Raw genomic sequence first — 229,183 nt, forward strand, 5'->3', positions numbered from 1 at the left:
TTAATACCTTGCTGTTTTGACGTTACCGACAGAATAAGCACCGGCTAACTCTGTGCCAGCAGCCGCGGTAATACAGAGGGTGCAAGCGTTAATCGGAATTACTGGGCGTAAAGCGCGCGTAGGTGGTTCGTTAAGTTGGATGTGAAAGCCCCGGGCTCAACCTGGGAACTGCATCCAAAACTGGCGAGCTAGAGTACGGTAGAGGGTGGTGGAATTTCCTGTGTAGCGGTGAAATGCGTAGATATAGGAAGGAACACCAGTGGCGAAGGCGACCACCTGGACTGATACTGACACTGAGGTGCGAAAGCGTGGGGAGCAAACAGGATTAGATACCCTGGTAGTCCACGCCGTAAACGATGTCAACTAGCCGTTGGAATCCTTGAGATTTTAGTGGCGCAGCTAACGCATTAAGTTGACCGCCTGGGGAGTACGGCCGCAAGGTTAAAACTCAAATGAATTGACGGGGGCCCGCACAAGCGGTGGAGCATGTGGTTTAATTCGAAGCAACGCGAAGAACCTTACCAGGCCTTGACATGCAGAGAACTTTCCAGAGATGGATTGGTGCCTTCGGGAACTCTGACACAGGTGCTGCATGGCTGTCGTCAGCTCGTGTCGTGAGATGTTGGGTTAAGTCCCGTAACGAGCGCAACCCTTGTCCTTAGTTACCAGCACGTTATGGTGGGCACTCTAAGGAGACTGCCGGTGACAAACCGGAGGAAGGTGGGGATGACGTCAAGTCATCATGGCCCTTACGGCCTGGGCTACACACGTGCTACAATGGTCGGTACAGAGGGTTGCCAAGCCGCGAGGTGGAGCTAATCTCACAAAACCGATCGTAGTCCGGATCGCAGTCTGCAACTCGACTGCGTGAAGTCGGAATCGCTAGTAATCGCGAATCAGAATGTCGCGGTGAATACGTTCCCGGGCCTTGTACACACCGCCCGTCACACCATGGGAGTGGGTTGCACCAGAAGTAGCTAGTCTAACCTTCGGGAGGACGGTTACCACGGTGTGATTCATGACTGGGGTGAAGTCGTAACAAGGTAGCCGTAGGGGAACCTGCGGCTGGATCACCTCCTTAATCGACGACATCAGCCTACTGATGAGCTCCCACACGAATTGCTTGATTCATTGTCGAAGACGATCAAGACCCTATATAGGTCTGTAGCTCAGTTGGTTAGAGCGCACCCCTGATAAGGGTGAGGTCGGCAGTTCAAATCTGCCCAGACCTACCAATATGCGGGGCCATAGCTCAGCTGGGAGAGCGCCTGCCTTGCACGCAGGAGGTCAGCGGTTCGATCCCGCTTGGCTCCACCACTCGCTTACTTGATCAGAACTTAGAAATGAGCATTCAGATCGAATGTTGATTTCTGACTTTTGTCAGATCGTTCTTTAAAAATTCGGATATGTGATAGATAGACTGGCACGCACTTTCACTGGTGTGATGTCAGGCTAAGGTAAAATTTGTGAGTTCTGCTCTTAATTGAGCAACATGCGAATTTTCGGCGAATGTCGTCTTCACAGTATAACCAGATTGCTTGGGGTTATATGGTCAAGTGAAGAAGCGCATACGGTGGATGCCTTGGCAGTCAGAGGCGATGAAAGACGTGGTAGCCTGCGATAAGCTTTGGGGAGTCGGCAAACAGACTGTGATCCAGAGATCTCTGAATGGGGGAACCCAGCCAGCATAAGCTGGTTATCTTGTACTGAATACATAGGTGCAAGAGGCGAACCAGGGGAACTGAAACATCTAAGTACCCTGAGGAAAAGAAATCAACCGAGATTCCCTTAGTAGTGGCGAGCGAACGGGGACCAGCCCTTAAGTTGATTTGAGATTAGTGGAACGCTCTGGAAAGTGCGGCCATAGTGGGTGATAGCCCCGTACACGAAAATCTCTTGTCAATGAAATCGAGTAGGACGGAGCACGAGAAACTTTGTCTGAACATGGGGGGACCATCCTCCAAGGCTAAATACTACTGACTGACCGATAGTGAACCAGTACCGTGAGGGAAAGGCGAAAAGAACCCCGGAGAGGGGAGTGAAATAGAACCTGAAACCGTATGCGTACAAGCAGTGGGAGCCTACTTTGTTAGGTGACTGCGTACCTTTTGTATAATGGGTCAGCGACTTATATTCAGTGGCGAGCTTAACCGAATAGGGGAGGCGTAGCGAAAGCGAGTCTTAATAGGGCGTTTAGTCGCTGGGTATAGACCCGAAACCGGGCGATCTATCCATGGGCAGGTTGAAGGTTAGGTAACACTGACTGGAGGACCGAACCGACTACCGTTGAAAAGTTAGCGGATGACCTGTGGATCGGAGTGAAAGGCTAATCAAGCTCGGAGATAGCTGGTTCTCCTCGAAAGCTATTTAGGTAGCGCCTCATGTATCACTCCAGGGGGTAGAGCACTGTTTCGGCTAGGGGGTCATCCCGACTTACCAAACCGATGCAAACTCCGAATACCTGGAAGTGCCGAGCATGGGAGACACACGGCGGGTGCTAACGTCCGTCGTGAAAAGGGAAACAACCCAGACCGTCAGCTAAGGTCCCAAAGTCATGGTTAAGTGGGAAACGATGTGGGAAGGCTTAGACAGCTAGGAGGTTGGCTTAGAAGCAGCCATCCTTTAAAGAAAGCGTAATAGCTCACTAGTCGAGTCGGCCTGCGCGGAAGATGTAACGGGGCTCAAACCATGCACCGAAGCTACGGGTGTCATCTTTGATGACGCGGTAGAGGAGCGTTCTGTAAGCCTGTGAAGGTGAGTTGAGAAGCTTGCTGGAGGTATCAGAAGTGCGAATGCTGACATGAGTAACGACAATGGGAGTGAAAAACTCCCACGCCGAAAGACCAAGGTTTCCTGCGCAACGTTAATCGACGCAGGGTTAGTCGGTCCCTAAGGCGAGGCTGAAAAGCGTAGTCGATGGAAAACAGGTTAATATTCCTGTACTTCCAGTTATTGCGATGGAGGGACGGAGAAGGCTAGGCCAGCTTGGCGTTGGTTGTCCAAGTTTAAGGTGGTAGGCTGAGATCTTAGGCAAATCCGGGATCTCAAGGCCGAGAGCTGATGACGAGTTGCCTTTAGGCGACGAAGTGGTTGATGCCATGCTTCCAAGAAAAGCTCCTAAGCTTCAGATAACTGGGAACCGTACCCCAAACCGACACAGGTGGTCGGGTAGAGAATACCAAGGCGCTTGAGAGAACTCGGGTGAAGGAACTAGGCAAAATGGCACCGTAACTTCGGGAGAAGGTGCGCCGACGAGGGTGAAGGACTTGCTCCGTAAGCCCATGTCGGTCGAAGATACCAGGCCGCTGCGACTGTTTATTAAAAACACAGCACTCTGCAAACACGAAAGTGGACGTATAGGGTGTGACGCCTGCCCGGTGCCGGAAGGTTAATTGATGGGGTTAGCGCAAGCGAAGCTCTTGATCGAAGCCCCGGTAAACGGCGGCCGTAACTATAACGGTCCTAAGGTAGCGAAATTCCTTGTCGGGTAAGTTCCGACCTGCACGAATGGCGTAACGATGGCGGCGCTGTCTCCACCCGAGACTCAGTGAAATTGAAATCGCTGTGAAGATGCAGTGTATCCGCGGCTAGACGGAAAGACCCCGTGAACCTTTACTATAGCTTTGCACTGGACTTTGAATTTGCTTGTGTAGGATAGGTGGGAGGCTTTGAAGTGGGAACGCCAGTTCTCATGGAGCCATTCTTGAAATACCACCCTGGCAACTTTGAGGTTCTAACTCAGGTCCGTTATCCGGATCGAGGACAGTGTATGGTGGGTAGTTTGACTGGGGCGGTCTCCTCCCAAAGAGTAACGGAGGAGTACGAAGGTGCGCTCAGACCGGTCGGAAATCGGTCGCAGAGTATAAAGGCAAAAGCGCGCTTGACTGCGAGACAAACACGTCGAGCAGGTACGAAAGTAGGTCTTAGTGATCCGGTGGTTCTGTATGGAAGGGCCATCGCTCAACGGATAAAAGGTACTCCGGGGATAACAGGCTGATACCGCCCAAGAGTTCATATCGACGGCGGTGTTTGGCACCTCGATGTCGGCTCATCACATCCTGGGGCTGAAGCCGGTCCCAAGGGTATGGCTGTTCGCCATTTAAAGTGGTACGCGAGCTGGGTTTAGAACGTCGTGAGACAGTTCGGTCCCTATCTGCCGTGGACGTTTGAGATTTGAGAGGGGCTGCTCCTAGTACGAGAGGACCGGAGTGGACGAACCTCTGGTGTTCCGGTTGTCACGCCAGTGGCATTGCCGGGTAGCTATGTTCGGAAGAGATAACCGCTGAAAGCATCTAAGCGGGAAACTTGCCTCAAGATGAGATCTCACTGGAACCTTGAGTTCCCTAAAGGGCCGTCGAAGACTACGACGTTGATAGGTTGGGTGTGTAAGCGCTGTGAGGCGTTGAGCTAACCAATACTAATTGCCCGTGAGGCTTGACCATATAACACCCAAGCAATTTGCTGACGCAGATTGCGGTGGTGAAGACGAAACGACCGAAAGTTCGCAAAACCACAAATTCACATATCCGAATTGGCCAAGAGTGTTTACACGACATTCTGGCAACAGAATTTCTTGACGACCATAGAGCATTGGAACCACCTGATCCCATCCCGAACTCAGCAGTGAAACGATGCATCGCCGATGGTAGTGTGGGGTTTCCCCATGTGAGAGTAGGTCATCGTCAAGATTCATTTCGCAAAACCCCTATCTGCGTGAGCAGGTAGGGGTTTTGTCTTTCCGGCGCGGTGGTTGCAGTCTCAACCCCTCGCCAGTTCCGCCAGGTGGGCTGTTGCTTCCTCGCTCTTGAGCACCAATACATCGCCTTTCAACGCGTCTAGCACCACCTCTGCGGTGTTTCCGATCAAAGCGCCGGTTATGCCGGTTCGGCCGACGGTACCCATGATGGTCACGACAGCGTCGTACTTGTCCTCCGTGAAGGGGATTAGAACATCCGCCGGGCCTTCTGCGATGTGCAGGCGATCATCACTGATATCGAACTCGGCTTGGAAAGCTGTGCATGCGTCCCTATAGCGCTGCTCGATGGTTTCGCTGAGTTGGAAGGCGGGGTCGGAAGCGGAAAGCATGGGGGAGGGATGGGCGCAGATCACATGCAATTCCCCTTTGGCCAAGCTGGCGATTGCATAACCGTGATCGATGATACTGGCATGCAGGCGACGGTGGTCCTCGTCCTGATTGCCGACATCAACAGCAGCAAGAATCACTCCACCGGTCCAGGGCCGCTCGCTCTTGACCATCAACACTGCGCAAGGGCACTGACGCAACAGCTTCCAGTCGCTGGGTGTCAGTATCGCCTTTTTCAGTGGGTTATCCGGTCGATGCTCCTTGATCACCAGTTCGCAACCTTCAGCCTGCTGCACCCGAATAATGGTTTCGTGCAGGCTTTCTTGCCAAGCCTCTTCATGGGTGACATTGATATACCCATCATCGCGCAACTGGCTTTGCAGCAAACTCAAAAGGGCACTGTGCTCACGATTCTTGTCACACATCAGCAGGTGCAGGCGGGCACCTGTCACACCTGCGATCAGTTTGGCCCGGGTCAGTGCGCGGCTATGGGCATGCGCAGGGTCTAGAACGACAAGGATGCTGCGGACGGCTTGCATGGGCGTTAGCTCCCTTCAAAGATGGCGACCTGTGCCTGACTATAGTCCGCGCCGCGCACGCCGCCGTTTGATGTACATCAAGCATAGCCACTGGCGTTGGCCGACGCCGCCGGTATAATTCCTGGTCCTGCCTGTCCTGTGTGGTTGTGTGCTTATGTCCCTGATCCCCGAAATCGACGCTTTCCTCGGCTGTCCCACCCCAGACGCTTGGATCGAGGCGGCGCTGTCGGATCAGGAAACCTTGCTGATCGACCACAAGAATTGCGAGTTCAAGGCTGCCAGCACCGCGCTGAGTCTGATCGCCAAGTACAACACGCACCTGGACCTGATCAACATGATGTCGCGCCTGGCCCGTGAAGAGTTGGTGCATCATGAACAGGTGCTGCGTCTGATGAAGCGTCGTGGTGTGCCATTGCGGCCGGTTTCCGCCGGGCGTTATGCGTCGGGTCTGCGCCGTCTGGTACGGGCCCACGAGCCGGTCAAACTGGTCGACACACTGGTTGTCGGGGCCTTTATCGAGGCGCGTAGTTGCGAGCGCTTCGCAGCCTTGGTGCCGCACCTGGATGAAGAGCTCGGCACCTTCTATCACGGGCTGCTGAAAAGCGAGGCGCGCCATTATCAGGGTTACCTGAAGCTTGCACACCAGTACGGTGCTGAGGCGGATATTGCCAAGCGTGTGGAGCTGGTGCGCGAGGCAGAGGTCGAACTGATCAGTTCACCCGATCAGGAATTGCGCTTTCACAGCGGTATCCCCATGGCGCAGGCTGCCTGATCCACTTCAAGAACGCCGCCCCAGCAACAACCCGATGACCAAGCCAAAGCCCGCGGAAATGGCAACGGTTTGCCAAGGATGCCCGCCAATGTAGTCCTGGGTGGCATCCATCACGGGTTGGGCCTTGGCACGTACCCGGTTGGCAGACTCACGGGCCTGGCGCAATTTGAGGCTGACTTGGGCGCGCAGGGTTTCTGCCTCTTCGCCTACCAGGGAGGCGCTGTCGTTGAGGAGCTTCTCTGACTCTTCGATCAATGCCTGCAGCTCGCTGAACACTTGGTCCTTGATTTGTTCGCTTTCGGTAATCAGGGCGGTTTTCCGGGCCATGAACACATCCTCGTCGATGGGTGAGTTGAATAATGGATGCCGGTGCGGCGGGAAAGTTGCGCCGGCTTACCGATCATTCGCCCCTACAGTGTAAGATAGCGACCATTTTTCACATGCAGGTATCCCCATGAGTTTCAATCTGGCCAACAAGAGCTTCGAGGAACGGGCGCAGATCGAGGCAGAAAAGGCCCGCTTGTTCGAACTGTGGCAGAACAACCTCGGCAAAGCCAAGGGCGAGGCCGCGCGGCTGATTGCCGAAAAGCCCCGGCGCAAAGGCAAATGGGCCGAGTGGGTACGTGCCGAGCTTGACAGCATGTCGCCACCGGAATACGCAAACATGGTGCGCAGCGAGGTCAACAAGCTGATGGCCGCCGCCAGCGCCAATCGTTGAGCGCCTGATATCCTGCACTCAACGATAAAGGCTGCCACCCTGAGGCAGGTCAAGCTTGCCCTGGTCGGTGAAACGCACCGTGCCAAACAACCCTCCCGCCAGTTTTCCGCGCAACACATAGGGCAGGCCTTGCAGTGAGTCCAGCTTGCGCAGCCCATAGGCCTGGCGCAGGAAGGAGAACGCAGTGATGCTGACCGGCACCACGATCACCGCTTCGTCGTATCGGCCGATGTGCCCCTTCTGGTCGCTGACGCCGGCCGCCAGTGGCTGGCCATTCACTTCCAGATTGAGTGCGACACCGTCGTAATCGACCGATGCATCATTAGGGTTCTGCACGCGCATCTTCACTGCCATGCGCATCTCCAGTTCTTGTCCTGGCAAAGGCTCGATGCCGATGACGCTGATGTTCAGTGGGTCGCGCGCCTGGAACAGCGCACAGGCACCGAGCCCAAGCGCCATCAATAGCATCAGTGCATAACGGGCGCAGCGCACAAGACGGTCACGCATAGAGGTGGCCTTTTCGTTAGAAAATCAGCATGCAGTGTGGCAAATGCACGAGGACGTTGAAAGTCTCGGGCCTTATGAAAGATACTGTTTCTCATTAACGCCCGATAATCTCTCTTACTGGCTGCTTCTCACTCAATGCTGACGTCTCCCGTGTCTGGTCTGCTGGCAAGTTTCCAGGAGCACTACGACGACCTGCTGCAGTTTCTCACCCGGCGTATGAACGACCGGCAGCGGGCCGCCGATGTGGCGCAGGAGACCTATCTGAAGCTCGTACAGGTCGATCAGCAGGCGATACCGGTTCTGCATGCGCGCAGTTACATCTTTCGCGTGGCCGGCAATCTGGCGATCGATGCCCTGCGTCGTGAGCAGCGTATCGCGTCCCGCCACGATGACAGTGACGGTGCGGGAGAGATTGCCTGTCCGGCCCCCGCGCCGGAAGCGGCGCTGCTTGCCCGCGAGCGTTTGCAGATACTCGACCAAGCGCTGCTGCAATTGCCCAGCAAACCCCGCGAAGCCCTGTTGCTCAACCGCGTCGAAGGCCTGACCCAGGCGCAAATTGCACAGCGGCTGGGCGTTTCCGAGAGCATGGTGGCAAAATACATCGGCCAAGCCCTGCGCCACTGCCGTGACTGGGTCAAACACAACCATGACTGATGCCCTTGCCATGCCCGCGCCTCCACCGACCAGCGACCTGTCCAACGACGCCCTTGACTGGCAGGTGCTGCTGCATTCTGGCAACGCCAGTGCGGCAGACCACGCACGCTATCAACGCTGGTGCCAGCTCAGCGCGGCCCATGCCGAGGCGGCGCGGGAGGCCCAAGCGCTCTGGGAGGATATCGGCGGCACTTCCGCTGCCGCATCGTTCATTGCGTCGCCGGCACCGCGCAAGCGCCACTGGTTTGCTGGCATCGCCGCATCAGTGGTGCTGTTGGTGGCGGGCTACAGCGGTTGGCAGCAGGCCCCAGTCTGGCTGGCGGACTATCACACAGGCGTGGGGCAGCGGCAGAGCATTACCCTGGCCGATGGCTCGCGGGTGGTGCTCAACAGTGCCAGCGCCTTGACCGTGGCCTTTACCGATCATGAGCGCAGGGTCGTGTTGCGGGCCGGCGAGGCGTTGTTCGAAACGGTCAACGATGTGCGCCCCTTTGTTGTCGATACTGGCGATGAGACCGTGCGGGGCGACACCGCCGTGTTCAGCGTGCGCAGCGACGGCCGGGTGGTGCTGGCCGAAGGTGAGGCAAGGGTAGCGGGGCAGCTCGTGCCGGTATCGGCAGACGCCAGCGCGCAGACAGCCTGGCAGCGCGGCAAGCTGATTTTCAATGGCAAGCCATTGGGCCAGGTGCTGGCAGAGCTTGAGCGTTATCAGCAGGGTCGCATCCTGTTGTCGGACAGCCAGCTGGCCACACTGCAAGTCAGTGGCGTTTTCGATCTTGACGAGCCTCACGCTTTGTTGCGCACACTCGAGCAGCGTTACGGCCTGAAGGTCACCTATCTGCCATGGCTGGCTGTAGTGCATTGAGTCGTCAGAAAAAATAATCGAAATTTTTTTCATTCAGCACTGCAAGTTCATGCAGGCCAGATCGTCGTAGTGGGACTGATCAGCAACCCATTCTCATTTACGACTTGTCTGGAAGCTTATTCGTGACACTCACGCTCAAGCCTTTGCACCGCCGCGGCGGTCGGTTCCATCATGCCTTGCTGTCCTGCACCGCCCTGGCCATGCTTGCCAGCCCGCTGCAGGTCTGGGCCGACTCCGCTCGCGATCAAGCCCGGGTCGAAGCTCGACAGGTACAGCTCGATCTCCCTGCGCAGGCCCTCGACCAGGCCCTGACCGCGTTTGCCGACCAGGCGGGTTTGCACCTGCTGTACACCACCAGCGACGTCGCAGGGCTCACCAGCCCGGCACTGCAGGGTAGCTACAGCATCGAGCAGGCATTGCAACAGCTGCTGGCCGGAAGCGACATGGCCTGGCAGTTCAGCGACGTCCGCACCGTAACCCTGCGCAGGGCCGAAGGTGCGCCGCAGGCGATCAATCTCAAGCCCATCGAAGTGAGCGTGGCGTCGCGTACCAGCACTGCCATCAGTGAAATTCCTGGTACGGTCTGGGTCGTTGACCAACAGCAGCTGCGCGAGCAGATCGACAGCGGCGTCAGTCTCAAGGAGGCCATCGGCAAGTTGGTGCCTGGCCTGGACCTGGCCCCTGAAGGCCGCACCAACTACGGCCAGAACATGCGCGGGCGCAACGTGTTGGTGATGATCGACGGTGTCAGCCAGAACAGTTCGCGCGGTTTGTCGCGCCAGTTCGATAGCATCTCGCCGTTCAACGTCGAGCGCGTGGAAGTGTTGTCCGGCGCCAGCGCCATCTATGGCGGTGGTGCCACCGGCGGCATCATCAACATCGTGACCAAGAAGGGCGAGCCGGGGCCTGCACGTTTCGAGACTCAGTTTGGCGCCAGCAGCGGCTTCAACAACAGCGACGACCTGGCCACTCGTTTCGCTCAGTCGGTCAGCGGCGGCAATGAGCGGGTGAAGGCTCGCCTGGGAGTTTCCGGCGAACAGAACGAGGCGTTCTATGACGGTGCGGGCGACCAGATTTTCATCGACAACACTCAGACCGACTTGCAGTACAACCGCACCCTCGATGTGCTCGGCACCCTGGGGCTCACCTTGAGCGACGAGCAGAGCCTCGACCTGTTGGCCCAGTACTACGATTCCGGTAACCACGGCAGCACCGGCATCTACTTCCCCAACCTCAACTACAACGCACCGTCAGACTTAGAAGACGCCGAGCTGCGCGGTGGTTATTCCTCTGACCTGGAACCTCGCACCCGTCGTCTGCTACTCAATGCCAACTACCACCACACCGATGTGCTGGGCCAGGACTTCTACCTGCAAGCTTCGTATCGCAAGGAGGACGACAATTTCTATCCGTTCCCTTACTACAACCGCGCCACTCCCACCGGCTCGCGCGGCGTGTACTTCGCCGCGTCGCAGCAGAATTTCGAGGTCACCAGCCTCAAAGGGTTGTTCGCCAAGCAGTGGGATACGCTCAAGCTCACTTACGGGGTAGACCTTGACCGAGAGCGCTTCAATGCCCAGCAGACCACCTTCGATGCACTGACCTCGTCTGAAAGCGGTGGCCTGGACCTGGACAAAGCCAGCAAGGCGGACCGTTACCCCAGCTACCGGGTCGACGGTGTGTCCGTTTACGCCCAGCTCGATTGGCATGCGACCGATAACCTGACCCTGTCCACAGGCGCACGACGCCAGCAGATGGACGTGGATGTCAGCGATTTCAAGGGCGTGCCGGGCGGCAGCAATGACTACCAGGTCAATCTTTACAACATGGGAGCCATCTACGATTTCAAGAATGGCCACCAGGTTTGGACCAACTACGGTGAAGGTTTCGACCTGCCAGACCCTGCCAAATACTACGGCAAGCAAGGCCTGAGCGTGGCCGACAACCCGCTGGCGGGTATCAAGAGTCGTCAGGTCGAGCTCGGCTGGCGCTACGCCGATCTGGATTGGGATGCCCAGGCAGCGTTGTACTACATCTGGTCGGACAAGATCATCAACGTCGACTCGCAGACGCTGACCATCGATGTGGAAGACCAGAAGAGCCGAGACTTTGGCTTTGAAGGGGCGTTGACCCGGCACTTTCAGAGCGGTTGGGAGGCGGGCGGCACCCTGCACCTCACCCGCTCTGAGGAAGAAGACGCCAATGGCGGCTGGGACAAGCGCGACGCTCGATATGCATCGTTGTCCAAATCCACTGCGTTCGTTGGCTGGAAAGGTGACGGCCGTAGCGCACGCCTGCAGGCCAACCATGCATTCAGCTTGAAGGATGACGCTGACCACGAGATCGACGGGTATACGACCTTCGACCTGCTGGCCAGCCAGGACACCGGTTTCGGCACCTTCAGCGCGGGTATCCAGAACCTTCTGGACAAGCAGTACAGTACGGTCTGGGGGCAGCGAGCGACATTGTTCTACTCACCAACTTATGGGCCAGCTTACCTGTATGACTACCAAGGACGGGGCCGGACCTACACCCTGACCTGGAGCATGGCCTACTAACCGGTGCTTGCGCGTGCTGGCCGGATCGCCGGCCGGCGCCTACAGGTGCTTTACGCGCCCTGTAGGCGCCGACTGATCGTTTCATGAGACGAACGCCCCTTGCAGATCCTCCACGAATGCGCCCTGCGCCTCCCCGCAGGCCTGCACTCGATGCCAGGCCAAAGTGAACGGCACAAGGAAATCCAGCGCCGGATCCAGCGCTCGCAGCAGACCTTGCGCCTCCCAAGGTGCTGCGTAATGGCACGGTAGGTAACCGATATGTCGGCCCGACAGGATGAATGCCAGTACACTTTCGGTCTGCTCCGCCACCGCCATGCTTCGGTGGCTTTGAAACGGCTCGCCTGATTTGAGAAAGCGATACGGGTGACGAACCTGGTCCGCTTCGAGCAACTGTCCGTGCTCGACGTGCGGCACCGCGAACAGCGCGTGGCCCTTGCCGCAGTACAAGCGCTGGCGCTCTTCGAACAACGGTTGGTAATCGAACGCTGCCTGGTTACCGGAGAAGTAGCTGATGGCGTAATCCAGCCGCTGCTCCAGCAACAGTCGTTCCAACTCTGCCGGTGGTGCGCTGATCAATTGCAACTGGACGGATTCGTCCCGCTCACGAAAGCGCGATATCGCGTTGGCGATGCGCAGGCTCACCGACGTGTCCTGGCCCTCTGCCAAACCCAGCCGTACAGTCCCCAGCAGCCTTCCGCCAACGCCATTGGCCTGCTGACGAAAGTGCTCGATGTTCAGCAACAATTCGCGGGCAGCATCCAGCAATAACTGGCCTTTTTCAGTCAGTCGGAAGCCACCCTTGCCACGGTTGCACAGGCGATAGCCCAGGCGGGTTTCCAGCTGCGCCATGCGCTGGCTGATGGTGGGTTGGCTGAGCCCAAGTACGCCCTGGGCGGCACTGAAACCACCGGCCTCTACTACAGTGACGAACAGCCGCAGCAGGTGCAGGTCGGGGTCTTGCAGTTGGCCAAGCATACATTGCTCCTGATGAATGTCAGCTTTACAAACTTGCCATTCTTGCAATGTAACTCGGCTGGCATGCTGGCGGCATCCACCCATTTGCCGAGGTGTTCGTCATGCGTCGATCGTTGTGTCTGTTGTCCCTGGTACTGGCCTTGCCGCTGCAGGCCGAAGAGAAGGTCGTGAACCTTTACAGCTGGGCGGACTATGTCGCGCCGCAAACCCTTGAGCGCTTCGAGCGCGAGACCGGCTACAAGGTCCGCTACGACACCTTCGACACCACCGAAGTGCTGGAAACCAAGCTGTTGACGGGGGGGAGCGGCTACGATGTGGTGGTGCCATCTTCCACGGTGCTGGCGCGTGCGCTGAAGGCCAGTGCGTTACAACCCTTGAACGCACAGGCAATGCCTGGCTATGCCAATCTCGACAAGGACCTGCTGGCAAAACTGGCCGAGGCCGACCCCGGTAACCGTTACGCAGTGCCCTACACCTGGGGCACATTGGGCCTGGGGGTGAATGTCGAAGCGGTGCGCGAGCGATTGGGTGACGTGCCGCTGGACAGCCTCGACCTGCTGTTCAAGCCCGAGTACGCCAGCCGACTCAAATCATGCGGGATCGCCATGCCCGACTCACCCCAGGAGGTCATCGGCCTGGCCCTTAACTACCTCGGTAAAGACCCGTACAGCCAGGACAAGAACGCGCTTGCCGCCGCCCGCCAGTTGCTGGACCAACTGCAGCCGTCGATCAGCTACGTCGCCAACGGCCGCCAGATCAACGACCTGGCCAACGGCAGCGTGTGCCTGGCATTGACCTACAACGGCGACGCCGCCATGGCGGCCGACCAGGCGCGCAAGGCCGGCAAGCCATTCCAGCTCATCTACCGCATTCCGCGGGAAGGCACCCTGGTGTGGCAGGACAACCTGGTCATTCCCAAGGATGCCCCGCATCCGGAGGCTGCCCGGGCGTTCATCGCCTTCATGCTCAAGCCAGAATCGGTAGCCGCGCTGACCAATACGCTGTTTTTCGCCAACGCCAACCAGGCCGCCACCCCCTTGGTGGACGACGCGGTACGTAACGACCCGGATATCTATCCACCTGCCGCGGTGCGTGAGCGTCTGTACGCCGACCGCAGCATGGCATTGTCCGACCTGCGCCAGCGCAACCGCTTGTGGACGGCATTTCGCAGCGGGCAGTAATCGATAACGACATAGGAGCGACACCGTGGACCAAGCCGCCAACAATGACCAGGCCATGACCCGCGACAGCTTGTACGGCACTGCTGCTGAAAGCACCTACGCAGGCATTACCAGTTTCTCCCGGCGCCGCTACAGCCGCGATTTGCGTGGGGTGGATGTAGTGGTGAGCGGGGTGCCTTTCGACACCGCCACCAGCAACCGCCCAGGCGCACGTTTCGGGCCGCGAGCGATTCGTGCCGCTTCGGTGCAGCAAGCCTGGGCACGGCACTGGCCCTGGGCGTTCGATCCCTTCGACCACCTGGCGGTCATCGACTATGGCGACTGTGCGTTCGACAGTGGGACGCCACAGTCGGTGCCGGAAAGCATAGAGGCCCATGCCAATCGGATACTCGAAGCAGGGTGTGCCATGTTGACCCTGGGCGGCGACCACTTCATCAGCTACCCGCTGCTCAAGGCCCATGCCCGGCGCCACGGGCCGCTGGCGCTGATTCACTTCGATGCACACAGCGACACCTGGCCCGACGAAGATGGCAAGCGCATCGATCATGGCACCATGTTCTGGCACGCTGCGCGCGAAGGCTTGGTCGATCCAACGCATTCCGTGCAGATCGGCCTGCGCACCACCAATGACGACAGCCAGGGCTTTGCCATCCTCGATGCCCGCCAGGTCCATCGCCTGGGCACGGAGGCGGTTATCGAAGCGATCCGCCAGCGAGTCGGTGATCGGCCGGTATACCTGACTTTCGATATCGACTGCCTCGACCCAGCTTTCGCCCCAGGCACGGGGACCCCGGTATGCGGTGGCCTTAGCACCGTACAGGCCCTCGAGATTCTGGGTGGATTGCGTGGCATCAACCTGGTGGGCATGGACCTGGTGGAGGTGGCGCCGGCTTATGATCATGCCGATATCACTGCCCTGGCGGGGGCAACCCTGGCCATGGAAATGCTCTGCCTGTATGCGGCGCGACACAAACTCACCGACACATCACGGGGTCTGTAGGCGTCGGCTGGCCGGCGACCAGGCCATCGGAAAGGACCGATGGCCTTGCGTCGCAACGGTCAGGTACAGCGCCGCCAAAGGCCCATACTGAAACATCACGAATCAACTCCATCCGCTTTCACACTTTTGCCGCGAACCCCTTGCGCCTTAGGCTATCCAACCTTCGAGGCGCGTCATTTTCGTACAGGAGGTGAAGCATGAACATCACGATGCCAACCTTGGGCCTCGGCCTGTTGCTGTGCTTGCCACTGCAAGCGGCGCCCCTCCAGCCGCTGCAGCTCGCTGCTGGCAACAACAACCCTTACAACAGCCCAATCCAGCGCGCCAATCCGAATAGCCGCCAAGGTAGCGTCCAGCCGGCGCCTCCGGTACGCGGGCCTTCGACCGTGCCCATTCAGCGCACGCCCAGCCTGGACAACCGCGGCATCGGTAACGGCGACAACCTTCGGCGTCAGCAGCAAGCGCCAAACCTTGAACCCACTCGGCCACCGCGCGACACCCAGCGCGTGCCGTGAGCCCCGCATCGGAAGGAACCCTGCATGACACGACCCACCTGGCTGATTACCCTGACCGCCGCAGCGTTATTCCCGCTGCTGGCCCAAGCCGCTTCCCAGCAGCAGTTTCCCAGTGAAGAGGGGCCGTTGATCGTCGATACCGTGGCCGATGGCCTGCGCAATCCCTGGTCACTGGCGTTTTTACCGGGTGGCAAGGACATGCTGGTGACCGAGCGGCCTGGCAATCTGCGCATCGTCAATGCCGAGGGCAAGGTTGGACCACCCGTCAGTGGCGTGCCCAAGGTGTGGGCCGAAGGGCAGGGTGGTTTGCTGGATGTGGCGCTGTCGCCTGAGTTCGGGAAGGACCGTACCGTCTACCTGTCATTTGCAGAGGAGGGCAGCGACGGCAAGGCCGGGACGGCCGTCGGTCGCGGCCAGCTTTCGGCGGATCGTGCACGACTGGAGAACTTTACCGTGATCTTCCGTCAGTTGCCCAAGCTGTCGGAGGGCAACCACTTTGGTTCGCGGCTGGTGTTTGACCGAGACGGCTACCTGTTCATCGCGCTGGGCGAGAACAACCAGCGGCCCGCCGCCCAGGACCTTGACAAGCTGCAGGGCAAGATCGTGCGCTTGTGGCCCGACGGCAGCGTGCCGAAGGACAACCCCTTCGTCGGCCAGGACGCCGTGCGCCCGGAGATCTGGTCTTACGGCCATCGCAACCAGCAGGGCGCTGCCCTCAATCCATGGACCGGAAAACTCTGGACCCACGAACATGGCCCACGCGGCGGTGACGAGATCAACATCCCGCAAGCGGGCAAGAATTACGGGTGGCCCATCGCAACGCATGGCATCAACTATTCGCTGCTGCCGATCCCCGAAGCCGAGGGCAAGCACGTCGATGGCATGATCGACCCGCACCATGTGTGGGAGAAGTCACCCGGAATCAGCGGCATGGCGTTCTACGATAGCCCCACCTTCCAAGCCTGGGGCCACAACTTGTTCATCGGCGCACTGGCCACCCAGGAATTGATCCGACTGCAGTTGGTGGGAGACAAGGTCGTCCATGAGGAGCGGCTGCTGGGCCAGCTCAAGGCGCGGATTCGAGATGTGCGGGTGGGACCGGACGGTTATCTTTATGTGTTGACCGATGAGAAGGATGGAAAGCTGCTGAAAGTTGGGTTGGACGAAGATTGAGGTCGAGCCGCAGGTCGCAGGAGTGCCTATGCTCAAGCATGCATTCCAGGGAGTCGTCTCATGCCTGCCACCTCCATCACCAGCCTTCGGGCCGCACCCTGTGAGCTGATCATCGACACCGATCCCGGGGCCGACGATCTGGTCGCGCTGTTACTGGCCATGGCATCGCCAGATGAGCTGAGTATTCGTGCGATCACCACCGTGGCTGGCAATGTGCACCTTGCCAAGACCTCGCGCAATGCTCGCCTGGCCTGTGAGTGGGGTGGTCGGGAGGATATCCCGGTGTATGCCGGGGCCGCCCGGCCACTGGTACGTGCGCCTGTCCATGCCGCCGAATTGCACGGTGAAGAAGGCTTGAGTGGTGTGACGGTTCATGAGCCGGCCAAGCCCCTGAGTCAGGGCAATGCCGTGCAGTACCTGATCGATACCCTGGGCGCCGCTGAACCTCACAGCATCACCCTGGCCATGCTCGGCCCGCAGACCAACCTGGCACTTGCGCTGATCCAGCGTCCGGAAATAGCCAAGGGCATCAAGGACGTGGTGGTCATGGGCGGTGCCCACTTCAACGGCGGCAACATCACGCCGACGGCGGAATTCAACATTTATGCCGATCCTCACGCCGCCGAGGTAGTGCTGGCAAGTGGCGTTCGCCTGACCTACCTGCCGCTGGACCTGACCCATACGCTACTCACCAGCGATGCTCGTCTGCGGCAGCTGGCGGCTATCCACAACCGTGCCAGTCAAGTGGTGGTGGATATACTCAACGCCTACATCAAGCACGACATGGACGTGTATGGGATGCCCGGCGGGCCTGTGCATGACGCCAGCGTCATCGCCTACCTGGTCAAGCCAGAACTGTTCAGTGGTCGACGTGTCCATCTGGTGGTAGACAGCCGTGAAGGCGCAACCTTCGGCCAGACCATCGCCGATTGGTACGGTGTGCTCAAGCGTCCGGCAAACGTGATGTGGGTATCGCAGGGCGACGCCCAGGGGCTGTTCGATCTGCTCAGTGAGCGTCTGGCGAGATTGCGATAGCCGGCTGTGGGGCGTAGCGCTCGATGACCTGCTCGACGAAACTGCGCGCCGCTTCGGCACCGCGGTCACGTACCAGCAGGTCGATGGCGATCAAAAGCAGCTCCTCCGGGGTGCCAGGGCTGTAGGCGCTCTGGCCCTCGGCCCATTTGACCTTGATGTCGGCGTCGATGCTGTGGCTGCTCATGGAAGGCTCTCGCTGAAGGCCCGGTATGGAGAGGCGAACACCTGACCCTGGCGTTCGAGGGAGGCATGATGCGCTCCACTTCTTGCAGTAAATCATGACTTTGCGTCAAGCACCCTGCGACTTAAGAATAAAAGGCCATGTCGGGCAAACCAAGAGGCTGGTGCAAAATTCAGTCACGATTGCTTTTCGTCTCGACTGGCGAGATCAGGCAGACTTGTGCGGTTTTGCAACAAACTATGAGTGAAGCTGTCGCATTAGGCAGTTCCCGGATTGATTTTAGGAGGATTCATGTTCCGTACCCGTGCTTCCCTGGCGACCCTGCTACTGGCGTCCGTCCTGGCAGGTTGCAGCTCTGGCGGTCACTCGGGCGGCGGTGCCCCGGCAGCGGCGGCTGGCAACGATGGGCGCTGCGATGCCAGTGGGGCCGATTTCGCCATTGGCAAGCCAGGTAGCGCCGAACTGCTCGAGCAGGCGCGAAAGGCCAGCGGCTCGCAAATGGCACGCATCCTCAAACCCCATGACGTGGTCACCCTGGAGTATCGCTCCGAGCGTTTGAACCTTAATGTCGACGAGCGAGGGGTAGTCATCCGCGCCAACTGCGGTTAAGGGGCAGGGCCGAGCGTGCCCGGCGGACACCCAAAAAAAACCCGCCACGGAGGCGGGTTTTTTCAGCTGTCCGAATTACTCCGGACGAACCTGAGCAGCCTGCATGCCCTTCTGGCCGCGCTCGGCGACGAAGGAAACAGTCTGGCCTTCTTTCAGGCTCTTGAAGCCGTCGGTTTCGATGGCCTTGAAGTGTACGAACAGGTCGTCGCCGCCGCCTGCTGGGGTGATGAAGCCGTAGCCTTTCTCATCATTGAACCATTTGACGGTGCCGTTTTGGCGATTGGACATGGGGTGAATCTCCAGACATTTAATTTTTCAGTGGTGCAATGCGGCCGAGGCTACGGAGCACCGGCGACATCATAGTCTAATTCTGCGCATCTAGCGCCTTTTACCTTCGCAGGATACTGATCCAGGGCAAACAAAGTGTTGATTGCTTGCTCAGGACTTCGGTTTGCATGCCGCCTGCACGACAGTTTGCGCTTTCTGCATCAGCTTGGCGTCAACGCCGTCCTTGCTATCCAGGTCTTCGATCTCCTTATCGCTGAAATTCTTTTTGATGGCTTGCGCGCCGCATTCGCAGTGCTTTTTCGCGGTCGCAGCGTCCACGCCCTGTCCGCTGGCCACTTGGGTGCACTGGGCCATGTAACCAGCCTCCTTCCCAGGGGGGAAGTTGCCAGCGTTCGCAGCGACAGGCAGCAGCAGGGCGCTAGCGGCCGCCAGGGCCAGAAGAGAGTGAAGTCGCATAACCGGTTACTCCTTGGGTTAAGGTCTCATCAAGAGTAGGTTGCTTCCCAAGGTCTGATAGGATTTTTTCCGCGTTAGTTCACCACAACCGCGTAATTCCCAAATATTTCTGCCTGCTGTGCAACCCGCGTGCTAGCATGGCCGGCTTGTGGCTGCCCTGACGGCGCCTACATTTATCTTTTTCACTTTCCAGTCACTCAGGTCCCCCTGGCAAGCCGAAAGGTTTCTGCCACTGTGAGGCAGGCTTTCCCAAGGGAAAGGCAGGTCGGATCTTGTACTGGCTCATCCCAACCCACGTGACCTTTGGTAGGGGTCACCACTAGGAGAGGAGGCGCCATGCCCATTATTACTCTTCCCGATGGCAGTCAACGTTCGTTCGACAAGGCCGTATCCGTAGCCGAAGTCGCCGCCTCGATCGGCGCTGGTCTGGCCAAGGCCACCCTGGCCGGTAAAGTCGACGGCAAGCTGGTCGATGCCTGCGACCTGATCGAGAACGACGCCACCCTGCAGATCATCACCCCTAAAGATGAAGAGGGACTGGAGATCATTCGTCACTCGTGCGCCCACCTGATCGGCCACGCGGTGAAGCAGTTGTACCCGACCGCCAAGATGGTGATCGGCCCGGTGATCGACGAAGGCTTTTATTACGACATCGCCTACGAGCGTCCTTTCACCCCGGATGACCTGGCCGCCATCGAGCAGCGCATGCAGCAGTTGATCGACAAGGACTACGACGTCATCAAGAAGATGACTCCGCGCGCCGAGGTCATCGACGTGTTCAAGAACCGTGGCGAGGACTACAAGCTGCGCCTGGTCGAGGACATGCCCGACGAGAAGGCCATGGGGCTGTACTACCACGAAGAATACGTCGACATGTGCCGTGGCCCGCACGTGCCGAACACCCGTTTCCTCAAGGCCTTCAAGCTGACCAAGCTGTCCGGCGCCTACTGGCGCGGTGATGCCAAGAACGAACAGTTGCAACGCGTGTACGGCACCGCTTGGGCCGACAAGAAGCAGCTGGCCGCCTATATCCAGCGCATCGAAGAAGCCGAAAAACGCGACCACCGCAAGATCGGCAAGCAGCTGGACCTGTTCCACCTGCAGGAAGAAGCACCCGGCATGGTGTTCTGGCACGCCAATGGTTGGACCGTTTACCAGGTACTCGAGCAGTACATGCGTAAAGTCCAGCGCGAGAACGGCTACCAGGAAATCAAGACCCCACAGGTTGTCGACCGTATCCTCTGGGAGCGCTCCGGCCACTGGTCCAACTACGCCGAGAACATGTTCACCACTTCGTCGGAAAGCCGCGATTTTGCCGTCAAGCCGATGAACTGCCCGTGCCACGTGCAGGTGTTCAACCAGGGCCTCAAGTCTTACCGCGACCTGCCGCTGCGCTTGGCCGAATTCGGTGCTTGCCACCGTAACGAGCCGTCTGGCGCGCTGCACGGCATCATGCGTGTACGTGGCTTCGTTCAGGACGATGCGCACATCTTCTGCACCGAAGACCAGGTGAAGAAGGAAGCTGCCGACTTCATCAAGCTGACCCTGGACGTGTACAAGGACTTCGGTTTCACCGACGTCGCCATGAAGCTGTCGACTCGTCCCGCCAAGCGCGTGGGTTCCGAAGAGTTGTGGGATCGCGCCGAAGGCGCCCTGGCCGATGCGCTGAACGAGTCGGGCCTCGAGTGGGAATACCAGCCGGGCGAGGGGGCGTTCTACGGTCCGAAGATCGAGTTCACCCTGCGCGACTGCCTCGGTCGTAACTGGCAGTGCGGTACGCTGCAGTACGACCCGAACCTGCCTGAGCGTCTGGATGCCAGCTATATCGCCGAAGATAACAACCGTAAGCGCCCGGTCATGCTGCACCGTGCCATCCTCGGTTCGTTCGAGCGCTTCATCGGCATGCTGATCGAGCACTACGCGGGTGTGTTCCCTGCCTGGCTGGCACCAACCCAAGCGGTGATCATGAACATCACCGACAAGCAGGCCGATTTCGCCCTCGAAGTAGAAAAAGCCCTGAACGGTAGCGGTTTCCGTGCCAAGTCGGACTTGAGAAACGAGAAGATTGGCTTTAAAATCCGCGAGCATACTTTGCTCAAGGTCCCGTACCTTTTGGTTATAGGGGATCGCGAAGTCGAAACGCAGACCGTCGCCGTACGCACCCGTGAAGGCAAAGACCTCGGCTCCATGCCGGTGGCTGAATTCACGCAGCTGCTCAACAGCGCTGTAGCCCAGCGCGGTCGCCTAGAATCGGAGTAATGACTATTAAGCGTGAAATGAGAAACGATAAACGAACTGCACCGAAAGCCCCGATCAACGAGAATATCTCGGCACGCGAGGTTCGGTTAATTGGCGCTGACGGCGAGCAGATTGGCATCGTCTCGATTGATGAAGCGCTTCGAATCGCTGATGAAGCGAAGCTGGATCTGGTGGAAATCTCTGCAGACGCGCAACCGCCCGTCTGCAAGGTCATGGACTACGGCAAGCACCTCTTCGAGAAGAAGAAGCAGGCCAACGAAGCCAAGAAAAACCAGAAGCAGATCCAGATCAAAGAAATCAAGTTTCGTCCAGGGACGGAAGAAGGGGATTACCAGGTAAAACTACGCAACCTGGTACGTTTCCTTACTGATGGGGACAAGGCCAAGATCTCTCTGAGATTCCGTGGCCGTGAGATGGCTCACCAGGAGCTGGGCATGGAGCTGTTGAAGCGGGTCGAAGCCGACCTCGCCGAATACGGCTCCGTTGAGCAGCATCCGAAGATGGAAGGACGCCAGCTTATGATGGTCATCGCCCCCAAGAAAAAGAAGTAATCTCCCGGGCACGGCAGGCCTGATGATTATGTGTAATTTTATCGAATGCGGAGTTCCAACATGCCAAAAATGAAAACCAAGAGCGGTGCTGCAAAGCGCTTCCTGAAGACCGCTTCCGGCTTCAAGCACAAGCACGCTTTCAAGAGCCACATCCTGACCAAAATGTCGACCAAGCGTAAGCGTCAACTGCGCGGTGCCAGCCTGCTGCACCCGTCTGACGTTGCAAAAGTCGAGCGCATGCTGCGCGTACGTTAATTTCGGTCAAAGATAGAGGAAGTTACTCATGGCTCGTGTAAAGCGCGGCGTTATCGCTCGTAAGCGTCACAAGAAAATTCTGAAACTGGCTAAAGGCTACTACGGTGCACGCTCGCGCGTATTCCGCGTCGCCAAGCAGGCTGTCATCAAGGCTGGCCAATACGCCTACCGTGACCGTCGCCAGAAGAAGCGTCAGTTCCGCGCCCTGTGGATCGCTCGTATCAACGCCGGTGCCCGCACCAACGGTCTGTCCTACAGCCGTCTGATTGCTGGCCTGAAAAAGGCGTCGATCGAAATCGACCGTAAGGTTCTGGCTGACCTGGCAGTGAACGAAAAAGCGGCGTTTGCTGCGATTGTCGAGAAAGCTAAAGCCGTTCTGGCTTAAGTACCCACGACAATCATCCGGCGGCGCGCTGCGGCGCCGGGTGTAAAACGTCATCGATAGGGGAAGAGCCTTCAAAAGCTCTTCCCCTATTTTCGTATCTGGAGTCTGTACATGGAAAACCTGGACGCGCTGGTTGCCCAAGCCCTCGAGGCCGTGGAACGCGCTGAAGACATCACTACCCTGGAACAGATCCGGGTTCAATTCCTCGGCAAGAAGGGCGAACTGACCCAGGTGATGAAGACCCTGGGCAACCTGCCAGCCGAAGAGCGGCCGAAAGTCGGCGCGCTGATCAACGACGCCAAGGAACGCGTCACCGACGTGCTCAACGCACGCAAGGCCGCCTTTGAAGAGGCCGAGCTCAGCGCTCGCCTGGCCGCCGAATGCATTGACGTGACCCTGCCAGGCCGTGGCCAGACCACTGGCGGCCTGCACCCGATCACCCGTACCCTCGAGCGCATCGAGCAGTTCTTCACCCACATCGGCTACGGCATCGCCGAAGGCCCGGAGGTCGAAGACGACTACCACAACTTCGAAGCGCTCAACATCCCAGGCCACCATCCGGCCCGGGCGATGCACGACACCTTCTATTTCAATGCCAACATGCTGCTGCGCACCCATACCTCGCCGGTACAGGTCCGCACCATGGAATCGAGCCAGCCGCCGATTCGCATTGTCTGCCCAGGCCGCGTCTACCGCTGCGACTCGGACATTACCCACTCGCCGATGTTCCACCAAGTCGAAGGCCTGCTGATCGACCGCGGCATCAACTTCGCCGACCTCAAGGGCACCATCGAAGAGTTCCTGCGGGTGTTCTTCGAGAAAGAGCTGGCCGTGCGCTTCCGCCCGTCGTTCTTCCCCTTCACCGAGCCGTCCGCCGAAGTGGATATCCAGTGCGTGATGTGCGCTGGCAACGGCTGCCGCGTGTGCAAGCAAACCGGCTGGCTGGAAGTGATGGGTTGCGGCATGGTGCACCCGAACGTGCTGCGCATGTCTGGCATCGACCCGGAAGAGTTCCAGGGTTTCGCCTTCGGCATGGGCGCCGAGCGCTTGGCCATGCTGCGCTATGGCGTCAACGATTTGCGTCTGTTCTTCGACAACGACCTGCGGTTCTTAGCGCAATTCCGCTAGGCCTATCCGACGCAATTTTCAGGAGAACAGCATGAAATTCAGTGAACAGTGGCTGCGCGGTTGGGTAAACCCGCAAGTCTCCCGTGACGAACTGGTCGCCCGTCTGTCCATGGCCGGCCTCGAAGTCGACAGCGTTACCCCCGCTGCCGGGCAGTTCAGCGGTATCGTCGTGGGCGAGATCCTCGCCACCGAACAGCACCCGGACGCCGACAAGCTGCGCGTCTGCCAGGTAAGCAACGGCCAGGAAACCTTCCAGGTTGTCTGCGGCGCCCCTAACGCACGTCCAGGCATCAAGATCCCGTTCGCCATGATCGGCGCCGAGTTGCCAGGTGACTTCAAGATCAAGAAAGCCAAGCTGCGCGGTGTCGAATCCTTCGGCATGCTGTGCTCGGCCGCCGAACTGCAGATCAGCGAAGAAAACGACGGCTTGCTGGAGCTGGCCGCCGACGCCCCGGTAGGTGAAGACATTCGCCAGTACCTGAGCCTGGACGACGCCAGCATCGAGATCGGCCTGACCCCGAACCGTGGCGATTGCCTTTCCATCGCCGGTCTGGCGCGCGACGTCAGTGCGCTGTACAACGTCCCGGTTACCCGCCCGAACGTGCCGGCGGTACCGGCTGCGCACGACGAAGTGCGTCCGGTCGAAGTCAGTGCTCCGGCTGCTTGCCCGCGTTACCTGGGCCGCGTCATCCGCAACGTCGACCTGAGCAAGCCGACTCCGCTGTGGATGGTTGAGCGCCTGCGCCGCAGCGACGTGCGCAGCATCGACGCTGCCGTCGACATCACCAACTACGTGATGCTTGAGCTGGGCCAGCCCATGCACGCTTTCGACCTGGCTGAGATCAACGGCGGCATCCGCGTGCGCATGGCCGAAGAGGGCGAGAAGCTCGTCCTGCTCGACGGCCAGGAAGTAGCCCTGCGGGCCGATACCCTGGTCATCGCCGACCACACCCGCGCCCTGGCCATTGCCGGCGTCATGGGGGGCGAGCACAGCGGCGTGAACACCGAGAAGACCCGCGACCTGTTCCTGGAAAGCGCCTTCTTCGAGCCGATTTCTGTCGCTGGTAAAGCCCGTTCCTACGGCCTGCACACCGACGCCTCGCACCGCTATGAGCGTGGTGTCGATTCGCAGCTGGCTCGCGAAGCCATCGAGCGCGCTACTGCGCTGGTGCTGGAGATCGTGGGTGGCGAAGCCGGTCCGGTGGTCGAGGCTGCCAGCGAGCAGCACTTGCCGAACATCGCCCCGATCACTCTACGCGCCGACCGCATCACCCAGATGCTCGGCATGGAAATGGACCCGGCCCAGGTCGAGCAACTGCTCAACGCCCTGGAGCTGACCACTACGCGCAGCGGAGAAGGGGAGTGGACCGTCAACGTCCCGAGCCACCGCTTTGACATCAGCCTGGAAGTCGACCTGATCGAAGAGCTGGCCCGCCTGTACGGTTACAACAACCTGCCGGTCCGTTATCCGCAAGCGCGCCTGGCGCCGCAAGCCCGCCCGGAAACCCGTGGCGAGCTGCCAAACCTGCGTCGCCTGCTGGTTGCTCGCGGCTATCAGGAAGCCATCACCTACAGCTTCATCGACCCGAAACTGTTCGAGCTGTTCAGCCCAGGTGTCGAGCCGCTGCTGCTGGCCAACCCTATCTCCAACGATATGGCTGCCATGCGTGCGTCGCTCTGGCCGGGTCTGGTGAAGGCGCTGCAGCACAACCTCAACCGCCAACAAGACCGCGTTCGCCTGTTCGAAAGCGGCCTGCGTTTCGTTGGCCAGCTGGGTGATCTCAAGCAGCAGCCGATGATTGCCGGCGTGGTCACCGGTAGCCGCCTGCCAGAAGGCTGGGCCAACGGTCGCGATGGCATCGACTTCTTCGATGTCAAGGCCGATGTGGAGGCCCTGCTGGGTTACTCGGGAGCGCTGAACGACTTCACCTTCAGCGCTGGAAAACACCCCGCCCTGCACCCTGGCCAAACCGCCCTGATCGAGCGCGACGGCAAGCAGGTCGGCTACCTGGGCGCCATCCACCCAGAGCTGGCCAAGGCCCTGGATCTGGATCGCCCGGTGTTCCTGTTCGAGCTGGTGCTGGGTGAGGTGGTCGAAGGCCGTCTGCCGAAGTTCAGTGAACTCTCCAAGTTCCCGGAAACCCGTCGTGACCTGGCGCTGATCGCCGGCCGTGACGTGGCCTCCAGTCAGGTGCTTGAAGTGATTCGTAACAATGCCGGCGAATGGCTGACAGACCTCAGGCTGTTTGACGTCTACCAGGGTAAAGGTATTGATCCTGATAGAAAAAGCCTGGCAGTCGGCTTGACCTGGCAGCATCCATCGCGCACTCTTAACGACGATGAGGTGAACACGACCCTGCAGAACATCCTCACCTCGCTCGAACAAAGGTTGAACACCACGTTAAGGAAATAACGGTATGGGTGCTCTGACGAAAGCTGAGATGGCCGAAAGGCTGTACGAGGAGCTGGGACTCAACAAGCGTGAGGCCAAGGAGTTGGTAGAGCTGTTTTTCGAAGAAATTCGGCACGCGCTTGAGGAGAACGAGCAGGTGAAGTTGTCAGGTTTCGGCAACTTCGACCTTCGCGACAAACGGCAGCGGCCGGGCCGCAACCCCAAGACGGGGGAAGAGATCCCGATTACCGCGCGCCGCGTCGTCACCTTTCGTCCAGGGCAAAAGCTGAAAGCCCGGGTAGAGGCCTATGCTGGAACCAAGCCATAACGACGAACTGCCCCCCATACCGGGCAAACGCTACTTCACTATTGGTGAAGTCAGCGAGTTGTGTGCGGTGAAGCCGCATGTGCTGCGGTATTGGGAGCAGGAGTTTCCCCAACTCAACCCGGTCAAGCGGCGCGGGAACAGGCGGTATTACCAGCGGCAAGATGTGCTGATGATTCGTCAGATCCGTGCACTGCTGTACGACCAGGGCTTCACCATTGGCGGGGCGCGGTTGCGGCTTTCCAGTGATGAGGTAAAGGACGAGTCCAGCCAGTACAAGCAGCTGATTCGGCAGATGATTGCCGAATTGGAAGATGTGCTGGTCGTGCTCAAGAAGTGATCTGCACCCGACGAATGGAAGTTTCTTGAAAAAAAAGCTTCCATTAATCAGATGGTTAGGGTAGATTCTTCATCGTTCTCAGCGGTATCGAGAATAGAGTCGGGGCGTAGCGCAGCCCGGTAGCGCACTTGCATGGGGTGCAAGGGGTCGAGTGTTCGAATCACTCCGTCCCGACCAAAAATCCCTAAAAAATCCAGTCACTTAACGGTGACTGGATTTTTTTATGCGCGGCACTGCGCAAAATGAGCGCAAACCTACCTAGCGATCTCGCCACTATCCAGGTCGGCTTCGACTTCGGAGCACAGCCTTCTCTGTTTTCTTCTGTACTACATACAGGTAACCCTCACGCACGTCTTCGGATTTCATATCGAGAATGTCGCCTCGTCGTTGCGCGGTGATGACTGCAAGATCGATGGCGTCATTCAGCCAGCGCGGGGAGCCATCGCGGATTGCTTTCAGGCCTTCTAGCGTGTGTCGCTTGCGCTGCTTCTTTACGATTTTTGGAATTGTGCTGGCTGCAGGGATGTCCGGGCACAGGCCTTTAGCAGCGGCATGATTGAATAGGTCGATCAGAATTGCCCGCGCCTGGTTGCCTGCCCGCGGGGTCAGCGGCTCAAGGAACTCGGCAATCATCCTGATAGTGATCTGGTCTGTGGAGCGCTCGCCGAAAGTATTTCTGATCTGCTTGAATCTGACGGCATACCCGTCAAGCGTAGCGTTTGCAAGCACCCGAGGTTGGAGAACATCCCGCTCATAGGTGCTCAGAAGCTCTCCCAATGTCACTTTACTTTCGCCAGGAACTCGGCTACCAAGCCACCCCCGCGCAGCGGTGTTGAGCTGGGCAGCCGCATCTTTCCGTCGTTGGGACGCCGATACCCGATAGGTGCCCAGCCTAGCGTCGGAATAAAAGTTCATGGGCAGGCCAAGCGCTTCAGGGAGTGGGTCTGAATCTGCGCCGGGTGGCACTACCTGCCACAATTGCACACGCGATCAACGCCATGCCGGCTGCGCACAGAAATCCATCGGATCGCCCCCCTGGCACGAACTCAATGAACGAAGAAAGGAACTGCCCGCCGAAGATTGCTACAGAAAGCCAGGCCAGATTACGTCCCCGCTGGGCAGCATGACTGAGCTCGATGGTCATGTGGTTGAGCAATGGCACGGTGAGCCCAAATCCTAGACCAAGGCAAAGTCCGCCCTCGATCATCAACGTCAGGTCCTCTGCGGTCACAAACGCCAAGTGCGCCAGCGCGTAAAAAGCCAATCCGAAAATCAGTGTTCCGTGTTCGCCTGCCTTGCGGGCAGCAATGGGCATGACGGCCGCTGCCCCCACCGCAACCAGTGACACACCAGACAGAAAGTACCCGACCTGGGCTTCATTGAGACCAATGCAATGCAACCGCAGTGGCAGCATGATGATGGCGCTGAAGAATACGATCATGGAGAGCGTGGCTAACGCATACACAAGCCTCAGCGCAACCGAGGGGGTACGAGTGATCTCGCCTGCTTCCGTCGAGTGCCTGGTAACGGAAGGCTGAGGGACGCATACCAGCACCAGCACAAGCAGCCCCCACGCGCACAGGTACAGCGCGAATGGCCACTGCCATCCCACGTTTGCCAGAAGACCGGCTGCAGAGAGAAAGAGCACGCCGCCCAGCTCGATTGACATGCCTTGCATGGCAATCATGTTCAACCGGGCATTACCTTCGTAGAACTCCGAGATCAGCCCGGTTCCGGCGGCCATGATCATGGCCGTCGATCCCCCCAGAAGGAGTCGGTCTACGAATATCGCTGGGCCGTGAAAAACGAAGCCCACCATGCCTAATAGCCCGTAGGCAAACAGGCCAAAGCACAAACTCTTGTATAGCCCGATTCGGTCGATGAGTTTGCCCGCCATTGGCCCAAAGACGATGACACCCAGCGACGGGACAGTAACCAGCCAACTGGCAGCGCTACCGAAGCCCAGTTTGTGAGCAATGGTAGGCAGTCCCGGGACGATGACGCACCCGACCATGATGGTCAGCGACGCGACTGCCAGTAGCACGAGAGATCCTGATCGAGAAAGTGGTGGATTCATGGGGTGTCCGTTTGGTGGAACAAATGTCCGAATAACGGAACAGAGCATGTTGGGTTATCCTGTCGATGTCAACGAGAGGATCGACGAATGGTAAAGGGGGAAGAGGTGACATCTGAGGGAGAGGGTGCTGGAAAGCAAGTCATCGCGCGTGCCGCTGCGGTGTTGAAAACGCTGGAAAATCAGCGCGATGGATTGAGCCTGAGCCAGGTTGCCAAGGCGTCCGGGTTGCCGCGCACGACAGTGCATCGCATCGTGACGGCGCTGGAAGCTCAGCAGATGGTGATTACCGGAAGCTCGGGGATTCGTCTGGGGCCTGCACTTGTTCGGCTTGCGGCGTCTGCCCACACAGATCTGGTGGCGATTGCCCGGCCTTATGTCGAGAGCCTCGGGCGGCGTACCCGTGAGACTGTCGATGTCTCCGTGTACAAAGGGCTTCATGCCATTTCCGTGGATCAATATCCCTCGGATCAGGAACTGCGCGTCGTTTCTCCGGTGGGAACAGCATTTCCGATCCATTGCACCGCGCATGGCAAAGCACTGCTGAGCGCATTCTCGGAAGCGCTCTTGACCCAGATGCTGACGGCACCCCTTGAACGTCGCACAGCGTCGACCATCGTCTCTCTCAATGTGCTGATGGAGGAAGTGAGTGTCGCCAGACGACAAGGGTGGGCCATCGATCAGGAAGAGCACGCCCAGGGTGTTTGCGGTATCGGCGTGCAAATTCGCAGCGGGTTATCGGAGCACTATGCCATCTCGCTGGCAGTCCCGGCACTGCGCTTCCACACCAATCTGGAAGCGCTGAAGGCGGCGTTACTTCAATGCAAGGCAGAAGTTGAAGCGGTGATTGGGGTGTGAACATCCCCTGAGGTGTCTCGTCGAGAGCAGCCGTTCACCCTAGGCTCTGTACGAAAAGCCTTGATACTCGGTGATGCTGCGTTGAAAACAGCCTCGGAATGCTCATTTACAACCCGTAAACTCCGCTTCCTCGGCTGTTTTCGCCTTGCCTGACCTTCGTCTCAAGACTTTTCACACAGAGCCTGAGCGCATCGACCACCCGCTCCGCTGGCAGCATTACATCCAGAGCAAGATGCACCTCTGCTTCGAGACCGTGCAACAGTCCAGACACCTTCGATCGTAGCCCATTGACTCCGTTGATGATCGTTCGGGCTTCGGCCAACACTGTGCGTCCAGCCTCTGTCAGCTGTGGTTTACGTGTCGTCTTGCGGTCAAAAAGTGATACGCCGAGCTGCATCTCGAGATTGGAAATGGAATAGCTCACCACTGACGTTGCACGATGCAGTTTCCTTGCAGCACCGGCGAAGCTTCCCACCTCTACGACCGTCAGGAGAACTTTCAGCTGGTCTAGAGTTGGTGTGCCAGGATCTGAGATCATTTTTACCAGCTCGGGAATATTGGACTAAGGCATGCTATTTGGGGCGCATCACTATGTCGACAGGTGAGTCGATCCCTCGGCCGATTATGGCTAGAATTTGCCGAGGCTGCTCGGCTGTGGGCGCTCGAGCATGAAGGGCCTGGCGGGGTTTCAATCTGACAGGGGAGAAGGGGCGGCAGAACGCCGGAGATGTGCAGCAGTGTTCTGCGTGAAATTTGCGTGACGCTTGGAAACGCTTGCAGACACCCATGAGCAGTCGATTGCAGCGAGAGCCGAGGTTAATCCAACGTTTACAGGGTTTATGGCCTGCTACACGCATGGGTGCAAGGGGTCGAGTGTTCGAATCACTCCGTCCCGACCAAAAATCCCTAAAAAATCCAGTCACTTAACGGTGACTGGATTTTTTTATGCCCCCACGTTTTCAACCAGCATCAAAACGCAGCGCCTAACACCACGAAAAGCCTCAAGCAGTGCGCCCGCCGAGCGTCTGCGCGACCCAATCGGCGATGTAGTGCCCGGCATTGATGCTGTTGTCGAAACTTGAGTGCTGCACGCCACCTTCGCGCGCGGTGAAGATCTTCAGTTCGCGTTTCGGGCTATTGACCAGTTGCTCGTAGGTGCGGTGCGCCCATTTGAGCGGGATCTGCGAGTCCTGCTCGCCGTGGGTGACCAGAAACGGAACGCGGATGCGATCGAGCACGCCATCCAGGTGCACGTTCTCGGCGATGCGCATGAAATCGTCCATGTCCTTGGCACCCCAGACCCAACGCACATGCGCCCAGTAATGCGGCACCGGGAAGTCACCTTCTTTCTCCAGTCGGCGCTTCTGCACGTCGCGCCAGTCATGGTTGGCACCCCATACCACCCCGCAGGCGAAGCGCGGCTCGAAGGCCACGGCGCGGGGGCAGTAGTAGCCGCCCAAGGACACACCTTCCATACCGATGCGCTTGGCGTCGACATCGTCGCGGGTTTCCAGCCAGTCCATGACTCGGCTGGCCCAGTGCTCACTGTCGTAGCGTGCAGTCAGGCCGTGCAGACGCAGCGCTTCGCCGGTACCGGGCTGGTCGATGATCAACGACGACACGCCGCGCTTGGCCAGCCAGGTGGGTAGGCCGACGCGGTATTTCATCTCCTTGGTCGAGTCCAGGCCATTGACCTGCACCAGCAGTGGTGCCGGGCCACTGACGCCTTCTGCGCGAACCAGCAAACCACTCAGGTGCTTGCCTTCATAGGGGATCTGGACCCGTTCGCAGTTTTCCCGGGACAGGTCGATGCCGCGGGCGAAGGTCTCCAGAAAGCGCTGGTACAGCGCCGCGCGCCCTGGAGCGGCGTGGGCCTGCAGGCGTTCGCAGGTAAGGTAGTAGGTCGCGGCGCGGTTGTACTTCTCGCCAGCGGACAGGCGCCGGCCGGCGGCTTCGTCTTCCTCGGCCAGGGCGCAGAGTTTGTCGGCCATGCTCGACCAGGTTTCCCGGAATGCCTGGGTACCGGCGGCGTCGGGTTGCTTGGCGGCTTCTTGCAGCGGGGCGCACATCACCTCGATTTCGCCTATGCGGGCGCCCATCTCGATGGCCAGGTCCACCGAAAGGTTCCAGACGTAATTGGTGGGGAAGTAACGGAACATTGTTGTTGTCCTTCTGCGGTCGTTGAGTCCGGCGCCCCTATTGCGGCAGGCACGCAGGGCGCGGTTCGACAGCACGTTACGCAGACAAGACAGGCCGAGGCCAATCGTGATCGGGGATGCAAGGTATCGCCAAACGCGATGCCCCGGCTGCGTTGCGCTAGCCGGGGCGATGGTTACGGATCAGGCGGTGGCGCGCAGGGCTTGTGGCTGTCGCTCGGCGCTCTGGATGAAGTCACAGATCCGCTCTCGCAGCCAGCGGTGCATGGGGTCGCCGTCCATGCTGCGGTGCCACAGCATGAACTCTCGCATCACCGGGATCCTCACCGGTGGCGGCAGGATGCGTAGGGGCAGGTAACCGGCGTACAGCTCGGCCAGGCGGCGGTGCATCGTAGCGATCCGCGAGGTGCCCACCAGCAGTTGGGGCAGGGTGTTGAAGTCGTTGGTGATCACTTCCAGGCGGCGGTTGAAGCCGTACTGGTTCATGAACCAGTCCTCGATGCTCAGGTGCCGGTTGCGGCCGAAGCCTACCGAGATGTGGCCCATTTGCATGTACTGCTCCAGCGTCAGTTGCTCGCCAACCTCCGGGTTATCGCGCCAGACGACGCAGACGTGGTCCTCCTCGAACAGCAGTTGGGCTGGATGGCCGTCGATGAGGTAGCGCTCGGGCACGATCATCATGTCCACCTCACCGCGCATCAGTAGCTCGGCGCTGTTGTCGCCGGGGCTGATCATTTCGAAGGTGATGTGCGGCGCCACCCGGTGAAGCTTCTGGATGACCTGGGCGAACAGCACGCTGATCAGGTAGTCCGAGCTCACCAGGCGAAAGTGACGCTTGCTGCTCGCCGGTTCGAACACGGGCTTGGCGGTGATCGAGGATCGAATGGTAAGCAGCACCTCGCGCACCGGCTTGGCCAGTTCCAGGGCGTAGGGCGTGGGCTGCATCTTGCGGCCGACCTGCACCAACAGTTCGTCCTCGAAAAAGGTTCGCAAGCGCCCCAGCACGCCGCTGGTGGCCGACTGGGTCATGTGCAGGCGTTCGGCGGCGCGGGTGATGTTCTGCTCTTCGAGCAGGACGTCCAAGGCAACCAGCAGGTTCAGATCCAGGTGGTGAAAGCGCATGGTGATAGCTCTCGGCTCTTGTAGTTATTTTCGCGATACCTTCTCGCTGCATTGCCGATACGTCAAGCGCCAGCCGCCTTTGACCGAGCCAACGCCAGGCGCCATGGGCCTGCGCGCAGGTATCGCGATTGCTGATGCCTCGCATCCTGACTCGCGATTGGTCATGCCACCCCAGCGCCGCGCAACCTGCGCTCCAGTCGAGCGGCCGATGCGCCGTCCACGACCCACTGACGGCAGCTCTGCCTCGCCTAATAACAATTTCAATGGAGTGGTAGCCATGAACATTCTTGGTCTCGACGCGCTGGTGTTCGGCGTCGACGATATCCAGGCCTGTGCCGCTTGCCTGCGTGACTATGGCCTTGACACCGTCCACCTGGACGCCGACGGCGGCCGTTTTGAAGCGCTGGACGGGACCGCGATCGTCATCCGTCGCGGCGATGACGAAAGCTTGCCGCCGGCCTTGGGGCCGACCCCATCGCTGCGCGAGACGATCTATGGCGTGGCCGAGCCGGCCGACCTCGAAGCGATCGCCGACGAACTGGGCCGCGACCGGGAAGTGCGCCGCGACGCCAGCGGCGCGCTGCATACCTTCGATGACCTGGGGTTCGCCATCGCTTTCCAGGTGACCTGCCGGCGTACCTTCGAGGCGCCAGCGGACCTGACCAACGCCCCGGGCAGCACCCCGCAGCGTCCGCTCAACCAGCTCGGCATCACCCCGGACATGCCTGCGCTGCCGCGCACGCTGTCCCACGTGGTGTACTTCGTCCCAGATGCGGCCAAGGGCGAAGCGTTTTACCGCGACCGCCTGGGCTTCGTCACCACCGATAGCTTCACCGGCGTCGGCCCGTTCATGCGTAGCGCGGGCATGGATGATCACCATTGTCTGTTCATGATCCAGACACCGCCGCACATGCAAGGCTGCGAGCACTTTACCTTCCACATGGGCAGCGGCACCGAAGTGTTGCTGGCCGGCACGCGCTTCCAGCAGAACGGTTGGACCAGTTTCTGGGGCCCAGGCCGGCACCTGCTCGGCTCCAACTGGTTCTGGTATTTCAACAGCCCGTTGGGGTGCCACATCGAATACGACGCCGATATGGACAAGCATGACGACGCCTGGGCGGCGCGCCAGGCGCCGATGTCCGCGGACAACTCGCAGTTGTTCCTGTTCACCTCGCGGGAGAAATGGGCCCCCGGCGGCCCACCCCCGAAAAAGGCCTGAGCCATGGGCCGTATGGCGCTGTGTCGGCTCGAAGAGCTGGTTGAAGGCCAGGCCCGCGGCTTCGACCCCAAGGGCAAGGGCGAAGACACGCTGTTCGCCCTTCGCTACCGGGGGCAGGTCCGGGTGTATCGCAACCTGTGTCCGCACCTGCGGGGGCCTCTGGAGTACCGCAAGGACCGTTTCCTCAGTGCCGATGGCCAGTGGGTGGTGTGTTACGCGCACGGTGCGCGCTTCAGGCCCGACGACGGTACCTGTGTCCACGGCCCTTGCCGCGGCGAGGCCTTGCACGTGCTGCAACACCACGAGGCGGGCGGATGGCTGCTAGTGCCGCTGGAGCAGTTGGGCCACTGATCTATCGCGCTGCGCGATAGGTCGCATCCCAGGACACGATTGGTCAAAGCCCGGCGCTGCCGTGAAGCTGTGCCCAGGCACAGGAAACGACCGCCACCCATGACGGGGCGGACAACAAGAACAAGACGTGAGACATGCCATGAATACTGTGAACAAAGTGCTGGTCGTCGGCGGCGGGATCGGCGGGTTGTGCGCCGCCATTGCCCTGCGTCGCAAGGGCATTGCGGTCGACCTGGTCGAGCTCAAGACCGAGTGGACCGTCTATGGCGTCGGCATCATTCAGCAAAGTAATGTCGTGCGTGAGATGCATCGCCTGGGCCTGCTCGAGGCCTATCTCGATGCCGCCTACGCGTTCGAAGACGTGGCCATCTATACCGCCCAGGGCCAACAGCTGGCGCGCATTCCCGGGCAGCGACTGGCCGGCCCCCAGTACCCGGCCAATGTCGGCATCTCCCGCCGCGCTCTGCACAAGGTCTTGAGCGAAACCGCCATCGAACTCGGCACCGAGGTGCGCCTGGGTACCTCGGTGGAGAGTTTCGAACAGGATCGCGGAGGGGTGGACGTGCTGTTCACCGATGGTAGCCAGGGGCGTTATGGGCTGGTTGTGGGTGCCGACGGGCTGTACTCGAAGATTCGCGAGCTGTTGTTCGGTGACCAGTACCAACCACGTTTTACCGGGCAGTCGGTGTGGCGTTACAACTTCCCGCGGGCTGCCGGTATCGACCACCTGGCCAACTACCAGGGGCCGTCAGGCAATGCCGGCCTGGTGCCCCTGGCCGATGACCTGATGTACCTGTTCACCACCTCCCATGAGCCGGGCAACCCCTGGATGGAGCCGGCCACCCTGGCCGATGGCCTGCGCCAGCGCCTGGTCGGATTCGGCGGGCTGATCGGTGAGCTGCGCGAGCAAATCGGCGACAGTCGCGAGGTCGTGTACAAGCCGCTGGAAGCCGTGTTCGTCGACCAGCCCTGGTATCGCGGTCGCGTGTTGCTGATCGGCGACGCCGCCCATGCCACCACGCCGCATCTGGGGCAGGGTGCGGGAATGGCCATCGAGGATGCCGTGGTGCTGGCCGAGGAGCTCACCGCAGGCAGCAGTCTCGACGCCCAGTTGCAGCGCTTCATGGGCCGACGTTTCGAGCGCTGCAAGTTCATCAGCGAGAAGTCCCTGCTGGCCGGCGAGAAAGAGATCCAGGGTGACGCCTCCTTCGACCGCATCGGCCTGGTCAAGCACATGCTGGATGTCACCGCACGACCGATCTGACGCCTTGCAATCGGTGCGCCCCCGTGCTGGCGCACCGGATTCTCCGCCAACACCGACCGACAAGAACAATAAAGAGGAAACCCCGATGTTGACTCGCAAAGGTGCGACCCCACGGCCCCTGCCGGCGCTGAAACCCATCGGCCTGGCGCTTCTGGCGCTGGCCACCAGCCAGGCCCAGGCCTTCGAGTTCGAGACCGGTAACCCCGATCTGCGGGTGCGCTGGGACAACACGCTCAAATACAGCGCCGCCTGGCGCACCCAGGATGCCAGCGGCAAACTCACCGAGGGCCAGACTGCGCTGAACCTGGATGACGGCGACCGCAACTTCGACAAAGGCCTGATCTCCAACCGCCTCGATCTGCTGTCGGAGCTGGACATCACCTACGACAACGTCGGTGCACGGGTCAGCGGCGCGGCCTGGTACGACGATGTCTACAACCAAGGCACCGACAACAACGACCCCAACCGCGCCAACAGCTATTCGGTCGACTACGACGCCTTCACCGACGACACCCGCACGTTGCATGGACGCAAGGGCGAGTTGCTTGACGCCTTCATCTTCGGCAAGACCGAGATCGGCGACATGCCGGTATCCGGGCGCCTTGGCCAATACGCCATGCAATGGGGCGAGAGCCTGTTCTATGGGATGAACGGCATTGCCGGTGGCATGGCGCCGGTGGACGTAGTCAAGGGACTGTCGGTGCCCAACACCCAGTTCAAGGAGCTGATTCGACCCGTGCAGCAGATCTCCGGCCAGTTGCAACTGACACCGGATGTATCCGTTGGGGCTTACTACCAGTTCGAGTGGGAAGCCAACCGTCTGCCTGCGGCTGGCAGCTACTTCTCCACCGACGACTTCTTCGGTGATGGCGGTGAACGCATGTTCGTCGGGGCGCCGGTGTTTCCCGGCGGCCAGCCGCTGGCATTCTTCCGTGGCAACGACAAGGAAGCCAAGGATTCGGGGCAGGGCGGGGTGCAGCTGCGCTGGCGGACCGAGACCGTCGATTGGGGCGTCTACGCCATTCGCTTCCATGACAAGTCGCCGCAACTGAACGTGCGTCCGAACTTCGCCAACCTCGACCCAGTCAGCGGCAAGGCGGGCGAGTTCTACTGGGTGTATCCAGAAGGCATCGAGGCGCTGGGCGCCAGCTTCTCCACCACGCTGGGCAACTTCAACCTCGCAGGTGAGTTGTCTACGCGCTGGAACCAGCCGTTGGCTTCCACCAACCAGCATGCATTGGCGGCGGGGGAGGTCATCGACAACGACGACAACCCGGTCTACGCCACCGGTCGCACTCTGCACGCCAACTTCTCGTGGCTGGCCAGCCTGGAGCCGAACTTCATCGCTGCCGAGTCCAGTTTCCTTGGCGAAATCGCCTGGAACCGGGTGATGAGCGTGAGCAAGAACGCCGATGCCGTCGACCCCAATGCCGACCGCGATGCCACCAGCCTGCGCCTGGTATTCGAGCCGATGTACCGGCAGATCTTCCCCGGCCTCGACCTCTCGGTGCCGATCGGAGCGAGCTACACCAACGGTGCATCCATGGCGCTGGGCACCGGTTTTGGCGCTGACCACGGCGGCGACCTGAACATCGGCCTGAAGGGCAACTACCTCAATACCTGGAACCTGGGTCTGACCTACACGCACTACTACGGCCCGGAAAACACCTTCCTCGATGCCGACAACCATTACACCTTCGAACAGTCGCTCAAAGACCGCGACTTCATCGCCTTCACCGTCAGCCGCACCTTCTGACCGAGGACTTCACGATGAAACACAACAAGAAAGTCGTTTCCCTGTTCACTGCCTTGAGTGTCTCGCTGCTGTTCGCCCATGGCGCTTGTGCCGCGGTATCCGCCGAGCAGGCCGCCACGCTCAAGACCACCTTGACGCCGCTGGGCGGCGAGCGCGCCGGTAACGCCGACGGCAGCATCCCGGCCTGGACCGGCGGTTATACCCAGGCCGACCCCGGCTACAAGGAAGGCGGCAAGCGCGGCGATCCATTCGCCCGTGAAAAACCGCTGTTGACCATCACTGCACAGAACATGGCGCAATATGCCGACAAGCTGACCCCAGGCATCCAGGCGATGCTCAAGAAGTACCCGGACAGCTACCGGCTGGACGTCTACCCGACCCACCGTAGCGCTGCCGCACCACAATCGGTGTACGACGCCACCTTCGCCAATGCCACCAGCGGCACGCTTGTGGACGGCCCTGCCGGACCGATGCCGACAGGGGCGGCCGGAGGTATTCCGTTCCCGATCCCCGCCGACGGTGTGCAAGCCATGTGGAATCACCTGCTGCGTTGGCGTGGTGCGTCGTGGCATGCCAGCTTCAAGCAGTACCTGACCACCGCCGACGGCAAGCATGTGCTGACCAACGACTCGCGCGCCGACCTGCAGATGCCCTGGTACCTGCCGGGCGGCAGTGGCGACAAGGGCGTGTTCTGGTCGATCCGCATGACCAACGATGGCCCACCCCTGCGCGCCGGTGAGGCCATCACCGGCTTGGAGAACCTTAACGCCGACAAAGCGGCTGTCTGGACCTACCTGCCGGGCCAGCGCCGCGTGCGTCGCCTGCCCAACGCCTGCTGCGACACGCCAACCCCGGCCACCGCCGGTGTGATGAGTTTCGATGAGCTGTACGTGTTCAACGGGCGCCTCGACCGCTTCGACTGGAAGCTGGTGGGCAAGAAGGAAATGTACATCCCCTACAACGCCAATAAGGTCTTTACCGCTGCCAGCGCCGAAGCGCTGCTCGACCCGCATCACCTGGCCCCAGATGCCATCCGCTGGGAACTGCACCGCGTGTGGGAAGTGCAGGCGACCCTCAAGAACGGCCAGCGTCACGTGATGCCGCGCAGTACCTACTACCTCGACGAAGACACCTGGGCCGCGGTGCTGGGCGAGCGCTATGACGCCCGAAACCAGTTGGCCAAGGTGGTCTGGACGTCACCCGTGGTGCTACCCGACCTGCCTGGCGTGGTGACGCTCACCAATGGCTTCTACGACCTGCTCTCCGGTGCCTGGTTCGCAGGTGACCTGTTCGCCGGCAAGAGCGAGCAGTACCGCATCGTGCCGCCCTACAAGGACTCGGTGTTCACCGCCGACGCCATGGCCGGTGAGGGCGTGCGCTGAACAGGCTCTGCGCCTGGGCTGTACCCACTACAAGAACAAAAGGTTGCGTGCGATGAACAAGATGCTCTACAGCTGGCTGCTGGCCGCCTGTTGCTGGCTGCCTCCGGCGTTCGCCGGAAGTGGCGTGGATGTACTCTCGCAGCCCGCGGTGCATGGGCCACAAGCCCTGCGTGCGGTGCTGCAGGACGTGGCGCGGGTTGGTATGCGCCTGGTGGCGGTGGGCGAGCGTGGTGTGGTGTTGCTCAGCGATGACAACGGCGCCACCTGGCGTCAGGCCATGAGCGTACCGGTGAGTGTCAGCCTCACCGCCGTGCAGTTCATCGATGAACGTCACGGTTGGGTGGTCGGTCACGCTGGGGTGGTGTTGCACAGCGCCGACGGCGGTGAGCACTGGACCTTGCAGCTTGACGGCAAGCGCGCCGCGACGCTGGAGTTGCAAGCAGCCCAAGCATCCGCGGACGAGCAGCGCGTGGCCGCCGCGCAACGGCTGCTCGCCGATGGCGCCGACAAGCCGCTGCTGGCGCTGAGCTTCGCCGATGCACGCCACGGCCTTGCTGTGGGAGCCTACGGGTTGGCCATGAGCACTGTCGATGGTGGGCGGACCTGGCAGTCCGCCATGGGGCGTTTGCCGAATCGACGTGGCTTGCACCTGTATGCCCTGGCGCGCCAGGGCAGCGACCTGTACATCGCCGGTGAGCAGGGCCTGCTGTTGCGTTCGCGCGACAGCGGTTCCCACTTCGAACCGCTGCAAGGCCCTTACGATGGCAGCTACTTCGCGGCCGCCATTCTGCCAAGCGGGCGACTGCTGGTCGGAGGATTGCGCGGCTCGTTGTTCGCCTCCGATGACGGCGCAGACAGTTTCGTGGCGCTGGCCAACCCGATTCCCGCCTCGCTCAACAGCATACGCGTCGTCGGTGACCAGCTCTTGCTCGCCAACCAGGCTGGCATGCTCCTGCGCAGCGGCATCGACACCTTCGCCGCGCAGCCTGTGCCGGTCTCCGACGGCTTGCCGCTGACCGCCGCCACCCTCGCGGCAGACGGTGCCATCGTCGCCGTCGGAATGGCGGGTACCCGCCGTCTGGCGGCTTCCAACGTTTCCACCACGGCGGACTGAACCATGCACGCGATGAATTCACCTGCGCCGTCCAGCGGCCGTCTCGATGACTTCGACAGCACGTCCGGCTCGCTGCTAGAGCGCGCGCTGTTCAACCATCGCGCCTGGGTGCTGCTGTTGTGCCTGGCGGCAACCCTGCTGCTCGGCTGGCAGGCCTCGCGCCTGACCCTCAACGCCAGTTTCGAGAAAATGATCCCGCAGGATCACCCATTCATTCACAACTACCTGGAGCACCGCCAGGAACTGGCCGGGCTGGGCAACGCCGTTCGCATCGCCGTGGCCAACCCGCACGGCAGCATCTACGACAAGCATTACCTGGACAACCTGCAGCAGCTCAACGACGCGGTATACCTGCTGCCGGGCGTCGACCGCGCCGCGATGAAATCCCTGTGGACCCCTTCCACCCGCTGGACCGGAGTGACTGAGGAAGGTCTGGAGGGCGGTCCGGTGATTCCCGATGGCTACGATGGCGCCGCCGCGAGCCTGGAGGCGCTCAAGCGCAACGTCGAGCGCTCCAACGAGATCGGCCAGTTGGTGGCCTTCGACCAGCGATCGAGCATCATCTACGTGCCGCTTCTGGAGAAGACCCCAGACGGTCAGTCGCTGGACTACACAGCGTTCGCCCACGAGCTTGAGACCCTCCGCGAGCGCTTCCAGGCACAGGGCGTGCAGATCCACATCACCGGGTTTGCCAAAGTGGTGGGCGACCTGATCGACGGCCTGCGGCAGATCCTGCTGTTCTTCGCCGTGGCAATCGCCATTACCGCCGTGGTGCTCTACGGGTATACCCGCTGTGTGCGTAGCACGGCACTGGTGGTGGTGTGCTCGTTGGTGGCAGTGATCTGGCAGCTCGGCCTGCTGCCGCTGCTGGGCTACGCGCTCGACCCTTACTCGGTGCTGGTACCGTTCCTGGTGTTCGCCATCGGCATGAGCCACGGCGCGCAGAAGATGAACGGCATCATGCAGGACATCGGACGCGGCATGCATCGCCTGGTGGCGGCGCGCTTTACCTTCCGCCGCCTGTTCCTGGCTGGGTTGACCGCGCTGTTGTGCGATGCGGTGGGTTTCGCTGTGCTGATGATCATCCAGATCCAGGTGATCCAGGACCTTGCGGTGATCGCCAGCCTGGGCGTGGCGGTGCTGATCTTCACCAACCTGATTCTGCTGCCGGTATTGCTCTCGTACGTGGGAGTCAGTGCCCGAGCCGCGCGGCGTAGCCTGCGCGCCGAAGAAGCGCAGGCGAGTGGGGCGCGCAAGCAGGCGTTGTGGCGTTTTCTTGACCTGTTCACCCAGCGTCGCTGGGCTGGTGCCTGCATCGCCGTGGCGGCGTTGATGGCCGCTGGTGGGTATGCCGTCAGCCTGCACCTGAAGGTTGGCGACCTCGACGCGGGGGCGCCTGAGTTGCGCGCCGATTCGCGCTACAACCGCGACAATGCCTTCGTCACCCAGCATTACGGCGCCAGCAGCGATGTGTTCGCCGTGATGGTGCGCACCGCTCCCGGCGGTTGTTCGGCCTATGACACTCTCAAGCGGGTGGATGACCTGGACTGGCAACTGCGAGGCCTGCAGGGGGTGGATTCGACCAACTCGCTGGCACTGCTCAATCGCCGGGTGCTGGTCGGCCTTTCCGAGGGCAGTCCGAAGTGGTACGACCTGGTCAACAACCAGGCGACCCTGAACATGGTCACCGCCAATGCCCCGCGCGGGTTATACAACGACGACTGCAGCCTGCTGACGCTCTACGCCTACCTCACCGACCACAAGGCCGACACCTTGGCGCAGGTGGTGGACAGCGTCCAGGGCTTCGCCCAGGCCAACGACAGCGAGCAGGCGAGCTTCCTGATGGCTGCTGGCAGTGCGGGTATCGAGGCTGCCACCAACCAGGTGGTGAAACAGGCCAATCGCGACATGCTGTGGTGGGTGTACGGCGCTGTGATCCTGCTCTGCCTGGCGACCTTCCGCTCGTGGCGAGCGGTACTCTGCGCGGTATTGCCACTGGTGCTGACCTCGATCCTCTGCGAAGCGCTGATGGTCGCGCTCGGTATAGGCGTGAAGGTCGCGACCCTGCCGGTGATCGCGCTGGGTGTCGGCATCGGCGTGGACTACGCGCTGTACGTGATGAGCATCGTGCTGGGCCAGCTGCGTGAAGGGGCGAGCCTGTCCCAGGCCTATTACCGCGCACTGCTGTTCACTGGAAAGGTGGTGATGCTTACCGGAATCACCCTGGCCATCGGCGTCGGTACCTGGATCTTCTCGCCGATCAAGTTCCAGGCTGACATGGGCGTGCTGCTGGCCTTCATGTTCGTCTGGAACATGGTCGGCGCGCTGATCCTTTTGCCCGCACTGGCTTACTTCCTCTTGCCCCACCGCCAGGCCAGTGCCGAACAGCACCCCAAAGCATCGGCCCATGAATCCCAGCCCACGCAGCGCGAGGAAGGGGCAGGGGCGCTGGAACCCAGCGCAGGCTTTCGTCCACTGGAGGAGATGAGCCATGGCCGCTGAACGTATCGCCGGACGCATCCAGGGCGCGCTGCTGCTGTTCGGCAGTTGCCTGCCGGTGCTGGGTGCTGTGCTCATAGCGCCGGTCCTGCCGCGCATGCATGAGCATTTTGCCCAGACTCCGGGAGTCGCCGTGCTGGTGCCCGTGGCGTTGACGCTGCCGGCGCTGGTAATTGCCTTGCTGGCGCCGCTGGCCGGGGTGCTCGCCGACCGTGTCGGGCGTCGACCACTGTTGCTGGCGAGCATGCTGCTGTACAGCCTGTGCGGACTGTTGCCGCTATGGCTGGACTCATTGGCCCTGATCGTCGTCAGCCGCGCCGGTATCGGCGTGGCCGAAGCGGGGATCATGACCTGCTGCACGACGTTGATGGGTGATTACTTCGACGGCCAGCGCCGAGCCCGGCTGTTCGCCCTGCAGATGGTGGTGACGTCGTTGTCGGCGGCGTTGTTCATGGGCATGGGCGGTGCGCTGGGCGAAAGCGACTGGCGTTCCCCCTTCGCGCTTTACGCCGTGGGTGTACTGTGCCTGCCGCTGATGGCCGTCGCGCTGTGGGAGCCCGGCACCTGTCGCAGCGCATGCGAGCAGAAGGCGCAATCGCGTTTCCCCTGGGCAGCCTTGGCGCCTTTGTACCTGCTCACGGGGCTGGCTGGCGTCAGCCTGTTCATCGTCCCGGTACAGGCCGGTTACGTGCTGCAACTGCTGCATGTCGATGCGCCGCAACACGTCGGCTTGACCATGGGTGCCAACCAACTGGGCGTGTTGGCCGGCGCACTGGCTTTCCGGCTGCTGGCGCGCCTGGCTCCTTGCCGCCTGCTGGCATTGGGTTTTGCCACCGCCGGGGTCGGTGGTGGCCTGATGGCGTTGGCCAGCAGTCATGCACCGGTGGTCGTGGCGGTGCTCATCAATGGTTTGGGTGTGGGCCTGCTATTACCGACGCTGATCACCCGGGTAATGCAGCAGGTCGGCTTCGAGCAGCGTGGCCGCGCCACTGGCGGATTCACCGCGGCGATCTTCGCCGGCGAGTTCCTCAGCCCGCTGCTGGTGCTGGCGCTGACGGCGGGTGTGGTTGCGCAATTGCCCCACGCGCTGTTGCTGATCGCCATCGGGCAACTGCTATTGGCGCCAGTGTGCCTGGTGATGATGCGCCGCACACGTCCTGATGCAGTGGTAGGTGCACGATGAGCGAACTGTTTTCACTGGCGGGAAAGACTGCACTCATCACTGGCGCTACCCGCGGCATCGGCCTGGCCATCGCCCGCGAGTATGGGCGTGCCGGTGCGCGTGTCGCCATCAGCAGCGAGAGTGCCGAGGGCTGCGAGCACGCCGTGGCGCAACTGGCGCTGGAAGGCATCGAGGCCATCGCGCTGGTCGCCGATCTGCGTGACGCCGAGGCCGTACAGGGCCTGGCTAGGCGCTGCCTGGATCACTTCGGGCGTCTCGATGCGTTGGTGTGCAATGCCGGTGTCGCCCCGCACATGGGGCCATTGGCCGCGGCTAGCGATGCCGACTGGGAACTGACCTTCACCGTCAACCTGCGCAGCGCGCTGTGGCTGACCAACGCGCTGTTACCGGCCATGGGCGAGGGCGGCGGCGGCAGCGTGGTGTTCATGGCCAGTATCGCCGGTGTGCGCGGCAACAAGGGGCTGGGCCTGTATGGGCTGTCCAAGGCTGGCCTCGCACAGCTGGCGCGCAACCTGGCGGTGGAGTGGGGGCCGGCGAACATTCGCGTCAATGCCATCAGCCCTGGCGTCATCCACACCGCGTTCGCCCGCCCTCTGACCGACAACCCCCAGGTACTGGAGCGGCGCCTGGCGCTCACCCCCTTGCGGCGGGTCGGCCGCCCCGAAGAAGTGGCAGCCCTTGCCTTGCTGCTGGCTGCGCCGGGGGGCGCGTTCATCACGGGACAGAATCTTATTGTCGACGGTGGCACGACCATCGGCGACGGCAATTGAAAGGAGACAACATGCAATCGCTTCCTGCATTCAAACGTGTCGTTACCGGCCACGATGCCAAGGGCCAGGCGGTCATCGCCAGTTGCGGCCCGACGCCAAACAACTTCCCGCTCATGGCAGTCCCCGGCACCCTGTTCTATGAGGTCTGGAACAGTGTCGGCAGCCCCGCGCTACTGGACAACGGCGATGACCCGACCGCGCAGCCACTGCAGCTGAGCCCTGGCAGGCTGGGCAGCGTGATCCGGGTAGTGGACATTCCGCCGGACAGCGTACAGAACCGGGTCAGCGCTGAAGCGGCGGCGGCTGTGTTCGCCGAGATCGGCCAGGTTGGTGCCGGCACGGGCAAGGCCGATTCGAAACACAAGCTGATGCACCGTACACAGACCCTGGACTACGGCATCGTCACTGAGGGCGAGGTCTGGTTGGTGCTGGACGATGGCGAGGTCCACCTCAAGCGCGGTGACATCGTGGTCCAGCGTGGCACCAACCACGCCTGGAGCAACCGCACCGAGCAGATGGCACGGATGGTCTTCATCCTGCTCGATGGCCGTTATGCCGACGACCTCAAGGAGCTGTTGCCATGAAGCTTGCCACACTCGATGACGGCAGCCGCGATGGCCGCTTGCTGGTAGTGGCCCGTGACCTCGGGCAAGCGGTCGATGCCAGCGACATCGCCGCCAACTTGCAGGTTGCCTTGGAGAACTGGCCCCAGGTCGAAGCCCGATTGCAGCAGCGCTATCAGCAGCTCAACGACAACACGGCCAGGGGGCGCTTCGATCTTGACCTGACCCGACTGGCCGCCCCCCTGCCGCGTGCCAGCCAATGGTTGGACGGCTCTTGCTTTCTCAGCCATGGCGAGCTGATGCAGAAGGCCTTCAACCTGGACCCCATTGAGGGCGTAGAGCACACGCCGCTGATCTACCAGGGCGCCAGTGACGACTTCCTCGGCCCGTGCGCGGACATACCTTTGCCCAGCGAAGCCCACGGCATCGACTTCGAAGGCGAGTTTGCCGTGTTGCTCGATGACGTCCCCATGGGCTGCCTGGCTGAGCAGGCGTTGCAGCATGTGCGCCTGGTGCTGCAACTCAATGACGTCAGCCTGCGAGCCCTGGCCCCGAGGGAAATGAAGACTGGTTTTGGCTTTCTGCAGGCCAAGCCTGCCAGCACCTTCGCACCGGTAGCGGTGACGCCGGACGAACTTGGCGATGCGTGGCGCGAGGGTCGCGTGCACCTGCCGCTGCAGGTGGAGTGGAATGGCCAGTGGTTTGGCCACCCTCATGGGGGCACCATGCATTTTGGCTTTCACCAGCTGATCGCCCATGCGGCGCTGACACGGCGTTTGAGTGCCGGCACGCTGATTGGCTCCGGCACCGTGTCCAATGCCGATCGCAGTGTGGGCTCGGCGTGCATCGCCGAGCGCCGCGCCATCGAAACCATTGCCACTGGGGCGCCGCGCACGGCCTTCATGCGTTTTGGCGATCGCGTGCGCATGGAAGCCCGCGGCCTCTCTGGCGAAGTGCTGTTCGGTGCCATCGACCAGCGCGTGGTGCAGGGAGGCGGGCCATGCGCGTGATGATCACCGGCGCCAATGGATTCGTCGGTCGACAACTGGTGCGGCGCTTGTTGGACAGGGGGCAGTTGCGTGGGCAGCGCATCGAGGCATTGCTGCTGCTGGACCAGGTGCTGGATGGCTTGCCCGAGGACACGCGCCTGCGTTGCCACACCGGCAACATCACTGACGCGGCCTTGTTGCGCCGGATACTGGCAGATGGTGTCGACTTGGTGTTCCATCTGGTCAGTGTGCCGGGAGGCGCGGCCGAGGCGCAGTACGAGCTGGGTTATCAGGTGAATCTGCAAGCCAGCCTGGAACTGCTCAACCAGCTGCGCAATCGCTGTCGTCCTCCGGTGCTGGTGTACGCCAGCAGCGTAGCGGTATACGGCGGCGAGCTGCCGCTGCGCATGGACGAAGGCCAACCGGCGTCCCCGCAGCTTTCCTATGCGGCGCACAAGCGCATGGTCGAAATCGCCTTGCAAGACCTGTCCCGCCGTGGCGAGGTGGACGGCCGTGCCTTGCGCCTGCCCGGCATCGTCGCCAGGCCGCGTGAGCCGAACGGTTTGCGTTCGGCGTTCATGAGCGACCTTCTACATGCCTATGCGGCGGGTGACGCCTACACCTGCCCGGTCTCGCCTGATGCACGTGCCTGGTGGATGTCGGCCAATTGCTGCGTGGACAACCTGCTGCGTGCTGCCGAACTGGAAGAACCCGGCAACCAGCGCATCTGGCAGTTGCCTGTGTTGCATCTATCCATCGCCCAGGTGCTGGCCGGGCTGGCGACCAGCTTTGGCGAGGCCAACGGCGCACGCATCAGCTTCGCCCCGGACCCCCAACTGCAAGCGCAGTTCGGCAGCTATCCACCGCTGCGAACGTCCCAGGCCCGCGAGCTTGGTTTCTGCCACGACGGGTCGGTGGCCGCGCTGCTGCGCAATGCCCTCGACCTGCCGCTGCGCCGCAGTAACCGCGCCACCCATCGAAAAGGAATCCCTGCATGAGCATCAGTGCACGTCGCTTGCTGGACCTGTCTGTCACCCTGGACAACAACCCGTACACCGATCCACCGCCCCTGCTGCCGAAGATCGACTACATGGACCACCAGCAGGGCTGGCCGGAGATGGCCGCGATGTTTCCCGGACTACGCAAGGAAGACCTGCCGGGCGACGAATCCTGGGCAGCCGAACGCCTGCAGATCACCACCCATAGCGGGACGCACATGGATGCGCCCTGGCATTACGCGTCAACCACCGATGGTGGCAAGCCGGCCTTCGGCATTGACGAACTGCCGTTGGAGTGGTGCCTGCAGCCGGGTGTGAAACTGGACATGCGCCACTTGCCCGATGGTCACGTGGTCAGCGCGGCCGAGGTCGAGGCAGAGTTGGCGCGCATCGGCCATGAACTGCAGCCGCTGGATATCGTCTTGGTGAACACCCGCGCCGGTAGCCTGTTCGGCCAGCCCGGTTACCTGGAGGCTGGGGTCGGAATGGGCCGTGAGGCGACGCTCTATCTGTTGGAGCGGGGGGTGAGGGTGGTCGGTACCGATGCCTGGAGCTGGGACGCTCCGTTCAAGTACACCCGCGAACGTTTCATCGCTTCGGGCGATGCCTCGATTATCTGGGAGGGGCACAAGGCTGGGCGCGACATCGGGTATGGGCAGATGGAGAAGTTGGCCAATCTTGAAAAGCTGCCGCCGTTCGGTTTTCTGGTCAGTTGTTTCCCGTACAAGATTCGTCGGGCTTCTGCGGGCTTTGTTCGGGCTGTGGCGATCTTTACTTGATCTTGAGGGGCGTCAATCGAGCGCCGCCCGCGCGGCGCATCGCGAGCAAGGCTCCTACCTCTGTTTCGGGCCAGCCATGCCCGCACGATTTGCGCGCGACCGCCTTGCTGCACGGCGCAATGATCGCGCGCTTGCAGGCGCTGGCCTTGCTCGTGATGCGCGGCTCAGGCGCTAAGGCCCAAGAGCAGCAACGCAGCAATGCCGAGGCCGACAGCAATCGAACAGCCACCCAGCGATAACGCCGCCCGGCCTTGTCGGTACCACCCGTCATGCCCCAGCGCACGAGCCGGTGCCAACAGACTTCGCCAGCACAGTTCGGTCTCGTGGAAAGCTTGCAGATGCGCAGGGTCGGCATCGAGCCAGCGGCGGAAGTCGATGCGCTCGCAGGCGCTCGCCTGAGGATTCTGCAGGCGCACGTACCAGTGGCCGGCTAGGCGTGCCAAGGCATCGCCACGGGGACGTGCGCATTGCAGCGCCTGGATCATGTGCCGCTCGACGCTGGACAGCGGCAGGCCAAGGCGGGTAGCGATGCAGGGGAAATCGAGCTGGTCCAGACGATTGAGCAGGAAGACTTGCTGCACGCGGCGTGGAAGCCGCTTGAGGCCATGCAGAAGGGCATCGTCAGTGGGCCCTGCGACGGCATGGGGGCTGTGTTCAACGGGCAGCAGCGAACGGCTCATGGACAGCTCCGTGCTCAAGTGGGAAGGGGGCATCTTCCGTGATGCGGATTCAGAGTAAGTGAAACGAGATTGATTCTCAAGTGCTGATTCCGCAAAGTTTTGTAATGAGCGTTCACGCTCTGAAACATTTTTGCTATCATCGCCGCCATTCAACGATCTTCATTAGCCTGAAGAGCCAAAAAAAAGACCCGGCAAAAAGCCGGGTCAAAAACCGTGATTAGCCTGATGAGGAGATAATCTGAGAGCGACCTAAGCTCCAGGTTATCCAGCGGATCTCGCGATCAGCTGAGCGCAATAATAATCGTTATCATTTGAGAGTCAAATGAATTTTCAGTTATCCGGTAAAAAAGTATTACCGGTGCGCTCCTAGTCCCGGCAACCGGGGCCTTTGCCGTGACGCGGCTATCACGTTTCTCCCTTCCTAATCCGTGCTAAAGGCCCGTCTGCACCGAGCGTTTGTGTTCGAGCAGCGCCCTGGCCATGTCCATCATGTGCATCAACGCGAACGTCAACTCCCGCTGGGTGCCTTGCTGGTGCTGGGCCGTTTCCTGTGCCGTGGCCGCTGCGCAGCGTAGCAGTGCGATGGCGTGTTCCTGCGCCTGTTCGCCGGTAACGCCTTCGTGCAAGGTCCAGATCTTGTTCTGGGCAGTGGGGCGCGTTGGGTTGGGGTTCAGGTAATAGTCGAGGGCACGGCGAGCGGCTTCGCTGTCGAGATCTGTTTCGTCTTTTTTCGAGGGTTTCATCCTGATACCTGTGAATGCCAATGGGGAAAAGGTTCAACCCGAGTTTAATACTTGGGGTATTCTCGTGCTTTCTGATAAATAATACTAAATGTTTATTGAGCGCTCGAAGGCAGTCCGTATCGTGCCAGCGATGAATATGGATAAATGGATTGCCCTCGTCCGTGAGCGGATGGAGGAGCTCGATATCTCCCAGGAGCAACTGGCCGAACGCGTTGGCGTCTCCCAAGGTAGCGTGGGTCATTGGCTATGCAAGCGGCGCCAACCCAGGGTCGACTCGATGAACCGTGTGTTCGTCGAACTGGGCATGCCTCACTATCACGTCAGCATGCAGTTGCGGGTGCTGGGGCGGGTGGGCGAAGACCCAGGTAGCTATACCTTGGATGAGGTCGATGACGACCAGGACCTGATGCAGTACATCGTGTGTTTTCGCTACCCGGTGCTGGGCTGGGAGCAGGTCGGCTCAAGCACGGCCGAATCATCCACGGTGTTCGAGCAGACCGACTATCTGGCACAGGGCAATGCGTTCTGGCTGCCGGTCGAAAACGATGCCATGAGTACGAACACGGGCCGCAGCGTGCCTCAAGGCATGCGTGTGCTGGTTGACCCAGGGCTTGAGGCTGTGCCGGGAAAACTGGTGATTGCACGGTTGCCTGGCAAGTCGGCGATTTTGCGGGAGCTGGCCGAGGAGGGCGGGCAACGCTATCTGAAAGCGCTCAACAACAGTTATCCGGCGCTCCTTTGCGAGGAGGGGTGTGAGTTTCTGGGCGTCGTCGTGCAGGCGCACGGGGTTTTCTAGCTGGATCGTGGCCTCATCGCCGGCTTGCCGACGATGAGGCCAGAACAGACAACACACACCGTTGCCCAAGCCCAATCACTCAGCCAGTTCGACCAGCGCCGTTCCTTCGCTGACCATATCCCCTTCCTGACAGAACAGTGCCTTCACCGTCCCGGCGTGTGGGGCGCGAATGCTGTGTTCCATCTTCATCGCCTCCAGCACCACAAGCGCAGCGCCGGCCTCCACCCGTTGCCCCAACTCGACCAGCACCCGCACGATACTGCCGTTCATGGGCGCCGTCAGGCCGCCTTGATGGCCATGGCTGGCCTCGGCTTCGGCGATCGGGTCGAACGCTTCCACGGCGTGCACTTCACCTTCCCAGCGCAGGAACAGCGTGCTGCCTTTGCGCACGGCCAGATGCCGGCGGCGCATGCCATCGTGGTCTTGGCACAACTGCTCGCCATCGAGCTGCCAGGTCGATGCGGCGCTGCGTTCGAGGGCGACGGCCTGAGCTTGCCCGCCGCTCAACAGGTGCAGGCTGCTGCGTGCCGGCAACCCCAGGCGCAGGCCGTTGTGTTCCCGCCAGGGCGAGCCTGCGTCGTCGGCGCGCTCGTGCGGTGCCTGGCCCAGCAGCCAGGCTTCGGCCGCTGCTTCCCAGAAGGTGGCCGGCAGTGCCTGGGGCGCAGGCAGCAAGACGTCTTGATGGCGCGGGATGAACCCAGTATCGAGTTCTGCCTCGGCGAACGCCGGGTGGGCGAGAATTCGGCGCAGGAAGTTGATGTTGGTCTTGAGGCCGCCGATGGCGAACTCGTCGAGCATCGCCAGCAACCGCAGGCGCGCCTGTTCGCGGTCCTGGCCCCAGGCAATCAGCTTGCCCAGCATCGGGTCGTAGAACGGCGACACCACATCGCCCTCGCTGACGCCGCTATCGACCCGGCGCCCTTCGCCCGGCGCCGACTCGCGGTACAGCGTCAGGGTGCCAGTGGCCGGTAGGAATTCATTGGCTGGGTCCTCGGCGTACAGACGTACCTCGATGGCATGGCCCATCAGAGGCACCTCGGCTTGGGTGATCGGCAACGGTTCGCCGCAGGCCACGCGGATCTGCCAGGCCACCAGGTCGAGGCCGGTGATGGCTTCGGTGACCGGGTGCTCCACCTGCAGGCGGGTGTTCATCTCCATGAAGAAGAACTCGCCACGGGCATCGAGCAGGAACTCCACGGTCCCCGCGCCAACGTAGCCGATGGCCTGGGCGGCACGCACTGCAGCTTCACCCATGGCCTGGCGCAGTTCCGGGGAAAGGCCTGGCGCCGGGGCTTCCTCGACGACCTTCTGGTGACGACGCTGGATCGAGCAGTCACGCTCGTTCAGGTACAGGCAGTTGCCGTGCTGGTCGGCGAACACCTGGATTTCCACATGACGTGGCTTGAGCACGTACTTTTCCACGAGCATGCGCGAGTCGCCGAACGACGATTGCGCTTCACGCTGGGCCGAGGCCAGGGCGTCGGCAAGCTGGCTTTCGTCCTCGACCACCTTCATGCCCTTGCCACCGCCGCCCGCACTGGCCTTGAGCAGAACCGGGTAGCCGATGCGTTCGGCGGCGGCGCGGAAGGTTTCCAGGTCCTGGGCCTCGCCATGATAGCCGGGCACCAGGGGTACGCCGGCAGCTTCCATCAGTGCCTTGGCCGCCGACTTGCTGCCCATGGCGTCGATGGCACTGGCCGGTGGACCGAGGAAGATCAGCCCGGCTTGTTCGATGGCCCGGGCAAAGGTGGCGTTTTCGGACAGGAAGCCATAGCCGGGATGGATGGCCTGGGCGCCGCTGGCCTTGGCGGCGGCCAGCAACTTGTCGATCACCAGGTAGCTTTCGGCGGCCTTGGTGCCGCCCAGGTCGACACGGATGTCCGCTTCACGGCTGTGGCGGGCGTCACGATCGGTAGCGCTGTGCACGGCGACGGTGGTCAGTCCCATGGACTTGGCGGTGCGCATTACCCGGCAGGCGATTTCGCCACGGTTGGCGACCAGCAGGGTGGTCAGTGTGGGGCGGCTCATGGGCGCGGCTCCTTCTTGTCGTCGTTTTGCCAGGCGGGGCGGCGTTTTTCCAGGAAGGCGCGCAGGCCTTCCTGGCCTTCTGCGCTGACGCGGATGCGGGCAATGGTGTTTTCGCAATAGCGGCGCAGGGCGGGGCTGAGTTCGCCGTCGTCCACTTCGCGCAGCAGGTCCTTGGTGACACGCAGCGCCTGCGGGCTGTTCTGCAATAGATTGGCTACCCAAGCCTCGACCTGTGCATCCAGCTCGGCGGCGGGATACACCTGCGCAAGCAGGCCCAGTTCGTGCGCGCGCACGCCGCTGAAACGCTCGGCGGTCAGGGCATAGCGGCGTGCGGCGCGTTCGCCGATGGCCTTGACCACGAACGGGCTGATGACCGCTGGCGCCAGGCCGATGCGCACTTCCGAGAGGCACAGCTGAGCGTCTTCGGCGCCGATGGCCATGTCACAGCAACTGATCAGGCCCAGTGCGCCACCAAAGGCCGCGCCTTGCACCACGGCCAAGGTCGGCGCCTTGAGACGGTGCAAGGCGTACATCAGCTCGCCGAGTTCGCGGGCGTCGTCGAGGTTGGTGTTGAAGTCCAGCTGCGCCGATTGCTGCATCCAGGCCAGGTCGGCGCCAGCGCTGAAGTGCCGGCCACGGCCGCGCAGCAGCAAAAAGCGCAGGCTCGCGTCCTCGGCCAACTGGTCGAGGGCGACGATCAGCTCGCGGATCATCAGCGCGTTGAAGGCGTTGTTCTTGTCCTCTCGGCTCAGCCACAAGGTGGCGAAGCCGCGCGGGTCGCGAATCACTTCGAGGGTGCTGAAATCGCTCATGGATCACATCCGGAATATGCCGAAGCGGCTCTGTTCGATCGGGGCGTTCAGCGAGGCGGACAACGCCAGGCCGAGCACGTCGCGGGTCTGCGCCGGGTCGATGACGCCGTCGTCCCACAGCCGGGCGCTGGAGTAGTAGGGGTGGCCCTGGTGCTCGTACTGGTCGAGAATCGGCTGCTTCAGGCGCGCCTCGTCTTCGGCGCTGAAGGGCTGGCCACTGCGTTCGCTCTGCTCGCGCTTGACCTGCGCCAGTACCCCGGCGGCTTGCTCGGCGCCCATCACACCGATGCGCGCGTTGGGCCACATCCACAGGAAGCGCGGGTCGTAGGCCCGGCCGCACATGCCATAGTTGCCGGCGCCGAAACTGCCGCCGATGATCACCGTGAACTTCGGCACCTGGGCACAAGCCACGGCGGTCACCAACTTGGCGCCATGCTTGGCGATGCCGCCCTCTTCGTACTTCTTGCCGACCATGAAACCGGTGATGTTTTGCAGGAACAGCAGCGGAATGCCCCGCTGGCAGGCCAGTTCGATGAAATGCGCACCTTTTTGCGCAGCTTCGGCGAACAGGATGCCGTTGTTGGCCAGGATCGCGACCGGATAGCCGTGCAGGTGGGCGAAACCGCACACCAAGGTGGTACCGAACAGCGCCTTGAACTCATCGAACACCGAGCCGTCGACCAGGCGGGCGATTACCTCGCGGACATCGAACGGTTGCTTGGCGTCGGCCGGCACCACGCCGTACAGCTCCTCGGCGCTATACAGCGGGGCGATGGGCGTTTGGCGCTGCAGTTTGCCCAGCTTGTGCCAGTTGAGGTTGGCGACGCTGCGCCGCGCCAGGGCCAGGGCGTGTTCGTCGTTGTCGGCATAATGGTCGGCCACGCCGCTGGTACGGCAATGCACGTCGGCACCACCCAGGTCCTCGGCGCTCACCACCTCCCCGGTAGCGGCTCTCACCAGAGGCGGGCCGGCGAGGAAGATGGTGGCCTGCTGGCGTACCATGATCGCTTCGTCGGCCATGGCTGGCACGTAGGCGCCACCGGCGGTGCACGAGCCCATCACCACGGCGATCTGCGCAATGCCCAACGCGCTCATGTTCGCCTGGTTGAAGAAGATGCGGCCGAAATGCTCACGGTCGGGGAACACTTCATCCTGGCGCGGCAGGTTGGCGCCGCCCGAGTCCACCAGGTAGATGCACGGCAGACGGTTCTGCAACGCGATGGTCTGGGCGCGCAGGTGCTTTTTCACCGTCAGCGGGTAGTAGGACCCGCCTTTGACCGTGGCGTCGTTGGCCACGATCATGCACTCCACGCCCTCGACACGGCCGATACCGGCGATCAGGCCCGCCGCGGGCACGTCTTCGCCATAGACTTCATGGGCCGCCAGCTGACCGATCTCAAGGAAGGGCGAGCCGGTGTCGAGCAGGCGGTCGATACGCTCGCGTGGCAACAGCTTGCCCCGCGAGGTGTGCCGTTCCTGTGCTTTCGGCCCTCCGCCCTGGCTGACCTGGGCGAGCAGGCTGCGCAGGGCTTGGACCTGTTCTAGCATGGCCGCGCTGTTGCTGGCGAACTCCGCCGAGCGCGGGTTGATCTGGGTATGCAGGATAGCCATGGACGCCCGTTCCTTATGCTCAGCGGGTTTCGTTGAACAGTTCGCGGCCGATCAGCATCCGACGGATTTCGCTGGTGCCGGCACCGATCTCGTACAGCTTGGCGTCGCGCAGCAAGCGGCCGGCCGGGAACTCGTTGATGTAGCCGTTGCCGCCGAGAATCTGAATCGCTTCCAGGGCCATCTGGGTGGCGCGTTCGGCGGTATAGAGGATGACCCCGGCGGCGTCCTTGCGGGTGGTCTCGCCACGGTCGCAGGCCTGGGCCACGGCATACAGGTAGGCGCGGCTGGCATTGAGCTGGGTGTACATGTCGGCGATCTTGCCCTGGATCAGCTGGAATTCGCCGATGCTCTGGCCGAACTGCTTGCGATCGTGAATGTAGGGCACCACCAGGTCCATGCAGCTTTGCATGATGCCGGTGGGGCCGCCGGAGAGCACCACGCGCTCGTAGTCCAGGCCACTCATTAGCACGCGCACACCGCCGTTGAGCTGGCCGAGGATGTTCTCTTGCGGGACTTCGACGCCATCGAAGAACAGCTCGCAGGTGTTGGAGCCGCGCATGCCCAGCTTGTCGAACTTGTTGCTGCGGCTGAAGCCTTTCCAGTCACGCTCGACGATAAACGCGGTGATGCCATGGGGGCCCTTGTCCAGGTCGGTCTTGGCGTAGATCACGTAGGTGTTGGCATCGGGGCCGTTGGTGATCCAGGTCTTGCTGCCGTTCAGCACGTAGTGGTCGCCGCGTTTTTCCGCACGCAGTTTCATCGACACCACGTCGGATCCGGCATTGGGCTCGCTCATGGCCAGGGCGCCGATGTGTTCGCCGCTGATCAGCTTGGGTAGGTACTTGAGCTTCTGCTCGTGGCTGCCATTGCGGTTGATCTGGTTGACGCAGAGGTTGGAATGAGCGCCATAGGAGAGGGCTACCGAGGCCGAGCCACGGCTGATTTCTTCCATGGACACCACGTGCGCCAGGTAACCCAGGCCGGCACCACCGTACTCTTCCGGCACGGTGATGCCCAGCAGGCCCATGTCACCGAACTTGCGCCACATGTCGGCGGGGAACAGGTTGTCGTGGTCGATCTGCGCAGCGCGGGGGGCCAGTTCGGCAGCGACGAACGTGCGGACCTGGTCGCGGAGCATGTCGATGGTCTCGCCCAGGGCGAAGTTCAGGGAGGGGTAATGCATGCTGGGGCACCTTGTTGTTCTTGAAATAGGGGAAACAGCCTGGCTCAAGGATCCGGCGTCCTGCCTGAGGGCCGGTGTCGTTCATCACCTTTACGTTAACGTAAACCTGACCCTCATCGCTGTCAATCCATTCATCACCTTTACGTAAACGTAAATCTGCGCCAGAGTATTCCTGCTTGCTTCAGTCGTGCCCAGAACAACCACAAGAAGGGACACCCATGAGTCAACCAAGCTACACCCGCGGTCGCCAGGACCGACCCTTGCTGACCCAAACCATCGGCCAGGCCTTCGATGCCACTGTGGCCCGGTGCGCCGACGGCGAGGCGCTGGTGGCCCGCCATCAGGGCCTGCGCTACACCTGGCGTCAGTTGGCCGAGCAGGTCGAAATGCACGCTCGTGCCCTGATGGCGCTGGAGGTGAACACCGGCGACCGGGTCGGGATCTGGTCACCCAACTGCGCCCAGTGGTGCATCCTGCAACTGGCCAGCGCCAAGGTCGGTGCCATCCTGGTCAACATCAACCCGGCATACCGGGTGGGCGAGCTGGAATATGTCTTGCGCCAATCCGGCTGCCGTTGGTTGGTATGTGCCGATGCCTTCAAGACCTCCGATTACCATGCCATGGTCCAGGAACTGGTGCCGGAACTGGCCAGCGCCACTGCAGGTGAGCTGGCTTGCGAACGCTTGCCCGACCTGCGTGGCGTGATCAGTCTGGCGGCCACCCCACCGGTGGGCTTTCTACCCTGGCAAGCACTGGCCGAACGGGCAGGGCAGGTCTCGGCGCAGGCCTGCTTGGCTCGCCAGCAAAGCCTGCAATTCGACCAGCCGGTGAACATCCAGTACACCTCCGGTACCACAGGCGCGCCCAAGGGCGCCACGCTCAGTCACTACAATATCCTCAACAACGGCTTCATGGTCGGCGAAAGCCTCGGCCTGACCGAGCGCGACCGCATGGTGATCCCGGTGCCGCTGTACCACTGCTTCGGCATGGTCATGGCCAACCTCGGTTGCATCACCCACGGCAGCACCATGATCTACCCCAACGACGCCTTCGACGCCGAACTCACCCTGCGCGCAGTGGCCCAAGAGCGTGCCAGCATCCTTTATGGCGTGCCGACCATGTTCATCGCCATGCTCGACCACCCCTCGCGTGCACAGATGGACCTTTCGACGCTGCGCAGCGGCATCATGGCCGGTGCCACTTGCCCGATCGAGGTGATGCGACGGGTCATCGACCAGATGCACATGGCCGAAGTACAGATCGCCTACGGCATGACGGAAACCAGCCCGGTGTCGCTGCAGACCGGTCCGGACGACGACCTTGAGCTGCGTGTGACCACCGTCGGCCGTACCCAGCCGCAACTTGAGACCAAACTGGTCGACCAGGAGGGGCGCATCGTCCCGCGCGGCGAGATCGGCGAGCTGTGCACCCGTGGCTACAGCGTGATGCTCGGATACTGGGACAACACCCAGGCCACCGTGGACGCCATCGACCCGGCCGGCTGGATGCACACCGGCGACCTGGCGGTGATGAACGAGGCGGGCTATGTGCGTATCGTCGGGCGCAACAAGGACATGATCATCCGCGGCGGCGAGAACATCTACCCACGCGAACTGGAGGAGTTCTTCTACACCCACCCGGCGGTGGCCGATGCGCAGGTGATCGGCATACCGTGCAACAAGTATGGCGAGGAGGTGGTGGCCTGGATCAAGCTACACCCCGGGCACAGCGCGACCGTCGAAGAGCTGCAGGCCTGGTGCAAGGCCCGCATTGCCCATTTCAAGGTGCCGCGGCATTACCGGTTCGTCGATGAATTTCCGATGACGGTCACCGGCAAGGTGCAGAAGTTCCGGATGCGCGAGATCAGCATGGCAGAGCTGGGTTGACCGTTTCGGCCTGATCGGCGGCAAGCCGGCGATCAGGCTGACAACCCCACCACGATCCTTGGCTATCCTTATGCCTTCACCGGTGGCTCCTGGCTGGGCGGGTCACCCACGGTTGGCGGCACGGTCGGCTTGATCGGCAGCTCGTTGGGGTCTTCTTCCGGTACCGGCGGCGGCAGGCTGGGGTCGTCGATGTTCGGGTCGGGTGTCTCCGGTGGAATGGGAATGTTCATGGCCTGACCTCGCAGGGTGATAGGAGAGGGTGGTGCAGGCTTTGATGCGTGCCAGCGCCAATCGCTCATTTTTTTTGAACCCCCTGCCGGTCGACGGCTCTGAATCCTTAGCGCCAATGCCAACAGGGAGCCAGGACCGATGACGCGCAACGAGCCCTTCGAAAGCGTACCGATGGCGAACGATCACCCCGACCAGGCCATTAGCCTGTCCCAGGCGCTGCTGGCGCCGCGCATCGTGATCGAGGACACCAGCCCGGTGCTCGACGCTGGCACTTTCGCCGCCAAGGCCATCAGCGGCCAGCCGGTCACGGTCAGCAGCAAGGTCTATAGCGATGGCCATGACCGCCTGGCGGTAACCCTGCTGTGGCGACAGGCCCACAGCCGCCGCTGGCACTGTGTGCCGATGCATTCCCCTGGTAACGACCTGTGGCTGGCCGAGTTCACCCCAGTTGAGCTGGGCTTGCACCTATTCAGTATCGAGGCCTGGATCGACCCGTTCGCGACCTACTGCCACGACCTTGAGAAAAAGTACCATGCGGGTGTCGAGGTGTCGCTGGAGCTGGAGGAGGGCAGGCTGATGCTTGGCAAGGGCCTGGAGCGCAGCGATGGGGCCCTGCGCAAGGAAATCCAGACGCTGCTCGACAGCTTGCCGACCCTGCCGGCGGATGACCAGGTGGCGCTGCTGCTCGATGCCAACACTGCGCGCTTGATGAGCGAGGCCGAACATCGCAGCTACCTGACCCGTAGCACCGAATTCCCGCTGGATGTCGATCGTGAGGCGGCGCTGTTCGCCAGTTGGTACGAACTGTTTCCCCGCTCGATCACCGATAGCCCTGACCGCCACGGCACCTTCAACGATGTGCACGCACGTTTGCCGATGATCCGCGACATGGGCTTCGACGTGCTGTACTTTCCGCCCATCCACCCTATCGGAACGCAGTACCGCAAGGGCCGCAACAATGCCCTGCGTGCTGAGCCGGGTGACCCCGGCAGCCCTTACGCCATCGGTAGCCACGAGGGCGGGCACGAGGCCATTCACCCGCAGCTGGGCAGCCGCGACGACTTCCGACGGCTGGTGGCCGCAGCCGCTGAGCATGGCCTGGAAATCGCCCTGGACTTCGCCATCCAGTGCTCCCAGGATCACCCCTGGCTCAAGGAACACCCCGGCTGGTTCAGCTGGCGCCCCGACGGCACGATCCGCTATGCCGAGAACCCACCCAAGAAGTACCAGGACATCGTCAATGTCGACTTCTATGCGCCCGAGGCGGTGCCATCGCTGTGGCTGGCATTGCGCGACGTGGTGGTCGGTTGGGTCGAGGAGGGGGTGAAGACGTTTCGCGTGGACAATCCGCACACCAAGCCCCTGCCATTCTGGCAATGGCTGATCGCCAATGTGCGCAGCCAGCACCCGGAGGTGATCTTCCTCGCCGAGGCCTTCACCCGACCGGCGATGATGGCGCGCCTGGGCAAGGTCGGTTATGCCCAAAGCTATACCTACTTCACCTGGCGTAACACCAAGCAAGAACTGCGCGAGTACTTCGAACAGCTCAACCAGCCGCCCTGGAGCCAATGCTATCGCCCCAACTTCTTCGTCAATACGCCCGACATCAACCCGTTCTTCCTGCACAGCTCCGGGCGCGCCGGTTTCCTCATTCGTGCCGCGCTGGCCACCATGGGTTCGGGGTTGTGGGGGATGTATTCGGGCTTCGAACTGTGCGAAAGCACGCCACTGCCGGGCAAGGAAGAGTACATGGACTCGGAGAAGTACGAGATCCGTCCGCGGGACTTCACCCAGCCCGGCAACATCATCGCCGAAATCGCCCAGCTCAATCGCATTCGCCGCCAGAACCGTGCCTTGCAGACCCACCTGGGCGTGGCGTTCTTCAATTGCTGGAACGACAACATCCTGTATTTCGCCAAACGCACCCCAGAGCGCGACAACTTCATCCTGGTGGCGGTGAGCCTCGATCCCCATAACGCCCAGGAGGCGAGCTTCGAACTGCCGCTGTGGGAACTGGGCCTGGACGACAACGCCGACACCCTCGGTGAAGACCTGATGACCGGTCATCGCTGGACCTGGCATGGCAAGACCCAGTGGATGCGCATAGAGCCCTGGCATTCGCCGTTCGGCATCTGGCGCATCGAAAAGGCCCATTGACGGTCGCACGCTGTTCCCTGTGGGAGCGGGCTCACCCGCGAACTCGGGCCAATCCGGTGCTATGGAGCCCGTTGCACACTGCGCCGGGATCTACGGCTCACAGGAGATCGCGCAAGTTCAAGAAAGCTTTGAAAGGAGTCACACATGGCCAAGCGTTCCCGCCCTGCTGCCTTCATCGACGACCCACTGTGGTACAAGGACGCAGTGATCTACCAGTTGCACGTCAAGTCGTTCTTCGACGCCAACAACGATGGCATCGGCGATTTTCCCGGCCTGATCAACAAGCTCGACTACATTGCCGAGCTGGGCGTCAACACCCTCTGGCTGCTGCCATTCTACCCGTCCCCCCGGCGCGACGACGGTTACGACATCGCCGAGTACAAGGCCGTGCATCCCGATTACGGCAGCATGGCCGATGCCAAACGCTTCATTGCCGAGGCGCACAAGCGTGGGTTGCGGGTGATTACCGAGTTGGTCATCAACCACACCTCCGACCAGCACCCCTGGTTCCAGCGAGCCCGCCATGCCAAGCGCGGCAGCAAGGCGCGGGACTTCTACGTGTGGTCCGATGACGACCAGAAGTACGACGGCACGCGGATCATCTTCCTTGACACCGAAAAGTCCAACTGGACCTGGGATCCGGTGGCCGGCCAGTATTTCTGGCACCGCTTCTACTCCCATCAGCCCGACCTCAACTTCGATAACCCGCAGGTGCTCAAGGCGGTGATCGGCGTCATGCGTTTCTGGTTGGACATGGGCGTCGATGGCCTACGTCTGGATGCCATTCCGTACCTGATCGAGCGCGATGGCACCAACAACGAGAACCTCCCCGAAACCCACCAGGTACTCAAGGCGATCCGCGCCGAGATCGACGCCAACTACCCTGATCGCATGCTGCTGGCCGAGGCCAACCAATGGCCGGAGGACACCCACCCGTACTTCGGCGAAGGCGATGGTGACGAATGCCACATGGCATTCCACTTCCCGTTGATGCCACGCATGTACATGGCCCTGGCGATGGAGGACCGTTTTCCGATCACCGATATCCTGCGTCAGACACCGGAGATTCCGGCCAACTGCCAATGGGCGATTTTCCTGCGCAACCACGATGAACTGACCCTGGAGATGGTCACCGACCGCGAGCGCGACTACCTGTGGAACTACTATGCCGAGGACCGCCGCGCACGCATCAACCTCGGCATCCGTCGGCGCCTGGCGCCGCTGTTGCAGCGCGACCGTCGGCGTATCGAACTGCTCACCAGCCTGCTGCTGTCGATGCCCGGCACACCCACCTTGTATTACGGCGACGAGCTAGGCATGGGCGATAACATCTACCTGGGCGATCGCGACGGCGTGCGCACCCCCATGCAATGGTCACCGGACCGCAATGGCGGTTTCTCCAAGGCCGACCCGCAACGCCTGGTGCTACCGCCGATCATGGACCCGCTGTACGGCTACCAGACCGTCAACGCCGAGGCCCAGTCCCACGACCCGCACTCGCTGCTCAATTGGAATCGCCGCCTGCTGGCCGTCCGCAAACAACAGAAGGCCTTTGGTCGTGGCACCTTCAAGATGCTCACGCCGAGTAACCGGCGGATCCTGGCCTACCTTCGCGAATACACCGACGCGAACGGCAACACTGAAGTGATCCTGTGCGTGGCCAACGTGTCGCGGGCTGCGCAGGCGGCCGAACTGGAGTTGTCGCCGTACGCCGACATGGTGCCGGTGGAGATGCTCGGCGGCAGCGCATTCCCGCCGATCGGCCAGTTGCCGTTCTTGCTCACCTTGCCCCCCTATGCGTTCTACTGGTTCTTGCTGACCTCCCACGACCGCATGCCCAGCTGGCACATCCAGCCCTCCGAAGGCCTGCCGGAGCTCACTACGCTGGTGTTGCGCAAGCGCATGGAGGAGTTGCTCGACGCGCCCTGCCGCGACACCCTGGAAACCGCGATTCTGCCGCAGTACCTGCCCAAACGCCGCTGGTACGCCGGCAAGGAAGGGCCACTGGACCAAGTGCAACTGAGCTATGGCGTGCGCTTGGCCACGGCCACCACGCCGGTGCTGCTGAGCGAGATCGAAGTTCGCAGCGAAGATACTGTCACGCGTTACCAACTGCCGTTCGGCCTGTTGCCTGAAGAACAGATCACCACCGCGTTGCCCCAGCAACTGGCGCTGTCCCGCGTACGCCGGGGCCGTCAGGTGGGACTGATCACCGATGCCTTCGTGCTCGAACCCTTCATCCGCGCCGTGCTGCGCAACTGTGAGGCAGGCACGAGGCTGCCCTGCACGGCGGGCGAGCTACGTTTCGAACGTACCGACTTGCTTGCGGCAGCCGGGCTGTCTGAGGAAAGCCAGGTACGCTACCTGGGCGCCGAGCAATCCAACAGCTCGGTGGTGGTCGCTGACCGCGTGGTGCTCAAACTGATTCGTCGGGTCAATGCAGGCGTGCACCCGGAACTGGAAATGAGCGCCTACCTCACGGCTGCCGGGTTCACCAACATCTCCCCGTTGCTGGCCTGGGTCAGCCGGGTGGACGAGCAGGGCACACCGCACCTGTTGATGATCGCCCAAGGCTACCTGAGCAACCAGGGCGATGCCTGGGCCTGGACCCAGAACACCCTCGAACGGGCCATCCGCGACCAGATGGAGCCTTCGAGCAACACCCCCGATGCCCACGCCGACGCTCTGGCCGAACTAAACGGTTTCGCGGCCTTGCTCGGCCAGCGGCTGGGCGAGATGCACCTGCTGCTGGCCAGGCCCAGCGACGATCCTGCCTTCACGCCACGGCCCAGCGATGCCCGTGACAGCAAGCGTTGGAGCGAGCAGATCACAGCCGAACTTGCCCGTGCCCTCGACCTGCTGGCGCAACACCGCGACAGCCTCGATGCCGACAGCCAGGCGCTGGTCGATGACCTGCAGCAGCAACGCGACGGTCTCGCCCAGCACATCGACAACCTCGCGCGCCAGGCCCAGGGCGGCTTGCTGATGCGCGTACACGGCGACCTGCACCTGGGTCAGGTGCTGGTGGTACAGGGCGATGCCTACTTGATTGATTTCGAAGGAGAACCCGCCCGTCCTTTGGACGAGCGGCGCGCCAAGCACAGTCCCTACAAGGATGTAACCGGCGTGTTGCGATCCTTCGACTATGCTGCTGCCATGATCCTGCGCAGCGCCTCGGCGGTAGACCTCTCCGACGCGGCGCGCCAGGCTCGTCAGCGGGTTGCACGGCAGTACCTGCACCAGTCGCGCCACGCCTTCGTCGAAGCCTATGGCCTGGCCACCGCCGCAATGCCCCACGCCTGGCAACAGGCTGAGGGCGAGCGCGCCGCCTTGGAGCTCTTCTGCCTGGAAAAAGCCGCCTACGAGATCACATACGAAGCCGAAAACCGTCCAAGCTGGCTGGCCGTGCCTTTGCATGGCTTGCATGGACTGATCAGTACCTGGGGAGAGTCATAGATGAATGCAACCACGCGTGAAAACGGCGGACTTCGGCAACGGGACCTGGATGCCCTGGCCCGCGCCGAGCACGCCGATCCCTTTGCAGTGCTCGGCCCCCATGGCGATGGAACGGGGGGCTCGTTCGTCCGCGCCTTCCTGCCCAATGCGTTGAATGCACGCGTGCTGGCCCGCCATGATGGGCAAGTGCTCGCCGATATGGTGCAGGGTAGCTTGCCTGGGTTGTTCACCGCGCACTTGGATGAGGCACAACCCTATTTGCTGCAAATTGGTTGGGCAGGCGGCGAGCAGGTGACCGAGGATCCCTACAGTTTCGGTCCGCAACTGGGCGACATGGACTTGTACCTGTTTGCCGAGGGCAACCACCGGGATCTGTCCGGCCGCTTCGGTGCCCAGCCGACGCAGGTCGATGGTGTCGCTGGCGTCTGCTTCTCGGTGTGGGCGCCGAACGCCCGTCGTGTGTCGGTCGTGGGCGACTTCAACAACTGGGACGGTCGCCGCCATCCCATGCGCCTGCGCCACAGTACGGGTGTCTGGGAATTGTTCGTGCCCCGCATCGGTGTCGGCGAGACATACAAGTTCGAGGTATTGGGCAAGGAAGGGGTGCTGCCACTGAAGGCCGACCCACTGGCCCGCGCCACCGAACTGCCGCCCAGTACCGCCTCCAAGGTCGCTGATGCGCTCAGTCACCCATGGCAGGATCACGACTGGATGGCACACCGTGCCCAGCGTCACGCCTACAGTGCGCCGCTGTCGATCTACGAGCTGCACGCAGGCTCCTGGCGCTGCGAGTTGGACGATGCCGGTGAAATCGCGCGCTATTACAACTGGCGCGAACTGGCCGAGCGGCTGGTGCCCTATGTACAGGAACTTGGCTTCACCCATATCGAGCTGATGCCGATCATGGAGCACCCGTTCGGTGGCTCATGGGGCTACCAGCCGCTTTCGCTGTTCGCGCCCACCTCGCGTTACGGCAGCGCCGAAGATTTCGCGGCATTCGTCGATGCCTGCCACCAGGGTGGCATTGGCGTGATACTCGACTGGGTGCCTGCGCATTTCCCCACCGATGAACACGGCCTGGCCCGCTTCGACGGCACGGCACTTTACGAGTACGACAATCCCCTGGAAGGCTTCCACCAGGACTGGAACACCCTTATCTACAACCTTGGTCGCAACGAAGTACGCGGCTTCATGATGGCCTCGGCGCTGCACTGGCTCAAACACTTCCACATCGACGGCCTGCGGGTCGATGCGGTGGCTTCGATGCTGTACCGCGACTACTCGCGCAAGTCGGGTGAGTGGGTGCCCAACCGCCATGGTGGGCGCGAGAACCTCGAAGCCATCGACTTCATCCGCCACCTCAACGGCGTTGCCGCCCATGAAGCGCCCGGTGCGCTGATCATCGCCGAGGAATCCACTGCCTGGCCCGGCGTCAGCCAGCCGATCCAGCAAGGCGGCCTGGGCTTTGCTTACAAGTGGAACATGGGCTGGATGCACGACACGCTGCATTACATCCAGAACGACCCGATCCACCGCACGTACCACCACAACGAGATGAGTTTCGGGCTGATCTATGCCTATTCCGAGCATTTCATCCTGCCGATTTCCCACGATGAAGTGGTGCATGGCAAGCATTCGCTGATCGACAAGATGCCCGGCGATCGCTGGCAGAAATTCGCCAACCTGCGCGCCTACCTCACCTTCATATGGACCCACCCCGGCAAGAAGTTGCTGTTCATGGGCTGCGAGTTCGGCCAATGGCGCGAATGGAATCACGACGACGAGTTGGACTGGTACCTGCTGCAGTACCCCGAGCACCAGGGTGTGCAGCGCCTGGTGAGTGACCTTAACCGGCTGTACCGCAACCTGCCGCAATTGCATGAGCAGGACTGCCAGCCGCAGGGCTTCCAGTGGTTGATCGGCGATGATGCGCACAACAGCGTGTATGCCTGGCTGCGCTGGAGCAGCCAAGGTGATCCGCTGCTGGTAGTGGCTAACTTCACCCCGGTGCCGCGTGAGGGCTACAGGATTGGTGTGCCGTTCGGTGAACGCTGGCAAGAGCTGCTCAACAGCGATGCCGAGCTGTATGCCGGGTCGAATGTGGGTAACCTGGGCGCAGTGGACTGTGAGGCGGTGGCCAGTCATGGGCAACCGGTGTCGCTGTCGCTGAATTTGCCGCCGTTGGGGGTGTTGGTGATGAGGCCCGCGTAAGGGGAGCGCTGGGGCGTTGGCCGCTCATCGGCTGGTATGCCTACTGCGGTGACCGGACGTAGGCTCCGTTTCGCTGTGGTAGGCTTCAGCTGTTGGCATCGATGCCCCCCCTTATGACAGGAGTTCGTACCATGAAAGACATCATCCGCCTCGGCGATTCCACTACCCACGGCGGCAAAGTGCTTGGCTCGTTCGGCAACACCAACGTCAACGGCAAACCCATCGCCGGCGTCGGGCACATGGTCAGTTGCCCGCTGTGCAAGGGGGTGTTCCCCATCGTCGAAGGCAGTGCTACCTACAGCGTCGATGGCATCCCTGTCGCGCTCGACGGACACAAGACCGCCTGCGGCGCGGCGCTCATTGCCAGCGGGCCGAAGAGCGTAGTCGCAAGCTGATCTTTCGGTGTGACTTTACGGTCCGCTCCTGACCTCTAACCTCAGCCCAGTTCGCAAGGCCCCTCGGCTACTCGCTTGGGGGCCGGCTGGCGCTGTGCGTCAAATGTTCGAACGCCCCCTGTCCGATGGTGGCTAATTGACGCCAAAAAAAGTTGGCTTTAGCCGGAAGAGCTGGTAGCTTGCGCGCCACGGTGCACTGGGATGTGCGAAAGTGACTTCAAGGAGCGATACATGACACCGGATCATTCCGTCGTTGGCAGTACTGAGTTGGAGCGGCCACTGGGTCGCCTGGATGGCCGTCTTCCGGGCCATGGCGCGGCGGTGTCGTCGCCTGTGCTTAAGGCCGCGCCACTGCAAGCCAACGCCATCGATGTTCTCGCTGTTGCTACCTCTGCGCACTACCTTCCCGAGCACTCCATCCAGCCCCCCTTGGCGAGCATTCTTGTCTTGCGCTCAAACGTTTGCGTCTTTCCCACGCCATTGCCCGGTCGTAGTCATTAAATTTAATAATTTAATGGATGGATCAACGGGGGTTGTTACGAGTTAATTCAGTATCGGATATTTCCGTAAGACGAATCTGAATTTCCCATGCGGCTATTTTAGGAAGTGGTTAGGGTTTGTATAGTCTTTCGAGTTGATCTGCTGAACTGGAGTAGGGTGGTGAAGTTTCCAAGGCTTTTCGCGGCTTTCGAGACCGTTTGAGTCCTTGGCTTTGGTGCCCGTTTTCCTGGCTGCTCACTAGGGTGTGAGCTTCGATAGTTTGAACTTCGTGTCCACTGAACAAGTGGTTTCGCCAAGTATTGTGCGCGCGAAAGTTCACAATGTGAGATATGGATGTCCTACTCCTCGAAACTGACTGCGCGTTTTGCAGCGCTCGCCAGTAATGCCATCGCGCCGGGATCTTTCGTCGGCGAAGATGTGCGTTTTTCTTCCGAGTTCGAAGCCTTGGAAGCTGAACTTGGCAAGGCTCAGTCAATACATGCCAGCGGCCAGGTCGACTGGCTGAAGATTCTCGAAGGCGGTGAAACGCTGCTGCGAGAGCAGTCCAAGGATCTGCGCGTCGGTGCCTGGTTGACCTGGGCGCTGTACCAGCGCGAGTCCTACGCGGGGCTGCTGGCAGGGCTGGGCATGCTGCGCCAGTTGTGCGAGCAGCACTGGGAGACGGTTCATCCGCAAAAGGCCCGTACGCGCTCGGCGGCGATCGGCTGGCTGGTTCCGCGCCTGGAGCAGGCGTTGGACAGCGATATCGCGATCAAGGAGCAACTGCCACTGTTCCAGCAGATGGTCGAGCACCTCGCTGGGCTCGAGGCGTTTCTCTCGCAGCAACTGGACACCGATGCACCGATGCTGCTGCCGCTTTGCCGTTCGCTCAAGAACCAGGTGCAACGTTCGGCCAGCAACGAGCCGCCAGCGGGGAGTGTCGGGGCGATCGTCAACCAGGTCAAGCAGGCGGCCACGCAGCTGTTCACTCCTGGCGAACCGGTGGAGAGTGAAAAGGATGCCGGCAAGGCCCTGCGTGCCCAGCAGGAGCAGGGGCGCCAGCTGTGCGTGTGGTGGCAGCGACAGAAAGCCACCGACCTGCGCGCGCTGCGCCTTAACCGCACACTGCTGTGGTTGCCCATCGAAGCCGTTCCCGAACGCAACGCCGAGAATGTCACCGCGCTACGGGGGGTGCCGGCCGACAAGCTCAAGAGCTACCGCGACCGCTTCGAGCAAGGCGCCTATGCCGACCTGCTGGTCGAACTGGAGAACAGCGTGGCCAAGGCGCCGTTCTGGTTCGACGGACAGCGCATGGTCTGGGAGTGCTGCCAGGCCCTGAACGTCGAGGCCGGCATGCGTGAAGTGGAAATGAACTTCGCCTCGCTGCTGCAGCGCCTGCCCATGCTGATCGAGCTCAAGTTTCACGATGGCACACCGTTCGCCGACCCCGAGACCCGCGCCTGGATTGCCTCCCAGGTCTCGCCCCACCTGCAGGCAGTCGTCGCTCAGCCAGTGGTCGAATCCAGCGAGCGCCAGGCGCCCTGGGAAGAGGCCCTGGAAGCGGCGATCCCGGTACTGCGCAAGGATGGCCTGAAGAAGGCGGTGCAGCAGCTCAAGCAGCAGATGCAAGGGGGCCACGGCGGGCGAGAGCGTTTCTTCTGGCAACTCAGCCAAGCCCGGCTGTGCTTCACGGCAAAAAAGTACGAGCTGGCCAAGACCCAACTGGAAGCCCTCGATCTGCAGCTGTGCCAATCCGGCCTGGATGCCTGGGAGCCAGACCTGTCGCTGCAGGTGCTGCATCTGTTGCACACCTGCTGTGAATTGTTGCCGCAGAACCATGTGGTTCGCGAGCGCAAGGACGAGATCTATCGCCGTCTGTGCCACCTCGATCTCGAAGTCGTACTCGAATAGGCCCAAGGGCCATAACCCTCAAGGAGAAAACCAATGGCCAAAGAAGGCTCGGTAGCCCCCAAGGAACGTATCAACGTCACCTTCAAACCCGCCACTGGCGGCGCTCAGGAAGAGATCGAACTGCCGCTGAAACTGCTGGCGATCGGTGACTACACGCTGCGTGCCGATGATCGCAAGATCGAAGACCGCAAACCGATCAGCATCGACAAGATGAACTTCGACGAAGTGCTGGCCAAGCAGGAACTGAGCATGACCCTGGCCGTGCCCAATCGCCTGCAGGAAGGCGCCGAAAGCGACGAGCTTGCCGTCAGCCTGCGCATCAATTCGATGAAGGACTTCAACCCGGCCAGCCTGGTCGAGCAGGTGCCTGAGTTGAAGAAGCTGATGGAGCTGCGTGAGGCCCTGGTCGCGCTGAAAGGCCCGCTGGGTAACGCTCCAGCGTTCCGCAAGGCCATCGAAGGCGTGCTGGCCGATGATGCCTCGCGTGAGCGCGTGCTCGGTGAGCTGGGCATCAATGCAACGCCGGACGCCTGAACCCACTAGTCAAGGAAGCTATTTGTCATGAGCACCGCCGCACAACAACAGAGCGCCGAGAACAGCGAATTCAGCATTCTCGACAGCATCATCGCCGAAACCCGTCTGACCCCCGACGACGAAGCCTACGACATCGCCAAGCGCGGTGTGTCGGCCTTCATCGAAGAGTTGCTCAAGCCGCAGAACGACGGCGAGCCGGTCAAGAAGGCGCTGGTCGACCGCATGATCGCCGAGATCGATGCCAAGCTCAGCCGTCAGATGGACGAGATCCTCCACCATGCCGATTTCCAGGCCATGGAGTCGGCGTGGCGTGGCCTGCAGTTGCTGGTCGACCGCACCAACTTCCGCGAAAACATCAAGATCGAAATCCTCAACGTTTCCAAGCAAGACCTGCTGGACGACTTCGAGGACTCGCCCGAAGTGATGCAGGCCGGCCTGTACAAGCACATCTACACCGCTGAGTACGGCCAGTTCGGTGGCCAGCCGGTTGGCGCGGTCATCGCCAACTACTTCCTGTCGCCGAGCTCGCCGGACGTCAAGCTGATGCAGTACGTGTCCAGCGTAGCGTGCATGTCCCACGCGCCGTTCATCGCCGCGGCCGGCCCGAAGTTCTTCGGCCTGGAAAGCTTCACCGGCCTGCCGGACCTCAAAGACCTGAAAGACCACTTCGAAGGCCCGCAATTCGCCAAGTGGCAGAGCTTCCGCCAGTCGGAGGACTCGCGCTACATCGGCCTGACCGTGCCGCGCTTCCTGCTGCGCAACCCGTACGACCCGGAGGAGAACCCGGTCAAGTCGTTCGTCTACCGCGAAACCGTCGCCAACAGCCACGAACACTACCTGTGGGGCAACACTGCCTTCGCCTTCGGCACCAAGCTGACCGACAGCTTTGCCAAGTTCCGCTGGTGCCCGAACATCATCGGTCCGCAGAGCGGAGGCGCGGTGGAAGACCTGCCGTTGCACCACTTCGAAAGCATGGGCGAGATCGAAACCAAGATCCCGACCGAAGTGCTGGTTTCCGACCGCCGCGAGTACGAACTGGCCGAAGAGGGCTTCATCGCCCTGACCATGCGCAAAGGTAGCGACAACGCAGCGTTCTTCTCGGCCAACTCGGTACAGAAACCGAAGTTCTTCGGCATCAGCGCCGAAGGCAAGACGGCCGAACTGAACTACAAGCTCGGCACCCAGCTGCCGTACATGATGATCGTCAACCGACTGGCCCACTACATCAAGGTCCTGCAGCGCGAGCAACTGGGCTCCTGGAAGGAGCGCACCGACCTGGAGCTGGAGCTGAACAAGTGGATCCGCCAGTACGTGGCCGACCAGGAGAACCCCAGCGCCGAAGTCCGTGGCCGCCGTCCGCTGCGTGCGGCACAGGTCATCGTCAGCGACGTGGAAGGTGAGCCGGGCTGGTACCGCGTGAGCCTGAACGTGCGTCCGCACTTCAAGTACATGGGGGCCGATTTCACCCTGTCGCTGGTCGGCAAGCTGGACAAGGAGTAACACGCCGATGACGAGCGGATACGGAAGCCTGTTCGAACGTTTGAGCGGCGAAGCCGGCAAGCGTGCCAACTGGCGGCGTGAAGATGCTGCCATGGCGTCCGTCGCCGCTCATCTGGCGAAGATGCTCAGCACCCGGGCCGGCAGCGTGCAGACGCTTGCCGACTACGGGTTGCCCGATCTCAACGACATGCGCCTGAGCCTGCACGACGCGCTCAGTCAGGCCCGCCAGGCCATCGAGCATTTCATCGAGGCCTACGAGCCGCGCTTGTCGGATGTCAGGGTGATTTCAAGACCGCGTGATCACGATCAGCTCAAGCTCGCTTTCAGTATCGAAGGCCAGCTTGAGGTGAACGGTATCAAGCGCCAGGTCAGTTTTGCCGCGCGCCTGGATGGCAGCGGGCAAGTCAGCGTAGGTCAGGGAGACTGGTGATGTTGCCTTGCACATGACTGGGCTCTCCCTGTGACTTTTTGACCACCACCGGCTAGCCGCACGCCGTCTGCCAGGGACTGCTCAGGCAGCCACGGTGGTACCCAGACCGAATTCAGGCGAAACGACAGATGTCCTTCAATCATTACTACCAAAGCGAGCTGACGGCCCTGCGCCAGCTAGGTCGCCGTTTCGCCGAGCGTAGCCCGGCGTTGGCGCCGTACCTGGGCCAGGCCGGACGCGACCCCGATGTCGAGCGGCTGCTCGAAGGCTTTGCCTTTCTCACGGGTCGTTTACGCCAGAAGCTCGACGACGAGCTGCCTGAGCTCACTCACTCACTGATGTTGCTGCTGTGGCCCAACTACATGCGTCCGTTGCCAGCCTTCAGCATCCTGCAGTTCGACCCGCTGCGCCAGGCCGGTCCGGCACTGCTGGTCGAGCGCGACACGCCAGTGGAAGGTCGGCCTATCGATGGGGTCAGCTGCCGCTTTCGCACCTGTTACCCCACCGAGGTCCTGCCGCTGAAACTGAGCGCGCTCAATTACTCGCTCAATGGTCAGGGCGCGCTGCTCAGCCTGCGCCTGGACATGAACTGCGATGGCCATGTCGGCGACGTCAAGCTCAGCCGCCTGCGCCTGCACCTGGCCGGAGAGCGCTACATCAGCCAGATGCTCTACTTGAGCCTGTTGCGCGGACTGGCTGGCATCGAGCTCATAGCGCTATGCAGCAATGGCAAACCGTTGCTCAACGATGCTGGCGATCCGCTGGTCCTCAAGGCGCGGGATGCCAAGGTTCATCCGGTAGGGTTCGCCGAGGAAGAGGCGCTGATTCCTTACCCGTTGAACACGTTTCGTGGCTATCGCTTCTTGCAGGAGTACTTCGCCTTCCAGGACAAGTTCCTGTTCGTCGATGTCACTGGCCTGGACGTTCTGCAGCGGCTGCCCGAGGAAACCCTCAAGCAGGTGCACGGCGTGGAGGTGCGTTTCGATATCCGCAAAGCCGAAGCCCAGCGCCTGCGCCCGACCCTGGACAATGTGAAACTGTACTGCACGCCAATCGTCAACCTGTTCAAGCACGACGCCTTGCCGATCCGCCTGGACGGCAAGCAGGACGAATACCTGCTGTTGCCTGCCGAGCTCGACCCCGAGCACTGCGGGGTATTCTCGGTCGATGGTGTCACCGGCTGGAGCCCCGGAGGGCTGGGCTACCAGGAATACGTGCCCTTCGAGTCCTTCGAGCACGACCCCAGCTTCGATGTGCCGCACAGCCGATCGCACTACAGCCTGCGCCAACGCTCTTCGCTGCTGCACGATGGCCTCGATACCTACCTGAGCTTCGGTGTGCATGGCGGCGAGTTCCACGAGACCTTGTCGATCGAGCTGACGTGCACCAATCAGAACCTGCCGCGGCGGCTCAAACTCGGTGACATCTGCATGCTGAGCGAGCAGACCCCCGAGTTCCTGACCTTCCGCAACATCACTGCGGTCACCTCCAGTTATGCACCGCCGCTCAATCGCGATTTTCTTTGGAAGCTGATCAGCAACATGTCGCTGAACTACCTGTCGCTGGCCGATGTGGACGCGCTGAAGGTCATTCTCGAAACCTATGACCTGCCGCGCTACTACGACCAGCACGCGGAGAAGGTCAGCCGACGCCTGCTCGGTGGGCTCAAGTCGATCCGCCACCAGCATGTCGACCGCTTGCACCGTGGCCTGCCGCTACGCGGCCTGCGCACCGAACTGACGATCGATCCCGAGGGTTACATCGGTGAAGGCGACCTGTTCGTCTTCGCCTCGGTGCTCAACGAGTTCTTCGCACTCTACGCCAGCCTCAACTCGTACCACGAGCTGCGGGTGAAAAGCACACAAGGGGAGGTGTACCAATGGACACCACGTATGGGCCTGCAGCCCCTGCTTTGAGCCGGCTGAGCCGGAGCATCCGTGAATACTCGCTGTTCCAGGCGGTTCTGCTGGTCACCGAGCAGTTGCGCGAGCATTACCCGTACCTGGAGGACGACGAGCTGTATGACCTGCTCGAGTTCGAGGCCAACCCGAGCCTGGGCTTTCCGCGCAGCGATGTCGACCGCGTCGAGTTCTTCCGCGAGCACGGCCAGTTGCGTGCGCGTCTTCGATTCAACCTGGTGAGCCTGATCGGTTCCAGCTCGCCGCTGCCCGCGTTCTATGGCGAACAGGCGTTGGGTGACAGTGAAGATGGCAACCCCACGCGCCAGTTTCTCGACCTGTTCCACCACCGGCTGCAACGCTTGCTCCTGCCGATCTGGCAAAAGTACCGCTACCGCGCCAGCTTCAAGAGCGGGGCGCTGGATGGCTTCTCATCGCACCTGTTCGCCTTGATCGGCCTGGGCGGTGAGGAGATCCGCAGGGCCAAGGAACTGAACTGGAAGCGCCTACTGCCGTACCTGGGCGTGCTGAGCCTGCGTGCGCATTCGGCTGCTCTGATCGAGGCGGTGCTGCGCTATTACTTCAAGCACGCCGACCTGGTCATCGAGCAATGCCTGGAACGACGCGTGGAGATTCTCGAGGAACAGTGCAACCGCCTTGGCCTGGCGAACAGCCTGCTCGGTGAAGACGCGGTACTGGGCGAGCGGGTGCGCGATCGCAGTGGCAAGTTCCGTATTCACATCACCCAGTTGGACTGGCAGCGCTTTCACGAATTCCTGCCCATCGGCCTCGGCTATCAGCCGCTGTGTGCGTTGGTGCGTTTCACGCTGCGCGACCCCCTTGATTACGACATCCGCCTGGAGCTGCGCCGCGAGGAAATTCGCGAGCTACGCATTGGCGAGCAGAACGTCTGCCACTTGGGCTGGACCAGCTGGTTGGGGCGCGAGCGCGCCGATGGCGTGGTGACTTTGGGAAGCAAAATTCATTAAGGATCAATGACCATGATCAACGTAGACCTGCAACAACTCGTACAAGCCCTGGATGCCCACAGCCGCCGTGACCTGGAGCGCTGCGCCGAGCGCTGCGTCGCTCGCAGCGGCAGCAAGATCCTCGTCGAAGACCTGCTGCTCGGCTTGTTCGAACGTGAAGGCAGTCTGTTGCAGCGAGCGCTGCAAGACGCCGAGGTCGATTTCGGCGAATTCCGCGCCGCGCTGCATACGGCGGTCGAGCACAGTGCCACCCGCAACCCCGTGTTCTCCCCGGAACTGGTGCAGTGGTTGCAGGATGCGCTGCTGGTGTCCAACCTTGAACTGAGCCAGGCCCAGGTCGACCAGGCTGCCTTGATCCTGGCACTGTTGCGCAACCCGCTGCGCTATGCCGGCAGCCGTTACCAGAAGCTCCTAGGCCGCCTGGATATCGAACGCCTAAAGGGCTATGCGCTGGCCCAGCAGCCCGCTGCGCCCAAGGCCGCTGGCCAGCCTCAGGGCGAGTCGATGCTGCAGCGTTTCACCCACAACCTTACCGAGCAGGCCCGTGCCGGCAAGCTCGACCCGGTGCTGTGCCGCGACGGTTCGATCCGCCAGATGATCGATATCCTCGCTCGTCGACGCAAGAACAACCCCATCGTGGTGGGCGAGGCCGGTGTCGGCAAGACCGCCGTGGTCGAAGGGCTGGCGGCGCGTATCGTCGCAGGCCAGGTACCGCCTGCCTTGCAGGGCGTCGACCTACTGGCGCTGGACATGGGCCTGTTGCAGGCTGGCGCCAGCGTCAAAGGCGAGTTCGAGCGGCGCCTCAAGGGCGTGATCGACGAGGTCAAGGCCTCGCCCCGGCCAATCATCCTGTTCATCGACGAAGCACACACCCTGATCGGTGCCGGTGGCAACGCGGGTGGCTCCGATGCCGCCAACCTGCTCAAGCCCGCGTTGGCACGCGGCGAACTGCGCACCATCGCCGCCACCACCTGGGCCGAATACAAGAAATACTTCGAGAAGGACCCGGCACTGGCCCGTCGCTTCCAGCCGGTGCAACTGCATGAGCCGACCGTGGTTGAAGCGGTGACCATCCTGCGTGGCCTGGCGCAGTTGTACGAAAAAAGCCACGGCATCTACCTGCGCGACGACGCCGTGGTGGCCGCTGCCGAGTTGTCGGCGCGCTACCTTACCGGTCGACAACTGCCGGACAAGGCGGTCGATGTGCTCGACACCGCTTGTGCCCGCGTGCGCATCAGCCTGGCGGCGCCGCCCGACAGCCTGGAGCGCTTGCGCGCCGAGCTGGCCGAAGGCGAGCGCCAACGCAATGCCATCAGCCGTGATGCTGAGGCAGGGCTGCAGATCGACCAGGAAGCGTTCGAAGGCTTGCAGCAGCGCCTGGCCGAGGCGACCGAGCAAGAGCGACACCTGAGCGTGCGCTGGGCGCGCCAGCGTGAGCTGGCCGAGCAAGTGCTGGCATTGCGTCAGCAAGTTGCCAGCGCTGCCGTGGCGCCGGTGGCCGAGGCGGACGAGGAGGGCACCCTGGTCGAGACCCGCGAGCAGCTGCAGCAGCGCCTTGCCGAGACGCACCAGGCCTTGCTCGATGCCCAGGCGCAAGAGCGCCTGGTCAGTGCCGAGGTCTGTCCACGGCTGGTGGCCGAAGTGATTAGCGCCTGGACGGGCGTGCCGTTGACCCAGCTGGCACGCGAGCATAACGCCAAAGTGGTCAGCTTCGCCGACGACCTGCGTGCGCGCATCCGTGGCCAGGAGCAGGCCGTGCATGCCCTTGACCGTGCCATGCGGGCCACCGCCGCAGGTCTGAACAAGCCCGATGCACCGGTGGGGGTGTTCCTGCTGGTTGGCCCAAGTGGCGTGGGCAAGACAGAAACGGCGCTGGCCCTGGCCGACCTGCTGTACGGTGGTGATCGCTTCATCACTACCATCAACATGTCCGAGTTCCAGGAAAAACACACTGTTTCGCGCCTGATCGGTGCGCCACCTGGATATGTGGGTTATGGCGAAGGCGGCATGTTGACCGAAGCCGTGCGCCAGAAACCATACTCGGTGGTGTTGCTCGATGAGGTGGAAAAAGCCGACCCCGACGTGCTCAACCTGTTCTATCAGATCTTCGACAAAGGCGTGGCCAACGATGGCGAAGGGCGACAGATCGATTTTCGCAACACCCTGATCCTGATGACCTCGAATCTGGCCAGCGATCAGATCAGCGCCCTCTGCGAGAACGGCAAGCGCCCGGACGCCGAGCAGCTTGAAAGCCATATCCGCCCTGTGCTCAGCCGCCACTTCAAGCCGGCCCTGCTGGCGCGCATGCGCGTGGTGCCGTACTACCCGGTCGGTGGCCCGGTGCTGCGCGAACTCATCGAGATCAAGCTTGCCCGCCTGGGCGAGCGACTGCAGCGTCGGCAACTGGCGTTCAGCTATTGCCAGCCGCTGGTCGACCACCTGGCCGAGCGCTGCAGCCAGAGCGAGAGTGGCGCCCGCCTGATCGACCACCTGCTCGATTCGCACGTGCTGCCAAAAGTGGCTGATCGCCTGCTCGATGCCATGGCCAGCGGCGAGGACATCAGCCGTGTGCATGCGACCTTGGACCCGGCTGCGGGCGTGATCTGCGAGTTCGCCTGAGGTGGGAGTGATGTTCACGCATGTGCCGCAGCCTCTGGCCTATGCCGAGACCTTGATGGGGACCTTCACCGAGCTGGCCTGCGCCGCTGACGAGCAGGGCCTGATGCAGGCACTGGTCCAGGCGGTGGCCGGGCTCAGTGGCTGCGCGCTGGTGCAGGTGTACTTGCTCGACTCGACCCACACGCGGCTGGGGCTTGAGGTCGCCTGCCTCGATGGGCAGTTGCAGGCGCGGGACTGTGCCAGCCTGCCGGCCGACTACAATGGCGAGCAGTTGATGCAGTTCGCCTTGTGTCAGAACCGCATGGTGAGCATCGCCGAGCTGTCCGCCAGCATGTTCGACACCAGTTTCCTGCCGGCTCAGGCAACACCATGGCAGGCGCTGCTGGCGGTGCCCCTGGTGACCCCGCAGCAACGGGTGGTTGGCGTGTTGTTGTGCGTAGCCCGGGCGCGCATCGAGCTGGCCGGCTTTGCCGACTCGCTGGGACGCCTCGGTGCTTTCGCCATGGCTCAGTTGCATCTGCTGCGGCGTTTGCGTCAACCCCAGCCGCAGCTGCCGGCCAGTGTCGCCAAGCCGGCCGAGGTCGGTAGTTACGGCCTGATCGGTGACAGCCCGGCCATGCGTCAGACCTGCCAGATGATCAGCAAGGTGCTGCACAGCCCTTACACCGTGCTGGTGCTCGGTGAGACGGGCACCGGCAAGGAATTGGTGGCCCGGGCCATCCACGACTACGGCCCTCGCCGTTCGGGGCCATTCGTGGTGCAGAACTGCGCGGCATTTCCCGAGCACCTGCTGGAAAGCGAGCTGTTCGGTTACCGCAAAGGCGCCTTCACCGGGGCCGACCGCGACCGCTCGGGACTGTTCGACGCCGCGGACGGCGGCACCCTGTTGCTCGACGAGATTGGTGACATGCCGCTGGCGTTGCAGGCCAAGTTGCTGCGGGTGCTGCAGGAGGGTGAGATCCGCCCGTTGGGGGCTAACAGCACGCACAAGATCGACGTGCGCATCGTCGCTGCCACGCACCGTGACCTGGCGCAGATGGTGCGTGACGGTCAGTTCCGTGAAGACCTCTATTACCGCCTGGCCCAGTTCCCGATCGACTTGCCGCCACTGCGCCAGCGTGACGGCGATGTGAGTGCCCTGGCACGGCATTTTTCCGATAAGGCCTGTGCGTTCCTGCAGCGCAGCCCAGTGATCTGGTCCAACGCCGCCCTGAACCACCTCGAAGGCTATGGCTTCCCTGGCAACGTTCGCGAGCTCAAGGGGCTGGTGGAGCGCGCGGTGGTGCTCTGCGAGGGCCGTGAGCTGGCGGCGGAGCACTTTGCACTGAACGGCGCCGCATCCACAGCGGGCGATGGCGAGCTGAACCTGCGCGAACGCCTCGAGCAGGTCGAGCGCAATCTGCTGCTCGACTGCCTGCGCAAGCACGATGGCAACCAGACCATGGCCGCTCGCGAGTTGGGCTTGCCGCGGCGCACCCTGCTGTACCGACTCGGTCGCCTGAATATCCAGATCGGCGATGGCGCAGGCCGGCTGGCATGAACCTTTTCTCTTACATCCAAGGCGCGCCGCAGCTGGTGCTTGCCTGTTTAGCTCATGGAGTGTTTTCGATGTTCATCGGTATCTGGCGGGCTGCGTTACTGGCCCTGTTAACCGTGCTGGTCCTGGCCGGGTGCAGCGGCAACTACAAGTTCGATGACGACCGCTACCGGCCAGTGGGCGACCCACAGGCCCTCAAACGTGGCAACTGAGCCCAAGGAGCCCTGACCATGGAACTGGTTTTCGAGCTGGTGGACAGACGCCAGCACACCCGCACCGACTCGCCCAGCAAGTCGTTTGGCCGCAGTGGCGGCCACATTGGACGCGCCAAGGACTGCCACTGGTGCATCGAGGACGAAAAGCGCCACTTGTCCAGCCACCATGCCGAGGTCACCTATCGCGAGGGCGCCTTCTACCTCACCGACCAGAGCAGCAATGGCATTCGCCTGGCCAGCAGCGGTGCGCAACTGCGCAAGGGCGAGGCCTACCGTATCGAGCAGGGGGCGGTGTACCAGATGGGCGACATCGAGGTGCGCGCCCGCTTGATCGAAACGGATCGTGCCTTGGATGTAGGGCTCGGCATACCGGGATCGGACATCATCCCCGATGATGCCTTCCTCGCGCTTGACCCGCTGTCCGCCCTGGACAACGAAGAGGCGCGCCTTGCACCGATGGATGAACTGGCCGCCATGACCTTGCCCGACACCCCGGCCAAGCAGCGTGCCGACTACGCCCAGATCGACCGCGAAAACATCATCGTGCCGACGTTGGTGCCAGCCCCGGTTACCGAGCCTGTCCCGCAACCGGCCCCGCGCGAACGGCGAAGTGAAGCATTCTGGGAGCGCTTCGGCGCAGCGCTGGGCGTCGACCTCGCCGGTCTCGACGATCAAGCTTGCGAAGACCTCGCGGTGCAGGCAGCCGGTTTGCTGCGCCACAGTATCGGTGCCTTGCAGCAAAGCTTGCGCACCCGTAGCGAGCTCAAGAACGAGTTGCGCCTGTCGCTCACCACCCCGCAAGGCGCCAGCCGGAACCCGATCAAGGCGCCGTTGGAAGCCGACCAGGCCCTGGGCGAGTTGCTCAAGCCGCGCCGGCCCGGACAGTTGTCGGCCGAGCAGGCCGTGGCCCAGGCCTTCCGTGACTTGCAGGCACACCAGGTGGCTTTGCTTGGTGCCAGTCGCAGCGCCTTGCGCAGCACCCTCGAACACTTTGCCCCCAGTCAGTTGGCGTTGCAGTTCGAACGCCTGGGTCGCAAGCCGTGGTTCGGTAGCCGCTGGAAGCAATACGTGCGCTACCACGAAGCACTCAGTGCCGATGCCGACTGGAGCGAGCGCCTGCTGGCCAAGGACTTCGCCCAAACCTACGAAGAGCAGGTGCGCCTGATCGCTTCCCTTCACCACGATCCGCGAGGATGACTGCATGAAACCTATCACCCGCAAATGCTTCGGGGCAGCGTGGGCTTTGGTTGCCGCGTCCTGGTTGACCGGCTGTGCCGCGCTGTCGCCGTATTCGCACATGACCAAGCTCGACCTGACACTGACCGCCACCGACGCGCTCAACCTCGACATCAACGGCCGGCCGTCGCCGGTAGTGGTACGTCTGTTCGAGCTCAAGCACCCGGTCGCGTTCGAAAGCACCGACTTCTTCACGCTCTACCAGCGCCCGAAAGAAGCCCTCGACCTGGACATGGTTGCCAGCGAAGAGCACGAACTGCGCCCAGGCGAAACCCTGAGTCTGAACCTGAGCATCGACCCAGGCAGCCGCTTCGTCGGCGTGCTGGCCGCCTATCGCGACCTGGAGCAAGCCGAGTGGCGCCGGGTGCAGCCGGTTCGGGCCGGTGAGCGGACGGTCGTCAACCTGTACCTGGACAAGACCGGTATTCACAACGGCGTACCAGCGGTAGTCCAAGCGGGTGAACAGCCATGAACGTGCACAAGGTAGTCTGGCAGGAAGGCATGCTGCTGCGCCCGCAGCATTTCCAGCACAACGACCGCTACTACGACAGCCAGATGAAAACCCGCACGCAGCTGCTGGGTAATTGCACCTGGGGTTTCATCGATCTGGAGATCGACCTGCAGTTCCTGACCATGGGCAAGCTGGTGATCAGTCGTGCCGCAGGCATCCTGCCGGATGGCAGTCTGTTCGAGCTCGATGGCAGCAGTGAACCGCTGGCCCTGGACGTGCCGCCAAACACCGGCAGCACGCCGATCTTCATGGCCTTGCCGCTGGTCACCGGAAACCACATCGAGGCCCGCCGGCCGGAGCAGGCCGAGGTATTGACGCGCTATACCACCTACGAGCTGGAGGTCAGCGATTCCAACGCGGGCGATGACAACAGCACCCAGATCAACTGCGCGCGCCCGGACTTCCGCCTGCTGCTGGGCGAGCAGCAGGGCGACCAGGCGTACGTCAAGCTCAAGGTGTGCGAAGTGCTCGACACCTCGCCGGACGGGGTCATTACCCTGGATCCGGACTTCGTCCCGAGCTACATCCGGACCCAATCCTCGGTGTACCTGCAGTCATGCCTGAAGGAAGTGATCAGCATGCTGGCCTTGCGTGGCGACACCCTGGCCGAGCGCATCCGCTCCAATGGCAAGGTCGGCGGTGCAGAGGTGGGCGACTTCATGATGCTGCAGCTGATCAACCGTACCGAGTTGCTGCTGCGTCACTACCTGAACCTTGAGCAGGTGCACCCGGAAGAGTTGTACCGCACCTTCCTGATCATGCTCGGCGACCTGTCGACCTTCTCCAGCGACACCAAGCGCCCTCGGCTGGACGCTCGTTACCAGCACAGTGACCAGGGCAGCAGCTTCCGCAAGCTGATGGAGTCGATCCGTCAGGTGTTGTCGATGGTGCTCGAGCAACATGCCATCGAGTTGGAGCTGCAACAGCGCCAGTACGGCATCCTGGTTTCACCCTTGCACGATCCAGGGCTGCTCACCACGGCATCGTTCGTACTGGCCGCCAGCGCCAACTGCGAATCCGAGGAGCTGCGCCAGCGTCTGCCGCTGCACCTCAAGGTCGGCCCGGTGGAGCGCATTCGCCAGTTGGTCAACCTTCACTTGCCTGGGCTCAAGGTCAAGCCCTTGCCTGTGGCGCCGAGGCAGATCCCGTTTCATGCCAACAAAACCTACTTCATCGTCGAACTCGATGCCGCAGATCGCGCCAAGATGGATGGCTCTGGTGGTTTCGCCTTCCACGTCACCAGTGAGTTCTCCGATCTTGAACTGAAATTCTGGGCCATCAGGAACTGACCGCAATGAGCAAGGACACGGAACACCCGCAGGACGACAAGACCGTCCTGTACAACCAGGATGGCTCGGCACCCTCTGGCCAGCCACTGACGGCCCATGGCGATGCGGCCAAGGTCGAGCCGCTGGAGCAGCGTATGGTCTATTCGGCGCGGCTCCCTGCCAGCGGCAGCTTCAGCGTCGGTCTCAACCCGTTGGTGGCGGCTGCTGGCGAGTTGATTTCGGAAGTGGTGCGGCTCAAGCACAGCGAAACCGCCGAAGACTTGAATACGCTCAAGGAGCGACTGAGCGCCTACATCCGCACCTTCGAAGCGCGCATCCATTACGAAGGGGTCGAGAGCAGCCAGGTGACGGTGGCGCGCTACCTGATTTGCACCGTGGTCGATGAAGCCGTGGTCACCACCTCGTGGGGCAACGAAAGTCAGTGGTCCCAGATGAGCCTGCTCAGTGCGTTTCACAACGAAACCTTCGGCGGCGAGAAGTTCTTCGCCTTGCTCGACCGCATGTCGAAGAACCCGGTCAAGCACCTGGCCATGCTGGAGCTGATGTACCTGTGCCTGTCGCTGGGCTTCGAGGGCAAGTATCGGGTAATCGATCGCGGTATGTCCGAACTCGAAGGCATCCGCGACGCGCTGTTCCGCCAGATCCGCCAGCTGCGGGGCGACGTGCCGCGCGAGTTGGCGCCACGCTGGGAGGGTCACGACCAGCGCCACACTCCGGTGCGTATCGTGCCGTGGTGGAGCGTGGCGTTGCTCACGATGGTGTGTCTGATGGTGCTGTATGCCGGTTTCGCCTGGGTGCTGGGGGAGCAGCGCGCCACCGTCTTGCAACCCTTCCAGCCCCTCGAACAGAACGTGGCCGAACAGAAGCAGTGACACAAGGATCTGTGATGAAGAATGTTTTCAAGAAAGTCGGCGCATTCCTTGCCCGGACCTGGGTGTGGAGTCTGCTGCTGGTGCTGGCCCTGGCCTTGCTGGTGTGGTTCGTCGGGCCACTGCTGGCCGTCGCCGACGACAAGTTCTGGGAAGACGCCGCGGCGCGGCTGTTGACCATCAGTGTGCTGTTCCTGCTCTGGGGATTGTGGATGGTGTACGCCAGCTGGCGTGCCAACCATCGCAAGCAGAAGGTGCTGGAGAGCGAGGGCGGGCAAGAGCGTCTGGAGCGTGAAGAGCGCAAGTACGAAGCGGCCAAGGAAATCAGGGCGCGTTTCAAGCATGCCCTGGCCACGCTCAACACCTCGAGCCTGTACGGTGGCCGTCACGACCGCTGGCGTCGTGATCTGCCATGGTACCTGGTGCTCGGCGCCAATGGCTCGGGCAAGACCAGCCTGCTGGAGCATTCGGGGCTGGAGTTTCCCATCAACGCGCTGGAGCGCAGGCGCTCGCAGGACGCGGGCAATGGCGAATACTGCAATTACTACTTTGCCGAGCAGGGCGTGCTGGTCGACACCGGCGGGCGCTTCCTCGAACAGCGCGACAGTGAGCTGGACGGCCATGCCTGGCGCACCTTGCTCGACCTGCTGCGTCAGCGTCGACGCAATCGGCCGCTCAACGGTGTGTTGATCACCGTACCAATGGATACCTTGCTTGGCGGTGACGCGGCATTGAACGACTTGGCGCAGAAGGTTCGCTCGCGCTTGCAGGAGTTGCGCCAGCGCCTGCACCAGGACCTGCCGGTATACCTGGTGCTGACCAAGACCGACCGGCTGGCTGGCTTTGAGGAATTCTTCGACCAGCAGTCGCGAGAAGAAAACGAACAGGTGTTTGGCGTCACGTTCGGCAAAGGCAAGAATGGCGCCGATACCGAGTTACTGGCCAACGAGTTTCAGGGCCTGCTGCAGCGCCTGGGTGACCAGGTCACCCAGCGCATCCACCACGAGCGCAATACCTTGCGTCGTGCGCGCATCCTCGATTTCCCGCACCAGCTCGGACGCATCGGTGACCAATTGTGCCTGTTGGTGGATGCCGCTTTCACCGGCAACCGCTATCAGCGCGCCAGCCACTTGCGCGGTGTCTATCTGACCAGCGCGCCGCACCTTGCGCCGCAGGTCGATAGCGACAATGGCTTCCAGCCCGGTATACCTGGGCACGGAATCCCGCGGGGGCGGGCGCGCTTCATGCTGCAGTTGTTCACCCGTGTCGTGTTTCCCGAATACGACCTGGCTGGCCTCGATCGCCGTGAGCGGCGCCGCATCAATTGGGGCCAGCGTGCCGTATACCTGACGGCACTCGGCGCGCTGGTGCTGTTCGGCCTGCTGTGGGCAAACAGTTTCTCCGGCAACCATGAGCGTCTGGAAGCGCTGCGTGAACTGGCTCGGCAATGGCAGCATCAGCACCAGAGCCTCGACGGCCGCGACGATGCCCTGGCCGCACTCAAGCCGTTGGATTCGGCCTACCAGGCAGCACGAGTGTTTCCCGACAGTGGCGATGTCTCGCTGCTGCAGCGCGCCGGCCTGTATCAAGGGGGGGCTGCCAACGAGGTGCTGCAACCTGCTTACCAGCGCGAACTCGAGCAAGTCCTGCTGCCGCGCGTCGGCAAGATGGTGGAAGAGCAGATTCGCAGCAACCTGAAGAACCGCGAACGCTTGCTCAACAGCCTGCGTGCCTACCTGATGCTGGGCGATCCCGAGCGTCGAGATCAGGACTGGTTGCAGGATTGGGCGGCAGCCGGCTGGTCGCAGCGCTACAGCGGCAACACCGCCGCGCAGGAGGCGCTCAACGCACACTTCGGGCGCCTGTTGCAGCAACCGTTCGCCTTGCCGCTCAATGATGCGCTGGTGGCACAGGCGCGTCAGGTGTTGCGTGCAGAGTCGCTGGCCAGCGTGGTCTACCGAGTGCTGCGAGAACAGGCCCGCAGTCTGCCCGAGTACCGCCTGAGCCAGCAGTTGGGGCCACAGGCGAGCCAGTTCGTGGGGGTCGACTATGCGATTCCGGGCTTCTACACCTCCCAGGGTTACCAGCAATACTTCTCGGTGCAGGGCGCCAACCTGGTCAACGACATCCTGCGTGACAACTGGGTGCTGGGGGAGGGGCCAGGTATCAGCGACATGGACATGCGACGGCTGATGGTGGCGCTGGAACAGTTGTATTTTCGCGACTACGCCAATTATTGGGGGGAGGCGATCAACCAGGTCGGCTTGATTCCGTTCAGCGACGCGGGGGAAGGCGCTGACCAATTGTCGGCGCTCACCGCCGCCAACTCGCCGTTGTTGCTGCTGCTGACCGAAGTGCGCGAGAACACCCGTTTCCCGACGTTGCCAGAGACGTCAGACGAGGGCGAGCAGGCAGCCGAGGCGGCCGCTGGCAAGGCCGCGGCCAAGAAGCTTGGCAAGAACGGCACTGCCGTGGCTGGCGCGGTCGCCGGCAAGGCCCGTGACGCCCTGGCCAAGCGACCGCTGCCAGACACCGCGCGCATGGCGCTGCAACGGCGCTTCGAGCCGCTGCACCGTTTGCTCGATGACAACAACGGCCCAGGGCCTGATCTGGCGCCGACCCTGCAAGCGCTGAACGATCTGCAACAACAATTGGCCGGGCTGGCGCGCTCCAATCAGGTCGAGGAAGCTTCGTACCAGATGGCCAAGGCGCGCATGTCGGGCCAACGTGACGCCTTGAGCAGCCTGCGCAACGGCACCGCCCGACTGCCACGGCCAGTGGCGGGCTGGTTCAACCTGCTCTCGGACGACATCTGGCGCATGGTCCTGAACGACAGCTACAACTACCTCAACCAGCGTTACCAGAGTGAGCTGTACAGCTTCTATGGCAAGGCCATCGAGTCGCGCTACCCGTTCAACGCCGCAGGCACCGGCGATGTGGCGATCAGCGATTTCCGCGACTTCTTCAAGGCCCAGGGTGTAGCCGACCAGTTCTTCGACAGCTACATGAAGCCGTTCGTCAGTGGCGAGCCAGGCAACTATCGCTTGCGCAGCCTGGACGGCCAGAGCCTGCCGATGACCAAGACGTTCCTTGAACAGATGGGCATCATCCAGGCTGTGCGCCAGAGCTTCTTTGCGCAAAACCCGCAAGAGCCGCAAGTGCAGTTCAAGCTCGAACCGTACACCCTCGATCCATCGGTGAGTCGCGCTGAGTTTCGCTTCGGTGACCAGGTGATCGACTACCGTCATGGTCCGATTGTCTCCACCACGTTCAAGTGGCCGACCGAGGCACAGGACGGCAACAGCAGCCTGACCCTGGAGCAAATCAATGGCCGCCCCATGTCGCTGGAAAAGAACGGCGGCCCGTGGGCGCTGTTCCGCTTGCTCGACCTGATGCAGACCGAGTACCTCAAGGGCCGCGACACCATGGTGGTCAAGGCCAACGTCGGAGGTATGCGCGCCAACTACCTGCTGACCAGCCAGCGCTCGCCCAACCCGTTCGACCTGAACGTGTTGCGTGGCCTGCGGCTGCCGGGTGAACTCTGATGCTGCACGCCAACCCCTGGCGCAGTGCGGCGCGCACAGACGCCGGCAAGGTGCGCGCCCGCAACGAGGATGCATTTCTGGATTGCCCGCAGCATGGGTTGTGGGCTGTAGCGGATGGTATGGGAGGACATGAGGATGGCGATGTCGCCAGCCAGATGATCGTGGCCAGCCTGGCTGAACTGGCCCCTGCCGCCAGTTTCGACGAGCGTGTGGTCGCGGTCCGCCAATGCCTGCACTGGATCAATCGCCGCCTGGGCCAGGAGCTGACAGTGAGCGTCGAGGGCCACGCGCGAATCATCGGAAGCACAGTGGTCACGTTACTGCTTGAAGGCCGCCGTGGTGCATGCGTGTGGGCCGGCGACAGCCGTTGCTACCTGTGGCGTGGGCATCGGCTGTACCAGCTGACCCGCGATCATTCGCTTGCGCAGCAATTGATCGACCAGCAGCGCATGAGCGCCGAGCAGGCCCGTGGCCACCCCTCGGCACGCGCACTGACCCGTGCGGTGGGCGCCAGTGCCGAGCTCAAGCTGGAGGTGCTGGAGTTCGAAGCGTTGCCGGGCGATGTGTTCCTCCTGTGCAGCGACGGTCTCTACGACAGCCTTCAAAGCGATGGTCTCGGCCACGCCCTGGACCTTGCGTCGCCCGCCGATGCCTTGCAGCGACTGTTTGCTACTGCACTGGGTGGTGCGGCGAAAGACAACCTGACCGCAGTGGTGATCCATCAATGAGCGGCGACGCACTGGATATACTCGATGCCCTGGAGCAAGGTGGCGACGCCACCTACTTTTCCTTCACCCAGCCGGCCGGCGAGCCGGATCGGGGCAGCAATGGCAAGGGGCGGCGCAAGCGCCGTGGCAAGGGCAGGGCGGCAGAACCGTTGCCTGCAATCCCGGCAGCCGTCGACGTGTTGCCTGTGCCCGAGCTGTTGGCCGGCCGCTATCGCCTCGAGCGGCTGCTGGGGGCTGGCGGCATGGGCCTGGTGTATCGCGCTCGCGACTTGTTGCAGGAAAGCTACGGTGATCCGCAACCGTTGTTGGCGGTCAAGCTGATGAGCGACCAACTGGCTGCCTCGGCAGACGCCAACGCATTGCTGTTCAACGAATACGCGCTTACCAGCCGCTTGCGGCACCCCAACCTGGTGCGGTTGCATGGTTTCGCTGTCGATCCGCAATGCGGGCGCGCCTTCATCAGCATGGAGTTGATGCGTGGTCGTGCGCTTGACCGCGTACTCTGCGACCAGCCCCTGGGCCTGGCGTGGGCAGAGGTGCGTGAAATAGCCGTGCCGCTGCTCGACGCCCTGGCCTGTGTACACGGCCAAGGGGTGGTGCATGGCGATATCAAACCCAGCAATGTGATGCTCGGCGACGATGGCGTGCGTCTGTTCGACTTTGGCCTGGGCATGGCCGTGGAAGGGCCACTGGCCAGGTTGCCGCATTTGAGCTACGGCCGTTTCGAAGCCTGGACACCGGCCTATGCAGCGCCGGAGTTGTTCGAGGGCAGTAATCCCAGCAGGGCCAGCGACCTGTATGCCGTTGCCTGCGTATTGTATGAGCTGGCCTGCGGCCGTCATCCCTTCGAGCGTGTACCCTCGATCAAGGTCCGCGACCAGGCGCTGAGCTCGCGGCTTTCGGTGCCGCTTGGCATGCCGGCCAAGGCCTGGAGCGCATTGCGTGTGGCGCTGGCGTTCGACCCCGAGCAGCGCCGCGTGAGTGCGGCGCAGTTGCGTGATGCCTTTGCCGCCCAAGGACTGTGGGCGCGGCTCAGGAGCATGCGCAACACTCAGTCTTCCTGAGGGGTTGTAGCACCGAAGCCATAGCCGCGCAGCATGCCCTGGCGCAGGCCATTGCCCCAGGCATACAGGTGCGCCTGATGCGCAGCGGTCCAGTCCAACGTGTTGCGCGCCAGGGTTAACACCAGGCTATCGCTGTTGCCCGTGGTCAGTCCGAATGCCGGTACCTGTGACTTGCCCGTAAACAGCGCCATGCTGCCCAGTAGCAACACGTACAGCGCCAACAGTTTCAGGTATACGCCCGGAGGCTGCGGCAGCCCCAAACGCAGCAGGTACGCCAGCGTTCTGAACAGGTGCACCACCAATCCGATGCTGATCAGCAGCACGGTGACGCCTGGGGTTACCAGATCGCGGTAGCTGTCACGGCCGAGGGTAGAGAGGTCGTTGCTGGCCTCGACGCGTTGCTTCATCAGTTCGCGGGCGTCGTATTGCAGTGCCGGTCGGTAGACTGTGAGCGCGAAGGCTTCCTTGGTCAGGTAGGCATACAAAGTGATGCCAGCGGGTAGGGCCAAATCCTGTCGCCATTGGGCCTGGATGGCGTTAACTGCCAGGAAGCCCGTCCGCGTCAGGCCGGGTTCGATCCAGCCGGCGTCGATGCGTTGCTGGAGTGTTTCGGCGTATCGGTTACGTGCTTCGCGCCGCACCTGCCTGGCGACCGCCTGGTTGAAGCCGCGGCGGTCATCGGGGCGCCAGAGGTCGTTGACCGGAACGTTCATCTGCTCGCGTAGCACGTGGCGCACAGGTTGCCACTCAGCGAGCGGCAGGTTCCATGGATTGAGGGTGCGACCACGCTTGGTGAGCAGACGCAGGTAGTCGGTCCAGGCCTGGCCCTGGCGCTGGAGGATTGCCAGGCGGCTGGTTGCATCCGCGTAGAACTGGCTAGCGCGTCGGTACTGGCGGTAATGGTCCTCCTGCCTGCCGGTGGCTTGCAGGTAACGCTGGTAATTACGCTCCAGGCCCCCGCGTCGTTGGTCGGCGAGCTGCTCGAAGAACGCCTGCGGCGTGAGGCCGTCTGTCAGCGCCACTTGGGGACTGTCCGGTAGCAGCAGGGCCAATTCGGCCAGCCGCCATTTGCCCTCGGGGCTTTGCAACTGCGCGGGCGTGGCGGTCTGGCCGTCGATGCGCAGGTCATGTTCGAGCATGCGGTTGAGCAGCGGCATACCGAAGGCTGCCTGGGCTTGTTGGCTAGGGCTGGTGCGCTCGACCAGGCTATCGATCAGCAGGCGCTGGGCCTGGTTGCCAAGGTACAGGCAGCTTGTGCAGGTCAGCAGCGCCCACAACAGTGTGCGACCGAAGCCCCAGTTCAGGCGCAGCCCCTTGCGCAACAAGCAGCTCAATGCCAGCAGGGCCAGGGCGAAAGCTCCCAACCATTGGCCGTGGTCGGCGAGGCGTTGCAGCACCGCATGCGGCGCCAGGCTGCCGATCAGGTCGGTGATCTGCGCCAGGTATGCCAGGGCAAGCAGCAGGTACATCGCGCTTGGCAGCAGCATCAATTGCGCCAACAAACGGCCCTGGGCGCGCGTCAGCGGCAGGCTGCCGCCCCATAAGGCACGGGTTACACGCTGCCAGGGAGAGAGGTCTTGGCGGGTCCGTTGCAGTAGGGCGCCGAGCATCAGGCGTGGCCTGCTGGCAGAAAACGGGCAGGGCAGGGTGAAGCAGTAACGGAAGTGGTCACGCGCGGCGTTCCTTGTCGAATCGGTAGAGCATCCATGAGTGCGGCACGATGGTAGCACGTTGGTTTTGGTGGCGGCCGGCTTGCTGCATTTCGCGATGGCTTTTACAGCTTCGGCGCACTCTCCTGAGTCAACTGCGCAAGAAGTTGCGCACTCAAATGTCGATATACCTGTGCAAACATTCCTGTAGGCCTTAAGAAATATCCGTTGTGGCAGATGACGATTCCACCGCAGGCGTTCGATACGATTGCCTGGTACCACTGCGATCACCTCGGCACGCCGATGGTCGCCGTGTGGCAGCACGAATACGACGCCCTCAACCAGCGCGCCAGCACCCTCCGCCCGGATGGCCACAAAGTCGGCTGGCTCACCTACGGCAGCGGCCACCTGCTGGGCATGACCCTCGACCACCACGAGATGCTCGCCTACGAGCGCGACGACCTGCACCGCGAAGTGGTTCGGCAGCAGGGCAACCCCAGGCCTGGGACCTGGTCGGGCGTTTGCAGGAGCAGTGGCTCGGCAGCCACGACAGCCCATCCACGCTGCTCAAGCGCCAGTACCGCTACGCCGTCGCCGTCCAGCTCACCCACTCCACGCCACCCGACGCGGCCCGTCGGAGTACCAGTAGTACCTGCTCGACCGCCCGCTGTAAGCCGATCCACGGTGTAACGAGTTGATGGACAACCGACTGCGAATACGTCGGTGCCGACTACCGCTGCGATGTACAAGGCGGTGGCGAATGCGAGTCCTTTCAACCTGTGCAGGTCACCCTTTGGCATGGCATCCAGGTCGGCCCGTAAGCGGACCCGCCACTCAATTCCGTCCCCTCTAAATGATCTAATGCCGCCCTTGCCCTATGCAGCAGTACACACTACCAACGCATCTTCACCCCCAAACTCCCAATCAACCCATTCAAGTCATTCCCATCCACATCACTGCTGTAATCGGCACTGACAAACAGCGCCACGGACGGGGTGACCCTGGCTACCAGTCCCAAGCCTAACTCCACCGTGGTCGAGTAGCGCGAGCTGGAAATTTTGTCGACCTGGTCCAGCTTCACCGAGTCGGCGTTGCTGAAGTCGTACCAGACGTTGGTCCGCACGTAAGGCTCGATCGGCATGCCGCGCACGGCGTAGCGGCCGGACAACTTGGCACCGACCCGGCCGCTCCAGCTGGGCTGGCTGTCGAAGGCCTGCAAGGTCTCTTCCTGCACTTGGCTGCCGGGGAAGAATTGTTGGTTGATCAACTGTGCCTGTGGCTCGATCACCCAGCCGCCTCCCAACTTGATCGGGTAGCCGCCTTCCACCGAGAAGGTCATCGCGTGGCCGCTGTCGTCCAGGCGCTGGCCGCTTTCGCCACGGCCGTTGACATCAATGCGCGAGCCCATGGCCACGGCATCCAGGTGCCAGCCGCGATCATGGGTCATGCTCCAGTACACCCCCAGGCTCTCGCCGCTGAGGTTGACCGCATTGCGCTGCTTGTCGCCAAGCAACGGGCGCATACCGTTGAAGGTGCTCTGCAGGTTGTTATGGCCAACGAAGATTCCCGCCCGGTGCACATTGCCCGCCGAGGATTCACGTACGAACAGGTCCGGGCCGATCATCAATTGCTGGCTGGGCGCTTCGAGCTGGTCTGGCGGCTGCGCGCCCTGGCGTTGCACGCTGGGGAAGAACTGCGACCATTGGCTGGCGACCAGGTCCGGTGCGGCCTGCCCGTGGCGCTCGCTCATGCGATCGGAAAACTCGTTCAGCGTGCCCAGGGTGAGGCCGACGGCGCTCACCGGGTCGAGTGACAGCTGTGGCATTGACGGTTGTTGCAGGAAGCGGTCGAAGGTCGGGTCGTCCTGCAATTCAAACGCCAAGGTTTCCACAGGGGTTGCCAGAAGCAGCGACGTGGAAACCGCGCAGAAAATGCTGTCGAAACGCCAGGGATTCGAGGTTCTTTTCATAGCGGATCTCCTCATTTTTTTGTTGTACAGCCCAAGGACCTGGCCTGTTGTCACGAGCTGTACGGCAAAAACAGAGGGCGACCCAAACCAGCACGCCAGCTTTAGCAAGTGCGCACGAAGGCGCGAGCTAGAGGCCCGGCGTGATTTTTTACGCGTAGTGATAATGTTCAGCTAAGGAGAGGTCGGCGCTTGCGTCAAGAAAACGTGAAAGTCCCGTTCATGCCTTGGTGATTGGCTCAACGCTATGAATCTATTGATAAAAATTGTGGGCATAGCGATGTTCGCTATTTGCCGATCGGCGGCTATGCCGAATCATTGTTAGGGCTAGAGCTCAAGCTCCACCGCCGCTTGGGCGGTGGCGCCCGTTGGGTCTATTCATCTTCTCGTTGGAGCACCATCAGCAGCACCGAGCGGCCTTTGACTTCGAAGGTCGTATCGAACTGCAGATGCTGGGGTTTGCGCATCTCGGGCCTGTCGGTGTTGATCAGGCAGCTCCAGTAATCGCCCTCGGGTACGGCCGGTAGCAGGAACGGTACGGTGTCGTGGTAGGCATTGACGATCAGCAGGAGGGTAGCCTCCGAACCGGGGCGGGCGATGCCGCTCACCTGGGCGCGACCGTCCATTAGCATCCCCAGGCAGCGGCCATGGGGGTCTTCCCATTGTTCTACGCTCATTTCGCTGCCATCCGGTGCCAGCCAGGTGACGTCCTTGACCCCGATCGCTTCGTTGTAGTCTCCGACCAGGAAACGTGAGCGGCGCAGCACCGGGTAGGCCAGGCGCAGACGGGTCAGGCGTTTGACGAAGGCCAGCAGCTCTTCGCCTTCTTCGTCCAACTCCCAGTTCACCCAGCCGATCTCGCTGTCCTGGCAATAGGCGTTGTTGTTGCCATGTTGGGTCCGGCTGAACTCATCGCCGGCGACGATCATCGGGGTGCCCTGGGCCAGCAGCAAGGTCGCGAAGAAGTTGCGCATCTGCCGGGTGCGCAGGGCATTGATGGTCGGGTCGTCGGTCGGGCCTTCGGCCCCGCAGTTCCATGACAGGTTGTTGTCGGTCCCGTCCTGGTTGTTCTCGTCGTTGTCTTCGTTGTGCTTGTGGTTGTACGACACCAGGTCGCGCAGGGTGAAGCCATCATGGGCGGTGACGAAGTTGACTGAGGCATAGGGGCGTCGGCCACGGTTGTTGAACATGTCGCCCGAGGCGGTCATGCGCGAGGCGAAATCGGCTAGCTGGCCTTCGTCACCCTTCCAGAACGCACGCACGGTATCGCGGAAGCGGTCGTTCCATTCCGCCCAGCCCGGTGCGAAGTGACCCACCTGGTAGCCGCCGGGGCCGCAGTCCCATGGCTCGGCGATGAGCTTGACCTGGCTGAGCAGCGGGTCCTGGCGGCAGGCGACGAGGAAGCTGTGACGTTCGTTGTAGCCGTCGTGGTAGCGCCCGAGAATGGTCGCCAGGTCGAAGCGGAAACCATCGACGCGCATCTCGCCGGCCCAGTAGCGCAGCGAGTCGGTCACCAGTTGCAGTACGCAGGGGTGGCTCAGGTCGAGGGTGTTGCCTGTGCCGGAATCGTTGATGTAGTAGCGCTTGTCATCCGGCATCAAGCGGTAGTACGAGGCGTTGTCGATGCCGCGCATGGACAGCGTCGGACCGAGTTCGTTGCCCTCGGCAGTGTGGTTGTAGACCACATCGAGTATCACCTCCAGGCCGGCATCATGCAGGTGAGCGACCATCTCCTTGAACTCGGCGATCTTGCCGCTGGCCAGGTAGCTGGGATGCGGCGCGAAGAAGGCGATGCTGTTGTAGCCCCAGTAGTTGTTCAGGCCTTTTTGCAGCAGGTGCTGGTCGTTGACGAAGGCATGGATCGGCAGCAGCTCGATGCTTGATACACCCAGGTCCTTGATGTGCTTGAGCAACTCGTCATTGGCAAGGCCGGCGAAAGTGCCGCGCAGAGCTTCCGGCACCGCCGGGTGACGCATGCTGATGCCCTTGGTGTGGGCTTCGTAGATGATCGTGCGCTCCCAGGGCACCAGCACGCGCTGATCGCGGCCCCAGGTGAAGGCAGGGTCGATCACCTTGCACTTGGGCACGAAGGGCGCGCTGTCGCGTTCATCGAACGACAGGTCGCCGTCGGGGTGGCCAATGGTGTAGCCGAACAAGGCTTCGGACCATTTCAGGCCGCCGACCAATTGCTTGGCATAGGGGTCGATCAGCAGTTTGTTGGGGTTGAAGCGGTGGCCGTTCTCTGGCTCGTAAGGGCCATGCACGCGGTAGCCGTAGACCAGCCCCGGATGCGCGTCGGGCAGGTAGCCGTGGTAGATCTCGTCGGTGTACTCGGGTAGCTCGATGCGCTCCAGTTCCTCTTCGCCGCTGGAGTCGAACAGGCACAGTTCGACCTTGCTGGCGTTGGCCGAGAACAATGCGAAGTTGACCCCCAGCCCATCCCAGGTGGCACCAAGGGGGAAGGGCAGTCCTTCGCGGATCCGCGATGGGGCGACAGAGCGGGTTTTCTTTGGGGTGCGGGGGCTCATGGCAATCCTCGAGGGCCTGTGTGGAGGGAAATGTAGGCGGGCTCATCACCGGCAAGCTGGCGCCTGCAAAAGGGCAAGGGCTGGCTACCGGCGATGAGGCCGAGACTGATACCGATTCAGCCGGCAGTGGGCTTTTTCACCGCGCGCGGCTTCTTCACCGGCGCCGGCTTTTCGGCCACGGCAGGGGCTTTAGGTTTGGCCGGGGCGCGCTTGCGTGGCGCCGCCTTGGGCGCCAGGGACTCGGCTTCCGCAAGCTTGCGCGCCATGTCCCAATGGCGCTCTTCCTGGCCTACGGGTTTACCTTCCGACTCCCAGATCTGATAGGCAAATTCGCGAATACGCTTTTCATCGACGCTCATCATGACGCTCCTGATGTTCAAGATTGTTGTATCAACAGATTGACCGGAAACTTCGCCAGTACGCTGTTCAACATCAGCTCCTTACAAGGGCTGACCGCACCGGTGGTGAAAAGTCCCGTCGTATTGGCAGGCGACAAGGCAAACGGCAGGATCAGCCGGGTGTCGTCCCAGTTCTGCGCTGGGATCAACGGTGTAGGGGCATCGCCAAGCAGGCTGCTGGCAAGGCGTGGGGCAATCACGATGGCGCGTTCATCTTCGCCCAGGCGGGCGAAGGCCACGACCTTGTCGGCATGTCGGCCCTGCACGGTCAACGGCAGGTAGGCTCCGCGACGGAACAGCGCGGAGTGTGCCTGACGGCAATCCAATACCTGCGACACCAGCGCCTGCTTGATACGTCCGTCGCGCCAGTGCATGAGCAGCGCGTCGAGCGGTGTGGCAGCGTCCAGGGTGCGACGCCTGCAAGCGTAGTCCACGGGGCGGCGGTTGTCCGGGTCGACCAGGCTGAAATCCCAGTACTCGTTGCCTTGGTACAGGTCGGGCACGCCGGGCACGGTCATGCGCAACAGCGTTTGTACCAGGCCGTTGAGAGCGCCAGGGCAGGCGATCAGGCGCACCGCGTCGGCCAGCGACTGGCGCAGCTGCTGGTTCTGGCGGTCCAGCAGCAGGCTATCGACGTAGGCTGCACAGGCCGTTTCGTAGGCTGTGTTCGGTGCATTCCAGCTGCTGCGCAGCTTGGCCTCGCGCAGCGCTTTCTGCTGCCACTGACGGATACGCTCGGCATAGCTGCGCAGCGCGGCATCGTCGTGCAAGTCGAGCTCCAGTGGCCAACTGCCCAGCAGCGTCTGGAATAGCAGCAACTCATCGCCGGGACTAGGGGCCAGGCCGTCCTCCAGCGACTCGCGCAATGGGGCGGCGAGTTCGCGCCAGTGCTCGACGCGGCTGGCCAGCCAGGGCGCGCGCTCGCTGAGCACGGCCAGGCGCGCGCGGCAGTCCTCGCCACGTTTGTGGTCATGGGTGGCGGTCGTCAGCAGGTTGTCGGGGTAGTGGCGCAGCCGGCGTTGGGCCTGGCTGTGGAACTCGGCCGCATCGGCATAGAACCGTTCGGCCTCGAAGCCTACATCGTTGCGCGACAGCAGGCGGCCGCTGCGGTAGAAGGCGGTGTCTTCCACCGCCTTGGCGGCGCTGGGGGCGGTGAGCTGCTGGAAGCGCACGCAGGCATGGCGCAGGTGTTTGCGTGGCTTGCCCGCAGGCAGGTGCCGCCAGGGCTGGCCGCCCAGCCATTGTTCGAGCTGCGCCAGCAGCGGCCAGTCGGCTTCGCCGAGGTCCTGGCGGGCACCGGCCAGCGCCTGCTGGAAGAAAGCTTCGTCTTCGGCCGGGCGCCCGCAGGCGTTGAAGTACGTGCGGTAGACTGGGTAATGCGCGACCAGCGCCTGCACGGCGCGGCGGATCGCGCCTAAAGTCAGGTCGCGGGTCATCAGGTCGTCGCGGGCGACCTGAAGGAGGGCTTGGGCCACCGACTCGCAGTCGCCGGCCAGGCTGGCATTGAGCACCAGGTGCCGCGCCTGGCGGACCTCTTCGGGGAAGTCGGGGCGTTCGCTGATGCTCGACCACAACTCGCTAAGCGGCGCCTCGCCAGCGGGGGCGTGCTGCAGCAGCGACACCTGGTTCATGAACTCGTAGCCGGTGGTGCCGTCGGTCAGCCAGTCGCGATGCAGGTGCTCGCCGGCGCCGAGAATTTTTTCCACGTAGATCGGGAAATGCTCGACTGCCGCGTTCACGGGGCGCCGTGCCAGCAGAAGATCGACCCGCCTGCGCAGCTTGCGGCAGTACTGGCGCGGATCGGCCAGGCCGTCGATATGGTCGATGCGCAGGCCATCGACCAAACCGCGCTCGATCAGCTCGAACAGCTTGGCGTGGGTAGCCTCGAACACCACGGCACGCTCGACCCGCAGGCCGCCCAGTTCGTTGATGTCGAAAAAGCGCCGCCAGTTGATGTCGTCGGCGGCGGTTCGCCAACTGGCCAGGCGGTAGGTCTGGCGTTCGAGCAGCGCGTGCAGGTGCTTGAAACCCGCTGTGCTGCGGCTATCGAAGGCCTGCAGCGCGGATGCCAGGTCGGCACCATCGGCGACGCAGCGTGCCAGTTCTGCCTGCAAGGGCAGGGCAGCGTGCAGGGGCTCGTCAGCCAGGTGCAGGGCGGCGAAGCGTGGGGCCAGGGCCTGCAACTGGGGGTCAGGACTCTGTGAGAGGACCCGGCCATAGTCCACCGGGCAGATCGGGAAACGGTGGTCGTAGTGGGCGATATGCAGCACACCGTGCTGATCATCGAAGGTCAGCGGTATTTCGCCGTTCTTCAGTGCCAGCCCATAGTCGTTGCCGAGGAAGGGCAGCAACAGTTGCCCGGCCAGTAGCGGGTCGCTGGAGTGCCACTGGATGTCGAAGAATTCGGCATACGGGCTGCGCCGTCCCCAGGCCAGGAGGCTCTGCCACCAAGGGTTGTCGGCCCCGCCGACGGCCATGTGGTTGGAAACGGTGTCCACGATCAGTCCCATGCCGTGCTGGCGCAACGCGCTCACCAAGCGCTCAAGGGCGGCCTCGCCACCCAGTTCGGGGTTCACGCAGGTGGGGTCGACCACGTCGTACCCATGACGTGAGCCGGCGCGTGCCTTGAGGAGGGGGGAAGCGTAGAGGTGGCTGATGCCAAGCCGGGCGAAATACGGCACCAGCGGCACCGCATGGTCAAGGGTGAAGTCACTGTGAAATTGCAGGCGCTGGGTGGCGGTCAATGGCTTCATCGGTCACGCTCCCAGGCTTGTTCGCGCGCCTGGGCCAGTAGCTCCAGGCGACGGGAGGCATCTTCATCGTCGAGCAATTTGCCAACGGGCTGGGCAAAGCGACGGCGCCAATTGGGGTGGCTGTGAGTGGTGCCCGGCAAGTTGGGCTGTTCGTCGCTGCCGAGCAGGTCTTCGAGGGGCACCAGGACCAGCGGTGCGCGGGTGTGGCCAACGAAGCGGATGGCGGCGTCGATGATGGCGGCGTTGTCTTTCAAGGAACCGTAGTTGGCCTCGAGGATGTGGCGCAGGCCGGCTTGTTCTTTCTGTCGCTCATGGCGCCAGTGCAGTTCGGTGGCAGCGTCGATCAATTGCAGGCGGTGGTTCCAGTCGATGTCGCGGCTTTCCAGCCAGCCGGCCAGAGGTGCCAGGTCGTGGGTGCCGGTGGTGGCCAGCGCGTTGTCCGGCCAGTCGAGGATCGCTTTGAAGTGCCCCGTCGATGTCTGTTCGAACGGCAGCACACGCATGCCGAGTATGGCTTTTGCGGCCAGTCGTTCGCGCAAGCCATCAGGGACGGTGCCGAGGTCTTCGCCAAGAATGATCGCGCGATGGCGTACCGATTCCAGAGCCAGCAAGCGCAGCAGGTCGTCCACTGGGTATTGGAGGTAGGCCCCTTCGGTTGGCTTGGCACCTCGCGGAATCAGCCACAAGCGGCGTAGCCCCATCACGTGGTCGATGCGCAGGCCGCCGGCATGGGCCAGGTTGGCTCGCAGCATCTCAATGAAGGCGCGATAGCCATTGCGCTTGAGGCCCTCGGGGGAAAAGGCGCAGATGCCCCAGTCCTGCCCCGAGCGGTTCAGGATGTCGGGCGGAGCACCCACCTTGAGGTCGGCCAGCAGTTCGTCCTGGCGGCTCCAGGCCTGGCTGCCGGCCCCGTCGGCACCCACCGCCAGGTCGGCGATCAAACCTATCACCATGCCATTGCTGCGGGCCGCGGCCTGGACGCGTTGCAGGCCGCGCTCGGTCAGCCATTGGCAAAATGCCTGGAACTCGACCTCGGCCTGATGGGCGTCGGCGAACGCCTCGACTTCAGGGTGATAAGGGTCGTGCCAGGCACTTGGCCAGGCTCGCCAGTCAGCGCCCAGACCTCGTGCCTTGGCCTGGATCTGTAGCACTTCGAAGCGGCAGTGATGCTCCAGCGCCTGGCCACCGGCGGCGCGGAAACTGTCGAAGTCCTCGCGCAGCGGGTGATCGCTCTGGCTGAAATCCCGATACAGGGCTTGCAGCAGACGTTCATGGGCATCGGCTGCGCGGGGCCAGTCGACCAGAGGGCCTTGTTCCAGGTCTTCCAGGATGTGTTCAAGGCCGCAGGCCTCGATGGCCATGCGCACGGCGCGCTCGCCGAGCAGTGCGGCGGGGCTTGAATACAGGGTGTTGAGCAACAATCGGCTGGATGGCGAGTAGGGGCTGTAGTGCTCCTGGTCGATGGCCGAGAGTGCATGAACCGGACTGATGGCCAGGGCATCGGCACCGCGTTCGGCGGCGCTGCGAGCGAGTTGCTCAAGGGCCAGGCAGTCACCGAAGCCACCGTCGCCGTCGCGGCGCAGGCTGTAAAGCTGCACGGCCAGGCCCCAGCAGCGTGGCGGCGGTTGCGTCACGGCCTCGTCCAGGCTATGGCAGCGCAGCGGTGCCACAGCCAGGGTGAAGCTGCGGCTGTCGATGTCCACGGTGTGATAGCCGATGGGCAGGTCACCGGGCAGGCGGGCCTGGGCGTCCAGGGTCAGCAGGCGCTGGCTGCCATCCTCCAAGGTGCAATGGGCCTGGGTTGCGGCGCTGAAGTAGCGTTGCAGTGGCAACGGCTGGCCGACGTCGGCAGTCAGCAGCGGCGGTAGGTGCTCGCTGTCTTCGGCTGCTTCCACGGCCCGCAGGCTGGCCAGGACAGCGGCATCGTCCTGGGCGCAGTGGCCCAGGGCTTCGAGCACGTTGCGCAGCACATCGTCGCTGACCTGCTGGGGCCTGGCGTTGGCGTCGATCCAGTCGCGGGCCAGACCGACGCGGGCAGCCAGGCGGTGCAGTGGGGTATCGCTCATGGGCGCTCCTGACCAGGTGTGAGCAGGCTGACCACGCAGCTGTAGGCGGCCAGGTGGGAATCGGGGTGGGCACTGTCGCTGGTGTCGAACACGCGTTGTTCGAAGCCGGGCAGTCCGACCGGTTGGGCGGTGTCGGCCAGGTTCAGGTCGATACGCAGGGTGTTGCCATTGCCCAGGCGCCAGCGGGCGGTGAGGGCTTTTTCGCCGAGCACCTCGGCACCCAGCGCACGGCAACCCGGTAGCTGCGGGATGATGTAGCGGTGGCGCAGGTCGAGCAGGTGCTGGTAAAGACCGTGCCAGCCGGCGAGCACTTCCTTGGCCAGAGGCCGGGAAGCGTCGAAGGTGTCTGGCGCATTGGGGTCGGGGATCTGCTCGCGTGATTGCGGCTGGGTGAATGCAGCGAAGTGGGCGAACTCGTTGCGCCGGCCCTCGCGCACGGCATCGGCCAGTTCGTCGTGAAAATCAGTGAAGAACAGGAACGGCCGGCAACTGCCGTCGTCGTCGCCCATGAACAGCAGCGGAATCATCGGTGCCATCAGTAACAGGGCGGTGGCGGCGCGTAAGGCCGCAGGCGGGCAGAGCCGGCTCAGGCGCTCGCCGAGGGCGCGGTTGCCGACCTGATCATGGTTCTGCAGGAACAGCACGAACGAGGTGGGCGCCAGGTGCCCGCTGGGCTCGCCCCGTGGGGTCCCGTGGCGGTTGGCCTGGCCCTGGAACACGAAGCCTTCTGTCAGGCAGCGTGCCAACTGTTCGATCGGGCGGTGCTGGTAGTCGGCATAGTAGCCTTCGGTTTCACCCGTCAGCAGTACATGCAGGGCATTGTGGCCGTCGTCGTTCCACTGCGCATCGAAGCCTTGTTCCAGCAGGAAAGCCTGGTTGTGCTCGTTCTCCAGCACCAGCCAGACATGCCGGCCGGGGGAGACGGCTGCGCGCACCCGTTGTGCCAACTCGCGCAGGAAGTCGGGGTGGTCGATGGCGTGCACCGCATCCAGGCGCAGGCCATCGCAGCGGTAGTCGCACACCCACATCAGTGCATTCTGAATGAAGAACTCCCGCACCTCGGGGCGACGGAAGTCGATGGCCGCGCCCCAGGGGGTGTGTTTGTCCTCGCGGAAGAATGGGCTGGCATAGTGGTGCAGGTAATTGCCGTGGGGGCCGAAGTGGTTGTAGACCACATCCACCAGCACCATCAGCCCCTGGCCGTGGGCCTGGTCGACCAGCGCGCACAGTTGCTCTGGGCTGCCATAGCTGTGCTGGGGGGCGTAGGGGAACACGCCGTCGTAGCCCCAATTGCGCGTGCCGGGGAACTGCCCGAGGGGCATCAGCTCGATGGCGCTGATACCCAGCTGTGCCAGGCGCGGCAGCTGCCGGGCAACCCCGGCATAGCCATCGAGCACACCCACGTGCAATTCCTGGATCACGGCCTCGTGCCATGGTCGACCCTGCCAGGGGTGCTGCCAATCATAGGCGTGCGTATCCACCAGTTGGCTAGGGCCGTCGACCCCCTCGGGCTGGTAGCGTGATGCCGGGTCGGCTACCCATTGCTCGCCGTCGATACAATAGCGATAACGGTCACCGGCCTGGCACTGGGCAACCCCGGTGTACCAGCCGTCGTTTTCCGGCAGTAGCTCGATCGCCGGCTGTTGCTCCAGTTGAAGGCTCACGCTGCGCGCATCCGGCGCCCAGAGGGCGAAGCGCGCCGACGTGGCGTCCAGCAGGTGTGCGCCATGCCTGTGCATCTTCGGCCTCCGCTCTAGTGGCTGAACTGTGCCTGTTTGACCAAGTCCTCGTAGAGGCGGGCGTAGGGTTCCACCGCCTGGCACCAGTTGAACGGTTGGGTCATTGACAGGCAGCGCATGGCATTGAGCAGGTCCGGTTTGCCGTAGACATAAAAGGCTCGGCTCAAGGCTTCGCGGTAGCTCTCGACCGTCGACTCGTCGAACAGGAAACCGGTGACACCGTTTTCGATGGTGTCGGCCAGCCCGCCCGTATTGCGTGCCACTGGCAGCGAGCCGAAGCGCTGAGCGTACATCTGGCTCAGGCCACAGGGCTCGTAGCGAGAGGGCATGAGCAGGAAGTCGCTGCCGGCGAACATGCGCCGGGCATCGGTTTCGTTGAAGCCGATGCGCACGCCGATACGGCCGGGGTGGCGCAGGGCCAACTCACGCATGGCTTGCTCTTCTTCGGGCTCGCCACGGCCGATGATCGCGATCTGCCCGCCCTGTTCGACGATGTAGTCGGCGACGCCCAGGGTCAGGTCCAGACCTTTCTGGTACACCAGCCGCGAAACCACGGCGAACAGTGGGCCTTCGGACGGTGCCAGCCCGAACAGCTCACGTACCTCTTGGGCATTGCGCGCCTTGCCGTCCCAGTCGTTGATGCTGAAGTTGTGCTGCAGGTACTTGTCGGTGGCCGAGTCCCAGCTTTCGTCGATGCCGTTGGGGATGCCGCCGAGCAGGCCTTGCTGGGCCTTGCTGGCGAGGAAGCCATCCAGGCCGCAACCGAATTCGGGGGTGGTGATTTCCCGGGCGTAGGTGGCACTGACCGTGGTGATATGGCTGGAATAGGCAAGGCCTGCCTTGAGGAACGACAGCTTGCCGTAGAACTCCATGCCTTCCTGCTGCATGGCGTGCTCGGGGATCGCCAGTTCCGGGCTGCAACCGCGGCTGTAGACCCCTTGATAGGCGAGGTTGTGGATGGTGAACAGGGTCGGCGTGTTGAGCCCGCGCCAGTGCATGTAGGCGGGAGCAAGGCCGGCCGGCCAGTCATGGGCATGGACCACCTCGGGCTTCCAGTGGATCATGCCTTCGCCGGCAGCGATCTCGGCTGCGGCCAGGCCCAGGCGGGCGAAGCGGATGTGGTTGTCAGGCCAGTCGCGGCCGTTGTTGGCACCATAGGGTGTGCCGTCGCGCTGATACAGTTCGGGGCAGATCAGCACATAAATGACCAGCCCGTCGGCCAAGTCCATGCGGCCGATCTTGCACGGCGGCAGGGCCGCGTGACCGCCCAATTCGCCAACGATGTGAATGGGGTTGTCGCTCTCCATCACCTGGCGGTAGCCGGGGATCAGTACCCGGACATCATGCAAGTGAGCAAGCGCCCGAGGCAGTGCCGCGGACACGTCGCCCAACCCGCCGGTCTTGACCAGGTCGGCGATTTCCGAGGTGACGAACAGGATCTTGCGCTTGTTGGGATTGTGCTGGCGCTGGGCGCCAGGTGCCTTGGCTGTCGTGGCGAAGTCCGGGGTAAGCGGCTCGCGATTGTCCGGTTTGAATGAATCTACATGAGGTTCGACAGCGGCACTGATCATACTTCTCTCCGTCCCTATGTTTGGTCGGGTGCTGGCACCCTTTGCGTTATGTCGTGCTGGTTCTCTCTGAATGCGTTTCTTCGTAGTGCAGTCCTTGCCCCTGAGTCGTGCGCGCAGGCACTGCGCGATCGGCATTCCGGCCGAAAGCGTTTGACTGAATGGGGTGGGTAAGCCTTAGCGTGGGAAGTCCCTTTGCAATGGCCTGTTTACTCCATGACCCGCCGCCTTTTCAGAAAGTTCGACTTTTTTCCGTCGCTTTTCTACACAGCAAATGGCGGGCCGAAATCAGAGTGTAGGAGACAGGGAGATAAAAAGGTGACCCGTCGGTCACTTTCGTTATGACGCGCGTTAGACGCAAACGTTGGCGTATGTGACAGGATGTGAATGGTGTGTTCCAGGGTGGGGCAGGGGCCAGAAGTGCGTGCGACATGATGTGTCGGCAAATAGCGCCTCGCACTGTTTTGGTGCGTCATGGGGAGGGTGTAGGCGGGCGTATAAAGCACGATGTGAAGCAGAGTGGGAGCCAGGAGAGCCCCCACGACAGGGTTCAATCAGACGCTGACGGCTTTGCCACCGTTGCGGCTTTGTGCCAGTTGCAGGTTCAGCAGGGCCACCTGCTGCTTGAGTTGGTCGCGTTCTTCTTTCAAGCGAGCCAGTTCGTCGCGGCGGACGCTTACATATAGGGTCTGGACGGGAGTAGCAGGCATCAAGGTACCCATTGCACACCTCGCAATTGGCTAGTGACGTTTTAAGCGTAGACGCTCGCGCGGCGCGCATTCTGAATTCTTTCTGCCGCGTTGGGAACTTTTTTGTTTATGGTTGTCGCGCCGTTCGTCGGTGAACCTCATGGCGGAGCGCTGGACTAATCTGAACACCTGAACCGCCTTGTCATCCATTTCTAAGGGGAGCGTCGGCACATGCAACTGGGAATCGTCGGGCTGGGCCGCATGGGCGGCAATATCGCAAGACGGCTGATGCGCGCAGGGCATCGCACCGTGGTCAACGACCGCAACCGTGAAGCCATTACGGCACTGGAGGGGGAGGGCGCGCAAGGCGCGCACGACCTCGGCGCACTGGTACAGAAGCTGAAGGCACCCCGCGCAGTATGGGTAATGCTGCCTGCGGGCGAGCCGACCGAGCAGACCATCGCCCAACTGGCCGACATGCTCGAGCCGGGGGATGCGATCATCGACGGCGGCAATACGTTCTACAAGGACGATGTACGCCGCGCCGCCGAACTTGCCAAGCGTGGGCTGCATTACCTGGATGTCGGCACCTCGGGTGGTGTGTGGGGCCTTGAGCGTGGCTACTGCATGATGATCGGCGGTGAAAAAGAGGTGTTCGAGCGCCTCGAGCCGCTGTTCAAGGCCCTGGCGCCCGGTGTCGGCGACATCCCGCGTACCCAGGGGCGCAGTGGTGAGTACCAGCGTGCCGAGCACGGCTACATCCATGCAGGCCCGCCCGGCGCTGGGCACTACGTGAAGATGATCCACAACGGCATCGAATATGGGCTGATGCAAGCCTACGCCGAGGGCTTCGACCTGCTGCGCAGCAAGGGCGGCAATGAGCTGCCAGAAGAGCAGCGCTTCGACCTCGATGTGGCTGAAATCGCCGAAGTCTGGCGCCGCGGCAGCGTCGTCACCTCCTGGCTGCTTGACCTCACCGCCGATGCGTTGGTTGCCGATCCGCAGCTCGCGCAGTTCAGTGGCTCGGTGTCCGACAGCGGCGAAGGGCGCTGGACCATCGACGCCGCCGTCGAGCAGGCCGTGCCGGTGCCGGTGCTCTCCAGCGCGCTGTTCGCCCGCTTCCGTTCACGCCAGCAGCAGGGGACTTATGGCGACAAGATCCTTTCTGCCATGCGCCTGGGTTTCGGTGGCCACATCGAGAAGAAAGGCGAATGACCAGACCGACCATTCCTGCTGCCCCCCCTTGCACCCTGTTTCTGTTCGGCGCCAACGGCGACCTGGTCAAGCGCCTGCTGATGCCGGCGCTGTACAACCTCAGCCGCGACGGGTTGCTCGACCGTAACCTGCGCATCGTTGGCGTCGACCACAACCCGGCCAGCGCAGAAGACTTCGCCGAGCGCCTGCACCGCTTCATGCTCGAACGCGACCCCCAGTGCCTGGACGAAAAGCGCTGGCAGCGTCTGGCCAAGTCGCTGGATTACCAGACCGGCGATTTTCTCGATCCGGCCACCTACACCGCCCTGACCAAACGCATCGACAAGACCAGTCATGGCAACGCGATCTTCTACCTGGCCACTTCGCCACGATTCTTTCCTGAAGTGGCCCAGCGCTTGGGTGAGGCCGGACTGCTTGACGAACGCGCAGGGGGCTTTCGCCGGGTGGTGGTGGAAAAGCCGTTCGGCACCGACCTGGCCAGCGCCGAAGCCTTGAACGCCTGCTTGCTCAAAGTGATGAGCGAGCGGCAGATCTACCGCATCGACCACTACCTGGGCAAGGAAACGGTGCAGAACATTCTGGTCAGCCGCTTCTCCAACGGCCTGTTCGAGTCGTTCTGGAACAACCACTACATCGACCACGTACAGATCACGGCGGCGGAGACCGTCGGCGTCGAAACCCGGGGGGCGTTCTACGACCATACCGGCGCACTGCGCGACATGGTGCCCAACCACTTGTTCCAGCTGTTGGCGATGGTCGCGATGGAGCCGCCGGCAGCCTTCGGCGCCGACGCCGTGCGCAGCGAGAAGGCCAAGGTCATTGGCGCCATTCGGCCCTGGTCGACGAAGCTTGCGTTGAAGAATTCGGTGCGCGGCCAGTACACCGCTGGCAAACAGGGCCGCAAGCGCCTGCCCGGTTACCGCCAGGAGCCCAATGTTGCCGAAGACAGCCAGACCGAGACCTACGTCGCGCTGAAGGTGATGATCGACAATTGGCGTTGGGCCGGTGTGCCGTTCTACCTGCGTACCGGCAAGCGCATGAGCGTGCGTGATACCGAGATCGCCATCTGCTTCAAGCCTGCACCCTATGCTCAGTTTCGCGAGTCCGAGCTGGAGCGGCCGAAGCCCAACTACCTGAAGATCCAGATCCAGCCTAACGAAGGCATGTGGTTCGACCTGCAGGCCAAGCGCCCTGGGCCGGAACTGGTGATGGAGAACGTCGAGCTCGGGTTCGCCTACAAGGATTTCTTCAAGATGACCCCGGCCACCGGCTACGAGACGCTGATCTACGATTGCCTGACCGGCGACCAGACCTTGTTCCAGCGCGCCGACAACATCGAGAACGGCTGGCGTGCGGTGCAGCCGTTTCTCGACGCCTGGGCCACGGACGGTGAGGTGCATGCATACCCGGCGGGCGAGGATGGCCCTGAAGCGGGCAACGAGCTGTTGGCCCGGGACAAGCGTGAGTGGCACACGCTGGGTTGACCGACCGCTGGCCCCTTATTGCGCCAAGGTCCAGGCCATCACAGCATGAAGCCGCATAACGGCTGCCTGCATTCCCTGCAAACCTGTTAGCCTTGACAGGTTTGAGGCGTTTTGGACAGGCCATGGCCAACCACAAGATCGAAATCCGTCGGCGCAATGTAGAGAAGATTCTGCAGGCGGCCGAGAAAGTGTTCGCCGAGAAGGGATTCGGCGCAACTTCCATGGGTGACATTGCCGAGCAGGCCGAACTGCCGCGCTCCAATCTGCACTATTACTTCAGCACCAAGGACGACCTGTACCGCGCGGTATTGCAGGACCTGCTGGACGTGTGGAAGCAGGATGCGCTGTGCTTCGAAAGCTTCGATGACCCCCGGGTGGTGCTCACCAGTTACATCCGCGCCAAGATGGGCCATTCGCGTACCCGTCCGTTGGGTTCGAAGATCTGGGCCGAAGAAATGCTGCATGGCGCGCCGCTGTTGGGGGCTAGCCTGGATGAAATCCTGGTGCCCTGGGCGCAGCTCAAGGAGGCGAAGATCCGCCGTTGGGTGGAGGAGGGGCGCATCCTGGCGGTGGAGCCATCGGCGCTGTTGTACATGATCTGGGCGGCGACCCAGCACTATGCCGACTTCGGTTACCAGGTGGCCCTGCTCAATGGCGGGGAGCCGCTGTCGGACCTGGCATTCGAAAGTGCGGTGCAGACGGTGACCTGTGTGATCCTGCGCGGAATCGGCCTGGAGCCGTGACGCGGATCGCCGGCAAGCCTGCCCGTACAGGGATCGCTACACACCTGTAGGCGCCGGCTTGCTGGCGATGTGGCCCTCAGAAGCCTCTGTCCGAGTGGGTCAGCTGGCTTCGCGATAGGGGTTGCGTGGGTCCTGCGTCCAGTTCATGTACGGCTTGCCGGTATCCTGCGCCACCATTTCGATGCAGTGCTCCACCGGGCAGGTGATCTGGCACAGGTTACAGCCCACGCATTCCTCTTCGATCACGCTGTAGCTGTGCGTTGCGTCCTCCTTCAACGTGCTGGCGATCGCCTGGTGCGAGGTATCCTCGCAGGCGATATGGCAGCGTCCGCACCCGATACAGGCATCCTGGTCGATGTGCGCCACCGACTTGTAGTTCATGTCGAGGTATTTCCAGTCCGTGGTATGCCCCACCGCCAAGCCGCGGAAAGTCTCCAGATTCTGGTAACCATGCTGGTCCATCCAGCGCGCCAGTCCGTCCTTCATGTCCTCGACGATGCGAAAACCATGCAGCATCGCCGCCGTGCACACTTGCACCGCACCGCTGCCCAGCGCGATGAACTCGGCCGCGTCGCGCCAGTTGCCGATCCCGCCGATGCCGCAGATCGGTAGCCCGCGGGTTTCAGGGTCGCGGGCGATCTCGGCGACCATGTTCAGGGCAATGGGTTTGACCGCCGACCCACAGTAGCCTCCGTGGGTGCTTTGGTCGCCGACGATGGGGTGGGCGACCATGCGGTCCAGGTCGACGCTGGTGATCGAGTTGATGGTGTTGATCAACGACACCGCATCGGCGCCCCCGCGATGGGCAGCGCGCGCCGATTGGCGAATGTCGGTGATGTTGGGGGTCAGCTTGACGATCACCGGCAGCGAGCAGTGCGTCTTGCACCAGCGGGTGACCATCTCCACGTACTCAGGCACTTGGCCGACGGCTGCGCCCATGCCGCGCTCCGGCATGCCATGGGGGCAGCCGAAGTTCAACTCGATGCCGTCGGCCCCCGTGGCTTCGACCAGCGGCAAGATGAATTTCCACGACTCTTCCACGCACGGCACCATCAGCGAGACGATCAGCGCGCGGTCGGGCCAGTCCTTCTTCACCTGGGTGATTTCCCGCAGGTTGATCTCCAGCGAACGGTCGGTGATCAGCTCGATGTTATTGATGCCCTGTACGGTACGGTTGGCGCCATAGTGCGCCGAATAGCGCGACGACACGTTGACCGCCGCTGGGTCTTCGCCCAGGGTTTTCCAGACCACACCGCCCCAGCCCGCTTCGAAGGCGCGCACGACGTTGTAGGCCTTGTCGGTGGGCGGCGCGGAAGCCAGCCAGAAAGGGTTTGGGGCCTTGATGCCGGCGAATACGATGGACAAGTCGGCCATTTACGCAGCCTCCACGTTGAGCATGAGTTGGGCATGGATGGCTTCGGCGGCCAGCTTGCCGTGTTGTACGGCCTGGACGGTCAGATCCTGGCCCAGGTTGGTGCAGTCGCCACCGGCGTATACGCCCGGCAGGCTGGTCCGGAGGTGCGCATCGACGCGAATCCGCTCGCCGTCGCGGTCTAGTTGTGCCGCCAGCGGGTCGCCGAGGCAGGCTTCGTCGAAGGACTGGCCGATGGCTTTGAAGATGGCGTCGGCAGCCAGCTCGAAGGTTTCGCCCGTGTCGGTCAGGCGACCCTCCTGCAGGTGCGTGCGGGCGAAACGCATACCGCGCACACGGCCGTCATCGTCCAGCAGGACGGCATCCGGGCGTGCCCAGGTGTGCAGGCGCACCTGGTTGGCCTTGGCAATGTCCTGCTCGTGGCCAGTGGCGCCCATGTCGGCATGGCCACGGCGATAGACCAGATTGACGTCGCGTGCGCCCAGCCGGCTCATTTGCACGGCCATGTCGATGGCTGTGTTGCCAGCGCCAATCACCAGGCAGCGGTCGGCCAGCGGCAGTTGCGAGAGGTCATCGGCCTGGCGCAGTTCGCGGATGTATTCAGTGGCGGCCAGCAAGCCGGCGGCTTCTTCGTCGGCCAGGCCGAGCTGGCGCACGGCACCAAGGCCCAGGCCGAGGAACACGGCGTCATACTGGTCGCGCAGTTCGGCGAGGCTTAGGTTGCTGCCCAGGCGTTGGCCGTGGCGAATCTCGATGCCACCGATGCCCAGCAGGAACGCCACCTCGCGCTGGGCATAGTCATCCACCAGCTTGTAACGGGCGATGCCGTATTCATTCAGGCCACCGGCTTTTTCACTGGCCTCGAACACCACCACATCATGGCCATGCATGGCCAGGCGATGGGCACACGACAGCCCGGCGGGGCCAGCGCCTACGACGGCAATACGCTTGCCGGTGGATGGGGAGCGGCTGAACGGGTGCTCAGTGAACTGTGCGTTGTCCAGGGCGTAGCGTTGCAGCTGGCCGATCAGGACCGGTGCGCACTCCTGGGCATTGTTGCGCACACAGGCTTGCTGGCAGAGGATTTCGGTAGGGCAGACGCGGGCGCAGCTGCCCCCCAGGATGTTGGCCGAGAGAATACGCTCGGCGGCACCTTGCAGGTTTTCATCGCTGATGCGGTGGATGAACGAAGGGATGTCGATCTCGCTGGGGCAGGCGTTGACGCAGGGGGCGTCGTAGCAATACAGGCAGCGGGCGCTTTCCACGGCAGCCTGGCGCGGGGTGAGCGGCGGCGCGAGGTCGGTGAACTGCTCGGCCAGTTGGTCGGCGCCGGCCCGGGGGCGCGGCAAGTGCTTCAGGGCGTCGATCACGGTTGTAGCCTCTTTGATTTTATTGGGTGTGGCTCAATCGCCGGCAAGCCGGCTCCTGTAGGTCCATGGATGACCTTGAAGTGGATGCGGTCTATGCAGGAGCCGGTGTGCCGGCGATGGGCTGCGTAGCAGCCTTAACAGCACTATCGCTGGACGGGTGTCGGGCGCTGTTGTTCGGCGCGTCGCTCCAGCACCTCGTACACCGAGGGGTAGGGTGGACGTTCCACGTAACGGCCCGCGCCGGGTTCCGCACGCAGGTCGCCATCGGCCCACAACACACGGCCCTGGCTGATGGTGTGGCTGGGTATGCCCCGCACGGTGCGGCCTTCGAAGATGTTGAAGTCCACCCGCTGGTGGTGGGTCTGCGCCGAGATCGTGCGGGTGCCTTGTGGGTCCCACAGCACCAGGTCGGCATCGGCACCGACGCGGATGGCGCCCTTGCGCGGAAACAGGTTGAAGATCTTCGCGGTGTTGGTGGATGTGAGCGCGACGAACTCATGCATCGACAGCCGCCCGCTGTTGACGCCGGCATCCCACAGTACGGCCATGCGGTCTTCGATGCCCGCGGTCCCGTTTGGAATTCGACTGAAGTCGTTGCGTCCCATGGCTTTCTGTTCGGCGCAGAAGCAGCAGTGGTCGGTAGCGGTGGTATGAATGCTGCCCGACTGAAGGCCTCGCCACAGCGCTTCCTGGTGTTCGCGTGGGCGGAAGGGAGGGCTCATCACGTGCCCGGCCGCGGTGGCCCAGTCCGGGTGACGGTAGACGCTGTCATCGATCAGCAGGTGGCCGGGCAGCACTTCGCCGTATACCGGTTGACCCTTGGCCCGTGCGTAGGTGATTTCGTCCAGCGCTTCCTTGCAGGACACATGGACCAGGTACAGCGGCGTGCCGAGGGTCTCGGCAATGCGGATTGCCCGGCTGGCGGCTTCGCCTTCGACCTGGGAAGGGCGCGACAGCGGATGCGCTTCAGGCCCGGTCATGCCTTGGGCGAGCAGTTTCTGCTGCAGGTGATAGACCAGCTCGCCATTCTCGGCATGCACCGTAGGTACCGCGCCCAACTGCAGGCAGCGCTCGAAGCTGGCGACCAAGGTGTCGTCGGCGGCCATGATCGCGTTCTTGTAGGCCATGAAGTGCTTGAAGCTGTTCACCCCGTGCTTGGCCACCAGCTCGCCCATCTCCTCGGCCACCTGTTCGCTCCACCAGGTGATGGCGACATGGAAGCCATAGTCGGCGGCAGACTTCTGCGCCCAACCGCGCCAGGTGTGGAAAGCATCCAGCAACGACTGCTGAGGGTTGGGGATGACGAAGTCGATGATCGAGGTGGTGCCGCCGGCCAGCCCCGCAGCGGTGCCGCTGAAGAAGTCCTCGCTGGCCACGGTGCCCATGAAGGGCAATTGCATATGGGTATGTGGGTCGATACCGCCTGGCATCAGGTACTGGCCACTGCCGTCGAGGACTTCGCAATCGGTGGGGACGTCGAGGTTCTGGCCAATGGCGCGGATCAAACCCTCGGCACACAGGACATCAGCGGAAAAACTTTCTTCGTGGGTAACCACGGTGGCACCACGGATCAACAGGGACATGCCGTTTTCCTCGCAGGCTGACCGGTCGAACGCCGGTTCTTGAAGTTTTGATGCCAGTGGCTGGAGGTTGCGATGCAATCCTGTCAGGCCTGACAAGAATGGAATCTAGATGCTGATCAGAGAATGATCAAGATAAAAGTTTATGAACTTATAACCAAATTAAGTGCTTGAAAAATAAAGAATAAAATCACAAATCACCAAAATGGAACGGTCTCTCACCATTTTGACGCACTTGACAGGAAGCGAAATTGGTCAAGATTTTCTATGCAAAATCAGCTGCTTGATGATTGTCCTGCCGGCGCAGGGGGGCCGCTGTTTTTCCAGGCCGCACCAGATTGAAACCCTGGGCGTTGGACACGCCAGGTGTACGGCAGGCAGGTGATGGCCATAGCGCTGTCGTCGGTATTGATGAATACGCTTGCAAGTCAGTGAGTTACCTCCGGTCGGCGGCGACCAAACGGGGCGGCCTTGGCCAACCCGGCACGGTTGTTGAACTGCGTTGGCCGCGACCGCCTGGCCGGGCCGGAGGTGCAGTACTGGTGGTGTGTGTGCTCCGGCCATCGCGTTAGCCCGATGAGCGACAACTAGAAAAAGAACCTGGAGAGCCCCATGCAACAGAGCAGATCGGAAGTGATCGAACAGGACGGGTTGTTCGAGCTGTCCGCCGGCAGCGACGTCCTCGACAGCCCCCGCTACAACCACGATATCGCACCGACCAAAGTGCATCAGCGCACCTGGAACAAATGGCACATCACGGCGTTGTGGGTGGGCATGTCCATCTGCGTGCCTACCTACACCCTCGGCGGGGTGCTCACTGCCTATTTTGGCCTGAGCGTGGGCGAAGCGTTGCTGGCCATCCTATTGGCCAACGTGATCGTGTTGATCCCGCTGACACTCAACGCCTTCGCTGGCACCAAGTACGGCATTCCTTTTCCGGTTCTGCTGCGTTCCTCGTTCGGCATCATCGGCTCCAATGTGCCGTGCCTGATTCGCGCAGTGGTGGCCTGTGGCTGGTTCGGTATCCAGACCATGTTCGGCGGGTTGGCGATTCACCTGTTCCTGGGCTCGATGTTCGAAGGCTGGAAGGCCCTGGGCGGCACCGGCGAGGTGATCGGCTTCATGATCTTCTGGGTGCTCAACCTGTGGGTAGTGTTGCGCGGTGCGGAGTCGATCAAGTGGCTGGAAACCCTCTCGGCCCCCTTGCTGGTAGCGGTGGGCTTCGGTTTGCTGTTCTGGGCCTTGCCACACATGTCGATGACCGAGCTGCTGGCTCAGCCGCCCAAACGCCCGGAAGGGGCTAGCATGGCCAGCTACTTCTGCGCAGGGCTCACCGCCATGGTGGGGTTCTGGGCCACACTCTCGTTGAACATTCCTGACTTCAGTCGGTACGCCAAAAGCCAGAAAGACCAGATTCTCGGGCAGATCCTTGGCTTGCCCCTGACCATGTTCCTGTTCGCCTCGTTGGGCGTGGTGATGACCGCGGCATCGGCCTCGCTGGTGGGTGAGACGGTGTCCGACCCCGTGAGCCTGATCGGCAAGATCCAGAGTCCGGGCTGGGTGGCACTGGCCATGGCGCTGATCGTGATCGCCACGTTGTCGACCAACACGGCGGCGAACATCGTCTCACCGACCAACGACTTCCAGAACATCGCGCCACGCCTGATCGGGCGAAGCCGCGCAGTCTGGCTTACCGGATTCATCGGCCTGGCACTGATGGGCCACGAGCTGCTGAAAAAGCTAGGCTGGATCGTCTCGGATGTGAGCCTGGAAAGTATCTATTCCAACTGGTTGCTGGGTTACTCCAGTCTGCTGGGGCCGATTGCCGGAATCATGGTCGTGGACTATTTCCTGATCCGTCGTCAGCGTCTGGACCTCGCCGGACTGTACCGCGACGACGTGTATCCGGCCTGGAACTGGGCAGGCTTCGCCGCCTTCGCGCTGCCGGTGGCGCTGACCGTGATGGCGATCGGCAACAGCAGCTTCAGCTGGTTCTATGACTACGGCTGGTTCACCGGGTCGCTGCTGGGCGGCGTGTTGTATTACGTGCTCGGTGGTGTGGCGGTGCGTGGAGCGGCGCGGCTGGCCAAGCCATTGCCGTAAGACGTGTGCTGGCTTCATCGCCCGCTTGCGGCGATGGCAACAGCGCGACTTCGATGATGATTGCAGACAACAAGAACGCCTGAGGAGACAACCCCATGAGCTTCGTCTTGAAACCGTCCGAACGCCACGTCAACAGCGAACGCCTCTGGCAGTCGCTGATGGACCTCGCGCGCCTCGGTGCCACCGCCAAGGGCGGCGTCTGCCGCCTGGCCCTGACCGACCTCGACCGCCAGGCCCGTGACCTGTTCGTCAAATGGTGCGAAGCCGCGGGGTGTAGCGTCAGTGTCGATAAGGTCGGCAACATCTTCGCCCGCAGGCCCGGCCGCAACCCCGCATTGCCGCCCGTGATGACCGGCAGCCATATCGACACCCAGCCCACCGGCGGCAAGTTCGATGGTTGCTTCGGAGTGATGGCCGGGCTAGAAGTGATCCGCACCCTCAATGACTTGGGGGTGGAAACCGAGGCGCCGCTTGAGGTGGTGGTGTGGACCAACGAGGAAGGTTCACGCTTCGCGCCCTGCATGATGGGCTCTGGGGTGTTCGCCGGTAAGTTCACCCTGGAGGAAACCCTGGCCAAGCGCGATGCCCAGGGGGTGACTGTCGGTGAGGCGTTGAGTGGCATCGGCTACGCAGGTGAGCGTGCGGTGCTGGGCCATACGGTCGGCGCTTATTTCGAAGCGCATATCGAGCAGGGACCGATTCTCGAAGACCAGGCCAAGACCATCGGCGTGGTGCTGGGCGCACTGGGACAGAAGTGGTTCGACCTGACTTTGCGTGGCGTCGAGGCCCATGCTGGCCCGACCCCCATGCACTTGCGTAAGGATGCCCTGGTAGGCGCCGCCGCCGTGGTCGAGGCGGTCAACCGTGCCGCGCTCGGGCACCAGCCGCATGCTTGTGGCACGGTCGGGTGCCTGCAGGCGTACCCGGGGTCGCGCAACGTCATTCCGGGGGAGGTGCGCATGACCCTGGACTTCCGTCACCTTGAAAGCGAGCGCCTGGATTCGATGATCGCCGACGTGCGCGCAGTGATCGAGGCCACTTGCGCCAAGCACGGTCTTAGCTATGAGCTGGTCCCGACGGCGGACTTCCCAGCGTTGTACTTCGACCCCACCTGCGTCGATGCCGTGCGCGAGTCGGCAGGTGCCTTGGGCCTGTCGCACATGGACATCGTCAGTGGCGCCGGGCATGACGCGATCTTCCTCGCCGAGCTGGGGCCGGCGGGGATGATCTTCGTGCCGTGCGAGAACGGCATCAGCCATAACGAGATCGAGAACGCCGCGCCAGAGGACCTGGCGGCCGGGTGCGCGGTGCTGTTGCGGGCCATGCTGGCGGCGTCTGAAGCGATTGCCAAAGGGAAGTTGGCAGCCTAGGAAGCGTGCCGGACTTGTCACCGGCAGCCCGGCCCCTACAGGTGTTGCGTCTTGCCTGTAGGCGCGGCGTCAAACGGCGTGCAGGCAGCCATCACGCCCGATGTGGTAGCGCTGCAGATCCCGCGCGAGGGTCAGGTTGCCACCGTAGTACGCCTGGGCTTCCTCGTGCACATCGTCGATACACGGGCTGCGCTGGGGGTTGGACTGGTAGCGGGCGCTGAAATGGGTCAGCACCAGGTTGCGCACGCCAGCCTGCGCGGCAAAGCGTGCGACCGCAGCTGCGGTGCTGTGGCCGTACGTTACCCCGTTGCGCGCGATGATCGCTTGGGTGAAGGTGGCTTCGTGCACCAGCACATCCGCGTTTCTGGCCACCTCGGCCAAAAGCTCAGGGTTATCGTTGTCGCCGCAGACGATGAGCTTCCGCGCAGGACGAGACGCCCGCAGGTAGTCGTGGCCATGCAGCACTCGTCCGTCGAATTCCACCGAAAGGCCCTGGGCCAGCTCGCCCCACAAGGGGCCACGGGGGATACCCTCGGCGTCCAGGCGCTGTACATCCAGGCGTGGCTCTGGGTTCAGCTCGGTGAACACGAAACCGACGCTAGGCACACGGTGCGACAGTTGCACGGTGTTCACCTGAAGGGTTTCGCTGCACCAGTCGGCCAGGCTCTCGACCGCCAGCAGACGCAGCTCGAACGGCAGGTAGGTTTCACTGGCCGCCAGGCTCAGGCGGATCCAGTCATGCAGCGCGTGAGGCAGCACCAAGTCCAAGGGTTCGGTGCGACCGCTCATGCCGGCGCTGGCCAGCAGGCCTGGAAGGCCAAAGCAATGGTCACCATGCACATGGGTGATGAAAATGCCGCGCAGGTCGCGTATCGACAGCGGTGTATGCAGCAATTGGTGCTGGGTGCCTTCGCCGCAATCGACCAGGTACCAGTGGCGACCACTGGCTTCGATCACGGCGGTGGCGCTGACATTACGGGTCTTGGTGGGCACCCCGGAAGAGGTGCCCAGAAACAGCAGGTCCAAGAGGTTGGCTCCGAAGGGGGTGGGCTTACACCTTAGCTCGGCTGGGTCAGGGCGTCGACGTTTCCTGGCGCCAGATCAGCTTGCTGGTGTCATAGCCTTGATTGCGGGCGATCGAAAGCATTTGTTCGCGCGTTTGCTCGGTGACCGTCGGTGTGCGTGACAGCAGCCACAGGTATTCCCGGTTCGGGTGACCCACCAAGGCAACGCGATAGTCCTGGTCGTGGTACAGCACCCAGTAATCGCCCTTGGTCAGTCCCGGCGCCAGGCGGCTGAACCAGTTGTCGAAAGTCACCCACAGCTTGTCGGTCTTGCCAGGCTGCTGCGCTTCGGCGATGCCTTTGGCTTCGTTCCACTGGCCGTCGTTTTCCTTGCAGCGGTTGGTCACGTCGATCCGGCCATCTTCGCGCAGACCGTAATGTGCCTCGGATTGTACGCAGTTGCGCTGGAAGAACATCGGCAACCGAGCCAGTTCGTACCAGGTGCCCTGGTAGCGTTGCAGGTCGACCTGCTGGGTAGTGGGAGGGGGGCGTTGATCGTCGCTGGAGCCTGCGCAGCCGGTCAGGGCCAGCGCCAGGGTCAGGCAGGAAAGCAGCAGGGGCGTGCGTGTTGCCATGGGTCATCTCCGTTTCGCGTAGAAAGGGCTCACCTGTCATTCGATGCGGGGGCGAGGCAAAAGTTGTACGCCGTTGAACAGCATACGCAGGTATCCACCGCACCCGTACGCACGTCGCGTACGGGATACCGGTGCAGGTCCCGCTACAGCCGACTTGTCGTCGATTGGGTCAGGATAGCCGCCTCACAACCAGTAGGTAACCGCCCACCAGCCCAGCCCGCCCATCACCACGGTGTAGGGCAGCGCCATCCACACCATCCGCCCATACGACAGTCGAATCAGTGGTGCGATCGCCGAGGTCAGCAGGAACAAAAAGGCCGCCTGCCCATTGGGTGTAGCCACGCTGGGCAGGTTGGTACCGGTGTTGATCGCCACCGCCAAGGTTTCGAAATGTTCGCGGCTCATGGCGCCGTCGAGGAAGGCTTGCTTGACCTCGGTGATGTAGATGGTGGCGACGAACACGTTGTCGCTGATCGCTGAGAGCAGGCCGTTGGCGAGGTACAGCATGCCCGGCTGCTGCTCGGCAGGCAGCGCCAGCACCCAGGCGATCAGCGGGCTGAACAGCTGTTGGTCATGGATGACCGCGACCACCGCGAAGAACACCACCAGCAGGGCCGTGAAGGGCATGGCGTCCTGGAAGGCTCGGCCCAGGCGATGCTCGTCGGTGATGCCGGTAAAGGCGGTGATAAGCACGATTACCAGCAGGCCGATCAGGCCGACTTCGGCGATGTGCAGGCCCAGACTGATGATCAGGATCAACGCGGCGAGGCCCTGTACCAGCAGGGCGAGGCGTTGCGCCGGGGTTCGGGCGGCATCATCTTCGGCGGCATAGGCGGCCAGCACATGGCGCACCGGTGCTGGCATCAACACGCCGTAACCGAATAGGCGCAGTTTTTCCAGCAGTACGCAGGTAACCAGTCCTGCACCCAGCACGGGGAGCGACACGGGTGCGACATTGAAGAAGAAGTCGGCGAAGTGCCAACCCATTTCATGGCCGATCAGCAGGTTCTGCGGCTCGCCTACCAAGGTACAAACGCCGCCCAGGGCCGTGCCGACCGCGCCGTGCATCAGCAGGCTGCGCAGGAAGGCGCGGAATTGGTCGAGGTCTTCGCGGTGCAACTGGGCGACCTCTTGGTCACTGTCCAGCGCGCTTTCCTCACGAGGGTTGGCGCCCGAAGCGACGCGGTGATACACCGCGTAAAAGCCCACGGCGGCGCTGATGATCACCGCCGTCACGGTCAGTGCGTCGAGGAAGGCCGAGAGGAATGCCGACAGCACACAGAACAGCAAGGCCAGCACGGCTTTGGAATGCACGCCCAGCAGAATCCGCGAGAACAGGTACAGCAGCAGCTCTTTCATGAAGTGGATGCCCGCCACCATGAACATCAGCAGCAGGATCACTGGGAAGTTGTGCTGTAACTCCTCGTACAATGCCTGGGGCGTTGTCATCCCCACCAGCAATGCTTCGATCAGCAGCAGGCCGCCGGGCATCAGCGGGTAGCACTTGAGCGCCATGCCCAGGGTGAAGATGAATTCGACGACCAGTAGCCAGCCAGCGGCCACCGGGCCAGCCGTGAACAGCAGCACTGGGTTCAGCACCAGGAACAGGCAGATGACGGCCTTGTACCAGCGCGGCGACTGGCCCAGAAAAGTCTGGGCAAGCGCGCCCGTCAGGGAGCGGGACATGAATATGTTTCCTTATGATTCAGCGATGGCGCACGGTGCCGCATCAGCTGCCGTTAGGCAAGGCATGGAGTCCCGTTTTTGGCACAAGTGCGGCCACAGGGCTGGGTTAACATCCAGCGCTGTGAACCTTTCCCCTCAAGGAGTACCGCCCGTGACCGACTACAGCGCGTTCAAGGTCGAGCAGACCGACAACATCGCCCATGTGCAGATCAATCGTCCCGAGAAGATCAACGCGATGAATGCTGCCTTCTGGGAAGAAATCGTCGACATCTTCCAGTGGATCGACGACACCGATGCAGTACGGGCGGTGGTCATCAGTGGCGCGGGCAAACATTTCTCCTCCGGCATCGACCTGATGATGCTCGCCTCGCTGGCCGGGCAGATGGGCAAGGACGTGGGGCGCAATGCCCGTTTGCTGCGGCGCACCATCCTGCGCCTGCAAGCCTCGTTCAACGCCGTCGACAACTGCCGCAAGCCGGTGCTGGCAGCGATCCAAGGGTACTGCATCGGCGGCGCCATCGACCTGGTGTCGGCGTGCGACATGCGCTACTGCAGCCAGGATGCGCAGTTCTCGATCAAGGAAATCGACATGGGCATGGCGGCAGACGTCGGTACGTTGCAACGTTTGCCACGTATCATCGGCGACGGCATGATGCGTGAGCTGGCCTTCACCGGTCGCATGGTCGATGCCGACGAGGCGCTGCGCATCGGCCTGGTAAACCGGGTCTATGATGATCAGGCCGCGCTGCTGGACGGTGTCTTTGCCATCGCCCGCGAGATTGCCGCAAAATCGCCGATCGCCGTGGCCGGCACCAAGGAGATGCTCAGCTACATGCGCGACCATCGCATCGACGATGGCCTTGAATACATCGCTACCTGGAACGCCGCCATGCTGCAGTCCGAAGACCTGCGCGTGGCCGTGGCGGCGCACATGAGCAAACAGAAACCGACGTTCGCCGACTGACAGTCCGGGGGACGCGCTGCAAGGAACCTCCACATGTCAGCTCGCTGGATCACCGCAGTACTCGACCCGCAAATCACCGGGGGACTTGCCGTCGCCCGCAGCCCGGACGGGTTCCTGCTGGATGACAATGGCGCGCTGTTCCCCCGGGACTGGCTCAAGCGCCAGGACCTGGACGTGCTGTGCGAGCAGGGTATCGGCCACTTCGACGGCGAGCCCGTGTTCCTGCTCGAACTGCGCAGCGCCAGCGAGGTGCCGGGTTGCCATTGGCGCGGGCTGCGTTCGTTCATGCTCGAAGGCGATTTCGAGACCTACAAGATTCTGGGCTATGCCGCGCAGATCGGCACCTGGGCGCGCGAGCACCGTTTTTGCGGCAGTTGCGGCCAGCCGATGACGCAAATTCGCTGGGAGCGGGCGATGTATTGCCAGCCCTGCGACCTGCGTAGCTACCCGCGTATCTCGCCGAGCATGATCGTGCTGGTGACCCGTGGCGACGAGATCCTGCTGGCCCGTTCGCCACGTTTCGTGAGCGGTGTCTACAGCACACTGGCCGGCTTCGCCGAGCCTGGTGAGTCGGCCGAGGATTGCCTGGTGCGTGAAGTGCGTGAGGAGGTCGCGGTTGAGGTGAAGGACATCCAGTACATCGGGAGCCAGTGCTGGCCGTTCCCGCATTCGATGATGCTGGGTTTCCATGCCGAGTACGCGGGGGGCGAGATCGTCATGCAGCCGGACGAGATCGAAGACGCCAAGTGGTTCAGCGTGCATGAACTGCCACCCCTGCCGGCCGGGCGCTCCATCGCCCGATACCTGATCGACCTGTATGTGGCGCGTCGTTTAGGCCTGCCCGAACCAGTGCTGCCACGCTAGGCGCACGGTCAAGGCCAGCACCACGGTGATGAACACCGGGCGGATGAACTTGCTGCCGCCGCTGATCGCCGTGCGTGCGCCGAAGAAGGCACCGACCATCACCGACAGGCCCATGCACAAGCCGACGACGTAGTCCACCTGCCCGGAAATGATGAACACCGTCAGCGCCGCGATGTTGCTGACGAAGTTCATGCTGCGCGCCACACCGCTGGCCCGTACCAAGTCGATGGGGTAGAGCAGCAAGGTGCTCACGGTCCAGAACGCGCCGGTGCCGGGGCCGGCCACACCGTCATAGAAGCCCAGGGTGAAGCCCTGGGGTAACTGCCACTTCTTCTTGATTGGCGCATCGGCGTCCAGGGGCGCCTTGGGCGTGCCACCGAACAACAGGTAGATACCGCAGGCGAAGACGATGACCGGGAGCATCTTGTTCAGCCATTCGGCGGGCATGTAGTGGGCGACCACCGCACCGATCAAGGCACCCACCAGTGTGCCGAGCAGTGCCCGACGCCATTGGGCAGGGTGGAACAGCTTGCGTCGGTAGTAGGTGAAACCGGCGGTAGCCGAACCGAAGGTCGAGCTGAGTTTGTTGGTGCCCAGTACCAAGTGCGGCGGCATGCCAGCGGTGAGCAAGGCCGGCGTGGTCAGCAGGCCACCGCCACCGGCGATGGCATCGATGAAACCGGCGACGAAGGCGACCAGGGCAAGTATCAGCAGGGTAAGCGGTTCTACGGTGAGTTCGAAGGGCATGGATTTTTGGCGGACAGTCAGGCAAGGGGCGGCCATCGGCCGCGCTGGAAGGCGACCATGTTAATCCCGTGCGCCCTGTGTTGCGACCGAAACGTAACGTGGCCTTACCACAATGCCTGCGAAGCCGCCGTCACCACCCGCGAGAAGACTTCGACGGCCTTGTCCACCTCGGCCTCGGTGGTGAACCGTCCTAGGCTGATGCGCACGCTCTTGCGCGCCAGCGCTTCGTCCAACCCCAGCGCCAACAGCACGTGCGACGCGGCGTTGCTTGCCGAGTTGCACGCCGAGGTGGTCGAAAGCGCAAGCTCGCTGGCCAAGGCTGCACTGTTGAACCCTTTGGCCTCGATACACAGATTCAAGGTGTGCGGGATGCGCTGTGTACGGCTGCCGTTGAGGCTCACCCCCGGCAACGCCAGCAAGCCTGCACGCAGGCGTTCGGCCAGCCGTTCGATACGCTGGTGTTCGCCGTCGCCCGGCTGACCGGCCAGCGCGAACGCGGTGCCCATCGCGACGATCTGGTGGGTGGCCAGGGTCCCGGAGCGCAAGCCCTGTTCATGACCTCCGCCGTGCATCTGTGCACGCATCCATGGAAATGCGCGTGGCCCCACATACAGCGCACCGATGCCTTTGGGGCCATAGACCTTGTGAGCGGAGAACGACATCAGGTCAACCGCCTGGCTGCCCAGGTCGATGGGCAGCTTGCCCACAGCCTGTGCTGCATCCACATGCAGCAAAGCCCCGTGCGCTCGCACATGCTCGCCGATGGCGGCGAAGTCGGTGATGGTTCCCAGTTCGTTGTTCACGGCCATCAACGACACCAGACGGGTGTCGTCGCGCAGCGCAGCCTGTACGGCCTGCGGCTGGATCAGCCCGTCTTCGTCCGGCGTCAGGTAAGTGACCGCCCAGCCTTGGCGAGCCAGTTCGGCGACAGTGTCCAGCACTGCCTTGTGCTCCAATCGGCTGGTGATCAAGTGGCCGGGTTGCCCGGCACCTAGGGCTATGCCCTTGAGTGCAAGGTTGTTGGACTCGGTGGCGCCGGAGGTCCAGACCAGCTCGCTCGCTTTGGCGCCCACGCGATCAGCGACCTGCTGGCGCGCCTTTTCAACGGCATCGCGAGCCGCCTGGCCATAGGCGTGGCCGCTGGAGGCGGGGTTACCGAAATTCGTATGGCGGCTCAGGCAGGAAACCAAGGTTTCGATGACCCGGTCGTCGACCGGCGTGGTGGCAGCGTAATCGAAGTAAAGCGGGGCACTGGGCATTGGGGCGGGTCCGTTTCTGTTGCCGTGGATATGGCGATCTTTGATGAAAGCGTACCCGCTGCTGCCCGAAATGTTTTGCTCAATGGTGGGTCCCGTCGGCCAACCTTGAAAAAATTTCTCTATTGCAAGGCCTTGAGGTAGAAAATTGTTCTCCCGTCGTTGTCATGCCGATTGCAGCGCTTTCTCCTCCTCGAGCACCACGCGCTCGCACAGCTCGATGATCTGTTCGCGCATCCAACGATTGGCCGGGTCCTGATCAGTGCTTTCGTGCCAATACAGGTGCGTTTCCAGCGGTGGCACGTCGACCGGCAGCGGTTGAAAGCGCAACTGATGGCGACGGGCGAATCGCTCGGGAACGGTCATCACCATGTCGGTTTGTTGCAGCACCTGCGATGCCATCAAGTAGTGCTGTGAACGCAAGGCAACCTTGCGCTGCACGCCCATCTTGCCCAGCGCCAGGTCGACATAGCCCAGACCGTTGCGGCGGCTGGAGATGTGGATGTGGGTCATGCCTAGGTAACTGTCGAGCGTCAACTTGGCTTCAGCCAGCGGATGGCCCTGGCGCAACGCGCAGACGTAGCGGTCTTGCATCAGTTTGACATGGCGTACCTGCGGGTCGGTGTTCAAGGGCGCATCGACGGCGAAATCCAGTCTACCGGCGGCCAGCTCCTTGGTGGTCTCGCGGCGCTTGCACAGAAAACTCTCGATCAGCACCGAGGGGGCCTGGCGGCGCAGACGCTGGAACAACGGCGGCAGGATCACCGCTTCGGTGAGGTCGGTCATGCTGATGCGGAAGGTTTTGTTGGCTTGCTGCGGGTTGAAGATGCGGCTTTCCTGCACCGAGGTTCGCAGCAGCGCCAGGGCGTTGCGCACCGGGCCAATGATGTTCTGCGCCATGGGGGTCGGCACCATGCCCTGGGCGGTGCGGACGAACAGTGGATCGTTGAAGGTTTCGCGCAGCCGTGACAGGGCGTTGGACACCGCCGGCTGGGTGATGCCGACGATCTGCCCGGCGCGGGTCAGGTTGGCTTCGGTGTAGATCGCGTCGAAAACGATGAACAGGTTGAGGTCGACCTTGCTGAGGTTCATAGGCGCCGCTCTTTGTTGGAATTATGGGTCGATCATATATCGGTTATGAATGTTTATACACGTAGAAAATAGACTAGGTGGATGAAGGCCGGCTGTTCTAGGCTCTGGTCCATGTATTTCGAGCCGTGAAGGTAGCCCAGATGGATTTCGCCTATTCACCCAAGGTCCAGGCCCTGCGCGAACGCGTCGCTGCGTTCATGGACACTCATGTCTATCCCGCCGAACCGGTGTTCGAGCGGCAGGTCGCCGAGGGTGACCGTTGGCAGCCGACTGCGATCATGGAAGAGCTCAAGGCCAAGGCCCGCGCCGAAGGCCTGTGGAACCTGTTCCTGCCCGAGTCGGAGTACGGCGCGGGGTTGAGCAACCTGGAATATGCGCCGCTGGCCGAGATCATGGGCCGCTCACTGCTCGGCCCGGAGCCGTTCAACTGCTCGGCGCCGGACACCGGCAACATGGAGGTGCTGGTCCGCTACGGCAGCGAGGCGCAGAAGCGCCAGTGGCTCGAGCCGCTGCTGCGCGGCGAGATCCGTTCGGCGTTCGCCATGACCGAACCGGACGTTGCCTCATCGGATGCCACCAACATGGCTGCCACCGCCGTGCGCGATGGGGATGAGTGGGTGATCAACGGTCGCAAGTGGTGGACCTCCGGCGCCTGCGACCCGCGTTGCAAGGTGATGATCTTCATGGGCCTGTCCAATCCCGATGGGCCGCGTCACCAGCAGCATTCGATGGTATTGGTGCCGACCGATGCACCTGGGGTGAACATCGTCCGACCATTGCCGGTGTTCGGTTATGACGATGCACCCCATGGTCATGCCGAGGTGCTGTTCGAGGATGTGCGGGTGCCCTACGAGAATGTCATCCTCGGCGAGGGCCGCGGCTTTGAAATTGCCCAGGGACGCCTGGGCCCCGGCCGCATTCACCATTGCATGCGGTCGATCGGCATGGCTGAACGGGCACTGGAGTTGATGTGCAGGCGCTCGGTCGAGCGAACAGCGTTCGGCCGGCCATTGGCACGACTGGGCGGCAACATCGACAAGATCGCCGACTCGCGGATGGAAATCGACATGGCGCGGCTGCTGACCCTGAAGGCGGCCTATATGATGGATACCGTCGGCAACAAAGTGGCGCGCAGCGAAATCGCCCAGATCAAGGTGGTGGCTCCGAACGTGGCCTTGAAGGTGATCGACCGGGCAATCCAGATACATGGTGGGGCAGGGGTGAGCGGTGATTTTCCGTTGGCCTACATGTACGCCATGCAGCGCACCCTGCGCTTGGCCGATGGGCCGGACGAAGTGCACCGGGCGGCGATTGGCAAGTATGAAATCGGTAAGTACGTGCCGCCGTCGATGTTGCGCTAGTCTGTGCTGATCACGCAGTTTCTGTGCGGGTTGCCCGCGAAGCATTCGACGCGGTGCATGGCCCTGGCTTTGCCAGTGTTCGCGGGTGAACTCGCTCCCACAGGTCCCTGCTACATCATTGCGGTATGTGCCGTCCTGCGAGGGGCGGCTTGCCGCCGCTGTCTCCGATTTGCCACGGCCAGGATGTAAATGAGTCACTCACCGTTCCACCCCCTCCAATTTCTTGCGGATGCGTTGCAGGCGCACATGCCTGAAGCCACGGATGACGGCGCCCATGACCTGGCGCACCTGCACCGAGTGTGGGCCAACGTACGCAGGATCCACGCGGTAGAGGGCGGGGACCTGGAGGTGTTGCTGGCCGCAACCGTGCTGCACGATTGTGTGGCCGTGGAAAAAGACTCACCCCAACGCAGTCAGGCCTCGCGGCTGTCCGCCAGCAAGGCGGCGCAGATACTCGCAGCTTTGAACTGGCCCACGCCACGCATCGAGGCGGTTCGCCACGCCATTGCCGCGCACAGCTTTAGCGCCCATCTGCCAGCCGATACCCTGGAAGCGAAGATCCTGCAGGACAGCGACCGCCTCGACGCCCTCGGCATGGTCGGTATTGCCCGCTGCTTCTACGTCGGTGGCCGCATGGGTACGGCGCTGTATGACCCGAACAATCCCAAGGCCAAAGGCCGCGACTACCAGGATCGTCAGTTCAGTCTTGAGCACTTTCCCAACAAATTGCTGACGCTGGCGTCGGGCTTTCAGACCGGCGAGGGCGCACGACTGGCGGCTCAGCGGCATCAGCGGTTGGTGTGGTTTGTCGACGGCTTCATGGATGAAATTGGCGTTTCTTGACGCCTGAAAGGTCGCGCTGGGAGAGCTGGTAGGGCAAGTCATTCATGAGGTGATGGATGATTGAGTTTGAAAAGTGGTCGCCGTCATTGAAGAGCGCGTTCTTGATCATTCCTTTCATCATGGCGTGTTGGTCATCGCTTCTAACTCTGCAAATGCAGCAGGCCTTGGGGGCCAGTGCATCCGCAAAGCGGCCCCCGGCTCTGGCTCACACCCTCATTTGCGGATCCTCTTCCTTGTTCACGTTCACGGCCTTGCCTTGCGTCTGATCCATGGGTGGCTGAGCAGCTTCCGGTGCACTCCTACGCGTCCTGAACAACGACAACACGACCCCGCCGAGCAACAACCCGAATGTCACGCCCAACGACAGCAACGCCGGTACCTTGCCCACCATGCCGTGGTAGAAGATCTTGCAGCCGATGAAGATCAGCACCAGCGCCAACGCATACTTGAGGTAGACGAAGCGGTGCATCAGTGCGGCCAGGGCGAAGTACAGCGAGCGCAGGCCAAGGATGGCGAAGATGTTGGAGGTATAGACGATGAAGGGGTCCTGGGTAATGGCGAAAATCGCCGGCACGCTATCCACCGCGAACACCAGGTCGGCCAGTTCGATCAGTACCAGGGCCAGGAACAGCGGCGTGGCATAATGCAGGGCCTTGGTGTGGCCTGGGGGCTTGAGGCGTACGAAAAAGTGCGAGCCATGGATCTGGTCCGTGACGCGCATGTGCCGGCGCACGAACTTGAGCACTGGGTTGTTGGCAAGATCCGGATGGCTTTCTTGCCTGGAGAACGCCATCTTGACCCCGGTGAACAGCAGGAACGCGCCGAACACATACAACACCCAGGCAAAGTTCTGCACCAGCGCTGCGCCCACGCCGATCATGATCGCGCGCAACACCACGACGCCATGGATGCCCCAGAACAGGACGCGGTGCTGGTAACGGCGGGGGATGGCGAAGAAGCCGAAGATCATGGCCATGACGAACACGTTGTCCATCGACAATGACTGCTCGACCAGAAAACCGGTATAGAACTCTAACGCCGCCTGCGACCCCAGTTCGAACCAGACCCAGGCCCCGAACAGCACGCCGACGCTGAAATAGCCTGAGTACAACAACAGGCTTTCGCGCATTTCGATCTCGCGGTCCTGGCGGTGCAGAACCCCCAGGTCAAGCACCAGCAAACCGATGACGATGGCCATGAACACCAGCCACAACCAAGTGCTGGTGCCGAGGAACGGGGTGGTGAGGAATGTCTGCAGAGCTGTCATGAGCCCCTCCTTGAATGTCGACGTTGCATGGCAACAGTGATCCGACATGGCGGCTCGGCAGCCGTCAGAGGGGCCCGGTATCACATGGTTCTGAGCCTAGACCCAGTTCCCCGCGAAGCCGAATGGTGAGCTGTTACATTTTTTTGCGTGCAGCGCGCCCTAAAGGGCCCTGATCGATGTGCTGATGGCGCGCGCGCATTCGAGAGCGGCCGGCGCCAGTCGGCGCTCGGCATCTTCCACCGACCAGCGACTGGTGGGCGCCACCACATGCACGGACGCAACAGGCCGGCCTTGGCTGTTTCGCACGGGGGCAGCCACGGCCATGTCACCGAGGAACAGTTCTTCGCTGTTGATCGCATATCCCTTGCGCCGGACCTCGGCAATCGCCTCAAGAATCTGCTCGGGGCTGGTGCGGGTGAGGTGGGTATGGCGGATGAGCTCGCTGCGCGCCAGCAGCGCCTTGACTTCATCCTCTTCCAGAGCGCTCAGGTAGGCGCGGCCGGAAGCCGTGCAGTACATCGGTATGCGACTACCGATCGGTAAGTGGATGGGGATGAACTTGGGGCCTACGAACCGCGCCACGTAGAGCATGTCGGTGCGCACGGGCTCGGTCAGGTTGGTGGTTTCGCCGGTAGTTTGCGCCAGTTCCGCGAGGAAGGGGTTGGCCACGTCCACCAAGGTGTCGGCGGCCAGGTAGTTATAGCCGATCTCCATCACTTCCGGAGTGAGCTGGAAACGTTTGCTCAGCGGATGCTTGCTCACATAGCCCAGGGCTTCGAGGGTGTAGATCATGCGCTGCGCCGAACTCTTGTTGATGCCGGCGGCCTCGGCCACCTCTGCCAGGTTCATGGTACGGCGGCGGGCATTGAACGCTCGGAGCACGGCCAAACCCTTCTCCAATGACTGATTGAACAGGCTGCTTTCGCTATCGTTCATACGTTGAATCATCCATTTCCGCTTCTTTAATATCGATATGCGATATTTGTAAATCTCTTTACGATTTTTGTAAATTGTTTATAGTAAAAAACATGCCTCCTGCCGATACCTGAGGCCAACCCTACGCATAAACACAATAAGTCGCGTGAAATGGGAGTGTTCAGCATGTATCCACGTCTTCGAGCAGTCACCTGCGCTCTGGCCCTGGTCGCCAGTTGTGCCACCGCCTTGGTCGCCCAGGCCGAGACCTACAAAGTGGGCGCCACTGCCACCGGCGTTCCGTTCACTTTCCTTGATGTGAAGAGCAACAGTATCCAGGGCATGATGGTCGACTCGGCTGAGGCCGTGGCCAAGGCGGCGGGCTTTGAAGTAGAAATTGCCCAGACCAATTTCGCGGCGCTGATCCCTTCGCTGACAGCTCGTAAGATCGACCTGATTTCAGCGGCCATGCTGCGCACGCCAGAGCGGGAGAAAGTCGTGCAGTATTCGGAACCGGTGTTCGAGTACGGTGAGGGGCTGATGGTGCGTGCCGACGATGACAAGGCCTACACCAGTATGGATGACTTCAAGGGCGAAGTGGTGGGAGCCCAGGTGGGGACCGTTTTCATCGACGAACTGAATCGCCGTGGCATCTTCAAGGAAGTGCGTGGCTACGACTCGCTCGCCGACCTCACCCGTGACCTGGCGCTGGGTCGGATCAAGGCCGGCTTCGGTGATCACCCGATCCTGGCGTATCAGATGGCGCAGGGCACATTGAAGAAAGTGCGCCTGGTCGAGAGCTACCAGCCGCACCTCAAGGGCCAGGTGTGCCTGATCATGCGCCAGGGCGACCCGCAGATGCTGGCACAGGTCAACAAGGGTATCGCCAGCATCAAGGCCGACGGCACGCTGGCCGGCATCATCGCCAAGTGGAAGCTCGACTGACGGTCGTCATCCTCCGGTGCCCAGAAAGGGCGCCGTCTCTTAGGTACATCCATCCCGGACACGCTTATGTTCTTCCAGAATGCTCTGGACTTCCTGCCCATTCTGCTCAATGGCGCGGTGGTCACCGTGCAGGTCACGATTGCCTCGTTCCTGCTCAGTTCCCTGATTGGTTTGGGCTTTGCCCTGATGATGGTGTCGAAGGTGCGCGCCGTCGCCCTGTGCGGCATCACCCTGGTCAACGTCATCCGTGGCCTGCCGATTATCGTGCAGTTGTTCTACATCTACTTCGTGCTGCCTGAATTCGGCATTCAACTCAGCGCCTTGCATGCGGGCATCATCGGCTTGGGAATCGCCTACTCGGCGTACCAGGCGGAGAATTTCCGCGCCGGCATACAGGCCATTCAACAGGGCCAGATCGAGGCGGCCGAGTCCCTTGGCATGCGTGGGCCGATGATCATGCGCCGGGTCGTGCTGCCACAGGCGTTGCGTATTGCCTTGCCGCCCTACGGCAACACCTTGGTGATGATGCTCAAGGACTCGTCCCTGGTGTCGACCATCACCGTTGCCGAGATGACCCGTGCCGGCCAGCTGATTGCCTCGTCGACCTTCGAGAACATGACCGTCTACACCCTGGTGGCATTGCTCTACTTGTCCCTGAGCCTGCCCCTGTCGTATGCCCTGCGCCGTCTCGAAACGCGTATCGCCACGAGGAAGCACGCATGATCAGCATTCAGTCTCTGCATAAAAGCTACGGCAGTACACCTGTGCTCGAAGGCATCGACCTGAACGTCGACAGCGGTCAGGTGGTGTGCCTGATCGGCCCATCGGGTTCGGGAAAGTCCACCTTGCTGCGCTGCATCAACGGGCTGGAGACCTACGAAGGTGGCGACATCCTGGTCGAAGACGAACGGGTGGACCGCAATGCCAAAAGCATCCACTCCATCCGCAGTCAGGTGGCCATGGTGTTCCAACGCTTCAACCTGTTTCCGCACCGCACTGCGTTGCAGAACGTCATGGAAGGTCCGGTGTATGTGAAAAGGGAAAACCCGCAAGCCGCCCGCGAACATGCTCGGGCACTGCTGGAGAAGGTAGGCCTGGCCCACCGTATGGACGCCTACCCCGACGAGCTTTCCGGGGGGCAGCAGCAACGCGTTGCCATCGCCCGTGCGCTGGCCATGCGGCCCAAGGCGATTCTGTTCGATGAGCCGACTTCGGCGCTGGACCCGGAGTTGGTAGGTGAAGTGCTGGCGGTGATGCGAAAACTGGCAGATGAAGGCATGACCATGGTGGTGGTGACCCACGAGATGGGCTTTGCCCGTGAGGTCGCTGACAAGGTCTGCTTCCTCTACGGCGGCAGGATCATCGAAGAGGGCCCGGCCCGCGAGGTGCTCGGGGCGCCTCAGCAACAGCGTACCCAGGACTTCCTGCGACGTTTGCTGACCAGTGAAGGGGGCCAGGCATGAGTGCTGCGCAACTGGCATTGCCTGCCTCATTATGGGCGGCCACTGCCACGCCGGGGGTGCATACACCGCCACTGGATAACGACAAGCAGGTGGATGTCGCCGTGGTCGGTGCCGGTTATACAGGGTTGGTGACGGCCCTGCACCTGGCCCGCCAGGGTGTGCGGGTTTGTGTGCTGGATGCCGGCGAGCCTGGCTGGGGCGCCTCCGGGCGCAATGGCGGGCAGGTCATTCCGGGCCTCAAGCATGACCCGGAAGACTTGCTGCGCCTCTTCGGCCCGGTGCAGGGGCAGCGCTTGGTCGACGTGGCGGGTGGCGCTGCCGATGAAGTCTTCGCGCTCATCCAGCGTTACGGCATTCAGTGCGACGCGACCCGCAAGGGCTGGATCCAGCCGGCTGCGACGCCGGCCGCCATGCGTGCGATCGAGCGGCGCGCCGAGCAATGGCGCAAGCGCGGTGTGCCTGTCGAGCTGCTCGACCAGGGCCGTGTGAGCCAGCGTATAGGCAGTTATGACTACCTCGGTGCCTGGGTCGACCCGCGTGCCGGTAGTGTCCAGCCGCTGAGCTACGTGCGCGGCCTGGCGCGGGCGGCGTTGAGCGAAGGCGTGCAGATCCATGGCCATAACCGGGTGACCGGCTTGCGTCGTGACAGCAGTGGGTGGACGCTCACCACCGATACCCGCCGCGTGGTCACAGCCGAACGGGTTGTGCTGGCCACCAATGGCTACACGGACGATCTGTGGCCGAAGTTGCGGCAGACGCTGCTGCCGGCGAACAGTTTCATCGTCGCCACCCGGCCATTGCCTGAGCAGTTGCGTCGCACGATTTTGCCGGGGGGCGAAGTCTGCTCCGATGCCCGGCGCCTGCTGGTGTATTTCAAGCAGGACGCACAAGGACGCCTGTTGCTGGGCGGGCGAGGGCCATTTGCAGAACCGCGTGCGGCCACTGACTGGAATCATCTGCGCCGCTCAGTGGTGGGGCTGTTCCCGCACTTGAAGGATGTCGAGTTCGAGTACCAGTGGGCTGGGCGGGTGGCGCTGACCCAGGATTTCCTGCCGCACCTGCATGAGCCGGCCCCTGGCCTGAGCATCCTGCTGGGCTACAACGGTCGAGGCATTGCCATGTCGACGACCCTTGGCCGCCATCTGGCCGAGCGCTTGCTTGGGCAGGCCGAGCATTTTCCGTTTCCGGTGACGCCGATTCGGCCGATACCGCTCCATGGTCTGCAGCGCTTGTACCTGGGCGTTGGCATTGCCTGGTACCGGCTGCTGGACGCCATCCTTTGAGTCCAGGCGCGCATGCAATCCGGCCTGTGGTGACCAAGACGGCGGCCGATAGCCCGTTCGGCCACTGCGTTGTTGGGCAGGGCGCCAACGGCTAAACCTGGGGTTTCAGTAGACCCACACTTCCACCCGCCGGTTGCGCAAACGGCCCTGTTCCAGGTCGTTGCCGGCCACAGGCAGTTCGTCGCCCATACCGGTTATCTCCAGGACTTCGACGCCGCCCCTCGCCAGCTCGCGTCTTACCGCCAGGGCTCGCAGACGTGACAGCAGGGCGGCGCGCCCGGGCGTTTCCTTGGGGTCGCCAAAGCCCACCAGCACTGCCTTGGTGTGCAGCTTTGCGTTCTGGCGCAGGTAGTCGGCCACCCGCTGCACGTCGCGCAGTGCCTTGGTGTCGAGGCTGGCACTGCCTTCCTGGAAGCGGAAGTTGACGCTCAGTCGCTGCGCCTTCAGGGCCAGGGTGCGATAGCGCGGTGGCATGTTGGTGTGTGGCGGCACTGACTGGGCCGTGACCTGTTGAGAAACGAAACCCTGTGCGGCGACGATCGCCTGGCCGGCCGGGCTCTGGGCAAAGTCGGCCAATGCCCGGGCCATGGGTGTGGCATTGGCGGGCAGGTAGAAATACAACCTGCGCGACAACGGGTAATCTTCATTGGCCACCAGCGCGCGCTCAGGGCGCATCGCGGGCGCATCACCCTCGGCGATTGCCAGCACCTTGGCGCCGTGCGCCGCTGCCAGGCTACTGAAGCCGATGGCCTGGCGATCGCCAGCGACCCGTTCGGCCAGTTCGTCGCTGGACTCGAAGCGCTGGGTCTGCGGCATCAAGCTGGCCTGGTGCCGGTCCAGTACCATTGCCTTGAAGGTCTCGAACGTGCCGGAGCGCTCGTCCCGGGCATACCTGTGAATCTCGCCGCCGACCACGCCCAGCTGCTCCCAGCGCTGAATGTGCCCGGAGAAGACTTCGGCCAATTGTTGGGTGGTCAGTTGCGGCAAGGGGTTGTCGGGATGGACGATCACCGCCACACCGTCCAGGCCGATGACTTGCTCGGCACGCGCCGCGCGCAGGTCGCCCAAGGCATGCAGCTGGTTGGCTTCGGCGTCGTTGATGGGGCGGGAGGCCGCGGCCAGGTCAGCCTCGCCGCGGCCCAGGGCGGTGAAGCCGGTGCTCGAACCGTGCGCGGCGATGTCGATCCGCAGGGCGCGGCCTTGGGTATCCTGTGCCTGGATCACACTCTCGTTAGGTACCGCTCCGGGCAATCGCTGGATGGCCGTGGCGTGTTGCGACTGCAACAAGCTTTCGACAAGTGCCGGCAACAAGGCCGCGCCGATGGTGTTGGAACCCTGAATACGCAGGTGCGCCGGTTCGGCCAGGGCCATCAGCGGTAGCAACGGGATGAGCAGGATGAGCAGGCGATGCATGCCGGGGACCTTTGGCACAGGAGTGCCCGGCAGATTACGACAGGGGCGTGACTGAAATGTGACAGCGGGTGGCGGGAGGGAGGGCTTTGCCCGCTTATCGCCGGCAAGCCAGCTCCTACGAAGCGTCGGCTTGCCGGCGATGGCGCTGCATCAATGAGCGCCGGCGGATTTGCTCAGGTCACTTTCGGCCCACTCGGTGTACACGCAGGCATCCGCCACGGCCCAGCGAACCTTCACGGTATCGCCCGGCTGCATGGGCATACCCGCGGCAGACAGCGCCTTGACGGTCAGTTCGGTACCACCGGCGGTCACCACATGACAGGTCTGGCTTTCGCCGAGGAACAGTACTTCCGCGACCTTGGCGCTGACCTCGTTCCAACCTGCTGGCAACGAGTCACGAGCGGCTTGTTCAGCCGTCAGTGCCAGGGCTTTTTCCGGGCGCACCATGATCAGCGCGTCTTGCCCGGCCGTCAGGCCTGGCGTCAGGCGAATGGCTACCGGCTGGCCTTCGAAGCTGCCTGCCCCATTGCTGCTGGCCTTGATGCGCAGGAAGTTGGAATTGCCCAGGAACGAGGCCACGAACGCGTTTGGCGGGTTCTGGTAAAGGTCGTAGCCGGTACCCAGGCCAACGATCTTGCCGTGGCTGAAAATGGCGATGCGCTGTGAAAGGCGCATGGCTTCTTCCTGATCGTGGGTCACGTAGACGATGGTGATGCCCAGGCGCCGGTGCAGCTGGCGCAGCTCGTCCTGCAGGTCTTCACGCAGCTTCTTGTCCAGCGCACCAAGCGGTTCGTCCATCAGCAGGATGCGGGGCTCGTACACCAGCGCCCGGGCAATCGCTACGCGCTGCTGCTGGCCGCCGGACATCTGCGAGGGTTTGCGGTGGGCGAATTTCTCCAGCTGTACCAGCTTGAGCATGGCGTCGACGCGCTTGTTGGTCTCAGCGGCGCCGAGCTTGCGGATGGCCAGCGGGAAGGCGATGTTGTCGCGCACGTTCAGGTGCGGGAACAGCGAATAGCGCTGAAACACCATGCCGATGTCGCGCTTGTGCGGTGGCACGTTCACCAGCGACTGGCCTTCGACCAGAATCTCGCCGCTGCTGGGCGTTTCGAAGCCGGCCAGCATCGACAGGGTGGTGGACTTGCCCGAGCCGCTGGAGCCCAGGAAGGTGAGAAACTCGCCGTCCTGGATGTCCAGGTCGAGGTTGTCCACGGCGGTGAAGTCGCCGTAGTGCTTGTTCAGACCGCGCAGGCTGACCAGGGTCTTGTTGTGCGCGTTGTCTTTGATCACTGCACTCATGGTTGTTCTCTCCGGGCACTCAGGCGTTGACTTCGGTGCGCCGGCGCAGTGCGGCGGCAATAATCATGACAAGAAGCGACAGGCCGATCAGCAGCGTCGATGCGACGGCAATGACCGGGCTCAGGTCCTGACGCAGGGTGGTCCACATCTTTACCGGCAGTGTCTGCAGGTCGGGGCTCGCCATCATCACGCTGAGCACCACTTCATCCCAGGACACCAGGAAGGCGAACAGGCCGCCGGCGATCATTCCCGGGCGGATGGCGGGGAAGGTGACCTTGAAAATGGCCTGCAGGCGCGAGGCGCCGCAGATCACCGCGGCATCCTCGATCGACTGGTCGAACAACTTCAACGAGTTGATGATCGAGATGATGGTGAAAGGCAGGGCGACGATCACATGGCTGACCACGAAGGCGAACAGCGTGCCGGTGTAGCCGAGCTTGAGGAACAGCGCATACACCGCCACGGCGATGATCACCAGCGGCACGATCATCGGCATGGTGAACAGGCCGTAGAGCAACTCACGGCCAGGGAAGCGCCCGCGTACAAGGGCGAAGGCGGTGGGCAGGCCCAGCAGCACGGCGGCAAGGGTGGTCAGCACGGCGACCTTGAGGCTGGCCAGGGCGGCGTCCATCCATTCGGGATTGGAGAAGAACTGGCCATACCATTTGAAGGTCCAGCCTGGTGGTGGGAACACCAGCCACTGGGATGAGCCGAACGACAATAGGACGATGAATACCACCGGCAGCAGCAGGAAGGCCGCGATGACCCCGGTGGTCAAGTACAGGCCAGTACGCAGCGGGCGGCCCATGGCGTTGGGAGACAGGAGCATGACGGCTTACCTCGCGTTGCCAACCGGAGATTCCGGCTGCAGCTTCAGGTACAGATAGAAGAGCACCAGGGTGATCACCACCAGCAGTGCGGCGGCGGCGCTGGCCAGGCCCCAGTTCAGGAACGATTGCACCTGCTGGATGATGAATTCAGGCAGCATCATGTTCTGCGCACCGCCCAGCAGTGCCGGGGTGACGTAGTAACCGAGCGACATCACGAACACCATCAACGCACCGGAGAACAACCCCGAGCGGCACAGCGGCAGGAACACCTTCCAGAAGTTGGTCCAGGGACTGGCACCACAGATCGAGCCGGCCTGCAGCACCATCGGGTCGATGGCGTGCATGGTCGCCTGCAGCGGCAGGACGATGAACGGAATCATGATGTAGCTCATCCCGATCACCACGCCGGTGAGGTTGTGCACCATCTCCAGCGGCGTATCGATGATGCCCATGGCCATCAACGCCTTGTTGATCACCCCCGAGCTTTGCAGCAGCACCAGCCATGAGTAGGTGCGCGCCAGCAGGCTGGTCCACATCGACAGCAGCACGATGTTCAGCAGCCAGCGCCCCCACCCCTTCGGCACCAAGGTGATTGCCCAGGCCAGCGGAAAGCCCAGCAGCACGCTGATCAGGGTCACCAGGCCGGCGACGGAGAAGGTGTTGAAGAGCACGCGCGCGTAAGCCGAGTTTGCGAACAGCTGCTCGTAGTTGCCCAGCCCCGGCACCGGCTCCAGCACTCCGCGCAGCAACAGACCGGCCAGCGGCGCGAAGAAGAACAGGCCAAGGAACAGCAGGGCAGGCAGCAGGTTGCGGCTGCCTTTCCAGCGTTGGCTCAGGCTTGGGCGGCACGCGGCCGCTCCCGGAGCGCCGGTGCCGCTGGGGGCACCGTGCGCGTTATGCAGGGCGTTGATGGCAACTTTCATTTGACCAGCCACTCATTCCAGCGCGCCGCGATGGCCGGTCCGTTCTTGGCCCAGTAGGCGAAATCCAGGGTGACCTGGTCCTGGGCATAGGCGGTCGGCAGGTTTGGCGCAAGGTCTTTGTCGAGTTTGCCGACGCTGTCGATGTTCACCGGGGCGTAGGCGGTCTTGTTGGCGAAATCGGCCTGGCCCTCGGCGCTGCTGGCATTGGCCAGGAACTTCATGGCCGCATCCTTGTTCTTGGCGCCCTTGGGGATGACCAGGAAATCGGCCATGACCAGGTTCTGCTTCCAGCTCACACCCACCGGCGCACCGTCTTGCTGCAGGGCATAGACCCGGCCATTCCAGAACTGACCCAGGGACGCTTCTCCGGAGGCCAGTAGCTGTTGCGACTGGGCGCCACCGCCCCACCAGACGATGTCCTTCTTGATGGTGTCGAGTTTCTTGAAGGCGCGGTCCAGGTCCAGCGGGTAGAGCTTGTCGGGCGCTACGCCGTCGGCCAGCAGGGCAAGCTCCAGCACGCCAGGGCTGGGCCATTTGTACAGGGCGCGTTTGCCAGGGTACGTCTTGGTGTCGAACAGAGCGCTCCAGTCGACCGGTTTGTTGGCACCGAGCTTGCCTTCGTTGTAGCCGAGCACGAAGGAGAAGAAGAACGAGCCGACACCGTGGTCGGAGACGAAACGAGGATCGATCTTGTCGCGCTGGATCTGTTTGAAGTCCAGGGGTTCGAGCAGGCCTTCGCTGGCAGCCCGCAGTGCAAAATCGGCTTCGACGTCGACCACGTCCCATTGCACGTTGCCGCTCTCGACCATGGCCTTGAGCTTGCCGTAATCGGTCGGGCCGTCCTGAACGACTTTGATGTTGGTCGACTTGGTGAAGGGGACTGCCCATGCTTCTTTCTGGGCGTCCTGGGTGGTGCCGCCCCAACTGACGAAGTTGAGGCTGTCGGCGGCCTGCACGGCCTGACATGCCAGGGTCAGCAGGCTGGCGGACAGCACTGCGGTTACACGTTTGCTCAACAGCATGGTTACGCCCTCGTTGCTTTTGTTATTCGAGGCGGGGCTTGTGGTGCGCCCGCCAACAGTGTTCGGGGAGCAGCTTCAACAAAGTGTCTTCTGGCCGTTTGTCATTGTAGGTGCCGGCCTGCTGAATCAAGGTCTACGGGATATCATATTATGGTATTCCAAACATTTGGCAAGAGGGATGAGGCTACCGGCCATCACTCCGAGGTTCTGGTTGCGACGCGGGCCCTCTGCAGGAGCGGCCCGGCTCAATTGGAAAAGGGGAGGTTGTTCAGCCCGCGATCCCCGGTTCGAACGGAATGCTTTGCACCACTTCCAGCTCATACCCTGCCAGCCCTGCGTATTTCAGTGGCGGCCCCAGGTGACGCAGCTTGCCCACGCCCAGGTCCTGGAGGATTTGCGCTCCGGTACCCACCTCCGAGTACACCTTCGATTGTCCGCGCTGGTAAGGCCGTATCGGCTGGGTCAGTTGCGGCACGCGTTCGAGCAAGGCCTGGGAGGATTCGTGGTTGGCCAGGATCACCACCACGCCTGCACCTTCCTCGGCGACCTTCTCGAGCGCCGCCCACAACGTCCAGTTGGCCGGGCCGGCGTACTCGGCACCGACCAGGTCACGCAGCGGGTCGATCACATGCACACGCACCAGGGTCGGCTGCTCGCGGCGGATATCACCCATCACCATCGCCATGTGCACACCGCCTTCGATGCGGTCTTCATAGGTCACCAGACGGAAGGTGCCGTGGACGGTGGGTAGCTCCCGTTCGCCGATGCGCTTGATGGTCTGCTCGGTGCTCAGGCGATAGTGGATCAAATCGGCGATGGTGCCGATCTTGATGCCGTGCCGGGCGGCAAACACTTCCAGGTCGGGCCGCCGGGCCATGGTGCCGTCGTCGTTGAGCACCTCGACGATTACCGATGCCGGGGCAAAGCCGGCCAGGCGCGCCAGGTCGCAGCCGGCTTCGGTATGCCCGGCACGAGTCAGGACGCCGCCTTCGCGGGCGCGCAGGGGAAAGATGTGGCCGGGCTGCACCAGGTCTTCCGGGCGGGCGTCAGGAGCCATGGCTGCCGCCACCGTGCGGGCCCGGTCGGCGGCGGAGATGCCAGTGGTGACGCCGGTGGCCGCTTCGATCGACACGGTGAAGGCGGTGCTGAACACACTGCCGTTGGCCGGTACCATCTGTTCCAGGCCCAGGCGTTGGCAGTGATCGTCGGTGAGGGTCAGGCAGATCAGGCCGCGCGCTTCGCGGGCCATGAAGTTGATAGCCTGGGCGTCACAGCGTTCGGCGGCAATCAGCAGGTCGCCTTCGTTTTCCCGGTCTTCATCGTCCACCAGCAGCACCATCTTGCCCTGCCGGTAATCTTCGAGAAGTTCTTCGATGCTGTTGAATGCCATGCTGCACGCTCGCTGTGATGGGGTGATTTTTATGGTATACCATCATACACAATATCGACGTAGCAGGAGATCAGCGGATGAAGGCTTACTGGATCGCCCATGTGGATGTCAGCGACCCTGAGCAATACCAGCAGTACACCCAGCGTGCGCCGGCGGCCTTCAAGGCATTCGGTGGACGCTTCCTGGCTCGTGGCGGGCGTAGCGAGGCAATGGAGGGGAGGCCTACGCCTCAGCGTAGCGTGGTGATCGAGTTCGATTCGTATGAACAGGCAGTGGCCTGTTATCGGTCGGCGTTGTACCAGCAGGCTTGCAGCCATCGCCAAGGGGTGGCGAAGGCCGAGGTGATCATCGTCGAAGGTTTCGAGCCCTGAGCCATTCGCGACTGGCCTATGGCGGGCTTGCCCGCCGTAGGCCAGTAATGCCTGAGGTAGCCTTCAAGGCATCCCAGGCAACTCATGTGGACGCAGGTCGAATACCAACACTTCGGCATCATTGCCATTGGCCAGCTCCAGCCTTTGCTCTTGGCGAACCCGCACACCGTCCCCCTCATTCAGCGCCTGCCCATTGAGCGCGATGCTGCCCCGGGCGACATGCACATAGGCATGGCGGTTTTCCCGCAGGTTAAGGGTCGCCCGTTCCTCGCCATCGAACAGCCCGGCATACACCCGCGCGTTCTGGCGGACCTGCAATGAGCCTTCGGCGCCATCGGGCGAGATGATCAAGCGCAACCTGCCGCGTTTTTCCTCTGCACTGAAGTGCCGCTGCTGGTAACGCGGTGTCGCGCCCCTGACGTTGGGCACGATCCAGATCTGCAGGAAGTGTACCGGCACCGTCAGGCTGTGGTTGAACTCGCTGTGGGCCACACCGTGCCCCGCGCTCATCAGTTGCACATCGCCGGGGCGAATCACCGAACCGGTGCCGAGGGTGTCCTTGTGCTCCAGTGCACCTTCAAGCACATAGGAGAAAATTTCCATGTCTCGGTGCGGGTGCTCGCCGAAGCCTTTGCCGGCGATGACACGGTCGTCGTTGATCACCAGCAGGTCGGAAAAACCTTGTTCTTCGGGGTTACGGTAATGGCCGAAGGAAAAGGTATGGAACGACTTCAGCCAGCCATGGAAGCCAATGCCACGGTCTTGGGCGTTGCGCAGGGTGAGCATGGTGGTTCTCCTTGAAAAGCCGGGGCCGGAAGGGCCGCAGGGCAATTGATGGGAGAATCGTACTGTCACTTTAAGTGTTTATAAATTAGGTTCAATGAGTATTACTGTCTTGTCCAGGATGACAGCGGTAGACGTGCTCTGACGGCTATTTCTTTTGCGGCAGTAGTACTGTTCCTAATTTTCGCTGACGCGCTTCGGAGGGGGATTTCGGCTGCCAGCTTCCGGATTTTCCACTCGGGAATCGCACTCCATACGTAATGAAATCGACGGTAAAGGCCAGGCAGTAGGCGGGGACAGGACCACCACCGGGGCCATCTGCATGGCCAGTGGCAGTGGCTATACCTTCAATGGTCAGAAGGTGCTTCGCCGAGGTGATGTCACTACGGCTTGTCCGATGTGTGGCCAGGAAGGAGTGATTGCAGAGGGTAGCGAGTTGTTCCTCTCGTTCGGGCAGCCCGTGGCGGAGGATGGATCATTGGTGAAATGTGGCTGCCCGACTGGCAGCAATCGTGTAGTGGCGCCCCTTACGGGGCCGATGCCGTCAGGCCGGAGCTTGGCCACGGCAAGAGCAGTCGCTGCGCCGACAACACGGTCCCTCGGCGCTGCTGATTCTGGATTGGAGTCGGGCTTTCATATCGTTCAGCGCAGCATGTCGTTCGAGGAGGTATTGGCGAGCCTGGCTATGCAAAAGCCTTTGCCCCTCTCATCGCTGCAGCGCTTGAATCCCACCTTCGCTGACGGCTTCAAGGCCGGCGAGATCTTTGTGCTGGGCAGCCCGAGCAGCGAGTTTACCTGCAGCCCTGGGGAAACCGAATTGATCATGGTGGCGGAAGAAGCGAGAGCGTCACTGGCGATTCTTTGACCCGAGGAAGCCAATTTCATGATGCGGCACCTAAGCGAGATTGCAGGTGTACTCAATGGCGCGAGCCAGTCGATGGGCGTTGGCATGGATATGCTTGAGCGGGGGCTGGGGCAGGTAACAAATACTCTGAAAGGGATCGAAGCATTGCACCAGCGTCAATTTACCCTGCATGGCCATCTGAACAGCCCAGAGTTCTTTGCCTCGCGCAAGGAGCTCTACAAGCAACTGGATAGCCAATTGCGCATGGCCTTTTTGAACAAGCCGCTAGGTTTGGGACGTTATGACAGTCTGCGCCGTGATCTTGGTATCTCGTCCAAGAGTGTTGTACATCATTGGAAGAAGGCAGGCGTGTCAGGACAGATACCGGGCTACGCGACGCACCTGGACGAGGTGGCGAAGGTGTCGAAGTATCTCAAATACGGAGGGTGGGTTGGAATCGGACTGGGTGCCGGGTCTTCTTATTTGAAGGTCTATGAAGCGTGCCGATCAGGTGAGACCAAAGCCTGTAAGAAAATTCGATTTACAGAAGCGGGAAGTTTTGCAGGAGGGTTAGCTGGAGGAGTCGCTGGGGGGCAGCTTGCGTCTCTTGCAGCGAAAGCGGTGTGCCGTTTTGGCGTCTATGGTAAGGCTGTTTGTGGTATTGCGATGATTGGTGGTGGATCCTATGGTGGTAGCCCGTTAGGTGAACCGGTGGGCGACGTTTTAGGAGAAATGGCATACGAGGCGCTTTATGATTGATCTATCGAACGTGCCCGTTGGCTTGAAAATAGCGTTTGTGCTTGCACCTTTCATCATCAGTTTGACTGGGGTCGGTATTGGCTACCATAGAGCGGGTTCCCGGCATTTCGAGGTGCTATGCAAGGCATTTAAAAATAGCCAGGGCTTTGTGGAGGACTTTACGTATTGGAGTACTATTTCGCTTAGAACAAGGTCGATGATAGTGTCGGGTGTCACGTTGGCGTCAGTTTGGCTTGGTTTAGGAATTCGCCAAGGGTGGTTGGATGCTGATGACTGCCGAAACTGCCCGCTCTATCTCAGGCGCAGGCTGCAGATATCATTCTGGTGTCTTCTAATCGGTTGTATATGGCTTTTTGTAGTTTGGCTGCTGATTGAACTGGATAGATTGTAGATCCGAAAAAGACCCGCCAAGGCGAGTCTTTTGATCGTTGACTCACTGCAAATGTATTTTAAGTTCGGTGGCCGCCTGCCTCATCGCCGCCTTAACCGCCGGCACCTGATTCAACGGGTTGAGCAGCCCATAGTCGTGAATCATCCCGTTGTACCGCACCGAAGTCACCGTCACGCCAGCGGCATCCAGCTTGCGGGCATACGCTTCACCTTCGTCACGCAGCACGTCGAACTCGGCCGTCTGCACCAGCGCCGGCGGCAGGCCTTTCAACTGCTCACTGCTGGCCCGCAGTGGCGAAGCGTAGATCTGCGCGCGAGCATTGGCGTCGGTGGTGTAGTTGTCCCAGAACCACTTCATCATGCCGGTGGTGAGGAAATGCCCTTCGGCGAACTGCTTGTAAGAACCCGTCTCGAAGCTGGCGTCAGTCACCGGCCACAGCAGCAACTGGAAGCGCAACGCCGGCGTGCCAGCCTCTTTGGCCTTGAGTGCCACGACGGCCGCCATGTTGCCGCCGACGCTGTTGCCTGCCACGGCCAGGCGCTTGCCGTCCACGCCGATGTCCTTGCCATGCTCGGCCACCCAACGGGTCGCGGCATATGCCTGGTCGATCGCAGTGGGGTAGTGCGCTTCGGGCGATGGGGTGTAGTCCACATAGATCGCCACCGCACCGGAGCCGACCACCAGGTCGCGAATCAATCGCTGATGGGTCGGGAAGTCGCCGAGTACCCAGCCGCCACCGTGGAAGAACATGAACACTGGCAACTCGCCTTTAGCGTTGCTTGGGCGCACCACCTGCAGCTTGATCGACTGGCCGTTGGCCTGGATGGTGCGTTCCTTGACCTCGATGCCGGACAGGTCGACCTTCACCGACGCCTGGGCACCGGTCAGCACGGCACGGGCTTCGTTCGGGGTGAGTTGCTCGAGCGGCTTGCCGCCGCCGCGTTCCAGGGCTTCGAGGAAGGCTTGAGTATGCTGTTCGACACCCGGGCTGCCCGCTGCAAATGCGCTGGAGACGGACAGGGCCAGAAGGCTGGCGGTGAGGGTTTTGTGGACAATGTTCATGTGCGAATCCTTTTCTATGAAGTGTTGGAGTGGGCGTCTTGCCTGGCCTGGGGGCCATCGCTGCGACCTGTGCATAGAGTAGGGAGATGCCTTCGTGGGAAAAAGTCGGTATAAAGCGTTTTACTGTCACGTAGAGAGAGACAATGAATCCATACGAAGACATGCGGATCTTCGCCCAGGTCATGGAAGCTGGCAGCTTCACCGCTGCCGCCGACCGCCTGGGCATGTCCAAGCAATCGGTCAGCCGACGCTTGATGCAGTTGGAAGAACGCCTGGGTGTGCGCCTGCTCAATCGCTCGACTCGGCGCCTGGATGCCACGCCGCTGGGCCAACATTACTATCAGTCGGCCTTGCGTCTGCTGGGCGAAGTGCAGCAGGTGGAATACGACATCAGCGGCCAGGCTCAGGCCCTGCGCGGTACCTTGCGTTTGAGTGCGCCGCTGTCTTTCGCCATGGCGCACCTGGGATGCCTGCTGACTGAGTTTCTCCGCTTGCATCCGCAGGTCGACGTCGAAGTGGACTTGAGCGACCGCGCTGTCGACCTGATCGGCGAAGGTTATGACTTGGCATTGCGGATCGGCGCGCTGGAAGATTCAAGCTTGGTGGCGCGGCGCATCGCCAGTGTCGAGCGGGTGTATTGCGCCAGTCCAGCCTACTTGCAAGCGCGGGGGCAGCCCATTACGCCCGAGGCAGTGAGCGAGCACGATTGCCTGCCATACGGCCACGCACGTCAGGTGCAGTGGCAGTTCAAGGGGCAGGGCAAGGCTCAAAGCATCGCGGTCACTGGGCGGATGCGTGCCAACAATGGTGAACTGCTCAGGGATGCGGCGATCGCCGGCATGGGCATCACCTACCTGCCGACCTTCATCGTTGGGCAGGCATTGGCCGATGGGCGCCTGGTGACGCTGCTGGAGCCCTGGACACCGCCACCCCTGCAGTTGTCAGCGGTGTATCCGCAGCACCGGCAGGTGGCCAGGCCGGTGCAGGGGTTCGTGGCGTTTCTGCGCGAGCGCCTGGCGCAGTTGTAGGCGCCTACTCCAGACCGCGTTGCAATGCTTCGATGAACACACCTTCGGCCCGGCTCAGGCGTTGCTCGCGGTTCCACAGCAGGTGGATGTCCACATCGGCAATGCCTTCGTGCGGGGGCAGCTTCCACAGCAGCCCCGCGGCCACATCCGGTGCCACCACGTGCTCGGGCAGGCAGCCGATGCCGAACCCCGCGATCACCAGGCGGCGGACTTCCTCCAGGCTGGGCGACGAAGCCACGATACGCCCGGAAAAGCCCTGTTGGTCGCGGAAAATGGTCAGCGGCGACAGCATGCCGCCGATCTGGTCGCTGGTGAAGCTGACGAAATTCTCCCGCTGCAAGTCGCCTTCGGCCTGGCCGAACATACGATGGTGCTTGCCACAGAAGAACGCATAGCGTTGACGCAGGAACAGTCGTTGTTCCAGGCGTGGCTGGGGCCGGCGGTTGAGGCTAAGGCCTGCCGTGGCGGTCTTCTCCTGCAGGGCGGCGACGATATCGGAGCTGCGCATCACGTCGATCTCCACCTCCACCCTTGGGTGCTGGCGATGGAAGGCGGCGAGAAAATCATCGAAGCGCTCGCTGACGATGCGGCTGATCATCAGTAGGCGCACCTTGCCCACCAATTCATCGGCCGGTTGCTCCAGCAGCCCGCTGATTTGCGACATCTGCCCATACACCTCACCGGCCAGCTGGAACAGCTGCTCGCCCATTTCGGTCAGTACGAACCGCGGCCCCCGGCGGGCGATGAGTTGGCGCCCGAGTTGTTCCTCCAGGCGCTTGAGTGCCTGGCTCACGGCAGGTTGGGTCAGGTGCAGCCGGGCAGCGGCGCGGCTGATGGACAACTCCTGGCCAATCACCCGAAACGTACGCAGCAGGTTCCAGTCGAGGCGGTCGTTGAGCAGGCGGTCGGACATGGCGGGACTCTAGAATAAGCTCGATTTATAGTTGGAATAATAAATAGAAAATTGACTAATCATAGCCTTGGAACGATAAATCGCACCTAGACGCCGACAGAGCGCTCCCGTGACTCACTTACTCCTGCCAGAAAAACAAGCAAAGGAGCCATCCATGAAGCCTACCGCTTCACCCCAGCCGCGCCGGGCCGCTGCCGCCGCATTCATCGGCACCATGATCGAGTGGTACGATTTCTACATTTACGCTACCGCCGCGGCGTTGGTGTTCGGTGCCTTGTTCTTCCCCTCCGACGACAGCCTGTTCAGCACCATGGCCGCCTTCGGCACCTTCGCCGTAGGCTTTTTCGCCAGGCCGCTGGGTGGCATTGTCTTCGGCCATGTCGGCGACCGTATTGGTCGCAAGAAATCCCTGGTCATCACCCTGTTGATGATGGGCGTGGTGACGGTCGGCATCGGCCTGCTGCCGACCTACGCCCAGATCGGTACAACCGCGCCGGTGCTGCTGATTTTGCTGCGCATCGTCCAGGGCATTGCCGTGGGCGGCGAGTGGGGTGGGGCGGTCTTGATGGCTGGCGAGCATGCCCCCAAAGGGCGCCGTACCTTCTTCGCCTCCTTCGCCCAGTTGGGTAGCCCGGCGGGTTTGATCCTTTCCCTGTTGGCCTTTGGCGCCGTCACGCGGTTGCCAGAAGCAGAGCTGATGAGCTGGGGCTGGCGTGTACCGTTCCTGGCCAGTGCACTGTTGCTGCTGGTAGGCCTGGCCATTCGCCTTGGGGTCAACGAGTCGCCTGAGTTCATCGCCAGCCGTGAACAGGCCCTGAAGACTCAACGCAAGGAGCAGGCCCCGGTACTGGAAGTGCTGCGTACTGCCTGGCGCCCGTTGTTGCTGTGCATCGGCGCCAATACCCTGGGCATCGCCGGGGTCTATTTCACCAATACCTTCATGATCAGCTACACCACCCAGCAGTTGCACCTGGAACGCGCCTTGATTCTTGAATGCCTGTTCTTCGTGGCTGTCATCCAGTTCTGCGTGCAACCGCTGGCAGCGTGGCTATCGGAAAGAATCGGTACCACGCGCTTCCTGGCGCTGGTCGCCCTGCTGGCCATGGCTTCGCCTTACCCGATGTTCGTGCTGGTCAGCTCCGGCGAAGGCCCGTTGATCGTGCTGGGTATCGCCCTGGCGGCAGCCTGCATGGCTTCGTTCTACGCGGTCATCGCCGGTTATGTCAGCGGCATGTTCGAAACCCGTGTGCGCTACACCGCCATCTCCATGGCCTACCAGGTGTGTGGCGCCATCGCTGGCGGGCTTACCCCGCTGATCGGCACCTGGCTGGCCCATACCTTCATTGGCCAATGGTGGCCGATGGCGGTGTTCTACACCCTGATCGCCACGATCTCGCTCACTTGCGTGCTGGCCCTGGCGCGCCAATACACCCGCAGTCAGCGCCTGGAGCTGGCCTGATCCCGACCGAATCCGGAGTATTCGTATATGTTGAAAAGCAACGGGGACCGCCTGTGGGCGAGCCTGATGGACATGGCTGAGGTCGGTGCCACTGCCCGTGGCGGCAGCTGCCGACTGGCCCTGACCGACGACGACAAAGCCGGCCGCGCACTGTTCAGTCACTGGTGCCGTGAGGCCGGTTTGACTCTGTCGGTAGATGCCATCGGCAACCTGTTCGCCCGTCGTGCAGGGACCGACCCTGACGCCGCGCCGGTGATGATGGGCAGCCACCTCGACACCCAGCCCGAAGGCGGTCGCTTCGATGGCGTCTATGGTGTGCTGGCTGGCCTGGAGGTGGTCCGCCGTCTCAACGACCTCGCTATCCAGACCCGCAAGCCGCTGGAAATCGCGGTGTGGACCAACGAAGAGGGCGCCCGCTTCACTCCGGCCATGTTCGGCTCGGCGGTGTTCACCGGCACATTGTCTCTTGACCACGCCCTGGCCATCCGTGATGCCGACGGCATCAGCGTGGCCGATGAGCTGCAGCGTCTCGGTTACGCCGGCCAACGTCCGCTGGGAGGCAAGGTCGATGCCTATTTCGAAGCGCATATCGAACAGGGCCCGATCCTGGAAGACAACGCCAAGTCCATTGGGGTGGTCAGTGGCGGTCAGGCCATTCGTTGGTTGGACGTAACGGTCCAGGGCATGGCGGCCCATGCCGGCACCACACCGATGTTGCTGCGCAAGGATGCCCTGTACGGTGCTGCGCAGATGGTCCAGAGCGTGGAGCAACTGGCGGCAGCCTTTGCCCCTGAAGGCCTGACCACCGTGGGTGAGCTGTCCATCGTCAAGTCATCGCGCAATACCGTGCCAGGCTTGCTGCGCTTTACAGTCGACCTGCGCCACCACCGTGATGAAGCCATTGAAGCCATGGAGCGCGATCTGGCCGCGGAGCTGCAGACGATTGCTGCGCAGCGAGGCTTGCAGGTGCGCATCGAGCGCCACTGGGGCAGCCCGGCAACCCCTTTCGATGCCGAGTGCGTGGCGCAGGTGCAGCGGGCGGTCGATGGGCTCGGTTACTCCCAGCAGAGCATCGTCAGCGGTGCTGGCCATGACGCGATCCTGCTGGCCCGCTATTGCCCGACAGCGATGGTGTTCATCCCCTGCGTCGGTGGCCTGAGCCACAACGAAGCCGAAGACGTGCTGCCCGAGGATGCCAGTCAGGGCGCCGATGTACTGCTCAATGCCGTGCTGGCCCGCGCTGGCCGTGTCGAACAAGGAGAAGCCTGATGCGTTGCTACTTCCACCCCGAGCAACTGTTGCACCACCCCCGCAGCTATTACTCCCGCGGCGCCATGCGCACCCCGCAGGAAGTTCCCGAGCGTGCCGAACACCTGCTGCAGGCAGCCAAGGATCTGGGCTTCGACATCCGCCAGCCCGAAGATGCGGGGCTGGCACCGCTCAAGGCTGTGCATGGCGAGGCCTACCTGGTCTTCCTCGAAGAGGCACATGCGCGTTGGAAGGAGGTACCCGAGGATTGGGGCGACGAGGTGATGTCCAACATCTTCGTGCGCGAACCCAATGCCCTGCGCGGCATCCTTGCCCAGGCCGCGCGTTACCTGGCCGACGGCAGTTGCCCGGTGGGCGAGCATACCTGGCGTTCGGCCTACTGGTCGGCGCAAAGCGCAGTGGCCGCGGCCAAGGCCATCCTCGACGGTGAACCCGCCGCCTATGCCCTGTGCCGCCCGCCGGGACACCATGCCCGCTTCGATGCAGCCGGTGGCTTCTGCTACATCAACAATGCCGCCGTCGCCGCCCAAGCGCTGCGCAGCCGATACAACCGCGTAGCGATCCTCGACACCGACATGCACCATGGGCAGGGCATTCAGGAAATCTTCTACGCGCGCAACGATGTGCTGTACGTATCGACCCATGGTGACCCGACCAACTTCTATCCTGGTGTGGCCGGGTTCGAGGACGAGCGTGGCAGCGGTGCGGGGGAGGGGTACAACCTCAATCTGCCGATGGCCCATGGGGCCAGTGAGGCGGACTTCATGGTCCAGCTTGAAATTGCGCTGGATGCGGTGAAGGATTTTGGCGCCGAGGTGCTGGTGCTGTCGCTGGGGTTCGATATCTATGAGCAGGATCCACAGAGCAAGGTGGCGGTGACGACCGAAGGCTTTGCCGCGCTGGGGGAGCGGATTCGGGCGTTAGGGGTGCCATGCTTGATTGTCCAGGAAGGGGGCTATCACCTGGAGAGCCTGGAGGCGAATGCTCAAGCCTTCTTTGCTGAACAAGCAGCTTGGCGATAGGTGAAGGGCCGATAACGGGGCCGTCATGGGCGGCCCAATAGCCGGCAAGCCGCCTCCTGGAGAGACGCCTGCCAGCCCAGCGCAATACCTGTAGGCGGGGGCTTGCCCGCGGGGGGGCGGTTCAGTTTCGCCCGGCAGCGCCTCACGTGTTCCCACGCCGCACGTGCTTGACCAACACCTTCTCCAGCAACTCCCACATCGCCGGGTCGCTGCTGAAGGCCACATTGAACCGCATCCACCCGGTGGCCTGCGCATCGACCATGAACAACTGGCCAGGCCCGAGCATGATCCCTTGCTCCAGCGCATCGTCCAGCAACGCCGCGCTGTCGGGAATCGCTGGGTGGCGGGTCCAGATGTACATGCCTTCGTCCGACTCGGTGAATAACTCGAAACCCAACCGGTGCAGGTGACGGCCCACTTCCTGGTGCGCCTCGGCCAGGCGTTGGCGCAGGCGCTTGAGGTGCTTGCGCCAGCGGCCGTCGATGATGGCGGCGTATACCACGCGCTCCATGACCTGTGACGTGGTAAGGCCCGAGCGCATTTTCAGGTGCAGCAGTTTCTGCATCAGCTCGGGGTTGGCCAGCATGTAGCCGACCCGTACGTTGGGCGAGATGCTCTTGGAGTAGCTGCCCACGTACACCACCTGCTGCAAGTGGTCCAGGCTGGCCAGGCAAGGCTGCGGCTCGGCGACCATGTCGGCGTACAGATTGTTCTCCACCAGCCTGAAACAGTGCTTGCTGGCCAGTTGCAGCAGGCGGTGCAATTGCGCCAGCGGGGTGCGTGAACAGGTTGGGCTGTGCAGGTGCGGTTGGGTGAAAAACGCGGTGGGGCGGTAGTGCGCCAGCAACTGCTCCAGTTGGTTCAGGTCATAGCCTGCCGGTGTGCGGGGGACTCCCACCAAGGTGGCGCCCTGGGTACGCAGGATGCTCATCAGGTTGGGGTAACCCGGGTCGTCCACCAGCACCACATCGCCTGGGCGCACCAGGGTACGCGCTGCAAGATCCAGAGCCTGGCTGGCACCGTGGGTGAGCATCAATTGTGCTGGATTGGCGACGATCGACAGCTCTTGCTGCAGGTTCTGCGCCGTCAGCGTGCGCAGCTCCAACAGGCCCATCGGGTCGCCATAGCCGGACAGCTCCAGCGGGCTGCCGGCCACTTGGCGCAAACCGCGGCGCAGGCCGTCTTCGTACATCCAGTCGTTGGGCAACCAGCCGCAACCTGGCTTGAACGGCAACTGGCGGATTTCGAAGATCTGCTGCAAGTACCATTCGGAGTTGAACGTTGGTCGACTGGTGTCGGTCTCGGCACTGTGGTTGTCCAGCAACTCGCCCGCTGCGCGATTGACGAAAAAGCCCGCGTTGCCACGGCTTACCAGCAGCCCCTGGGCCACCAGTCGGTCATAGGCTTCGACCACGGTGAAGGTACTCACCGAATAGGTCGCGGCGAAGGCGCGGATAGACGGCACCTTGGCTCCAGGCTTGAGGGTCTGGTTGTCGATCAGCGCGCGCACCCCGTCGATGATCTGGTTGACCAGCGGAGTGGGGGCGTCTGGATGTAGTTCAAACATTGGGGTGCCTTCAGGTGTGCAGAACGCTGGGCGTCTGCGGGGTACTGCGGGTGTATTGCATGGGTGACCTGTACAGTGCAGCGCGTATTTCATGCCACTGTGCATGGCTCTCTGCGCCGGACATTTTTACATTACGTGTCAGATATCGCCACATAAAGCATGTTCAGTCCGCTCCAGGGTCAACCTTGGGGCGCGTAAGCAGGCCGCCATGGAAGGCCTGCGTGTGCTTGTGCACACCTTCCTGCCCGCATTAGCGCTGATGTACAGGTGAGACCGCTAGCCATCGGGGTCTCACAGTTTTCCTTGGATAAAAAGAAGCACGGGGTACACAACTGATGGGAGCAACATCCACAACCACCACCGCCAAGGGCGAGCACGAGAGCAAGCTCAGCGCTTCGCTCAAGTCGCGCCACCTGACGATGATGTCGATCGCCGGGGTAATCGGCGGCGCCTTGTTCGTCGGTTCCGGCAGCGTGATTCACAGTGCCGGCCCGGCCGCTGTGCTGGCGTATCTCGCCGGCGGCATCCTGGTGGTCCTGATCATGCGAATGCTGGGTGAAATGGCGACGTCCTCGCCAGACACCGGCTCGTTCTCGACCTACGCCGACCGCGCCATTGGCCGCTGGGCCGGCTTCACCATCGGCTGGCTGTACTGGTGGTACTGGGTCATCCTGATGGCCTGGGAGGCCTACGTGGCGGGCAAGATCCTGCACGGCTTCTTCCCCGATGTGAGCGTCAACGTATTCGTGCTGGCCACGACCTTGGTGCTGATCACCGTCAACTTCTTCAACGTCAAGCACTACGGCGAATTCGAGTTCTGGTTCGCGCTGATCAAGGTGGTCGCGATTGTCTGCTTCCTGGTGATCTGTACTGCCGCGGTCATGAATATCTGGCAGTTCGGTGAAGTCCGTGGCATCAGCCACCTGACCGCCGAAGGCTTCATGCCCAATGGCATCACCACCGTGATCGGTGCGTTGCTGGGGGTGATGTTCGCATTCCTCGGCGCTGAAATCGTGACCATCGCGGCTTCCGAAGCCAAGGACCCGGCCGCCCAGATCGTCAAGGCCACCAACTCGGTGGTATGGCGCGTGTGCCTGTTCTACGTCGGCTCGATCTTCCTGATCGTCTGCCTGGTTCCATGGAACGACCCGCACCTGGGTGAGTCCGGCTACGGCGCCTACCGTCGTACCCTGGAACTGCTGGGTGTGCCGTACGCAGAACTGCTGATGAACTTCGTGGTACTGACGTCGGTCAGCAGCTGCCTGATCTCCGGTCACTACACCGCTTCGCGCATGTTGTTCTCCCTGGCCCAGCGTGGCGACGCGCCGTCGTTCTTCAAGATCACCCGTGCCGGCACCGGTGTTCCGGTGTACGCGATCATCGGTTCCTGCGCCGTGGCCGTGGTGTGTGCGCTGATCAATTTCAGCGAGACCCTGCGTCCGAAAGACGTACTGGAAACCCTGATGAACACCACTGGCATGATCGCCTTGCTGGTGTACCTGGTAATTGCCTTCTCGCAGCTGCGCATGCGCCGCAAGCTGATCGCCGAGGGCAAGGAAGTGCGCCTGAAGATGTGGCTGTTCCCTTGGCTGACCTACCTGGTGATCGCTTTCATCGTGGCAGCCCTGGTGACCATGGCATTCATGCCTGACTACCAGATCCTGGTGATCTCCACCGGCATCGCCGCTGCCATCGTGGTGGCCATGGGTGTGGTGCACCAGATCCGTACTGGCAAGCAACACTAAGCGTTCAACGCTTGAGAGACGGCCGGCTTCTTCGGGAGGCCGGCCGTTTTTTTTCGTGATGGTGGAGGCGCCACGCGGCGTTACCGAAAGTGTGAGCAAGCGCATGACCCTAAGTATGGGCACATGGCTTATGCTTCGAGCATTGCCCGCCAAAAGGAACCCGCCATGGCCTGGTCCGCCAATCAGTATTCGCTTTTCGAAGATGAACGCACCCGCGCCGTGCGCGACCTGCTCGCCGCGGTGCCGCAGCGCGCGGTGCACCACGCCACCGACCTGGGCTGCGGCCCTGGAAACTCTACCGAAGTCCTGCTGCACCATTGTCCCGATGCCCAGGTTGTGGCCCTGGACAACGACCAGGACATGATCAACAAGGCGCTTGAGCGGCAACGGTTGCGCGTGCTGCGGGTGCGTTGCGAGAAGGCCGATATCGCCACTTGGACCGCATCGAAGCCGCAGGACCTGATCCTGGCCAATGCGTCGTTGCAGTGGTTGCCGGACCACGGATCGCTGTACCCTCATTTGGTTCACCAGCTGTGCGAGGGCGGCAGTCTCGCGGTGCAGACGCCCGACAACCTGGACGAACCTGCGCACCGGCGGTTGCGTGAAATCGCCAGCCAGGGCCCTTGGGCCGACAAGTTCGCTGACCATGTCCTGCCGCCCCGGCACAGCGCAGCCTATTACTATGACCTGCTCAGCCCCCTGTGCGCCCGCGTGGATGTATGGCGCACCACCTACCATCACCCCTTGGCGGGAGGCGCCGAGGCAGTCGTGGAGTGGTTCAAGGGCTCGGCGCTGCGACCTTACCTGGCAAAGTTGGACGCGCAGGAGCAGGCCGATTTTCTGCAGTTGTACCTGCAAGCCATGCAGCGCGACTACCCCCCGGCCACCGACGGTAAGGTGTTGTTGCCGTTCCCACGGCTGTTCGTGGTGGCTACCCGCTGAGCCGGCGCTTGCGCCAGACGATGTAACCATAAAGGGCGAGGTTGACCACCAGCACCAGCGTGCCCAGCAGCAACTGAGTCCGTTCGGTCAAGCCGGCGGGGTAAATCAAGGGCCAGATGTAATGCTCGACGAAGCCGCCTTCGTAACCGGCATCTCCTGCGGCACTGCGCATGCGGTTTTCCCACGTCGTCAGGGGGCAACCCAGGTGCAGGCATTCCACGGCCAGGCCCCAGGCCAGGGCTGGCAGGTGAACGAGCAAGGCGCGAGGCCAGCGGATCACCAACAGCCCGCCCAACAGCACCAGCAGGATGAAGGCCAGGTGCAGTAGGACCAAGGTGTCGGCGGTCAGGCGAAAGAGCATGAGGGCTTATCGCTGGGTTCAGGAACGCTCAGCATAAGACAATTGATGGGGCAGCACGGGTCTTGTTGCCGGCTAGCCGGCTCCTACAGGTTCGGCGAGGATTGTGTAGGAGCCGGTTTGCCGACGATGTGCTGACTCAGACCAGGGCAGGCGTGCGCGGCGGGATCATGCGTCGCGAACCGGTGGACTCGAATGCTGCACCGAAGGTCAGCAGGGCATTGTCGGAGTAAGCGCGACCGGCGAAGGTCAAGCCTACGGGCATACCGATATCCGCCATGATGCCCATCGGTACGGTGACGGTCGGCACGCCCAGGTGACGGATCGCCAGGTTGCCGTTGGCTACCCAGATACCATTGCTCCAGGCGATGTCCGCCGACACGGGGTTTACGTCGGCATCGGCCGGTCCCACGTCGGCCACGGTAGGGAACAGCACCGCGTCAAGGCCCAGGTCATCCATCCAGTCTTCCAGGTCAATCTTGCGGGTTTTCTCCAGCCCGCGCAGGCCGTCGGGCAGCGTTTCGATCTGGTCCCAGGTCTTCAAGCCGCGCTTGGCCATGTTGACGTATTCGTCCATGCCCGCGGCCAGGTCGTCTTCACGGTTGGGCAGGGTGCCGGGGTCGTGGGGGAAGATCTGTGGGCCATCGACGTCGGCCAGGCGGTTGAGCTTGGGGTCGTCGTTGGCGCGCAGGAAATCGTCGAAGGCCCAGCCTGACAGTTCCCACAGTTCGTCGTGAAGGAATTCCTTGCTGACGATGCCACGGTTGTACACGGTCGGTGCACCCGGACGGTCGCCTTCGCAGTTTGACACCAGCGGGAAGTCCACTTCGATCACCTCGGCACCGGCGGCTTCCAGCGCCTTGCGTGCCTCTTGCCACAAGTCGATGACGCTGGCACGGGTGTTGATGCGCTGACCGGTCGGGCCACCGATGCCAGGCTTTTCGGAAGTGCCGGCTTCGGGATCGGCGTTGATGTACATGCGAGGCACGCCGAAACGCTTGCCTTTGAGCGCGCTGGCATCCACCGCCAGGTCGAGGTACGAGGTCGGACGCACGGTCGAGGCCGCCGGAATCGGTACCCAAGGTTGCAGGCGCCACAGGTCGCCACGCTTGTCGGCGTCGTCGGCGACCACTACATCCAGAATTTCCAGCAGGTCGGCCATGGTCCGTGCATAAGGCACCACCACGTCCATGGTCGGGGTCAGTGGCCAGTTGCCACGGACCGAAATCACCCCGCGAGAGGGGGTATAGGCGCACAGGCCGTTGTTCGAGGCTGGGCCGCGACCACTGGACCAGGTTTCCTCGGCCAGGCCGAAGGCACTGAAGCTGGCGGCGGTGGCAGTTCCGGCACCATTGGAGGAGCCGGACGCGAACGGTGCGGTCAGGTAGTTGGCGTTGTACGGGCTTTCGGCGCGGCCGTAGACGCCGCGCTGCATGCCGCCGTTGGCCATGGGCGGCATGTTGGTCTTGCCCAGGCACACCGCACCGGCCGCACGCAGGCGCTCGATGGTGAAGGCGTCGCGCTGGGCGACCAGGTCCTTGAAGGCCGGACTGCCGGAGGCGGCGGTAAGGCCTTTGACCAGGTAGCTGTCTTTGGCGGTGTAAGGAATGCCGTCCAGCGGGCTCAGGGTCTGTCCCTTGGCGCGACGCGCATCGGACGCTTCGGCCTCCTTGAGTGCGTCTGGGTTGCGCACGACCACGGCGTTCAGGGCAGTGGCGGTATTGGCTCCATCGTAGGCGTCGATACGCGCCATATAGGCCTTGACCAGCTCGACCGCCGTCGTGCGGCCCGACTCAAGTGCATCGCGCAGCTCGGCAATGGAAACCTCGGTTACCTCGATCATGCTTTCACCAAAAATTGTGCAAGGTGGGGGCTAATGCGAGGAGTGTACAAGAAGGTTTCGGGGGAAGCAGGTTTGCGCGGGAGAAATGGTTTTTTGCAGGCGGGCATTGATGGGGCCGCCAAGCGGCCCGGTGCACTCAGGCCAGGTCTGTCGCCGAATGCCGTTCCGCCACCTGGCTGGCTTCGTCGCCCCAGGTGCGGTTCACCCGTGTGCCGCGTTGTACCGCCGGGCGTGCGGCGATCTGCTCGGCCCAGCGCTGAACGTTCGGGTACTCATCCACCGCCAGGAACTCTGCGGCGCCATACAGGTTGCCGCGTACCAGCTGGCCGTACCATGGCCATACGGCGATATCGGCGATGCTGTATTCATCGCCACCCAGGTAACGGCTTTCGGCCAGGCGGCGATCCAGCACGTCGAGCTGGCGCTTGGCTTCCATGGTGAAGCGGTTGATGGCGTACTCGAATTTCTCCGGGGCATACACATAGAAGTGGCCAAACCCTCCGCCCAGGTATGGGGCCGCGCCCATCTGCCAGAACAGCCAGTTCAGGGTTTCGGTGCGGGCAGCAAGGGACTTGGGCAGGAAAGCGCCAAACTTTTCGGCCAGGTACAGCAGGATCGAGCCTGACTCGAACACCCGTACCGCAGGTTCGACGCTGCGGTCGAGCAGGGCGGGAATCTTCGAGTTCGGGTTGACCTGCACGAAGCCGCTGGAGAACTGGTCGCCTTCGCCGATGCGAATCAGCCAGGCGTCGTATTCGGCACCGGTGTGGCCGAGGGCGAGCAATTCTTCGAGCAGGATGGTGACCTTGACACCGTTGGGCGTGGCCAGGGAGTAAAGCTGAAGGGGGTGTTTGCCCACCGGCAGGTCCTTGTCATGGGTCGGGCCAGCGACAGGGCGGTTGATGCTGGCGAACTGGCCGCCGGAAGCGGCCTCGTTGCGCCAGACCTTGGGCGGAACGTAAGGGGACTTGCTCATACGCGGATCTCCTACCTGCAAAGACTTGCATCTATGCCATGGGTTGGGCGCCGAGGGCAAATGCAACCGATGCATGCGAAACAGGGCGCCCTGGCCTGAACCTCGACAGCGGCAGGTAGCACAACAGCGGCACTGTTGCGCAAGGCTGGCCGCCAACTGTGCTGGTCCCTGCCGAAGAAATGCCTTTATGCTGTAACGAAATATGTCTAGAACGCCTGAAGAAGGAAGCCGCAATGCCGCTCAAGGACCTGCTGATCGCCCTGGTGGTGATCATCGCGTGGGGAGTCAACTTCGTGGTCATCAAGGTTGGCCTCGACGGTCTGCCACCGATGTTGCTGGGGGCGTTGCGCTTCGTGTTGGTGGCGTTTCCGGCCATATTGCTGGTCAAGCGCCCGAAGCTGCCCTGGCGCTGGCTGATTGCCTACGGTGCGACCATCTCCCTGGGCCAGTTCGCTTTTCTCTTCCAGGCCATGTACAGCGGGATGCCACCGGGGCTGGCTTCGCTGGTGCTGCAATCCCAGGCGTTCTTCACCCTTGGTTTCGCTGCGCTGTTTCTGGGGGAGCGGTTGCGCCTGGCCAGCGTACTCGGGTTACTGGTGGCGGCGAGCGGCCTGGCGCTGATCGGCAGCGAGGACAGCGGGCACGTGCCGATGGTGGCGCTGCTGCTGACATTGTGCGGCGGTGCCATGTGGGGCCTGGGTAACATCATTACCCGGCGCTTCGGCTCGGTGGACTTGGTGGCGCTGGTGATCTGGGGCGGGTTGATTCCGCCATTGCCGTTCCTGGCGCTTTCGTGGTGGCTGGAGGGGCCAGAGCGCATCGGTCATGCATTGGCCAACATCAGCTGGAGCTCGATTCTGGCCCTGGCTTACCTGGCTTTTGTCGCCACCATGCTCGGCTACAGCCTCTGGAGCAAGCTGCTGTCGCGCTACCCGGCGGGCAAGGTGGCACCGTTCTCGTTGCTGGTTCCGGTGATTGGCTTGAGTTCCTCGGCGTGGTTGCTGGGTGAACGGTTGACCGCCGTGCAGGGATGGGGCGCGTTGCTGGTGATGGCCGGGCTGCTGGTCAATGTCTTCGGGCCGAAGCTGGGGCAGCGCTTGAGGGCGGCCAGCGCGCAATAACTGAAAACACACCCGCGTTCAGTTGCAACGGGCAAGCGCCGCAATGCGGGCGAGGGCTTTGTTAGACTGGGCCTCTTTTGCCAGGCCCACGGAGCACGCCCATGATCATTTCCACCACCAGCCAGCTCGAAGGCCGCCCGATTGCCGAGTACCTCGGGGTAGTCAGCTCTGAATCGGTGCAGGGCATCAACTTTGTGCGCGATTTCTTCGCACGCTTTCGGGACTTCTTCGGGGGGCGTTCGCAGACCCTGGAAAGCGCATTGCGCGAGGCCCGCGAACAGGCCACCGAAGAACTGAAGGCCCGGGCACGGCAGTTGCAAGCCGATGCAGTGGTGGGGGTCGATTTCGAGATCAGCATGCCCTCGGTGCAGGGCGGAATGGTCGTGGTGTTCGCCACTGGTACGGCGGTGCGGTTGAGGTAAGGCTTTTTGCCACTGGTCGGGTTTGGATGTTTTGCCCGGGCAGTCTGCAAATGACTGGCTAGTCTCTTTCTTCAACAGACCGCGTTTTTCCTGGGCATGTCATCTACCTGCCGACGCGGTCGTCACTTGAGGGAGACGGGGCATGAGCGAGTCCTTTTTCGAAGACACGAACGACGCATTCCCAATCAACAGCCAGGTATGGTGCGGCCAGTCGTCGTTTCGCCTGGGCTTTGCCAACATGACCCTGGACGAGTCAGAGCAGCTCAAGCCTGCGCATTTGCAGCGCTACAAGAAGGGCCGTTTCACGCCCCGGCTACCTGCGAAGAAGTAACGCTGACCCAAGACCCCGCCGAACGGCGGGGTTTTTGTTTTGGTTGCTTGATCCAGCTCATGGTATCCAGGGGTAGCGCTCGCCGGATCGCGGCGCTTGTGGTCTTCTTGCGCGGCATGTCAGAAAAGGAGGATTGTTTTTCCATGCGCATCAGGGAAGAGACTTATTGGCAGTGGGCTGACGCCCAGCTGCACAGCCGCTGTCATGACGAGGCGCTGAGCGATGGCACCACGCTCGATGTTCAGGTACGTCTGTCGCGCCTGGGTGCGACGCAGCTGTTCCTTGGCTTGTATGCCCAGGACGGCAAGGCGCTGCTTGAGGAGTATTATCCAGCGCGGCCTGGCGAGACCATGACCCGCGCACTGGTGTGGGGTGTGGACCGCGCGCGAGCACTGGCCACAGGTGCACTGCCACTGCCAACCACCGTGCTACGCCGTCAAGCTTGAGCGTGCCGGGCTTCAGACGCCTGGACGATGCGTTGCGCAGGGACGTGCAACTGACGTAGCAGGTAGTCGGAGAACGCCGGGTCCCACCGTTGCAGGGCAATGGCATCGCGCATGCAAGTCAGCCAGACGCTGGCGTGCTGTGCGTCGATCGGCCACTGCGCATGGAACGATGGGATGGCGATCGAGCCGTAGCGTTCACTGTATAGGCGTGGGCCACCCAACCAACCACTGAGAAAACAGGCCAGTTTGTCCCGTGAGCCGCTCAGGTCGTCCGGGTGCATCTGGCGTACGCTGGCGGCTGCCGGTGTTTCATCCATCAGGCGGTAGAAGTCATCGACCAGGCGGCGCAGGCCATCGATACCGCCTGCGGCCTGGTAAGAGGCATCGCCGGTGCCGAATGCGGGAGTGTTCATCAAGGGCTCCAAGGTCCAGGGGCCGACAGTTTAACAGGCATGAAAAAGCCCGGCCGTTGCGGGCCGGGCTGATGAGGAGGCGTGCTCGATCAGTTGATCGAATCGATCACCTTGATCGCCTGCCGCTCGCGGGCGGCGGGCCATTCCTCCTGCAGGGTCTGCAGGACGCGGCCTACGAACTCGGTGTCGGCGGCGGCCTTCTTGCCGACGTAGCCCTGGCCACGGCGGTAGACCTTGAAGCGTGCGCGCATACTGGGCAGGTGCGCTTCGAATTCATCTTCGACGGTGTTTGGCGGCAGACGGTCGAGGCGTACCTCACCGGTCTGGCTGACCCACAGCAGGTGATCGTCGAGGCTGTCCTTGCGTGCGGCGAACAGCTTGGACAGTTGGTCGATCGTGGGATTGTTGTTCAAGTTCATCATAAAGCCCCCATTACCTATTGATTGTGATTTTCACAGTTGGCGCCACCACGGTGTAGCGCACTACCACGGCTGCTACAGCAGCATCGCAACAGGGGCTTTCTCACGCTGCCTTTTGGACAGTTCCCTCTCCACGAACGGCCTGCGTTACCGCGCAGGCCGTCTGGAATACCCTTGCCACCGCTCCCGATCAGGGAGACGGCCTCATCATGCCCAAGGCGGATGAACGGCGTCAACCGTTTTGTAGTGAATATTTTTTCTCACTACATCTTGTCGGACAATCCACCTGTCGGGGCCTTTTCAAGGGTGTCGCCGGTCAATGCGACAGGCCGGACAGAATCTGCCATGCAGCCCGAACCCGCGCCTCGTTGGGGTAGTTGCGGTTGGCTAGCAGCACCACGGCCTGGCCTTCGGAGGGAATGAATACGGCGTAGGCACCAAAGCCATTGGTGGAGCCGGTCTTGTTGTACCAGGCGTTGCGCAAGGCGGGACTGGCAGGCTTCAGGCGTTGGGTGCTCTGAGGTTCGCGGATCAGCCTGGGGCTGTTGCCATCGACGAGGGTCTGCAGGTCGACAGGGTAGGGGTAGCGCTCCCAGCCCAGGCCCTGAGTCATTGTGCCGACCTGGAAGTAACCTGCCTGGGTGATGGCGGTGGCCTCCTGCAGGGGTTGAGGCAAGGCGGAGGGTTGCATGTGCAGGCGTACGTAACGCAGCAGGTCGGTGGCGCTGGTCTTGATGCCGTACGCCGGGTCGGCATATGGGCCGGGGTTGACCCGAACGGGTTGGTCCTGGGCGTCATAACCCTGGGCGTAGAGGCTACGCGCTTCGGGAGGGACGTTCAGATAGGTGTGCTCCAGACCCATTCGCGGCAATAGCCCCTGGGTCATCAACGGGTCGAAAGGCCGATGCTGGGCGCGTGCTGCAAGATCGCCAAACAGCCCAATGCTGGGGTTCGAGTAGCAGCGCTGAGTGCCGCGCTCACTGTGCGGTTTCCACTGGCGGAAGAACGTCAGCACCTGCCGTGGCGTCTGCACATCGTCGGGGAACTGCAAGGGCAGGCAGTCGGCGCTGTAGGCACCAAGCTCCAGCACGCTGACATCACCCAGATACGTGCCGGCCAGTGCGGGCTGGTAGCGGCGGGCAGGCGCATCGAGGTCCAGCTTGCCTTCGGCACTGGCCAGGGCCGCGAGGGTAGCCGTGTAGGTCTTGCTCAGCGAACCGACCTCGAACAGGGTATCGGCGCTGACCGGTGTGCCCGCTGCCTTGTCGGCCACGCCAAAGCTGAAGTAATGCGCCTGGCCCTTGTGGTAGACCCCCACTGCCATGCCGGCGATCCCGTACGCCTGCATCAGCGGGCGGATGGTCTGGGTCACCCGTGCTTGCAGGGTGTCATCGGCGTGGGCCGAGGCATGGACCCAGGCGAGGGAAGTAGCGGTAGCCAGCGTGGCAAGAAGAAAGCGTGACATGGGGGCGGGTCCTGTGCGACGGAGTGTCCGTTCAGCGATACCGGCGGGGGTTCCGGCGTTAGCGGGAAAAAGGCCCAGACCTTATCGTCTGCCCCAGCACAATGACAAGACGGAATCTGTGATGAAGTATTTGCGCATGTTATTCGACAATTTCACCCTGGCGCTGCTCAGTGTGGTGTTCATTGCCACCGTGCTGCCCTGCTCGGGTGATGGGGCGTTGTACTTTGGCTGGTTGACCAACCTGGCCATCGGCCTGCTGTTCTTCCTGCATGGCGCCAAATTGTCGCGTGAGGCCATCATTGCCGGTGCCGGCCACTGGCGTCTGCACCTGTTGGTATTCTCCTGCACCTTCGTGCTGTTTCCTTTGCTGGGCATGGCCTTCAAGCCGTTGTTCGTGCCGCTGGTGGGCAACGAGTTGTATCTGGGCGTGCTGTATTTGTGCGCGTTGCCGGCCACGGTGCAGTCGGCCATCGCCTTTACCTCGCTGGCCCGCGGTAACGTGCCAGCAGCCATCTGCAGCGCGGCGGCTTCCAGTCTGCTGGGTATTTTTCTCACGCCGTTGCTGGTGATGATGTTGCTGGGTGCCAGTGGCGATACCGGTTCGGGCCTGGACGCGGTGCTGAAGATCACTCTTCAGTTGCTGGTGCCGTTCCTGGCCGGCCAGGTTGCCCGCCGCTGGATCGGCAACTGGGTCAAGCGCAATGCACGCTGGCTCAAGCTGGTCGACCAAGGTTCGATTCTACTGGTGGTCTACACCGCATTCAGCGAGGCCGTGGTCACGGGTTTGTGGCACACCGTTTCCTCGCAGCACCTGGCAGGGTTGTTCGCGGTGTGCGCCATCCTGCTGGCCGTGGTGCTCCTGGGCACCCATATGCTGGGCAAGATGCTGGGGTTCAACCTCGAGGATCGCATCACCATTCTGTTCGCAGGTTCGAAGAAGAGCCTGGCCACCGGTGTGCCCATGGCGCAGGTGCTGTTCGTAGGCAGCGGTATCGGGGCGATGATTTTACCGTTGATGTTATTCCACCAAATCCAACTGATGGTCTGCGCGGTACTGGCGCAGCGCTACGCCAGTCGCGATGAAGCGGGTGAGGTTGTCACCAACGGCTAGCGCGCCTGACCCGAGCCTCGCTGGCGCAGGGTCTTATTCACCTGAGCCTCGATCTTGTAAGCCGGCGCTTCCAGCTCCTCGTAATTTCGGGTGTAGCGCCGCGCGAACTCTTCCACGCCCAATTGCTGATACTGCTGAACGTGCTTGAGTTCATGCGCCCACAGCGCCACGTTGTCCTCGGCATCGGTCGCGTGGCGGAATATGATGGTGTCGATGAGCGTGACCGCATTCACGTCAGGGTTCTGCAGCAGGGCATTGGCGGCGCTCACCTGTTGCTCGTCGCCGACCCGGTAACGTGCGGCGTCGAGCACGGCGAAATCGTACCAGGGTTCCAGTTGTACCCGGATATGCAGCGGAATGGGCTGTGTGCCGCTGGCCGTGGCTTCGTCGCGGGCCTGCTGCAGGGCGAACACCAGGCTGCTGGAGGCGACGACCTCGACGTCCTTGAGAATCTGCCCGGCCTGGCCGGGGTCGATCGGCGCGCAGAAGCATCCCATCAGGCACACCTGGTATTGCCCAGGAGGGCACGCTTGTTCGGCGAATGCGGGGGCAGACAGCACAAGGCCAAGCAAAAGACTAGAGAGCTTCATTCAAGGCCTTGTCGACGAAGGTACGGTTGGCATCCAGCACCTGGGTTTGCACGTGTTCGCTGACCATCATGCGCCCGACCACCAGGGCGCCCACGCACTGGCTGATCAGCACCCAGGCCAGTTGCGGGTCTTGCAGCGTTTCGCTCCACGCATCATGCAGGGCTACCAGCCAATGCTCGGCTTCCTCGCGCACCTGTGGCTCGGCCCGAGCGATTTCAACACCTAGCGGGGGCAACGGGCAACCACCCTCGGGATTGTGCAGGTGAGCCAGGCTCAGGTATTGCTCAAGACAGCGTGCCAGGCGTGCCTTGCTGGTGCCTCGATTGGCCAGGCGGGCCAGTGGGCTGTTGCACAACTCCTGGCGGACCACTTCGGTGAACAAATCGTCCTTGGATGGAAAGTGGTTGTAGAAGGCGCCTCCGGTCAGGCCAATGGCCTTCATCAGCCCGGCCACGCCGGTGCTGGAGAAGCCGCCACGCTTGGCCAGCGCGCCGCTGCTGGCCAGCAGTCTTTCTCGCGTTTGTTGCTTGTGTTCGGTGGAATAGCGCATCCGAAACCCCTCGCGCCCTGACTTGACGATGGGGGCGATCATAACATAGCGTTCGTTTACTAAGTGATCGTTCACTAATGGAGGCGGGTCGTGACAGAACAACAAAAAGTAGTGCTGGTGATCGGTGCCGGCGATGCCACCGGAGGGGAAATTGCCAAGCGTTTCGCCCGCGAGGGGTACACCGCCTGCGTCACACGACGCCAGGCCGAGAAGCTGCAACCCCTGGTGGACGAGATCCGCGCTACGGGCGGCCAGGCCCATGGTTTTGGCTCCGATGCCCGCAAGGAAGAAGAGGTGACGCAGCTGATCGAGACCATCGAGCGCGACATTGGCCCGATCGAGGCGTTTGTCTTCAATATCGGCGCCAATGTGCCGTGCAGCATTCTCGAGGAAACGCCCCGCAAGTATTTCAAGATCTGGGAAATGGCCTGCTTCGCCGGCTTCCTGACCGCACAGGCGGTTGCCCGGCGGATGGTGGTGCGCGAGCGCGGCACGATCCTCTTCACCGGTGCCACGGCTGGCACCCGAGGCGCTGCTGGGTTCGCCGCCTTCGCCGGGGCCAAGCATGCCTTGCGCGCGCTGGCCCAGAGCATGGCCCGTGAACTGGGCCCGCGAAACATTCACGTCGCCCATGTGGTGGTCGATGGGGCCATCGACACCGCCTTCATTCGCGACAGCTTCCCCGAGCGCTACGCCCTCAAGGACCAGGACGGTATCCTCGACCCGGCACATATCGCCGACAGCTACTGGTTCCTGCATGTCCAGCCACGGGACGCCTGGACCTTCGAGCTGGATCTGCGGCCATGGATGGAGCGCTGGTGACCCCTATGTCGAACAAGGAGCTTTCAATGGGCAAGACTGTCGAGTTTTTCTTCGATCTGGGCAGCCCGGCCAGCTATCTGGCCTGGACCCAAGTGGCGGGTATCTGCGACCGCCACGGCGCCGAGCTTCGCTACCGACCCTTGTTGCTGGGCGGTGTGTTCCAGGCGACCGGTAATGCTTCACCCGCCATGATCCCGGCCAAGGGGCGCTACATGTTCACCGACCTGGGGCGCTTCGCTGCGCGCTATGGCGTGCCGTTCGCCATGCCCCCGGGCTTTCCGATCAACACCCTGAGCCTGATGCGCGGCTTGACCGGCACGCAATTGCTGGCACCCGAGCGCTTCGAAACGTTGCTCGACGTGCTGTTCACTGGCCTGTGGGCGAAGCAGTTGAACCTGGGGGATGCTGCAGTGCTGGACGTTACCTTGCGCCAGGCAGGCTTCGACCCTGCCGCGTTCCAGGCCTTGGCCGCCGAGCCACAGGTCAAGGCGACGCTCAAGCAGGTGACCGAAGAAGCAGTGGCGCGTGGGGTGTTCGGTGCACCGACGTTCTTTGTCGATGGGCAGATGTTCTTCGGGCAGGATCGCCTGGGCTTCGTCGAAGGTGCGTTGCGTTAGCCAGCCAGCAGTTTCTCGAGCTGGGTACGCTCCCAGAGACTGAGCAGGTCGGTGGGGTTGCTGCCGTAGCGTTGCCAGTCTTCCAGATCGGCCTGCAGGCCCTCGGGGGACTGGCAGCGCACGCAATGGGCCAGGCCTTCGGCATCCACGGCCAGGGTCAGCTGCCAGCCGTCGATGTCCACTTCGACCAGCCCATGCCCATCACGGGCGCGAACCTGCAGCGAGCGAACGCCGAGGGCCGTCTCGCGCAGGCACTGGTAAACGGCCCGGGAGTGCAAGCGCTGGCCGGGTTCAGGCACGGTCAGAAGTTGGCCGGCGTGTTGGCGCTGATGATTTCGGCCTCGTCCGGACCGATGTTCTTGAAACTGTGCGGCAGGGTAGTGGGGATGTAGTAGCCATCGCCGGAGTTGAGCACGCTGACCTGGCCATCGACCCACAATTCGACCGTGCCCCGGGTGACCAGCCCGCATTCTTCGCCCTCGGCATGCACGATCGGCTCGCCGGAGTCGGCGCCTGGTGCATACAGCTCGCGCAGCATACGCATCTGGCGGGCTTCGACGCTCGCACCGACCAGCAGCATGCGCAGGCCGTTGCGGCCCAGGTCAGGCTGCTCGTTGGCGCGGAACACGAAGCGCTCTTCCCGCACCGGCTCGTCGAAGCTGAAGAACTCCGCCAAGGTCATCGGGATCCCCTCGAGCAGTTTTTTCAGGGAACTGACCGAAGGGCTGACGCGGTTTTGCTCGATCTGCGAAATCGTCGAGTTGGTCAGGCCGCTGCGACGGGCCAGCTCCCGTTGGGAGAGGTTGTTGCGTTCACGCACCAGTTTGAGTCGTGTCCCCGTGTCCATAGCCGCCTTGTAATCAGAGGTGTAAAAAATAATGGGCGACGCATTAAAGCACACTCTGAAGCCTTGCGCGCAGTGCTTGTCAGGTGCGTTGGTCGCGGGGCATTGGCCACAGCCCGACCAGCAGCAACAACACGGCAACCGCAAGGAATGGCAGGCGTGGATCCAGCGCGTAGACCAAGGTGCCAGCCAGTGGCCCTATCACCGCGCCCATCCCCTGCGCCGCGCCGACGGAGCCGGCCGTGGCGCCTTGTTCCGACGCGTGCATGGCATTGGCGGCCAGCGCGGAAAAGGACGGGAACACAAAGCCCATGCCCGCGGCGGCGACGAAGTAGCAACCCCAGAGCCAGGGCGCGCTCGTGGCCAGAGCGCCGCCGGCAAAGCCCAGCGCCGAGACGCTGGCGCCAACCCGTATCATCTTCAGCGGTGGCCATTCCAGCTGGCGCAGGGCGATCTGCGACAGGATCAGTGCCACCCCGACCGTAGTCAAGGCGATGCCGGCTGCCTGGGCTGCCTCGGTCGGCGGCAGGTGCAAACGGTCGAGGGCGAAGAAACCGACGATGATCTGCGAAACGGTGACGCTGAGCATGGCGCTGAAGGCCACCAGCAGGGGGCGGCGCAGGCGCGGGTCGGTCAGGCGCACCGGGCTCGGCGCATGGCTGTGGGCCAACGGTTGCGGCTTTAGCTTGAACAGCAACACGATGAACGCGGTGGCCGGTAGCAAGGACATGATGTGAAACGGCAGGCTCAGACTGTGGCGTGCCAACAGCGCGGCAATCGCCGGGCCCAGTACCAGCCCCACAGCATTGGCTGCGCCCAGGGAGGCCATGGCTCGGGCCCGACGTTGCGGTTCGACATGGTCGGCGATCAGCGCATTGCCGGCCACCGGCAGGGCCGCGTAGAACGCGCCGATCAGCCCGCGAGCCAGCATCAGACCGACGAACGCCAAGGTGGCGTCTGGCAGCCAGCGCAAGGCGCCTTCGACGAACAGGCACAATGACCAGTAGGCCAGGGTAAAGCCCGCACTGCCTAGCAGCAGGATGCGTCGGCGTCCGAGGCGGTCGGCCGCGCGCCCCCAGGGGCGTGCCAGCAGCACCCAGACCACGCCGGCCACGGTCACGGCTGCCCCGGCCTGCCAGGTCGCCATCCCCAGCAGCCGGGCAATTGGCCCGATCAAGGCCACGAAGGCCATCATCGACATGGTGCAGGCCATGTTGGCCAGCAGCAGGGGGCGCAGGTCGAGGGTGCGTGTGACACCCAGGGTGGCAGGATCCTTTGCAGCAGTCATCGGGCAGTCCAGGCAGTTTCAGCGTTAAAGGGCGATCTTATTAAGAGCACTCATCGGTTGTCGAACCGGCCTGGACCGCACGCTGTCATTCGCCGCGGCGCAGGGGGCCTGGCCACATGCTACGCAACACGCCGTCCCGGCGCACCAGTGCGTGCATCAACGCTGCACCCAGGTGCAGCAGGACAGTGGCGAACAACAGGTACCCGGCCCAGCCATGGGCTTGGCGCAGTACGGCGTACAGTTGCAGGTCGTGTGGGGCGATGGCCGGTAGCTGCAGCGGTCGAGGGTAACCGCCCGCCGACAGCATTGCCCAGCCCAGCAGCGGCATGGCCAGCATCAGGGCATAGAGCAGCAGGTGCGAGGCGCCGGCAGCGAACCGTTGCACAGTCGGCAAGTCGTCGGGCAGGGGCGGATGAGGTCGGGTCAGGCGCACGCCGATACGCAGCAGCACCAGTACCAGCAGCGCCAGGCCGGTGGCCTTGTGCAGCTCGACCAGCATCGGGTGGCGGGTTGACAGGTCGGCGACCATGCTCACGCCGATGAACAGCATGGCCAGGATCAACACTGCCATCAGCCAGTGCAGCGAGCGGGCCAGGGGGTGGAAAGCTTCAGGTTTCATGGGCGGGCTCCGGTGCTGAGCGATTCGCGGCTGCGGCGATTGAAAGACTCCGAATAGGCCGCCGAGCGGGCGGCGAGGATCGGGTCGGCGGAAGGTTCGATGCCACGGGGGAGAATCAGCGGGTCGAAGTTCAGGTCGCGGCAGGCACCTTGTTCAGGGGCGTCCACTCGTTCGATCACCAAGGTGCCAGCGTCCACTCGGCGCCGTTGCGCAGGCCAGGGCTGGGCCGGGTCGTCCACGGCGTCGCCGGCCTCGGCCAGCACCAGGCGCAAGGTCCAGCGCAACGGGCCCTGGGCCAGGCGTTGTTGCAGGTCATGTTGCAGGAATTGTTTGTCATCGACCTTGCCTGGGAGCGCGGCGAAGTGGGTCTGTGGCTCCAATTGCCAGCGCACCGGGTGAGCCTTGCCATCGCCGTCGATCAGGCGAAAGGCATTGATGCTGTGGTATTGGGTGCTGGCGAAGCTGTCGCTCGGGGTATAGCTGGCGGCCCATTGGCGGAACGCCGCGCTTTCCGGATGGGCGGCGAAGAATGCTTGTAGCCTTGCCGGGTCAGGCTTGCCGGTGGCAGGGTCAGGCGCGCTGGCCAGCACCTGTTCATAGAACGCCTGCGGCGTGCTCACCGCCAGCACGGGAGGGTTGTTCATACCGGTACGCCAGAGCTGGCCGTCATCGGTACTCAGTTGCAGCGCCAGACTGCGCACGGGCACCGCGGTGTCCGGTGCGAACGGATTGGCCCCCCCAATGGCGAACCGGCCGATGACCGGTACCCGCGCCTGGCTGAACACCCGCGCCGTCGACAGCGTCGCCGCCTGGCCGCTGGCCTGGAAGTAACCGCTGACACACAGGCCTTTCGCATGGTTCTTGCGGTAGCCGGGGTAATGGCCAGCCTGGGCCTCGAAGGTATCTATGATGCGCTGCGGGGTCACTGTTGGGCCGCCGATCCAGCCAGCGGCATAGGCGAAACCCGCGCCCATGGCCAGCATGATGGCGCCTATGGCGGCCAGCCGCAGGTGCTTGGCGGGGCCGTGCAAGGGTGAGTTCATGGTCATCGTCCGGTGCAGTTGAGGTGCCGGTACGACGGGGCAGGAAGGCGGTTATTCCCTGCGAGGGAATAAATTTTGTGGCCGGGCGTCTGCCCTCTACACTGACCATCCCAGGGGCCGGATGACTTCCATGCATGATTTGGACGAACACCAATGGCGCGAGCTGCTGCAGCGTCTGCGCCGCTTTGCCATCTGGCTGACGCGCGAGTCTGGCAGCGCCGACGACCTGGTCCAGGCGACCGTCGAGCGTGCCCTCAGCCGTAGCAGTCAGCAGCGTGACGCCGACAGCCTGCGCGCCTGGCTGTTCACCATCCTTTATCGGCAGTTTCTCGATGGCAAGCGCCGTGACCGCCTGCATGCGCGTTGGCTGTCCTGGTTTGGGCGCGCCGAGGCGCAGGAAGAGCCGGTTGGCGGCGATATCGAACGCATCATCCTGGCCCAGGCGGACTTGCAGGCCTTCGCGCGATTGTCGGACGAGCAGCGCGCCCTGTTGTTGCTGGTCAGCGTCGAGGGCCTGAGCTACAAGGAGGCCGCCCACGCCCTAGGGATTCCCATCGGTACCGTGATGTCGCGCCTGTCGCGCGCCCGTGCCGCGTTGCGTGAACTGACCGAGGGCAACCCGCAGCCCCCGGCCTTGCGGAGACTGAAATGACGCGCCTTATTCCCAGTGAACACGAGCTGCATGCCTACGTCGATGACCGTCTGGAGCCCTCACGGCGAGCCGAAGTGCAAGCCTGGTTGGCGGCCAACCCGTTGGAAGCGCAAAGGGTCGAGGCCTGGCGAAGCGATGCCCGGCGTTTGCGGGCGGCATTGGCAGGTTTCGGCGAGCAGCCAGGCTCGTCACAGTTGGATGTGGGCAGGCTGCAGCAACGCTTGCGTCATCGCAGGCAGCGCCGCTGGGCGTCGGCTGCGGTGTTGCTGCTGGCCGTGGGAGTGGGTGGATTGGTTGGCTGGCAGGCACGGGACGCCACGTTGGCGGACGCTGGCCTGCCCATGGCCGATGCCGTGCAGGCCCATCGCCTGTTCGCTGCCAGCGAAGCGCTGGATATCCAGGCCAGCGACCCGGCACAGTTGCGCGACTGGCTGGAGCGGCATTTCAGTCGGGTAGGGCAGTTGCCAGACCTCGCGGGATACGGCTTCAAGCCGGTGGGGGCACGACTGCTCAGCAACGAGCAGGGGCCGGCGGCTTTGCTGGTATTCCAGGACCGTGAAGGGCAACGCATCAGTCTGTTTCTGCGCTCGCCGGGCGAACGCTTCGCGCGCATGCCGCAGGGGCAGCGCACGGATGGGCGGTTGGAGGCACGCTACTGGTCCCATGGGGCGTACAACTTCGCACTGGTCAGTGCGGCGGACGATGTGCGCGGCGCCGGTGTTGGCGAGGCGCTGCGCTTGGGCCTGTAGTCGGTCCGATCGCGGACAAGCCGGCTCTACGGAGCGTACGACGACTTCGTAGAGGCTGGCTTGCCGGCGATTCGTTTCAGCTCAATTCCAGCCAGATCGGCGCATGGTCCGAGGGCTTTTCCATGCCACGCAGCTCGTAATCCACCCCTGCGGCCTTCAGGCGCGGCACCAGGGCTTGCGAGGCCATGATCAGGTCGATGCGCAGTCCGCGCTTGGGCTCGTCCTCGAAGCCGCGGCTGCGGTAGTCGAACCAGCTGAAGCGGTCGTTCACTTCCGGATACAAGTGACGGAAGCTGTCCACCAGGCCCCAGCCCTTCAGGCGCTCCATCCATTCCCGCTCTTCAGGCAGGAAGCTGCATTTGCCGGTCTTCAGCCAGCGCTTGGCGTTGTCCGGGCCGATCCCGATATCGCAGTCCTGGGGCGAGATGTTCATGTCGCCCATCACCAGCACCGGCTCGTGATTGTGGAACTGCCCTTCGAGCAGGGCCTGCAAGTCGCTGTAGAAGCGCTGTTTGGCCGGGAACTTGGTGGGGTGGTCGCGGCTTTCGCCTTGGGGGAAGTAGCCGTTCATGATAGTGATCGGGGTGCCGTTGGCATCGGCGAAGGAGCCCCAGATGAAACGGCGCTGGGCATCTTCTTCGTCGGTGGCAAAGCCTTTGAACAGGCTAAGAGGCGCCTGGCGCGATAGCAGGGCGACGCCGTAGTGGCCTTTCTGGCCATGGAAGTGCACGTGGTAGCCCAGTGCCTGGACCTCGGCCAGAGGGAACTGATCGTCGCTGACCTTGGTTTCCTGCAGGCCGATCACGTCCGGCTGGTGCTTTTCGATCAGCGCCGCCAGCTGATGCGGGCGGGCACGCAGGCCGTTGATGTTGAAACAGACGATCTTCATCGAAAGACAATCCTGGTAAAAGGCCGGATGCTAGCCGACATCGGCCGTCTCCACCAGCGTGGCAGCCTTGGGGTGGCGCTGCTAACGTGCTGGAGGGGGTGAACGATGTGCGTCCAGGCACCTCCAAGGCACTGAATGACCTTTCCAGGAGGACCGCCCGCGATGCCCGAAACCACTGAAGCCAAGGCCCGTGTCTGTATGCTCGATGAGGGCTATAGCCGTGAGGTGCGCTCGCTGCTGTACCACGCCTATCGCCACGAACCGACGTTCGGCTATGTGTTCGAGGGCCAGCGGCCTGGCTACGAAAGGCGCCTGCGGGTGATGGTGCGTGAGTGGGTGCGCCAGCACTTCTATTTGCAATTGCCCGCCATTGGCCTTTTGCTGGATGACCGCCTGATCGCCTTGGCACTGATCGTGCCGCCGCAACGACGGTTGGGGGTGGCCGACAGCTGGGCCTGGCGCCTGCGCATGATGTTGGGCACTGGCTTGCGCTGCACGCGCCGCTACATGGAATACCAGGCCGCATTGGCCAGTTGCCTGCCGGGCGCCAGGGTGCATGTGCTGCCTTTGCTGGGGGTCCATCCGCAATTTCAGGGCCGGCACTACGGTGAACAATTGCTCCAGGCCGTGCACGACTGGTGCGCGGAAGACCCAAACACCCAAGGGGTGGTGCTGGATACGGGCAATGAGCATTATCTGGCGTTCTACCAACGCCAGGGGTACGAAGAGATCGGCGAGGTAGCTGTAGGACCAATCCGGGAAAGGGTGTTCTTTCATCCCAATCCTGTGTCATCAAGAATGACGGAGGCCTGAACGCCTCCCATGAGGGCCCGGCTCTGGTAGCATGCGCCGCATGACGTATTCAGGAAGATTCACCTGGGGCCTTATTTTCTGGGCCGCCAGTTTCGCAGCATGGGGCCAGAGCGAGTTGCTGGTGAAGGTCAAGCCGGCCAATAAAGCGCTCAAGGCCAATGTCGAAGGCTATATCGGTAATCTGGGTGACCGCGACGAGGAAGCGCTGCTGCGCTTCAGTCGCGGGGCGCAGGAGCAGGCGCGCAAGGCTGCGCAGGCACTGGGCTACTATCAGGCGCAGATCGACACTGAGGTCAAGCCCGCAGCCAAGGCCGACGAACACCCGCAATTGATCATCCGCATTGAACCCGGCGAACCGGTGCGCCTGCGCAACGTGACGGTGCGCATCGAAGGGCCAGCCAGTGAGATGAAGGCGTTTCGCATACCGGACGGTCGTGCGCTGCGTCCGGGCGAGCCGCTTAACCACGGCCACTACGAGGATGCCAAGCGGCTGATCCAGAACCAGGCCTCGCGCTATGGATTCTTCAGCGGTCGGTTCACTCGCCAGCGTCTGGCAGTGGACCCCCAGGCCGGGGTGGCCGACATCGAGCTGGTGTACCAGAGCGGCCCACGCTACCGCCTGGGCGCGGTCACGTTCGGTGGCGACACGCCACTGGATGAAGAACTGCTGCAACGCATGGTTTCGTTCAAGCCTGGCACCCCCTACGATTCGGAACTGGTGGCCGAGCTCAACAACGACTTGCAGTCCAGCGGCTACTTCGAAGGCGTGCGGGTCGACGCGGCGCCCACTGCCGCCGTGGGCGAAGACATCCCGGTGGACGTCCATCTGCAAACCCGCAAACCGCGCACCATGGGCCTGGGCCTGGGTTTCTCGACCGACGTTGGTCCGCGTGGCAAGGCCAACTGGACCCGCCACTGGGTCAACCCACAAGGGCACAGCTACGGCTGGGAAACCGAACTATCGGCCCCGCGGCAGAACGTCGGCCTTTGGTACGACATTCCCCTGGACCCTCCGCTGACCGACAAACTGCGGTTCGCCGGTGGCTATCAGAACGAAGAGCTCGCCGGAACCGACACCCTCAGCAAGCTGTTGACCGTCGGCCCGGAATGGCACAGCAAGCTGCCCAGTGGTTGGCAGCGGGTCATCTCGCTCAAGTACCAGCGCGAGGAGTACCGCCTGGGCGACGACTCGGGCCTTAGCAACCTGCTGATGCCAGGCGTGAGTTTTTCGTATCTGCGCAGCGACAACCGCATCGACCCGCACAGCGGCTACCGCCTGCAGTTCGATGTTCAGGCGGCCAAGGAGGGGCTGGTTTCGGACACCAACCTGCTGCATGGCAATGTCCTGTTGAAAGGCCTGACGACGCTTGGCCACAACCACCGTTTCCTGGGCCGTGTGCAGTTCGGCGGCAGTGCCACCAATGGTTACAAGAACAACATTCCGCCGTCACTCCGTTTCTTCGCCGGTGGCGACCAGAGCGTGCGCGGCTACGACTACCAGAGCTTGTCGCCGAAGAACAGCGACGGCGACCGGATCGGGGGGCGCTACCTAGTGGCCGCCAGCGCCGAGTACCAGTATTCGTTGGCCGAGAAGTGGCGCGTTGCGACCTTCGTCGACCAAGGCAACGCGTTCAATACGCTTGAACTGCCCAGCCTCAAGACCGGGGTCGGCATCGGTGTGCGTTGGGTATCGCCGGTCGGGCCGCTGCGTCTGGACCTGGCCAGGGCGCTCGATGACGATGGCGGTTTCCGCCTGCACTTTTCCATGGGGCCTGAGCTGTGATGCGTGTGTTGAGAACCCTTGGGCTGAGCCTGCTGGCCATCGTGCTGTTAGTGGCCTTGGCGCTCGGCGCGATACTGGCTAGCGAAGCTGTCGGGCGCTGGCTGCTGGGTCAGGTGCCTGGGCTCGAAGTCACTGAATTCCAGGGGCGCCTGGGTGGCAGTTGGCAGGCCCGTCAGATTGTCTGGGCAGATGGCGGTAACCGTGTCGAGCTCCAGGAGCCGGTGCTGTCCTGGTCGCCCGCTTGCCTGTTGCGTGCCACCTTGTGCATCGACCGGCTCAAGGCCCAGCGGGTCGACATGGCCTTTGCGCCCAGCGACGCGCCTGCTGACACCAGCCCTGTGCAGCTGCCGGTGTTGCGCCTGCCGATCGGGATCGAAGTGGGTACGGTCGAGGTCGGGCAGTTGCGACTCGACGGCAATGATCTGTTGGGCGACCTGCAACTGGCGGCGCACTGGACGACCACTGGGCTTCGCATCGACCGCCTGCAAGTGCATCGGGACGATCTGCACCTGGCGTTGCAGGGTAATCTCTTGCCCGAAGGCGATTGGCCGCTGCAACTCGATGGCCAGCTACAGCTGCCAGCCGTGGAAGGTCAGGCCTGGCAACTGGCCGTGACCGCCAAGGGGGATTTGCAGCGAACCCTCGAACTGGATGCGAGCAGCACCGGTTATCTCAATGCCCGGTTGACCGGTGAGCTGCAGGCCCTTGCCGAGCACCTGCCGGCCAAGCTGCACGTCCGTTCCGAAGCGTTCAAGCCCGCAGCTGCGCTTCCGGACACCGTGCAACTCAACCAGCTCAAGCTGGACGCCGAGGGTGACTTGCTAAAGGGTTATCAGCTGACTGGCTCGGCCAGTTTGCCTGCCGAACAAGCCCCCGTGTCGCTGGTGCTGGCGGGGCGTGTGGATGCCAAGGGGGCAAGACTCGATGCCTTGGACCTGAGCGCCAGTGAAACCCAGCGGTTGAAGCTAAGTGCCACCGCCGATTGGCAGAACGCCCTGCAGGCCGATGCCCAATTGGATTGGCTGGACTTCCCCTGGCTGCGCCTGTACCCCTTGGAAACCCCGCCTGAAGTCAGCCTCAAGCGCCTCGATGCCCAGGTGCATTACCGCGATGGCAGTTACCAAGGTACGTTCAAGGGTGAACTCGACGGCCCGGCAGGTGCCTTCACGTTGGCCAGCCCGTTCGAAGGCGACCTGGGCCAGGTTCGGTTGCCGCAACTGGCGCTGGTGGCAGGCCAGGGCAAGGCGAGCGGCAATGTTGCCGTGCGTTTCGCCGACACACTGGCGTGGGATGTCGACCTGCAGCTGTCGGCGCTCGATCCCGCTTACTGGCTCGCCGAGCTACCCGGTACCCTGGCGGGGCCGTTGCGAAGCAAGGGTGAGTTCAAAGGCGAGCAACTCACCCTCGATGCCCAGTTGGATCTAAAGGGGCGCCTGCGTGGTCAGCCGGCGGTGCTCAAGGTAGAGGCCCAGGGCGCTGCCCAGAGCTGGACATTGGGCGCCTTGGCCGTGCAGCTGGGGGACAACCGCATCACCGGCAGCGGCAGTATGCAGCAGCGCCTGGCCGGGCGGGTGGACCTTGACCTGCCGCGCCTGGGCCAGCTTTGGCCAAGGCTGCAAGGGCAGGCCAAAGGCCGGCTGGACATCAGCGGAACACTCAAGGCGCCCCAAGGCACGCTGGACCTGCAGGGTCAGCAACTGGTCCAGGCCGAGAACCGGATCCAGCGCCTGGACCTGGATGCTCGTCTGGATAACGCCCAGCGCGGCCTGATCGAGCTCAAGGCCAGCGGTATTCGTCTGGGCGAAACATCCCTCGGCACGCTGCAGGCCAATGGCAAGGGCGACATCCGGCAGCAGGCACTGACCCTGGCTTTGGATGGCCCGCAGCTGAAACTCGACTTGGGTCTGGATGGCCAGTTGAACAAGGGCGACTGGCGCGGCCGACTGGCCAGCGGACGGATCCAGGCCGGTGGTCAGGATTGGCAACTGCAAGGGCCGGCACGTTTGCAGCGTCTGGCCAGCGGCCAACTGGACTTTGGCGCCCATTGCTGGCGTTCCGGCCAGGCCAGCCTGTGCGGTGACGACCAGCGCCTGGCACCTGAGCCGCGCCTGCGTTACCACCTCAAGCAGTTCCCGCTGGAGAGCCTGGCCCAGTGGTTGCCCAAGGACTTTGCCTGGCAGGGGCTGCTCAATGCCGACGTCAATCTGGATGTTCCCGCCAGCGGCCCCAAGGGCAAGATCGTTATCGACGCCAGTGGCGGCACCCTGCGTGTACGCGACAACGGCCGTTGGATCGACTTCCCGTACCAGGCCCTGCGGCTGGACAGCACCCTGGCGCCGCGACGGGTCGACACCCGCCTGGATTTTCGTGGCGAGCGGCTGGGCGAGCTCAACGTCACCACGCGCCTCGATCCGTTGGGCAAGGACAAACCGCTGTCGGGTGACTTCCGCCTGGCGGGCCTGGACCTCTCGGTCGCCCGACCGTTCGTGCCCATGGTCGAGCGGCTGGCCGGGCAGTTGAACGGCAGTGGCCGGCTCTCCGGCACCCTGTTGGCACCGCAGGTCAATGGCGACGTGGTGCTCAGCGGGGGCGAGGTGAGCGGAGCCGAGCTGCCGGTGAGTTTGCAGGGCTTGTCGTTGCAAGCGCAGATCGCCGGTGAACGGGTGCAACTCAATGGCGACTGGCGCAGCGGGGCGGCGGGTCGCGGGCAACTTTCCGGGCACCTGACCTGGGGCCAGGCCCTGGGCATGGACGTGCGCCTACAGGGTCAGCAATTGCCTGTCACGGTCGAGCCGTATGCAGAACTGGAAGTCGCGCCAGACCTCAGTCTGCGCCTGGTCGACGACAAACTGTCGGTCACTGGCAAAGTGTTGGTGCCCAAGGGCAACATCACCGTGCGCGAGCTGCCACCGTCGACGGTGAAGGTGTCGGACGACACCGTCATCGTCGGCCACCAGACCGAAGAGGGCAAGGCGCCCATGGCCGTGGCCATGGACATCGACGTAGAAGTGGGACGCGACAAGCTCTCGTTCAGCGGCTTCGGCCTCTCCGCCAACCTGTTGGGGCATGTACACATCGGCGATAACCTGGACACCCGTGGCGAACTGAGCCTGGCCGATGGCCGTTACCGTGCCTATGGCCAGCGCCTGACCATTCGTCGTGCGCGCTTGCTGTTCGCAGGGCCCATCGACCAGCCGTACCTGGACATCGAGGCGATCCGCAAAGTCGACGATGTGATTGCCGGTATCCGCCTCAGTGGCAGCGCCGAGCAACCGACCACCCAGGTGTTCTCGGAACCGGCGATGAGCCAGGAACAAGCGTTGTCCTATCTGGTGCTGGGCCGCCCGTTGGGCGCCTCGGGCGAGGACAGTAACATGTTGGCCGAGGCTGCCCTGGGCCTTGGGCTGGCAGGCAGCGCCGGGATCACCGGCAGCCTGGCATCGAGCCTTGGCATTGACGATTTCCAACTCGATACCGAGGGGTCGGGCAACGCCACCAGCGTCGTGGCCAGTGGTAACCTGACCGAGCGACTGAGCCTGCGTTATGGGGTAGGGGTGTTCGAGCCAGCCAACACCATCGCGTTGCGCTACAAGCTGAGCAAGAAGGTCTATCTCGAAGCGGCCAGCGGGCTGGCAAGCTCGCTGGACATCTTCTACAAGCGGGACTTTTAAGTGCAGCAAAGCCCGCGCACGCGGGCTTTGTTCTTAAATGGCCTGGACGGCGGCTGTTCGGGATTCGCTTTTTAGAATCAGCTCCAGCAGCAGCGCCAGGACCAGTGCAGCAGCCGCGACGCTGAACAGCACGCCGTAGTGGCCATCGCTGCTCGCGAACAGGGCTGAATATCCGTATCCGGCGATTGCCTGGAAACTCGCGAACGAAACCGTGGCGCGGCTCCAGGTCGCATTCTGCCGTGTATGCCCCTCGACCAGGCTGTGCACCCTGGCAAGTGCCAGCGGGACAATGCCAGGCGGGAAAGAGCCGATCAGCAATGCTGCCGCGCCAAGCAGTCGCAGGTCATGGCTTTCAATCAATGCACCCATTGCGACCAACTGTGCGAAGAGCACGATCCGAATGCCCGCCCGTGCGCCCAAGTGGTCGGCCAGCAGCCCATACAGTACGGGGCCCGCGATAGCGCCCAGACCATACAGTCCCCATATCAGCGCACCGGCATGAGTGCCGGCACCAAGGCCGCGGCTGATGTAGTCCACCAGGAACATCATGGGCGCGACCAACGCGGTGGCCATCAGCGCGTACTGGCCGAACAAGACCAGCACTGCCGCCGACGTTGCAGGCTTTGCCGGCGTCGGTGTCGGCGGATGATGCGGAGGGTCTGCTGGCCATCCCGCCCAGCTGCTGATCGTCAGCAGCAGCGACAACGCCGCAAGACCGAGCCAGGTTTGTTGCAGGCCTTTGTCCAGCAACCAGGGTACCAGGCTGGCGGCACCTGCGATTCCCAGTCCGATTCCAAGGAAGATCGCACCACTTGCCAGCCCCCTGCGGTGGGTGGCGACATGGGGGAGGATGGCCGTTGCGGCCAGCACCATGATCGCGCCCCCGGCGACGCCCGATAGCAGCCGCCAGAAGAAGAACCAGCTCACCGACAGGGGCCAGGCACAGCCTAGAAATGCCAGGCTGACCAGGACCATCATGAACCGGAGCACGCTTGCACTTGACCATCTGGTCGCGATCGGTCGGCTGATCAAGGCACCGATGAGGTAGCCTGCGAGGTTCGCAGCGCCCAGGAAAACGACTGCAGAGCTGGCAAACCAATGGGCCTCGATGAGGGCCGGGATGAGTGGGGTATAGGCGAAACGCGCCAGGCCGATACCGACGAGGCTGGCACAAAGACCCGCCCAAATCGGTAGCCATGGGGCACGCGGTGTTGATGCAGTCATGACTTCCCCTTGCGCCGCTGGCGGCGTGAAAGTGACACGGCGTGATGAATTTGACTGGCGCGTTGCATCAGCCAGCAACGCCCGTTACGGGTGAGTCGGATAGTCGATGTAGCCCCGTTCGTTGCCGCCGAAGAAGGTCGCGGGGTCGGGGGTATTGAGCGGCAGGCCCTCGCGGATTCGGCGTGGTAAGTCCGGGTTGGCCAGAAACGGCCTGCCGAAAGCCACCACGTCCGCACGGCCATCACGGATCGCTTTCTCGGCAGAAGCAGCGTCGTATCCGCCCGCGATTACCAGTACGCCTTTCCAGGTATCCCGCAGCGTGAGGATGATCTCGTCCCAGCGGGGGTCGAAGTTCTCGTCCTTGACGGTGCCGACGACCGCAGGCTCGACCAGATGCAGGTAGGCCAGCCCATACCGGTTCAGCGACTCCACGATGTAGGTGAACGTTTCCAGAGGAGTGTCGTCTCCCATCCCCATGAACCGTCCCATGGGGGTCAGGCGCACACCGACGCGATCTGCACCGATTTCCTGCGCCACTGCCTGGACGACGGCCAACAGCAGGCGCGCCCGGTTGCGATAGGAGCCGCCATACGGATCGGTGCGTTCGTTACTGTTGCTGTTGATGAACTGGTCGAGCAGATAGCCATTGCCCGCGTGAATCTCGACACCATCCATCCCGGCCTCGATGGCGTTCAGCGCCGCATGGCGGTAGTCGTCGATGATGCCGGCGATTTCCTCGGTATCCAGCGCGCGCGGCACCGGCACATCACCCCAGACCCCATTGCCCTGTTCGTCGACGATGAAGGTCTTGCCGGGCGCTGCGATGGCGCTCGGAGCAACCGGTAGCGCGTTGCCGGGCTGGAAGCTTGGGTGCGAAACACGTCCCACGTGCCACAGTTGCATAAAGATGCGGCCATCGCGTTCATGCACCTGATCGCTCACCTGTTTCCAGGCTTCGATCTGTTCACGGGTGTAGATACCCGGGGTCCAGGCGTAGCCTTGGCCCTGCTGGGAGATCTGCGTGGCTTCGGTGATGATCAGCGCTGCACTGGCACGCTGGCCGTAATACTCCGCTGCCATGGGCGTTGGCACATCGCCTGGTTGGCCTGCGCGCGATCGGGTCAGGGGGGCCATGGCGATACGGTGAGGAAGTTCCACAGCGCCCACGCGAATAGGATTGAACAGATTACTGGTCATCACTCAGTTCCTTTCAAGTAAGTGTTTATACGGGGTCGAAGGTGCAGCGATGTTGCTGTCGTTTGATGACGTCAGGTTAAGACCCGGGTCCGCATTTGATAATCACCACAACCAGAGCAAGTGCGTTGCGCCACTCGCAAAGCTTGCGACGGAAGCAGCTTCAAAGAGCCGCTCGGGCTTTGCCCCGGTAAACACGCAGCACATCGGCCATTACCGACAAAGCGATTTCGGCTGGCGTTCTGGAGCCGATGTCCAACCCGATGGGCATATGTAGACGGTCCACTTGCGCGGGCGACAGTCCGCCGATTCGCTGCAACCGCTGCGCGCGTTTTTCCGAAGTCCGGCGCGAGCCCATCGCACCGATGTAGAAGGCAGGCGTGTGTACCGCCTCCATCAAGGCCAAGTCATCGATCTTGGGGTCGTGGGTCAATGCCACCACTGCGGTTGCCGCGTGACAACCGCCGTTGGCGATGTACATCGAGGGCAACATGGAAATCAGCTTCACACCCTCGATCGGCATCGCCGCGGCTTCTTCGCGCGGATCGCAGGCGATCACCTCGAAGCCCAGTGCGCGGGCGAACTGCCCGCATGCCTGGGCGACCGGCGACAGACCGGCGAGCAACAAGCGAAGCGCAGGCCCGAGGTTGATCTCCAGGCGGCTGCCAAGACGCACCACCGGATCTGCACCCGCGACAGGGCTTTTCACGCTGAAGAGGCCGCTTTCCAGGTCGAGCGTGCGCGTCAGTCGATGCTGCCCGCGCAGAGCCTCGAGCAATTGCCTGAGGTGGTCACGCCATTGCGCACACGGGTGCCTGTGCTCGACCAGCACGTCCAGGCTGCCACCACACGGCAACTGCAGGCGACTTCGCTCTTGGGCCGTACCGCCGTAACGGATGACCTGCGCCGGTGCGGCATGCTCGCCACGGCCGAGTGCTTCAAGAAATTCCTCTTCGACGCAGCCGCCCGACAATGAGCCGCTGTGTGCTCCGGATCGCAGGGCCACCAGCATGGCGCCAGGCGACCGCGGGGCCGAGCCGAAGGTGCTGAGCACAGTGCAAAGCCACACACTTTTCCCCTCGTCAGCCCAGGCCAGGGCCTGTTCGAGAACCGTCACATCAAGATGTTGCATCTACCGTAACCTCTGTAAACGCTGGCGCGAGTGCCACCGGCTACCCTTGCTGACCGGAACGGGTGAGCGGCAGGGCGAGCCGTCGGTGTCCTGTGGCATCTGCCAGCGCATTGCCCAGCGCGGCAGCCATCGGACCCTGCACGATTTCAGCGGCCCCGAGGAAGGGCTGGCCAGGTTGGTCGATCATGTGCACTTGCACGTGCTTGGGAAGCTGCGGGAAGCGCAGGATCGGATAGCCGCTCCAGTCGTAGCTGCGCACACCACCGGCGTCATAACTGACTGCCTCATACAGCGTCCAGCTGCTGGACTGAACGATGCCGCCTTCCACCTGGTTGCGCAGCCCATCGGGGTTCACGATCTGTCCTACATCGACGGCCGTGACCACCCGCTGGATCTCGATCTCGCCGGTTTGCGGATGTACCTGGATTTCCACCGCCACTGCGCAGTAGCCCATGATGTTCTTGTAGCGCGCGAAGCCCATGCCAATGCCCGAGCCTGGGGTGGGCGATCGCCGTGGCCAGCCGAATTCACTGCGGGCCCGCTCGATGACAGCCCGGGCCCTGGGGTCGGTGAGGTGGCTCAGGCGGAACTCCACGGGATCCACCCCTGCCTGGCCAGCCAGTTCGTCCAGGCAAGCCTCGATGGCGAAGACGTTGATGTGCGCCCCAAGCGAGCGCATCGCCGAGGTGCGAAATGGCATTTGCGTGATGAAATTCATATCGATAGTGCTCGCGCCCGTTTGGTACAACGGGATTGCGTTGCGGTCACCATCGCCTTCGGGCTGCGCGATCGGAATGGAGGGCGCCGAGGTGAACGGCCGAGCGAGCAGGCGCGCGGGCACGAGGCGGCCGGCATTGGTGATGCGTTCGTTATGCGGCGTGGTCCAGAGCTCGTATTTCCAATGGTTGATTCGGCCGTTGCGGTCCAGATCCGCCTCCAGTTCGGTGAGCATGGCCGAGCTGTAGGGCTCCCACAGGTTCTCCTGTTCACGCATCCACTGCACACGCACCGGGACGCCCGGCACCTGTAGGGCGATCAGCGCAGCGTCGGCTGCCGCGTCATCGGCGCCATTGTGCCCGTAGCATCCGGAGCCTTCGACATGGATGCAACGCACGGCGCTTAGCGGCAGGCCGACCATCTCGGCGATGCCGGCGCGCAGTGGGAATACACCTTGGGTGTGGCTCCAGACCGTCAGCGTACCGTCCTTGAACCAGGCCACCGAACAGGAGGGGCCGATCGAACCGTGCATCAAGTATTGCTTGGTGACGCGCGCCCGATACGTCTTGCCACTGGAAGGCGCCGCTGAGCCTTCATGCTTGATTGGGTAGCGCCTGGATTGCAGCCTGGGCAGCAGCTGGTGAATGACGGCTTGGTCCGCAATCACCTCTGCGCCGCTCCAGGTCGCTGATTCGTAGCCTGCGCGCATGGCGGTGACGGCCTGCCATTCATCCTTGGCCACCACGGCGAGGTAGTTGCCATCCTTGACCACCTTGACGATGCCTGGAAGGCTTTCAATAGCTTGCATATCGAAACCGGTGAGCGTGCTGCGAGGCCTTGGTGGCCGGATGACCCGCGCGTGGACCATGCCCGGTAGCCGCATGTCCTGGACGAACGCCGCGGCGCCGGTGACTTTTGCAGGGATGTCGAGGCGTGGAATGGCGTGGCCGATGAGCTTGAACTGCTCCGGTGCGCTTTGCGGTGACTCGGCCTTGGCGTGTCGATGCAAGTCCACACCGGCCACGGCCTCGGCATAACTCATGCGCAGGCCGGACGGGGCGATGATCATCGCGTCAGCGGTCTTCAGCGATGCGGCATCGACGCCCCAGCGTCTGGCGGCCGACTCCAGGAGCATCTGGCGAACCTGAGCAGCGGCGTTGAACAACGCCGTGCCACTGTCGAAGATCGTGTGGCTGCCGGCCGTGTAGCCTTCGTTGGGCGTCAGGGCCGTGTCGGCCGTGAGAAAGGTGATCGCTGTTGGTGCGACATCCAGACGCTCTGCCGCAATCTGCACAAGCGCGGTCTTGACGCCGGTCCCTAGCTCCACCTTGCCGGTATACACGGTGATCCCCTCTGCACCAACCCTGATCCAGGCGTCCAGGTAAGGGTTGGTGCGCAAGCTGCCGGGCAGATCCGGGGCGAGCACGAGCGTACCCAGGGTATCCACCTCAGTATCGGCCAGCGCCTTGCGCGCGGCTGGCATCAACGTGAAGGCCATCAGCAGGCTGCTGCCTTGAAGGAATGCGCGGCGACTGAATTCAGTTCTGGACGACATGGATTCCACCGTTTTCAACGACGCGGGTGATCGCTTCAATGATCCGAAGGTGCGTGCCGCAGCGACACAGGTTCGTCGCCATGTGGGCACGAAGGGTGTCCTCGTCGGGGCGAGGGTTTTTCTCCAGCAGGGCCTGCGCGCGCATGATCATCCCAGCGATGCAGTAACCGCACTGGGCCGCCTGGGTATCGATGAAGGCTTGCTGCAGGGGGCCTGGCCGCTCTGTCGTGCCCAGGCTTTCGAGCGTGCGGATCTTGCGGCCTTCCATGCCTGAACATGGCGTCACGCACGAGAACACCGGCCTGTCGTCGACGATGACCGTGCAGGCGCCACACTGGCCCAGCCCGCAGCCGTACTTGGCGCCGTTGAGTTGCAGGTGGTTACGCAAGGCGTAGAGCAATGGCATGTCCGGATCGATGTCCAGGCTGTGCACCTTGCCGTTGACGGTGAGATTGACGTTGCTCATTTAGCCTCCTCGCGCAGCGCTTCGATAGTCGAGTCCACTCCGCTCCACGGCTGCTCCGGGTTCGCCTGCTGCCTGACGTACGAGGCCAGAGCGGCGAGCTGTCGGTCGTTCAGGCTGGCAGCGAAGGGGGGCATGGCTGGGCCGGCCTCGCCGGGTGTGGGAGGAATGCCCTCAAGTACCGTCTTGATGAAATTGCGTGGCTCATGGGCCTGAGCCGCGGATGTGGCCGCCAGTGAAGGCCGGCCGTCGATGGTGCGCATCGGCGCCGCAGCACCGTGGCAGCCCGCGCAAGCGCCCTGGAAAAGATCGCGACCAAGGCTGGTCGACTCAGCCGTTACCACCGTGTCCGAATGGTCGTCGGTCGGTTTACGACGCGGCGCCGGCAAGCTCAGCAGGTAGTGGGCAATGGCTTGGACGTCGGCCTGCGGCAGTCGCGCCAGTTCCTGGCTGACCGGGCGCATCGGCCCGGCTGGGGTGCCATGGTCGTCAACCACCTTGGCCTGCAGATAGCCCACCAACTGTGCCTGCGTCCAAGGCTTTTCGCGACGGGCAAGGCCGAGCAGGGAGGGCGCTTCCCAACCATCGACCAGCCCACCGGAAAGCGCCTGGCTGTCTTTCTCGGCACCGAGAAAGTTCAAAGGCGTGTGGCAACCGCCACAGTGGCCTGCGCCTTCGACCAGATAGCGGCCACGATTCCACTGTGGCGATTGCTGCGCTGTCGGCTCGAAGGGCTGTGTATGCAAGAACAGAAGGTTCCAGCCCGCGACCAGCGGGCGAATGTTCATTGGAAACTTCATGCGGTTGGGGGAGGCGGGCTCATACACTGGCGGCCCGCTCATCAGATAGGCGTAGGCGTCCGCCAGGTCGTGATCGCTGAGCAGGCGATAGTGCTTGTATGGGAAGGCTGGATAAAGGAAATGCCCATCGCGGGAAACCCCGTCGCGCATGGCGCGTTCGAACGCTGCGAGCGGCCACTGGCCAATGCCCGTTTCGGCGTCAGGCGTGATGTTGGTGCTGTAGAGTGTGCCAAACGGCGTTACCAGTGGCAGGCCACCTGCCAGGTATTTACCACCGGGACGTGTATGGCAAACCGCGCAGTCTCCGGCTGTAACGACCTTGGCGCCGCGAGCGATCTGCGCGGCATCGAAGGCTGCTGGCCGCTCGATCGGCTCGATAGCAGGTCGCCACATCAACCCGAACGCTGCCGCCAACCCTGCTACTGCAAGGGCAACGGCCACGGATGCCCAACGCTTGTTACGCGACATCGAAGATCTCCTCATCTCCAACCTCGGCGTGTTCGGTACCGATTGGTTGAGGGCCTGAGCCTAAAGGAGCAGGTTTTCCAGGGGTATAGGTCCCTCGCGCAAGGAAGCTTTGCTGTTCACGCAACGCTGGCAGTTTTGCGCAACATGCACAGCTTCGTTGCTGGGCGTTCATATTCCAACGCCTCGCCTTGGCGCATAGGCTTGCTCCTGAACTTTTCAACCCATCCGGAGATGACGCCATGTCAGCGAGCAGCCCTGAAGTACTTGTTTCACCGTCGGTGCATGCCGATGCAACCCCGACGCTATCCAAAGCGCTGGTCGTGTTCCTCGCATTCTGCTGCGGTGCGGTGGTTGCAAACCTCTATTACGCCCAGCCCATCGTCGAACTGATCGCGCCGAGCATTGGCCTGTCGCCCGAACATGCCAGCCTGATCGTTTCGTTGACCCAGTTCGGTTATGCAGCGGGCTTGCTGTTCCTGGTCCCGCTGGCCGACTTGATGGAAAACAAACGCCTGGTGATCGGCTTTACCCTGGTCGTCGGCGGGTTTCTCGCGGCAGCAGGGTTTGCGGACTCGCCCTCGCTGTTCCTGATCGCGGCGTTGATGATCGGCCTGACTTCCGTCGCCGTGCAGATCCTGGTACCGCTGGCCGCGCACATGGCACCTGAAAGCAGTCGTGGCCGGGTGGTGGGCAACATCATGAGCGGCCTGCTGCTCGGGATCTTGCTCGCTCGCCCCGTAGCGAGCCTGGTGTCCGAATACATTGGCTGGCGAGGTGTGTTCTTCAGCGCTGCGGTGCTGATGGTCGCGATTGCCTTGCTGGTCGCCGTACTGCTGCCCAAGCGCATGCCTAACCATCACACCACCTATGGTCGTCTGATTGGTTCGGTGTTCGGCCTTGCCAAGCAATATGCCGTTCTTCGGGAACGCTCGCTGTATCAAGGCCTGTTGTTCGCAAGCTTCAGCTTCTTCTGGACCATCGTGCCGATCGAGCTGATCCGTCACTATGGCTTCAGCCAGAATGGGGTGGCGCTGTTCGCGCTGGTCGGCGCAGTGGGTGCCGTCGCGGCCCCCATCGCCGGCCGTCTGGCCGATGCAGGGCATGGCCACGTCAGTACCTTGGTGGCATTGGTACTGGCACCGGTAGCGCTGCTGATCGGTGGTATTCCTGGGCTGGGCTACCTGGGACTGGTGGCAGCGGCAATCGCCTTGGACTTCGCGGTGCAACTGAACATGGTGCTTGGGCAACGCGAGGTCTATGCGCTGGACCCCAACAGCCGAGCACGCCTGAACGCCGTGTTCATGACCAGCATCTTTGTCGGCGGTGCACTGGGTTCGATGCTTGCAAGCCCGCTCTATGAGCGCTTTGGCTGGCCAGCCACGATCTTCACTGCCGCTGCGTTTCCGGCCGTGGCGCTGGTGATTTTCCTCATGAAGCATGCGGGCAAGCGCTGATCGATGAGCTGAGCACGCCTGTTCTATTTCCACGTCCGTTCACATGACTATCATCCAGCCTGCCAGCAGCGTCGACGGGTGACGACACTGGCTTGCCGGATGGATCTTCAACGGAGTCGGAAATATGGATAAGTTTCTCGCGTTAAGCATGTTCGTTGAGACGGTGCGCTGCGGTGGATACTCCGCAGCGGCCCGAAAGCTTGGCGTGGCAACTTCTTCCGTAGCGCGTCAGGTTGCCGCATTGGAGTCGGAGCTGGGCACCACGCTGATCACCCGCAGCACACGCCAGAACAGCCCGACCGACTTGGGGCAGGCCTATTTCGAAAGCGCGGTGGCCATCCTCGATGCGCTCGCTGCCGCTGACAGCAGGGTGACGGACAGAGGAAGCGAAGCCAAAGGCAAGCTTCGGGTCAGCGTGCCAGTGGAGTTCGGCCGGCGCCTGATCTCACCCCACTTGGGCCGGTTTCTGGCGAGTCATCCGGGGGTGGAGGTGAGCCTGAACCTCAGCGATGAGAGGGTGGATCTGTTCAAGGACCGAATCGATCTGACCGTTCGCTTGGGCTCGACGGTCTCCAGCGAGGAAGTCATCTGCACCACCATCGGTCACTTTCAACGCTGGCTGGTGGCAAGCCCGGCGTACCTTGAACAGCATGGTGCGCCCACTCAGCCAGGCGAACTCAGCACCCATTCTTGTATGCGATTCGACTACGGTGGGCCGATGCGAGACTGGCTTTTCGAAGTCGCTGACCAGACTCTGCCGGTTTCGGTTCAGGGGCGGATGCAAAGCAACAATGCCGATATTCTCAGGCAAGCAGCCGTTGCAGGGCAGGGCATTGCACTGTTGGCCGACTGGCTGGTCGCCGAGGATGTGCAGCAGGGGCGGCTCACCCGCTTGCTGCCGGAATATGAAGTGAACCCGATATCCGTCAATTCCTCGATCAACATCGTCTACTTGCCGATCAACCGTGAATCGACACGCATCAAGGTATTTGCGCAGTTCATGAAAGAGTTGCTCAATATCGCATAGCTGCGTACGCAACGCTCCATTGCGTGGTGCGTGGCTTCAGTCTGTCCCCGTAACGCCTTACCCTTGGATGAACGAATCCTTCAGGGTAGTAATCATGCAGACTCCACCGATCTTGGCGTTCGACTTTCTCGACCCTTGGGGTTGGGTCGCAATGCGCCGGCTCGTGATCGCGATGACCCAGGCCAATAGAGAACTGAATGTTACCTTTCAACCCTGCCGCTGCGTGCTGAGTCGATCGGCAGCCGGCATGACCTACCGCGACTTCCTGGCGTACCGCTTCGGGACACAAGCGGTGCTCCATCAGTCCCTCGTGGCAACGGAACTGCAAATGCTGGGCATTGAACCGGCGTTCAGCGCAATCGTCTGCGTTCCGGACACGCGGCTGGCGCTTGCGGCGGTGCTGTGGTTGCAGCGCAGCGCCAGGCCTGCCCGGCCATTCGTGGAAAGCGTGTACCAAGCCTTGTATTGCCATGGTCAGGACATAGGTGATCCGGCCATGCTGGAAAAGTTGCTGGGGCGCGAGATGGCGTCCTTCGGCGACATTCAGGCATTCATGCAAAGTGCCGCTTTCAGCGATGAATTGCAGGAAACCGAAGCTTCTGTCGCCGCCTGGGCTGGACGTGTGATTCCCTCTTTGCGCATTAATGGGGCCGTTGTCTTCGGCGCGCAGACGCCCGGCGTATTAATGCCAATGTTCATCTGAGGTGGGCCGTGTTCAGGTGACTGTGCGGCTAGGCCGCGGTAGCTGAGCCTAGACAAGGTCTGGACTGACCCTGCGCTAGCCACCTGGCCACAGCCATCGCGGGCTTTGTTTGCCTCGATGTCGCTTGTGGCTTTCGCCATCAGATCTGTCTGCTGTTGCGCGCAGCGATCGCGACCGTGTTCGGCGAGTCTGCAAGTGAGACGAATTTTCGTGTCGCGCCATCAAGCGCATCGATGCAACCCGCCTCGATGTCGTAGACCCAGCCGTGCAGGTTCAAACGCCCCTGCTCGAGCGCCAGTGCGACCGAGGGGTGGGTACGAAGGTTCGACAGTTGCGCAATCACGTTTTCCCGCACAAGGCCGTCGAGCTTGGCGCGAGGCGTGTCGAACGCATGCGCCGCGTTGATCGCTTTTGCGGCGTCTGCGTGCCGCAGCCAGCTAGCGACCGCGGGAAGATGGTCCAGACAAGTGCAGCGTGAAATCGCGCCCATCGCACCGCAGTCGGAGTGGCCGCAGATCACGATGTCCTGCACGCCGAGCACCGCGACCGCATATTCGACGGTTGCCGAGACGCCGCCGGGTTCGGGTCCATAGGACGGCACGATGTTACCGGCGTTGCGAATCACGAACAGTTCGCCCGGTTCGCGCTGTGTAAGAAGTTCAGGTACGACACGACTGTCCGAGCAGGTGACGAACAATGCCTTCGGGTTTTGCGTCGTCGCGAGTTGCTTGAATAGCTCGACGCGTTGGGGGTAAACCTCTCGCTGAAAGCGCAGAAAGCCGTCAATGATGTCACGCATGGAATCCTCCAAATCCGAATGCCAGGATCAGGTCACGAGCATTCAATATGCCACGGTGCCGTTGTGGCCGTCATCATCGCGAAGCTCGTGCCCAGTGGCTGTCGTCGATCAGCGGAATTCCCCGCGCGCAACCCTGCAACGAACGCCTAGTCCGCAGGCCCAAGTCTGGTCATTGATCCTCGAACCGCCCAGCAGGGTGCATTGCACTTGAAATGCAGATTCCGGGCGGCAGCTGTTGCAACGGCTAACGGGCTCATCAGGGCTGGCTTGGATCCATTTCAAACCTCGATGGAAGAATTTCAGTTCAAACGGGTCACTCAGGCCTGGCGGCGAATGTTACCGATCTGGCGCAGGCTCAGGCCGTACTTATCGGCCAACAGGCTGCGGGACAAGCCTTTGGCGCTTTCTTGCTGGATTTGCAGGTTGCGCAGCTGGCGCAGGAAGTGATCGGCCTTGGGAATTTCCAGCGCCACGCCAGCGAAGCGTTTGATCAGGGCATCCAGAGCCTGTGGCGGCAGTACATCGGTCAGCTTGGAGCGTTCGCGATGCTTGGGGATGTATTTTGGCCTGCCGCCGTAGGAGCAGGTCAGGCGGTAAGCATTTTCAATGCCGATGCACTCGATGAGCGATTGCAGCGAATGCGGTAATTGGCTGATATCGATGCAGCTCAGGTCTAGTGATTCCATGTGGGCCCCCTCAGGACAAATGGGATGCGCGCGTTGAACATCCAACGTTGCGACTCTGCGATCGCCACCGATCGGTTGCTGATGGCGTGACTGGATTTTCAGACAGCGGCGAGCTGAGCCGCTAGGCGCCAAGCGGACTGGGCGCTGTAGCCTAGCGGAGCACTTGTTGCAGGCAGCGATTTCGTGGGCTGTAGGATAAGGCGTCGGCTTTTGGCTCCAGGCCTTTGTTTTCCGACGGGGCCAGCGTCCGTTGCTGCATTGGGTCTCAGTACCCTCATTTGTGCCGGAGGGCAGAGGGGAAGGGGCCAGGACGCTGGCATCGTGGCCATGGCTATCGATACCTTGGCAGTGGGCGCAAGGCCCATATGCTCAGGTGCGTCGAAGCACGCCAGGCAGGAAATGCAGCGCCGATGACGGTTGGCGTTGTATCATGGCCGCGGCTCGATGCGAGCCATTTGCCTCTGATGTTGCAAGGAACCTTCGATGACACATGTGCAGCGCCTCAAATACTCCCTTTTGATCATCCTGGTGGTGTTGGGCCTCATGCTGGGCCTGTCTCACCTGCAGAAAGAAGGGGTGATCAGCGAGCAGACGTTCCAGGTGTGCGCCATCGTCATTGCGGTGGTCGTGGTGGTAATCAACGGGATACTGCGGCGCAAGGTCAAACCCTGACCCGTGCCGGCCGGCCAGTCCTGGCCGGCCATCCGCTCAGCGCGCGGCCTGCTCCAACACTGCGCGCGCCTGGGGATCGAGGCTGTAGCATTTGTCGCTGCCCAGGCAGATCACACCTTCGGCGCACAGGCGCTTGAGCACCTCCCGGACACTCAGGAATGAAAGCGGTATGTCCAGTTGTTCAAGCTGGGCGTGCACACCGCGCACGCCGATGCTGCGGCCGTTGCGGTCAGCCGTGTGCAGGGCGTCGATCACCTTCAGGCGGATCAGGCTGGTGCGCAGACCATAACTGCGCAGCAACTCGCGAATCTGTTCGTTGCCAACGCGTTCATCCCCGCTGGCGACCGCTCCGTTGGGCGCCGTGACCGGCGCATGCCCGGCCTGCATCGTGGGTTGCGGGTGGTACATGTGAATGCTCCTTTTCGTGGACTGTCCCGAAATATGGGTGCCTCACTTACTAGGACGAATGAGAGCGGCAAATCTGCAGCCTTGGCGTAAAAAAAATTGCCTCGGCCTGATCAAGACCTTGGATGCGCGGGCATTGCGTAAAATTTTCATTCAGCCATTCGTCTGATCGGGATGACCCTTGAATCCGAGGAATGCCCGTGTTCACACTTTCGCGTCCACTGACCTGTGCCAGCCTGGCGGTAGCCCTGGTTGTCTTCAGCGTTGCTGCCCAGGCTCGGGATACCGGTGACGAGGCCAGCGCACAGATCCGCCGCACCAGCTTTGGCGTCCCGCACATCGTGGCCAAAGACGAGCGCGGCCTGGGGTATGGGATTGGCTACGCCTACGCGCAGGACAACCTGTGCTTGCTGGCCAATGAGGTATTGACCGTCAATGGCGAGCGCTCCCGCTACTTTGGGGCCCAGGGCAAGACCGTGGAGCAGCGCGACAACCTAACCAGCGACCTGTTCTTCACCTGGCTCAACCGCCCATCAGCGGTCAATGGCTTCCTGCAGGCACAGCCGACCGCCGTACGGCAGTTGCTCGAAGGCTATGCCAGCGGCTACAACCGTGCACTGGGCGAGCGCCGTGCCGCGGGCCTGCCGGCCGAATGCGGAACAGGGCAGTGGTTGCATCCGATCACCAGTCTGGACCTGGTCAAGTTGACCCGGCGGTTGCTGGTGGAGGGTGGGATGGGGCAGTTTGCCGAGGCCGTGGTAGGCGCGCAGCCGCCGACACGGGCGACTCAGCGGGCCGCCAGCGATTTTACTGCGGCGCTGGCACAGCAGTCGCGCTTCGCTTCCGAGCGCGGCAGCAACGCGGTGGCCGTCGGCGCAGAGCGCTCAGCCAATGGTCGCGGGCTGTTGTTGGCCAACCCACATTTCCCTTGGGTGGGTGGCATGCGTTTCTATCAGATGCAGCTGACCATTCCTGGCCAACTGGATGTCATGGGCGCTGCCCTGCCGGGGTTGCCGGTGATCAACATCGGTTTCAACCGGCACCTGGCCTGGACCCACACCGTCGATACCTCGAAGCATTTCACCCTGTACCGGTTGCAACTGGACCCGAAGGACCCGACCCGCTACCTGCTCGATGGCCAGTCGCTGCCACTCATGCCGCAAACCGTGAGCATCACCGTCAAGTCCGAAGACGGCAGCCTGAGCCAAGTGCAGCGCCAGGTCTATGCCTCGACGTTCGGCCCGGTGGTGCAATGGCCGGGCCGACTGGACTGGGACAGCCAAGCTGCCTACAGCCTGCGCGACGCCAACCTGGACAACACCCGTGTGTTGCAGCAGTGGTACCAGATCAACCGCGCGGGAAGCCTGGACGCGCTCAAAGGCTCGATCGCCAGCCTCCAGGGCATTCCCTGGGTCAACACCCTGGCGGTAGACGCCGCAGGACGAACGCTGTACCTCAACCAGTCGGTGGTGCCGTACGTCGACCAGGAGTTGCTGAGCCACTGCGGTCACCCGGCAGCCCAGGGCCCACTGGTGGTGCTGGATGGATCGCGCAGTGCGTGCCAGTGGAAAGTCGATGCCCAGGCGGCTCAGCCGGGTATCTTCCCCGCGCGTCTGCTACCAAGCCTTGAGCGCTCCGACTTCGTGCAAAACTCCAATGACCCCGCCTGGATGGCCAACCCTGCCGAGCCCCTGGCGGGTTTCTCGCCACTGGTCAGCCGCGATGATCAACCGCTTGGCATGCGCGGGCGCTTTGCCCTGCAGCGCCTGCAAGGCGAGACGAAGGTGGGTATCGATGACTTGCAGCGCATGGTGACCGATGACGAGGTCTATCTCGCCAGCCTGGTGCTGCCGGATCTGATGCAGTGGTGCAGGGAAGCCGAGGCTGACGTGCAGACCGTTTGCGCCAGCCTGGCAGCGTGGAACGGCAAGGCTGATCTGAACAGTGGCGTCGGCCTGGTGCATTTCGAAAACATTGTCGAGGCGCTGGCCGAACACCCGCAAAGCTGGCGGGTGGCCTTCGACCCGGCCGATCCGCAGCACACGCCCCGGGGGCTGGCCGTCGAGCAGGCAGCGGTACGCAAGCTGCTCCATCACGCCGCGCTGGCGTCATTGCAGGCAGTCGCACAAGCTGGGGTAGGGGAAAACAGCCAGTGGGGGCAGATCCAACAGGCTGCCGATGGCACGCCAGTGCCGGGCGGGCCACAAGGCTTGGGCGTATACAACGCGATCTACAGCGTGCCGCACGGGCCGGGCAAGCGACGGGTCGTCAGTGGCACCAGCTACCTGCAACTGGTCAAGTTCACCGAGCAGGGGCCGCAGGCCCGAGGGCTGCTGGCGTTTTCGCAGTCCAGTGAAGCCGGTTCGGCACATTCGAACGACCAGACCAAGGCCTTCTCCGCCAAACAGCTGGCGCCGATTCCGTTTACCGAGGCGCAGATCAAGGCAGACCCGCAGTATCGGCAGTATGTGATCAGCGAGCGGGATGGGGCGGTTGTGAGCGTGAAATGAGGGCGGCCTCACCGCCGGCAAGCCGGCTCCTGCAGGTCGACACGGGCCTGCAGGGGCCGGCTTGCCGGCGATAGGATCGACAGCATCAGGAAAACTCGAAAGGCGCCAGCTGGAACCCTTGCTCGTCCACCTGAAGGGCCCAGCCCCGACGGTCCCAGTCGCCCAGAACGATGCGCCGCGCTGGCTCACCTTCGACCACCAGCTTGTGAATCGCCGGTCGGTGGGTATGGCCATGGACCAGGGTGCGCACACCGTGCGCCGCCATGACCTTCGGGACCTCTTCGGGCGTGACGTCGACGATCTCGGTTGCTTTCATGCGTGTCTGCGCGCGGCTTTCGCTGCGCAGCTTGCGCGCCAGCTTCTGCCGCGTGGATAGCGGCAGGTGGCGCAGTACCCACAGGCTAACCGGGTTGCGCAGGTATCGACGCAGCTTCATGTAGGCCAGGTCGCGGGTGCACAGGGTGTCGCCGTGCATCAGCAGCACCTGTTCGCCACCGAGCTCGATCACGCTTGGGTCGGTCAGTAGCGTGCAGCCGGCGGCTTCGCAGAAGTCCTGGCCGATCAGGAAGTCACGATTGCCATGCATCAGGTAGATCGCCGTGCCGCTGTCGCTCAGCTGGCGCATGGCCTGGCCGATCGACTGCTGGAAGGGCGACATCGCGTCGTCGCCGATCCATGCTTCGAAGAAGTCACCAAGGATGTAAAGCGCCTTGGCGTGGCGGGCACGACCGTCGAGCAGATCAAGAAACGCCCGGGTTATGTCCGGGCGTTCTTCTTGCAAGTGCAGATCGGAGATCAGCAGAATCACTCAATGATCTCGGCTTTCTTGATGACCACGTCGTCGTTCGGCACGTCCTGGTGGCCAGCCTTGGAACCGGTGGCGACCGTTTCGATGGCGTCGACGACTTCACGGCCTTCGATCACTTCGCCGAACACGGCATAGCCCCAGCCCTGAACGTTCTTGCCGCTGTGGTTGAGGAAGTCGTTGTCGTTGGCGTTGATGAAGAACTGCGCCGAGGCCGAGTGCGGCTCCATGGTCCGGGCCATGGCGATGCTGTACTTCTTGTTCTTAAGGCCGTTGTCGGCTTCGTTCTGGATGCTGGCGCGGGTCTTCTTCTGGCTCATGCCGGCTTCGAAGCCGCCGCCCTGGATCATGAAGCCCTTGATCACGCGGTGGAAGACGGTGCCGTCGTAGTGGCCGTCTTTGACGTACTGAACGAAGTTCTCAACGGTTTTCGGCGCTTTCTCGGCGTCCAGTTGCAGGACGATGTCGCCGTGGTTGGTGCTCAGTTTGACTTTGGACATGCTGAAATTCGCTCTTTCAAGGCATTCGGGAATAGGGTGCGTCAGGCGCATAATGGCAACTGACGCAGGATCCGGCCGGCACGACACATGGCCTGCGTCGGCTATTTTGCCAGCTTGCGACAAATAGCAGCGATAAATCGCGGCAGTTTGTCCGAGCCCGGCTGTCAGCAGCTTGACTGCTTCGGCTATGATAGGCCCTTTGATTCAATCGGCCTACCCAGGCCGGACACGTGCATTCAAGGATCCTATGAGCAAGCCCACTGCCGACAACGCGCCCAACGCCGCTGCCAAAGGCGCCCCCGCCGTCCCTGCGAACTTCCTGCGGCCGATCGTCCAGGCCGACCTGGACTCGGGCAAGCACAGCAGCATCGTCACCCGCTTCCCGCCAGAGCCCAATGGCTACCTGCACATCGGCCACGCCAAGTCGATCTGTGTGAACTTCGGCCTGGCCAAGGAGTTCGGCGGCGTCTGCCACCTGCGTTTCGACGACACCAACCCGGCCAAGGAAGACCAGGAGTACATCGACTCCATCCAGCGCGACGTCAAGTGGCTGGGCTTCGAGTGGGCGGGCCCGGTGCGCTACGCCTCGGACTACTTCGAGCAATTGCATGAGTGGGCCGTGGACCTGATCAAGTCGGGCAACGCCTACGTCTGCGACCTGACCCCGGAGCAGGCCAAGGAATACCGTGGCAGCCTGACCGAGCCTGGCAAGAACAGCCCGTTCCGCGAGCGCAGTGTCGAGGAGAACCTGGACCTGTTCGCCCGCATGAAGGCGGGTGAGTTCAAGGATGGCGAGCGCGTGCTGCGTGCCAAGATCGACATGGCCTCGCCGAACATGAACCTGCGCGACCCGATCCTGTATCGCATCCGTCACGCCCACCACCACCAGACCGGTGATAAGTGGTGCATCTACCCCAACTACGACTTCACCCACGGTCAGTCGGACGCCATCGAAGGCATCACCCACTCGATCTGCACCCTGGAATTCGAAAGCCACCGTCCGCTGTACGACTGGTTCCTGGACAAGCTGCCGGTACCGGCGCACCCGCGCCAGTACGAGTTCAGCCGCCTGAACCTGAACTACACCATTACCTCCAAGCGCAAGCTCAAGCAGCTGGTCGACGAAGGGCACGTCGAGGCCTGGGACGACCCGCGCATGTCGACCCTGTCGGGCTACCGCCGCCGCGGCTATACCCCAGCGTCGATCCGCAACTTCTGCGAAATGATCGGCACCAACCGTTCCGACGGCGTGGTCGACATGTCGATGCTCGAGTTCAGCATCCGTGACGACCTGGACCGCACCGCGCCTCGTGCCATGTGCGTGCTGCGTCCGCTGAAGGTGGTCATCACCAACTACCCGGAGGGCAAGGTCGAGCAGCTCGAACTGCCGCGTCACCCGAAGGAAGACATGGGCGTGCGCGTACTGCCATTCGCCCGCGAGCTGTACATCGACCGTGACGACTTCATGGAAGAGCCGCCCAAGGGTTACAAGCGCCTGGAGCCAGCCGGCGAGGTGCGCCTGCGCGGCAGCTACGTGATCCGTGCCGACGAAGCCATCAAGGATGCCGACGGCAACATCGTCGAGCTGCGCTGCTCGTATGACCCCGACACCCTGGGCAAGAACCCTGAAGGCCGCAAGGTCAAGGGTGTGATCCACTGGGTACCGGCCGAAGGCAGCGTCGAATGCGAAGTGCGCCTGTACGACCGTCTGTTCCGCTCCGCCAACCCGGAGAAAACCGAAGACGGTGGCAGTTTCCTCGACAACATCAACCCGGACTCGCTGCAAGTGCTGACGGGTTGCCGTGCCGAACCATCGCTGGCCCAGGCACAGCCGGAAGACCGCTTCCAGTTCGAGCGTGAAGGCTACTTCTGCGCCGACCTGAAGGACAGCCAGCCTGGCCGTCCGGTGTTCAACCGCACCGTCACCCTGCGTGACTCCTGGGGCAGCTAAGGAACCGCCGTGCTTACCATCTACAACACGCTGAGCAAAACCAAGGAAGTCTTCAAGCCGCTCGATGGCAACAAGGTGCGCATGTACGTCTGCGGCATGACCGTGTACGACTACTGCCACCTGGGCCACGGTCGCAGCATGGTGGCCTTCGACCTGGTCACCCGCTGGCTGCGCAAGAGCGGCTATGAGCTGACCTATGTGCGCAACATCACCGACATCGATGACAAGATCATCAACCGGGCCAACGAGAACGGCGAGTCGTTCGACGCGCTGACTGCCCGAATGATCGACGCGATGCACGAGGACGAGCGCCGCCTGAACATTCTCAAGCCGGACCTGGAACCGCGTGCCACCGACCATATCGCCGGCATGCATGCGATGATCCAGACCCTGATCGACAAAGGCTACGCCTACGCCCCGGGCAATGGCGACGTGTACTACCGCGTCGGCAAGTTCGTCGGTTACGGCAAGCTGTCGCGCAAGAAGATCGAAGACCTGCGCATCGGCGCCCGCATCGAAGTCGACGAAGCCAAGCAGGACCCGTTGGACTTCGTGTTGTGGAAAGGCGTCAAGCCGGGCGAGCCGTACTGGGATTCGCCGTGGGGCCCTGGCCGTCCGGGCTGGCACATCGAGTGCTCGGTGATGTCCACCTGCTGCCTGGGCGAGAGCTTCGACATCCACGGTGGCGGCAGCGACCTTGAGTTTCCGCATCACGAGAACGAGATCGCCCAGAGCGAGGCGGCCACCGGCAAGCCGTACGCCAACGCCTGGATGCACTGCGGCATGATCCGCATCAATGGCGAGAAGATGTCCAAGTCGTTGAACAACTTCTTCACCATTCGCGACGTGCTCGACAAGTATCACCCCGAAGTGGTGCGTTACCTGCTGGTGGCCAGCCATTACCGCAGCGCGATCAACTACTCCGAGGACAGCCTGCGTGATGCCAAGGGCGCCCTGGAGCGGTTCTACCACGCCTTGCGTGGCCTGCCGCGCGTGGCAGCCAAGGGGGGCGAAGAGTTCGTCGAGCGCTTCAGCGTGGCGATGAACGACGACTTCGGTACGCCCGAAGCCTGCGCCGTGCTGTTCGACCTGGTACGCGAGATCAACCGCCTGCGGGAGACTGACCTGGAGGCCGCTGCCGGCCTGGCGGGGCGTCTGCGTGAGTTGGGGGATGTGCTGGGTGTGCTGCAGCTGGAGGCTGATGACTTCCTGCGCGCCGGTGCCGAGGGCAAGGTCGATGCGGCCGAAGTCGAGGCGCTGATCCAGGCGCGTCTGCAGGCACGTGCCGACAAGAACTGGGCTGAATCGGACCGTATCCGCGACCAGCTGACCGCCATGGGCGTGGTGCTGGAAGACAGCAAGGGTGGGACCACCTGGCGTCTGGCCGACTGATCGCGTTAGCGGATCGTTCGCCGGCACGCCGGCACCTACAGATCTCTCAGTGTCATGTAGGCGCCGGCGTGCCGGCGATTAGGCTGCGAGGCAGTCCCGGTCGTTACTTGGCCAGCCCCGCCAGCGGGCAATGCATCACCAACTTCGCCCCACCGAACTCGCTTGCCCCAATTTCCAGTGCGAACCCATGCAGGTCGACGATCGCCGCCACGATCGACAGCCCCAGCCCGAACCCTGCATGACGGTGACCTTCCTCGCTGCGATAGAAGCGTTTCAACACCGCGGCGCGCTCCTCTTCAGGAATGCCCGGCCCGCTGTCTTCGATGGCGATATGCACCCCGGCCTCGTCCTGGGTTGCCGAGATGACCACACGCCCGCCCTCGGGGGTGAACTTGATCCCGTTGCCGACCAGATTGGCCAGCGCCTCGAACAGCAGTTCCCGGTCGCCGTGTAGCGCCGCCAGTTGCGCGGGCTGTTCCAGATAAAGGCGTATGCCACCGTCCTCGGCCAGCGGCAGGTAGAAGTCATGCAGCTCCACCAGCAGGCCATGCGGATCCAGCTGCACGAAGCCGGCCCGGCGTTGGCGGTCCTCCAGTTCACTGATGCGCAGCAACCCGCGAAAACGCGCCATCAGCGTATCGGTTTCGCCAATCGCCTGGTCCAGCGCCTCGGCTTCGGCCGAGTCGACGGCGCTTTGCTGGCGAATTCGATACAGCTGCGCGCGCAGGCGGGTCAACGGCGTGCGCAGGTCATGGGCAATGTTGTCACACACGCCCTTGACCTCGTGCATCAGCCGCTCGATACGGTCGAGCATGGCATTGACGATGGCCGCCAGCATATCCAGCTCGTCACGCCGTGCCGACAGCGGCAGGCGGTGGGTAAGGTCGCCGGCGACGATCAGTTCGGCCTGGGCCTGGATCGCGCGTATGCGCTTGAGAGGGCGGCGGCGCAGCAGGTACCAGCCAGCGAAGCCTGGGATCAGGGTCAGCGAGATGCCCCAAAGCAAGGCATGCAGGATGATCCGGGTGACCACGAACAACGAGCCATTGTCGCGCACCAGCACTAGCCAGCGGCCATCCTGCACCTTGATGGCCACGGCATCGCAGCTGTCTCGCGGCATGTGCGGGTCATCGGCATCCAGGCAGCGCTTGAGCTCATGCACCTTGCCGTCCAGCCCAAGTTCCTGAGGTATGGCGCGAATACGCCCGCCAATCGGGTTGAGCTGCGCGTCGAACAGGCCATAGGCGTCGAAACTGCGCTCTTCGAAGGCTTGGCTGGCGATCAGGGCATCGTCCAGTTGCTTGCCGCTCATGTGCGCGAACAAGTGCTGGCGCTGCAGCATGGAATGGCGAGTGAGCTTGTTCAGGTAACTGGACACCTCGAAGTACAGCACCCCCATGAGGATGCAACTCCAGGCCACGAACAGGAAGCTGTACAGCGCCAGCAGGCGGCTGGTGGACGAGCTCCAGCCCTTAGACGGGTTCAGCAATGGCATAGCCGGAGCCCCGTACGGTACGGATCAGCGGCGACTGGCCGGGTGAGTCGATCTTCTTGCGCAGACGGCCGATGTGGACGTCGATCAGGTTGGTGCCAGGGTCGAAGTGGTACCCCCAGACTTCTTCGAAAATCATCATCCGCGTGATCACTTGGCCGGCGTGGCGCATCAGGTACTCCAGCAACTTGTACTCGGTGGGCAGCAGGTTGAGGGTCTGCTCGCCGCGACGTGCCTCGTGGCTGATCAAGTCCAGCTCCAGGTCGGCGACCTGCAGGCGGGTCTGGGTCATGGGCACGCTGTTGCGCCGCAGCAGCACTTCGACCCGCGCGGCCATTTCATCCGATGCGAACGGCTTGGTCAGGTAGTCATCCCCGCCGGCGCGCAGGCCACGTACCCGCTCGTCGACATCGGACAGGGCGCTGATCATCAGGATCGGCGTGGCGATCTTCAGGTTGCGCAGGGTGGTGACGATGGTCAGGCCGTCGACCTCGGGCAGCATGCGGTCCAGGGTGATCAGGTCATAACCACCGGCAATGGCCTTGGCCAGGCCTTCACGGCCATTGTCGGCCCAATCCACTTCCAGGCCGTGGCTGGTGAGTTCGGCGACGATTTCCTGGCCGGTGACGGCGTCGTCTTCGATGGTCAGTACGCGTGGCATGCTGGTTCCTGGGCGGCGAATGGAGACTGGATTGTGCCAAAGAATAGACTGCCCGGAATTTAAGAAAAATTCATCTGCCACCGGGTAGCAAGCGTTGGCCGAGCCGCCGCCTCTGCGCCAAGCCGGTTGTTGGGCGGATTTAGATCAATCCTACATTCAGTAGTGAAGCGTCCTACATATATTCGCGGATGTTCTTGGTAGGTTCCGGTCTTTGCCGATTGACAGGCATTGGTCCAACCCACATCAAAGGACATCGGATGTTCAAGTCATATGGCTACGGGGCAATTCGCTTTCTTGCGGACAGGTTGCCCGATGACATGCGCGTGCTGGCCTTCAGCGGCGGCGAAGGCATCAGCAGCCTGTTCTCTTTCGATATCGAACTGGTCAGCGAGCGCGCCGACCTGCCGTTGGAAACACTGCTCAACCAGCAGGCGTTTCTCGCCTTCGACACACGGGGCAGCGGTGTGCATGGCGTGATTTCGCGCTTGCGTCAGGGTGCCAGCGGCAAGCGCCTGACCCACTACCACGCCAGGCTAGAGCCGCAAATGGCCCGCCTGGGACTGCGTCGCAACCACCGCATCTTCCAGGGCCGCACGGTTGCTCAGGTGGTCGCCCGCCTGCTCGAAGAGCACGGCATACTGTCCGACGCCTACCATTTTCACCTCGCCGAGCCATCACCGCCCCGCGATTACTGCGTGCAATACGCAGAGAGCGACCTGGCCTTCGTCGAGCGGTTGTGCCAGGAAGAGGGCATTCATTACCACTTCGTCCATTCGCCGCAGGGGCATCGGGTGGTGTTCGCCGATCACCAGTCCTATTTCCCGAAACTGGCCACCGCGGTCCCGTTCGTGCCGCCCGCCGGGCTGCAACCCGACTGGCCGGTCATCCAGGCATTCAGTGTGGCGGTGCAGACCACGGTAAGCCGCGTGGAACTGCGCGACCATGACTTTCGCAAGGCCGCTGCGCCGCTGGCCTATGCCAGCCGTAGCAATACCGGGCTACGTGCGCCGGATATCGAGTTTTACGCCTACCCGGGCGGCCTGCGCCAGACGTTGGAGCAGCGCCGTGGCAGCACGATGAGCAAGCGTGCCCTGGAGCGTTGCCGGGTCGACCACCGCCAGGCCCAGGGCGACAGTGATGAACCTCTCCTGGTCAGTGGCCACTTGATGAGCCTGACGGGCCACCCCCGCGCTGACTTCAACGACCTGTGGCTGCTGACCAGCCTACGCCATGAGGGGCGTCAGCCACAGGTATTGGAGGAGAACGGTGGCCAGGAGGGGGCCGTCAGCGAAGCGCCGCGCTATGCCAATCACTTCACTGCCACGCCCTGGGACGTCATCTACCGTCCGGCCATGACCCGTCCCCCGCCGCGCATGCCTGGTTGCCAGGCCGCGCGGGTGACCGGGCCCAAGGGCGAGGAGGTGTACTGCGACGAACTGGGACGGGTCAAGGTGCAGTTTTACTGGGACCGTGAAGGCCAGGGCAACGAACACAGCAGCTGCTGGCTGCGGGTGATGTCGAGTTGGGCCGGTGATCGTCATGGTGTGGTGTGCTTGCCGCGGGTCGGTATGGAAGTGGTGGTGAGCTTTCTCGATGGCGACCCGGACCAACCAGTGGTCAGCGGGTGTCTGCCCGACAGCCTGCACCCTTCACCGTATGCGCTGCCGGACGCCAAGGCCCGTACCGTCTTGCGCAGTCGCAGCCTGGGAGGCAGCGGTGGCTACAACGAGTTGGCCATGGATGACCGCGACGGCAACGAATTGCTGTACCTGCGCGCACAGCGCGATTTCGAGCAATGGGTCGAGCATGACAGCCTGCTGGAGGTCGGCAACCGCCAGCAGGTGCTGGTCAAGGGCGACAGCCACGTCACGCTGGAGGCCGAGGCAGGGTGCACGGTCGGCGGCGACCGCCGTGTCCTGCTGCGCTCCAGCGATCACCTGACCGTCGACCTGGGTCGTCAGGTCCGGGTCGGCACCGTGCTCGCCCAGCATGCCGGTCAGCAAATGCAGCTGTCGGCGGAGCGTGAGGTGGTCGTGGAGGGTGGGGCGAGTATCACCCTGAGAGTCGCAGGTCAGCACCTGGTCATCAATGGCGCCGGGATCTTCGCCAGCAGTCCCGTTCAGCTTGGTGGCGTGCCGGCTGCCAGTCTCGTCGCCAACCCCTTGTCGCCAGGGCAGGGGGGTGGCGTACAGGTACCGGGGGCATTGCCGGCGAGCATGGCGCCGACGCAAGCGGCGTTGATGCAGCAGAGCCGGTTACTCGGAGCGGCCTATTGCCCGGTTTGCGAGGGCTGCCGCGAAGGCGTGGCGGCGTTGGGAGGTGTGCAATGAGCGCGGTATCGCCTCGGGCCTGGATGGCGCAGCAGCGCGCCTGCGGTCGCGAGATTGCCTTGGTGCTGGACAGCGGCTTCGACGAGCGCACGTCCCTGCTGGCGTGCCTGCCGAGCGAGCGCTGGTGTGCGTTTTATGCCCAGACCGAAGTGGCGCACATGGCGACCCTGGGGCCGAGTTGCTTCTTGATTGGCGAGCCCGAGGCGAAGACCGTTCAGGCGCTGCTGGATCAGCCACAACGGCATTGGGGCTGGCTGGCCAGCCTGGCCCCCGATGCGCTGGCCGCCTGGGCTGCGCATTGGCGGGCGCGGCTGTTGATCGGCCAGCGACCGCAGCAGGCGCTGTACCGCTTCCATGACAACCGCATTCTGGCGGCGGCCTTGCAGCGGTTGCCCTCGGCTGCCCTGCCTGCCTACCTGGGGCAGGCCATCAGCATCTGCTACTGGGACGGGCAGCGGTGGGCGCAGGTCGACAACCCGTTGCCCGGTGATCATCCCTTGCCGACAGCGCCTGTTTGGCTGGCGCACGGCTCAGGCAGCGAAGCGGTGTTGCTGGCCAATGCACATCGATTCCTCCTGGCCCACCACTTCGCGGCCTACCTGAAGGTGTTCGAACCCCCTGGTCACCCTGATTGGTTGCGTACGCAACTGGCGCGTGCCCGCGCCTGGGGCTGGGAGACGCCGCAGCAACGCGAGTTCTTGCTGGTGCAGAGCCTGAGTATGCCGGGGTTGGTGTTGCCAGAGGAGTGGGGGCCACAGGCTGGGGAAAGTCCGCAGATGCATCTGCACCGGTTGCGCTATCGCACGGTGGGCTGACGAAACGAGAGGTCAGGGAGCATGAGTGCTCAACGGATGATTAAACAGTTGTGCTGGCTTGGCGGCATGGCGCTACTGGCTGGTTGCGGTGATGACAAGACCAATACCTTTACGTTGATAGGTGAGTTGCCGCCGAATTTTTCCTATCACGGCGTGGCGTGGTACAGGCACGAATCCGACCCCACGTGCGACGCCGGAGGGTTTCGTGGAGTGTCGATCAATAAGGACTGGCGGAAAAACTACCTCCCCGTGACGACCATCGAAATTCGCAAGGTGGTCAAGGGTTGCCCGATGGTGGTGCGGCATTTGGAGTTGAAGATACGTGCAAAGTATGGAGATACGATTTATGAAATAACTGGGGATCCGGCAAATATCGGGATCTATGAAGTGTTGGAGGAAAAGTACCATCGTGAATTCAATGAGACGAACGAAGATGTTTTCTTTGGGGTGTGTGAGTGGATGTTCAGGACGATGGGGAGGGATCGGGTGATACGCAAGTTGCTGGCATGCAGAAAAGACAATGAGCGCGGAGAACGTGGTTTGGGCCATCCCTTTGCGGCGTATACGCTCGATCAGCTACCAGGGAAAACGGTGCGGATGAATATTCGAGTGGGTGGTGAAGAGCGTCCGTCTTGGGGAGATACATGGGTTAAGTTTCCAAATGGTTGGAAACGATGTAAGGGAAGGGGGCCTGAGGATGTTAGGGGGTACTGCAACGGAAATTACACCGATTTCAGCGAATTTACCATGCCTGATGGTAGGCGTTGCACAATTTACCCAGGTTGTGAGGAGTGATGGATGAAGTTGGGCGTCAATACTGCCAGGGCAGGAAAACATATTCTAGGGCTTGGCGTTGTGGCGCTACTGGCTGGTTGCGGTGATGACAAGACCAATACCTTTACGTTGATAGGTGAGTTGCCGCCGAACTTTTCCTATCACGGCGTGGCGTGGTACAGGCACGAATCGGACCCCACGTGCGACGCTGGAGGGTTTCGTGGGGTGTCGATCAATAAGGACTGGCGGAAAAACTACCTCCCCGTGACGACCATCGAAATTCGCAAGGTGGTCAAGGGCTGCCCGATGGTGGTGCGCCATCTGGAGTTGAAGATACGCGCAAAGTATGGAAGTGAATTTCACCAATTCACCGGGGATCCGGCAAATATCGGGATCTATGAAGTGTTGGAGGAAAAGTACCATCGTGAATTCAATGAGGCGAATGAAGATGTTTTCTATGGAGTTTGTCAATGGATGTTCAGGACGATGGGGAGGGATCGGGTGATACGCAAATTGCTGGCATGCAGAAAAGACAATGAGCGCGGAGAGCGTGGTTTGGGCCATCCCTTTGCGGCGTATACGCTCGATCAGCTACCAGGGAAAACGGTGCGGATGAATATTCGAGTGGGCGGTGAAGAGAGTCCGTCTTGGGGAGATACATGGGTTAAGTTTCCAAATGGTTGGAAACGATGTAAGGGAAGGGGGCCTGAGGATGTTAGAGGGTACTGCAACGGAAATCACACCGATTTCAGCGAATTTACCATGCCTGATGGTAGGCGTTGCACAATTTACCCAGGTTGTGAGGAGTGATGGATGAAGTTGGGCGTTAATACTGCCAGGGCAGGAAAACCTATTCTAGGGCTTGGCGTTGTGGCGCTACTGGCTGGTTGCGGTGATGACAAGACCAATACCTTTACGTTGATAGGTGAGTTGCCGCCGAACTTTTCCTATCACGGCGTGGCGTGGTACAGGCACGAATCGGACCCCACGTGCGACGCTGGAGGGTTTCGTGGGGTGTCGATCAATAAGGACTGGCGGAAAAACTACCTCCCCGTGACGACCATCGAAATTCGCAAGATGGTCAAGGGCTGCCCGATGGTGGTGCGGCATCTGGAGTTGAAGATACGTGCAAAGTATGGAAGTGAATTCCACCAATTCACTGGAGATCCGGCAAATATCGGGATCTATGAAGTGTTGGAGGAAAAGTACCATCGTGAATTCAATGAGGCGAACGAAGATGTTTTCTTTGGAGTTTGTCGATGGATGTTCAGGACGATGGGGAGGGATCGGGTGATACGCAAATTGCTGGCATGCAGAAAAGACAATGAGCGCGGAGAGCGTGGTTTGGGCCATCCCTTTGCGGCGTATACGCTCGATCAGCTACCTGGGAAAACGGTGCGGATGAATATTCGAGTGGGCGGTGAAGAGCGTCCGTCTTGGGGGGATACATGGGTGAAGTTTCCAAATGGTTGGAAACGATGTGCAGGGGATGGGCCTGATGACCTTCAAGGGTACTGCCATGGAAATTACACCGATTTCAGCGAATTTACGATGCCGGATGGTAGACGTTGCACAATTTACCCAGGTTGTGAGGAATGATAGATGGAGCTGAAGACTGATGGTGCTGAGAGGATTTCAGCTTCGCTGAATGATCAAGCGCTAACATGTCCGCATCGCGGTCGTGAAACAACATTTCAATTGGTGGATGAACAGGGGGCGGGTGAGCCTTATGCGGGCTTGTATTATGAAGCGGTAGACAGTGAAGGGGTTACGTACAGTGGTGCGCTAGATGTCAAAGGATGCGGCAGGGTGACGAATCATCACGGTGCTATATCGTTGCGGTTCGAGAGCGAATATGTCGGCTCGGAAGAGCTTTATAGCGACCTTCAGCGACGTAAATCCTATCCCTTGAAAATTACTGATCTCCAAGTGCGCGCAGAGAAAACGCAGTACGCAAATGCCGATGGATCCAGAACTTCAAGTAATCCTGCGCAAGCAGCGGCGGACCATTACTATCAGGTAGAAACCAGTGAGCTGGTTCGTTATGCCTGCCATTTACCACCGCTCGTTGACCGTGGTTTTCCACCTCGAACCTCCTTGAATGCCATCATGGGGGAGCATGGAAATAGCGGTATTTGCCTTATGCCGGATGCTTGCACGGTGCTTGAAGTGCGTCCGCTCCGGGCATTGCGACCGCTGCTATCGGCGAACGCCGAGTTCTGTGCGCTGAACTTGTATCAGTTGGCGTTGATGGCGACGCTCAGCTACAACCCATTTGGACAGGACCCGGACGAGCACCCCGTGCTGGCTTCTACGGTCAGCTTTCCGTTCATACCCACCAGTGGTAACTGGTTCGGGAGTGCGTTGAACACGTTCAATGAAATCTGGCGTGTCGACCCAGAGCAATCGGAACCCATGTACCCAATACTCGAAGAGGTGGCCTATTCCAGACGTCTGGAAATCGTGCCGTTTGACCCCGCTCTGTATCCAGTGAACGACCCAAGCCTGGGAAACGACCAACAAAATCCGGCGCGCTTGCATTTTTTGGATGACAGAGGTCTCAGCGATGCAACGGACACCCAGGCCTTCATCACTCACACATCTGAATATGCTCTGATTGCAGTACGCGGAACAAACGAAGCAGCGGACTTTCTTCGGGATGTTGATGCACTCCAAGTGCCCTTCGAGCAAGGAGAAGGTCGCGTCCATCGTGGTTTTTATGAGTCAGCACTCAAGGCCTTTGATTTCGCGATGTCGTACCTTGATCAGTTCGACTATTCAAAGAATCTCATCATCTGCGGCCACAGTCTTGGCGGAGCAGTTGCCTTGATCCTGGCCGAAATGCTGCGCCGCACTTCCAAAGAGTTTGCCATCCAACTCTACACCTACGGCGCCCCCCGCGCCGGTGACGTCACCTTCACCCGCAACGCTGCCGACCTCATCCACCACCGCATCGTCAACCATGACGACGTCATCCCCAACGCCCCGCTCCCCTGGATGAACCCGCGCTACGACGTCATGGCCCAAGGCGCCTTGGTGATGCAGATCGATGCCTTGCTTGGCATGAAAATCCTGCGCACAGGCCTGGTCAACCAGGAGGGCGAACATTACGAACATCACGGCAGCCTGCGCCATTTCATGCCGATCGCGCTGACGCCGCACACATCGTCGGCCATTCTGTGGAGCCCGGGCTGCGATACCATCACCGATCAGGCCCTGTGCAGTCGCTACCTGCGCAAGGTCGATGGTTTGCCGGAGCTTCGCTCGATCAGTGTTGCGGATCACGCCATGACGGCCGGTTACCTACCGGCCTGCTGGGCAGTGTTGCGCCGCCACCAGCAAGCACTGGCCGATCGGGCACCTGCGGTCACCCGACGAGAAATACAGCTGGTCGAAGAGGCCTTGAAGTCTATCAGCGAACAGTTGGTCAGGCGCCGAGCACGTCTGGCTGGCGGTGACCATTACGCGCGCACCCATGAGCCAAGCCAAAAGCAGGTGGAGCAGGAGTTGAGCCGTATCAGTGTCACTCGCGAGCGCCTGGCGACCTTGAACCATGCTCCTATCAGTGCAGCCGATATCTATGGCGAGCATGCTGGCACACCTCATCTCATGGCCGCATTGGCGCGTTGGCATGCCCATGCGCAGAACGCCCGAACCGAACCGCTTGCCCAGGCACCCGCTGAGTTGGCGCCCGTCGAGCCCGTGACGCCAGCCATGACCTACAACGACATCCTCGCCTACCTGGATGCCGTGGACGACCCGAATGACCCGCTGAACCTCATATGAAAAAGGGGCACACCCACAAAGGCATGCCCCTTTTGACTGGCGCGTGGGCTATCAGGCGACCTTGACGATCCAGCCCGCTGGCGCTTCGACGTCACCGCTCTGGATGCCGGTCAGCTCGTTGTAGAGCTTCTGGGTAACGGGGCCGACTTTTTCCAGGTCATGGAATACATGCAGCTTGCCGTTGTATTCGATACCACCGATCGGGGTGATCACGGCAGCGGTACCGCAGGCACCGGCTTCGACGAAGCGGCCGAGATTGTTGATCTCGACATCGCCTTCGACCACGGTCAGGCCCAGGCGCGATTGCGCCAGTTCCATCAGCGACAGGCGGGTGATACCCGGCAGTACCGAGGCCGATTTCGGGGTGACGAATTCGTTGTCGGCGGTGATGCCAAAGAAGTTGGCCGAACCGACTTCCTCGATCTTCGAGTGGGTCAGTGGGTCCAGGTAGATGGCGTCGGCGAAGTGCGCCTTCTTGGCTTCGGCGCCCGGCAGCAGGCTGGCTGCGTAGTTGCCGCCGACCTTGGCCGCACCGGTGCCTTGCGGGGCTGCGCGGTCGAAGCTGGAAATCTGGAAGTTGTGCGGCTTCATGCCGCCCTTGAAGTACGAGCCTACCGGGATGGCGAAGATCGAGAAGATGAACTCGGGGGCGGTGCGCACGCCGATGTTGTCACCGGTACCGATCACGAACGGACGCAGGTACAGGGCACCTTTGCCGTGCGGCGGAACGAACTTCTCGTTGGCCTTGACCACTTGCTTGCAGGCCTCGATGAATACATCGGTCGGCACTTGCGGCATCAGCAGGCGTGCGCAGCTGCGCTGCATGCGTGCGGCGTTCTGGTCGGGGCGGAACAGGTTGATCGAGCCGTCCTTGCAACGATAGGCCTTCAGGCCTTCGAAGCACTGCTGGCCATAGTGCAGGGCGGTGGAGCCTTCACTGATGTGCAGCACATTGTCTTCGGTCAGGGTGCCTTTGTCCCACTCGCCGTTGCGCCACACGGACAGGTAGCGCTTGTCGGTCTTGATGTAGTCGAAACCCAGCTTGTCCCAGTTAATGCTCTCGTTACTCATGACACCCTCGATTGTCTTGCAGATGCCCGATCTACTCGGGCTGCTGTGATATGCGCACCTCGCCACGATAATACATCCGTCGCGGATCGGGAACGGCCAGTCACGAATTGGCTGCCGCTCACGTCACTCGGCCTGCCTGTCAGCGCTCCTGCAGGCGTCGGTTCCAGTCACCGCCATGGCGACGGGCGCAGGCCTCTTCGCTGTCGAAACGCACGTGCCAGGCCACATGGTCCAGACGAATGCCGGCTTCGTCGAGCGCCTGGGCTGTCAGTGCCAGCATACGCGCCTTCTGAGGGCTGCCCAGGGCTGCGTCCTTGTCCGCTTCGCGGTCGAATACCCAGGTAATACGCAGGCTGCCGGGGAATGCATCGGGATCCAGGCGATGGGTGAGCCAGGCGAAACCGACAATTTCGGCCTTGGCGGTTTCGCAGGCTTCGGTCAGGCAGGCGATCAGTTCGCGCTCCATACGCGCCAGTTCACGTTTGTTCAGGGCTTTCACCAGGCCTCCTGGCGGCAGTGTGTGGAAAAAACCGTCACTTTAGCGCAGTTAATGTCGAGGTTGGTTTTTGCACGGGCGGGGCAGGCGTGATAGAACGCAGGGGTGCCATTCAGAAGTTGAATACCCAGATGTCCATCAGCGCTAAATCGAATAGAACCCTCTTCGACCTCGACTTGCTCCGAGCCATTGTCGTGGTGGCCGACTGCGGCAGCTTCACCACGGCTGCGGCACGCTTGCACTCGACACAGTCGACCATCAGCCAGAAGGTTCGCCGCCTGGAAGAAATGGTTGGCCACCGCCTGCTGGTGCGTGGCAATCGTGACGTGCTGCCCACCGATGCCGGTCAGACCCTGCTCGGTTATGCCCGCCACATGCTGGCGTTGAACGACCAGATGCTCGAAGCCTTGGCCGGTGCCATGGTCGGCGTGACCGTACGCCTTGGCGTGCCGGAGGACTTCGTCGGCGGACGCACCACCCATGCGTTGTCGGCGTTCAGTCGCCAGCACCCGCAGGTCAAGCTGGAGGTCACCAGTGGGCTGTGTCGCGACCTCAGCCAGTCCTATGACAACGGTGAACTGGACTTGGTGTTGCTCAAGCAGCGGCGCAACAGCCGCGAAGGGGTGGCGTGCTGGCCGGAGCGGTTGCAGTGGATCGACAGCGTGCGCCTGCCATCGTTCGAGCTCGACCCGGTACCCTTGGTCACGTTTCCTCCGCGCGGGCTGTATCGCGATGACATGATCAGCGCCATCGAGGGCATGGGGCGGCGCTGGCGCATCAGCTTCACGAGTTCGAGCCTGAGCGGGATCCAGGCCGCGGTGGCCGATGGGATGGGCATCAGCCTGCTGCCACCACGGGCCGCGACCGGTGAGCATCGCACCCTCGGGCTGGCGCAAGGGCTGCCGGAGGTGGACAGTTATGAAATCGTGATCCTGCATCGCCCGACAGCAGATGTGATGGTCAAGGCGCTGGCGGATGTGCTCAAGCAAATGCTGGCTGTGGACGGGATCTGACAGCCCCCCCCTTGCCGTGCGGCGGACGTTGCGCGGCTGCCGCGATCCGCGCTCGCGCGATCAATGCACGGTCTTGCGCTGCCTGACACACCCCGCAGCTTGCACCGTCAGTTCATCCAGCCATTCATCACGCTGCTGTTCAGCGTCGATCATGGCGTCCTCGCCTTGCTGGTTGAGCAGGTAGGTATGGATCTGGTGCACTTCCGTGGTCTGGTAGATCGGCGCGATATCCAGTCGGCCAATCAGCGCGCCGCTGGCGTGACCGGTGCTGCTCATCAATACCTGCGGCCCATTGGCGGCCACCACTTGCATTCCCATGCTTTCGAACCACGGTACCTGGCCGGCGAAGGCGTTGAGCTCGACGCAGGCGTAGCGCGTCTTGAGGTCCGTCAGCAGGGCACGGGCGATGCCCTGGCGGCGGTGGCTTGGCCGTACCGCAAGAAAGGTCAGCGCGCAGGCCTGGTCGTTGTCCTGGGCCGGTAACGCCAGGGCGAACCCGAGCAGTTGGTCCGGTGCATCGGCGTCCAGGGCGAGGGTCAGTGTCACCCGCAGCCCACGCGTGCCGTCCAGGGCCTGGAGATACTGGTGTACCTCCATGCCAACGCCGTACTGATACAACGGGTACAGCGGATTCTCGACGCGGATGGCGACGCTGCTCAGGTCGCCGACGTTTTCGATCACCAGTTGGCGAATCTGGTTCTGGAAGGACTCGGGCGGCACGCTGTCGAGGCGGCTCAGGATGAACATCGGTGGACGGGCTCCGGCTGGCAAGGGCTTAGGCTGCGCCACGCTGGCGCAGGACCCACAGTCTACCCGTTTTTGCCGAGCAGGCTCAGGCCCGCAGCGCCGCCAGCATCAGGTCCAGGTTCTGCACGGCCGCGCCCGATGCACCTTTGCCCAGGTTGTCGAACACCGCCGTCAGCAGCACCTGGCCATGCGCGGGGTTGGCATACAGCGCCAGTCGCAGGTCGTTGCTGTCGTTCAGGGCTTCAGGGTCGAGCGCTGCCGCTGGCCCGTGCTGGTGCAGTGGCATCACCTGGACATGGCGCGCGCCCTGGTAATGCTGCTCCAGGCAGGCCTGCAGCTGTTCGGCGCGGACGTTGCCTGGCAGCAGGCGCAACTGCACGGCAATGCTCAGCACGATGCCCTGGCGATAGGCGCCATAACCTGGCAGGAACATCGGCCGTTGCGACAGCCCGGCATGTTGCTGGATCTCCGGCACGTGTTTGTGCGCCAGTTCCAGTCCATAGAGTTGCAGGGCAGGGGGGCTGTCTGCTGACGCCTGTTCGTAGCGCTCGACCGCTGATCGGCCACCGCCGGAGTACCCGGAAATTGCATGAATGCTCAGGGGGTAGTCGGCTGGTAGTAGCCCGGCCTTGATCAGCGGGCGCAACAGGGCGATGGCGCCGGTGGGGTAGCAGCCAGGGTTACTGACGCGTTTGGCTTGGGCGATGCGCTCGGCCTGCTGCTCATCCAGCTCTGGCAAACCATAGACCCAGCCGGGGGTTGTGCGGTGGGCGGAGCTGGCGTCGATCACGCGTACGGCCGGGTTGCGCAGCGCTGCAACGGCTTCGCGGGCGGCGTCGTCGGGCAGGCAGAGCAGGGCGATGTCGGCATTGTTGATGGCCTCTGCGCGGCGTTGTGGGTGCTTTCGGTCAGCCTCGGGGAGGGTAATCAGGCGCAGGTCGTCGCGGCCTTGCAAGCGGGCGTGAATGTGCAGGCCAGTGGTGCCTTGGTCGCCGTCGATGAAGACAAGTGGCGTGTGCATGGTCGAGTTCCGGTGGCGGAGGGATGGCCTATGCTCGCGCGTCGCTGGACTAAAGAAAATTTGAATATCATGATGCTTGTATTCATAAATTCTGAATTAACACCATGCGAGAAATCAGCCTGGATCGCCTTCGTACCTTGGTGGTGATCGCCGATATGGGGTCGTTCGCCGAAGCGGCCCGACAGCTCAACCTGGCGCCTGCGACCATCAGTCTCCATGTAGCGGAACTGGAGGCACGGGTCGGGGCTGCGCTGCTGCTGCGCAACCGCAGCCAGGTTCGGCCTACCGCCCTCGGCGAAACCCTGCTGGTGCGTGCCCGCCGCCTGCTGGCCGATGCCGACCTGGCGCTGGACGAGGTGCGCCGGCAGGTCGAGGGCCTGACGGGGCGCGTGCGACTGGGAGCCTCGACCGGCGCCATCGCCCACCTGCTGCCCCAGGCATTGGAGCACCTGCGCCAGACGCATCCAGGGGTCGATGTGCAGGTACAGGTGCTGACCTCCCAGGCTTCGCTGACACGGCTGCGTGACGGCACGCTGGATATTGGCCTGGTGGCATTGCCGCAGGTGGCGGGCAAAGGGCTGAGGGTCACACCCTGGCGGCGTGACCCGATCATGGCCTTCGTGCCCAGTGACTGGCAGCCTCCGGCCAAGGTGACACCAGCCTGGCTGGGGCAGCGCGCATTGATCCTCAATGACAACAGCACCCAGCTGTCACGGGTGACCGCCGAGTGGTTCGCGGCGGCCGGGTTGTACCCGGTACCGCGCATCGAACTGAACTACAACGATGCGATCAAGAGCCTGGTGGGCGCGGGGTATGGCGCGACATTGCTGCCTCAGGAGGGCGCAGCGGCAGAGTTCGACCCCAGGGTTGCCCGGCGCCCGTTGCGACCGGGGTTGTGGCGGCAGTTGGGTATTGCCTGCCGGGAAGGGGAGCACGACCGGGCCACGGGGTATGTGCTGGAGGCGTTGGAGCGGTTGCGGCAGTAGACTGGCTCATTGCCGATGTGCTTGAAGAGGCCCGATACTCACTCCGCTGGCGGCTGGGTTTCGGTGACCGGGCGACTGAAGGCGCCATTGCGGACTTGAAAAAAGGTCCGCAGGCCATTTCAATCGATACTTCATGTAATCAATAGAGTCGCCATGACCCGCCATTTCGATGACCTGCAACTGGGTAGCCTGGAGCTGTTCTGCCTTGCCGCCGACACCGGTAGTTTCACGGCGGCCGCTAACGAGGCCGGCGTTACCCCAGCAGCGGTGAGTCGCAGCGTGGCCCGCCTGGAGGAGCGTCTGGGGGTGCGGTTGTTCGTGCGTACCACCCGCCATATGCGCCTGTCTGAGGCCGGCCTGGCGTATTACCAGCAATGCCGCCAGGCACTGGGGCAGCTGGTCGAGGCCGAGCGCCAGGTCGCCGGTGGGCAGCTCGAGCCCAGTGGCCGGCTGCGCATCAGCGCCCCGACACCCTATGCCCATCACCGTCTGCTGCCGCTGCTGCCGCGCTTTCGTGAGCTGTACCCGCAGGTGCAAATCGATGTGCACGTCAGCAATCGCAATGTCGATTTCGCCGACGAGCCGTTCGATCTCGCCATTCGCGGTCGTGAGCCCGCGGATTCGCGGCTGGTGGCAAGGCGGCTGGAAGATGCCGAGCTGGTGGTGGTGGCAACGCCCGGCTACTTGGCACGGGCCGGCGTGCCACAGGTGCCCGAAGACCTGCTGCGGCATGAATGCATCCAGTTCGAGCTCCCCAGCAGCGGCCGCCGTCCGCCCTGGAGCTTTCGCCAGGACGGTCGGCAGCTGGAGCTGGAGACCCACGGATCGTTCACCTGCCAGGGCGACTTCCTGGCCACCGCCACGCTGGTACGCCATGGCGCGGGCTTGATGCAGGCCTATCGCTTCACGGTACAGGATGCTCTGGAGCGTGGCGAGCTGGTGGAAGTGTTGCGTGATTTTGGCGGCACTTCACGGCCGTTCATGTTGATCTACCCGCAGGCGCGGCACATGCCCTTGCGGGTGCGGGTGCTGATCGACTTTCTGTTCAGCGGTGCAAGCCTGGGGCAGGCCCGCACTGTGGCAGGGCTGCCCACACGCCCTTAGGCTGTGTACGAAAAGCCTTGATACTCGGTGATGCTGCGTTGAAAACAGCCTTGCCTGACCTTCGTCCCAAGCCTTTTCCCACAGCCCCTAGAACCAGCGGTCGTTCTTCTTGCGGCCTCGGGTCAGCGACGGCAGGATCAGCCCGGCCAGCAAACCTGCGCCAGCGATGCTACCGCCATAAACCATGTAGCGCATCATCACCTGCTTGTTCTCGTCGCCCAGGCGCGCCTGGGTGTCGCGCAAGCTGGACTGGCTCTGGTCGAGCTGTTCACTGAGCGCCTTGTTGCGCGCCTCCAGCTCATCGATCAGTTTCTTGCGTGAGTCGAGGGTTTCCTGCATACCCTGCACGCGGTTCTTCCAGCTGTCGTCGATGGTTTTCAGCTGACCGGACAACTCCGCCACCTGGGCATCGAGTTGCGGCAGGCGTTCGCTCTGGCCTGGCACCGACTGCAAGTCGGTGCTGAGGATCCACACCAAGTCGCCATTCTGCCCGCGTACCTGACTGTAGTTACCCTGGCTGCCAATGAGCGTGACCTTTTGTCCGGACTTGAGGTTGCCGACGATGCGGTGGCCATCGGTAGGGCCACTGCGCACGTAGGTGGTCAGGCTGTCACTGACCCAGCGCGCATCGCTGGCGGGTTCTTCAGCATGCACCGGAACGACGAGGGCCACCAGCGCGGCGATCAGGCTGCCGCGCAGGGCAGGGAGGACAGGGGCAGAGGGGCGGGAATCAGGCATGTTGGGTCTTCGCTGGAACTGGACAGAAAATGGCCCGGTGAATAGGCCGGTGAACCGGTCGCTGGTTTGACCGTCAGGGAATGACCGCATTTTTGTAGGCAGGTTCACTGCCTAATGTCGGAAATGTCTGCAGAATGTTGCAGGGATGCACGCGAGCCAAGGCGCTAGACTGATGGTTCCTTCAACGCTCCTGGAGCATGGCCATGACTGCCAAGAACACCCTCTGCCTCTGGTTCGACAAGGATGCGCAAGCAGCGGCGAACTTCTATGCCAGTGTTTTCCCCGATAGTCGGGTAGTCGCCGTGCACAAGGCGCCGGCTGACTTCCCCTCGGGCAAGGTCGGCGACGTGATCACTGTGGAATTCATCGTCATGGGCTTACCCTGCGTAGGCATCAATGGGGGCACGGCGTTCAAGCAGACCGAGGCGTTTTCGTTCCAGGTCTGTACCGAAGACCAAGCCGAAACCGACCGTTTCTGGAACGCCATCGTGGGCAACGGCGGCCTGGAAAGCGTGTGTGGTTGGTGCAAGGATAAGTGGGGGGTGTCATGGCAGATCACGCCCAGAGTGTTGCTCGAGTCCTTCAGTCACCCTGATCCCGCAGCGGCCAAGCGAGCGTTCGAGGCGATGATGACCATGGGCAAGATCGATGTGGCTGCCATCGAGGCGGCATTGAAAGGCTGACCGGCAAGACTGGCAGGCCTTGGCGGCGGGTGGGCTCTAGGCTCTGTACGTAAAGCTTTGATACTCGGTGACGCTGCGTTGAAAACAGCCTCGGAATGCTCATTTACAAGCCGTAAACTCCGCTTCCTCGGCTGTTTTCGCCTTGCCTGACCTTCGTCTCAAGACGTTTCATACAGACCCTAAGGACGGGGCGCCTGGGTAAGCCGTATGATCTGCCGCGCGCAGTAGGCGCCGGTGAGAATCACTCCGAACAAACGCAAGGTCTGCATGGCCAGCACCAGGCCGACATCGGCATGGGTCTCAACCGCGATGATCGCCATGGCATCCAGCCCACCGGGGCTGGTGGCCAGGTACATCGACAGGAAGTCGCTGCCCATCGCCTTGGCCATCAGCCAGGCGCAGGCAGCGCACAGCACGATCAGCACCAAGGCTCCAGCTATCATGGTCGGCAGGTGTGTCCACACGTAGCGCACGGTCTGCCGGTCGAAGCGCAGGCCGATGTAGCAGCCAATGGCGCCATACGCCACGGCCAGCAAGGGTTCGGGCAGGGTGATCGTCAGCAACCCGCTCAGCTGCAGCGCACTACCGAGCAATAATGGCATCAGCAGAGCCCCCGCGGGCATTCGGTTGCCGGCGGCAATGCCGACCACCACCACGCCAACACTGAGCAGGCTATTGAGCAGATGCGGTGCCTCGCTGATCGCAGGGGCGTTCGCCGCCGCGCCAGGCCCCGGCGTGGCGCCCAGCAGGTGGCTGACCAGCGAGCCGATCATCACCACGCACACCACGCGCACATACTGCATGGTGGCCACTACGCGGCCATCTGCGCCGTTTTCCTCAGCCATCGACACCATCGCCGACGCAGCGCCAGGAGCGGTGCCCCAGGCAGCGGTACTGCCGGGAATGCCGCCAAAGCGCACCGTGCCCAGGCCCACCAAGGCGCTCAGGGCCACGGTGATGAAGGTGGCGACCAGCATCAGGTGCCAGGACTGCGCCATCGAGATCAATACCGACCAGCTCACCGCGTGCGCCACCAGCAGGCCGACGCAACCTTGGCCGAAACGAAACGCCTGACGATGTAGAGACAGGCGCGCACCGCCTATACCGAACACGATGGCCACCAGCATGGGGCCGAGGAACAAGCCTGCCGGTACGGACAGGGTATGCAACAACTGGCCGAAGGCACCGGCGCCTATCAGTAGCGCGAACCATTTGACGAAGGTCTTGGGGTTGCCGGAGGCAGAGGTCTGCAAGGTCGAGACTCCTTGTGCAGCGATAACGCGGTGTGCGGGGAAAAGTATCGACGGGGCAACCGATCAAGTCTATTTTCTACTTTTGATGAATCCATAACTGAAATTCATGAATCATGGACCTTCGCGACCTGACGTATTTCGAAACCATCGCCGAACTCGGGCATCTGGGCCGGGCTGCCGAACAGCTCAATCGCAGCCAGCCCGCGCTGAGCAAGAGCATCCAGCGTCTTGAAGAGTCGTTGGGCACGCGCCTGTTCCAGCGGGATGGGCGGCGGATCAAACTGACCGAAGTCGGCAAGCTGCTGTTGGCCCGTGGCAAGCAATTGCAGATGAACATCGCGCAAACCGAGCGTGAAGTGCGCGATTTCGCCAGCGGGCTGGTGGGCAACATTCGCCTTGGCTGCGCCGCGAGCATGGCCGATCATCTGTTGCCGAACCTGACGGCGGTCCTGCTTGAGCGGGCGCCGGAGCTGACGCTGAAACTGTCCATCGCTCAGGACGATGTGCTCAAGGAGTCGCTGCGCTCTGGCCAGCTGGATGTGATCATCTCGCCGCAGATCGCCGACGACCCGCAGTTCACCACCTACCCGATCGTTGAAGACGAAGCAGTGGTCGTGGCCAGCGAGGACCATCCGGTGTTTGCCGGCCCCATCACCTTGAAGGACCTGTGCCGCTATCGCTGGGTGTTGGGTGGCCCCACGGTCACGGCTCGGCGCTGGATCGACAACGTGTTCATGGCCCAGCAATTGCCTTCCCCGCAGGTACAGATCGAGACCAATTCGATTTCGCTTCTACCCCGGCTGATCGCCCGCACCCGTCTGCTGAGTTTCGTGGCGCGGGAAACGCTGGAGCACGGTCTGGGCCGTTCGGGTTTGCGCGAGGTGCCGCTGGAGGAGACCACGATGCGGCGAACCGTTGCGGTATCGGTGCGCGCTCAAGGGTATTTGCCACCGGCGGCAAGCTCGATGGTGGAGTTGCTGAGGGAAAAGGGCGTGAGCTTCCTGGGTAGTGAATGGCGGCGAAGCGACGGTGCTTGAGGATTCTGATGGCCGGTTGATGACAAGCGGCACGCTGAATCTACGCTCAAGGCATAAGTAACATTCTGCAATATTCCCCGGCAGGCCCTGATGGATCTCGTTCGTTCGCTACGCAGGAAGGCCGTGCTGGTCGGCAAGTCGCCCTATGGGGGGACGCAATTCTTGAGTTGCCCGGTGCAACTCCTGGCGGAGGCTCATCAATGCTTAAAAAATGCTTGTTGGCGTTGGCCATCGGCGGCTTGCTGTCGGCATCGGCGGTGTGGGTGCCGGACTCGCTCGGTGGCGTATCCACTGCTTATGCGAAAGACGGTGGCGGCGGTGGAGGTGGAGGCCACGGTGGAGGCGGTGGAGGCGGTGGAGGCGGTGGAGGCCATGGAGGCGGCGGAGGCGGCGGAGGCGGCCACGGTGGCGGTGGTGGAGGGCATGGTGGTGGCGGAGGCTCAGGCGGTGGCCATGGCGGCAGTGGCAGCGGACACGGTGGCGACGGCGGCAATGCCGGCTCGGGCCGTGGTGAGAGCGGTCGCAACGGGGCAGATGATGGTGCCAGCCATGAGGCCAACCACGAGGCCAATCACGAAGCGAATCACGAAGCCAACCATGATGTGGGTGGGCCCCACGGCGTGGGGCAGGGGGCGGATGATGGGGTGAATCATGACGTCGGGGATGACCGTGGGGGTGATCGGACCTGACATTCCCGTGGCCTGTACCAGCCCGTTTCGAAAGGCGGTACAGGCGTTCAGGTCGATGGTTGCCCCGGGTAGTCAGGTATGAGGGACCTGTTTGGCCACCGGCGTCCCGGCATACTGCGGCTTCAAATGCCCCTGGTCATCCAGCAGGTACGCATCCATCACTTCGCGCACCACGGGCCCCGCCACCCGGCCTCCGGCCTCGCCGTTCTCGATCATTACCGCCACCACCACGCTTGGATGGTCAGCCGGAGCGAAGCCGACGAACAGGGCGTTGTCGCGGTGGCGTTCCAGGGTTTTGTCACGGTTGTAGCGCTCGCCTTGCTTGATCGCCACCACCTGCGCGGTGCCGCTCTTGCCTGCAATCCGGTACTGCGCCCCAGCCGCCGCCGCGCGGGCGATACCTCGTGGGTCGTGCATGACCATCTGCATGCCCTGGTTCACCTGGTCCCAGGCATGGCGGTCGTGCAGCACGATGTTCGGCATCGGGTTCGGGTCCACCGGTGCTTCACCGCCCACGGTCATGGCCAGGTGCGGACGGTGCCATACACCTTTACTGGCCAGCAGGCTGGTGGCCTGGGCCAGTTGCAGCGGTGTGACCTGCATGTAGCCCTGGCCAATCCCGAGAATCAATGTCTCGCCGGGGAACCAGGCCTGGCGGCGAGTCGCACGTTTCCATTGCTGCGACGGCATCAGGCCGGCCGCTTCCTCGAACATGTCCAGCGACACCTTCTGACCCAGGCCGAACTCACTCATGTAGTCGTGCAGCCGGTCGATGCCGAGTTTGTGTGCCAAGTCGTAGAAGTAGGTGTCGTTGGAACGCATGATGGCGGTGTACATGTCCACCCAGCCATCGCCGCTGTGGTTCCAGTTGCGGTACTTGTGATCGTAGTTGGGCAACTCGTAGTAGCCGGGGTCGAACACTCGGCTGCCGGGGGTGATCACACCACTGTCGAGACCGGCGATGGCGACTTCCGGCTTGACCGTCGAGCCCGGCGCGTAGAGACCGCGCAGCACGCGGTTGAACAGCGGGCGGTCGATCGAGTCGCGCAGGGCTGCGTATTGCTTGAAACTGATGCCCTTGACGAACAGGTTAGGGTCGAAGCTGGGGTTGCTGACCATCGCCAGCACGTCGCCATTGGCCGGGTCCAGCACTACCACGGCGCCACGTCGGTCGCCCAGGGCTTTCTCCGCAGCCAACTGTAGGTGCGCATCGAGGCTCAGGACGATGTCCTTGCCGGGAATCGGGTCCTGGTGATTGAGCACTCGCATCACACGGCCCTGGGCATTGGTTTCGACCTCTTCGTACCCGACGTGGCCATGCAGCTGGCTTTCGTAGAAGTGCTCGATACCCGTCTTGCCGATCGACTGGGTGCCCCGGTATTCAGTGCTGTCGAGGGTCTTGGCTTCCTTTTCGTTGATGCGCCCGACATAGCCCACCGAATGGGCGAAGTGCTCGGCCAGGGGGTATTCGCGGATGAACTGTGGCTCGACCTCAAGGCCCGGCAGGCGGAATTGGTTGACCGCCACGAGGGCGATCTGCTCCTCGCTCAACCCCACCATCAGGGTCACCGGTTCGAAAGGCTTGCGGCCTCGACGAAGGTCCTTGTCGAACTGCTTGCGATCATCTTCGGACAGGCTCAGGACCTGGGCCAGGGTATCGAGAACCTTGGCCGTATCGCCGGCCCGTTCACGGGTCATGGTCAGGTCGAAGCTGGGCTTGTTGTCGGCCAGCACCACGCCATTGCGGTCGTAGATCAGTCCGCGCTCGGGGGCGATGGGCAGCACATGCACACGGTTGTTTTCCGAAACAGCGGTCTGCTGGTCGTGCTGTACCACCTGCAGCACATACAGCCGTCCCACCAGCACGGCCACCAGGCTGCAGACCAGGGCGGCGCAGGCCAGCAGCCGACGGTTGACCAGGTGCTTTTCCTTTTCGTGGTCCTTCAGGGGTATGGGCTGGGGCATGGGCTCGGCTGTCGGGTCTCGGGCAATACGCAAGATCGCGGGGCAGGCAGGCTTGGGCAGGTTCGGCGCAGCCGCTGACGAGCGGTGTCCCTGCCAGCGCCGACCTGCCCCGCGATGGGCGGGCGATGCTACGCAAGGTCGCCGGGAGCCTCAAGGTACCGGATGCACCGCACGGGCCTGGATATGCCGCTCGCCCCCGGTGTCAGTGCCTTCATGGCCAACATGAAGATTCGTTCATGCGACTGACGGGCATAAAAAACAGTTTTTGCGACGGTTACTGACCTGCAACAGGGTTTTGCAGCCAAGTACTGACTAGACTGGCTTTTCCAACCCTGCCCGTGAGAGCGCGATGACGGACCATCCTCTGCAGCAGACGCCCCCGCAAGCCATCCGTTTCCCCGTCGGATTGGTTGCCGCTGTGATCGCACTGGTGGTGGTCTTGCTGCTGCCTCTGCCGGCCACCCTGCCAGTGGCCGGGCAGCGGATGCTGGCGATTCTGTTGTTCGCGGTCATCGTCTGGGTCACCGAAGCGGTGTCCTATGAAGCCAGCGCCATCATGATCACCTCGCTCATGGCGGTGCTGTTGGGCACTGCGCCCACGTTGCAAGACCCCGCGGTGACCTACGGGTCGTCGGCGGGTGTATCGATGGCGCTCAGCGGCTTTGCTAACCCGGCGCTGGCGCTGGTGGTCGGTGCTTTGTTCATTGCTGCCGCGATGACCCACACTGGGCTGGACAAGCGCATCGCCCTGGTCACGCTGAGCAAGGTCGGCGCCAGCACCCAGCGTGTGCTGCTGGGATCGATGGCGGTGATCGTGCTGTTGAGCCTGGTGGTGCCCAGCGCCACCGCGCGCAGCGCCTGCGTGGTGCCGATCATGATGGGGGTGATCGCGGCATTTGGGGTTTCGGCACGTTCGAACATCGCCGCAGGCATCATGATCATCGTCGCCCAGGGCACCAGCATCTGGAACATCGGGATCCAGACCGCCGCGGCCCAGAACCTGCTGACGGTGGGCTTCATGGACAAGATGCTCGGGCAGCGGGTGTCTTGGATCGACTGGCTGATGGCCGGCGCGCCGTGGGCGGTGATCATGTCGCTGGTGCTGGTGGTGCTGGTCCTGAAACTGCTGCCCCCGGAAAGCGACAAGGTGCCGGGCGGCATGGAGGGGGTCAACCAAAGCCTGACGCAACTAGGGCCCATGACTGGCGCGCAGAAGCGTCTGGGCCTGGTCTCGCTGCTGTTGTTACTGGCCTGGGCCACGGAAGGGCGCCTGCACCCGTTCGATACCACGACCACCACCTATGTCGGCTTGGTGGTGCTGTTGCTGCCGCGCTTTGGCGTGATGACCTGGAAGGATGTGCAGGCGCGCATTCCGTGGGGCACGGTGATCGTGTTCGGCGTCGGCATCAGCCTGGGTACTGCCCTGCTCAGCACCCAAGCAGGGCAGTGGCTGGGCGCGCAGGTGGTCGAGCGCACCGGGCTGGACCAGGTCGGCTCGTTGGGCGTGTTCGCGATCCTCAGTGCATTCCTGATTCTGATTCACCTGGGCTTTGCCAGTGCCACCGCGCTGACGTCGGCATTCCTGCCCATTCTCATTGCAGTCCTGCAGACGCTGCCCGGCGATTTCAGCCGGGTTGGCATGACCATGCTGCTCGGTTTTGCCGTCAGCTTCGGTTTCATTCTGCCGATCAACGCCCCGCAGAACATGGTCTGCCTGGGCACCGATACCTTCACCCCCAGGCAGTTCGCGCGGGTTGGCATCTGGGTCAGTGTGATCGGCTATGTGCTGTTGTTGGTCTTTGCCGGGACCTATTGGTCGTGGCTGGGCTGGATGTAACCCGCCGGCAAGCCCGGCAACGCTCGTTGGCTAGCCGACCGAGCGATCACTCAAGCTCATGTGGGAATACAAGGAGGCGAGTATGAAAGCTGCTGTCGTTGCAAAAGGGCAACGTGTGGAAGTGGTCGAGAAAACCCTGCGACCGTTGAAGCACGGTGAAGCGCTCCTGGCGATGGAGTGCTGTGGCGTCTGCCATACCGACCTGCACGTGAAGAACGCCGATTTCGGTGACAAGACCGGTGTCGTGCTGGGTCATGAGGGCATCGGCGTGGTCAAGGAAGTTGGTCCGGGTGTCACCTCGCTGAAAATAGGCGACCGGGCCAGTGTCGCCTGGTTCTACCAGGGATGTGGTCATTGCGAATACTGCAACAGCGGTAACGAAACCCTGTGCCGCGAGGTGAAGAACGCCGGCTACACCGTCGATGGCGGCATGGCCGAAGAGTGCATCGTGGTGGCCGATTACGCGGTCAAGGTGCCCGATGGGCTGGACTCCGCTGCTGCAAGCAGCGTCACCTGTGCTGGCGTCACCACCTACAAGGCAGTGAAGATTTCCAACATTCGCCCCGGACAGTGGATTGCCATCTACGGCCTCGGCGGCCTGGGCAACCTGGCCCTTCAGTACGCCAAGAACGTCTTCAATGCCAGGGTCATTGCGGTGGACATCAACGATGACCAGCTGGCGTTCGCACGGGAAATGGGAGCGGACCTGACGATCAACTCCCTCAAGGAAGACGCCGCGAAGATCATCCAGGAGAAAACCGGGGGGGCTCATGCGGCCGTGGTGACGGCCGTGGCGAAGGCGGCGTTCAACTCAGCGGTGGACGCGTTGCGCGCGGGCGGGCGACTGGTGGCGGTCGGTTTGCCGACCGCCAGCATGGACCTCAACATTCCCCGCCTGGTACTGGACGGTATCGAAGTGGTCGGCTCGCTGGTCGGCACTCGCCAGGACCTGCACGAGGCCTTCGAATTCGCCGCGCAAGGCAAAGTGGTGCCGAAGGTCGCCCTGCGCCGCATCGAAGAGATCAACGAGATCTTCGATGAAATGGAGCAAGGCAAGATCACTGGTCGCATGGTGATCGACTTCACTCAGTAAGGCAGTCGAAGCAAGGCCCCGGTCGCAGGGTGGTGCTCGCCGGGGCCTTGTTTTTCAAGCCGTGGTCAGTGCTTGAACATTACATGACGGATGGCCGTGTAGTCCTCGAGGCCATACATCGACATGTCCTTGCCATAGCCGGACAGCTTCACGCCGCCATGCGGCATCTCGCTGACCAGCATGAAGTGGGTGTTGACCCAGGTGCAGCCGTACTGCAGGCGCGCCGCCAGTCGGTGGGCGCGACCGACATCGGCGGTCCACACCGAGGAGGCCAGGCCATAATCGGAGTCGTTGGCCCAGGCCAGGGCCTGTGCCTCGTCGTCGAACTCGGTGACCGATACCACCGGGCCGAAGATCTCGCGACGCACCACTTCGTCATCCTGAAGGGCGCCGGCCAGTACGGTCGGTTCGAAGAAGAAGCCTGCACGTTCGGCGCGCTTGCCACCGGTAACCACTTCGATGTGCGGCAACTGCCGGGCACGCTCGACGAAACCGGCGACGCGCTCCAGATGCTGCTGGGTGATCAATGGCCCCAATTCGGTGTCCGGGTCGTCCTGCTCGCCATAGCGAATGCTGGCAACGGCTTCGCCGAGCTTCTGCACGAACTTGGCGTAGATGCCTTTCTGTGCATAGATGCGGCAAGCCGCGGTGCAGTCTTGCCCGGCGTTGTAGAAGCCGAAGGTGCGGATGCCTTCCACGGCGGCGTCGATATCGGCGTCGTCGAAGATGATCACCGGGGCCTTGCCGCCCAATTCCATGTGCATGCGCTTCACCGTGTCAGCGGTGCCGGCAATGATGCGGCTGCCGGTGGCCACCGAGCCGGTCAACGAGACCATGCGCACTTTCGGGTGGGCGGTCAGGGGCTCACCGACGCTTGGGCCACGGCCGAAGACTATGTTCACCACGCCAGCCGGGAAAATGCCGGCAATCAGCTCAGCCAGGCGCAGGGCAGTCAGCGGGGTCTGCTCGGACGGCTTGAGTACCACGGTGTTGCCGGCGGCCAGGGCTGGGGCGAGTTTCCAGGCCGCCATCATCAGTGGGTAGTTCCACGGGGCGATCGACGCAACCACGCCCACCGGGTCACGGCGGATCATCGAGGTATGGCCCGGCAGGTATTCGCCAGCGGCCGAACCTTGCAGGCAACGGCTGGCACCTGCGAAGAAGCGGAACACGTCGGCCACGGCTGGCAGTTCGTCGTTCAGCGCGGCGCTGTAGGGCTTGCCGCAGTTGTTCGATTCCAGGCGTGCCAGTTCCGCTGCGTTGGCATCGATGGCGTCGGCCAGCTTCAACAGCAGGAGCGAGCGGTCCTTCGGCGCGGTCTGCGACCAGCTGTCGAAGGCGGTATCGGCAGCCTGAACGGCGGCATCGACCTGGGCAGGCGTGGCCTCAGCGATCTCGATCAGAGTGGTGCCGAGTGACGGATTGAGGATGGCAAGCGTTTCGCCTTTGCCGGCGACCAGTTGGCCGTTGATCAACAGGTTGGTTTGCATCGGTGGAACCTCCAGTTCGGGAGCGTAGAGCACATTCGGTCGGTGTCGTGTTCAAGCGCGTGCCACGGCGCGGCTACTTGCCGCTGCCCGCCACGCCTTCGCCACCTTTGGTCAGGTAATAGGCGCCCAGGATCGGCAGCATCGTCACGAGCATCACCAGCATGGCGACCACGTTGGTTACGGGGACGTCGCGGGGGCGGCCCAGTTGGTTCAGCAGCCAGATTGGCAAGGTTCGCTCATGGCCGGCGGTGAAGGTGGTGACGATGATTTCGTCGAATGACAGGGCGAACGCCAGCATGCCGCCGGCCAGCAAGGCCGAGCCAAGGTTGGGCAGGATCACGTGGCGGAAGGTCTGCCAGCCATCGGCGCCCAGGTCCATCGAGGCTTCGATCAGGCTCTGGGAGGTCCGCCGCAGGCGAGCGATGACGTTGTTGTAGACGATCACCACGCAGAAAGTGGCATGGCCGATGACGATGGTCAGCATGCCCGGCTCGATGCCCAGTGACTTGAACGCCGACAGCAGGGCGATACCGGTGATGATGCCGGGCAAGGCAATCGGCAGGATCAGCATCAGCGAGATGCCTTCCTTGCCGAAGAAGTCGCGCCTGTACAGCGCCACCGAGGCCAGGGTGCCCAGCACCATGGCGATCAGCGTGGCGATGCCGGCGACCTTTACCGACAGCACGATGGCATCGAGTACGTCCTGGCGCGCGAACGCCACGCTGAACCAGTGCAGGGTGAAGCCCTTGGGCGGGAAGCTGAAGGCGGCGTCCTCGGTGTTGAAGGCGTACAGGAAGATGATCAGGATCGGGAAGTGCAGGAACACCAGTCCGCCCCAGGCGGCGGCTTTCAGCCCCCAGGAAGCCTGGCCGTGGGTTGAGGAGTCAGAGTGCATCGAAGGCCCCCAGGCGTTTGACGATGGACAGGTAGACGGCGATCAGCACGATCGGTACCAGGGTGAAGGCGGCCGCCATCGGCATGTTGCCGATCGCGCCTTGCTGGGCGTACACCATGTTGCCGATGAAGAACCCGGGTGGACCCACCAGTTGTGGCACGATGAAGTCGCCCAGGGTGAGGCTGAAGGTGAAGATCGAACCGGCGGCGATGCCAGGCACCGACAACGGCAGGATGACCTGGAAGAAGGTCTGCTGCGGGTGTGCCCCCAGGTCGGCCGAGGCTTGCAGCAACGAAGGCGGCAGGCGTTCGAGCGAGGCCTGGATCGGCAGGATCATGAACGGCAGCCAGATGTACACGAACACCAAGAAGCGCCCGAAGCTGGAGGTGGACAGGGTATTGCCCCCCAGCCCCGGCAGGCCCAGTAGCAGGTTCAGTACAGGTTCCAGGCCCAGGTGCTGGATGAACCACATCGCCACGCCGCCCTTGGCCAGCAGTAGGGTCCAGGCGTAGGTCTTGACGATATAGCTGGCCCACATCGGCAGCATCACGGCGATGTAGAAAAACGCCTTGGTCTTGCCGTGGGTGTAGCGTGCCATGTAGTAGGCGATGGGGAAGGCCACCGCGCCGCTGGCGACGGATACCGCCACGGCCATCAGCACCGTGCGCTGGATGATGTCGAAGTTGGCCGGGTTGAACAGCGAGGTGAAGTTGGACCAGGTAAAGTCCGAGGTCACCATCATGGTGAAGTCGTCGAAGGTGTAGAAACCCTGCCACAGCAAGGTCAGCAACGAGCCCAGGTAGATTGCGCCGAACCACAGCAGCGGTGGTACCAGCAGCAGCGACAGGTACAGGGTCGGCTTGCGGTACAGCAGGTTCGACAGGCGTCGCAGCGGGCCATTGGCTGTCGCCGTAGCCGGTGCATTGAGGGTCAGTTCCATGTCATGCGCCCTCGTTGAGTACCACCATGGCCGCGCGCGACCAGCGAGCGGTCACCTGCTGGCCCGGCTGGTGGGGGAGGTGGCTGTCGGCCCACTGGCTGTTGGCCTGGCTGAGGCAGAGGTTCTGACCGTTGTCCAGGCGGATTTCGTAGCGGGTCGCCGCACCTTGGTACTGGATGTCGTGCAGCAGGCCGCTGATCTCGATGTCGCTGGCGCCGCGTTCGCCGTCGGCGAAGCGGATGTGTTCCGGACGGATGGAAAACGGCTGTGCGTTGCCGGTCAGGGCGCGGGCGAGGTCGCCGCGCAGCACGTTCGAGGTGCCGACGAATTCCGCCACGAACGGTGTGGCCGGCTTCATGTACAGGTTGCGAGGGGTGTCGACCTGCTCGATGCGGCCTTTGTTGAACACCGCCACGCGGTCGGACATCGACAGCGCTTCGCTCTGGTCGTGGGTCACGAAGATGAAGGTGATGCCCAGTTGGCGCTGCAGTTTCTTCAGCTCGCTCTGCATCTGTTCGCGCAACTTGAGATCCAGCGCGCCCAGGGGTTCGTCCAGCAGCAGTACGCGTGGGCGGTTGACCAGGGCGCGGGCCAAGGCCACGCGTTGGCGCTGCCCGCCGGAAAGCTGCACCGGCTTGCGCTGGCCATAACCCCCCAAGGCCACCATGGCCAACGCCTCTTCGGCACGCTGCAGGCGGTCAGCCTTGCCAACCCCTTTCACCTTCAGGCCATAGGCGACGTTCTCCAGCACGCTCATGTGCGGGAACAGCGCGTAGTCCTGAAACACCGTGTTGACGTCGCGCTGATAGGGCGGCAGACCGGCGGCTTCCTGACCGTGGATGCGGATCGAGCCTGCGCTGGGTTGCTCGAAGCCGGCGATCAGGCGCAGGCAGGTGGTCTTGCCCGAGCCCGATGGGCCGAGCATGGAGAAGAACTCGCCGTCCTTGATGTCGATGGACACCCGGTCAACGGCTTTCACCTCGCCGAATTGGCGGGAAACCTGGGTGAACTGAACAGCGGGGGTGGTCATGGTGCACGCTCCAAGGGGCAGGAATCCGGCGTAGCAGGGCCCTGCCCGTTGCTCTGAAGGACGGGAAATCGCTATGCAGGTAGTTCGGTGTGGGGCTGGCGCGCCTGGCACTCACTGACGCGTGCTGCCAGGCGCCGGGAAAGCCGTCGCTCAGCGGCCGCCCATGATCCCGATGTAATCCTGGGTCCAGCGGCTGTAGGGCACGAACTTGCCGCCCTCGGCCACTGGGGTTTTCCAGAACGCGATCTTGTCGAACTGGTTGTAGCCGTTGCTGGCGCAGCCTTCGGCACCCAGCAAGGCACTGGCCTTGCAGCCTTCGGGGGCTGCCGGGACCGAGCCGAACCAGGCAGCGACGTCACCCTGTACCTTGGGCTCCAGCGACCAGCTCAGCCATTTGTAGGCGCAGTTGGGGTGTTTGGCCTCGGCATGCAGCATGGTGGTATCGGCCCACCCGGTAACGCCTTCCTTGGGGAAAACGGTGGCGATGGGCTGGCCCTCGGCCTTGAGTGCGTTGGCCTGGTACGGCCAGGCACTGGAGGCCACGACGCCTTCGTTCTTGAAGTCGCTCATCTGCACCGTGGTGTCGTGCCAGTAACGATGGATCAGTTCACGCTGTTTGCGCAGCAGTTCGATCACCGCGGCGTACTGCTTCTCGTCGAGTTGATAGGGGTCGGTGATGCCCAACTGCGGCTGGGTGGCCTTGAGGTACAGCGCGGCATCGGCGACGTAGATCGGGCCGTCGTAGGCCTGCACGCGGCCCTTGTTCGGCTTGCCGTCGGCCAGGTCCTGGCCTTGGAATACTACCTTCCAGCTGTCCGGCGGAGTGGGGAACACCTGGGTGTTGTACATCAACAGGTTCGGGCCCCACTGGTAGGGGGCGCCGTAGGTCTTGCCGTCGACCACGTACCAGGCCGCATCCTTGAGCCTGGGGTCGATGTTCTTCCAGTTGGGAATCAACGCAGGGTCGATCGGCTGCACGCGTTTGCCGTAGATCAGCCGCAGCGAAGCATCACCTGAAGCGGTGACCAGGTCATAGCCGCCCTTGGCCATCAGGCTGACCATCTCGTCGGAGGTGGCGGCGGTCTTGACGTTGACCTGGCAGCCGGTTTCCTTTTCGAATGGGGTGACCCAGTCGTACTGCTTGTCGGACTCGCCACGCTCGATGTAACCGGGCCAGGCGACGATGTCCAGGCGGCCTTCACCCGCGCCGACCTCCTTCAAGGCCTCAGCGGCCTGGGTGCCGGCGCTGGCCAGTAGGGCGGTGGTGATGGCACTGAGTAGTACGGTCTTGCGCATCGGGTGAGTTCCTCTTGTTGTTGTCGCTTGGGATGTGCCGGCAGGCGCGTTCACTCCAGCTGCTGGCCGTGGCGCGCCATGATGTGGCGAACCACGCTGTAGTCCTGCAGCGAGTCACTGGACAGGTCCTTGCCATACCCCGAGCGCTTGAGGCCGCCGTGGGGCATTTCACTGGCCAGCATGAAATGGGTGTTGATCCAGGTGCAGCCATACTGCAAGCGGTTGGCGACCTGGAACGCCTTGTCCAGGTTCTGCGTCCACACCGATGAAGCCAGGCCGTATTCCGAGTCGTTGGCCCAGTCCACCGCCTGTTCCAGCTGATCGAAGCGGGTCACCGTGACCACTGGGCCGAACACTTCGCGCTGGACGATCTCATCCTGCTGCTTGCAGCCGGCGAGCAGGGTGGGCTGGTAGAAGAAGCCCGCTCCCGAATGCGCGGCAGCGCCGGTGACCCGTTCGATATGCGGCTGGCCCAGGGCGCGTTCGACGAAGCTGGCCACGCGGTCGCGCTGGCGGGCGCTGATCAATGGGCCGATCTCGTTGTCGGCGTCGCGCTTGCGGGCGAAGCGAATACTGGCCACGGCATCGCCGAGCTCGGCGACCAGACGGTCGTGGATGCCGGCCTGGGCGTAGATGCGGCAGGCGGCGGTGCAGTCCTGGCCGGCGTTGTAGTAGCCGTGGGTGCGCACACCTTCGACCACGGCGGCCAGGTCGGCGTCATTGCAGACGATCACTGGGGCCTTGCCGCCAAGCTCCAGATGGGTGCGCTTGAGGGTGCGCGAGGCAGCCTGCAGGATCTTCTGCCCGGTGACGATATCGCCGGTGAGGGAAACCATGCGCACCTTCGGGTGGCTGACCAGATGGCTGCCGATGCCTTCGCCACCGCCGCAGACGATATTGAGCACGCCGGGTGGCAGGACCTGCGCCAGGGTGGGTGCCAGCGCCAGGATACTCAGCGGGGTGTGTTCGGACGGTTTGAACACCAGGGTGTTGCCGGCCGCCAGGGCCGGAGCGATTTTCCAGGCCGCCATCATCAGCGGGTAGTTCCACGGCGCGATGGAGGCCACCACGCCGACCGGGTCACGACGTACCATGCTGGTATGGCCGGGAATGTATTCGCCGGACAATTGGCCTTGCTGGCAACGCACGGCGCCGGCGAAGAAGCGGAATACGTCGGCGGTGGCAGGGATGTCGTCCTGGCGTGCCAGGTGCAGCGGTTTGCCGCAGTTGAGTGCTTCGAGCCGGGCGAGTTCGTCGGCGCAGTGGTCGATGGCTTCGGCGATGGCCAGCAGCGCCTTGGCGCGCTGGGCGGGGGTGGTGCGTGACCAGGCCGGGAAGGCCCGGTGGGCGGCCGCGATGGCGGTTTCGAGTTGATCCAGCGAACCTTCGGCGATGCTGACCAGGGTCTGGCCACTGGCCGGGTTGATGATCGGTTCGACAATACCCTGGCCTGCGACCAGTTGGCCGTCGATCAGCAACGCGGTGTGCAGGGGGGCACCAGTCATCTTGGACGCTCGTCGTTTATCGGTCTTGTTGTCGTGGGGCATAGGCAGGCTCCGCAAGGTTGAAGCCCGGAACTGGCCCTGTGCTATGGCAACAGAGACTAGAGTCCGGGCCAGTGGACGACAAATGCTTAATACTGAAAGCGTCGTTCGAAAAAATCGAATGCTACACGCTGTCAGATCGACAGGCGCTTGGCGTTGGGCTGTTCGCGGGCCACGGTGAGGAATGGGTCGACCAGCGTCGGCCGCGCCGTGCCACGGCGCCAGGCAAGGCCGACGTCGAGTGGCTCGCCAAGGTCCACCAGTGGGCGCGCCTCGATGATGTCGCCCTCCAATGACCATGGGCGGTAAGTCATGTCGGGCTGAATCGACAAGCCCAGGCCGGCGGCAACCAAGCTACGCACCGCCTCCACCGAGGCCGTGCGCAGGGTCACTTGCGGTACAAGCCCGGCACGGGACCAGATGCGCTGGGTATGCAGGCCCATTTCGTCAGCGTTCAGCTGGATCAATGGCTCGCCCGCCACATCGGCCAGGGCGATGCTGTCGCGTTCCAGCAATGGATGTTGCGGCGGCAGCCACAGCCGGTGTGGAGAGTGGGTGAGTACTTCGGTCTGCAACGCGTGACGGTCTTCGAGGTTGGACAGAATCAGCACGCCAACGTCGATCTCGCCGCTGACCAGCAAGTGTTCGATGTAGGGACGTTCGTCCTCCACCACCCGAGTGCGCACGTTGGGGTAGGCGCGCTGGAAGCGGTTGATCAGGTCTGCCAGGTAATAGCCGGCCACCAGGCTTGTAACGCCGATGGTCAGGCTGCCGGTGACCTGGTCGGTGC

199 protein-coding genes, 3 tRNA genes, 3 rRNA genes and 3 pseudogenes (2 of these 208 cut by a window edge) are annotated in these 229,183 nt (G+C 62.5%); 117 read left to right on the forward strand and 91 right to left on the reverse strand.

Annotated elements, in window-relative coordinates; genetic code table 11:
• The 5 genes from VXM67_RS11010 to rrf form a co-directional block, all read left to right on the forward strand.
• Positions 1–1,081: ribosomal RNA gene (locus VXM67_RS11010) — 16S ribosomal RNA — on the forward strand; it begins 456 nt to the left of the window's first position.
• Positions 1,082–1,158: 77 nt separating this feature from the next.
• Positions 1,159–1,235, forward strand: a tRNA-Ile gene (locus VXM67_RS11015).
• 6 nt (positions 1,236–1,241) lie between these two features.
• A tRNA-Ala gene (locus VXM67_RS11020) sits at positions 1,242–1,317 on the forward strand.
• Between the two features lie 233 nt (positions 1,318–1,550).
• A 23S ribosomal RNA gene (locus VXM67_RS11025) occupies positions 1,551–4,442 on the forward strand.
• Between the two features lie 130 nt (positions 4,443–4,572).
• Positions 4,573–4,688: ribosomal RNA gene (gene rrf, locus VXM67_RS11030) — 5S ribosomal RNA — on the forward strand.
• The 16S, 23S and 5S rRNA genes sit together here with 2 tRNA genes alongside, the layout of an rRNA operon.
• A 70-nt stretch (positions 4,689–4,758) precedes the next feature.
• Here the strand turns inward: rrf and VXM67_RS11035 are convergent.
• Complete coding sequence (locus VXM67_RS11035; protein WP_023379781.1) at positions 4,759–5,622, reverse strand: universal stress protein; 864 nt, start codon at positions 5,620–5,622, stop codon at positions 4,759–4,761.
• Between the two features lie 154 nt (positions 5,623–5,776).
• On the opposite strand from VXM67_RS11035, the gene VXM67_RS11040 reads away from it, so the two are divergent.
• Positions 5,777–6,394 carry a tRNA isopentenyl-2-thiomethyl-A-37 hydroxylase MiaE gene (locus VXM67_RS11040; protein WP_023379782.1) on the forward strand — a complete coding sequence of 206 codons (618 nt, stop codon included), beginning with the start codon at positions 5,777–5,779 and terminating at the stop codon, positions 6,392–6,394.
• 6 nt (positions 6,395–6,400) lie between these two features.
• On the opposite strand, the gene VXM67_RS11045 is transcribed toward VXM67_RS11040, so the two are convergent.
• Positions 6,401–6,721 (reverse strand): YqjD family protein, encoded by a 321-nt coding sequence (locus VXM67_RS11045; protein WP_027907811.1) that lies wholly within the window; start codon positions 6,719–6,721, stop codon positions 6,401–6,403.
• 127 nt (positions 6,722–6,848) lie between these two features.
• Here VXM67_RS11045 and VXM67_RS11050 point away from each other — a divergent pair, with 127 nt between their 5' ends.
• On the forward strand, positions 6,849–7,112 hold the full coding sequence (locus tag VXM67_RS11050) for a hypothetical protein (RefSeq protein ID WP_023379784.1): 264 nt from the start codon (positions 6,849–6,851) through the stop codon (positions 7,110–7,112).
• 18 nt (positions 7,113–7,130) lie between these two features.
• On the opposite strand, the gene VXM67_RS11055 is transcribed toward VXM67_RS11050, so the two are convergent.
• Complete coding sequence (locus tag VXM67_RS11055; RefSeq protein ID WP_023379785.1) at positions 7,131–7,619, reverse strand: LEA type 2 family protein; 489 nt, start codon at positions 7,617–7,619, stop codon at positions 7,131–7,133.
• Positions 7,620–7,754: 135 nt separating this feature from the next.
• Here VXM67_RS11055 and VXM67_RS11060 point away from each other — a divergent pair.
• The 3 genes and pseudogenes from VXM67_RS11060 to VXM67_RS11070 form a co-directional block, all read left to right on the forward strand.
• Positions 7,755–8,258: pseudogene (locus VXM67_RS11060) on the forward strand (RNA polymerase sigma factor); the annotation flags it as partial.
• A 7-nt stretch (positions 8,259–8,265) separates the two neighbouring features.
• Positions 8,266–9,138: a FecR domain-containing protein gene (locus VXM67_RS11065; protein WP_148299908.1), complete on the forward strand. Its 873-nt coding sequence runs from the start codon at positions 8,266–8,268 to the stop codon at positions 9,136–9,138.
• 122 nt (positions 9,139–9,260) lie between these two features.
• The gene (locus VXM67_RS11070; RefSeq protein ID WP_023379786.1) at positions 9,261–11,696 is read left to right on the forward strand and encodes a TonB-dependent receptor; all 2,436 of its coding nucleotides are present in this window, start codon (positions 9,261–9,263) and stop codon (positions 11,694–11,696) included.
• Between the two features lie 81 nt (positions 11,697–11,777).
• Here the strand turns inward: VXM67_RS11070 and VXM67_RS11075 are convergent, their stop codons facing one another.
• Positions 11,778–12,671: a LysR family transcriptional regulator gene (locus tag VXM67_RS11075; protein ID WP_023379787.1), complete on the reverse strand. Its 894-nt coding sequence runs from the start codon at positions 12,669–12,671 to the stop codon at positions 11,778–11,780.
• Positions 12,672–12,772: 101 nt separating this feature from the next.
• Between VXM67_RS11075 and VXM67_RS11080 the strand changes: the two genes are divergently transcribed.
• The 5 genes from VXM67_RS11080 to VXM67_RS11100 all read left to right on the forward strand — a co-directional run bounded on the left by VXM67_RS11080 (position 12,773) and on the right by VXM67_RS11100 (position 17,575).
• Positions 12,773–13,852: an extracellular solute-binding protein gene (locus tag VXM67_RS11080; RefSeq protein ID WP_023379788.1), complete on the forward strand. Its 1,080-nt coding sequence runs from the start codon at positions 12,773–12,775 to the stop codon at positions 13,850–13,852.
• 25 nt (positions 13,853–13,877) lie between these two features.
• Positions 13,878–14,852, forward strand: coding sequence for an agmatinase (gene speB, locus VXM67_RS11085; protein WP_027907813.1), 975 nt, complete (start codon positions 13,878–13,880; stop codon positions 14,850–14,852).
• Between the two features lie 197 nt (positions 14,853–15,049).
• Positions 15,050–15,367: a hypothetical protein gene (locus tag VXM67_RS11090; protein WP_023379790.1), complete on the forward strand. Its 318-nt coding sequence runs from the start codon at positions 15,050–15,052 to the stop codon at positions 15,365–15,367.
• Positions 15,368–15,391: 24 nt separating this feature from the next.
• Complete coding sequence (locus tag VXM67_RS11095) at positions 15,392–16,540, forward strand: PQQ-dependent sugar dehydrogenase (RefSeq protein ID WP_023379791.1); 1,149 nt, start codon at positions 15,392–15,394, stop codon at positions 16,538–16,540.
• Between the two features lie 60 nt (positions 16,541–16,600).
• The gene (locus VXM67_RS11100) at positions 16,601–17,575 is read left to right on the forward strand and encodes a nucleoside hydrolase (RefSeq protein WP_104882672.1); all 975 of its coding nucleotides are present in this window, start codon (positions 16,601–16,603) and stop codon (positions 17,573–17,575) included.
• Here the strand turns inward: VXM67_RS11100 and VXM67_RS11105 are convergent.
• On the reverse strand, positions 17,547–17,759 hold the full coding sequence (locus VXM67_RS11105) for a hypothetical protein (RefSeq protein ID WP_023379793.1): 213 nt from the start codon (positions 17,757–17,759) through the stop codon (positions 17,547–17,549). The two genes, VXM67_RS11100 and VXM67_RS11105, sit on opposite strands and share 29 nt — an antisense overlap.
• Positions 17,760–18,047: 288 nt before the next feature.
• On the opposite strand from VXM67_RS11105, the gene VXM67_RS11110 reads away from it, so the two are divergent.
• Complete coding sequence (locus tag VXM67_RS11110; protein ID WP_023379794.1) at positions 18,048–18,365, forward strand: I78 family peptidase inhibitor; 318 nt, start codon at positions 18,048–18,050, stop codon at positions 18,363–18,365.
• A gap of 75 nt (positions 18,366–18,440) precedes the next feature.
• Here the strand turns inward: VXM67_RS11110 and VXM67_RS11115 are convergent, their stop codons facing one another.
• Together VXM67_RS11115 and VXM67_RS11120 are read right to left on the reverse strand one after the other, a co-directional pair.
• A complete protein-coding gene (locus VXM67_RS11115; RefSeq protein ID WP_023379795.1) occupies positions 18,441–18,653 on the reverse strand; it encodes a cold-shock protein in 213 nt (70 codons plus the stop codon).
• A 150-nt stretch (positions 18,654–18,803) separates the two neighbouring features.
• A complete protein-coding gene (locus VXM67_RS11120) occupies positions 18,804–19,109 on the reverse strand; it encodes a hypothetical protein (protein ID WP_023379796.1) in 306 nt (101 codons plus the stop codon).
• Between the two features lie 336 nt (positions 19,110–19,445).
• Between VXM67_RS11120 and thrS the strand changes: the two genes are divergently transcribed.
• From thrS to VXM67_RS11165, 9 genes are all read left to right on the forward strand, one after another.
• Complete coding sequence (thrS, locus tag VXM67_RS11125; protein ID WP_023379797.1) at positions 19,446–21,368, forward strand: threonine--tRNA ligase; 1,923 nt, start codon at positions 19,446–19,448, stop codon at positions 21,366–21,368.
• Entirely contained in the window at positions 21,368–21,919 is a 552-nt protein-coding gene (gene infC, locus VXM67_RS11130; RefSeq protein ID WP_013972005.1) for a translation initiation factor IF-3, read from the forward strand. The genes thrS and infC overlap by 1 nt, the downstream gene beginning before the upstream one ends.
• 60 nt (positions 21,920–21,979) lie before the next feature.
• Positions 21,980–22,174 (forward strand): 50S ribosomal protein L35, encoded by a 195-nt coding sequence (gene rpmI / locus VXM67_RS11135; RefSeq protein ID WP_003250667.1) that lies wholly within the window; start codon positions 21,980–21,982, stop codon positions 22,172–22,174.
• A gap of 28 nt (positions 22,175–22,202) precedes the next feature.
• Positions 22,203–22,559 carry a 50S ribosomal protein L20 gene (gene rplT / locus VXM67_RS11140; protein ID WP_003250671.1) on the forward strand — a complete coding sequence of 119 codons (357 nt, stop codon included), beginning with the start codon at positions 22,203–22,205 and terminating at the stop codon, positions 22,557–22,559.
• Between the two features lie 111 nt (positions 22,560–22,670).
• Positions 22,671–23,687 (forward strand): phenylalanine--tRNA ligase subunit alpha, encoded by a 1,017-nt coding sequence (gene pheS / locus VXM67_RS11145; protein ID WP_023379798.1) that lies wholly within the window; start codon positions 22,671–22,673, stop codon positions 23,685–23,687.
• A 31-nt stretch (positions 23,688–23,718) separates the two neighbouring features.
• Positions 23,719–26,100: a phenylalanine--tRNA ligase subunit beta gene (gene pheT, locus VXM67_RS11150; protein ID WP_277687010.1), complete on the forward strand. Its 2,382-nt coding sequence runs from the start codon at positions 23,719–23,721 to the stop codon at positions 26,098–26,100.
• Between the two features lie 4 nt (positions 26,101–26,104).
• Entirely contained in the window at positions 26,105–26,407 is a 303-nt protein-coding gene (gene ihfA / locus VXM67_RS11155) for an integration host factor subunit alpha (RefSeq protein WP_003250679.1), read from the forward strand.
• On the forward strand, positions 26,388–26,744 hold the full coding sequence (locus VXM67_RS11160) for a MerR family transcriptional regulator (RefSeq protein WP_011533210.1): 357 nt from the start codon (positions 26,388–26,390) through the stop codon (positions 26,742–26,744). The genes ihfA and VXM67_RS11160 overlap by 20 nt, the downstream gene beginning before the upstream one ends.
• A gap of 100 nt (positions 26,745–26,844) precedes the next feature.
• Positions 26,845–26,921 (forward strand) — tRNA-Pro (locus tag VXM67_RS11165).
• Positions 26,922–27,017: 96 nt separating this feature from the next.
• On the opposite strand, the gene VXM67_RS11170 is transcribed toward VXM67_RS11165, so the two are convergent.
• Positions 27,018–27,659, reverse strand: a complete 642-nt coding sequence (locus VXM67_RS11170) for a hypothetical protein (RefSeq protein ID WP_367237674.1) — start codon at positions 27,657–27,659, stop codon at positions 27,018–27,020.
• A 16-nt stretch (positions 27,660–27,675) separates the two neighbouring features.
• Entirely contained in the window at positions 27,676–28,821 is a 1,146-nt protein-coding gene (locus tag VXM67_RS11175; protein ID WP_367237675.1) for an MFS transporter, read from the reverse strand.
• Positions 28,822–28,908: 87 nt separating this feature from the next.
• On the opposite strand from VXM67_RS11175, the gene VXM67_RS11180 reads away from it, so the two are divergent.
• Positions 28,909–29,676, forward strand: coding sequence for an IclR family transcriptional regulator (locus VXM67_RS11180; protein WP_023379959.1), 768 nt, complete (start codon positions 28,909–28,911; stop codon positions 29,674–29,676).
• Between the two features lie 181 nt (positions 29,677–29,857).
• Here VXM67_RS11180 and VXM67_RS11185 read toward each other — a convergent pair.
• The 3 genes and pseudogenes from VXM67_RS11185 to VXM67_RS11195 form a co-directional block, all read right to left on the reverse strand.
• A pseudogene (locus tag VXM67_RS11185) lies at positions 29,858–30,214 on the reverse strand (LysR family transcriptional regulator); the annotation flags it as partial.
• Positions 30,215–30,677: 463 nt separating this feature from the next.
• A complete protein-coding gene (locus tag VXM67_RS11190) occupies positions 30,678–31,835 on the reverse strand; it encodes a prolyl oligopeptidase family serine peptidase (RefSeq protein WP_023379961.1) in 1,158 nt (385 codons plus the stop codon).
• 180 nt (positions 31,836–32,015) lie between these two features.
• Positions 32,016–32,954, reverse strand: a complete 939-nt coding sequence (locus VXM67_RS11195; protein ID WP_023379962.1) for a LysR family transcriptional regulator — start codon at positions 32,952–32,954, stop codon at positions 32,016–32,018.
• A 277-nt stretch (positions 32,955–33,231) separates the two neighbouring features.
• Here VXM67_RS11195 and VXM67_RS11200 point away from each other — a divergent pair, with 277 nt between their 5' ends.
• From VXM67_RS11200 to VXM67_RS11260, 13 genes are all read left to right on the forward strand, one after another.
• On the forward strand, positions 33,232–34,173 hold the full coding sequence (locus VXM67_RS11200; RefSeq protein WP_023379965.1) for a VOC family protein: 942 nt from the start codon (positions 33,232–33,234) through the stop codon (positions 34,171–34,173).
• 3 nt (positions 34,174–34,176) lie between these two features.
• Entirely contained in the window at positions 34,177–34,524 is a 348-nt protein-coding gene (locus tag VXM67_RS11205) for a Rieske 2Fe-2S domain-containing protein (protein ID WP_023379966.1), read from the forward strand.
• Positions 34,525–34,663: 139 nt separating this feature from the next.
• Positions 34,664–35,788 carry an FAD-dependent oxidoreductase gene (locus VXM67_RS11210; protein WP_027907048.1) on the forward strand — a complete coding sequence of 375 codons (1,125 nt, stop codon included), beginning with the start codon at positions 34,664–34,666 and terminating at the stop codon, positions 35,786–35,788.
• An 85-nt stretch (positions 35,789–35,873) separates the two neighbouring features.
• Positions 35,874–37,544 (forward strand): DUF1302 domain-containing protein, encoded by a 1,671-nt coding sequence (locus VXM67_RS11215; RefSeq protein ID WP_023379968.1) that lies wholly within the window; start codon positions 35,874–35,876, stop codon positions 37,542–37,544.
• 14 nt (positions 37,545–37,558) lie between these two features.
• Positions 37,559–38,926: a DUF1329 domain-containing protein gene (locus VXM67_RS11220; protein ID WP_023379969.1), complete on the forward strand. Its 1,368-nt coding sequence runs from the start codon at positions 37,559–37,561 to the stop codon at positions 38,924–38,926.
• Between the two features lie 52 nt (positions 38,927–38,978).
• The gene (locus VXM67_RS11225; RefSeq protein ID WP_023379970.1) at positions 38,979–40,040 is read left to right on the forward strand and encodes a YCF48-related protein; all 1,062 of its coding nucleotides are present in this window, start codon (positions 38,979–38,981) and stop codon (positions 40,038–40,040) included.
• Between the two features lie 3 nt (positions 40,041–40,043).
• Positions 40,044–42,542: an MMPL family transporter gene (locus VXM67_RS11230; protein WP_104881935.1), complete on the forward strand. Its 2,499-nt coding sequence runs from the start codon at positions 40,044–40,046 to the stop codon at positions 42,540–42,542.
• Positions 42,532–43,722 carry an MFS transporter gene (locus VXM67_RS11235; protein WP_023379972.1) on the forward strand — a complete coding sequence of 397 codons (1,191 nt, stop codon included), beginning with the start codon at positions 42,532–42,534 and terminating at the stop codon, positions 43,720–43,722. Before VXM67_RS11230 ends, VXM67_RS11235 begins: the two co-directional genes overlap by 11 nt.
• Complete coding sequence (locus VXM67_RS11240; RefSeq protein ID WP_186598351.1) at positions 43,719–44,492, forward strand: SDR family NAD(P)-dependent oxidoreductase; 774 nt, start codon at positions 43,719–43,721, stop codon at positions 44,490–44,492. Before VXM67_RS11235 ends, VXM67_RS11240 begins: the two co-directional genes overlap by 4 nt.
• Positions 44,493–44,503: 11 nt before the next feature.
• Positions 44,504–45,076: a cupin domain-containing protein gene (locus VXM67_RS11245; protein ID WP_023379976.1), complete on the forward strand. Its 573-nt coding sequence runs from the start codon at positions 44,504–44,506 to the stop codon at positions 45,074–45,076.
• Positions 45,073–46,065: a fumarylacetoacetate hydrolase family protein gene (locus VXM67_RS11250; RefSeq protein ID WP_104881934.1), complete on the forward strand. Its 993-nt coding sequence runs from the start codon at positions 45,073–45,075 to the stop codon at positions 46,063–46,065. The genes VXM67_RS11245 and VXM67_RS11250 overlap by 4 nt, the downstream gene beginning before the upstream one ends.
• Entirely contained in the window at positions 46,056–47,042 is a 987-nt protein-coding gene (locus VXM67_RS11255) for an NAD-dependent epimerase/dehydratase family protein (RefSeq protein ID WP_367237676.1), read from the forward strand. The genes VXM67_RS11250 and VXM67_RS11255 overlap by 10 nt, the downstream gene beginning before the upstream one ends.
• Positions 47,039–47,821 carry a cyclase family protein gene (locus VXM67_RS11260; RefSeq protein WP_023379979.1) on the forward strand — a complete coding sequence of 261 codons (783 nt, stop codon included), beginning with the start codon at positions 47,039–47,041 and terminating at the stop codon, positions 47,819–47,821. Before VXM67_RS11255 ends, VXM67_RS11260 begins: the two co-directional genes overlap by 4 nt.
• Before the next feature lie 164 nt (positions 47,822–47,985).
• On the opposite strand, the gene VXM67_RS11265 is transcribed toward VXM67_RS11260, so the two are convergent.
• Positions 47,986–48,501 carry a DUF4880 domain-containing protein gene (locus VXM67_RS11265; RefSeq protein ID WP_023379980.1) on the reverse strand — a complete coding sequence of 172 codons (516 nt, stop codon included), beginning with the start codon at positions 48,499–48,501 and terminating at the stop codon, positions 47,986–47,988.
• A 431-nt stretch (positions 48,502–48,932) separates the two neighbouring features.
• The gene (locus VXM67_RS11270) at positions 48,933–49,244 is read right to left on the reverse strand and encodes a hypothetical protein (protein ID WP_023379981.1); all 312 of its coding nucleotides are present in this window, start codon (positions 49,242–49,244) and stop codon (positions 48,933–48,935) included.
• An 88-nt stretch (positions 49,245–49,332) separates the two neighbouring features.
• On the opposite strand from VXM67_RS11270, the gene VXM67_RS11275 reads away from it, so the two are divergent.
• Positions 49,333–50,040, forward strand: a complete 708-nt coding sequence (locus VXM67_RS11275) for a LexA family transcriptional regulator (protein WP_041925469.1) — start codon at positions 49,333–49,335, stop codon at positions 50,038–50,040.
• 75 nt (positions 50,041–50,115) lie between these two features.
• Here VXM67_RS11275 and VXM67_RS11280 read toward each other — a convergent pair whose 3' ends face one another.
• From VXM67_RS11280 to VXM67_RS11295, 4 genes are read right to left on the reverse strand one after another with little or no spacing between them, the layout of a single operon-like run.
• On the reverse strand, positions 50,116–52,068 hold the full coding sequence (locus tag VXM67_RS11280) for an acetyl/propionyl/methylcrotonyl-CoA carboxylase subunit alpha (RefSeq protein ID WP_023379983.1): 1,953 nt from the start codon (positions 52,066–52,068) through the stop codon (positions 50,116–50,118).
• Positions 52,065–52,880 (reverse strand): gamma-carboxygeranoyl-CoA hydratase, encoded by an 816-nt coding sequence (locus tag VXM67_RS11285; RefSeq protein ID WP_023379984.1) that lies wholly within the window; start codon positions 52,878–52,880, stop codon positions 52,065–52,067. Before VXM67_RS11285 ends, VXM67_RS11280 begins: the two co-directional genes overlap by 4 nt.
• Positions 52,881–52,883: 3 nt before the next feature.
• Entirely contained in the window at positions 52,884–54,491 is a 1,608-nt protein-coding gene (locus VXM67_RS11290; protein ID WP_023379985.1) for a carboxyl transferase domain-containing protein, read from the reverse strand.
• A 19-nt stretch (positions 54,492–54,510) separates the two neighbouring features.
• The gene (locus VXM67_RS11295) at positions 54,511–55,674 is read right to left on the reverse strand and encodes an isovaleryl-CoA dehydrogenase (RefSeq protein ID WP_023379986.1); all 1,164 of its coding nucleotides are present in this window, start codon (positions 55,672–55,674) and stop codon (positions 54,511–54,513) included.
• 218 nt (positions 55,675–55,892) lie between these two features.
• Here VXM67_RS11295 and VXM67_RS11300 point away from each other — a divergent pair, with 218 nt between their 5' ends.
• Positions 55,893–57,560, forward strand: coding sequence for an AMP-binding protein (locus VXM67_RS11300; protein WP_367237677.1), 1,668 nt, complete (start codon positions 55,893–55,895; stop codon positions 57,558–57,560).
• Between the two features lie 68 nt (positions 57,561–57,628).
• On the opposite strand, the gene VXM67_RS11305 is transcribed toward VXM67_RS11300, so the two are convergent.
• Positions 57,629–57,790: a hypothetical protein gene (locus VXM67_RS11305; protein WP_023379988.1), complete on the reverse strand. Its 162-nt coding sequence runs from the start codon at positions 57,788–57,790 to the stop codon at positions 57,629–57,631.
• A gap of 139 nt (positions 57,791–57,929) precedes the next feature.
• On the opposite strand from VXM67_RS11305, the gene VXM67_RS11310 reads away from it, so the two are divergent.
• The 20 genes from VXM67_RS11310 (at position 57,930) to VXM67_RS11405 (ending at position 87,365) form a co-directional block, all read left to right on the forward strand.
• Positions 57,930–59,948, forward strand: a complete 2,019-nt coding sequence (locus VXM67_RS11310; protein WP_104881930.1) for an alpha-1,4-glucan--maltose-1-phosphate maltosyltransferase — start codon at positions 57,930–57,932, stop codon at positions 59,946–59,948.
• 144 nt (positions 59,949–60,092) lie between these two features.
• Positions 60,093–63,404, forward strand: coding sequence for a maltose alpha-D-glucosyltransferase (treS, locus tag VXM67_RS11315; protein ID WP_186598355.1), 3,312 nt, complete (start codon positions 60,093–60,095; stop codon positions 63,402–63,404).
• Positions 63,405–65,615 (forward strand): 1,4-alpha-glucan branching protein GlgB, encoded by a 2,211-nt coding sequence (gene glgB / locus VXM67_RS11320; protein ID WP_367237678.1) that lies wholly within the window; start codon positions 63,405–63,407, stop codon positions 65,613–65,615. It begins immediately after the preceding gene.
• Positions 65,616–65,746: 131 nt separating this feature from the next.
• Positions 65,747–66,010, forward strand: a complete 264-nt coding sequence (locus VXM67_RS11325; RefSeq protein ID WP_023379992.1) for a PAAR domain-containing protein — start codon at positions 65,747–65,749, stop codon at positions 66,008–66,010.
• A gap of 834 nt (positions 66,011–66,844) precedes the next feature.
• Positions 66,845–68,401 (forward strand): type VI secretion system protein TssA, encoded by a 1,557-nt coding sequence (tssA, locus tag VXM67_RS11330; protein ID WP_367237679.1) that lies wholly within the window; start codon positions 66,845–66,847, stop codon positions 68,399–68,401.
• Between the two features lie 33 nt (positions 68,402–68,434).
• Complete coding sequence (gene tssB / locus VXM67_RS11335; RefSeq protein ID WP_023379994.1) at positions 68,435–68,935, forward strand: type VI secretion system contractile sheath small subunit; 501 nt, start codon at positions 68,435–68,437, stop codon at positions 68,933–68,935.
• Between the two features lie 27 nt (positions 68,936–68,962).
• Entirely contained in the window at positions 68,963–70,435 is a 1,473-nt protein-coding gene (tssC, locus tag VXM67_RS11340) for a type VI secretion system contractile sheath large subunit (protein ID WP_023379995.1), read from the forward strand.
• A 7-nt stretch (positions 70,436–70,442) separates the two neighbouring features.
• Positions 70,443–70,865 carry a type VI secretion system baseplate subunit TssE gene (tssE, locus tag VXM67_RS11345; RefSeq protein WP_023379996.1) on the forward strand — a complete coding sequence of 141 codons (423 nt, stop codon included), beginning with the start codon at positions 70,443–70,445 and terminating at the stop codon, positions 70,863–70,865.
• A 128-nt stretch (positions 70,866–70,993) separates the two neighbouring features.
• Complete coding sequence (gene tssF / locus VXM67_RS11350) at positions 70,994–72,781, forward strand: type VI secretion system baseplate subunit TssF (protein WP_023379997.1); 1,788 nt, start codon at positions 70,994–70,996, stop codon at positions 72,779–72,781.
• Complete coding sequence (gene tssG, locus VXM67_RS11355) at positions 72,745–73,752, forward strand: type VI secretion system baseplate subunit TssG (protein WP_023379998.1); 1,008 nt, start codon at positions 72,745–72,747, stop codon at positions 73,750–73,752. The genes tssF and tssG overlap by 37 nt, the downstream gene beginning before the upstream one ends.
• 6 nt (positions 73,753–73,758) lie before the next feature.
• A complete protein-coding gene (tssH, locus tag VXM67_RS11360; RefSeq protein WP_367237680.1) occupies positions 73,759–76,371 on the forward strand; it encodes a type VI secretion system ATPase TssH in 2,613 nt (870 codons plus the stop codon).
• A gap of 10 nt (positions 76,372–76,381) precedes the next feature.
• Entirely contained in the window at positions 76,382–77,911 is a 1,530-nt protein-coding gene (locus VXM67_RS11365) for a sigma 54-interacting transcriptional regulator (RefSeq protein ID WP_367237681.1), read from the forward strand.
• 68 nt (positions 77,912–77,979) lie between these two features.
• Positions 77,980–78,120, forward strand: a complete 141-nt coding sequence (locus VXM67_RS11370; RefSeq protein ID WP_315693757.1) for a type VI secretion protein — start codon at positions 77,980–77,982, stop codon at positions 78,118–78,120.
• Between the two features lie 18 nt (positions 78,121–78,138).
• Positions 78,139–79,320, forward strand: a complete 1,182-nt coding sequence (tagH, locus tag VXM67_RS11375) for a type VI secretion system-associated FHA domain protein TagH (RefSeq protein ID WP_367237682.1) — start codon at positions 78,139–78,141, stop codon at positions 79,318–79,320.
• Positions 79,321–79,324: 4 nt separating this feature from the next.
• The gene (tssJ, locus tag VXM67_RS11380) at positions 79,325–79,831 is read left to right on the forward strand and encodes a type VI secretion system lipoprotein TssJ (protein WP_023380003.1); all 507 of its coding nucleotides are present in this window, start codon (positions 79,325–79,327) and stop codon (positions 79,829–79,831) included.
• Positions 79,828–81,159: a type VI secretion system baseplate subunit TssK gene (tssK, locus tag VXM67_RS11385; protein ID WP_023380004.1), complete on the forward strand. Its 1,332-nt coding sequence runs from the start codon at positions 79,828–79,830 to the stop codon at positions 81,157–81,159. Before tssJ ends, tssK begins: the two co-directional genes overlap by 4 nt.
• Positions 81,160–81,164: 5 nt before the next feature.
• Positions 81,165–82,031: a type IVB secretion system protein IcmH/DotU gene (icmH, locus tag VXM67_RS11390; RefSeq protein WP_023380005.1), complete on the forward strand. Its 867-nt coding sequence runs from the start codon at positions 81,165–81,167 to the stop codon at positions 82,029–82,031.
• Positions 82,032–82,045: 14 nt separating this feature from the next.
• Positions 82,046–85,573 carry a type VI secretion system membrane subunit TssM gene (gene tssM, locus VXM67_RS11395; RefSeq protein ID WP_023380006.1) on the forward strand — a complete coding sequence of 1,176 codons (3,528 nt, stop codon included), beginning with the start codon at positions 82,046–82,048 and terminating at the stop codon, positions 85,571–85,573.
• A complete protein-coding gene (locus tag VXM67_RS11400; RefSeq protein WP_023380007.1) occupies positions 85,573–86,301 on the forward strand; it encodes a PP2C family serine/threonine-protein phosphatase in 729 nt (242 codons plus the stop codon). Before tssM ends, VXM67_RS11400 begins: the two co-directional genes overlap by 1 nt.
• Positions 86,298–87,365: a serine/threonine-protein kinase gene (locus VXM67_RS11405; protein ID WP_023380008.1), complete on the forward strand. Its 1,068-nt coding sequence runs from the start codon at positions 86,298–86,300 to the stop codon at positions 87,363–87,365. Before VXM67_RS11400 ends, VXM67_RS11405 begins: the two co-directional genes overlap by 4 nt.
• On the opposite strand, the gene VXM67_RS11410 is transcribed toward VXM67_RS11405, so the two are convergent.
• Positions 87,353–88,975 (reverse strand): hypothetical protein, encoded by a 1,623-nt coding sequence (locus VXM67_RS11410; protein WP_367237683.1) that lies wholly within the window; start codon positions 88,973–88,975, stop codon positions 87,353–87,355. The genes VXM67_RS11405 and VXM67_RS11410 overlap by 13 nt on opposite strands.
• 276 nt (positions 88,976–89,251) lie before the next feature.
• On the opposite strand from VXM67_RS11410, the gene VXM67_RS11415 reads away from it, so the two are divergent.
• The gene (locus VXM67_RS11415) at positions 89,252–89,704 is read left to right on the forward strand and encodes a hypothetical protein (protein ID WP_367237684.1); all 453 of its coding nucleotides are present in this window, start codon (positions 89,252–89,254) and stop codon (positions 89,702–89,704) included.
• A 202-nt stretch (positions 89,705–89,906) separates the two neighbouring features.
• On the opposite strand, the gene VXM67_RS11420 is transcribed toward VXM67_RS11415, so the two are convergent.
• The 8 genes from VXM67_RS11420 to VXM67_RS11455 all read right to left on the reverse strand — a co-directional run bounded on the left by VXM67_RS11420 (position 89,907) and on the right by VXM67_RS11455 (position 102,754).
• Entirely contained in the window at positions 89,907–90,983 is a 1,077-nt protein-coding gene (locus tag VXM67_RS11420) for an autotransporter outer membrane beta-barrel domain-containing protein (protein ID WP_023380011.1), read from the reverse strand.
• A 371-nt stretch (positions 90,984–91,354) separates the two neighbouring features.
• Positions 91,355–93,508 carry a glycogen debranching protein GlgX gene (glgX, locus tag VXM67_RS11425; protein WP_023380012.1) on the reverse strand — a complete coding sequence of 718 codons (2,154 nt, stop codon included), beginning with the start codon at positions 93,506–93,508 and terminating at the stop codon, positions 91,355–91,357.
• Positions 93,509–93,624: 116 nt separating this feature from the next.
• Complete coding sequence (locus VXM67_RS11430) at positions 93,625–93,870, reverse strand: DUF2934 domain-containing protein (protein ID WP_027907028.1); 246 nt, start codon at positions 93,868–93,870, stop codon at positions 93,625–93,627.
• 14 nt (positions 93,871–93,884) lie between these two features.
• The gene (locus tag VXM67_RS11435; RefSeq protein ID WP_367237685.1) at positions 93,885–96,659 is read right to left on the reverse strand and encodes a malto-oligosyltrehalose synthase; all 2,775 of its coding nucleotides are present in this window, start codon (positions 96,657–96,659) and stop codon (positions 93,885–93,887) included.
• Positions 96,656–98,725, reverse strand: coding sequence for a 4-alpha-glucanotransferase (gene malQ, locus VXM67_RS11440; protein WP_367237686.1), 2,070 nt, complete (start codon positions 98,723–98,725; stop codon positions 96,656–96,658). Before malQ ends, VXM67_RS11435 begins: the two co-directional genes overlap by 4 nt.
• The gene (gene treZ / locus VXM67_RS11445) at positions 98,722–100,464 is read right to left on the reverse strand and encodes a malto-oligosyltrehalose trehalohydrolase (RefSeq protein WP_023380016.1); all 1,743 of its coding nucleotides are present in this window, start codon (positions 100,462–100,464) and stop codon (positions 98,722–98,724) included. The genes malQ and treZ overlap by 4 nt, the downstream gene beginning before the upstream one ends.
• A gap of 14 nt (positions 100,465–100,478) precedes the next feature.
• Positions 100,479–102,035, reverse strand: a complete 1,557-nt coding sequence (glgA, locus tag VXM67_RS11450; protein ID WP_023380017.1) for a glycogen synthase GlgA — start codon at positions 102,033–102,035, stop codon at positions 100,479–100,481.
• 551 nt (positions 102,036–102,586) lie between these two features.
• Positions 102,587–102,754 carry a DUF6026 family protein gene (locus tag VXM67_RS11455; protein ID WP_023380018.1) on the reverse strand — a complete coding sequence of 56 codons (168 nt, stop codon included), beginning with the start codon at positions 102,752–102,754 and terminating at the stop codon, positions 102,587–102,589.
• A gap of 198 nt (positions 102,755–102,952) precedes the next feature.
• Here VXM67_RS11455 and gnd point away from each other — a divergent pair, with 198 nt between their 5' ends.
• From gnd to VXM67_RS11470, 3 genes are all read left to right on the forward strand, one after another.
• Positions 102,953–103,936, forward strand: a complete 984-nt coding sequence (gene gnd, locus VXM67_RS11460) for a phosphogluconate dehydrogenase (NAD(+)-dependent, decarboxylating) (protein ID WP_023380019.1) — start codon at positions 102,953–102,955, stop codon at positions 103,934–103,936.
• Entirely contained in the window at positions 103,933–105,420 is a 1,488-nt protein-coding gene (gene zwf, locus VXM67_RS11465; RefSeq protein WP_023380020.1) for a glucose-6-phosphate dehydrogenase, read from the forward strand. Before gnd ends, zwf begins: the two co-directional genes overlap by 4 nt.
• Positions 105,421–105,542: 122 nt before the next feature.
• Positions 105,543–106,163: a TetR/AcrR family transcriptional regulator gene (locus VXM67_RS11470; RefSeq protein ID WP_023380021.1), complete on the forward strand. Its 621-nt coding sequence runs from the start codon at positions 105,543–105,545 to the stop codon at positions 106,161–106,163.
• Positions 106,164–106,262: 99 nt separating this feature from the next.
• Here VXM67_RS11470 and preA read toward each other — a convergent pair whose 3' ends face one another.
• The 3 genes from preA to hydA all read right to left on the reverse strand — a co-directional run bounded on the left by preA (position 106,263) and on the right by hydA (position 110,488).
• The gene (gene preA, locus VXM67_RS11475; protein WP_023380022.1) at positions 106,263–107,537 is read right to left on the reverse strand and encodes an NAD-dependent dihydropyrimidine dehydrogenase subunit PreA; all 1,275 of its coding nucleotides are present in this window, start codon (positions 107,535–107,537) and stop codon (positions 106,263–106,265) included.
• A complete protein-coding gene (locus tag VXM67_RS11480) occupies positions 107,538–108,905 on the reverse strand; it encodes an NAD(P)-dependent oxidoreductase (RefSeq protein ID WP_023380023.1) in 1,368 nt (455 codons plus the stop codon).
• Positions 108,906–109,048: 143 nt separating this feature from the next.
• On the reverse strand, positions 109,049–110,488 hold the full coding sequence (gene hydA, locus VXM67_RS11485) for a dihydropyrimidinase (protein ID WP_023380024.1): 1,440 nt from the start codon (positions 110,486–110,488) through the stop codon (positions 109,049–109,051).
• A gap of 609 nt (positions 110,489–111,097) precedes the next feature.
• Here hydA and VXM67_RS11490 point away from each other — a divergent pair.
• Entirely contained in the window at positions 111,098–112,588 is a 1,491-nt protein-coding gene (locus VXM67_RS11490) for an NCS1 family nucleobase:cation symporter-1 (RefSeq protein WP_023380025.1), read from the forward strand.
• 95 nt (positions 112,589–112,683) lie between these two features.
• Positions 112,684–113,958, forward strand: a complete 1,275-nt coding sequence (locus VXM67_RS11495) for a Zn-dependent hydrolase (protein WP_023380026.1) — start codon at positions 112,684–112,686, stop codon at positions 113,956–113,958.
• A gap of 69 nt (positions 113,959–114,027) precedes the next feature.
• On the opposite strand, the gene VXM67_RS11500 is transcribed toward VXM67_RS11495, so the two are convergent.
• From VXM67_RS11500 to nhaB, 3 genes are all read right to left on the reverse strand, one after another.
• Positions 114,028–114,984, reverse strand: coding sequence for a ribonuclease Z (locus VXM67_RS11500; RefSeq protein ID WP_023380027.1), 957 nt, complete (start codon positions 114,982–114,984; stop codon positions 114,028–114,030).
• A gap of 46 nt (positions 114,985–115,030) precedes the next feature.
• Complete coding sequence (locus tag VXM67_RS11505) at positions 115,031–115,597, reverse strand: lipocalin family protein (RefSeq protein ID WP_023380028.1); 567 nt, start codon at positions 115,595–115,597, stop codon at positions 115,031–115,033.
• Positions 115,598–115,780: 183 nt separating this feature from the next.
• Positions 115,781–117,283, reverse strand: coding sequence for a sodium/proton antiporter NhaB (nhaB, locus tag VXM67_RS11510; protein ID WP_367237687.1), 1,503 nt, complete (start codon positions 117,281–117,283; stop codon positions 115,781–115,783).
• 151 nt (positions 117,284–117,434) lie between these two features.
• Here nhaB and VXM67_RS11515 point away from each other — a divergent pair, with 151 nt between their 5' ends.
• Positions 117,435–118,247 carry a crotonase/enoyl-CoA hydratase family protein gene (locus VXM67_RS11515; RefSeq protein ID WP_023380030.1) on the forward strand — a complete coding sequence of 271 codons (813 nt, stop codon included), beginning with the start codon at positions 117,435–117,437 and terminating at the stop codon, positions 118,245–118,247.
• Between the two features lie 33 nt (positions 118,248–118,280).
• Complete coding sequence (gene nudC / locus VXM67_RS11520) at positions 118,281–119,111, forward strand: NAD(+) diphosphatase (protein ID WP_023380031.1); 831 nt, start codon at positions 118,281–118,283, stop codon at positions 119,109–119,111.
• Here nudC and VXM67_RS11525 read toward each other — a convergent pair.
• The 3 genes from VXM67_RS11525 to VXM67_RS11535 form a co-directional block, all read right to left on the reverse strand.
• Positions 119,079–119,858, reverse strand: coding sequence for a TSUP family transporter (locus tag VXM67_RS11525; protein WP_186598364.1), 780 nt, complete (start codon positions 119,856–119,858; stop codon positions 119,079–119,081). The genes nudC and VXM67_RS11525 overlap by 33 nt on opposite strands.
• A gap of 104 nt (positions 119,859–119,962) precedes the next feature.
• Positions 119,963–121,117, reverse strand: coding sequence for an aminotransferase class V-fold PLP-dependent enzyme (locus VXM67_RS11530; protein WP_023380034.1), 1,155 nt, complete (start codon positions 121,115–121,117; stop codon positions 119,963–119,965).
• A gap of 162 nt (positions 121,118–121,279) precedes the next feature.
• Positions 121,280–122,206, reverse strand: coding sequence for a LysR family transcriptional regulator (locus VXM67_RS11535; protein ID WP_367237688.1), 927 nt, complete (start codon positions 122,204–122,206; stop codon positions 121,280–121,282).
• Between the two features lie 140 nt (positions 122,207–122,346).
• Here VXM67_RS11535 and VXM67_RS11540 point away from each other — a divergent pair, with 140 nt between their 5' ends.
• Positions 122,347–123,567: an acyl-CoA dehydrogenase gene (locus VXM67_RS11540; protein ID WP_023380037.1), complete on the forward strand. Its 1,221-nt coding sequence runs from the start codon at positions 122,347–122,349 to the stop codon at positions 123,565–123,567.
• A 189-nt stretch (positions 123,568–123,756) separates the two neighbouring features.
• On the forward strand, positions 123,757–124,410 hold the full coding sequence (locus tag VXM67_RS11545; protein WP_104881916.1) for an HD domain-containing protein: 654 nt from the start codon (positions 123,757–123,759) through the stop codon (positions 124,408–124,410).
• A 205-nt stretch (positions 124,411–124,615) separates the two neighbouring features.
• Here VXM67_RS11545 and VXM67_RS11550 read toward each other — a convergent pair whose 3' ends face one another.
• Both VXM67_RS11550 and VXM67_RS11555 read right to left on the reverse strand, forming a co-directional pair.
• Positions 124,616–125,677 carry a TerC family protein gene (locus VXM67_RS11550; protein ID WP_367237689.1) on the reverse strand — a complete coding sequence of 354 codons (1,062 nt, stop codon included), beginning with the start codon at positions 125,675–125,677 and terminating at the stop codon, positions 124,616–124,618.
• 159 nt (positions 125,678–125,836) lie between these two features.
• Positions 125,837–126,613: an IclR family transcriptional regulator gene (locus VXM67_RS11555; protein ID WP_027907022.1), complete on the reverse strand. Its 777-nt coding sequence runs from the start codon at positions 126,611–126,613 to the stop codon at positions 125,837–125,839.
• A gap of 165 nt (positions 126,614–126,778) precedes the next feature.
• On the opposite strand from VXM67_RS11555, the gene VXM67_RS11560 reads away from it, so the two are divergent.
• From VXM67_RS11560 to VXM67_RS11575, 4 genes are all read left to right on the forward strand, one after another.
• Entirely contained in the window at positions 126,779–127,537 is a 759-nt protein-coding gene (locus VXM67_RS11560) for an ABC transporter substrate-binding protein (protein ID WP_041925634.1), read from the forward strand.
• Positions 127,538–127,603: 66 nt separating this feature from the next.
• A complete protein-coding gene (locus VXM67_RS11565; protein WP_023380042.1) occupies positions 127,604–128,260 on the forward strand; it encodes an amino acid ABC transporter permease in 657 nt (218 codons plus the stop codon).
• The gene (locus VXM67_RS11570) at positions 128,257–129,000 is read left to right on the forward strand and encodes an amino acid ABC transporter ATP-binding protein (protein ID WP_023380043.1); all 744 of its coding nucleotides are present in this window, start codon (positions 128,257–128,259) and stop codon (positions 128,998–129,000) included. The genes VXM67_RS11565 and VXM67_RS11570 overlap by 4 nt, the downstream gene beginning before the upstream one ends.
• Positions 128,997–130,283 carry an FAD-binding oxidoreductase gene (locus VXM67_RS11575; RefSeq protein ID WP_023380044.1) on the forward strand — a complete coding sequence of 429 codons (1,287 nt, stop codon included), beginning with the start codon at positions 128,997–128,999 and terminating at the stop codon, positions 130,281–130,283. The genes VXM67_RS11570 and VXM67_RS11575 overlap by 4 nt, the downstream gene beginning before the upstream one ends.
• A gap of 105 nt (positions 130,284–130,388) precedes the next feature.
• Here the strand turns inward: VXM67_RS11575 and VXM67_RS11580 are convergent, their stop codons facing one another.
• From VXM67_RS11580 to ribBA, 6 genes are all read right to left on the reverse strand, one after another.
• Positions 130,389–131,696, reverse strand: coding sequence for a substrate-binding domain-containing protein (locus VXM67_RS11580; protein ID WP_023380045.1), 1,308 nt, complete (start codon positions 131,694–131,696; stop codon positions 130,389–130,391).
• Between the two features lie 150 nt (positions 131,697–131,846).
• Complete coding sequence (locus VXM67_RS11585; protein WP_104881914.1) at positions 131,847–132,995, reverse strand: ABC transporter ATP-binding protein; 1,149 nt, start codon at positions 132,993–132,995, stop codon at positions 131,847–131,849.
• A gap of 19 nt (positions 132,996–133,014) precedes the next feature.
• Positions 133,015–133,824 carry an ABC transporter permease gene (locus VXM67_RS11590; protein WP_023380047.1) on the reverse strand — a complete coding sequence of 270 codons (810 nt, stop codon included), beginning with the start codon at positions 133,822–133,824 and terminating at the stop codon, positions 133,015–133,017.
• A gap of 6 nt (positions 133,825–133,830) precedes the next feature.
• The gene (locus tag VXM67_RS11595; protein ID WP_023380048.1) at positions 133,831–134,748 is read right to left on the reverse strand and encodes an ABC transporter permease; all 918 of its coding nucleotides are present in this window, start codon (positions 134,746–134,748) and stop codon (positions 133,831–133,833) included.
• Positions 134,745–135,770: an ABC transporter substrate-binding protein gene (locus tag VXM67_RS11600; RefSeq protein WP_023380049.1), complete on the reverse strand. Its 1,026-nt coding sequence runs from the start codon at positions 135,768–135,770 to the stop codon at positions 134,745–134,747. The genes VXM67_RS11595 and VXM67_RS11600 overlap by 4 nt, the downstream gene beginning before the upstream one ends.
• A gap of 268 nt (positions 135,771–136,038) precedes the next feature.
• Positions 136,039–137,160 carry a bifunctional 3,4-dihydroxy-2-butanone-4-phosphate synthase/GTP cyclohydrolase II gene (gene ribBA / locus VXM67_RS11605; RefSeq protein ID WP_023380050.1) on the reverse strand — a complete coding sequence of 374 codons (1,122 nt, stop codon included), beginning with the start codon at positions 137,158–137,160 and terminating at the stop codon, positions 136,039–136,041.
• 77 nt (positions 137,161–137,237) lie between these two features.
• On the opposite strand from ribBA, the gene VXM67_RS11610 reads away from it, so the two are divergent.
• On the forward strand, positions 137,238–137,531 hold the full coding sequence (locus VXM67_RS11610) for a DUF1330 domain-containing protein (RefSeq protein WP_023380051.1): 294 nt from the start codon (positions 137,238–137,240) through the stop codon (positions 137,529–137,531).
• A gap of 63 nt (positions 137,532–137,594) precedes the next feature.
• Here VXM67_RS11610 and VXM67_RS11615 read toward each other — a convergent pair whose 3' ends face one another.
• The gene (locus tag VXM67_RS11615) at positions 137,595–138,317 is read right to left on the reverse strand and encodes a pirin family protein (protein WP_023380052.1); all 723 of its coding nucleotides are present in this window, start codon (positions 138,315–138,317) and stop codon (positions 137,595–137,597) included.
• 262 nt (positions 138,318–138,579) lie between these two features.
• Between VXM67_RS11615 and VXM67_RS11620 the strand changes: the two are divergent.
• From VXM67_RS11620 to VXM67_RS11630, 3 genes and pseudogenes are all read left to right on the forward strand, one after another.
• Positions 138,580–138,801 (forward strand): annotated as a pseudogene (locus VXM67_RS11620) (PAAR domain-containing protein); the annotation flags it as partial.
• A 165-nt stretch (positions 138,802–138,966) separates the two neighbouring features.
• The gene (locus VXM67_RS11625) at positions 138,967–139,179 is read left to right on the forward strand and encodes a hypothetical protein (RefSeq protein ID WP_244880951.1); all 213 of its coding nucleotides are present in this window, start codon (positions 138,967–138,969) and stop codon (positions 139,177–139,179) included.
• Between the two features lie 18 nt (positions 139,180–139,197).
• Positions 139,198–139,917 carry a hypothetical protein gene (locus VXM67_RS11630; RefSeq protein WP_318533605.1) on the forward strand — a complete coding sequence of 240 codons (720 nt, stop codon included), beginning with the start codon at positions 139,198–139,200 and terminating at the stop codon, positions 139,915–139,917.
• A 433-nt stretch (positions 139,918–140,350) separates the two neighbouring features.
• Here VXM67_RS11630 and VXM67_RS11635 read toward each other — a convergent pair whose 3' ends face one another.
• Entirely contained in the window at positions 140,351–141,370 is a 1,020-nt protein-coding gene (locus VXM67_RS11635) for an alpha/beta hydrolase (protein WP_023380054.1), read from the reverse strand.
• 143 nt (positions 141,371–141,513) lie between these two features.
• On the opposite strand from VXM67_RS11635, the gene VXM67_RS11640 reads away from it, so the two are divergent.
• Positions 141,514–142,398 (forward strand): LysR family transcriptional regulator, encoded by an 885-nt coding sequence (locus VXM67_RS11640; protein ID WP_023380055.1) that lies wholly within the window; start codon positions 141,514–141,516, stop codon positions 142,396–142,398.
• Positions 142,399–142,402: 4 nt separating this feature from the next.
• Here VXM67_RS11640 and VXM67_RS11645 read toward each other — a convergent pair whose 3' ends face one another.
• Complete coding sequence (locus VXM67_RS11645) at positions 142,403–143,311, reverse strand: LysR family transcriptional regulator (protein ID WP_023380056.1); 909 nt, start codon at positions 143,309–143,311, stop codon at positions 142,403–142,405.
• Positions 143,312–143,465: 154 nt separating this feature from the next.
• Here VXM67_RS11645 and VXM67_RS11650 point away from each other — a divergent pair, with 154 nt between their 5' ends.
• From VXM67_RS11650 to VXM67_RS11660, 3 genes are read left to right on the forward strand one after another with little or no spacing between them, the layout of a single operon-like run.
• Positions 143,466–144,770, forward strand: a complete 1,305-nt coding sequence (locus VXM67_RS11650) for an MFS transporter (protein ID WP_023380057.1) — start codon at positions 143,466–143,468, stop codon at positions 144,768–144,770.
• Between the two features lie 27 nt (positions 144,771–144,797).
• The gene (locus VXM67_RS11655; RefSeq protein ID WP_027907016.1) at positions 144,798–146,039 is read left to right on the forward strand and encodes a Zn-dependent hydrolase; all 1,242 of its coding nucleotides are present in this window, start codon (positions 144,798–144,800) and stop codon (positions 146,037–146,039) included.
• Positions 146,039–147,061, forward strand: coding sequence for a histone deacetylase family protein (locus VXM67_RS11660; RefSeq protein ID WP_023380059.1), 1,023 nt, complete (start codon positions 146,039–146,041; stop codon positions 147,059–147,061). Before VXM67_RS11655 ends, VXM67_RS11660 begins: the two co-directional genes overlap by 1 nt.
• Before the next feature lie 142 nt (positions 147,062–147,203).
• Here the strand turns inward: VXM67_RS11660 and VXM67_RS11665 are convergent, their stop codons facing one another.
• A complete protein-coding gene (locus tag VXM67_RS11665) occupies positions 147,204–148,628 on the reverse strand; it encodes a PLP-dependent aminotransferase family protein (protein WP_023380060.1) in 1,425 nt (474 codons plus the stop codon).
• 335 nt (positions 148,629–148,963) lie between these two features.
• Between VXM67_RS11665 and VXM67_RS11670 the strand changes: the two genes are divergently transcribed.
• Entirely contained in the window at positions 148,964–150,373 is a 1,410-nt protein-coding gene (locus VXM67_RS11670; RefSeq protein ID WP_023380061.1) for an amino acid permease, read from the forward strand.
• A 165-nt stretch (positions 150,374–150,538) separates the two neighbouring features.
• Complete coding sequence (gene tam / locus VXM67_RS11675) at positions 150,539–151,315, forward strand: trans-aconitate 2-methyltransferase (protein ID WP_023380062.1); 777 nt, start codon at positions 150,539–150,541, stop codon at positions 151,313–151,315.
• On the opposite strand, the gene VXM67_RS11680 is transcribed toward tam, so the two are convergent.
• The 3 genes from VXM67_RS11680 to yghU all read right to left on the reverse strand — a co-directional run bounded on the left by VXM67_RS11680 (position 151,305) and on the right by yghU (position 154,492).
• On the reverse strand, positions 151,305–151,676 hold the full coding sequence (locus tag VXM67_RS11680) for a DUF2784 domain-containing protein (RefSeq protein WP_023380063.1): 372 nt from the start codon (positions 151,674–151,676) through the stop codon (positions 151,305–151,307). The two genes, tam and VXM67_RS11680, sit on opposite strands and share 11 nt — an antisense overlap.
• A gap of 136 nt (positions 151,677–151,812) precedes the next feature.
• Complete coding sequence (locus VXM67_RS11685; protein ID WP_023380064.1) at positions 151,813–153,516, reverse strand: amidase; 1,704 nt, start codon at positions 153,514–153,516, stop codon at positions 151,813–151,815.
• Positions 153,517–153,652: 136 nt separating this feature from the next.
• Complete coding sequence (yghU, locus tag VXM67_RS11690) at positions 153,653–154,492, reverse strand: glutathione-dependent disulfide-bond oxidoreductase (protein WP_023380065.1); 840 nt, start codon at positions 154,490–154,492, stop codon at positions 153,653–153,655.
• 233 nt (positions 154,493–154,725) lie between these two features.
• Between yghU and VXM67_RS11695 the strand changes: the two genes are divergently transcribed.
• The 4 genes from VXM67_RS11695 to VXM67_RS11710 all read left to right on the forward strand — a co-directional run bounded on the left by VXM67_RS11695 (position 154,726) and on the right by VXM67_RS11710 (position 156,812).
• Positions 154,726–155,613 (forward strand): EamA family transporter, encoded by an 888-nt coding sequence (locus tag VXM67_RS11695; protein WP_023380066.1) that lies wholly within the window; start codon positions 154,726–154,728, stop codon positions 155,611–155,613.
• 101 nt (positions 155,614–155,714) lie between these two features.
• Positions 155,715–156,035, forward strand: a complete 321-nt coding sequence (locus VXM67_RS11700; protein WP_023380067.1) for a YbjQ family protein — start codon at positions 155,715–155,717, stop codon at positions 156,033–156,035.
• 142 nt (positions 156,036–156,177) lie between these two features.
• Entirely contained in the window at positions 156,178–156,366 is a 189-nt protein-coding gene (locus tag VXM67_RS11705) for a hypothetical protein (protein WP_023380068.1), read from the forward strand.
• 143 nt (positions 156,367–156,509) lie between these two features.
• Positions 156,510–156,812, forward strand: coding sequence for a hypothetical protein (locus VXM67_RS11710; protein ID WP_023380069.1), 303 nt, complete (start codon positions 156,510–156,512; stop codon positions 156,810–156,812).
• On the opposite strand, the gene VXM67_RS11715 is transcribed toward VXM67_RS11710, so the two are convergent.
• The 3 genes from VXM67_RS11715 to ampC all read right to left on the reverse strand — a co-directional run bounded on the left by VXM67_RS11715 (position 156,803) and on the right by ampC (position 159,109).
• Complete coding sequence (locus VXM67_RS11715; RefSeq protein ID WP_023380070.1) at positions 156,803–157,225, reverse strand: group II truncated hemoglobin; 423 nt, start codon at positions 157,223–157,225, stop codon at positions 156,803–156,805. The genes VXM67_RS11710 and VXM67_RS11715 overlap by 10 nt on opposite strands.
• 89 nt (positions 157,226–157,314) lie before the next feature.
• Positions 157,315–157,647, reverse strand: coding sequence for a hypothetical protein (locus VXM67_RS11720; RefSeq protein ID WP_023380072.1), 333 nt, complete (start codon positions 157,645–157,647; stop codon positions 157,315–157,317).
• Positions 157,648–157,960: 313 nt separating this feature from the next.
• On the reverse strand, positions 157,961–159,109 hold the full coding sequence (gene ampC / locus VXM67_RS11725; RefSeq protein ID WP_023380074.1) for a class C beta-lactamase: 1,149 nt from the start codon (positions 159,107–159,109) through the stop codon (positions 157,961–157,963).
• A gap of 121 nt (positions 159,110–159,230) precedes the next feature.
• Between ampC and VXM67_RS11730 the strand changes: the two genes are divergently transcribed.
• Positions 159,231–160,220 (forward strand): bile acid:sodium symporter family protein, encoded by a 990-nt coding sequence (locus VXM67_RS11730; RefSeq protein WP_367237690.1) that lies wholly within the window; start codon positions 159,231–159,233, stop codon positions 160,218–160,220.
• Here the strand turns inward: VXM67_RS11730 and VXM67_RS11735 are convergent.
• Together VXM67_RS11735 and VXM67_RS11740 are read right to left on the reverse strand one after the other, a co-directional pair.
• A complete protein-coding gene (locus tag VXM67_RS11735) occupies positions 160,217–160,810 on the reverse strand; it encodes a DUF4157 domain-containing protein (RefSeq protein WP_027907012.1) in 594 nt (197 codons plus the stop codon). The two genes, VXM67_RS11730 and VXM67_RS11735, sit on opposite strands and share 4 nt — an antisense overlap.
• The gene (locus tag VXM67_RS11740) at positions 160,797–161,360 is read right to left on the reverse strand and encodes a TetR/AcrR family transcriptional regulator (RefSeq protein WP_023380080.1); all 564 of its coding nucleotides are present in this window, start codon (positions 161,358–161,360) and stop codon (positions 160,797–160,799) included. Before VXM67_RS11740 ends, VXM67_RS11735 begins: the two co-directional genes overlap by 14 nt.
• Before the next feature lie 90 nt (positions 161,361–161,450).
• Between VXM67_RS11740 and VXM67_RS11745 the strand changes: the two genes are divergently transcribed.
• Both VXM67_RS11745 and VXM67_RS11750 read left to right on the forward strand, forming a co-directional pair.
• The gene (locus VXM67_RS11745; protein ID WP_186598374.1) at positions 161,451–162,182 is read left to right on the forward strand and encodes an SDR family oxidoreductase; all 732 of its coding nucleotides are present in this window, start codon (positions 161,451–161,453) and stop codon (positions 162,180–162,182) included.
• Positions 162,183–162,208: 26 nt separating this feature from the next.
• Positions 162,209–162,799, forward strand: coding sequence for a 2-hydroxychromene-2-carboxylate isomerase (locus tag VXM67_RS11750; protein WP_367237691.1), 591 nt, complete (start codon positions 162,209–162,211; stop codon positions 162,797–162,799).
• On the opposite strand, the gene VXM67_RS11755 is transcribed toward VXM67_RS11750, so the two are convergent.
• The 5 genes from VXM67_RS11755 to VXM67_RS11775 all read right to left on the reverse strand — a co-directional run bounded on the left by VXM67_RS11755 (position 162,796) and on the right by VXM67_RS11775 (position 166,599).
• Entirely contained in the window at positions 162,796–163,098 is a 303-nt protein-coding gene (locus VXM67_RS11755; protein ID WP_238546545.1) for a hypothetical protein, read from the reverse strand. The two genes, VXM67_RS11750 and VXM67_RS11755, sit on opposite strands and share 4 nt — an antisense overlap.
• A gap of 2 nt (positions 163,099–163,100) precedes the next feature.
• Positions 163,101–163,646 carry a cupin domain-containing protein gene (locus VXM67_RS11760; RefSeq protein ID WP_023380085.1) on the reverse strand — a complete coding sequence of 182 codons (546 nt, stop codon included), beginning with the start codon at positions 163,644–163,646 and terminating at the stop codon, positions 163,101–163,103.
• Positions 163,647–163,725: 79 nt separating this feature from the next.
• Positions 163,726–164,931 carry an MFS transporter gene (locus tag VXM67_RS11765; RefSeq protein WP_023380086.1) on the reverse strand — a complete coding sequence of 402 codons (1,206 nt, stop codon included), beginning with the start codon at positions 164,929–164,931 and terminating at the stop codon, positions 163,726–163,728.
• A gap of 85 nt (positions 164,932–165,016) precedes the next feature.
• Complete coding sequence (locus tag VXM67_RS11770; RefSeq protein ID WP_023380087.1) at positions 165,017–165,550, reverse strand: cytochrome b/b6 domain-containing protein; 534 nt, start codon at positions 165,548–165,550, stop codon at positions 165,017–165,019.
• Positions 165,547–166,599, reverse strand: a complete 1,053-nt coding sequence (locus VXM67_RS11775; RefSeq protein ID WP_027907008.1) for a catalase family peroxidase — start codon at positions 166,597–166,599, stop codon at positions 165,547–165,549. The genes VXM67_RS11770 and VXM67_RS11775 overlap by 4 nt, the downstream gene beginning before the upstream one ends.
• A gap of 124 nt (positions 166,600–166,723) precedes the next feature.
• On the opposite strand from VXM67_RS11775, the gene VXM67_RS11780 reads away from it, so the two are divergent.
• Both VXM67_RS11780 and VXM67_RS11785 read left to right on the forward strand, forming a co-directional pair.
• Positions 166,724–167,245, forward strand: coding sequence for a sigma-70 family RNA polymerase sigma factor (locus tag VXM67_RS11780; protein WP_023380089.1), 522 nt, complete (start codon positions 166,724–166,726; stop codon positions 167,243–167,245).
• Positions 167,242–167,994 carry an anti-sigma factor gene (locus VXM67_RS11785; RefSeq protein ID WP_023380090.1) on the forward strand — a complete coding sequence of 251 codons (753 nt, stop codon included), beginning with the start codon at positions 167,242–167,244 and terminating at the stop codon, positions 167,992–167,994. Before VXM67_RS11780 ends, VXM67_RS11785 begins: the two co-directional genes overlap by 4 nt.
• Before the next feature lie 76 nt (positions 167,995–168,070).
• Here VXM67_RS11785 and xthA read toward each other — a convergent pair whose 3' ends face one another.
• The gene (gene xthA / locus VXM67_RS11790; protein WP_023380092.1) at positions 168,071–168,883 is read right to left on the reverse strand and encodes an exodeoxyribonuclease III; all 813 of its coding nucleotides are present in this window, start codon (positions 168,881–168,883) and stop codon (positions 168,071–168,073) included.
• 162 nt (positions 168,884–169,045) lie between these two features.
• On the opposite strand from xthA, the gene VXM67_RS11795 reads away from it, so the two are divergent.
• Genes VXM67_RS11795 through VXM67_RS11805 form a run of 3 tightly spaced genes read left to right on the forward strand, consistent with a single transcriptional unit; the run spans position 169,046 to position 175,150 of the window.
• Complete coding sequence (locus VXM67_RS11795) at positions 169,046–169,696, forward strand: N-acetyltransferase (RefSeq protein ID WP_023380093.1); 651 nt, start codon at positions 169,046–169,048, stop codon at positions 169,694–169,696.
• Between the two features lie 40 nt (positions 169,697–169,736).
• Positions 169,737–171,479 carry an autotransporter assembly complex family protein gene (locus tag VXM67_RS11800; protein ID WP_027907006.1) on the forward strand — a complete coding sequence of 581 codons (1,743 nt, stop codon included), beginning with the start codon at positions 169,737–169,739 and terminating at the stop codon, positions 171,477–171,479.
• Positions 171,476–175,150 (forward strand): translocation/assembly module TamB domain-containing protein, encoded by a 3,675-nt coding sequence (locus VXM67_RS11805; RefSeq protein WP_027907005.1) that lies wholly within the window; start codon positions 171,476–171,478, stop codon positions 175,148–175,150. The genes VXM67_RS11800 and VXM67_RS11805 overlap by 4 nt, the downstream gene beginning before the upstream one ends.
• A gap of 33 nt (positions 175,151–175,183) precedes the next feature.
• On the opposite strand, the gene VXM67_RS11810 is transcribed toward VXM67_RS11805, so the two are convergent.
• The 6 genes from VXM67_RS11810 to VXM67_RS11835 all read right to left on the reverse strand — a co-directional run bounded on the left by VXM67_RS11810 (position 175,184) and on the right by VXM67_RS11835 (position 182,703).
• Positions 175,184–176,374 carry a YbfB/YjiJ family MFS transporter gene (locus VXM67_RS11810; protein WP_023380096.1) on the reverse strand — a complete coding sequence of 397 codons (1,191 nt, stop codon included), beginning with the start codon at positions 176,372–176,374 and terminating at the stop codon, positions 175,184–175,186.
• Positions 176,375–176,458: 84 nt separating this feature from the next.
• Positions 176,459–177,571: an alkene reductase gene (locus VXM67_RS11815; RefSeq protein WP_315693678.1), complete on the reverse strand. Its 1,113-nt coding sequence runs from the start codon at positions 177,569–177,571 to the stop codon at positions 176,459–176,461.
• Between the two features lie 160 nt (positions 177,572–177,731).
• The gene (locus tag VXM67_RS11820) at positions 177,732–178,700 is read right to left on the reverse strand and encodes an XdhC family protein (RefSeq protein ID WP_023380098.1); all 969 of its coding nucleotides are present in this window, start codon (positions 178,698–178,700) and stop codon (positions 177,732–177,734) included.
• A gap of 40 nt (positions 178,701–178,740) precedes the next feature.
• Positions 178,741–180,972: a molybdopterin cofactor-binding domain-containing protein gene (locus tag VXM67_RS11825; RefSeq protein ID WP_027907003.1), complete on the reverse strand. Its 2,232-nt coding sequence runs from the start codon at positions 180,970–180,972 to the stop codon at positions 178,741–178,743.
• A complete protein-coding gene (locus VXM67_RS11830; protein ID WP_023380100.1) occupies positions 180,956–181,438 on the reverse strand; it encodes a (2Fe-2S)-binding protein in 483 nt (160 codons plus the stop codon). Before VXM67_RS11830 ends, VXM67_RS11825 begins: the two co-directional genes overlap by 17 nt.
• The gene (locus VXM67_RS11835; RefSeq protein ID WP_027907002.1) at positions 181,435–182,703 is read right to left on the reverse strand and encodes a cytochrome c; all 1,269 of its coding nucleotides are present in this window, start codon (positions 182,701–182,703) and stop codon (positions 181,435–181,437) included. The genes VXM67_RS11830 and VXM67_RS11835 overlap by 4 nt, the downstream gene beginning before the upstream one ends.
• A gap of 239 nt (positions 182,704–182,942) precedes the next feature.
• On the opposite strand from VXM67_RS11835, the gene VXM67_RS11840 reads away from it, so the two are divergent.
• From VXM67_RS11840 to VXM67_RS11850, 3 genes are all read left to right on the forward strand, one after another.
• Complete coding sequence (locus VXM67_RS11840; protein WP_023380102.1) at positions 182,943–184,157, forward strand: MFS transporter; 1,215 nt, start codon at positions 182,943–182,945, stop codon at positions 184,155–184,157.
• A gap of 124 nt (positions 184,158–184,281) precedes the next feature.
• Positions 184,282–185,184: a LysR family transcriptional regulator gene (locus tag VXM67_RS11845; RefSeq protein WP_041925474.1), complete on the forward strand. Its 903-nt coding sequence runs from the start codon at positions 184,282–184,284 to the stop codon at positions 185,182–185,184.
• A 94-nt stretch (positions 185,185–185,278) separates the two neighbouring features.
• Positions 185,279–185,887, forward strand: a complete 609-nt coding sequence (locus VXM67_RS11850; RefSeq protein ID WP_023380106.1) for a DsbA family protein — start codon at positions 185,279–185,281, stop codon at positions 185,885–185,887.
• Positions 185,888–186,026: 139 nt separating this feature from the next.
• Here the strand turns inward: VXM67_RS11850 and VXM67_RS11855 are convergent, their stop codons facing one another.
• Positions 186,027–186,686 carry a carbonic anhydrase gene (locus VXM67_RS11855; RefSeq protein WP_023380107.1) on the reverse strand — a complete coding sequence of 220 codons (660 nt, stop codon included), beginning with the start codon at positions 186,684–186,686 and terminating at the stop codon, positions 186,027–186,029.
• 317 nt (positions 186,687–187,003) lie between these two features.
• A complete protein-coding gene (locus tag VXM67_RS11860) occupies positions 187,004–187,372 on the reverse strand; it encodes a Mor transcription activator family protein (RefSeq protein ID WP_023380109.1) in 369 nt (122 codons plus the stop codon).
• Between the two features lie 483 nt (positions 187,373–187,855).
• On the opposite strand from VXM67_RS11860, the gene VXM67_RS11865 reads away from it, so the two are divergent.
• The gene (locus VXM67_RS11865) at positions 187,856–188,044 is read left to right on the forward strand and encodes a hypothetical protein (RefSeq protein WP_023380111.1); all 189 of its coding nucleotides are present in this window, start codon (positions 187,856–187,858) and stop codon (positions 188,042–188,044) included.
• A 36-nt stretch (positions 188,045–188,080) separates the two neighbouring features.
• On the opposite strand, the gene VXM67_RS11870 is transcribed toward VXM67_RS11865, so the two are convergent.
• Positions 188,081–188,452: a fe2+ zn2+ uptake regulation protein gene (locus VXM67_RS11870; RefSeq protein WP_104881892.1), complete on the reverse strand. Its 372-nt coding sequence runs from the start codon at positions 188,450–188,452 to the stop codon at positions 188,081–188,083.
• Positions 188,453–188,649: 197 nt separating this feature from the next.
• Between VXM67_RS11870 and VXM67_RS11875 the strand changes: the two genes are divergently transcribed.
• Positions 188,650–190,959, forward strand: coding sequence for an acylase (locus VXM67_RS11875; protein ID WP_367237692.1), 2,310 nt, complete (start codon positions 188,650–188,652; stop codon positions 190,957–190,959).
• 85 nt (positions 190,960–191,044) lie between these two features.
• Here VXM67_RS11875 and lpxH read toward each other — a convergent pair whose 3' ends face one another.
• Both lpxH and VXM67_RS11885 read right to left on the reverse strand, forming a co-directional pair.
• Positions 191,045–191,767, reverse strand: a complete 723-nt coding sequence (gene lpxH, locus VXM67_RS11880) for a UDP-2,3-diacylglucosamine diphosphatase (protein WP_023380115.1) — start codon at positions 191,765–191,767, stop codon at positions 191,045–191,047.
• Positions 191,764–192,264: a peptidylprolyl isomerase gene (locus VXM67_RS11885; protein ID WP_027907821.1), complete on the reverse strand. Its 501-nt coding sequence runs from the start codon at positions 192,262–192,264 to the stop codon at positions 191,764–191,766. The genes lpxH and VXM67_RS11885 overlap by 4 nt, the downstream gene beginning before the upstream one ends.
• 247 nt (positions 192,265–192,511) lie before the next feature.
• Between VXM67_RS11885 and VXM67_RS11890 the strand changes: the two genes are divergently transcribed.
• Together VXM67_RS11890 and cysS are read left to right on the forward strand one after the other, a co-directional pair.
• Positions 192,512–194,215, forward strand: coding sequence for a glutamine--tRNA ligase/YqeY domain fusion protein (locus VXM67_RS11890; protein WP_023380117.1), 1,704 nt, complete (start codon positions 192,512–192,514; stop codon positions 194,213–194,215).
• Positions 194,216–194,224: 9 nt separating this feature from the next.
• Positions 194,225–195,607 (forward strand): cysteine--tRNA ligase, encoded by a 1,383-nt coding sequence (gene cysS / locus VXM67_RS11895; RefSeq protein WP_027907822.1) that lies wholly within the window; start codon positions 194,225–194,227, stop codon positions 195,605–195,607.
• A 103-nt stretch (positions 195,608–195,710) separates the two neighbouring features.
• On the opposite strand, the gene VXM67_RS11900 is transcribed toward cysS, so the two are convergent.
• Together VXM67_RS11900 and VXM67_RS11905 are read right to left on the reverse strand one after the other, a co-directional pair.
• Positions 195,711–197,102: a HAMP domain-containing sensor histidine kinase gene (locus tag VXM67_RS11900; protein WP_023380119.1), complete on the reverse strand. Its 1,392-nt coding sequence runs from the start codon at positions 197,100–197,102 to the stop codon at positions 195,711–195,713.
• Complete coding sequence (locus VXM67_RS11905; protein WP_023380120.1) at positions 197,080–197,760, reverse strand: response regulator transcription factor; 681 nt, start codon at positions 197,758–197,760, stop codon at positions 197,080–197,082. Before VXM67_RS11905 ends, VXM67_RS11900 begins: the two co-directional genes overlap by 23 nt.
• Positions 197,761–198,017: 257 nt before the next feature.
• On the opposite strand from VXM67_RS11905, the gene VXM67_RS11910 reads away from it, so the two are divergent.
• The 6 genes from VXM67_RS11910 to VXM67_RS11935 are packed head-to-tail and all read left to right on the forward strand — an operon-like array spanning position 198,018 to position 205,465.
• Positions 198,018–200,090, forward strand: a complete 2,073-nt coding sequence (locus tag VXM67_RS11910; RefSeq protein ID WP_049818819.1) for a type VI secretion system tip protein VgrG — start codon at positions 198,018–198,020, stop codon at positions 200,088–200,090.
• Positions 200,087–200,905, forward strand: coding sequence for a DUF4123 domain-containing protein (locus VXM67_RS11915; protein WP_027907824.1), 819 nt, complete (start codon positions 200,087–200,089; stop codon positions 200,903–200,905). Before VXM67_RS11910 ends, VXM67_RS11915 begins: the two co-directional genes overlap by 4 nt.
• Before the next feature lie 21 nt (positions 200,906–200,926).
• A complete protein-coding gene (locus VXM67_RS11920; protein WP_367237693.1) occupies positions 200,927–201,700 on the forward strand; it encodes a hypothetical protein in 774 nt (257 codons plus the stop codon).
• A gap of 3 nt (positions 201,701–201,703) precedes the next feature.
• A complete protein-coding gene (locus tag VXM67_RS11925; protein WP_367237694.1) occupies positions 201,704–202,489 on the forward strand; it encodes a hypothetical protein in 786 nt (261 codons plus the stop codon).
• Positions 202,490–202,492: 3 nt separating this feature from the next.
• Complete coding sequence (locus VXM67_RS11930; RefSeq protein WP_023380125.1) at positions 202,493–203,278, forward strand: hypothetical protein; 786 nt, start codon at positions 202,493–202,495, stop codon at positions 203,276–203,278.
• 3 nt (positions 203,279–203,281) lie between these two features.
• Positions 203,282–205,465, forward strand: coding sequence for a lipase family protein (locus tag VXM67_RS11935; protein ID WP_049818742.1), 2,184 nt, complete (start codon positions 203,282–203,284; stop codon positions 205,463–205,465).
• A gap of 51 nt (positions 205,466–205,516) precedes the next feature.
• Here VXM67_RS11935 and VXM67_RS11940 read toward each other — a convergent pair whose 3' ends face one another.
• Positions 205,517–206,536 carry a branched-chain amino acid aminotransferase gene (locus tag VXM67_RS11940; RefSeq protein ID WP_023380128.1) on the reverse strand — a complete coding sequence of 340 codons (1,020 nt, stop codon included), beginning with the start codon at positions 206,534–206,536 and terminating at the stop codon, positions 205,517–205,519.
• A gap of 139 nt (positions 206,537–206,675) precedes the next feature.
• On the reverse strand, positions 206,676–207,035 hold the full coding sequence (locus VXM67_RS11945) for a hypothetical protein (protein WP_023380129.1): 360 nt from the start codon (positions 207,033–207,035) through the stop codon (positions 206,676–206,678).
• Positions 207,036–207,163: 128 nt separating this feature from the next.
• Between VXM67_RS11945 and VXM67_RS11950 the strand changes: the two genes are divergently transcribed.
• A complete protein-coding gene (locus VXM67_RS11950; RefSeq protein ID WP_367237695.1) occupies positions 207,164–208,045 on the forward strand; it encodes a LysR family transcriptional regulator in 882 nt (293 codons plus the stop codon).
• 60 nt (positions 208,046–208,105) lie between these two features.
• Here the strand turns inward: VXM67_RS11950 and VXM67_RS11955 are convergent, their stop codons facing one another.
• Together VXM67_RS11955 and argC are read right to left on the reverse strand one after the other, a co-directional pair.
• On the reverse strand, positions 208,106–208,792 hold the full coding sequence (locus VXM67_RS11955; RefSeq protein ID WP_023380131.1) for a GNAT family N-acetyltransferase: 687 nt from the start codon (positions 208,790–208,792) through the stop codon (positions 208,106–208,108).
• An 85-nt stretch (positions 208,793–208,877) separates the two neighbouring features.
• Positions 208,878–209,813 carry an N-acetyl-gamma-glutamyl-phosphate reductase gene (gene argC / locus VXM67_RS11960; RefSeq protein WP_023380132.1) on the reverse strand — a complete coding sequence of 312 codons (936 nt, stop codon included), beginning with the start codon at positions 209,811–209,813 and terminating at the stop codon, positions 208,878–208,880.
• A 104-nt stretch (positions 209,814–209,917) separates the two neighbouring features.
• Here argC and VXM67_RS11965 point away from each other — a divergent pair, with 104 nt between their 5' ends.
• Both VXM67_RS11965 and VXM67_RS11970 read left to right on the forward strand, forming a co-directional pair.
• Complete coding sequence (locus tag VXM67_RS11965; protein ID WP_023380133.1) at positions 209,918–210,799, forward strand: LysR family transcriptional regulator; 882 nt, start codon at positions 209,918–209,920, stop codon at positions 210,797–210,799.
• Positions 210,800–210,952: 153 nt separating this feature from the next.
• A complete protein-coding gene (locus VXM67_RS11970; protein ID WP_023380134.1) occupies positions 210,953–211,903 on the forward strand; it encodes a LysR family transcriptional regulator in 951 nt (316 codons plus the stop codon).
• A gap of 87 nt (positions 211,904–211,990) precedes the next feature.
• Here VXM67_RS11970 and VXM67_RS11975 read toward each other — a convergent pair whose 3' ends face one another.
• Positions 211,991–212,641, reverse strand: a complete 651-nt coding sequence (locus VXM67_RS11975; protein ID WP_027907159.1) for a TIGR04211 family SH3 domain-containing protein — start codon at positions 212,639–212,641, stop codon at positions 211,991–211,993.
• 203 nt (positions 212,642–212,844) lie between these two features.
• Here VXM67_RS11975 and VXM67_RS11980 point away from each other — a divergent pair, with 203 nt between their 5' ends.
• Positions 212,845–213,324 (forward strand): VOC family protein, encoded by a 480-nt coding sequence (locus tag VXM67_RS11980; protein ID WP_023380136.1) that lies wholly within the window; start codon positions 212,845–212,847, stop codon positions 213,322–213,324.
• Between the two features lie 179 nt (positions 213,325–213,503).
• Here VXM67_RS11980 and VXM67_RS11985 read toward each other — a convergent pair whose 3' ends face one another.
• Entirely contained in the window at positions 213,504–214,577 is a 1,074-nt protein-coding gene (locus VXM67_RS11985) for an AbrB family transcriptional regulator (protein WP_023380137.1), read from the reverse strand.
• 113 nt (positions 214,578–214,690) lie between these two features.
• Here VXM67_RS11985 and VXM67_RS11990 point away from each other — a divergent pair, with 113 nt between their 5' ends.
• The gene (locus VXM67_RS11990) at positions 214,691–215,614 is read left to right on the forward strand and encodes a LysR substrate-binding domain-containing protein (RefSeq protein ID WP_023380138.1); all 924 of its coding nucleotides are present in this window, start codon (positions 214,691–214,693) and stop codon (positions 215,612–215,614) included.
• 440 nt (positions 215,615–216,054) lie between these two features.
• Here VXM67_RS11990 and VXM67_RS11995 read toward each other — a convergent pair whose 3' ends face one another.
• Together VXM67_RS11995 and mrdA are read right to left on the reverse strand one after the other, a co-directional pair.
• Positions 216,055–216,306, reverse strand: coding sequence for a hypothetical protein (locus VXM67_RS11995; protein WP_104882559.1), 252 nt, complete (start codon positions 216,304–216,306; stop codon positions 216,055–216,057).
• Positions 216,307–216,375: 69 nt separating this feature from the next.
• Positions 216,376–218,268 (reverse strand): penicillin-binding protein 2, encoded by a 1,893-nt coding sequence (gene mrdA / locus VXM67_RS12000; protein ID WP_023380140.1) that lies wholly within the window; start codon positions 218,266–218,268, stop codon positions 216,376–216,378.
• Positions 218,269–218,617: 349 nt separating this feature from the next.
• Here mrdA and VXM67_RS12005 point away from each other — a divergent pair, with 349 nt between their 5' ends.
• Positions 218,618–220,105 carry a DASS family sodium-coupled anion symporter gene (locus tag VXM67_RS12005; RefSeq protein WP_049818743.1) on the forward strand — a complete coding sequence of 496 codons (1,488 nt, stop codon included), beginning with the start codon at positions 218,618–218,620 and terminating at the stop codon, positions 220,103–220,105.
• A gap of 82 nt (positions 220,106–220,187) precedes the next feature.
• On the forward strand, positions 220,188–221,198 hold the full coding sequence (gene adhP, locus VXM67_RS12010) for an alcohol dehydrogenase AdhP (protein ID WP_023380142.1): 1,011 nt from the start codon (positions 220,188–220,190) through the stop codon (positions 221,196–221,198).
• A gap of 65 nt (positions 221,199–221,263) precedes the next feature.
• On the opposite strand, the gene VXM67_RS12015 is transcribed toward adhP, so the two are convergent.
• The 7 genes from VXM67_RS12015 to VXM67_RS12045 all read right to left on the reverse strand — a co-directional run.
• The gene (locus tag VXM67_RS12015) at positions 221,264–222,688 is read right to left on the reverse strand and encodes a gamma-aminobutyraldehyde dehydrogenase (protein WP_023380143.1); all 1,425 of its coding nucleotides are present in this window, start codon (positions 222,686–222,688) and stop codon (positions 221,264–221,266) included.
• 73 nt (positions 222,689–222,761) lie between these two features.
• The gene (locus VXM67_RS12020) at positions 222,762–223,583 is read right to left on the reverse strand and encodes an ABC transporter permease (protein ID WP_023380144.1); all 822 of its coding nucleotides are present in this window, start codon (positions 223,581–223,583) and stop codon (positions 222,762–222,764) included.
• Positions 223,573–224,523 (reverse strand): ABC transporter permease, encoded by a 951-nt coding sequence (locus VXM67_RS12025; RefSeq protein WP_027907162.1) that lies wholly within the window; start codon positions 224,521–224,523, stop codon positions 223,573–223,575. The genes VXM67_RS12020 and VXM67_RS12025 overlap by 11 nt, the downstream gene beginning before the upstream one ends.
• A gap of 1 nt (position 224,524) precedes the next feature.
• Positions 224,525–225,553, reverse strand: a complete 1,029-nt coding sequence (locus VXM67_RS12030; protein ID WP_023380146.1) for an ABC transporter ATP-binding protein — start codon at positions 225,551–225,553, stop codon at positions 224,525–224,527.
• A 150-nt stretch (positions 225,554–225,703) separates the two neighbouring features.
• Complete coding sequence (gene ydcS / locus VXM67_RS12035) at positions 225,704–226,849, reverse strand: putative ABC transporter substrate-binding protein YdcS (RefSeq protein WP_023380147.1); 1,146 nt, start codon at positions 226,847–226,849, stop codon at positions 225,704–225,706.
• Positions 226,850–226,899: 50 nt separating this feature from the next.
• A complete protein-coding gene (locus VXM67_RS12040; RefSeq protein ID WP_367237696.1) occupies positions 226,900–228,354 on the reverse strand; it encodes a gamma-aminobutyraldehyde dehydrogenase in 1,455 nt (484 codons plus the stop codon).
• Between the two features lie 173 nt (positions 228,355–228,527).
• Positions 228,528–229,183: the 3' portion of a LysR family transcriptional regulator gene (locus VXM67_RS12045; RefSeq protein WP_023380149.1), read on the reverse strand. The gene runs 256 nt beyond the window's last position; only the last 656 of its 912 coding nucleotides appear in the window; the start codon falls outside the window, past its right edge — the gene reads right to left on this strand; it ends in the stop codon at positions 228,528–228,530.

Origin of the sequence: Pseudomonas sp. Rh2, assembly GCF_040762985.1 — a bacterium.
GTDB lineage: Bacteria > Pseudomonadota > Gammaproteobacteria > Pseudomonadales > Pseudomonadaceae > Aquipseudomonas > Aquipseudomonas taiwanensis.

Bases quoted from the DNA above. Each gene is read 5' to 3' on its own strand.
- VXM67_RS11240 (WP_186598351.1), top strand. From the start codon at position 43,719: ATGAGCGAACTGTTTTCACTGGCGGGAAAGACTGCACTCATCACTGGC.
- VXM67_RS11535 (WP_367237688.1), bottom strand. From the start codon at position 122,206: ATGAACCTCAGCAAGGTCGACCTCAACCTGTTCATCGTTTTCGACGCG.
- VXM67_RS11630 (WP_318533605.1), top strand. From the start codon at position 139,198: ATGATGCGGCACCTAAGCGAGATTGCAGGTGTACTCAATGGCGCGAGC.
- VXM67_RS11890 (WP_023380117.1), top strand. From the start codon at position 192,512: ATGAGCAAGCCCACTGCCGACAACGCGCCCAACGCCGCTGCCAAAGGC.
- VXM67_RS11845 (WP_041925474.1), top strand. From the start codon at position 184,282: ATGGATAAGTTTCTCGCGTTAAGCATGTTCGTTGAGACGGTGCGCTGC.
- VXM67_RS11585 (WP_104881914.1), bottom strand. From the start codon at position 132,995: ATGAGTGCAGTGATCAAAGACAACGCGCACAACAAGACCCTGGTCAGC.
- VXM67_RS11695 (WP_023380066.1), top strand. From the start codon at position 154,726: ATGCCGCTCAAGGACCTGCTGATCGCCCTGGTGGTGATCATCGCGTGG.
- glgA (WP_023380017.1), bottom strand. From the start codon at position 102,035: ATGATCAGTGCCGCTGTCGAACCTCATGTAGATTCATTCAAACCGGAC.
- VXM67_RS11120 (WP_023379796.1), bottom strand. From the start codon at position 19,109: ATGCGACTTCACTCTCTTCTGGCCCTGGCGGCCGCTAGCGCCCTGCTG.
- VXM67_RS11815 (WP_315693678.1), bottom strand. From the start codon at position 177,571: ATGACCAGTAATCTGTTCAATCCTATTCGCGTGGGCGCTGTGGAACTT.
- VXM67_RS11615 (WP_023380052.1), bottom strand. From the start codon at position 138,317: ATGCTCACCCTGCGCAACGCCCAAGACCGTGGCATTGGCTTCCATGGC.
- VXM67_RS11215 (WP_023379968.1), top strand. From the start codon at position 35,874: ATGTTGACTCGCAAAGGTGCGACCCCACGGCCCCTGCCGGCGCTGAAA.
- VXM67_RS11700 (WP_023380067.1), top strand. From the start codon at position 155,715: ATGATCATTTCCACCACCAGCCAGCTCGAAGGCCGCCCGATTGCCGAG.
- VXM67_RS11635 (WP_023380054.1), bottom strand. From the start codon at position 141,370: ATGAACATTGTCCACAAAACCCTCACCGCCAGCCTTCTGGCCCTGTCC.
- VXM67_RS11295 (WP_023379986.1), bottom strand. From the start codon at position 55,674: ATGCATTACCCCTCCCTGAACTTCGCCCTGGGCGAGACCATCGACATG.
- VXM67_RS11720 (WP_023380072.1), bottom strand. From the start codon at position 157,647: ATGATGAACTTGAACAACAATCCCACGATCGACCAACTGTCCAAGCTG.
- VXM67_RS11235 (WP_023379972.1), top strand. From the start codon at position 42,532: ATGGCCGCTGAACGTATCGCCGGACGCATCCAGGGCGCGCTGCTGCTG.
- gnd (WP_023380019.1), top strand. From the start codon at position 102,953: ATGCAACTGGGAATCGTCGGGCTGGGCCGCATGGGCGGCAATATCGCA.
- nudC (WP_023380031.1), top strand. From the start codon at position 118,281: ATGTCAGCTCGCTGGATCACCGCAGTACTCGACCCGCAAATCACCGGG.
- VXM67_RS11290 (WP_023379985.1), bottom strand. From the start codon at position 54,491: ATGGCTATCCTGCATACCCAGATCAACCCGCGCTCGGCGGAGTTCGCC.
- VXM67_RS11920 (WP_367237693.1), top strand. From the start codon at position 200,927: ATGAGTGCTCAACGGATGATTAAACAGTTGTGCTGGCTTGGCGGCATG.
- VXM67_RS11930 (WP_023380125.1), top strand. From the start codon at position 202,493: ATGAAGTTGGGCGTTAATACTGCCAGGGCAGGAAAACCTATTCTAGGG.
- xthA (WP_023380092.1), bottom strand. From the start codon at position 168,883: ATGAAGATCGTCTGTTTCAACATCAACGGCCTGCGTGCCCGCCCGCAT.
- VXM67_RS11765 (WP_023380086.1), bottom strand. From the start codon at position 164,931: ATGACTGCTGCAAAGGATCCTGCCACCCTGGGTGTCACACGCACCCTC.
- VXM67_RS11760 (WP_023380085.1), bottom strand. From the start codon at position 163,646: ATGGACACGGGGACACGACTCAAACTGGTGCGTGAACGCAACAACCTC.
- VXM67_RS11560 (WP_041925634.1), top strand. From the start codon at position 126,779: ATGTATCCACGTCTTCGAGCAGTCACCTGCGCTCTGGCCCTGGTCGCC.
- VXM67_RS11660 (WP_023380059.1), top strand. From the start codon at position 146,039: ATGCGTTGCTACTTCCACCCCGAGCAACTGTTGCACCACCCCCGCAGC.
- VXM67_RS11665 (WP_023380060.1), bottom strand. From the start codon at position 148,628: ATGTTTGAACTACATCCAGACGCCCCCACTCCGCTGGTCAACCAGATC.
- VXM67_RS11090 (WP_023379790.1), top strand. From the start codon at position 15,050: ATGAACATCACGATGCCAACCTTGGGCCTCGGCCTGTTGCTGTGCTTG.
- VXM67_RS11715 (WP_023380070.1), bottom strand. From the start codon at position 157,225: ATGAACACTCCCGCATTCGGCACCGGCGATGCCTCTTACCAGGCCGCA.
- VXM67_RS11065 (WP_148299908.1), top strand. From the start codon at position 8,266: ATGACTGATGCCCTTGCCATGCCCGCGCCTCCACCGACCAGCGACCTG.
- VXM67_RS11050 (WP_023379784.1), top strand. From the start codon at position 6,849: ATGAGTTTCAATCTGGCCAACAAGAGCTTCGAGGAACGGGCGCAGATC.
- yghU (WP_023380065.1), bottom strand. From the start codon at position 154,492: ATGAGCAAGTCCCCTTACGTTCCGCCCAAGGTCTGGCGCAACGAGGCC.
- VXM67_RS11905 (WP_023380120.1), bottom strand. From the start codon at position 197,760: ATGCCACGCGTACTGACCATCGAAGACGACGCCGTCACCGGCCAGGAA.
- VXM67_RS11305 (WP_023379988.1), bottom strand. From the start codon at position 57,790: ATGAACATTCCCATTCCACCGGAGACACCCGACCCGAACATCGACGAC.
- tagH (WP_367237682.1), top strand. From the start codon at position 78,139: ATGGAACTGGTTTTCGAGCTGGTGGACAGACGCCAGCACACCCGCACC.
- glgX (WP_023380012.1), bottom strand. From the start codon at position 93,508: ATGAGCCCCCGCACCCCAAAGAAAACCCGCTCTGTCGCCCCATCGCGG.
- VXM67_RS11170 (WP_367237674.1), bottom strand. From the start codon at position 27,659: ATGAACTTTTATTCCGACGCTAGGCTGGGCACCTATCGGGTATCGGCG.
- VXM67_RS12015 (WP_023380143.1), bottom strand. From the start codon at position 222,688: ATGCAAACCAACCTGTTGATCAACGGCCAACTGGTCGCCGGCAAAGGC.
- VXM67_RS11775 (WP_027907008.1), bottom strand. From the start codon at position 166,599: ATGACCATGAACTCACCCTTGCACGGCCCCGCCAAGCACCTGCGGCTG.
- tssK (WP_023380004.1), top strand. From the start codon at position 79,828: ATGAACGTGCACAAGGTAGTCTGGCAGGAAGGCATGCTGCTGCGCCCG.
- VXM67_RS11250 (WP_104881934.1), top strand. From the start codon at position 45,073: ATGAAGCTTGCCACACTCGATGACGGCAGCCGCGATGGCCGCTTGCTG.
- VXM67_RS11275 (WP_041925469.1), top strand. From the start codon at position 49,333: ATGTTTATTGAGCGCTCGAAGGCAGTCCGTATCGTGCCAGCGATGAAT.
- VXM67_RS11045 (WP_027907811.1), bottom strand. From the start codon at position 6,721: ATGGCCCGGAAAACCGCCCTGATTACCGAAAGCGAACAAATCAAGGAC.
- VXM67_RS11540 (WP_023380037.1), top strand. From the start codon at position 122,347: ATGGATTTCGCCTATTCACCCAAGGTCCAGGCCCTGCGCGAACGCGTC.
- VXM67_RS11770 (WP_023380087.1), bottom strand. From the start codon at position 165,550: ATGAAACCTGAAGCTTTCCACCCCCTGGCCCGCTCGCTGCACTGGCTG.
- VXM67_RS11870 (WP_104881892.1), bottom strand. From the start codon at position 188,452: ATGTACCACCCGCAACCCACGATGCAGGCCGGGCATGCGCCGGTCACG.
- VXM67_RS11200 (WP_023379965.1), top strand. From the start codon at position 33,232: ATGAACATTCTTGGTCTCGACGCGCTGGTGTTCGGCGTCGACGATATC.
- VXM67_RS11785 (WP_023380090.1), top strand. From the start codon at position 167,242: ATGACGCGCCTTATTCCCAGTGAACACGAGCTGCATGCCTACGTCGAT.
- VXM67_RS11255 (WP_367237676.1), top strand. From the start codon at position 46,056: ATGCGCGTGATGATCACCGGCGCCAATGGATTCGTCGGTCGACAACTG.
- VXM67_RS11650 (WP_023380057.1), top strand. From the start codon at position 143,466: ATGAAGCCTACCGCTTCACCCCAGCCGCGCCGGGCCGCTGCCGCCGCA.
- VXM67_RS11940 (WP_023380128.1), bottom strand. From the start codon at position 206,536: ATGAGTAACGAGAGCATTAACTGGGACAAGCTGGGTTTCGACTACATC.
- VXM67_RS11885 (WP_027907821.1), bottom strand. From the start codon at position 192,264: ATGTCCAAAGTCAAACTGAGCACCAACCACGGCGACATCGTCCTGCAA.
- VXM67_RS11590 (WP_023380047.1), bottom strand. From the start codon at position 133,824: ATGCTCCTGTCTCCCAACGCCATGGGCCGCCCGCTGCGTACTGGCCTG.
- VXM67_RS11470 (WP_023380021.1), top strand. From the start codon at position 105,543: ATGGCCAACCACAAGATCGAAATCCGTCGGCGCAATGTAGAGAAGATT.
- VXM67_RS11100 (WP_104882672.1), top strand. From the start codon at position 16,601: ATGCCTGCCACCTCCATCACCAGCCTTCGGGCCGCACCCTGTGAGCTG.
- mrdA (WP_023380140.1), bottom strand. From the start codon at position 218,268: ATGCCCCAGCCCATACCCCTGAAGGACCACGAAAAGGAAAAGCACCTG.
- VXM67_RS11205 (WP_023379966.1), top strand. From the start codon at position 34,177: ATGGGCCGTATGGCGCTGTGTCGGCTCGAAGAGCTGGTTGAAGGCCAG.
- tssA (WP_367237679.1), top strand. From the start codon at position 66,845: ATGTCCTACTCCTCGAAACTGACTGCGCGTTTTGCAGCGCTCGCCAGT.
- VXM67_RS11220 (WP_023379969.1), top strand. From the start codon at position 37,559: ATGAAACACAACAAGAAAGTCGTTTCCCTGTTCACTGCCTTGAGTGTC.
- VXM67_RS11900 (WP_023380119.1), bottom strand. From the start codon at position 197,102: ATGCCATTGCTGAACCCGTCTAAGGGCTGGAGCTCGTCCACCAGCCGC.
- VXM67_RS11110 (WP_023379794.1), top strand. From the start codon at position 18,048: ATGTTCCGTACCCGTGCTTCCCTGGCGACCCTGCTACTGGCGTCCGTC.
- VXM67_RS11810 (WP_023380096.1), bottom strand. From the start codon at position 176,374: ATGACTGCATCAACACCGCGTGCCCCATGGCTACCGATTTGGGCGGGT.
- VXM67_RS11965 (WP_023380133.1), top strand. From the start codon at position 209,918: ATGCGAGAAATCAGCCTGGATCGCCTTCGTACCTTGGTGGTGATCGCC.
- VXM67_RS11565 (WP_023380042.1), top strand. From the start codon at position 127,604: ATGTTCTTCCAGAATGCTCTGGACTTCCTGCCCATTCTGCTCAATGGC.
- VXM67_RS11580 (WP_023380045.1), bottom strand. From the start codon at position 131,696: ATGCATCGCCTGCTCATCCTGCTCATCCCGTTGCTACCGCTGATGGCC.
- VXM67_RS11740 (WP_023380080.1), bottom strand. From the start codon at position 161,360: ATGCGCTATTCCACCGAACACAAGCAACAAACGCGAGAAAGACTGCTG.
- preA (WP_023380022.1), bottom strand. From the start codon at position 107,537: ATGGCCGACTTGTCCATCGTATTCGCCGGCATCAAGGCCCCAAACCCT.
- rpmI (WP_003250667.1), top strand. From the start codon at position 21,980: ATGCCAAAAATGAAAACCAAGAGCGGTGCTGCAAAGCGCTTCCTGAAG.
- glgB (WP_367237678.1), top strand. From the start codon at position 63,405: ATGAATGCAACCACGCGTGAAAACGGCGGACTTCGGCAACGGGACCTG.
- VXM67_RS11245 (WP_023379976.1), top strand. From the start codon at position 44,504: ATGCAATCGCTTCCTGCATTCAAACGTGTCGTTACCGGCCACGATGCC.
- VXM67_RS11925 (WP_367237694.1), top strand. From the start codon at position 201,704: ATGAAGTTGGGCGTCAATACTGCCAGGGCAGGAAAACATATTCTAGGG.
- VXM67_RS11405 (WP_023380008.1), top strand. From the start codon at position 86,298: ATGAGCGGCGACGCACTGGATATACTCGATGCCCTGGAGCAAGGTGGC.
- VXM67_RS11280 (WP_023379983.1), bottom strand. From the start codon at position 52,068: ATGAGCCGCCCCACACTGACCACCCTGCTGGTCGCCAACCGTGGCGAA.
- VXM67_RS11955 (WP_023380131.1), bottom strand. From the start codon at position 208,792: ATGTTCATCCTGAGCCGCCTCGACAGCGTGCCGCCCGAGTCCTTCCAG.
- VXM67_RS11230 (WP_104881935.1), top strand. From the start codon at position 40,044: ATGCACGCGATGAATTCACCTGCGCCGTCCAGCGGCCGTCTCGATGAC.
- VXM67_RS11830 (WP_023380100.1), bottom strand. From the start codon at position 181,438: ATGAGCAACGTCAATCTCACCGTCAACGGCAAGGTGCACAGCCTGGAC.
- VXM67_RS11490 (WP_023380025.1), top strand. From the start codon at position 111,098: ATGCAACAGAGCAGATCGGAAGTGATCGAACAGGACGGGTTGTTCGAG.
- treS (WP_186598355.1), top strand. From the start codon at position 60,093: ATGGCCAAGCGTTCCCGCCCTGCTGCCTTCATCGACGACCCACTGTGG.
- VXM67_RS11325 (WP_023379992.1), top strand. From the start codon at position 65,747: ATGAAAGACATCATCCGCCTCGGCGATTCCACTACCCACGGCGGCAAA.
- tssF (WP_023379997.1), top strand. From the start codon at position 70,994: ATGTCCTTCAATCATTACTACCAAAGCGAGCTGACGGCCCTGCGCCAG.
- VXM67_RS11400 (WP_023380007.1), top strand. From the start codon at position 85,573: ATGCTGCACGCCAACCCCTGGCGCAGTGCGGCGCGCACAGACGCCGGC.
- VXM67_RS12005 (WP_049818743.1), top strand. From the start codon at position 218,618: ATGACGGACCATCCTCTGCAGCAGACGCCCCCGCAAGCCATCCGTTTC.
- VXM67_RS11505 (WP_023380028.1), bottom strand. From the start codon at position 115,597: ATGGCAACACGCACGCCCCTGCTGCTTTCCTGCCTGACCCTGGCGCTG.
- VXM67_RS11995 (WP_104882559.1), bottom strand. From the start codon at position 216,306: ATGTCAGGTCCGATCACCCCCACGGTCATCCCCGACGTCATGATTCAC.
- VXM67_RS11365 (WP_367237681.1), top strand. From the start codon at position 76,382: ATGTTCACGCATGTGCCGCAGCCTCTGGCCTATGCCGAGACCTTGATG.
- VXM67_RS11855 (WP_023380107.1), bottom strand. From the start codon at position 186,686: ATGCGTGACATCATTGACGGCTTTCTGCGCTTTCAGCGAGAGGTTTAC.
- VXM67_RS11260 (WP_023379979.1), top strand. From the start codon at position 47,039: ATGAGCATCAGTGCACGTCGCTTGCTGGACCTGTCTGTCACCCTGGAC.
- VXM67_RS11575 (WP_023380044.1), top strand. From the start codon at position 128,997: ATGAGTGCTGCGCAACTGGCATTGCCTGCCTCATTATGGGCGGCCACT.
- tam (WP_023380062.1), top strand. From the start codon at position 150,539: ATGGCCTGGTCCGCCAATCAGTATTCGCTTTTCGAAGATGAACGCACC.
- VXM67_RS11655 (WP_027907016.1), top strand. From the start codon at position 144,798: ATGTTGAAAAGCAACGGGGACCGCCTGTGGGCGAGCCTGATGGACATG.
- VXM67_RS11825 (WP_027907003.1), bottom strand. From the start codon at position 180,972: ATGTCGTCCAGAACTGAATTCAGTCGCCGCGCATTCCTTCAAGGCAGC.
- tssC (WP_023379995.1), top strand. From the start codon at position 68,963: ATGAGCACCGCCGCACAACAACAGAGCGCCGAGAACAGCGAATTCAGC.
- pheS (WP_023379798.1), top strand. From the start codon at position 22,671: ATGGAAAACCTGGACGCGCTGGTTGCCCAAGCCCTCGAGGCCGTGGAA.
- VXM67_RS11265 (WP_023379980.1), bottom strand. From the start codon at position 48,501: ATGAGCCGTTCGCTGCTGCCCGTTGAACACAGCCCCCATGCCGTCGCA.
- tssJ (WP_023380003.1), top strand. From the start codon at position 79,325: ATGAAACCTATCACCCGCAAATGCTTCGGGGCAGCGTGGGCTTTGGTT.
- VXM67_RS11420 (WP_023380011.1), bottom strand. From the start codon at position 90,983: ATGAAAAGAACCTCGAATCCCTGGCGTTTCGACAGCATTTTCTGCGCG.
- VXM67_RS11735 (WP_027907012.1), bottom strand. From the start codon at position 160,810: ATGAAGCTCTCTAGTCTTTTGCTTGGCCTTGTGCTGTCTGCCCCCGCA.
- VXM67_RS11080 (WP_023379788.1), top strand. From the start codon at position 12,773: ATGCGTCGATCGTTGTGTCTGTTGTCCCTGGTACTGGCCTTGCCGCTG.
- VXM67_RS12030 (WP_023380146.1), bottom strand. From the start codon at position 225,553: ATGACCACCCCCGCTGTTCAGTTCACCCAGGTTTCCCGCCAATTCGGC.
- malQ (WP_367237686.1), bottom strand. From the start codon at position 98,725: ATGAGCGATACCCCACTGCACCGCCTGGCTGCCCGCGTCGGTCTGGCC.
- VXM67_RS11270 (WP_023379981.1), bottom strand. From the start codon at position 49,244: ATGAAACCCTCGAAAAAAGACGAAACAGATCTCGACAGCGAAGCCGCT.
- VXM67_RS11795 (WP_023380093.1), top strand. From the start codon at position 169,046: ATGCCCGAAACCACTGAAGCCAAGGCCCGTGTCTGTATGCTCGATGAG.
- ihfA (WP_003250679.1), top strand. From the start codon at position 26,105: ATGGGTGCTCTGACGAAAGCTGAGATGGCCGAAAGGCTGTACGAGGAG.
- VXM67_RS11645 (WP_023380056.1), bottom strand. From the start codon at position 143,311: ATGTCCGACCGCCTGCTCAACGACCGCCTCGACTGGAACCTGCTGCGT.
- nhaB (WP_367237687.1), bottom strand. From the start codon at position 117,283: ATGTCCCGCTCCCTGACGGGCGCGCTTGCCCAGACTTTTCTGGGCCAG.
- VXM67_RS11530 (WP_023380034.1), bottom strand. From the start codon at position 121,117: ATGCCCAGTGCCCCGCTTTACTTCGATTACGCTGCCACCACGCCGGTC.
- VXM67_RS11610 (WP_023380051.1), top strand. From the start codon at position 137,238: ATGAAGGCTTACTGGATCGCCCATGTGGATGTCAGCGACCCTGAGCAA.
- ydcS (WP_023380147.1), bottom strand. From the start codon at position 226,849: ATGCGCAAGACCGTACTACTCAGTGCCATCACCACCGCCCTACTGGCC.
- VXM67_RS11990 (WP_023380138.1), top strand. From the start codon at position 214,691: ATGGACCTTCGCGACCTGACGTATTTCGAAACCATCGCCGAACTCGGG.
- adhP (WP_023380142.1), top strand. From the start codon at position 220,188: ATGAAAGCTGCTGTCGTTGCAAAAGGGCAACGTGTGGAAGTGGTCGAG.
- VXM67_RS11105 (WP_023379793.1), bottom strand. From the start codon at position 17,759: ATGAGCAGCCACAGCATCGACGCCGACATCAAGGTCAAATGGGCCGAG.
- VXM67_RS11310 (WP_104881930.1), top strand. From the start codon at position 57,930: ATGACGCGCAACGAGCCCTTCGAAAGCGTACCGATGGCGAACGATCAC.
- VXM67_RS11410 (WP_367237683.1), bottom strand. From the start codon at position 88,975: ATGCTCGGCGCCCTACTGCAACGGACCCGCCAAGACCTCTCTCCCTGG.
- VXM67_RS11705 (WP_023380068.1), top strand. From the start codon at position 156,178: ATGAGCGAGTCCTTTTTCGAAGACACGAACGACGCATTCCCAATCAAC.
- tssH (WP_367237680.1), top strand. From the start codon at position 73,759: ATGACCATGATCAACGTAGACCTGCAACAACTCGTACAAGCCCTGGAT.
- VXM67_RS11935 (WP_049818742.1), top strand. From the start codon at position 203,282: ATGGAGCTGAAGACTGATGGTGCTGAGAGGATTTCAGCTTCGCTGAAT.
- zwf (WP_023380020.1), top strand. From the start codon at position 103,933: ATGACCAGACCGACCATTCCTGCTGCCCCCCCTTGCACCCTGTTTCTG.
- VXM67_RS11180 (WP_023379959.1), top strand. From the start codon at position 28,909: ATGGTAAAGGGGGAAGAGGTGACATCTGAGGGAGAGGGTGCTGGAAAG.
- hydA (WP_023380024.1), bottom strand. From the start codon at position 110,488: ATGTCCCTGTTGATCCGTGGTGCCACCGTGGTTACCCACGAAGAAAGT.
- VXM67_RS12020 (WP_023380144.1), bottom strand. From the start codon at position 223,583: ATGCACTCTGACTCCTCAACCCACGGCCAGGCTTCCTGGGGGCTGAAA.
- VXM67_RS11835 (WP_027907002.1), bottom strand. From the start codon at position 182,703: ATGTCGCGTAACAAGCGTTGGGCATCCGTGGCCGTTGCCCTTGCAGTA.
- VXM67_RS11625 (WP_244880951.1), top strand. From the start codon at position 138,967: ATGTCGTTCGAGGAGGTATTGGCGAGCCTGGCTATGCAAAAGCCTTTG.
- tssM (WP_023380006.1), top strand. From the start codon at position 82,046: ATGAAGAATGTTTTCAAGAAAGTCGGCGCATTCCTTGCCCGGACCTGG.
- pheT (WP_277687010.1), top strand. From the start codon at position 23,719: ATGAAATTCAGTGAACAGTGGCTGCGCGGTTGGGTAAACCCGCAAGTC.
- VXM67_RS11195 (WP_023379962.1), bottom strand. From the start codon at position 32,954: ATGCGCTTTCACCACCTGGATCTGAACCTGCTGGTTGCCTTGGACGTC.
- VXM67_RS11910 (WP_049818819.1), top strand. From the start codon at position 198,018: ATGTTCAAGTCATATGGCTACGGGGCAATTCGCTTTCTTGCGGACAGG.
- icmH (WP_023380005.1), top strand. From the start codon at position 81,165: ATGAGCAAGGACACGGAACACCCGCAGGACGACAAGACCGTCCTGTAC.
- VXM67_RS12040 (WP_367237696.1), bottom strand. From the start codon at position 228,354: ATGACTGGTGCCCCCCTGCACACCGCGTTGCTGATCGACGGCCAACTG.
- VXM67_RS11455 (WP_023380018.1), bottom strand. From the start codon at position 102,754: ATGGGTACCTTGATGCCTGCTACTCCCGTCCAGACCCTATATGTAAGC.
- VXM67_RS11300 (WP_367237677.1), top strand. From the start codon at position 55,893: ATGAGTCAACCAAGCTACACCCGCGGTCGCCAGGACCGACCCTTGCTG.
- VXM67_RS11670 (WP_023380061.1), top strand. From the start codon at position 148,964: ATGGGAGCAACATCCACAACCACCACCGCCAAGGGCGAGCACGAGAGC.
- tssB (WP_023379994.1), top strand. From the start codon at position 68,435: ATGGCCAAAGAAGGCTCGGTAGCCCCCAAGGAACGTATCAACGTCACC.
- VXM67_RS11285 (WP_023379984.1), bottom strand. From the start codon at position 52,880: ATGAGCGATTTCAGCACCCTCGAAGTGATTCGCGACCCGCGCGGCTTC.
- VXM67_RS11370 (WP_315693757.1), top strand. From the start codon at position 77,980: ATGTTCATCGGTATCTGGCGGGCTGCGTTACTGGCCCTGTTAACCGTG.
- VXM67_RS11820 (WP_023380098.1), bottom strand. From the start codon at position 178,700: ATGCAACATCTTGATGTGACGGTTCTCGAACAGGCCCTGGCCTGGGCT.
- VXM67_RS11545 (WP_104881916.1), top strand. From the start codon at position 123,757: ATGAGTCACTCACCGTTCCACCCCCTCCAATTTCTTGCGGATGCGTTG.
- ribBA (WP_023380050.1), bottom strand. From the start codon at position 137,160: ATGGCATTCAACAGCATCGAAGAACTTCTCGAAGATTACCGGCAGGGC.
- VXM67_RS11685 (WP_023380064.1), bottom strand. From the start codon at position 153,516: ATGATCGAGGTAACCGAGGTTTCCATTGCCGAGCTGCGCGATGCACTT.
- argC (WP_023380132.1), bottom strand. From the start codon at position 209,813: ATGCACACGCCACTTGTCTTCATCGACGGCGACCAAGGCACCACTGGC.
- VXM67_RS11680 (WP_023380063.1), bottom strand. From the start codon at position 151,676: ATGCTCTTTCGCCTGACCGCCGACACCTTGGTCCTACTGCACCTGGCC.
- VXM67_RS11225 (WP_023379970.1), top strand. From the start codon at position 38,979: ATGAACAAGATGCTCTACAGCTGGCTGCTGGCCGCCTGTTGCTGGCTG.
- VXM67_RS11780 (WP_023380089.1), top strand. From the start codon at position 166,724: ATGCATGATTTGGACGAACACCAATGGCGCGAGCTGCTGCAGCGTCTG.
- VXM67_RS11865 (WP_023380111.1), top strand. From the start codon at position 187,856: ATGACACATGTGCAGCGCCTCAAATACTCCCTTTTGATCATCCTGGTG.
- VXM67_RS12025 (WP_027907162.1), bottom strand. From the start codon at position 224,523: ATGGAACTGACCCTCAATGCACCGGCTACGGCGACAGCCAATGGCCCG.
- VXM67_RS11175 (WP_367237675.1), bottom strand. From the start codon at position 28,821: ATGAATCCACCACTTTCTCGATCAGGATCTCTCGTGCTACTGGCAGTC.
- VXM67_RS11750 (WP_367237691.1), top strand. From the start codon at position 162,209: ATGGGCAAGACTGTCGAGTTTTTCTTCGATCTGGGCAGCCCGGCCAGC.
- VXM67_RS11975 (WP_027907159.1), bottom strand. From the start codon at position 212,641: ATGCCTGATTCCCGCCCCTCTGCCCCTGTCCTCCCTGCCCTGCGCGGC.
- VXM67_RS11600 (WP_023380049.1), bottom strand. From the start codon at position 135,770: ATGCTGTTGAGCAAACGTGTAACCGCAGTGCTGTCCGCCAGCCTGCTG.
- VXM67_RS11980 (WP_023380136.1), top strand. From the start codon at position 212,845: ATGACTGCCAAGAACACCCTCTGCCTCTGGTTCGACAAGGATGCGCAA.
- VXM67_RS11915 (WP_027907824.1), top strand. From the start codon at position 200,087: ATGAGCGCGGTATCGCCTCGGGCCTGGATGGCGCAGCAGCGCGCCTGC.
- VXM67_RS11730 (WP_367237690.1), top strand. From the start codon at position 159,231: ATGAAGTATTTGCGCATGTTATTCGACAATTTCACCCTGGCGCTGCTC.
- VXM67_RS11210 (WP_027907048.1), top strand. From the start codon at position 34,664: ATGAATACTGTGAACAAAGTGCTGGTCGTCGGCGGCGGGATCGGCGGG.
- VXM67_RS11415 (WP_367237684.1), top strand. From the start codon at position 89,252: ATGACGATTCCACCGCAGGCGTTCGATACGATTGCCTGGTACCACTGC.
- VXM67_RS11555 (WP_027907022.1), bottom strand. From the start codon at position 126,613: ATGAACGATAGCGAAAGCAGCCTGTTCAATCAGTCATTGGAGAAGGGT.
- infC (WP_013972005.1), top strand. From the start codon at position 21,368: ATGACTATTAAGCGTGAAATGAGAAACGATAAACGAACTGCACCGAAA.
- VXM67_RS11095 (WP_023379791.1), top strand. From the start codon at position 15,392: ATGACACGACCCACCTGGCTGATTACCCTGACCGCCGCAGCGTTATTC.
- VXM67_RS11800 (WP_027907006.1), top strand. From the start codon at position 169,737: ATGACGTATTCAGGAAGATTCACCTGGGGCCTTATTTTCTGGGCCGCC.
- VXM67_RS11055 (WP_023379785.1), bottom strand. From the start codon at position 7,619: ATGCGTGACCGTCTTGTGCGCTGCGCCCGTTATGCACTGATGCTATTG.
- VXM67_RS11040 (WP_023379782.1), top strand. From the start codon at position 5,777: ATGTCCCTGATCCCCGAAATCGACGCTTTCCTCGGCTGTCCCACCCCA.
- ampC (WP_023380074.1), bottom strand. From the start codon at position 159,109: ATGTCACGCTTTCTTCTTGCCACGCTGGCTACCGCTACTTCCCTCGCC.
- VXM67_RS11525 (WP_186598364.1), bottom strand. From the start codon at position 119,858: ATGCCCTTCGAACTCACCGTAGAACCGCTTACCCTGCTGATACTTGCC.
- VXM67_RS11495 (WP_023380026.1), top strand. From the start codon at position 112,684: ATGAGCTTCGTCTTGAAACCGTCCGAACGCCACGTCAACAGCGAACGC.
- tssE (WP_023379996.1), top strand. From the start codon at position 70,443: ATGACGAGCGGATACGGAAGCCTGTTCGAACGTTTGAGCGGCGAAGCC.
- VXM67_RS11950 (WP_367237695.1), top strand. From the start codon at position 207,164: ATGTCCATCAGCGCTAAATCGAATAGAACCCTCTTCGACCTCGACTTG.
- tssG (WP_023379998.1), top strand. From the start codon at position 72,745: ATGGACACCACGTATGGGCCTGCAGCCCCTGCTTTGAGCCGGCTGAGC.
- VXM67_RS11640 (WP_023380055.1), top strand. From the start codon at position 141,514: ATGAATCCATACGAAGACATGCGGATCTTCGCCCAGGTCATGGAAGCT.
- VXM67_RS11710 (WP_023380069.1), top strand. From the start codon at position 156,510: ATGCGCATCAGGGAAGAGACTTATTGGCAGTGGGCTGACGCCCAGCTG.
- VXM67_RS11430 (WP_027907028.1), bottom strand. From the start codon at position 93,870: ATGATGAGCGTCGATGAAAAGCGTATTCGCGAATTTGCCTATCAGATC.
- rplT (WP_003250671.1), top strand. From the start codon at position 22,203: ATGGCTCGTGTAAAGCGCGGCGTTATCGCTCGTAAGCGTCACAAGAAA.
- treZ (WP_023380016.1), bottom strand. From the start codon at position 100,464: ATGCACAGGCATGGCGCACACCTGCTGGACGCCACGTCGGCGCGCTTC.
- thrS (WP_023379797.1), top strand. From the start codon at position 19,446: ATGCCCATTATTACTCTTCCCGATGGCAGTCAACGTTCGTTCGACAAG.
- VXM67_RS11160 (WP_011533210.1), top strand. From the start codon at position 26,388: ATGCTGGAACCAAGCCATAACGACGAACTGCCCCCCATACCGGGCAAA.
- VXM67_RS11850 (WP_023380106.1), top strand. From the start codon at position 185,279: ATGCAGACTCCACCGATCTTGGCGTTCGACTTTCTCGACCCTTGGGGT.
- VXM67_RS11860 (WP_023380109.1), bottom strand. From the start codon at position 187,372: ATGGAATCACTAGACCTGAGCTGCATCGATATCAGCCAATTACCGCAT.
- VXM67_RS11435 (WP_367237685.1), bottom strand. From the start codon at position 96,659: ATGAAGCCATTGACCGCCACCCAGCGCCTGCAATTTCACAGTGACTTC.
- VXM67_RS11595 (WP_023380048.1), bottom strand. From the start codon at position 134,748: ATGAAAGTTGCCATCAACGCCCTGCATAACGCGCACGGTGCCCCCAGC.
- VXM67_RS11075 (WP_023379787.1), bottom strand. From the start codon at position 12,671: ATGCTTGGCCAACTGCAAGACCCCGACCTGCACCTGCTGCGGCTGTTC.
- VXM67_RS11035 (WP_023379781.1), bottom strand. From the start codon at position 5,622: ATGCAAGCCGTCCGCAGCATCCTTGTCGTTCTAGACCCTGCGCATGCC.
- VXM67_RS11570 (WP_023380043.1), top strand. From the start codon at position 128,257: ATGATCAGCATTCAGTCTCTGCATAAAAGCTACGGCAGTACACCTGTG.
- VXM67_RS11190 (WP_023379961.1), bottom strand. From the start codon at position 31,835: ATGTTCCGTTACTTCCCCACCAATTACGTCTGGAACCTTTCGGTGGAC.
- VXM67_RS11115 (WP_023379795.1), bottom strand. From the start codon at position 18,653: ATGTCCAATCGCCAAAACGGCACCGTCAAATGGTTCAATGATGAGAAA.
- VXM67_RS11840 (WP_023380102.1), top strand. From the start codon at position 182,943: ATGTCAGCGAGCAGCCCTGAAGTACTTGTTTCACCGTCGGTGCATGCC.
- VXM67_RS11550 (WP_367237689.1), bottom strand. From the start codon at position 125,677: ATGACAGCTCTGCAGACATTCCTCACCACCCCGTTCCTCGGCACCAGC.
- VXM67_RS11970 (WP_023380134.1), top strand. From the start codon at position 210,953: ATGACCCGCCATTTCGATGACCTGCAACTGGGTAGCCTGGAGCTGTTC.